Origin of the sequence: Rufibacter latericius, assembly GCF_003721515.1 — a bacterium.
Taxonomy (GTDB): Bacteria; Bacteroidota; Bacteroidia; order Cytophagales; family Hymenobacteraceae; genus Nibribacter; species Nibribacter latericius.
The window spans coordinates 172,350-403,035 of record NZ_RJJD01000021.1; the positions used below are offsets into that span (position 1 = coordinate 172,350).

General features: G+C 48.7%; 192 protein-coding genes, 2 tRNA genes and 1 pseudogene (1 of these 195 running past the window's edge). 106 read left to right on the top strand and 89 right to left on the bottom strand.

All coding sequences use genetic code 11. The features are described 5' to 3' along the window. Window positions 1–62: 62 nt before the first annotated feature. The 12 genes from guaA to EFB08_RS20565 all read left to right on the top strand — a co-directional run bounded on the left by guaA (window position 63) and on the right by EFB08_RS20565 (window position 13,467). Window positions 63–1,592, top strand: a complete 1,530-nt coding sequence (gene guaA, locus EFB08_RS20510) for a glutamine-hydrolyzing GMP synthase (RefSeq protein ID WP_123128847.1) — start codon at window positions 63–65, stop codon at window positions 1,590–1,592. A gap of 26 nt (window positions 1,593–1,618) precedes the next feature. Beyond that, window positions 1,619–3,304, top strand: coding sequence for an ABC transporter substrate-binding protein (locus tag EFB08_RS20515; protein WP_123128848.1), 1,686 nt, complete (start codon window positions 1,619–1,621; stop codon window positions 3,302–3,304). Between the two features lie 104 nt (window positions 3,305–3,408). Beyond that, window positions 3,409–4,707 carry a glutamate-1-semialdehyde 2,1-aminomutase gene (hemL, locus tag EFB08_RS20520; protein ID WP_123128849.1) on the top strand — a complete coding sequence of 433 codons (1,299 nt, stop codon included), beginning with the start codon at window positions 3,409–3,411 and terminating at the stop codon, window positions 4,705–4,707. 113 nt (window positions 4,708–4,820) lie between these two features. Further along, window positions 4,821–6,125 (top strand): NCS2 family permease, encoded by a 1,305-nt coding sequence (locus EFB08_RS20525; RefSeq protein WP_123129076.1) that lies wholly within the window; start codon window positions 4,821–4,823, stop codon window positions 6,123–6,125. Window positions 6,126–6,350: 225 nt separating this feature from the next. Next, window positions 6,351–7,049, top strand: a complete 699-nt coding sequence (locus tag EFB08_RS20530; protein ID WP_123128850.1) for an SDR family NAD(P)-dependent oxidoreductase — start codon at window positions 6,351–6,353, stop codon at window positions 7,047–7,049. A 122-nt stretch (window positions 7,050–7,171) separates the two neighbouring features. Then, window positions 7,172–7,573 carry an acyl-CoA thioesterase gene (locus tag EFB08_RS20535; protein WP_123129077.1) on the top strand — a complete coding sequence of 134 codons (402 nt, stop codon included), beginning with the start codon at window positions 7,172–7,174 and terminating at the stop codon, window positions 7,571–7,573. Between the two features lie 58 nt (window positions 7,574–7,631). Next, on the top strand, window positions 7,632–8,501 hold the full coding sequence (locus tag EFB08_RS20540; protein WP_123128851.1) for an alpha/beta hydrolase: 870 nt from the start codon (window positions 7,632–7,634) through the stop codon (window positions 8,499–8,501). Window positions 8,502–8,526: 25 nt separating this feature from the next. After that, window positions 8,527–10,509 carry a sialate O-acetylesterase gene (locus EFB08_RS20545; RefSeq protein WP_123128852.1) on the top strand — a complete coding sequence of 661 codons (1,983 nt, stop codon included), beginning with the start codon at window positions 8,527–8,529 and terminating at the stop codon, window positions 10,507–10,509. Between the two features lie 38 nt (window positions 10,510–10,547). Continuing rightward, window positions 10,548–10,832 (top strand): GIY-YIG nuclease family protein, encoded by a 285-nt coding sequence (locus EFB08_RS20550; protein WP_123128853.1) that lies wholly within the window; start codon window positions 10,548–10,550, stop codon window positions 10,830–10,832. A gap of 195 nt (window positions 10,833–11,027) precedes the next feature. After that, window positions 11,028–12,023, top strand: a complete 996-nt coding sequence (locus tag EFB08_RS20555; RefSeq protein ID WP_123128854.1) for a glycoside hydrolase family 5 protein — start codon at window positions 11,028–11,030, stop codon at window positions 12,021–12,023. Window positions 12,024–12,226: 203 nt separating this feature from the next. Beyond that, window positions 12,227–12,763, top strand: a complete 537-nt coding sequence (gene dcd, locus EFB08_RS20560) for a dCTP deaminase (RefSeq protein ID WP_123128855.1) — start codon at window positions 12,227–12,229, stop codon at window positions 12,761–12,763. 224 nt (window positions 12,764–12,987) lie between these two features. Continuing rightward, window positions 12,988–13,467 (top strand): hypothetical protein, encoded by a 480-nt coding sequence (locus EFB08_RS20565; RefSeq protein WP_123128856.1) that lies wholly within the window; start codon window positions 12,988–12,990, stop codon window positions 13,465–13,467. Window positions 13,468–13,533: 66 nt separating this feature from the next. Here the strand turns inward: EFB08_RS20565 and gldC are convergent, their stop codons facing one another. The 4 genes from gldC to EFB08_RS20585 all read right to left on the bottom strand — a co-directional run bounded on the left by gldC (window position 13,534) and on the right by EFB08_RS20585 (window position 18,440). After that, a complete protein-coding gene (gldC, locus tag EFB08_RS20570; protein ID WP_394342986.1) occupies window positions 13,534–13,896 on the bottom strand; it encodes a gliding motility protein GldC in 363 nt (120 codons plus the stop codon). Window positions 13,897–14,484: 588 nt separating this feature from the next. Beyond that, window positions 14,485–15,609, bottom strand: coding sequence for a DNA polymerase III subunit beta (dnaN, locus tag EFB08_RS20575; protein ID WP_123128858.1), 1,125 nt, complete (start codon window positions 15,607–15,609; stop codon window positions 14,485–14,487). 288 nt (window positions 15,610–15,897) lie between these two features. Beyond that, complete coding sequence (locus EFB08_RS20580) at window positions 15,898–16,650, bottom strand: hypothetical protein (RefSeq protein ID WP_125077821.1); 753 nt, start codon at window positions 16,648–16,650, stop codon at window positions 15,898–15,900. A 239-nt stretch (window positions 16,651–16,889) separates the two neighbouring features. Beyond that, complete coding sequence (locus EFB08_RS20585) at window positions 16,890–18,440, bottom strand: N-acyl-D-amino-acid deacylase family protein (RefSeq protein WP_123128860.1); 1,551 nt, start codon at window positions 18,438–18,440, stop codon at window positions 16,890–16,892. A 465-nt stretch (window positions 18,441–18,905) separates the two neighbouring features. Here EFB08_RS20585 and EFB08_RS20590 point away from each other — a divergent pair, with 465 nt between their 5' ends. Continuing rightward, the gene (locus EFB08_RS20590; RefSeq protein WP_123128861.1) at window positions 18,906–20,120 is read left to right on the top strand and encodes a PKD domain-containing protein; all 1,215 of its coding nucleotides are present in this window, start codon (window positions 18,906–18,908) and stop codon (window positions 20,118–20,120) included. A gap of 135 nt (window positions 20,121–20,255) precedes the next feature. Here EFB08_RS20590 and EFB08_RS20595 read toward each other — a convergent pair whose 3' ends face one another. The 7 genes from EFB08_RS20595 to EFB08_RS20625 form a co-directional block, all read right to left on the bottom strand. Beyond that, complete coding sequence (locus EFB08_RS20595; RefSeq protein ID WP_123128862.1) at window positions 20,256–21,350, bottom strand: AMP-binding protein; 1,095 nt, start codon at window positions 21,348–21,350, stop codon at window positions 20,256–20,258. 207 nt (window positions 21,351–21,557) lie between these two features. Then, window positions 21,558–22,382, bottom strand: coding sequence for a 1,4-dihydroxy-2-naphthoyl-CoA synthase (menB, locus tag EFB08_RS20600; protein WP_123129078.1), 825 nt, complete (start codon window positions 22,380–22,382; stop codon window positions 21,558–21,560). A 110-nt stretch (window positions 22,383–22,492) separates the two neighbouring features. After that, on the bottom strand, window positions 22,493–22,963 hold the full coding sequence (locus EFB08_RS20605) for a DoxX family protein (protein ID WP_123128863.1): 471 nt from the start codon (window positions 22,961–22,963) through the stop codon (window positions 22,493–22,495). Window positions 22,964–23,214: 251 nt separating this feature from the next. Then, window positions 23,215–23,679, bottom strand: a complete 465-nt coding sequence (locus EFB08_RS20610; protein WP_123128864.1) for a DoxX family protein — start codon at window positions 23,677–23,679, stop codon at window positions 23,215–23,217. Between the two features lie 93 nt (window positions 23,680–23,772). Further along, window positions 23,773–25,488: a 2-succinyl-5-enolpyruvyl-6-hydroxy-3-cyclohexene-1-carboxylic-acid synthase gene (menD, locus tag EFB08_RS20615; RefSeq protein ID WP_123128865.1), complete on the bottom strand. Its 1,716-nt coding sequence runs from the start codon at window positions 25,486–25,488 to the stop codon at window positions 23,773–23,775. Further along, window positions 25,485–26,702: a chorismate-binding protein gene (locus EFB08_RS20620; RefSeq protein ID WP_123128866.1), complete on the bottom strand. Its 1,218-nt coding sequence runs from the start codon at window positions 26,700–26,702 to the stop codon at window positions 25,485–25,487. The genes menD and EFB08_RS20620 overlap by 4 nt, the downstream gene beginning before the upstream one ends. Window positions 26,703–26,708: 6 nt before the next feature. Beyond that, window positions 26,709–27,128, bottom strand: a complete 420-nt coding sequence (locus tag EFB08_RS20625) for a hotdog fold thioesterase (RefSeq protein ID WP_123128867.1) — start codon at window positions 27,126–27,128, stop codon at window positions 26,709–26,711. Window positions 27,129–27,181: 53 nt separating this feature from the next. Here EFB08_RS20625 and EFB08_RS20630 point away from each other — a divergent pair, with 53 nt between their 5' ends. After that, window positions 27,182–27,796, top strand: coding sequence for a histidine phosphatase family protein (locus tag EFB08_RS20630; RefSeq protein ID WP_123128868.1), 615 nt, complete (start codon window positions 27,182–27,184; stop codon window positions 27,794–27,796). Window positions 27,797–27,933: 137 nt separating this feature from the next. Next, window positions 27,934–29,670 carry a pyruvate dehydrogenase complex dihydrolipoamide acetyltransferase gene (locus EFB08_RS20635; RefSeq protein WP_123128869.1) on the top strand — a complete coding sequence of 579 codons (1,737 nt, stop codon included), beginning with the start codon at window positions 27,934–27,936 and terminating at the stop codon, window positions 29,668–29,670. Window positions 29,671–29,959: 289 nt separating this feature from the next. Here EFB08_RS20635 and EFB08_RS20640 read toward each other — a convergent pair whose 3' ends face one another. Next, entirely contained in the window at window positions 29,960–31,915 is a 1,956-nt protein-coding gene (locus tag EFB08_RS20640; protein ID WP_227006433.1) for a glucosamine-6-phosphate deaminase, read from the bottom strand. 311 nt (window positions 31,916–32,226) lie between these two features. Here EFB08_RS20640 and hslV point away from each other — a divergent pair, with 311 nt between their 5' ends. From hslV to EFB08_RS20665, 5 genes are all read left to right on the top strand, one after another. After that, window positions 32,227–32,766: an ATP-dependent protease subunit HslV gene (gene hslV / locus EFB08_RS20645; protein WP_123128871.1), complete on the top strand. Its 540-nt coding sequence runs from the start codon at window positions 32,227–32,229 to the stop codon at window positions 32,764–32,766. A 101-nt stretch (window positions 32,767–32,867) separates the two neighbouring features. Next, on the top strand, window positions 32,868–33,839 hold the full coding sequence (locus tag EFB08_RS20650; protein WP_123128872.1) for a deoxyhypusine synthase family protein: 972 nt from the start codon (window positions 32,868–32,870) through the stop codon (window positions 33,837–33,839). A 141-nt stretch (window positions 33,840–33,980) separates the two neighbouring features. Continuing rightward, complete coding sequence (locus EFB08_RS20655) at window positions 33,981–34,685, top strand: VOC family protein (RefSeq protein WP_123128873.1); 705 nt, start codon at window positions 33,981–33,983, stop codon at window positions 34,683–34,685. A 104-nt stretch (window positions 34,686–34,789) separates the two neighbouring features. Beyond that, entirely contained in the window at window positions 34,790–35,389 is a 600-nt protein-coding gene (locus EFB08_RS20660) for a DUF4136 domain-containing protein (RefSeq protein ID WP_123128874.1), read from the top strand. A gap of 169 nt (window positions 35,390–35,558) precedes the next feature. Next, on the top strand, window positions 35,559–36,992 hold the full coding sequence (locus EFB08_RS20665) for a pyridoxal phosphate-dependent decarboxylase family protein (protein WP_123128875.1): 1,434 nt from the start codon (window positions 35,559–35,561) through the stop codon (window positions 36,990–36,992). Between the two features lie 52 nt (window positions 36,993–37,044). Here the strand turns inward: EFB08_RS20665 and EFB08_RS20670 are convergent, their stop codons facing one another. Then, a complete protein-coding gene (locus tag EFB08_RS20670) occupies window positions 37,045–37,620 on the bottom strand; it encodes a 2'-5' RNA ligase family protein (protein WP_123128876.1) in 576 nt (191 codons plus the stop codon). Between the two features lie 221 nt (window positions 37,621–37,841). Continuing rightward, window positions 37,842–38,987, bottom strand: coding sequence for an SGNH/GDSL hydrolase family protein (locus EFB08_RS20675; RefSeq protein ID WP_123128877.1), 1,146 nt, complete (start codon window positions 38,985–38,987; stop codon window positions 37,842–37,844). Window positions 38,988–39,037: 50 nt separating this feature from the next. Here EFB08_RS20675 and EFB08_RS20680 point away from each other — a divergent pair, with 50 nt between their 5' ends. The 4 genes from EFB08_RS20680 (at window position 39,038) to EFB08_RS20695 (ending at window position 45,061) form a co-directional block, all read left to right on the top strand. Beyond that, window positions 39,038–40,840, top strand: a complete 1,803-nt coding sequence (locus EFB08_RS20680) for a carbamoyltransferase family protein (RefSeq protein ID WP_123128878.1) — start codon at window positions 39,038–39,040, stop codon at window positions 40,838–40,840. Between the two features lie 5 nt (window positions 40,841–40,845). After that, window positions 40,846–40,989: a DUF5989 family protein gene (locus tag EFB08_RS23625; protein ID WP_165864982.1), complete on the top strand. Its 144-nt coding sequence runs from the start codon at window positions 40,846–40,848 to the stop codon at window positions 40,987–40,989. A 594-nt stretch (window positions 40,990–41,583) separates the two neighbouring features. Next, complete coding sequence (gene abc-f / locus EFB08_RS20690) at window positions 41,584–43,509, top strand: ribosomal protection-like ABC-F family protein (protein WP_123128880.1); 1,926 nt, start codon at window positions 41,584–41,586, stop codon at window positions 43,507–43,509. 226 nt (window positions 43,510–43,735) lie between these two features. After that, complete coding sequence (locus tag EFB08_RS20695) at window positions 43,736–45,061, top strand: type IX secretion system plug protein (protein ID WP_123128881.1); 1,326 nt, start codon at window positions 43,736–43,738, stop codon at window positions 45,059–45,061. 154 nt (window positions 45,062–45,215) lie between these two features. On the opposite strand, the gene EFB08_RS20700 is transcribed toward EFB08_RS20695, so the two are convergent. The 3 genes from EFB08_RS20700 to rsmA form a co-directional block, all read right to left on the bottom strand. Next, window positions 45,216–46,133, bottom strand: coding sequence for an NAD(P)-dependent oxidoreductase (locus EFB08_RS20700; RefSeq protein WP_262707493.1), 918 nt, complete (start codon window positions 46,131–46,133; stop codon window positions 45,216–45,218). A gap of 76 nt (window positions 46,134–46,209) precedes the next feature. Further along, on the bottom strand, window positions 46,210–47,562 hold the full coding sequence (mgtE, locus tag EFB08_RS20705; protein ID WP_123128883.1) for a magnesium transporter: 1,353 nt from the start codon (window positions 47,560–47,562) through the stop codon (window positions 46,210–46,212). Then, window positions 47,552–48,334, bottom strand: coding sequence for a 16S rRNA (adenine(1518)-N(6)/adenine(1519)-N(6))-dimethyltransferase RsmA (rsmA, locus tag EFB08_RS20710; RefSeq protein WP_123128884.1), 783 nt, complete (start codon window positions 48,332–48,334; stop codon window positions 47,552–47,554). Before rsmA ends, mgtE begins: the two co-directional genes overlap by 11 nt. A 54-nt stretch (window positions 48,335–48,388) precedes the next feature. Between rsmA and EFB08_RS20715 the strand changes: the two genes are divergently transcribed. From EFB08_RS20715 to EFB08_RS20760, 10 genes are all read left to right on the top strand, one after another. Then, window positions 48,389–49,825 carry a leucyl aminopeptidase family protein gene (locus EFB08_RS20715; RefSeq protein ID WP_123128885.1) on the top strand — a complete coding sequence of 479 codons (1,437 nt, stop codon included), beginning with the start codon at window positions 48,389–48,391 and terminating at the stop codon, window positions 49,823–49,825. A 3-nt stretch (window positions 49,826–49,828) separates the two neighbouring features. Next, window positions 49,829–50,836: a 4-hydroxythreonine-4-phosphate dehydrogenase PdxA gene (pdxA, locus tag EFB08_RS20720; protein WP_123128886.1), complete on the top strand. Its 1,008-nt coding sequence runs from the start codon at window positions 49,829–49,831 to the stop codon at window positions 50,834–50,836. 317 nt (window positions 50,837–51,153) lie between these two features. Beyond that, entirely contained in the window at window positions 51,154–51,714 is a 561-nt protein-coding gene (locus EFB08_RS20725) for a YceD family protein (protein WP_123128887.1), read from the top strand. Window positions 51,715–51,746: 32 nt separating this feature from the next. After that, entirely contained in the window at window positions 51,747–51,941 is a 195-nt protein-coding gene (rpmF, locus tag EFB08_RS20730; RefSeq protein ID WP_062544815.1) for a 50S ribosomal protein L32, read from the top strand. 64 nt (window positions 51,942–52,005) lie between these two features. Next, a complete protein-coding gene (gene plsX / locus EFB08_RS20735) occupies window positions 52,006–52,947 on the top strand; it encodes a phosphate acyltransferase PlsX (RefSeq protein WP_123128888.1) in 942 nt (313 codons plus the stop codon). Between the two features lie 36 nt (window positions 52,948–52,983). Then, window positions 52,984–53,982: a beta-ketoacyl-ACP synthase III gene (locus EFB08_RS20740; RefSeq protein WP_123128889.1), complete on the top strand. Its 999-nt coding sequence runs from the start codon at window positions 52,984–52,986 to the stop codon at window positions 53,980–53,982. 123 nt (window positions 53,983–54,105) lie between these two features. Next, window positions 54,106–54,669, top strand: coding sequence for an elongation factor P (gene efp / locus EFB08_RS20745; RefSeq protein ID WP_123129079.1), 564 nt, complete (start codon window positions 54,106–54,108; stop codon window positions 54,667–54,669). A 4-nt stretch (window positions 54,670–54,673) separates the two neighbouring features. Continuing rightward, complete coding sequence (accB, locus tag EFB08_RS20750) at window positions 54,674–55,165, top strand: acetyl-CoA carboxylase biotin carboxyl carrier protein (protein WP_123128890.1); 492 nt, start codon at window positions 54,674–54,676, stop codon at window positions 55,163–55,165. Between the two features lie 147 nt (window positions 55,166–55,312). Further along, complete coding sequence (gene accC, locus EFB08_RS20755) at window positions 55,313–56,656, top strand: acetyl-CoA carboxylase biotin carboxylase subunit (RefSeq protein WP_123128891.1); 1,344 nt, start codon at window positions 55,313–55,315, stop codon at window positions 56,654–56,656. Window positions 56,657–56,872: 216 nt separating this feature from the next. Beyond that, on the top strand, window positions 56,873–57,721 hold the full coding sequence (locus EFB08_RS20760) for a DUF6340 family protein (RefSeq protein WP_125077822.1): 849 nt from the start codon (window positions 56,873–56,875) through the stop codon (window positions 57,719–57,721). Window positions 57,722–57,796: 75 nt separating this feature from the next. Here the strand turns inward: EFB08_RS20760 and EFB08_RS20765 are convergent, their stop codons facing one another. After that, window positions 57,797–58,372 (bottom strand): DUF3109 family protein, encoded by a 576-nt coding sequence (locus EFB08_RS20765; RefSeq protein ID WP_123128893.1) that lies wholly within the window; start codon window positions 58,370–58,372, stop codon window positions 57,797–57,799. Window positions 58,373–58,778: 406 nt separating this feature from the next. Between EFB08_RS20765 and EFB08_RS20770 the strand changes: the two genes are divergently transcribed. The 8 genes from EFB08_RS20770 (at window position 58,779) to EFB08_RS20805 (ending at window position 71,568) form a co-directional block, all read left to right on the top strand. Then, on the top strand, window positions 58,779–59,528 hold the full coding sequence (locus EFB08_RS20770; RefSeq protein WP_123128894.1) for a hypothetical protein: 750 nt from the start codon (window positions 58,779–58,781) through the stop codon (window positions 59,526–59,528). Window positions 59,529–59,585: 57 nt separating this feature from the next. After that, window positions 59,586–62,378 (top strand): TonB-dependent receptor, encoded by a 2,793-nt coding sequence (locus EFB08_RS20775; RefSeq protein ID WP_123128895.1) that lies wholly within the window; start codon window positions 59,586–59,588, stop codon window positions 62,376–62,378. Next, complete coding sequence (locus EFB08_RS20780; protein WP_123128896.1) at window positions 62,378–63,529, top strand: DUF4249 domain-containing protein; 1,152 nt, start codon at window positions 62,378–62,380, stop codon at window positions 63,527–63,529. The genes EFB08_RS20775 and EFB08_RS20780 overlap by 1 nt, the downstream gene beginning before the upstream one ends. Window positions 63,530–63,542: 13 nt before the next feature. Next, a complete protein-coding gene (locus EFB08_RS20785) occupies window positions 63,543–65,960 on the top strand; it encodes a TonB-dependent receptor plug domain-containing protein (protein ID WP_123128897.1) in 2,418 nt (805 codons plus the stop codon). 116 nt (window positions 65,961–66,076) lie between these two features. Further along, window positions 66,077–68,314 carry an ATP-dependent helicase gene (locus EFB08_RS20790; protein WP_123128898.1) on the top strand — a complete coding sequence of 746 codons (2,238 nt, stop codon included), beginning with the start codon at window positions 66,077–66,079 and terminating at the stop codon, window positions 68,312–68,314. A gap of 192 nt (window positions 68,315–68,506) precedes the next feature. Beyond that, window positions 68,507–69,175, top strand: coding sequence for a DUF4290 domain-containing protein (locus tag EFB08_RS20795; RefSeq protein ID WP_123128899.1), 669 nt, complete (start codon window positions 68,507–68,509; stop codon window positions 69,173–69,175). A 6-nt stretch (window positions 69,176–69,181) separates the two neighbouring features. Further along, complete coding sequence (gene murA, locus EFB08_RS20800; RefSeq protein WP_123128900.1) at window positions 69,182–70,486, top strand: UDP-N-acetylglucosamine 1-carboxyvinyltransferase; 1,305 nt, start codon at window positions 69,182–69,184, stop codon at window positions 70,484–70,486. 275 nt (window positions 70,487–70,761) lie between these two features. Then, the gene (locus EFB08_RS20805) at window positions 70,762–71,568 is read left to right on the top strand and encodes a DUF4349 domain-containing protein (RefSeq protein ID WP_165864983.1); all 807 of its coding nucleotides are present in this window, start codon (window positions 70,762–70,764) and stop codon (window positions 71,566–71,568) included. A gap of 179 nt (window positions 71,569–71,747) precedes the next feature. Here the strand turns inward: EFB08_RS20805 and EFB08_RS20810 are convergent, their stop codons facing one another. Beyond that, window positions 71,748–72,929 (bottom strand): THUMP domain-containing class I SAM-dependent RNA methyltransferase, encoded by a 1,182-nt coding sequence (locus EFB08_RS20810; RefSeq protein WP_123129080.1) that lies wholly within the window; start codon window positions 72,927–72,929, stop codon window positions 71,748–71,750. A 223-nt stretch (window positions 72,930–73,152) separates the two neighbouring features. Here EFB08_RS20810 and EFB08_RS20815 point away from each other — a divergent pair, with 223 nt between their 5' ends. The 3 genes from EFB08_RS20815 to EFB08_RS20825 all read left to right on the top strand — a co-directional run bounded on the left by EFB08_RS20815 (window position 73,153) and on the right by EFB08_RS20825 (window position 76,172). Further along, window positions 73,153–74,448: a sugar MFS transporter gene (locus EFB08_RS20815; protein ID WP_123128902.1), complete on the top strand. Its 1,296-nt coding sequence runs from the start codon at window positions 73,153–73,155 to the stop codon at window positions 74,446–74,448. A gap of 150 nt (window positions 74,449–74,598) precedes the next feature. Next, window positions 74,599–75,618 (top strand): UDP-N-acetylmuramate dehydrogenase, encoded by a 1,020-nt coding sequence (gene murB, locus EFB08_RS20820; RefSeq protein WP_123128903.1) that lies wholly within the window; start codon window positions 74,599–74,601, stop codon window positions 75,616–75,618. Between the two features lie 20 nt (window positions 75,619–75,638). Next, window positions 75,639–76,172 carry a hypothetical protein gene (locus tag EFB08_RS20825; RefSeq protein ID WP_123128904.1) on the top strand — a complete coding sequence of 178 codons (534 nt, stop codon included), beginning with the start codon at window positions 75,639–75,641 and terminating at the stop codon, window positions 76,170–76,172. Between the two features lie 99 nt (window positions 76,173–76,271). Here the strand turns inward: EFB08_RS20825 and EFB08_RS20830 are convergent, their stop codons facing one another. From EFB08_RS20830 to EFB08_RS20845, 4 genes are all read right to left on the bottom strand, one after another. Beyond that, on the bottom strand, window positions 76,272–78,680 hold the full coding sequence (locus EFB08_RS20830) for an endonuclease MutS2 (protein WP_123128905.1): 2,409 nt from the start codon (window positions 78,678–78,680) through the stop codon (window positions 76,272–76,274). A gap of 173 nt (window positions 78,681–78,853) precedes the next feature. Beyond that, on the bottom strand, window positions 78,854–79,633 hold the full coding sequence (locus tag EFB08_RS20835; protein WP_123128906.1) for a TIGR02757 family protein: 780 nt from the start codon (window positions 79,631–79,633) through the stop codon (window positions 78,854–78,856). A 133-nt stretch (window positions 79,634–79,766) separates the two neighbouring features. Then, the gene (locus tag EFB08_RS20840) at window positions 79,767–80,774 is read right to left on the bottom strand and encodes a LysM peptidoglycan-binding domain-containing protein (RefSeq protein WP_227006428.1); all 1,008 of its coding nucleotides are present in this window, start codon (window positions 80,772–80,774) and stop codon (window positions 79,767–79,769) included. Between the two features lie 233 nt (window positions 80,775–81,007). After that, on the bottom strand, window positions 81,008–83,470 hold the full coding sequence (locus tag EFB08_RS20845) for a type IA DNA topoisomerase (RefSeq protein ID WP_123128908.1): 2,463 nt from the start codon (window positions 83,468–83,470) through the stop codon (window positions 81,008–81,010). A 311-nt stretch (window positions 83,471–83,781) separates the two neighbouring features. On the opposite strand from EFB08_RS20845, the gene EFB08_RS20850 reads away from it, so the two are divergent. Continuing rightward, window positions 83,782–85,179 (top strand): hypothetical protein, encoded by a 1,398-nt coding sequence (locus tag EFB08_RS20850; protein ID WP_125077823.1) that lies wholly within the window; start codon window positions 83,782–83,784, stop codon window positions 85,177–85,179. 90 nt (window positions 85,180–85,269) lie between these two features. Here the strand turns inward: EFB08_RS20850 and EFB08_RS20855 are convergent, their stop codons facing one another. The 12 genes from EFB08_RS20855 to EFB08_RS20910 all read right to left on the bottom strand — a co-directional run bounded on the left by EFB08_RS20855 (window position 85,270) and on the right by EFB08_RS20910 (window position 96,731). Next, window positions 85,270–85,926, bottom strand: a complete 657-nt coding sequence (locus tag EFB08_RS20855; protein ID WP_227006429.1) for a carbonic anhydrase — start codon at window positions 85,924–85,926, stop codon at window positions 85,270–85,272. 10 nt (window positions 85,927–85,936) lie between these two features. Continuing rightward, entirely contained in the window at window positions 85,937–87,499 is a 1,563-nt protein-coding gene (locus tag EFB08_RS20860) for a SulP family inorganic anion transporter (protein ID WP_123128910.1), read from the bottom strand. A gap of 435 nt (window positions 87,500–87,934) precedes the next feature. Further along, on the bottom strand, window positions 87,935–89,320 hold the full coding sequence (locus tag EFB08_RS20865; protein ID WP_123128911.1) for a HAMP domain-containing sensor histidine kinase: 1,386 nt from the start codon (window positions 89,318–89,320) through the stop codon (window positions 87,935–87,937). Continuing rightward, window positions 89,317–90,000 (bottom strand): response regulator, encoded by a 684-nt coding sequence (locus EFB08_RS20870; protein ID WP_123128912.1) that lies wholly within the window; start codon window positions 89,998–90,000, stop codon window positions 89,317–89,319. The genes EFB08_RS20865 and EFB08_RS20870 overlap by 4 nt, the downstream gene beginning before the upstream one ends. A gap of 193 nt (window positions 90,001–90,193) precedes the next feature. Beyond that, the gene (locus EFB08_RS20875) at window positions 90,194–91,288 is read right to left on the bottom strand and encodes a hypothetical protein (RefSeq protein WP_123128913.1); all 1,095 of its coding nucleotides are present in this window, start codon (window positions 91,286–91,288) and stop codon (window positions 90,194–90,196) included. 6 nt (window positions 91,289–91,294) lie between these two features. Further along, window positions 91,295–92,917: an FAD-dependent oxidoreductase gene (locus EFB08_RS20880; protein WP_123128914.1), complete on the bottom strand. Its 1,623-nt coding sequence runs from the start codon at window positions 92,915–92,917 to the stop codon at window positions 91,295–91,297. Further along, a complete protein-coding gene (locus EFB08_RS20885) occupies window positions 92,918–94,429 on the bottom strand; it encodes a polyamine aminopropyltransferase (protein WP_123128915.1) in 1,512 nt (503 codons plus the stop codon). 12 nt (window positions 94,430–94,441) lie between these two features. Then, window positions 94,442–94,660: a DUF350 domain-containing protein gene (locus EFB08_RS20890; protein WP_123128916.1), complete on the bottom strand. Its 219-nt coding sequence runs from the start codon at window positions 94,658–94,660 to the stop codon at window positions 94,442–94,444. 4 nt (window positions 94,661–94,664) lie between these two features. Then, a complete protein-coding gene (locus EFB08_RS20895; RefSeq protein ID WP_123128917.1) occupies window positions 94,665–94,844 on the bottom strand; it encodes a hypothetical protein in 180 nt (59 codons plus the stop codon). Window positions 94,845–94,850: 6 nt separating this feature from the next. Beyond that, entirely contained in the window at window positions 94,851–95,618 is a 768-nt protein-coding gene (locus tag EFB08_RS20900; protein WP_123128918.1) for a hypothetical protein, read from the bottom strand. Then, the gene (locus EFB08_RS20905; RefSeq protein ID WP_165864984.1) at window positions 95,600–96,172 is read right to left on the bottom strand and encodes a DUF4178 domain-containing protein; all 573 of its coding nucleotides are present in this window, start codon (window positions 96,170–96,172) and stop codon (window positions 95,600–95,602) included. Before EFB08_RS20905 ends, EFB08_RS20900 begins: the two co-directional genes overlap by 19 nt. Then, window positions 96,159–96,731 carry a hypothetical protein gene (locus tag EFB08_RS20910; RefSeq protein WP_123128920.1) on the bottom strand — a complete coding sequence of 191 codons (573 nt, stop codon included), beginning with the start codon at window positions 96,729–96,731 and terminating at the stop codon, window positions 96,159–96,161. Before EFB08_RS20910 ends, EFB08_RS20905 begins: the two co-directional genes overlap by 14 nt. 508 nt (window positions 96,732–97,239) lie before the next feature. Here EFB08_RS20910 and EFB08_RS20920 point away from each other — a divergent pair. Genes EFB08_RS20920 through xrtN form a run of 4 tightly spaced genes read left to right on the top strand, consistent with a single transcriptional unit; the run spans window position 97,240 to window position 102,113 of the window. After that, window positions 97,240–97,869: a hypothetical protein gene (locus EFB08_RS20920; protein ID WP_123128922.1), complete on the top strand. Its 630-nt coding sequence runs from the start codon at window positions 97,240–97,242 to the stop codon at window positions 97,867–97,869. 8 nt (window positions 97,870–97,877) lie between these two features. Next, window positions 97,878–98,186 carry a winged helix-turn-helix domain-containing protein gene (locus tag EFB08_RS20925; protein WP_123128923.1) on the top strand — a complete coding sequence of 103 codons (309 nt, stop codon included), beginning with the start codon at window positions 97,878–97,880 and terminating at the stop codon, window positions 98,184–98,186. A gap of 58 nt (window positions 98,187–98,244) precedes the next feature. Next, window positions 98,245–100,749: an XrtN system VIT domain-containing protein gene (locus EFB08_RS20930; RefSeq protein ID WP_165864985.1), complete on the top strand. Its 2,505-nt coding sequence runs from the start codon at window positions 98,245–98,247 to the stop codon at window positions 100,747–100,749. Then, window positions 100,746–102,113 carry an exosortase N gene (gene xrtN, locus EFB08_RS20935; RefSeq protein WP_165864986.1) on the top strand — a complete coding sequence of 456 codons (1,368 nt, stop codon included), beginning with the start codon at window positions 100,746–100,748 and terminating at the stop codon, window positions 102,111–102,113. The genes EFB08_RS20930 and xrtN overlap by 4 nt, the downstream gene beginning before the upstream one ends. 116 nt (window positions 102,114–102,229) lie before the next feature. Here xrtN and EFB08_RS20940 read toward each other — a convergent pair whose 3' ends face one another. Together EFB08_RS20940 and glgP are read right to left on the bottom strand one after the other, a co-directional pair. Continuing rightward, window positions 102,230–103,456 carry a multidrug effflux MFS transporter gene (locus EFB08_RS20940; protein WP_123128926.1) on the bottom strand — a complete coding sequence of 409 codons (1,227 nt, stop codon included), beginning with the start codon at window positions 103,454–103,456 and terminating at the stop codon, window positions 102,230–102,232. A gap of 305 nt (window positions 103,457–103,761) precedes the next feature. Further along, window positions 103,762–105,420, bottom strand: a complete 1,659-nt coding sequence (gene glgP / locus EFB08_RS20945; protein WP_123128927.1) for an alpha-glucan family phosphorylase — start codon at window positions 105,418–105,420, stop codon at window positions 103,762–103,764. Window positions 105,421–106,017: 597 nt separating this feature from the next. Between glgP and EFB08_RS20950 the strand changes: the two genes are divergently transcribed. Further along, window positions 106,018–107,025 carry a 2-hydroxyacid dehydrogenase gene (locus EFB08_RS20950; protein WP_123128928.1) on the top strand — a complete coding sequence of 336 codons (1,008 nt, stop codon included), beginning with the start codon at window positions 106,018–106,020 and terminating at the stop codon, window positions 107,023–107,025. A gap of 160 nt (window positions 107,026–107,185) precedes the next feature. On the opposite strand, the gene EFB08_RS20955 is transcribed toward EFB08_RS20950, so the two are convergent. Then, window positions 107,186–107,692, bottom strand: a complete 507-nt coding sequence (locus EFB08_RS20955; RefSeq protein WP_123128929.1) for a cupin domain-containing protein — start codon at window positions 107,690–107,692, stop codon at window positions 107,186–107,188. A 566-nt stretch (window positions 107,693–108,258) separates the two neighbouring features. Between EFB08_RS20955 and EFB08_RS20960 the strand changes: the two genes are divergently transcribed. Further along, on the top strand, window positions 108,259–108,609 hold the full coding sequence (locus tag EFB08_RS20960; RefSeq protein ID WP_123128930.1) for a hypothetical protein: 351 nt from the start codon (window positions 108,259–108,261) through the stop codon (window positions 108,607–108,609). Between the two features lie 192 nt (window positions 108,610–108,801). Here the strand turns inward: EFB08_RS20960 and EFB08_RS20965 are convergent, their stop codons facing one another. From EFB08_RS20965 to EFB08_RS20975, 3 genes are all read right to left on the bottom strand, one after another. Next, entirely contained in the window at window positions 108,802–109,938 is a 1,137-nt protein-coding gene (locus EFB08_RS20965; RefSeq protein ID WP_123128931.1) for an AI-2E family transporter, read from the bottom strand. Window positions 109,939–110,360: 422 nt separating this feature from the next. Further along, a complete protein-coding gene (locus EFB08_RS20970) occupies window positions 110,361–111,539 on the bottom strand; it encodes a parallel beta-helix domain-containing protein (RefSeq protein ID WP_123128932.1) in 1,179 nt (392 codons plus the stop codon). A gap of 349 nt (window positions 111,540–111,888) precedes the next feature. Further along, window positions 111,889–113,370, bottom strand: a complete 1,482-nt coding sequence (locus EFB08_RS20975) for a tetratricopeptide repeat protein (RefSeq protein ID WP_123128933.1) — start codon at window positions 113,368–113,370, stop codon at window positions 111,889–111,891. Window positions 113,371–113,857: 487 nt separating this feature from the next. On the opposite strand from EFB08_RS20975, the gene cysM reads away from it, so the two are divergent. Further along, on the top strand, window positions 113,858–114,736 hold the full coding sequence (gene cysM, locus EFB08_RS20980; RefSeq protein WP_123128934.1) for a cysteine synthase CysM: 879 nt from the start codon (window positions 113,858–113,860) through the stop codon (window positions 114,734–114,736). A gap of 244 nt (window positions 114,737–114,980) precedes the next feature. Beyond that, on the top strand, window positions 114,981–115,604 hold the full coding sequence (locus tag EFB08_RS20985) for a TlpA family protein disulfide reductase (protein WP_123128935.1): 624 nt from the start codon (window positions 114,981–114,983) through the stop codon (window positions 115,602–115,604). A 150-nt stretch (window positions 115,605–115,754) separates the two neighbouring features. Here EFB08_RS20985 and EFB08_RS20990 read toward each other — a convergent pair whose 3' ends face one another. Both EFB08_RS20990 and EFB08_RS21000 read right to left on the bottom strand, forming a co-directional pair. Beyond that, window positions 115,755–119,294: an SMP-30/gluconolactonase/LRE family protein gene (locus tag EFB08_RS20990; RefSeq protein ID WP_123128936.1), complete on the bottom strand. Its 3,540-nt coding sequence runs from the start codon at window positions 119,292–119,294 to the stop codon at window positions 115,755–115,757. Between the two features lie 2,243 nt (window positions 119,295–121,537). Next, window positions 121,538–121,915, bottom strand: coding sequence for a winged helix-turn-helix transcriptional regulator (locus EFB08_RS21000; protein WP_123128938.1), 378 nt, complete (start codon window positions 121,913–121,915; stop codon window positions 121,538–121,540). Window positions 121,916–122,024: 109 nt separating this feature from the next. On the opposite strand from EFB08_RS21000, the gene EFB08_RS21005 reads away from it, so the two are divergent. Further along, complete coding sequence (locus EFB08_RS21005) at window positions 122,025–122,426, top strand: DoxX family protein (RefSeq protein WP_123128939.1); 402 nt, start codon at window positions 122,025–122,027, stop codon at window positions 122,424–122,426. 100 nt (window positions 122,427–122,526) lie between these two features. Then, window positions 122,527–123,108, top strand: a complete 582-nt coding sequence (locus tag EFB08_RS21010) for an NADPH-dependent FMN reductase (protein ID WP_123128940.1) — start codon at window positions 122,527–122,529, stop codon at window positions 123,106–123,108. Between the two features lie 216 nt (window positions 123,109–123,324). On the opposite strand, the gene EFB08_RS21015 is transcribed toward EFB08_RS21010, so the two are convergent. Both EFB08_RS21015 and EFB08_RS21020 read right to left on the bottom strand, forming a co-directional pair. Further along, entirely contained in the window at window positions 123,325–123,648 is a 324-nt protein-coding gene (locus EFB08_RS21015; RefSeq protein ID WP_123128941.1) for a nuclear transport factor 2 family protein, read from the bottom strand. A 19-nt stretch (window positions 123,649–123,667) separates the two neighbouring features. Next, window positions 123,668–124,462, bottom strand: coding sequence for an SDR family oxidoreductase (locus tag EFB08_RS21020; RefSeq protein WP_123128942.1), 795 nt, complete (start codon window positions 124,460–124,462; stop codon window positions 123,668–123,670). A gap of 123 nt (window positions 124,463–124,585) precedes the next feature. Between EFB08_RS21020 and EFB08_RS21025 the strand changes: the two genes are divergently transcribed. Next, entirely contained in the window at window positions 124,586–124,957 is a 372-nt protein-coding gene (locus EFB08_RS21025; RefSeq protein WP_123128943.1) for a winged helix-turn-helix transcriptional regulator, read from the top strand. A gap of 360 nt (window positions 124,958–125,317) precedes the next feature. After that, window positions 125,318–126,082, top strand: coding sequence for a hypothetical protein (locus tag EFB08_RS21030; RefSeq protein ID WP_123129082.1), 765 nt, complete (start codon window positions 125,318–125,320; stop codon window positions 126,080–126,082). A 513-nt stretch (window positions 126,083–126,595) separates the two neighbouring features. Here the strand turns inward: EFB08_RS21030 and EFB08_RS23630 are convergent. From EFB08_RS23630 to EFB08_RS21040, 3 genes are all read right to left on the bottom strand, one after another. After that, a complete protein-coding gene (locus EFB08_RS23630; RefSeq protein WP_165864987.1) occupies window positions 126,596–126,763 on the bottom strand; it encodes a hypothetical protein in 168 nt (55 codons plus the stop codon). Then, window positions 126,764–126,907, bottom strand: a complete 144-nt coding sequence (locus EFB08_RS21035; protein ID WP_165864988.1) for a DUF2116 family Zn-ribbon domain-containing protein — start codon at window positions 126,905–126,907, stop codon at window positions 126,764–126,766. Window positions 126,908–127,065: 158 nt separating this feature from the next. Further along, window positions 127,066–127,341: a recombinase family protein gene (locus EFB08_RS21040; protein WP_394342987.1), complete on the bottom strand. Its 276-nt coding sequence runs from the start codon at window positions 127,339–127,341 to the stop codon at window positions 127,066–127,068. 299 nt (window positions 127,342–127,640) lie between these two features. On the opposite strand from EFB08_RS21040, the gene EFB08_RS21045 reads away from it, so the two are divergent. Next, window positions 127,641–128,933, top strand: coding sequence for a nucleoside hydrolase-like domain-containing protein (locus tag EFB08_RS21045; protein WP_123128946.1), 1,293 nt, complete (start codon window positions 127,641–127,643; stop codon window positions 128,931–128,933). 340 nt (window positions 128,934–129,273) lie between these two features. Here EFB08_RS21045 and EFB08_RS21050 read toward each other — a convergent pair whose 3' ends face one another. Further along, the gene (locus EFB08_RS21050) at window positions 129,274–129,624 is read right to left on the bottom strand and encodes a winged helix-turn-helix transcriptional regulator (RefSeq protein WP_123128947.1); all 351 of its coding nucleotides are present in this window, start codon (window positions 129,622–129,624) and stop codon (window positions 129,274–129,276) included. A 204-nt stretch (window positions 129,625–129,828) separates the two neighbouring features. Between EFB08_RS21050 and EFB08_RS21055 the strand changes: the two genes are divergently transcribed. From EFB08_RS21055 to EFB08_RS21065, 3 genes are all read left to right on the top strand, one after another. Continuing rightward, window positions 129,829–130,986 carry an LLM class flavin-dependent oxidoreductase gene (locus EFB08_RS21055; protein ID WP_123129083.1) on the top strand — a complete coding sequence of 386 codons (1,158 nt, stop codon included), beginning with the start codon at window positions 129,829–129,831 and terminating at the stop codon, window positions 130,984–130,986. Between the two features lie 17 nt (window positions 130,987–131,003). Next, window positions 131,004–132,017, top strand: coding sequence for an LLM class flavin-dependent oxidoreductase (locus EFB08_RS21060; protein WP_123128948.1), 1,014 nt, complete (start codon window positions 131,004–131,006; stop codon window positions 132,015–132,017). A gap of 299 nt (window positions 132,018–132,316) precedes the next feature. After that, on the top strand, window positions 132,317–133,333 hold the full coding sequence (locus EFB08_RS21065; RefSeq protein ID WP_123128949.1) for a ketopantoate reductase family protein: 1,017 nt from the start codon (window positions 132,317–132,319) through the stop codon (window positions 133,331–133,333). A gap of 249 nt (window positions 133,334–133,582) precedes the next feature. Here the strand turns inward: EFB08_RS21065 and EFB08_RS21070 are convergent, their stop codons facing one another. The 5 genes from EFB08_RS21070 to EFB08_RS21090 form a co-directional block, all read right to left on the bottom strand. Continuing rightward, window positions 133,583–134,605 (bottom strand): zinc-binding dehydrogenase, encoded by a 1,023-nt coding sequence (locus EFB08_RS21070; protein WP_123128950.1) that lies wholly within the window; start codon window positions 134,603–134,605, stop codon window positions 133,583–133,585. Between the two features lie 148 nt (window positions 134,606–134,753). After that, window positions 134,754–136,097: an NtaA/DmoA family FMN-dependent monooxygenase gene (locus EFB08_RS21075; RefSeq protein ID WP_123128951.1), complete on the bottom strand. Its 1,344-nt coding sequence runs from the start codon at window positions 136,095–136,097 to the stop codon at window positions 134,754–134,756. A gap of 24 nt (window positions 136,098–136,121) precedes the next feature. Next, complete coding sequence (locus EFB08_RS21080; RefSeq protein WP_123128952.1) at window positions 136,122–136,544, bottom strand: organic hydroperoxide resistance protein; 423 nt, start codon at window positions 136,542–136,544, stop codon at window positions 136,122–136,124. A 164-nt stretch (window positions 136,545–136,708) separates the two neighbouring features. Next, window positions 136,709–137,743, bottom strand: coding sequence for an NAD(P)H-dependent flavin oxidoreductase (locus EFB08_RS21085; RefSeq protein ID WP_123128953.1), 1,035 nt, complete (start codon window positions 137,741–137,743; stop codon window positions 136,709–136,711). A 5-nt stretch (window positions 137,744–137,748) separates the two neighbouring features. Continuing rightward, entirely contained in the window at window positions 137,749–139,062 is a 1,314-nt protein-coding gene (locus tag EFB08_RS21090; protein ID WP_227006430.1) for an NtaA/DmoA family FMN-dependent monooxygenase, read from the bottom strand. A 227-nt stretch (window positions 139,063–139,289) separates the two neighbouring features. Between EFB08_RS21090 and EFB08_RS21095 the strand changes: the two are divergent. The 3 genes and pseudogenes from EFB08_RS21095 (at window position 139,290) to EFB08_RS21105 (ending at window position 142,299) form a co-directional block, all read left to right on the top strand. Beyond that, window positions 139,290–139,530: pseudogene (locus tag EFB08_RS21095) on the top strand (winged helix-turn-helix transcriptional regulator). A 748-nt stretch (window positions 139,531–140,278) separates the two neighbouring features. Next, window positions 140,279–141,715: a phage integrase SAM-like domain-containing protein gene (locus EFB08_RS21100; protein WP_123128955.1), complete on the top strand. Its 1,437-nt coding sequence runs from the start codon at window positions 140,279–140,281 to the stop codon at window positions 141,713–141,715. A gap of 116 nt (window positions 141,716–141,831) precedes the next feature. Further along, window positions 141,832–142,299 (top strand): hypothetical protein, encoded by a 468-nt coding sequence (locus EFB08_RS21105; RefSeq protein WP_123128956.1) that lies wholly within the window; start codon window positions 141,832–141,834, stop codon window positions 142,297–142,299. 410 nt (window positions 142,300–142,709) lie between these two features. Here EFB08_RS21105 and EFB08_RS21110 read toward each other — a convergent pair whose 3' ends face one another. Further along, window positions 142,710–143,081 carry a hypothetical protein gene (locus EFB08_RS21110; protein WP_123128957.1) on the bottom strand — a complete coding sequence of 124 codons (372 nt, stop codon included), beginning with the start codon at window positions 143,079–143,081 and terminating at the stop codon, window positions 142,710–142,712. 170 nt (window positions 143,082–143,251) lie between these two features. Next, window positions 143,252–143,680 (bottom strand): hypothetical protein, encoded by a 429-nt coding sequence (locus EFB08_RS21115; RefSeq protein ID WP_123128958.1) that lies wholly within the window; start codon window positions 143,678–143,680, stop codon window positions 143,252–143,254. Window positions 143,681–144,105: 425 nt separating this feature from the next. Between EFB08_RS21115 and EFB08_RS21120 the strand changes: the two genes are divergently transcribed. From EFB08_RS21120 to EFB08_RS21130, 3 genes are all read left to right on the top strand, one after another. After that, window positions 144,106–145,455 (top strand): hypothetical protein, encoded by a 1,350-nt coding sequence (locus tag EFB08_RS21120; RefSeq protein ID WP_123128959.1) that lies wholly within the window; start codon window positions 144,106–144,108, stop codon window positions 145,453–145,455. A gap of 122 nt (window positions 145,456–145,577) precedes the next feature. Continuing rightward, on the top strand, window positions 145,578–146,699 hold the full coding sequence (locus tag EFB08_RS21125) for a hypothetical protein (protein WP_123128960.1): 1,122 nt from the start codon (window positions 145,578–145,580) through the stop codon (window positions 146,697–146,699). An 8-nt stretch (window positions 146,700–146,707) separates the two neighbouring features. After that, window positions 146,708–147,505, top strand: a complete 798-nt coding sequence (locus tag EFB08_RS21130; RefSeq protein ID WP_123128961.1) for a hypothetical protein — start codon at window positions 146,708–146,710, stop codon at window positions 147,503–147,505. A gap of 643 nt (window positions 147,506–148,148) precedes the next feature. On the opposite strand, the gene EFB08_RS21135 is transcribed toward EFB08_RS21130, so the two are convergent. After that, window positions 148,149–149,810, bottom strand: coding sequence for a hypothetical protein (locus EFB08_RS21135; protein WP_123128962.1), 1,662 nt, complete (start codon window positions 149,808–149,810; stop codon window positions 148,149–148,151). Between the two features lie 673 nt (window positions 149,811–150,483). Here EFB08_RS21135 and EFB08_RS21145 point away from each other — a divergent pair. Continuing rightward, window positions 150,484–150,945: a hypothetical protein gene (locus EFB08_RS21145; RefSeq protein WP_123128964.1), complete on the top strand. Its 462-nt coding sequence runs from the start codon at window positions 150,484–150,486 to the stop codon at window positions 150,943–150,945. Between the two features lie 73 nt (window positions 150,946–151,018). After that, entirely contained in the window at window positions 151,019–152,173 is a 1,155-nt protein-coding gene (locus EFB08_RS21150) for a competence protein CoiA family protein (RefSeq protein WP_123128965.1), read from the top strand. A gap of 410 nt (window positions 152,174–152,583) precedes the next feature. Here the strand turns inward: EFB08_RS21150 and EFB08_RS21155 are convergent, their stop codons facing one another. Next, window positions 152,584–153,633 (bottom strand): hypothetical protein, encoded by a 1,050-nt coding sequence (locus EFB08_RS21155; RefSeq protein ID WP_123128966.1) that lies wholly within the window; start codon window positions 153,631–153,633, stop codon window positions 152,584–152,586. Continuing rightward, window positions 153,626–154,297, bottom strand: a complete 672-nt coding sequence (locus tag EFB08_RS21160; protein ID WP_123128967.1) for a hypothetical protein — start codon at window positions 154,295–154,297, stop codon at window positions 153,626–153,628. The genes EFB08_RS21155 and EFB08_RS21160 overlap by 8 nt, the downstream gene beginning before the upstream one ends. Before the next feature lie 156 nt (window positions 154,298–154,453). Here EFB08_RS21160 and EFB08_RS21165 point away from each other — a divergent pair, with 156 nt between their 5' ends. The 6 genes from EFB08_RS21165 (at window position 154,454) to EFB08_RS21190 (ending at window position 158,166) form a co-directional block, all read left to right on the top strand. After that, window positions 154,454–154,843 (top strand): hypothetical protein, encoded by a 390-nt coding sequence (locus tag EFB08_RS21165; RefSeq protein ID WP_123128968.1) that lies wholly within the window; start codon window positions 154,454–154,456, stop codon window positions 154,841–154,843. A gap of 27 nt (window positions 154,844–154,870) precedes the next feature. Next, complete coding sequence (locus EFB08_RS21170) at window positions 154,871–155,521, top strand: hypothetical protein (protein WP_123128969.1); 651 nt, start codon at window positions 154,871–154,873, stop codon at window positions 155,519–155,521. Between the two features lie 738 nt (window positions 155,522–156,259). Then, a complete protein-coding gene (locus EFB08_RS21175; RefSeq protein WP_123128970.1) occupies window positions 156,260–156,751 on the top strand; it encodes a hypothetical protein in 492 nt (163 codons plus the stop codon). A gap of 67 nt (window positions 156,752–156,818) precedes the next feature. Next, entirely contained in the window at window positions 156,819–157,181 is a 363-nt protein-coding gene (locus tag EFB08_RS24055; RefSeq protein WP_123128971.1) for a nucleotidyltransferase family protein, read from the top strand. Continuing rightward, on the top strand, window positions 157,126–157,530 hold the full coding sequence (locus EFB08_RS21185; RefSeq protein WP_123128972.1) for an HI0074 family nucleotidyltransferase substrate-binding subunit: 405 nt from the start codon (window positions 157,126–157,128) through the stop codon (window positions 157,528–157,530). The genes EFB08_RS24055 and EFB08_RS21185 overlap by 56 nt, the downstream gene beginning before the upstream one ends. A gap of 213 nt (window positions 157,531–157,743) precedes the next feature. Continuing rightward, window positions 157,744–158,166: a hypothetical protein gene (locus tag EFB08_RS21190; RefSeq protein WP_123128973.1), complete on the top strand. Its 423-nt coding sequence runs from the start codon at window positions 157,744–157,746 to the stop codon at window positions 158,164–158,166. 172 nt (window positions 158,167–158,338) lie between these two features. Here the strand turns inward: EFB08_RS21190 and EFB08_RS21195 are convergent, their stop codons facing one another. From EFB08_RS21195 to EFB08_RS21205, 3 genes are all read right to left on the bottom strand, one after another. Then, on the bottom strand, window positions 158,339–158,692 hold the full coding sequence (locus tag EFB08_RS21195; RefSeq protein ID WP_125077826.1) for a hypothetical protein: 354 nt from the start codon (window positions 158,690–158,692) through the stop codon (window positions 158,339–158,341). A 73-nt stretch (window positions 158,693–158,765) separates the two neighbouring features. Next, window positions 158,766–159,302 carry a hypothetical protein gene (locus EFB08_RS21200; RefSeq protein ID WP_123128975.1) on the bottom strand — a complete coding sequence of 179 codons (537 nt, stop codon included), beginning with the start codon at window positions 159,300–159,302 and terminating at the stop codon, window positions 158,766–158,768. A 5-nt stretch (window positions 159,303–159,307) separates the two neighbouring features. Next, window positions 159,308–159,652 (bottom strand): hypothetical protein, encoded by a 345-nt coding sequence (locus EFB08_RS21205; protein ID WP_123128976.1) that lies wholly within the window; start codon window positions 159,650–159,652, stop codon window positions 159,308–159,310. A gap of 55 nt (window positions 159,653–159,707) precedes the next feature. Between EFB08_RS21205 and EFB08_RS21210 the strand changes: the two genes are divergently transcribed. From EFB08_RS21210 to EFB08_RS21235, 5 genes are all read left to right on the top strand, one after another. Continuing rightward, window positions 159,708–159,986 (top strand): helix-turn-helix domain-containing protein, encoded by a 279-nt coding sequence (locus EFB08_RS21210; RefSeq protein ID WP_123128977.1) that lies wholly within the window; start codon window positions 159,708–159,710, stop codon window positions 159,984–159,986. 320 nt (window positions 159,987–160,306) lie between these two features. Next, on the top strand, window positions 160,307–161,485 hold the full coding sequence (locus EFB08_RS21215) for an RES family NAD+ phosphorylase (RefSeq protein ID WP_123128978.1): 1,179 nt from the start codon (window positions 160,307–160,309) through the stop codon (window positions 161,483–161,485). Between the two features lie 208 nt (window positions 161,486–161,693). After that, window positions 161,694–162,788, top strand: a complete 1,095-nt coding sequence (locus EFB08_RS21220) for an SIR2 family protein (RefSeq protein WP_123128979.1) — start codon at window positions 161,694–161,696, stop codon at window positions 162,786–162,788. 80 nt (window positions 162,789–162,868) lie between these two features. Next, window positions 162,869–163,852 (top strand): hypothetical protein, encoded by a 984-nt coding sequence (locus tag EFB08_RS21225; protein ID WP_123128980.1) that lies wholly within the window; start codon window positions 162,869–162,871, stop codon window positions 163,850–163,852. A gap of 899 nt (window positions 163,853–164,751) precedes the next feature. Beyond that, window positions 164,752–166,095 carry a hypothetical protein gene (locus tag EFB08_RS21235; protein WP_123128982.1) on the top strand — a complete coding sequence of 448 codons (1,344 nt, stop codon included), beginning with the start codon at window positions 164,752–164,754 and terminating at the stop codon, window positions 166,093–166,095. 172 nt (window positions 166,096–166,267) lie between these two features. Here the strand turns inward: EFB08_RS21235 and EFB08_RS21240 are convergent. Further along, a tRNA-Ile gene (locus EFB08_RS21240) sits at window positions 166,268–166,341 on the bottom strand. Window positions 166,342–166,414: 73 nt separating this feature from the next. Between EFB08_RS21240 and EFB08_RS21245 the strand changes: the two genes are divergently transcribed. Together EFB08_RS21245 and EFB08_RS21250 are read left to right on the top strand one after the other, a co-directional pair. Further along, on the top strand, window positions 166,415–167,059 hold the full coding sequence (locus EFB08_RS21245; protein WP_123128983.1) for an HAD family hydrolase: 645 nt from the start codon (window positions 166,415–166,417) through the stop codon (window positions 167,057–167,059). After that, on the top strand, window positions 167,049–168,173 hold the full coding sequence (locus EFB08_RS21250; protein ID WP_123128984.1) for a site-2 protease family protein: 1,125 nt from the start codon (window positions 167,049–167,051) through the stop codon (window positions 168,171–168,173). The genes EFB08_RS21245 and EFB08_RS21250 overlap by 11 nt, the downstream gene beginning before the upstream one ends. A 163-nt stretch (window positions 168,174–168,336) precedes the next feature. On the opposite strand, the gene EFB08_RS21255 is transcribed toward EFB08_RS21250, so the two are convergent. The 4 genes from EFB08_RS21255 to EFB08_RS21270 are packed head-to-tail and all read right to left on the bottom strand — an operon-like array spanning window position 168,337 to window position 173,981. Further along, window positions 168,337–168,642, bottom strand: coding sequence for a rhodanese-like domain-containing protein (locus tag EFB08_RS21255; RefSeq protein ID WP_123128985.1), 306 nt, complete (start codon window positions 168,640–168,642; stop codon window positions 168,337–168,339). Further along, window positions 168,639–170,474, bottom strand: a complete 1,836-nt coding sequence (locus EFB08_RS21260; protein WP_123128986.1) for a T9SS type A sorting domain-containing protein — start codon at window positions 170,472–170,474, stop codon at window positions 168,639–168,641. The genes EFB08_RS21255 and EFB08_RS21260 overlap by 4 nt, the downstream gene beginning before the upstream one ends. A gap of 9 nt (window positions 170,475–170,483) precedes the next feature. Continuing rightward, complete coding sequence (locus EFB08_RS21265) at window positions 170,484–171,278, bottom strand: PASTA domain-containing protein (protein WP_123128987.1); 795 nt, start codon at window positions 171,276–171,278, stop codon at window positions 170,484–170,486. A 3-nt stretch (window positions 171,279–171,281) separates the two neighbouring features. Continuing rightward, window positions 171,282–173,981 (bottom strand): D-alanine--D-alanine ligase family protein, encoded by a 2,700-nt coding sequence (locus tag EFB08_RS21270; protein WP_123128988.1) that lies wholly within the window; start codon window positions 173,979–173,981, stop codon window positions 171,282–171,284. Between the two features lie 393 nt (window positions 173,982–174,374). On the opposite strand from EFB08_RS21270, the gene EFB08_RS21275 reads away from it, so the two are divergent. Continuing rightward, the gene (locus EFB08_RS21275; RefSeq protein WP_123129084.1) at window positions 174,375–174,944 is read left to right on the top strand and encodes a DUF4256 domain-containing protein; all 570 of its coding nucleotides are present in this window, start codon (window positions 174,375–174,377) and stop codon (window positions 174,942–174,944) included. Between the two features lie 284 nt (window positions 174,945–175,228). Beyond that, complete coding sequence (locus tag EFB08_RS21285; protein ID WP_123128990.1) at window positions 175,229–176,437, top strand: phosphoglycerate kinase; 1,209 nt, start codon at window positions 175,229–175,231, stop codon at window positions 176,435–176,437. Window positions 176,438–176,568: 131 nt separating this feature from the next. Here EFB08_RS21285 and EFB08_RS21290 read toward each other — a convergent pair whose 3' ends face one another. Then, window positions 176,569–178,482 (bottom strand): RecQ family ATP-dependent DNA helicase, encoded by a 1,914-nt coding sequence (locus tag EFB08_RS21290; RefSeq protein ID WP_123128991.1) that lies wholly within the window; start codon window positions 178,480–178,482, stop codon window positions 176,569–176,571. Between the two features lie 332 nt (window positions 178,483–178,814). Then, window positions 178,815–179,666 (bottom strand): hypothetical protein, encoded by an 852-nt coding sequence (locus EFB08_RS21295; protein ID WP_123128992.1) that lies wholly within the window; start codon window positions 179,664–179,666, stop codon window positions 178,815–178,817. A gap of 694 nt (window positions 179,667–180,360) precedes the next feature. On the opposite strand from EFB08_RS21295, the gene EFB08_RS21300 reads away from it, so the two are divergent. Together EFB08_RS21300 and EFB08_RS21305 are read left to right on the top strand one after the other, a co-directional pair. Further along, window positions 180,361–180,681: a hypothetical protein gene (locus EFB08_RS21300; RefSeq protein WP_123128993.1), complete on the top strand. Its 321-nt coding sequence runs from the start codon at window positions 180,361–180,363 to the stop codon at window positions 180,679–180,681. Between the two features lie 100 nt (window positions 180,682–180,781). Beyond that, complete coding sequence (locus tag EFB08_RS21305; RefSeq protein ID WP_123128994.1) at window positions 180,782–182,119, top strand: sigma-54-dependent transcriptional regulator; 1,338 nt, start codon at window positions 180,782–180,784, stop codon at window positions 182,117–182,119. A 206-nt stretch (window positions 182,120–182,325) separates the two neighbouring features. On the opposite strand, the gene EFB08_RS21310 is transcribed toward EFB08_RS21305, so the two are convergent. The 3 genes from EFB08_RS21310 to EFB08_RS21320 all read right to left on the bottom strand — a co-directional run bounded on the left by EFB08_RS21310 (window position 182,326) and on the right by EFB08_RS21320 (window position 188,473). After that, a complete protein-coding gene (locus EFB08_RS21310) occupies window positions 182,326–184,878 on the bottom strand; it encodes an ATP-binding protein (protein ID WP_123128995.1) in 2,553 nt (850 codons plus the stop codon). Window positions 184,879–184,971: 93 nt separating this feature from the next. Then, window positions 184,972–187,080, bottom strand: coding sequence for a ComEC/Rec2 family competence protein (locus EFB08_RS21315; RefSeq protein WP_123128996.1), 2,109 nt, complete (start codon window positions 187,078–187,080; stop codon window positions 184,972–184,974). A 340-nt stretch (window positions 187,081–187,420) separates the two neighbouring features. Continuing rightward, entirely contained in the window at window positions 187,421–188,473 is a 1,053-nt protein-coding gene (locus tag EFB08_RS21320; RefSeq protein ID WP_123128997.1) for a PhoH family protein, read from the bottom strand. Window positions 188,474–188,582: 109 nt separating this feature from the next. On the opposite strand from EFB08_RS21320, the gene EFB08_RS21325 reads away from it, so the two are divergent. From EFB08_RS21325 to EFB08_RS21340, 4 genes are all read left to right on the top strand, one after another. Further along, window positions 188,583–189,359, top strand: a complete 777-nt coding sequence (locus EFB08_RS21325) for an SAM hydrolase/SAM-dependent halogenase family protein (RefSeq protein WP_123128998.1) — start codon at window positions 188,583–188,585, stop codon at window positions 189,357–189,359. Window positions 189,360–189,489: 130 nt separating this feature from the next. Further along, complete coding sequence (locus tag EFB08_RS21330) at window positions 189,490–189,780, top strand: putative quinol monooxygenase (protein WP_123128999.1); 291 nt, start codon at window positions 189,490–189,492, stop codon at window positions 189,778–189,780. A gap of 77 nt (window positions 189,781–189,857) precedes the next feature. Beyond that, a complete protein-coding gene (locus tag EFB08_RS21335; RefSeq protein ID WP_123129000.1) occupies window positions 189,858–190,397 on the top strand; it encodes an iron-sulfur cluster co-chaperone HscB C-terminal domain-containing protein in 540 nt (179 codons plus the stop codon). A 46-nt stretch (window positions 190,398–190,443) separates the two neighbouring features. After that, window positions 190,444–190,530, top strand: a tRNA-Leu gene (locus EFB08_RS21340). Here the strand turns inward: EFB08_RS21340 and EFB08_RS21345 are convergent. Further along, entirely contained in the window at window positions 190,493–192,082 is a 1,590-nt protein-coding gene (locus EFB08_RS21345; RefSeq protein WP_125077828.1) for a recombinase family protein, read from the bottom strand. The genes EFB08_RS21340 and EFB08_RS21345 overlap by 38 nt on opposite strands. 423 nt (window positions 192,083–192,505) lie before the next feature. On the opposite strand from EFB08_RS21345, the gene EFB08_RS21355 reads away from it, so the two are divergent. Then, window positions 192,506–192,829: a hypothetical protein gene (locus tag EFB08_RS21355; RefSeq protein WP_123129003.1), complete on the top strand. Its 324-nt coding sequence runs from the start codon at window positions 192,506–192,508 to the stop codon at window positions 192,827–192,829. Between the two features lie 88 nt (window positions 192,830–192,917). Continuing rightward, window positions 192,918–193,199, top strand: coding sequence for a hypothetical protein (locus EFB08_RS21360; RefSeq protein WP_123129004.1), 282 nt, complete (start codon window positions 192,918–192,920; stop codon window positions 193,197–193,199). A 66-nt stretch (window positions 193,200–193,265) separates the two neighbouring features. On the opposite strand, the gene EFB08_RS21365 is transcribed toward EFB08_RS21360, so the two are convergent. From EFB08_RS21365 to EFB08_RS21380, 4 genes are all read right to left on the bottom strand, one after another. Then, window positions 193,266–193,931, bottom strand: coding sequence for a recombinase family protein (locus tag EFB08_RS21365; RefSeq protein WP_123129005.1), 666 nt, complete (start codon window positions 193,929–193,931; stop codon window positions 193,266–193,268). 81 nt (window positions 193,932–194,012) lie between these two features. Beyond that, entirely contained in the window at window positions 194,013–195,320 is a 1,308-nt protein-coding gene (locus EFB08_RS21370; RefSeq protein ID WP_123129006.1) for a DUF6602 domain-containing protein, read from the bottom strand. A gap of 46 nt (window positions 195,321–195,366) precedes the next feature. Then, window positions 195,367–197,187 (bottom strand): ATP-binding protein, encoded by a 1,821-nt coding sequence (locus EFB08_RS21375; RefSeq protein WP_123129007.1) that lies wholly within the window; start codon window positions 197,185–197,187, stop codon window positions 195,367–195,369. Between the two features lie 171 nt (window positions 197,188–197,358). Next, window positions 197,359–198,816: a hypothetical protein gene (locus EFB08_RS21380; protein ID WP_123129008.1), complete on the bottom strand. Its 1,458-nt coding sequence runs from the start codon at window positions 198,814–198,816 to the stop codon at window positions 197,359–197,361. A gap of 577 nt (window positions 198,817–199,393) precedes the next feature. Here EFB08_RS21380 and EFB08_RS21385 point away from each other — a divergent pair. Genes EFB08_RS21385 through EFB08_RS21405 form a run of 5 tightly spaced genes read left to right on the top strand, consistent with a single transcriptional unit; the run spans window position 199,394 to window position 208,697 of the window. Beyond that, entirely contained in the window at window positions 199,394–201,112 is a 1,719-nt protein-coding gene (locus EFB08_RS21385; protein ID WP_123129009.1) for a type I restriction-modification system subunit M, read from the top strand. Between the two features lie 3 nt (window positions 201,113–201,115). After that, entirely contained in the window at window positions 201,116–202,042 is a 927-nt protein-coding gene (locus EFB08_RS21390; protein WP_123129010.1) for a DUF4268 domain-containing protein, read from the top strand. Then, window positions 202,039–203,388 carry a restriction endonuclease subunit S gene (locus EFB08_RS23635; protein WP_165864989.1) on the top strand — a complete coding sequence of 450 codons (1,350 nt, stop codon included), beginning with the start codon at window positions 202,039–202,041 and terminating at the stop codon, window positions 203,386–203,388. Before EFB08_RS21390 ends, EFB08_RS23635 begins: the two co-directional genes overlap by 4 nt. A 6-nt stretch (window positions 203,389–203,394) precedes the next feature. Then, window positions 203,395–206,373: a type I restriction endonuclease subunit R gene (locus tag EFB08_RS21400; protein ID WP_123129011.1), complete on the top strand. Its 2,979-nt coding sequence runs from the start codon at window positions 203,395–203,397 to the stop codon at window positions 206,371–206,373. Window positions 206,374–206,432: 59 nt separating this feature from the next. Next, window positions 206,433–208,697 (top strand): restriction endonuclease subunit S domain-containing protein, encoded by a 2,265-nt coding sequence (locus EFB08_RS21405; RefSeq protein ID WP_123129012.1) that lies wholly within the window; start codon window positions 206,433–206,435, stop codon window positions 208,695–208,697. Between the two features lie 49 nt (window positions 208,698–208,746). Here EFB08_RS21405 and EFB08_RS21410 read toward each other — a convergent pair whose 3' ends face one another. From EFB08_RS21410 to EFB08_RS23640, 3 genes are all read right to left on the bottom strand, one after another. After that, on the bottom strand, window positions 208,747–209,823 hold the full coding sequence (locus EFB08_RS21410; RefSeq protein ID WP_165864990.1) for an agmatine deiminase family protein: 1,077 nt from the start codon (window positions 209,821–209,823) through the stop codon (window positions 208,747–208,749). Window positions 209,824–210,029: 206 nt separating this feature from the next. Continuing rightward, entirely contained in the window at window positions 210,030–210,752 is a 723-nt protein-coding gene (locus EFB08_RS21415) for a hypothetical protein (RefSeq protein WP_123129014.1), read from the bottom strand. Between the two features lie 52 nt (window positions 210,753–210,804). Beyond that, window positions 210,805–210,972 carry a hypothetical protein gene (locus EFB08_RS23640; RefSeq protein ID WP_165864991.1) on the bottom strand — a complete coding sequence of 56 codons (168 nt, stop codon included), beginning with the start codon at window positions 210,970–210,972 and terminating at the stop codon, window positions 210,805–210,807. Between the two features lie 665 nt (window positions 210,973–211,637). Between EFB08_RS23640 and EFB08_RS21430 the strand changes: the two genes are divergently transcribed. Beyond that, the gene (locus EFB08_RS21430; RefSeq protein ID WP_125077829.1) at window positions 211,638–212,219 is read left to right on the top strand and encodes a hypothetical protein; all 582 of its coding nucleotides are present in this window, start codon (window positions 211,638–211,640) and stop codon (window positions 212,217–212,219) included. 117 nt (window positions 212,220–212,336) lie between these two features. Next, a complete protein-coding gene (locus tag EFB08_RS21435) occupies window positions 212,337–213,008 on the top strand; it encodes a recombinase family protein (RefSeq protein WP_123129018.1) in 672 nt (223 codons plus the stop codon). A gap of 185 nt (window positions 213,009–213,193) precedes the next feature. On the opposite strand, the gene EFB08_RS21440 is transcribed toward EFB08_RS21435, so the two are convergent. Both EFB08_RS21440 and EFB08_RS21445 read right to left on the bottom strand, forming a co-directional pair. Then, on the bottom strand, window positions 213,194–213,466 hold the full coding sequence (locus EFB08_RS21440) for a hypothetical protein (protein ID WP_123129019.1): 273 nt from the start codon (window positions 213,464–213,466) through the stop codon (window positions 213,194–213,196). A gap of 79 nt (window positions 213,467–213,545) precedes the next feature. Next, entirely contained in the window at window positions 213,546–213,869 is a 324-nt protein-coding gene (locus tag EFB08_RS21445; RefSeq protein WP_123129020.1) for a hypothetical protein, read from the bottom strand. Window positions 213,870–214,323: 454 nt separating this feature from the next. On the opposite strand from EFB08_RS21445, the gene EFB08_RS21450 reads away from it, so the two are divergent. The 4 genes from EFB08_RS21450 to EFB08_RS21465 all read left to right on the top strand — a co-directional run bounded on the left by EFB08_RS21450 (window position 214,324) and on the right by EFB08_RS21465 (window position 217,772). Continuing rightward, window positions 214,324–215,202, top strand: coding sequence for a helix-turn-helix domain-containing protein (locus EFB08_RS21450; RefSeq protein ID WP_123129021.1), 879 nt, complete (start codon window positions 214,324–214,326; stop codon window positions 215,200–215,202). 98 nt (window positions 215,203–215,300) lie between these two features. Further along, window positions 215,301–216,146, top strand: a complete 846-nt coding sequence (locus EFB08_RS21455) for an SDR family NAD(P)-dependent oxidoreductase (protein WP_123129022.1) — start codon at window positions 215,301–215,303, stop codon at window positions 216,144–216,146. Window positions 216,147–216,528: 382 nt separating this feature from the next. Continuing rightward, window positions 216,529–216,951 (top strand): DUF1810 domain-containing protein, encoded by a 423-nt coding sequence (locus EFB08_RS21460; RefSeq protein ID WP_123129023.1) that lies wholly within the window; start codon window positions 216,529–216,531, stop codon window positions 216,949–216,951. A gap of 230 nt (window positions 216,952–217,181) precedes the next feature. Beyond that, entirely contained in the window at window positions 217,182–217,772 is a 591-nt protein-coding gene (locus EFB08_RS21465; RefSeq protein WP_227006434.1) for a RibD family protein, read from the top strand. A 126-nt stretch (window positions 217,773–217,898) separates the two neighbouring features. On the opposite strand, the gene EFB08_RS21470 is transcribed toward EFB08_RS21465, so the two are convergent. Together EFB08_RS21470 and EFB08_RS21475 are read right to left on the bottom strand one after the other, a co-directional pair. Next, window positions 217,899–221,522 carry an ABC transporter permease/M1 family aminopeptidase gene (locus tag EFB08_RS21470; RefSeq protein ID WP_123129025.1) on the bottom strand — a complete coding sequence of 1,208 codons (3,624 nt, stop codon included), beginning with the start codon at window positions 221,520–221,522 and terminating at the stop codon, window positions 217,899–217,901. Further along, on the bottom strand, window positions 221,519–222,448 hold the full coding sequence (locus EFB08_RS21475; RefSeq protein WP_123129026.1) for an ABC transporter ATP-binding protein: 930 nt from the start codon (window positions 222,446–222,448) through the stop codon (window positions 221,519–221,521). Before EFB08_RS21475 ends, EFB08_RS21470 begins: the two co-directional genes overlap by 4 nt. Before the next feature lie 544 nt (window positions 222,449–222,992). Here EFB08_RS21475 and EFB08_RS21480 point away from each other — a divergent pair. Together EFB08_RS21480 and EFB08_RS21485 are read left to right on the top strand one after the other, a co-directional pair. Then, window positions 222,993–224,036, top strand: a complete 1,044-nt coding sequence (locus EFB08_RS21480) for a sensor histidine kinase (protein WP_123129027.1) — start codon at window positions 222,993–222,995, stop codon at window positions 224,034–224,036. Next, a complete protein-coding gene (locus EFB08_RS21485) occupies window positions 224,005–224,733 on the top strand; it encodes a LytR/AlgR family response regulator transcription factor (protein WP_123129028.1) in 729 nt (242 codons plus the stop codon). The genes EFB08_RS21480 and EFB08_RS21485 overlap by 32 nt, the downstream gene beginning before the upstream one ends. A gap of 113 nt (window positions 224,734–224,846) precedes the next feature. On the opposite strand, the gene EFB08_RS21490 is transcribed toward EFB08_RS21485, so the two are convergent. The 5 genes from EFB08_RS21490 to EFB08_RS21510 all read right to left on the bottom strand — a co-directional run. Next, window positions 224,847–226,097 (bottom strand): DUF4185 domain-containing protein, encoded by a 1,251-nt coding sequence (locus EFB08_RS21490; RefSeq protein ID WP_123129029.1) that lies wholly within the window; start codon window positions 226,095–226,097, stop codon window positions 224,847–224,849. An 83-nt stretch (window positions 226,098–226,180) separates the two neighbouring features. Further along, window positions 226,181–227,749 carry a sialate O-acetylesterase gene (locus EFB08_RS21495; protein WP_123129030.1) on the bottom strand — a complete coding sequence of 523 codons (1,569 nt, stop codon included), beginning with the start codon at window positions 227,747–227,749 and terminating at the stop codon, window positions 226,181–226,183. 333 nt (window positions 227,750–228,082) lie between these two features. Further along, a complete protein-coding gene (locus EFB08_RS21500; protein WP_123129031.1) occupies window positions 228,083–229,315 on the bottom strand; it encodes a DUF4185 domain-containing protein in 1,233 nt (410 codons plus the stop codon). A gap of 122 nt (window positions 229,316–229,437) precedes the next feature. Then, window positions 229,438–230,253, bottom strand: a complete 816-nt coding sequence (locus tag EFB08_RS21505; RefSeq protein ID WP_123129032.1) for a lipocalin family protein — start codon at window positions 230,251–230,253, stop codon at window positions 229,438–229,440. 137 nt (window positions 230,254–230,390) lie between these two features. After that, a protein-coding gene (locus tag EFB08_RS21510) for a sugar porter family MFS transporter (RefSeq protein ID WP_123129033.1) crosses the window boundary here: on the bottom strand, window positions 230,391–230,686 show its 3' end. Its footprint extends 1,099 nt past the window's final position; the window shows 296 of its 1,395 coding nt (coding positions 1,100–1,395); its start codon lies off the right edge, out of view; the stop codon is at window positions 230,391–230,393.

Consider the following 230,686-nt stretch of genomic DNA (forward strand, 5'->3'; position numbering starts at 1 on the left):
CTTCTCCCCTACTCGGTTGCAAATTCATTTTCATGTTTTAAAACCGGCGCGTACCTTTGCACATGCCAGAAAAAATTCTCATCCTCGATTTCGGGTCTCAGTACACCCAACTGATTGCCCGTCGCGTCCGCGAGCTTAACGTTTACTGCGAAATCCATCCCTTCAATAAAATTCCGGAAATCACCCCTGATCTGAAGGGCGTGATCTTGTCGGGAAGCCCATCTTCGGTGCGGGAAGAAAACTATCCCAACCCAGATATCACCCCGTTCCTGGGCAACCTGCCGGTGCTTGGGGTTTGCTACGGTGCCCAATTAATGGCGCAGGAAAACGGAGGCGAGGTGATTGCCTCTACCATCAGGGAATACGGCCGGGCCAAGCTCAGCCACGTTGACCACCATAATCTTCTGCTGAAGGAAATCACCATTGACTCCCAGGTGTGGATGTCACATGGGGATACCATCAAGAAAATACCTGACAACTTTGAGGTCATTGCCAGCACCGAGTCAGTGGAAGTGGCGGCGTACAAAGTGAAAGATCAGGAAACCTACGGGATCCAGTTTCACCCCGAGGTGACGCACTCCAGCGAAGGCAAGACCTTGCTCCGGAATTTTGTGGTACACATCAGCGGTTGCTCCCAGGACTGGACGCCCGACCAATTCATTGAAAGCACCGTGGCCGAGTTGCGCGAGCAGATTGGCAATGACAAGGTGATACTAGGTTTATCCGGCGGGGTTGATTCCTCGGTAGCGGCCATGCTCATTCACCAGGCCATCGGCAAGAACCTGTATTGCATTTTCGTAGACAACGGCTTGTTGCGCAAAAACGAGTTCGAAGACGTACTCCACTCTTACAAAGACATGGGGTTGAACGTGAAAGGCGTTGACGCAAAAGACCAGTTCTATTCCGCGCTGGCTGGCTTAACCGATCCAGAAGCCAAGCGGAAGGCCATTGGCCGCGTGTTCATAGAGGTGTTTGACCAGGAGTCGCATCAAGTGGAGGACGCCAAGTGGCTGGGGCAGGGCACAATTTATCCAGATGTGATTGAATCAGTTTCGGTAAAAGGTCCATCGGCTACCATTAAATCGCACCACAACGTGGGCGGTCTGCCAGATTTCATGAAATTGAAAGTGGTGGAGCCGCTCAAGACCTTATTTAAAGACGAAGTCCGTTTGGTAGGCAAAACGTTGGGCATCGCTGATACCATCATCGGGCGTCACCCGTTTCCGGGGCCAGGCTTGGCCATCCGGATTCTGGGCGACATTACCCCTGAGAAAGTAGCCATCTTACAGGAAGTAGACCATATCTTCATTTCATCGCTGAAACGTACTGGTTTATATGACCAAGTGTGGCAGGCGGGCGCCATGTTATTACCCATCCAAAGCGTTGGCGTGATGGGCGATGAGCGTACGTACGAGCGGGTGGTAGCTCTCAGAGCCGTCACCAGCGTTGACGGAATGACCGCCGACTGGTGCCATTTGCCGTATGAGTTCCTGGCCGATGTCTCCAACGAGATTATCAATAAGGTGCGCGGGGTAAACCGCGTGGTCTACGATATCAGCTCTAAGCCACCGGCTACCATTGAGTGGGAATAGGTTTTAGGGGTAGTTTTCAGAAAACGATGAAAAAACAAATAGTACTTGCCGTTGCCGGAGTAACCCTGTGCTGGAATGTGCAGGCCCAAACCAATGCTGACCTGAACACCAAGCTTCAGAACGGAAGGTTGTTGCTGGACCAGGAGAAATATGCCCTGGCCATGGCCGAGCTGCAGCCTATCTCCAGTTCTGCCTCGGGCAAAAACTACGCCCCAGATGCGGCTTACCTGTACAGCGTGGCGGCTTCGCGGCAGAAGAAATGGGCCGAGGCTGATAAGATGCTCTCCCAACTCACTTCTGAGCACACCAACTGGGGCGGCCTCGCCGATGCTCAGTACCTGCACGGGCAAGTTCTGTTTGAAAAGAAAGAGTACCTGCGGGCGTTAAAAGCGCTGGCGGCCATTGAGGAAAAATCGATGGAGGACGAAGTAGCGGCCATAAAACGGCATTACATGATGCAGCTCACCGAGAAGGCCACCTTCCAGTACCTTTTCCGCCAGTTTCCCGAGGATGCCACCCTGGCCCGCGCCTACGCCGATAAACTGGTAACCGGCTGGTTCACCGAGGCAGATCGTCCGCAGTTGGAGAGCCTAGTGAAGCAGTTCAACCTGGACCGCAGCTATCTCCAACGCTCCGCCGCTGTCAAAAAAAATGCTTACAATGTGGCCGTGTTGCTGCCCTTCAATGTCTCAGACAAAAGCATTAAGGTAGACAAGAATAACCTGTACGTCACCGATTTCTACGCCGGACTTCTCTCCGCCAGGGATTCTCTGCAAAAGCAGGGCGTGCAGGTGAACGTGTTTCCGTATGACACCAGCAACGATACCGCGCAGGTAAGACAAGTCATGGAACTCCCCGAGATGGGCACCATGGATTTGGTCATCGGACCGATTTACAAAGGGAACAGTGCATTTGCCGCCAAAATCGCACAGCAGCGGAACATCAACATGGTGAACCCTTTCTCTGATGACGCTGACATTACCAAGGGTAACCCCTTCCTGTATCTGATGGAAACTTCCGTGGCGACGCAAGGACAGCAAGCTGCCGCGTATGCCTACCAAACCTTCCAGAAGAAAACGGCGGTGCTAGTGTTTGACAGCGAGAAAAACGACACGGTCTTTGCGGGTAACTTCAGACGCGCCTACACGGCTTTAGGAGGTAAGATTGTAAGTGCCCAAAAGATCAACTCCAAGACCAGCGGAAACGTGAGCAGCGCTTTAGGAGCGGTAAACCTGAAAGACTTGGGTGTGTTGGTGGTTCAGTCCTCTGCTCCTGCGGTAGCTTTCAGTACGGTGAGCTACCTGGAACAAAAAGCCTCCAAAGTTCCCGTACTAGCGCCCCAGGCATGGCTGGAGAATCCGCAACTCAGTTTTTCTCAGCTAGACTTCCTGGAGATGTACTTCACGGCACCCAAATTCATTGATCCAGAAAACCCGGCGGTGCAGAATTTCAAACGGGCGTATAGCAGCCGCTACCACCTACCACCCTCCGCTTTCACCTTCACCGGCTTTGAACTGCTTAACTACTACGGCAAGCAGTTACAGGAAAATGGGTACTCGGCTCCTCCTAAATTAAGCGGACCACAACCAGGCGTGTTTTACCAGGGAATTGGCTACGAATCTGCTCCCGGGAAGCAAGCTCAGGACAACCAGTACCTGCCCATTGTCAAAGTGGAAAACGGACGGTTGCTGGTGGTAAACCCGGTGTTTTAATTATTGAGAGAATGAATGATTGAAAGATGGAGTGAATAGCTACTACCCATTTAATCAATTTTCATTCTCTCAATCATTCACTCTCAATCTCTCAATCAAAAAACATGTCACTTACCCATACAACCAGCCAAGAACTGTTCCAACGTGCCCAGCAATCAATTCCAGGAGGCGTGAACTCGCCGGTGCGGGCGTTCAGAGCGGTAGGCGGACAGCCCTTGTTCATCCAATCGGCGAAAGGTCCTTACCTCTTTGATGAAGACGGAAACCAATACCTGGATCTTATCAATTCCTGGGGACCCATGATTTTGGGGCACGCCCATGAGGTGGTGGAGAAAGCCGTACGCGATGCGTTACCCGGTTCTCTTTCCTTTGGGGCCCCAACCCGCCGCGAAATTGAAATGGCTGAGCTCATAATCAGCATGGTGCCCAGCGTAGAGAAAGTGCGGATGGTAAACTCCGGTACCGAGGCCACCATGTCGGCCATACGGGTGGCGCGGGGTTACACCGGACGTGACAAGATCATCAAGTTTGAAGGCTGCTACCACGGCCACGGCGATTCTTTCCTGATTGCCGCCGGAAGTGGCGCTATTACCCTGGGAGTTCCGGATAGCCCTGGGGTGACCAAAGGCGTAGCCAACGACACGCTTACCGCTCCTTACAACGATCTGGAATCGGTACAGACTTTGATTGACGCCAACCCCGCCCAAATAGCAGCCATTATCTTGGAGCCGGTGGTGGGCAACATGGGTCTGGTGCCACCAGCCGAAGGATTTCTGCAAGGTTTGCGGGATCTTTGCACCAAAGAAGGCATCGTGCTGATTTTTGACGAGGTGATGACTGGTTTCCGGTTAGCCAAAGGCGGTGCCCAGGAGCTTTTCGGGGTAATGCCTGACATGACGACCCTAGGGAAAATCATTGGGGGCGGTATGCCCGTAGGCGCGTACGGCGGAAAGAAGGAAATCATGAACGCTGTGGCTCCGGCCGGACCAGTGTACCAGGCTGGTACTTTATCGGGGAACCCCATTGCCATGTCAGCGGGAATGGCGGCCTTGACTTACCTGAACGAACACCCCGAGGTGTACACCCAATTGCAGCATATCACTAACAAACTGGTGAACGGTACAAAGCAAAACATGCAGCAATTAGGGCTGAACTACACCCTCAATCAGGTAGGCTCCATGTACAGTTTATTCTTCACCGAGCAGCCCGTGACAGATTTCGCTTCGGCCAAGACTTCTGACCTGGAGCTGTTCGGACGGTACTTCCACCAGATGCTGCAGCGGGGCATTTACCTGGCTCCTTCCCAGTTTGAAACCTTGTTTGTCTCGGCAGCCATTACCGATGAATTAGCTGATTCTTACTTAGCAGCAAACCTGGAAGCATTGCAGGCTTTACGGGCATAATTCCAAAAACAAGCAAAAAGCAGAAGCGGCACCTGGAGAAGTTCAGGTGCCGCTTCTGCTTTCCTTAGAATTTCTTGCGTATATGTATGTTCTTCTATCCTTTATACAAGCCCATGAACACCTTCTTTGAGCTGAAGAAAAACGAAACCAACCTCCAAACCGAAATCATTGCGGGTCTCTCCTCTTTCCTAGCGACCTCCTACATCATTGTCGTGAACCCCAGTATCCTGAGTCAGGCAGGAATGCCTTTTTCGGCAGTGTTGACGGCTACGGTCCTGGTTTGCTTCTTCAGTAGTCTCTTAATGGGCGTGTATGCCAAAAACCCCATTCTGGTGGCCCCAGGCATGGGCCTGAATGCCTTCTTCACCTTCACTGCCGTGCTGGGGATGAAGGTCCCGTGGCCTGTCGCGTTGGGGGCGGTTTTCTGGTCAGGCATTGTGTTCCTGCTGCTTTCCGCTTTCAATATCCGGACCTACATCATCAAGGCCATTCCGCGGCCGTTGCGCTACGCCATTGCGGCAGGTATTGGGTTGTTTATTTCGCTCATCGGGTTTTCCAATGCGAAGTTCATCGTTTCTAATCCGGCTACCATCATTGGGGTTGGGGAATTGACGCCGGCGGTGCTCACTTTTATTGCGGGGCTTCTGGTGACGGCCGTTCTGGTGACCAAACAAGTAAAAGGAGGAATCTTGATTGGCATTCTGTTCACTACGCTGGCAGCTTATCCTATTGGGAGGTGGTGGGGGGTGGAAACGGGTTCCCTCATCAACTGGAACGGCATTTTTGCCGCCCCTGATTTCAGCCTGCTTTTCCAATTAGACCTCGTAAACTCTCTGCAATGGGCAGTGGTGCCGGTGATCTTTGCCTTTGTATTCACCGATATGTTTGACAGCCTTTCCACTTTGGTTGGCCTGGCCGAGGCCGCCAATTTGCTGGACGAACGCGGGGAACCTAGAAATGTGAAACGCTCGCTTATGGTAGATGCTATTGCTACCACCATGGCCGGTCTGGTGGGTTCCAGCCCCGGAACGGCCTACATTGAATCAGCGGTGGGGATTGAGGCGGGCGGCCGGACGGGCCTCACGGCTGTGGTGGGTGCCCTGCTGTTTTTGCCGTTTCTGTTTTTGGCGCCACTGCTATCGGTGATTCCGGCCATTGCCACGGCTCCGGCGGTGGTGCTGGTGGGCGTGTTTATGGTCCGGCCAGTGACCAAGATCAACTGGCAGCAACTGGATGAAGCAATTCCGGCGTTTATGGCCATGGTTCTTATTCCCTTTTCCTACTCTATCACACAAGGAATAATCTGGGGCTTTCTCTCCTGGACCGCTTTGAAACTGATCTCGGACAAACGGCAGGACGTTTCCTGGCCCCTGCTCATTGTGGATGTATTCTGCATCATCGCGCTCGTGTTAGAGTAGAGAAGCCTGATTTAGTCCTCTTTTCTAGTTTATAGCCTCAGCATGAAGGACCATTAAAGGGCTTATATTGACATAATCCTCTTAGAGGATGTTTTGTTTCCGTTTCCTGGTCCTGTAGTTTGATGATGTTGGCTTAAATGGATTTTCAGTAATCAGGCTTTTCAAAACTTGTCACCGGCAAGCCTGTTTCTTTTTGGTAAATCAACTTTCCATTGAAAGAGAAACATGAAAAACTATTTAATTATTGGCGGCTCATCGGGTATTGGAAAAGAGTTGGTGCATCTTCTTTCAAAAGAGAAACATGGAGTGTTCGCCACCTACCACCAACATCCCCTACAGGCAGAAACTTCAGAAACCGAATACCATTTTCTGGACGTACGGGAACCTGAACTTGACTTGACCTTCCTGCCCGATGTCCTGAACGGGTTCGTGTATTGCCCCGGAAGAATCAACCTGGTTCCATTCCACCGGATAAAACCCGCTGACTTCCTGGCCGACTTTGAACTGCAGGTGAATGGAGCCATCAAGGTACTTCAAGCTATACTCCCCAAGCTAAAGGCAGCCGAATCGGCCTCTATTGTTTTCTTCTCCACGGTGGCGGTTCAAACCGGATTCAATTTTCACTCGCAGGTAGCAGCCTCTAAGGGAGCCATCGAGGGACTTACCAGGGCGCTGGCAGCGGAATTCGCGCCCGTTATACGGGTAAATGCCATTGCTCCTTCTCTCACAGAAACTTCTTTGGCAGCAAAATACCTGAACACCCAGGAAAAGGTTCAGGCTAATGCCCACCGGCATCCTTTGAAAAAACTAGGTACTCCCCAGGACATCGCGGAGATGGCTGGTTTTCTGTTGTCTGAAAAATCTTCCTGGATCACGGGTCAGATTTTACACGTAGACGGCGGTATGTCCAGCATTAGGGGTTGATGGTTTTCATTTCCTATCTTCCTTCGTATGAAACCTAAATGGCGGTTTTCAAGCCGTTTTCCTTAAAAGTAATCCAAAGGAAGGGTATATTTAGTTCATCGAATTTCTTAAACCTCATGGCCATGCCACAAGAACATCTGCATAAATTCAACATTGAAATCAAGGTTTCAGAAGAGCACATCGACGCGTTGGGACACGTGAACAATGTGGTGTATGTACGATGGGTGCAAGAAGTGTCTGCGGCGCATTGGGCATCAGTAGCTCCAACCCAGATGCAGGAGAAATACCTGTGGGTAGTGCTTCGGCACGAGATTGACTTCCACAAACCCGCTTTACCCCAAGACACGGTGACGGGCTACACCTGGGTAGGCGAACATGAAGGAGCCAAGTTTGAGCGTTTCGTGAGTTTATACCGGGCCGGCACCGATGAACTGTTAGCTTCCGCCAAAACCACGTGGTGCCTGCTGGATGCCCAAACCATGCGGCCCAAACGCATTGACCGAGAGATGTTGGATTTGTTGTGAGGAAATTCAGAAGAAACGGCAATCTTTAGAAGCCCACTTCTCACTTAAAATTTATCAAATGCGGATTCTGTTCCTGGTGTACTTGCTTTCTCTTTTTACCTCCACGTCCTTTGCCCAGACCAGGAAAACGAAGCCAACACAGCAATCTAAGCCTTTCATTCTGGGGACTATTGAGGAGATCGCCTCCAAAGAACTGGGTGAGAAAAGGATCCTGAACATCTACCTCCCCAATGGTTATGACCAGAATGACACCACCCGGTACCCGGTAGTTTACCTGCTGGACGGCTCCGCCGATGAAGATTTTATCCATGTGGTAGGGCTCTACCAGTTCAACAATTTCTCCTGGATAAATCGGGTTCCAAAATCCATCATAGTGGGTATTGCCAACGTGGACCGGAGAAGAGACTTCACCTATCCTACTTCCCTGGAGAAGGACCAGAAAAGGTATCCTACCAGCGGCCAATCAGGAAAGTTCCTCAACTTCCTTGAGAAGGAACTGCAGCCCTACATAGAGAAGAAGTATAAAACAAATGCCTCCAAAACCATCATCGGGCAATCTCTGGCCGGGCTTTTCGTCACCGAAGTTCTATTGAAGAAACCCACGCTTTTCCAGAAATACATCATCATCAGCCCCAGCATCTGGTGGGACAATGGCTCCATCCTGAACCAATCTTCTTCCCTGCTTACCGAGGGTTTTTCCCAGAAAACCGACATTTACATAGGAGTAGGGAAAGAGGGCCTTTCTCCCGGTGACATCCCGCACGTCATGGAAGTAGACGCCAACCTTCTGGTAGAGAAACTCAAAAACAAGAACAAGCAGGTAAACGTCTACTTTGACTATTTGCCCCTGGAAGATCATGCCACTATCACGCACCAGGCCATCTTCAATGCCCTCCGCATGCTACACCCGGATAACAGAGAAAAATAGTAGCGTACCTTTCCAAAAGAGAAAAATGAAAAATAGTAAGGCAAAAACCTCCTGGTTTTACAGTTCCTTGTTCCTAAGAGTAGCTTTCACCCTTACCCTGTTGGGGACCAAAACCCTGGGGTATGGGCAAGTACGTCTACCCAAGATATTCAGTGACAACATGGTTCTGCAGCGGGAAATGGATATTCCGGTTTGGGGAACTTCAAAGCCTGCAGAGCAGATTACGGTACAATTTGGCGAAAACCGGGTGAAAACAGTAGCCGGGCCAGATGGCAAGTGGATGTTGCGTTTGCCCCAAATGCCCGCCGGAGGCCCGCACTTGATGAAGGTGTATGAAGGAAGCCAGGCGCAACCGGTTGTGACGTTCCAAAACGTACTGATAGGAGATGTGTGGCTGGCATCGGGTCAGTCTAACATGGAGTGGCAGGTACAGCAATCCATGAACGCTGCGGCCGAAATAAAGAACGCCAATTATCCCGCCATCCGCTTGTTCAATGTTCCGCATGACAAAAAGATACAGACCCAGCAGGATGTGATAGGCGGTTCCTGGAAAGCCATGGACTCGGCTGGGGTTAAAACGGCTTCGGCGGTGGCCTACTTCTTTGCCCGAGACCTGCACCTTGATTTAAAAGTACCCATTGGCATCGTCCAGGCCACCTGGGGAGGCACTCCTGTAGAGGCCTGGACCAGTAGGGAACAGTTGCTTTCCACCCCCATCACCCACAACAGAATCCTTCAGAACGATTCCATCACCGAAAAGCACTTCATCAAAGACAGCCTGGATCTGGTTCGGTTCTGGGACATCGTGTACAACCCGAAAAACAAAAGGGACAAAACCATCCCAAGCAGGAGGTTCAATGATTCCGAGTGGCCCGGAGTGATGATGCCTGCTACCCTTAAAGACATGAACATGCCGGGATATGAAGGCATGGTCTGGTTGCGCAAAACCATTCGCGTTCCTCAAACGATGGGCGGGAAAGAGCTGAGTATTAACCTGGGTCACCCCGAGATGAACTACACCTTGTACTTCAACGGTCAGGAGATTGCCAAGAATATCTGGAATGCCAACCCCAGGCACCAGTTCCGTATTCCAGACAAATTGGTAAAACAAGGCGAAAACGTGATCTCCGTCCGGATGGCTTTCCTGTGGGGAGGCGGCGGCTTCAACCCTCCCGCCGAGGAGATGTATCTGACCGATGGCACTACCAAGATACCCTTGACCGGTCCCTGGAAATACAGGCAAGACCTGGAACCCAGCATCCCTAAAATCCAGAACTATCACCGCTATCCCACCTACCTGTACAATGCCATGATAAATCCCATTGTGCCCTACGGGATAAAGGGATTCCTCTGGTACCAGGGCGAGGACAATGTAGCCGCTCCGCAGGATTACCGTACCCTGTTTCCGATGTTGATCAGTGACTGGCGCATCCGGTGGCAACAGGGTTATTTGCCTTTCCTGTATGTACAACTGGCTAACTTCATGAAACAGCAACCTGAACCGTCAGAAAGTGATTGGGCGGCCTTGCGGGAAGCCCAGGCCATGACCTTGTCTCAGCCCAACACCGGAATGGCCAGCATCATTGACATCGGCGAAGCAGACAATATCCACCCGCAGAACAAACAAGAGGTGGGTAGAAGACTTGCCCTGGTTGCAAAGAAAATGGTGTACCTCCAACCCGTTCAGGCCTCTGGCCCCAGGTTCCAAACCTCTGAAATAGCAGGCGATAAAATAGTAAATCAGTTCTCAGAAGCCGGCGCAGGTTTGGCCACCCGAGGAAATCATCCTCTAAAAGGTTTTACAATAGCTGGCTCCGACCGGAAGTTCTACTGGGCAAACGCGACCATTGAGGGGAATAAAGTTATTGTCAGCTCGGAGAAGGTAAAGAACCCGGTGGCGGTACGCTACGCCTGGGCCGATAACCCCGAAGCCAACCTTATCAACAAGGAAAGGCTACCCGCCATCCCCTTCCGCACCGACCAGTGGGAAGCCGCTTCAAAGAAATAATCTTGCTGACCTTCTTTTGCTTCCTGTAACCACCGCCTGTGCAAGTCATCTACAAAATCACGTACCCAAACGGTAAAATCTACATCGGGCAAGACCGTACAGATGACATCAACTATTTCGGGAGTGCCAACAGCCAGTTGATTTCCCAGGATTTCACCCGTGACCAAAGAATGGACTTTACCATCAGAAAAGAGATTTTGTGGCAATCTGAAGAAGCCACCCTTCAGGAAATCACCAGTAAGGAAGTAGAGTTCATCAGGGCGTACAAGTCGAATGATCCGGAAATTGGGTATAACCGTTGGCCTAAAATCTCCAGAGGTTAATCTAAGGTCACTCGTTTTCTGCCTTCTTTTAAGAAATGGGGCTTAAATAAAGATGAAAAATTTACCGGAAAGTAGAGGCTTTTAGGGAAGCCTTTCAGCCATAGGTTTTCCATATCTGGTCAAAGAAATGCTAAAGGAGTGTTATGCTGTGTCTGCCATAATTCCTTTCCTTTGAGATTCACCTCATATACCTTTATGTCGCTTAAGAAGATAATTCCTGCCCTGCTTTTAGTGGGAAGCAGTTATGTAGCCTCGGGCCAGGCGGTCAAAGAACTTGGCGCCCTTCGGGTGGAAGGAACGCAATTGGTAGGCAAATCTGGTCAGCCGGCCATGCTGAGGGGCATGAGCTTCGGGTGGCATAATTTCTGGCCCCGGTTCTACACCCCTGAGACGGTGAGCTGGCTGAAAAAAGATTGGAAAATCAACGTGATCCGGGCGGCTATGGGCATAGAACCGAATAACGGCTTCAAGCAAAAACCCGAGTGGTCAAAAGAGAAGATCAAGGCCGTGGTAGACGGTGCCATCAAGGAAAACATCTACGTGATTATTGACTGGCACAGCCACAACATTAACCTACCTGAAGCCAAAGCGTTCTTCACCGAAATGGCCCAGACCTACGGCAAGAACCCGCACGTGATCTATGAGATCTTCAACGAGCCCGATCAGGAATCATGGGCCGAAGTGAAGGCCTATTCCGAGGAACTCATCAAAACCATCCGGGCCATTGACCCTGATAACCTTATCCTGGTGGGGACGCCCCATTGGGACCAGGACGTTCACCTGGCCGCCGATGATCCTATCAAAGGGGTAACCAACGTGATGTACACGCTCCATTTCTACGCTGCCACCCACAAGCAGGAACTTCGCAACCGAGGAGATTATGCCTTGAGCAAAGGCCTTCCGCTTTTCATTTCAGAATCGGCGGGCATGGAAGCCACCGGCGACGGTCCTTTGAACGAAGAAGAATGGCAGAAATGGATTGATTGGGCCGAGAAAAACAAAGTAAGCTGGGTAACCTGGTCGGTATCAGATAAAAACGAGACCTGTTCGGTGCTTCTTCCTTCGGCATCGGCCACCGGGCAGTGGAAAGACGCTGACCTGAAACCTTCGGGACTGAAAACCCGGGAACTCCTCAGGAAGTTCGCTGCTCAGCCCGTGAAGAATAGCCCGGCGAAAGCAAAGGCAAAATAGAACCAACATCAGAGCCGCTTTTGGCTCAATTTTCTAAAACCAGACTTAAAACGCCCGGTACTTTCTATTCAACAAAGAAAGCACCGGGCGTTTTGGGCTTATTTCCTGGGGAACAAACCAAAAGTGTCGTAGCCTTCCCCTACCCATGGCAAGAACCGGATTTTACGTGTACCTTGCGTCCTTAAATTTAGCCACGTACCCGCATGATCCTCACCGACCGTCAGATCCTGGAAGAGATAGAAAAAGGCACCATTCTGATTCAACCCTATGACCGCTCCTGCCTGGGCACCAATTCCTATGATGTGCACCTGGGCAAGTATCTGGCTTTCTACAAAGACGAGGTGCTGGATGCCCGCAAACACAACCAGATTGAGGTATTCGAGATTCCGGAGGAAGGCTACATCCTGGAACCCGGCCGCCTGTACCTGGGCGTGACCGAAGAATACACCGAGACCCATGCCCACGTTCCTTTCCTGGAAGGGAAATCCAGTGTTGGCCGTTTAGGTATTGACATTCATGCCACTGCCGGGAAAGGCGATGTAGGGTTCTGCAACCACTGGACCCTGGAGATTTCGGTGAGCCAGAAAGTACGCGTTTACCACAACATGCCCATCGGGCAGCTGATCTATTTTGTAGTGAACGGCGGCATTGAGAACTACTACAACCAGAAAAGCAACGCCAAGTACAACCAGCGCTCGGTGTACCCCGTGGAGTCTATGATGTGGAAGAACAAATTTTAGATTTTTCTGGGTCTCCTGCTTTCTTGGCGCCTTTTTGCATAAATTTTACATAGGTCTTGCAATACGGCAAGAAGTTTATTTTCAGGCATTTATATATGGCTTTTAAGGAAACAAACTGCTCTCTTGTACGTTCTTTTTTACAAGAGTCCAACTTTTTTGCCATAGGGAATGTTCAAAAATAGATGGCACAGGAATTGTGTAGTAACTCTCTAAACTGAACGACCATGAAAAGACTAGTGTATACCTTAGCCCTTGTTCTTTCCGTTTCTTTCGCAAGCTTTGCGCAAAATGGAGGAACCGCGGAACAACGAGCCAAGAACCTATCCGATAAAATGATCCGGGAACTGCAACTGAACAATTATCAGTCGCGGAAACTGAGGGAGATGAACCTGGCCAATGCCCAGAAAATGGTGGATTTTGAAACCAAATACGCCAATAACCCTGCTGAGCTGGAAAGATGTATCAATGGCGTCTGTAAAGAGCGTGACGTAGCTCTGGAGCGTCTTTTGAGCACTGCCCAATATTCCAGGTATTATGGGGCCCGTAAATCCTTTAACAGCTATGACCGCGCCTATGCCCTGCAATTGCAGAAAGAAAACGGCAAGGCAGCCAAGTCACTGATCGCACAGGACAAAGCCAGCGCCAAACGGACCTTCCCACAGCCTGAGACCGCGGTCATCAAGGAAGCCGCCCCAGGAAACTAAGATATCTTTTATACAATAAAAAAAGCCGCTCTCACCAGCGGCTTTTTTTATTGTATCTCTTGTAGATTACTGCGGATTCTGGGCAGCGTTGCGCTTTTGTTGCTCCTCTACGTGCTGCATCAACTCCTGGCAAAGGCTGCGCATTTTCTCAGCCATCAGCTTGTCATTGGTGGCGGTTTCAATGCTTTGGGCCATGGCCCCGATGGTGTCAATGTAGAAGTATTTCATCTCATCAACGGGCATATCTTTGGTCCAGAGGTCGATCTTCATGGTACCGGAGTCATTGCGGTCCCAAAGCGAGATGTTGATGGCTTTGGCGAAATGGATGTCGGTTCCGGCATCGGTAGCGGTCCAACTGATGGCTTCCGGGACGCGCTGATCATCTAGGGCAATGCTGAAGTGTATCTCTGATTTTTTCATTTGTTTCATGGGCTTTCACGCCACCGGCGTTTCTGTACAAAGCACAAAGGTAAAATGTTTTTCGCAGTTCTGCGGATAGATGAACCGCTTTTCTACCACGCCCCTAGTTTGGGCCTCTTTTAAGCAAAACAGCCCCTAAATAGGAGCATGGTTTCTAATCAGGACGTTCTATTCAATTATTGTAATTGTAATTACCTATCCACTAGGCTTTGTACGCATTTCGTCCCCTTTAAAAAGGGGTAGGGTGATGACAAAGGCGCTTGAAGAACCTATAAGCTTCCACCATGGGCAAGGGCAACCACAAGGGAATGCCCCTACCTATTCTTTTGGCAACTATTATGACGCGGTAGTAACTTTCGCGCCATAGAAAAGGAAATTTATTCTCGGGAATGCGTGATATCTGCAGGTGTAATCATCCCCCTACCCCTTTCAAAAGGGGACGAAATGCGTTGAGATGAATTCACGGTAGTTAGCTTTCAGAGTCTTCTCCCTTTCCGAATTTTAGAGCCATTTTTCCAAAACCGGCTTAAAAAAGGAAAATCCTGCCCAGGTTTTATGCTGGGCAGGATTTCTGTATTCTTTAGATATTCTAAACGCTTATACGTAGTTGTTGAGCATTACTGGCATTACCAGCATCAGGATGCTTTCTTCATCATCGTTGGTGGAAGGCATCAATAAGCCAGCGCGGTTTGGCGTGGAAAGCTCCAGGGTGATCTCGTCTGAGTCAATGTTGCTCAGCATCTCCGTCAGGAACTTGGCATTGAACCCGATTTCCATGTCCTCGCCATCGTACTGGCAGGTAAGGCGCTCGTTGGCCTCGTTGGAGAAATCAAGATCCTCGGCGGAAATCTGAAGCTCGCTGCCGGTGATACGCAGACGCACCTGGTGCGTAGTTTTGTTAGAGTAGATCGAGATACGTTTCACTGAGCTCAGGAAATCGTAGCGGTCTATCACCAGTTTGTTCGGGTTCTGGGCTGGAATAACGTTCTCATAATCTGGATAGCGCTCATCAATGAGGCGGCAGATCATTCTGATGTTATCGAAGCTGAAGAAGGCGTTAGAGGTATTGAACTCCACGCGAACTGCCGTTGCCTCGTTGGGTAACGTAGACTTTAGCAGGTTAAAGGCTTTTTTAGGGATGATGATGGAAGCGGCATTGTCGCTGGTCACATCCTGACGGCGGTAACGCAGCAAACGGTGTCCGTCTGTGGCCACAAACGTGATATTGCCGCTGTTCAGCTGCACATAAATACCTGTCATGGCCGGACGAAGCTCATCGTTGCTTACCGCAAAGATGGTTTTGTTGATGGCGCGGCCCAACACGTTAGAAGGAATCTCAATGGCATTGCCCCCACGTACCACGGGTACTTTAGGAAAATCGGTGGCGTTCTCACCGGAGAGTTTGTAACGTCCGTTGGAAGAGCTGATCTCAATGGTGTAGGTTTCCTCATCAATGGTGAAGGTAACCGGCTGATCAGGCAGGTTTTTCAGGGTATCTATCAGAATACGGGCCGGAGCGGCGATGCGGCCGTTCTCGCGGGCCTCCACGTGTATCTCCGTGATCATGGAGGTTTCCAGATCACTTGCCGTGATGGTCAGAACCCCATCGTTGATCTCAAACAAGAAGTTCTCCAAAATCGGCACCACCGGGTTGTTGGCCACTACCCCGTTGATGCTAGTAAGCTGCTTGAGCAGCGCCGTAGAAGATACAATGAATTTCATCCGATATAGTAGGTTTGGATAAGGTCGTATATCGGGCAAAGTTAACCAAAAATGCATCTTTTCCTATCTTCCAGATGCCTTTTGTTTGGGGTCAGGCGCTATTTAAAGGCTGTTTTCATGAAAAAGCCCTCAAAGCAGGTGCACCAACTTTATGAGGCTCAGGTAGCCCGGTTTTTTACAGGCAATGGCTGAAAATCAATATGCACTATCAAGTAAAAAGCCGTCCCCAACTTCCTTTGGAAAGTTGGAGACGGCTTAAAATCGCTTTACGGTAGAAACCTGCTTATTTTATCTTTTCTCGAAAGCCTTGAAGCCCCCCTTCTTTAAGAATTTAGAGGAAACGGCATTCCCTGAACCAGAGTCTTGATCCGGGAAAGTGAAGGTGAGGTTGGGCTCAGCCACGGTGACAAAATCCTGTTGGTTAAACAAGGTTAGGATCTCCAGAAGGCTTCCAGAAGAATTTTTATCAGCTTTCATTACGTGCACCTCATCGCTGAAGGAGAACACAAAAGATGTTTTGGTCTGCGCCGCAAATTTCTGCAGTTGGGATAACGTGCCGCTGCCTTCAATAGAAACCATAAATTCATTGGTCAAGCCAATCCGTTGCGAAGCAGGATCATTCTGGTCCTGGGTGAACATGGGATGCGCAAAATGCACCGAAGATTCCTTCAACAACTTACTGATGAGCCTTTCCGCGTCATAGCCGTTAGATCCTTTGATTAGTCTCACTTGGGTGAGGACTCCGGAATCCATGGCGATTTCCCCAGCAATGCTTTGGTATTGGGGGTATCTGTTCAGAAGCCTTTGTTTTGCCTGTAAAGTCATTCCATCGGCAAACCCCACCAACACCATCTCGCCATTGGGTTTTCCAAAGTCCACCACTCCGGAGACCTTATTCAGGTAAGAGTAATTGGAGCAACCAATCACCTTGGCATCTGACATGGAATTGACTTGCCTGCTGGGCCTGGCTTCCTGCGTGTCACAGGAAAAGAGGAAAGCAGTGCATACGGTAAGCAATGAGAGCGAGAATAGTTGTTTCATAGTAATATTGACCCCTATACCAATAGATTCTAATCCCTAGTACGGGAAACCCGGAAAAAAGAAACACGGAAATTAGAAATCAACTACTAAAAGTTCTAATAATTTAGGGCTTACCAGATTATAGACCCATAATCCAATATTTAGAATACTAAATATAAATCTTGAAAGACCTTCATCTTCTTGATCCTGCTTGCCTTGAATCCAAGTTCTTCCTAAAATGGGTACGGGCTCGCGTTACACTACTTTCTCCGCAACAGTTCGCCGTTCTTTTGTGGGGTTATTTTCCCCTTTTCAAGGCTTATTTTTCCGTTAATCAGGATGGTGTCAAACCCTGTGGCCAGTTGAAATGGGTTCTGGTAGGTGGTGGTTTCATGGATCTTGGCTGGATCAAACACCAAAACATCGGCTTTGCGGCCTACCGCCAGTACGCCTCTGTCGGGGAGCCCCATGGTCTTGGCTGAGAGAGAAGTCATTTTGCGGATGGCCTCCTCTAGGGGGATCTGCTTGGTTTTGATGACATACTCCTCAATGATTCGAGCGAAGGTGCCGTACCCCCGAGGGTGGCGCATGTCGGGGCCGCCGTCTGAGCAGATCATGGTGGAAGAATCGGTGATGAACCGGGCTTGCAGGGCCTCGTCCATGACAAAGTACGCCGCCGATGCCGTTCCGGGCGGCAGGTTCTCCACCAGCACCTGTTCAAACGGTTTGTTCTTTTCCTGGGCAATCTGGGCCAAGGTTTTGCCGGAATACGGCGCTGTTCCTATCAAAGTAGCCTGAGGTCCGTTGCGCTTGGTTACCTTATCGCGGAGGTACGTTTCCAGTTCCTGGCGGCGGGAAGACACCACCTGGGCGAAATTATTGGGTGGCAAGGCCCACTCGGGGTACAGGATGCTGATGCCGGTGAAACTGGCGGTGTAAGGATAAACATCGGCGGTGACTTTGATGCCGCTTTGCCGAGCTGCCTCCAATTTGGCAAGTATCTGCTCAGCCCGCTCTTTGCCCTTCCCAAACACAGCCTTGATATGAGACACGTGCACCGGGCAGTATTTTCCTTGCAACAGCAATTCTTCAATGGAAACCTCTACCCCGTCATTGTCTTCGTTGCGCATGTGGCTGGTAATGAGTTTACCCTTCTTCCCAACCACTTTTGCCAGGTACTCCAGTTCATAGGTTGGGGCGTACAATCCTGGGATATACTCCAACCCGGTAGACAGGCCCAGACAACCCATATCCAACTGATTCCTTAAGAGCTGGCCCATTTTCTTTAACTGCTCTGGAGAAGGAAGGGAATCGAACTTCACCCCTGACTCCATCCGCAGGGTTCCGTGCCCTACAAAGGTGGCTACGTTTACATCGGCTGGGGTTTGTTCCAGGTTTTGCATCCAGGCTTTCAGATCCTCAGGATGAGAACCGTCCTGGCCCAGGATAACGGTGGTAACTCCCATGGCCAGAAAATTCTGGAAGCCTTTCTTGCCCATCGGGTCACCGTGTCCGTGCGTGTCAATAAAGCCCGGCGTCACTACTTTTCCGGTGGCATTAATCACCTTCTTCACTTTCACCAAGGTCGTATCCACTTTCCCGATATAAGCAACGGTGTCTTTCCGAAGCAAGACGTCGGCAGAGTAGCCCTTTTTGCCAGTGCCGTCTACCACTTGTCCCCCGGTGATGAGCACGTCAAATTGCTTGTTTTTCTGCCCTTGAAGGAAAGCCTTGAATGAAGGTTCTTTTTGGGCACAGGCTACAAGGGTACACAACAGAAAGACAAGGACCAGCAAAGGGAAAGATCTCATGGAGATAAGATTTGGGTTGATTCGGCTTCAAAATACGAGTCCCTTTCTGACGGACAAACCCTGTGGTTGGTTTCTGGGCTCTTTAGATTCCAATTTCTGTTTAGAAGGCGTTTTCCGTTAATTAGCCTAAAACGGACTTGCCACCGGGCTACAATATAAAACCAGAGAGAACTTAAGGGGAGGTACCAAAGCCTTGTATTTACTTATACTTTATTGTAAATCAATCAGAATTAGTTAAATTCAGTAGAAGTTTATTTTCTCTTAAAGCTCCTCCATAGCTTAATGAAATTTATTGATTAAGCCTTTTCCACCTCCCTCTGAAAACGCTTTTCTCTACGCGTTTTAATCTCAACAAATCAGTGTGTACCGTGAATATCCGGTGGTATCATATACCCGGTATAGCCAATTCTGAATAGGTTCTACGGTAAGCCCTGCTTACCCTTCCAATGTTTCAAAGAATCTGTTATGAAACCCCAGTTTAGTTATACCCTTTTTTTGTTCCTGGTTCCGCTACTGCTTTTCTCCTGCCAAGACAATGATGATTTCCAAAACCCCAACAATCCCGAGGTTATACCCACCGTAGTTGCCTATGCTGGACTTGATCAGTCCATTACCCTGCCCCAAAGCACTGTTGCTTTAGACGGGAGCCAATCAACGGTTACAAACGGGGAGATAGCAAGGTACAATTGGGCCAAAGTCTCTGGTCCTTCCTCCTTCTCCCTGAATGATCCTACGGCTGCCCGTACGGTGGTTAGCAATTTGGAAAATGGAGAATACCAGTTTGAGTTGAAGGTGACGGCGTTAGGCGGTATTTCCTCCAGAGACACGGTAAAAGTGATTGTCAAAGCGGAGCCAACCTATGAACATTGGACCCGCCTAAATTACTTACCGGCAAACGATTTCTTTTTTGGTTCAGGTGACTGGTTCGGAGGCGCTAATATTTTGATGGGCATCGGGGATCAGGTGTTTGCCGTCAGCAACAAGGGAATCGTATTTCAACTTTCCGGGACAAACAATTGGCAGACTAAAGGGAATTTTCCCGAGCAGATGGAAAGGCCTCCCCTTGTTTTCAGCTTCGGGAACCGGGGATACTGCCTCAGGGGTGCACACCTTTGGCAATATGATGTGGGGCAGAACTTATGGCAATTGAAAAGAGAGGTGCCGGAACAAATCAGAGACGCACAAGTTGCTTTAGTATTGAAAAGCCGGGTTTACCTGGTTAGTACCAGCATGGGGAAAGTCATGAGCTATGATTTTGCAACAGACACCTACTCTCCTGAAAAGGATTATCAGGGTTCCGGGACGTCCACGGGGTTTGTAGTCAAAGGAAAGGGGTACTGTGTTGAGGAAAAAGGCAGGTGCTGGGAGTTTGATCCGGAAACCGGCACTTGGCGGCAAAGAGCAAGTTTGCCGCAACCTATCACCAGGATGACTGGATTTTACCTGAACAACCATGGTTATGTGTTAAGTGATGTTGGAAACGCCGCTTACAACCATAGTCTACCTATGAAAGTCTGGCGCTATGACCCCGCAGCAGACCTGTGGACCGAGTTTGAGGAGGGTTACCCTGGATTTGGGGTAAATGATGTTCAAGCCACTTCGCTGGGAAACCGAGTGTATGTTGGCCTAGGGTATCACAATGGAGACTTCACCACAACAGATTTATGGCTTTTTGACTAGTTTAAAGCGACACTTGGGTTGCTCTCCTCAAATTTAGATTAGGAGATATTCTAAAGAATTCCGGTTGAAAGCTTTTCTACCGCAAATCTATTTAGGGTTTAGGGGCTGATTTCTGGAAAACAGCCCCTAAACGAATTATAGCAAGGTCATGCCTCCGCGACGGTCTATCTTGCCGGTGGCGGTCTCAGGCAGGCGGGGCAGGTACCCGAACTGTTTGGGGATCTCGAATTTTGAAAGAGACTCGCTGAGTTTGCCTTTCAGGTTGGCTTCTTCCACATCGGTCAAAGGGCTTCCTTCCAGCACGGCAATGAGGCGTTCTCCCAGGGTTTCATCCGGTAAGGCTGCCGCAAAATAACGGCGGGAAATCCCAAGATCGGCTAGGGCCTCTCCTACCGCTGCCTCTACTTTCTCCAATTGGACCTTCACGCCGCCCGAGTTAATTGTATTATCGGCCCGGCCCAGCCACCGGAAAGAGTTTCCTTCCAGCAAATCTACCAGGTCATTGGTGATAATGGTTTCTTCGCCGGTCACATCTGCCGAGATGGTCAGGCAGCCGCGTTCATCCTGGCCTAAGGTTACTTCAGGGGGAGCGGTGTAGTAGTCGGTTTTTTCTTGCCCGTTTAACCTACGGACGGCAATGTGGGAAATGGTTTCAGTCATGCCGTAGCTTTGGTACACCGGCACTTGCAGGTCTTGTACGGCTTCTTCCAGAGACTTGCTGATGGCGGCTCCGCCCAACAAAAGGGCTTTCATCTGGTTTAGCTTGGCTTTTTTCTCAGGGGTTTGCTCCAGAATGGTCTGCAGCTGCAGAGGCACCATGGCCACAAAGTCAAACTCGGCCTCCGGGTCAACGCTGGCTAAGGGATTACCGATGGGTTCTATGATGGTCAGGTGCAGATGGCCCACCAACCCACGCACCAACATCATCATGCCGGCAATGTACTCGGTGTTCATACAAACCAATACCCGGTCTTCTGGCTGAAGGTCAAAGAGGCGCAGGGTTCGTTTGGCACTCGCCTCCATTCGGTTTCGGGTCAACTCCAGAAGTTTGGGTTTTCCGGTACTCCCCGATGTCTGCACTGGGTATTCCTGTACCCCCAACATCCATTGCTTACAGAACTCCAGCGTTTTTGCTTCATACCCATCAATGGGAATACTCTCCCGGAAGGAGTAATGCTGGATTTCATCATAGAAGAATTTCTTGCCATTCAGGAGCAGGTGGTCGGGCATCTTTCCAAATGTTGGTTGTTGTTGCTTTTATTCGGGTGGAAGGGATTTTGGTTGTGGTATTCCCACCCTTCTGCTAAAACGCCGCTGAAAAGGATGGTTAATGTAAGTTAAGAAGTGGCATTGAAACACATGTGGCATAAAAAAGGCGTTTCGGAGCTGATTCATGAAAATCAGCCCCGAAACGCCTTCATGCGTCAGCGAAAAGGTTCAAGGGAATTTAGGATACTTAGAGAAATCTGGTTTGCGCTTCTCCAGAAACGCGTTTTTGCCCTCCTTGGCCTCGTCTGACAGGTAGTAGAGCAAAGTGGCGTCTCCGGCCAATTGCTGAATACCAGACTGTCCGTCTAACTCGGCGTTGAACGAGGCTTTGAGCATACGCAAGGCTAGTGGGCTTTTCTCCAGGATTTTATGGCACCACTCCACGGTAGCTTCCTCCAGTTTTTCCAAAGGCACTACTTTGTTCACCAGGCCCATGTCCAAAGCTTCCTGAGCATTATATTGGTCGCACAGGTACCAGATCTCACGGGCCTTTTTCTGACCAACGATGCGGGCCAGGTAAGACGCCCCGAACCCTCCGTCAAAGGAACCTACTTTGGGGCCGGTTTGGCCAAAACGGGCATTTTCTGCGGCAATGGAAAGATCACACACCACGTGCAATACGTGACCGCCACCAATGGCCCATCCGGCAACCATGGCAATCACGGGTTTAGGAATACGGCGTATTTGCATCTGCAGGTCCAGCACGTTCAGGCGCGGAACAGTGTCTTCGCCTATGTAACCGCCGTGGCCCCGCACGCTCTGGTCACCGCCGGAACAAAATGCTTTGCCCCCTTCGCCGGTTAAGATAATCACCCCGATGTCTGCGTTGTCGCGGCAGATGTTCATGGCATCTATCATCTCGGCGACGGTGCGGGGCGTAAACGCATTGTGCACGTGCGGACGGTTGATGCTGATTTTGGCGATGCCGTTATAGAATTGAAATAGTATCTCTTGGTATTCTTTAAGCGTTGTCCAGTTGAATGTACTTTGCATGAACCTCTGGTTTGGGTAGAACAATGTGGGCGCAAAGGTACTGCGCCCCTGCAGGATTTTGCAAAGGTATACGCAGATTTGAGTTCTACCCTAGAAAATACGCCAAACTATTAATGGTTAGCCTGATAGTTTTTCTTCTCCGTCCGCCGTTTCTCGTTCATCTCAAATCTATGGTCTACAGAGTAGTACCCAGAGCCCCCCACAAAGTAGAAGATTAGGGCAATGAGGGTCACCAGCGAGATACCGAACTCCGGATTGACGGAGAAGAATCCCTGGCCAGGATTAAAGAAAAACACCGCCCCTATCAGAATAGGAATCTGAAACCCGATGGCTACTCTTGTAATCAACCCAATCGCGATTAGAAGCCCCCCCACCAAGTGCGCAAATGCCACGTAATGCGCAAGGCCCAAGGCAATCCATTGAAACTGACTGTTCTGGATGATTTCGGCCAGAGCGTCGGTATCTGCAATAAACGTCAGGCCTTTATAGAAAATAAACAGGCCTAACAGAATTCTTCCGTAGTCATAAGCCACGGGACGGTGTTCATTTTGCCACCGATCAACTTGATTTACCCAATTCATTTCTTTAACGCCTTTAAACCAGATAGCGTCTCCAGTGTATTTATACGCTGATTATCAATTTTTTATAAACAAAATACTACATTTTTCCAGGACCAGGTCTTAGAAAAAAGGTCTACCAAGAGTAAATTCGGCCAAAAGACTTCAAACGAGGCACGCAGGAATCCTTTCAGGTTAAGGTGAGCCAATAAGTGGTAGGTACTGCTATAAATAAACAAGGCCCCAATCCTTGGGGCCTTGATCAAAAAGTTTTTTTAAATGTTCTGGGGGTCTGATTTTTTTGTTTTTCTGTACCTATATGCCCTGTTGTGATCAAAAGAGTAATATCCGGCACCGCCTACAAAGTAAAAAATAAGAAAAAGCAAGGTGTACAAGGCTACCGCAAAGGGTGAGTAAAGCGAAAATAAGTCATGTGTGGGTGTGAAAAACAGGACGGCGCAGAGCAGAATTGGAATCTGTACTAAAATTGCAGATCTGGTGTGCCATCCCACCGTAATCATGGCACCTCCCACAATATGCAGAAACACCACTGCATACGCCATGAAAGTGGCCATGGAATAAAACTTGCTGTCCAGCAGGATTTGTTCCAGGGCCGTCATGTTGAAAAGGAAGGAAATCCCTTTGAATACCAAAAAACAGCCCAAGGCTATTCTTCCGTAGTCATACAGCACCACGTGGTGTTTGTGGTGCCATTTTTCAACGTTCTTTGTAAACTCCATAATTATACCGCCTTATTACAGCGTCTCCTATGGTTAGTTACGACTATTTTTTTGCGAAGTCAACAAAGAAACCGTTAAATTTCAACGGATTAGCTATAAAATCTGTATTGTAGTGGCCACTTGCCGCCGGTACGCCTCAAAAACCTCAAAATTCTCAGGGCTATTGGTCTCTATTTCCAGCAGCTGTGCCCCTCCCGAGGAGCTGAAAAACGCCGGCAAAACCGAAGCAAGGGTGGAAGCATTTGAGGCAGTCAGGTAGGTAAGGCCCATGTCCTCGGCGGTTTTTTGGGCGGTTTGCCTTTGCTCTGTCTCAAAAAAAGGGCGCAATTCTGGCTGGCTACGAGGTCCTTCGATCATCCTGAAAATGCCGCCTCCGTGGTTGTTCAGCACCACGATGCGAAGGTTCTGGGGCAGGTAATTATGCCAGAGGGCGTTCCGGTCATAGAGAAAGGCCATGTCACCGGTGAGCAGGGTCACCAGTTTATCGGTGCTCAGGGCCGAGCCTACGGCAGTGCTGGTGCTGCCGTCAATGCCGCTGGTCCCGCGGTTGGCACACACCTCTATTCCCTCGATTCCGGCTACGCCGATGAGGTTGGCATAGCGCACGCTCATGCTGTTGGCCAGGTGCAGGATGCTGTTGGACGGCAAACTCCGGATCACTTGGTGGCAGGCCTTGAATTCTGAAAAAGGGCTGTTTTCCTGAAAACCCTCCAAAACCGCCTTTCCCTGTGCATCCAGTTCATACCAGGCTTGGGTAAAAGCAGGCGATACCTGCAACGATTCCTCTCCAACGGCCAACTCCTGGAAGAAATTCTGGGGCGTTGTTCTGATGATTCTGGTCAGGGCCTGAAAAGTATCAGCGACCATTCCGGCGGGCTGCACATGCCAATGGCGCAGGTGCTTCTGCTTGCGCAGGAACAGCTTCAGGTTCTTAGAAATCACTGATTTATGAAAAGTGATCAGCAAATCGGGTTGAAGTGATTCGGCTTCATGCAGGTGCTTGGCACCCAGGAACACATCATGGAAATGGATGGTCTCTCCGTCCACCTGCTGGTTGCTAATGGTGTCTGCCACGAACACCGCGCCGGTGGCACGGCAGAATTGCAATACATGGGTATGCAATTCCTCCTCCCGCTTGCCTTGTCCGGCTACTACAAGCACCCTTTTGTACTGCCTAAGTTCCTTCTTCAAAGTTTCCCTAACCTCTGGTGACAACCCGAAGGCGGATGGCAACTCTTCAATGACCTTTACGTTGGAGGAATACGCAAATTCCTCGCCCGGCTCTGGGTAAAAAGGCTCCCGCAAGGGGATATTCACCTGCACCGGCCCCTCCGGAAATGACCTCACCTCATTCAAGGCTTCATTTAACAGACGCGCAGCATACCACTGGGCATCAGGGTGGTTTGTCTCCACCGGAAAGTCATAGCTTCGCTTCACATGTCCGCCGTAGATATGCGACTGCCGGATGGTTTGCCCGTCAAGTTGATCGATCCATTCTGGGGGCCGATCGGCGGTGAGAACCAGTAGCGGAATATTCTGGTAGAAGGCCTCGGCCACCGCCGGAGCGTAGTTATAGGCGGCTGTGCCAGAGGTACAAACCAACACCACAGGCTTGCCGGTCTGCTGCGCGATGCCCAATCCAATGAAGCCGGCGCTCCGCTCATCGGGCACGGTACGCACCCGCAGTTGGGGGTGACGGGCAAAGGCCAGGGTCAAGGGTGCACACCGCGAACCAGGCGAAAGCACAATGTTCTGCACTCCCTTCCGGGCGCAGATTTCGGCAATATCAATGACGGCTTGTAGGATCATGATTCAGACGCTTGAAAAAGACGGAGCACGGTTTGCATTTTGAACTCGGTTTCCTGCCATTCTTTGGCCGGAACAGAGTCGGCGGTCATGCCGGCGCCGGCATAGGCGGTTACCGTGTCCAGCCCCAGTTCTACGCACCGCAAGTTCACGAACAAATTGGTTTCCTGCCCCAGTTGCACGGGTCCTAGAAAGCCGCTGTAAAACCGACGATCATGCAACTCCAGTTCGTCTATCATCTGCAGGGCGGCCACTTTGGGCATGCCGCCTACCGCGGAGGTAGGGTGCAGCAAGTCCAGCATCTGGGTGCCCAGTTGCGGAAATCCTACTTCGTCCATGGCCGCGCTGAAATCGGTGCGGAGGTGAAGCAGGTTGCCGGCCATCACGGTGCGGGGGCCCATCTCCACATACTCGCGCAGCCGCAGATGCCGGAAACAACTCACAATGTAACGCTGCACCAATGCCTGTTCCTCAATCTCCTTCTGGCGCCAGATGGCATCGGCGGGAGTCAACCCCTCGGTGAGCAGTTGTGTACCGGCTAAGGCAACGGTGCGGAACACCCGATGCCGATCTACCTGCACCAACAGTTCGGGCGAGGCGCCCAGCCAGGTTCCTATTCCGGGAATGGCTACCAGTGAAACGAAAGCCGTGGGGTACAACTGGGTTAACTGGGTGAACGCGTGCAGCAGGTCAAAGCCTTGGTACAGGGGCAGCGTTTTGGTGCGGGACAACACCACTTTTTCCAGGCAGCCGGCCTGCATGGCTTTCACCGCTTTAGTAACTGACTGCTCAAAGACATCGCGCGGAATGGCTTTTACGGTACCGTCCGGGTGGCTTGGCCAGCCGCAGGTCACTTCGTGCTTTTGGCCTTTCTTTTGGAAATCTGCCCAAAAACCAGTGGGCAGCACCGTGTCTCCTAACTCCGGAGAAACATCGGCTTTGCCGGCATAATAGAGATCTGAGGGCAAAAACATTCCCGGCGCGGAGGCCGAGGGGTGAAAGGGGCAAAAGGCAAAACCCTTCTGCGGGCCTTCCATGTAGGGCAAGGTACTTTTTACCTCTGACGCCACCACCGCCTGCATTTCTTTGGAATTGGGCAACCGCCACAGGGCTACCGGCAGCTTTGCTCGCAGAGCGGCCTGAAAGATTCTGAAAGCTGTTTCCTCAGGCGAGGGCTCAGTGGAAATTGGGGGTATAACAGGGATGTTGAGGGACATGTAACTTTATCTATCCAAAACGGCCATGGTGATACGGCTGATGCAAACCAGGTCACCGGCTTCGGAGGTAATACGGATTTCCCAGACTTGGGTCTTGCGCCCAATGTGAATGGCCGTGGCCTTGCCGTAGACAAACCCGCTACGCACACTTTTAATGTGGTTGGCGTTGATCTCCAGCCCTACGCAGTACTGTTTCTCCAGGTCCAGGAACATGGTAGCGCCAACGCTGCCCAGGGTTTCAGCCAAAGCCACAGAGGCACCGCCGTGCAAAAGGCCCAGCGGTTGGTGGGTGCGGTGGTCCACGGGCATGCGCCCGATGAGGAAATCATCGCCAATCTGCGTGTACTCCATGCCCAGGTGCTCGCCTAAGGTGTTTTTATTCCAGGCATTTAGCTGTTCCAGGGTCACATCGGGGCGTCTTTTCATCCGTAGTTCTCGTAATTAAGGCCTATCTTTAGGGTCTGCAAATTAGCGTAAAATTGAGCCTCAAAAAAATCTACCTCGTTCGTCACGGCCAAACCGATCTTAACCTGCAAGGCATCGTGCAGGGAAGCGGCATTGACAGTTCCCTCAATGAAACCGGTTTCTGGCAAGCCGACAAGTTTTTCCAGGCTTACAGGCACGTTTCCTTTGACAAAGTCTACACATCGGGGCTGCAGCGCACCGTGCAGAGCGTACAGGCGTTTATTGATCTGGGCATTCCGCACGAGCGGCATGTTGGCCTGAACGAGATCAGTTGGGGCAACCGCGAGGGTACCCGCATCACCCCTGAGGAAGACGTCTATTATTTTGACATGCTCCGGCGGTGGCAGCACGGCGAGACCCACCTGCCTATTGAAGGCGGCGAAAGTCCCCAACAGGTAGCAGAGCGGCAGAAACCCGTCATTGAACTGATTCTCTCCCGCCCCGAGGAAAAGACAATTCTGATTTGCATGCACGGCCGCGCCATGCGGGTGCTGCTGTCCCAACTGCTGTGTTACCCGCTGCACCAGATGGATAGGTTTGTGCACCAGAACCTTTGCCTTTACCAGCTCAACTTTACCGGCTCCATGTTCTGGGTAGAGCGTTTTGCCGATGTGTCACATTTGACCTAGAAAAAAGAACAACCTTGCTGATTTTTGCCTCATTTTTTGAAAACTAGCCAAAAACCAGCCTAGAATCTCTTAAACGCATATTTGTATTACAGCATTTTTGCCTCTATTTTTGAGGCCTTAAACCCGAGCAAAAAACTATGGCCGAAATCATCCGAATGCCCAAGATGAGTGACACTATGACCGATGGGGTCATTGCCTCATGGTTAAAGAAAGTTGGTGACTCTGTGAAATCTGGGGACGTTCTTGCCGAAGTGGAAACCGATAAGGCAACCATGGAATTGGAGTCTTATGAAGATGGGACGTTACTGTACATCGGCCCTAAAAATGGTGAATCTGTTCCTGTGGATGGCGTGTTGGCCATCATAGGTAAACAAGGTGAAGATATCTCTGGCCTCATGGCCGAAGTAAATGGTGGAGGCGCCGCCCCTGCTTCCCAGGAAGCTCCTAAAGCCGAAGCCCCCAAAGCAGAGCCTGCCCCAGCGGCGGCACCTGCTCAAGCTCCTGCTGCCCAACCAGCCCCTGCCGCTAACGTAAACGCCGAGGTGGTACGCATGCCCAAAATGAGCGACACCATGCAGGAAGGCACCATTGTGGCCTGGCACAAGAAAGTAGGCGACAAAGTAAAATCTGGTGACCTGCTGGCCGAGGTAGAAACCGACAAAGCCACTATGGAGCTGGAGTCTTACGAAGACGGAACGCTCCTTTATATAGGTGTAGAAGCTGGTGCCTCCGTACAAGTAGACGGCGTACTGGCCATCATTGGCGAAGCCGGTGCCGATTACCAGGCCTTGCTGAACGGCGGTGGAAACAAATCTGGCGGTAACGCCAACCCCGCTGAAGGCGCCAACAACGAAGAAGTAACCCGTAGGGAAGAACATAAAACCGGGGAACAGTCTCAGTCCGGTGACGGCGTAAACCAAACCGTGGGTGCTCCGGTACCAGGTCCGGGAACTGCTGCCCAGCCTGCCTCTGGAAGTGAAAACCAAGGCCGCGTGCTGGCTTCTCCGCTGGCAAAGAAAGTAGCCCAGGAAAAAGGCATCAGCCTGGCCCAAGTAAAAGGCTCTGGCGAGAACGGCCGCATCGTTCTGCGTGACGTGGAGAACTTCACTCCTTCCGCCGCACCAGCTGCCCAACCACAGGCGGCCCCTGCCGCCACACCTGCTCCTCAGGTGTCCGCTCCGGTTCAATCCGGCGAAGCCTTCACCGAAGTTCCGGTATCGCAGATGCGGAAGGTGATTGCCCGCCGTTTGTCAGAGAGTTTGTTCACTGCGCCGCACTTCTACCTGACCATGGAGATTGACATGGACAAAGCCATGGAAGCCCGCGTGAGCATGAACGAGGTAGCCCCGGTAAAAGTGTCCTTCAACGACATGGTGATCAAAGCCGCTGCTGCTGCCCTGCGCAAGCACCCGGCCGTGAACTCATCTTGGTTAGGCGACAAGATCCGCTACAACAACGTGGTCAACATAGGCGTGGCCGTAGCTGTGGAAGAAGGCCTTTTGGTACCAGTGGTGCGCAACGCCGATCAGAAGTCACTCTCCACCATCTCTGCCGAAGTGAAGGACCTGGGCGGGAAAGCCAAAACCAAGAAATTACAGCCGTCTGACTGGGAAGGAAGCACCTTCACCATCTCAAACCTGGGTATGTTCGGGATTGAGGAATTCACCGCCATCATCAACCCACCAGATGCCTGTATCCTGGCCGTGGGCGGGATCAAGCAAACCCCGGTTGTGAAGAACGGGCAAATCCAGATCGGGAACGTGATGAAAGTAACCTTGTCTTGCGATCACCGCGTGGTAGACGGCGCCGTTGGTTCCGCCTTCCTCCAGACCCTGAAAGGCTTCCTGGAAGATCCGGTGAGAATGCTGGTTTGATTTAGCTAAAGTGTTTAGTTGTTCGTGATAAGTAAACGAACCTGATGTAAGAAAGGGCCGGTGGAGAAATCCATCGGCCCTTTCTGTTTAGCGCCTGATTTTCTAAAAGTAGCCCCTAAACAGGAAGAGGTAAATCATCATTACAACTGCCCCTACCAATTCTTCCGTTTAGAACCTGTTTTCAGAAATAGAGCTTTAAAGCCCTGCTCCACCTTACACCAACCATAAAAATAAAAGCCGCTTCAGGAGTTAACCCAAAGCGGCTTTATGATGAAGTAAAAGAAGAAGTTTAGTAATGAAACCGTACAAAGGCTTCCATGGCTTCGTAATCAGCTAGGCCTAGGTGGTCGTAGCGGCGGGCTGTTTCGCGGTTGCGTTCCTGGGCACGTACCCAGAACTCGCGTTCGTCATCACCGGGGAACACAGGACGGTCTTTCTGGCTTTGGTGTTTGAAAATAGCAATCCGCTTGCGCTCAACTTCCTGTGGTGAAAGCGGAACGGCCATCTCTATCTCGTGGGTTTCAAATTCGTGCCAGGCACCGCGGTACATCCACAGCCAGCATTCCTCAACCCAGGTCTCCCCGGCGGCCCGAAGCTTTCTAAGAGCAGCCACAATAATGTTGAAGCACACAATATGCGTTCCGTGCGGGTCCTCGAAATCGCCGGCGGCAAACACCTGGTGCGGTTTTACCTTGCTTAGCAGGTCCATGGTTAGCTCAATGTCACGATCGGTGACTGGGTTCTTCTGGGTTTTGCCGCTTTCGTAGAAGGGAAGCGCCTGGAAGTGGATGTGGTCATCTTGGAGGCCGGCGTACCGCGCTCCGGCAATGGCCTCACTTTTCCGGATGAAGGCCTTCACGTCCTGGATTTCCTGGGTGTCGACCTGGTTTGGTTGCTTCTGCCCGATGAACGTCCGCATCTGCTCGTATACCGAAGCAAGGGTCTCCCCGTCATGACCAATGCTCCGGCTGAAGTCAATGGCGAACTCCATGTAGCGCAATACGTCATCGTCCCACACGGCGGTGTTCCCCGAGGTCTGATAGGCCACATGAACATCATGACCTTGGTCCACCAGCCTGATGAACGTTCCGCCCATCGAGATCACATCGTCATCTGGATGCGGGGAGAAAATGAGTACGCGTTTATGAGCAGGTTCGGCGCGTTCCGGACGGCCGGAGTCGTCGGCATTGGGTTTGCCGCCGGGCCAACCGGTGATGGTATGCTGCAGTTGGTTAAATACGTCTATGTTGATGTTGTACACCGGTCCGCGGTTCACCCCCAGTTGAGCCATGCCGTGGGCATTGTAATCTTCCTCGGTCAGTTTAAGGATAGGCTTGTTCACGGTATCAGAAAGCCAAATAACCGCCTTCCGGGTAAGTTGGGCATCCCAAACGCAATCTTTCACGAGCCAGGGGGTACCAAACCGAGTAAGGCCTGAGGCAGCATCCTGGTCCAGCACAAACTCCACGTTATCGGAAAGTTGCAGGTAGGTAGCGGGCACCTCGCCGGAGATCTCTCCTTCTACCGCTTTTCTTACAATAGAAGCCTTTTTCCCATTCCAGGCCATTAACACAATTTCGCGGGCTTTGAAAATAGTCCCGATGCCCATGGTGATGGCTTTGGTGGGCACGTTTTCCTTCCCTCCGAAATCACGGGAAGCATCGCGCCTGGTCAGGTCATCTAAGGTTACCAGGCGGGTACCGGAGTTAGGCGCAGAGCCTGGCTCGTTGAACCCGATGTGGCCGGTTCGGCCGATGCCCAGCACCTGAAGGTCTAAGCCACCCAGTTCCTCTATCTTACGCTCATACTCCAGACAGAAAGCCGGAATCTCTTCAAGTGACAAGGTCCCGTCGGGGATGTTCACGTTCGCTTTGTCAATGTCTATGTGGTTGAACAGGTTCTCGTCCATGAACCGCACGTAACTCTGTGACGCGGTGGGCTGCATGGGGTAGTATTCATCCAGGTTGAAGGTGATCACGTCCCGGAAACTCAGTCCCTCCTCCCGGTGCAGGCGGGCCAGTTCGGTATACACGCCTACCGGGGTAGCTCCCGTCGCCAGGCCCAGAACCGTCTTCTCTCCCTTAGCCTGCTTCGCCCGAATCAATTCCGAAATCCGGAGGGCAACTGCTTTGGAAGCCTCCCGCTGATCTTGAAACACCGTGACGGGCACCTTTTCATAGCGTGTCTCCTCCAATAGGTTCAGCCTGCTCATAGTTGTAGTTTGTTTAGTAGATGGTAGGAATATGGTGTTAGCAAAGGTAGAAAGACTAACTATTTCACAAAATTTAACAACCCCTAATTTGTTATTAAAATTTATTTAAAAAGCCCTCAAAACCGCCTATCTTGCTTTCAATTCCCCTAATTTTAAGACTAAACTTCCATTTTCTACCTGTTTTTCAGAAAACACTTTGTTTTTAGGGTCGTTTCACCAAGGCCAGAATGAAAGCAGGCAGCAGCTTAGTCTCCTAGGAAGCCACGTTCGGGTATTCGGAAAGTTTGTCGTACTTTCGCGGCTGTAAACGTGAGGCAAAGGCTTCTCATTAAGAAAGGTACATCATGACGAAAATACGTTCTACCACCGTACTGGGAATTTACCATAACGGGGAAGTGGCGCTAGGTGCCGATGGCCAGGCCACCATGGATAAATACATTGCCAAGAGCAACGTGCGGAAGGTACGGAAGTTACAGGACGGCAAGATAGTGACCGGTTTTGCCGGTTCCACCGCCGATGCCTTCACCCTGCTGGAGCGCTTCGAGGAGAAACTCAATGCTTATGGCAACAACATGAAGCGGGCGGCCATTGAACTGGCCAAAGACTGGCGCAAAGACCAGTACTTGCGCAAACTGGAAGCCATGATGGTAGTAGCTAACAAAGAGGAACTGCTCATCATCTCAGGCACCGGCGACGTGCTGGAGCCAGATCACCAGATCGCGGCCATCGGGTCAGGGAGCACCTACGCGCAATCTGCGGCGCTGGCTTTGAAGAAACACGCCCCGCACCTCACCGCCGAGGAAATGGTACGCGAATCGCTCAACATTGCCGCCGATATCTGCATCTACACGAATCACAATTTGATTATCGAAAAACCGAACTAACCCGGTTTATTTCCTGTTTGCTCCATGGTTTCTCTGTCTATACATTGAAACGGTGCAGAAACACTTAACCCATTACATAAAAAACAACCAATTAATAGAAAATGAAGGTAACGCAGTTCCTGAAAGATCATTACAAGCATTTCAACGCAGCCGCCCTTATTGACGCCGCTGAAGGGTATAAAACCCATTTGAACGAAGGTGGCAAGATGATGATCACCCTGGCCGGTGCCATGAGTACCGCCGAGTTAGGAATTATCCTGGCTGAGATGATCCGGCAGGACAAAGTACAGGCCATTACCTGTACCGGCGCTAACCTGGAAGAAGACATCTTCAACCTGGTGGCCCATGATTTCTACGAGCGTATTCCTAATTACCGTGACTTAACGCCACAAGACGAGCAAGACCTGCTGGACCGTCACCTGAACCGCGTCACCGATACCTGTATCCCAGAAGAAGAGGCCATGCGCCGTCTGGAGCACGTGGTTTTGAAATACTGGCAAAAAGCAGATCAGGCGGGTGAGGCGTATTTCCCGCACCAATTCTTTTACCAGATCCTTTTGTCTGGTGAATTGGAGCAGTATTACCAAATTGACCCTAAAAACAGTTGGATGCTGGAAGCGGCCAAGAAGAACCTGCCTATTTTCGTACCGGGCTGGGAAGATTCTACCTTGGGTAACATCTACACCGGTCACGTGATCTCTGGTGACATCAAGAATGTACATACCATGAGAACCGGTATCCAGTACATGATGGAGCTGGCCGAGTGGTACACCAACACCGCCAAAGAAGACTCTACCATTGGGTTCTTCCAGATTGGTGGGGGTATCGCGGGAGACTTCCCTATCTGCGTGGTTCCTATGCTGCACCAGGATTTACAGCGCACCGGGGTTCCGTTGTGGGGATATTTCGCCCAGATCTCTGACTCCACTACCAGCTATGGTTCTTACTCCGGCGCAGTGCCGAATGAGAAAATCACCTGGGGTAAACTGGGCATCGACACGCCAAAATTCGTGATCGAATCTGATGCGACCATTGTGGCACCTCTAGTGTTTGCCATCGTTCTGGATATGTAATTCAGCAGATTGCAAATAAAGTTAAAAGGCGGAAGTTCATTCCGCCTTTTTTTATGTCCTTTTTGTATGACTTTTCCGATATTTTTAATAACTTGATAAACTAGGTCCGTTTACCAAGCTTTTTAAAAATCATTGGTACTCATGTTCATACGCCATCTGACCCTTTTTGCTAGAGATATCAAAGCCCAACGGCTTTTTTATGGTCAGTCGTTAGGGCTGCACCTGGTAGCTTCTTCCCCCCGCGCCTTTACCGTACAGGCGGGATCTTCCCGGCTCACCTTTGAACAATCAACTGGACAGGAAGCGCCGCACTATCACTTTGCCTTCAACATCCCTGAAAACCAATTACCCGAAGCCAAAGCTTGGCTGCAATCCCGTACTTCTTTGTTGAGCAAAGACGGCACTGACGTATTTGTTTTCGCTCCCGCCTGGAACGCAGAAGGCCTGTATTTCCTGGACCAAGATGGGAATGTGGTGGAATTCATCGCTCGCCATAACCTTTCTACCTCTTCCCAAGATCCTTTTGGCCCGCAGAGCCTCCTTTGCCTGAGCGAAATGGGCTTGGTAGTTCCAGAGGTTGCTCCTGTAGTAGACACCTTAAGACAGCAGGTAGGGCTATCGGTTTGGCAGGACGCCGGACCTGATTTCAAAGCCCTTGGTTCAGAAACCGGTTTGTTGATTTTGGTAAAAGAGACCAGGCCCTGGTTTCCTACCCAACTGCCCGCCACTGTTTCCAGCTTTCAGGCTGTTTTGCTGAAAGAAGGTCAAAAATACCAGATCATGTACACTCCCGAGGGGTTAAAAATATCCGAATTTATTCCGGAAAATGTAGAAATACCCGCTTAAACGGGGCTTAGACTATTTTTTCATTTTCTTATAAATTTTTAAAACCTTCCTGGATTAGGAAATCGTAAGTAACGGAGATACAGAATTTTAAAGACCAAGAAAAAATGAGAAAGCACTACCATCTGTCAACCATCCTACTAGTGATTTTAATGGCGGGCCTAAGTGGCTGCCTGGGCTTCGGAAACCGCAAATTTGGATCAGACTACAGCTATGCGGGCGCTTTCCATAAATACCGGACCTTTAACTTTATCACCCACGCCTCTGAAGAAGACAGCACCACCCTTAAAAATTACGAGGTGCTCAAGAAATACATCCGGGAACGTCTGGAGATCCAGGGCTACGAGTTCAGTGACAAAAAGCCCGATCTGCTGGTGAGTTACTACATCTATTACAATGACCTGAACATGAAAGGATATGAGCAGGAGGAGTTTGACATCTGGCTGGTGAACAATGAGGAACCCGAGAAAGAAAAAGAGCACGAGGCCTACAAACCTATCAAAATGTACATGAGCCAGGGCACCCTGCTAGTGACGCTGCTGGACCATAAAAAACAAAATGCCGTGTGGCAGGGCTACACCTCCGGGGTACTTTCTGACCCCACCACCGAGAACACGGCTTACCTTAACCGGGCGGTGAGAACCATCTTTGACCAATACCGGGTTTTCAGAAAAGGCTACCTGCGGGAGAACTCGGCTAACAACTGATTTTCAGGCAAGCGTTATAAAAGGGTTTTGCAGTTGATTTGAAAAAATTGACCGCAAAACCCTTTTTATTTTATAGCTTGTTTCCCAAAAACTGCCCGAAAACGAAGCAATACCTTTCCAGGTTATTTCTTCCTTTGGGCACCTATTTTCCGTACATAGAACCCCGTACATGAATTTTCCTTCTTACCTCCTGGAGCCAACTCAACAGGAACGTCTGGCGGTGCAACAGGCCGTTGAAACATACATCCAGAGCTTCCTTACCCAATTGCCTACCCTTCCGGCGTTCGTGGATTCACCCGAGAAAGGAGCCGGCCTTCTGGAAAGTCCGATTGAAGATACACCCATCTCTATAGAACAGGCCCTTGGTTTATTGCAAACCCAAGTAGACGAGCCAGGAATCACTTCCGCCTCTGGTGGGCACCTGGGGTATATACCGGGAGGTGGCCTCTATTACTCCGCTTTAGGTGATTATCTTGCGGCGGTCACCAACAAGTATGCGGGCATTTTCTTCTCGGCCCCGGGAGCGGTACGCATGGAGAACATGCTCCTCCGCTGGATGGCTAGCCTAATTGGCTTCCCACAGGATGCCGCTGGAAATCTCACCTCTGGGGGCAGCATTGCCAGCCTAATCGCGTTGGCCACGGCCCGAGATGCTAAGAAAATCACAAGCCGTATCATTCCAGATGCCGTGGTGTACACCACGGCGCATGCCCACCACTGTTTAGACAAAGCCCTGCGCATTGCCGGGTTAGGTGAGTGCCCCGTGCGCCACATCTCCATGGATGATCGCTACCGCATGGTCCCAGAAGCGTTGGAACAAGCCATCCTGGAAGACAAAGCTGCCGGTCTTATACCCTGGCTCCTCATCGCCTCGGCCGGAACCACAGATGTGGGGGCTATTGATCCTTTGACTCATTTAGGGAAAATTGCCCAAAAGCACCAACTATGGTACCATGTAGACGCCGCCTACGGCGGATTCTTCACCCTGGCTCCCTCTGGAAAACCGCGCCTGCAGGGTATCGGCGAGGCAGATTCGGTGGTAATGGATCCGCACAAAGGCTTGTTTATTCCTTATGGTTTGGGCGCGGTCCTGATCAAGAACCGGAAGCAAACCGCCGAGACGCACCACTACCTGGCAAACTACATGCAGGATGCCCTCTCCGCCACTGAAGAAGCCTCTCCCGCAGACCTGTCTCCCGAACTCAGCAAGCATTTCCGGGGCCTACGGCTATGGCTTCCCTTGAAACTGCACGGTGTTGGTGCTTTCAGAAATGCGCTGGAAGAAAAATTAAACCTGGCGCAGTACGCCTATGAACAATTGACCAACCTGCCAGGGTTTGAGGTACCGGTGGTTCCAGAATTATCAGTGGTGATTTTCCGCTACGTTCCCAAAGCTGGCATTGAAGCAAACGAATTCAATCAGAAACTGATAAAAGCGGTACAGCAAGACGGACGAGTGTTCTTGTCCTCTACCCTGCTGGACGGGAATTTCATGCTGCGCCTAGCCATCCTTTCGTTCAGAACCCATCAGGATACCATTGACTTGGCCTTGAGGATCCTTCAAGAAAAAGCCACCGAGATAGAACAGGAAAGCAGAAGCTAAATGAACAGGAGTTTTAGGAGGATTTCAACCAAAACAGGCTTAAAGCGAGATCTTACCGGGAGGTAGTGAGTTTGATGGTATCTTTTGCCTCTACTCCAACCAACGGAAACTCGCCGGCTTTTAGGTACAGGTCACCGTTTTTGGTAAGCAGGGTAAGGTTATCCAACTCTATTTTCCATTGGAAGTTGTGCCGGTTGAGGTACTGAATGGCCTGCGAAACCACCTCCGGAGAGGTATCCCCTAAGGCCAGGGAAAGGTGCGGCATCCAGACATCGGGATGGTAGTAGGAACAGATTTCCTGGCTGATAAGGCAAACTGCCTTGTACAATTGCCCATGGAACTGGTTTACTTTTGCCGTCCGGATGACGGGGATATATAAAACGGGCTTCTCCCCGGGAAAAATGCCCAGTCCGGTAGTGTTGATCCGGAACCGACAACAAATTCCGGCGGCATGGCCTAGGGTTTTCTGCAGATTATGGAGACTTCCGTCATTAACGGTAAGCCAAGTAATGTGTGGATACGGGGTTTTCTGTACTTCTCTCAGCCCAAATTCGCGCTCCAAGCCAAATATCAGTTGGTTCAATCGGTCTGAATGTTCGGCATCGAGCAAAGAAACAATAGCTACCATAGCTTATACAATTTGCGTTTTAGGGCTGGCCCTCCAAGATAACGAATGAATCAGGCAAACGTTGATTTTTAAGGCTGTATATTATCAAGGTGTTTATCTTGATCGAAGCATTTCTTTAAGGAAAACAGCGTTCATGAAGTGTTGTTCCTATTTAACTCCTTAAAAATCAGTGAAGGCTTAGGTAGTTTAGTAAAACCGTTCACCTCTTCCTCCTTCTTACCTTATTGATAGTTTAGTATTCCCCTTTTAGATAAAAATACAACTATGCTATCAGCAATTTCTGCGTGAAATCCAGAAGTATAGTGTACTTTATCTACGTACCTGTTAGCTGGCCTCATTTGTTGGATTCCTGCCAGCCAGAGGGAATTATCCTTTTCGGCATATTTATCCCACTCTTGATACATCTTGGCATAACCGCAGCCAGGGTAACATTCTTTTGCCTCTTTCAAGGTTAGAAAGAAAGGCTCCTTAGGCTGATACTCATAACAGGAAATAGGTTGCCAGACAAAAAGGCTTGGGATTTTAGCTTTGTTTGCTACTGCCTCAATCAACTTCCTGTTCTGCCAGTACCGTTGATGAACAATTTGTATTGAATCAGCAGCACAGCTGTACTTGGGTTCTGGCGGTTCAGGGGAAATCCCTAACAACCGATAACGCAAAGAACGAGCTAGGCGGCTTAGAGATAAACCTTGGAACCAAAACCGAAACAAGGTACCCGGTTTCTGAGCGAAGAGGGCTTGGGTCTGTTCTACAAACTCGGGTTCAGGTTGGGCATATTCATTCAATCCATCAACAAAAACCACAAGATCAGGTCTAACCCCCTCTAACAGTAGTTTTTCAAAAAGCGCCCGTTCCTGAACTGAATAATAAAATCCTCGCCCAAAATTATAGCACCTTACTTTTGAATGTATCTTCTTTAAAGAACGCTGTAAATGCGAAGGAAGGGTCTCAGAATCTGCAACGCCATACCCAAAAGTGGTGGACCCTCCAAACACAAATACATTCGTATACTGTGAATCCAAAGGCCAAGGCCCTTGCTCCCACCCCATCCTGAAACCAGCTGGGTGCACATTCAAGTACTTCCCTTTAAAAGGCGCTTCTTTAAATCCGGTGAAACTTTCGTATTCCTGTTTCCTGGTCCAGGTTTCAGTTAGCAGAATATCCTGTTCCTGGTCTGAGTAGGATGGATAAACTGACCGCAAGGCTTTCCTTCCATACTTTAGCACAATAGGGTTAGAACGTTTGAGTTCCTGATCTTTGTAAGCGTAAAATAAGGAGAGTATCCCATTTAGCACTACCACCAACAGTAGAAGGGTAAATACCTGAACCGCTACGAATTGGTACCCTGACACCCATTTCTTATTCATAAGCCTTATATTTCGGGCTGCAATTTGATAAAATTCAGAGTTCTTTTATAATGGGTGATTTTGTTCTTGGGATTTCCGCTTATTACCATGACGCGGCGGCCTGTTTGGTTGGTAGAGGAAAAATCTGGGCAGCAGCTCAGGAAGAACGCTTTACCCGTAAAAAATTTGATGACGCATTCCCCGAGCAAGCCATCCGCTACTGTTTGTCTGAAGCCGGAATCACTCTTTCTGAGGTAGAAGCTGTTGTTTTCTACGACAAACCCCTCCTTAAATTTGAACGGCTGTTGGAAACGTATTACCAGAATGCACCCAATGGATTTACCTCTTTCCAGGCCTCTATGCCTATCTGGTTAAAGGATAAACTTTTCCTGAAAACCACCCTGCAAAAAGCATTCAAAGAAATAGACCTTGAAACAGAACCTCCTCTATTCTTCTCTGAACACCACCTTTCCCACGCCGCCAGTGCCTTTTATTCCTCGGCATTTGAAGAGGCAGCAGTACTAACCATTGATGGAGTGGGCGAATGGGCTACTGCGGGTATCTATCACGGGCAAGGCACCCAATTGAAATCATTGGTAGAAATGAAGTTTCCGGATTCTGTGGGCCTGCTTTACACCTCTTTTACCTATTTTTTAGGGTTTAGGGTTAACAGTGGGGAATACAAATTGATGGGTTTGGCCCCTTATGGAAGACCGGAACAGTCTCAGCAACTAAGGCAGAAAATAGAACGCGAGCTGGTTACTCTGTACGAAGATGGCTCGATCACTTTGAATCAAAAGTTTTTCCAGTATGCCACCAGTTTAAAGATGATCCATGAGAAAAATTGGGAGCAACTTTGGGGATTTCCTGTTCGTGCCTCTTCTGAGACTTTAAACCAAAACCATGCTGATTTAGCTTTGGCTATTCAACAGTTCACAGAAGAGGTAGTTTTAAGAATGGCCAAAACGGCTAAACGGTTAACGGGAAGTAAAAATCTTTGCCTGGCCGGGGGAGTGGCCCTAAATTGTGTCGCCACCGGAAAACTGGAAAATTGCGGAATATTCGAAAACATTTACACTCAACCCGCGAGTGGTGATGCCGGAGGGGCTTTAGGCGCAGCTCTTGCCTTCTCCCATCTTTATTTGAAAACTCCCCGCCAAAAAACCGACGGGTATGACGCCCTGCAAGGCTCCTACCTAGGGCCCGAATTTACTGAGAAAGAGATTGAAAACGCCCTCATCAGAAGCAAACTGCCTTTTGAACAATATGCCCAAGTAAATCAACTGGTAGAAATTACAGCAGAATATTTAAAGGAAGGGAAGATTGTAGGGTGGTTCCAGGGCAGAATGGAATGGGGTCCAAGAGCTTTGGGCAATCGAAGCATTTTAGCCGATCCCAGAAACCCTAAGATGCAGTCCATTCTCAATTTAAAAACCAAGCATCGGGAAGATTTCAGGCCCTTCGCTCCGGCTGTTCCTTTGGAGCACAAAGCCACTTATTTTGAGAATGGGGCACCTTCGCCTTATATGACCACCACCACCCTTTTAAAACCAGAACACCGCTTACAGGTAGAAGAGAAGTTCGCACAAAGTGATATAACGTCAAAACTTCACACGCCCAAAAGCAATTTACCAGCCATTACCCACTCAGATTTCTCGGCTCGGGTACAGACCGTAACCCCAGGCACCAATGAGCGTTTCTGGAAACTCCTGAATGCCTTCGGGAAAAAAACCGGAACACCTGTGTTGGTCAACACCAGTTTCAACGTAAATGAAGAGCCCATTGTAGCTTCTCCTTCAGATGCCCTTAGATGTTTTGTAGGTACTGAAATAGATTTGCTTGTAATAGGTAACTTTGTTGTCAGAAAACCTTGAACAACATGGATTCTCTAAAAGAAATCTGGCATTACCTGCTCACCAGGAAAAAGTGGTGGCTCACCCCTATTTTGTTTCTATTGCTTCTCCTGGGCTTAATGGTAGTGGTAGGAGGCCCCGCTGCATCCTTTATCTACGCCCTTTTCTAAGTTATGCCAAACAAACGCGTCCAAACTCTGGAGGCTGCTGCCTCCTTTGCAGTTTTGTTGCTCCTTTTCTATTTCCTCTGGTTTTCTAACGTCATCTTGGTGGGGGTTGCCGGAGGTGTATTGGTTTTGGCTTTACTGTCAGTGCCTCCTGTTTCCTGGATTCTAAATAAATGGATGACCCTGCTCCATTTCATAGGAATAATAAACACAAAACTCCTATTGGCCATCCTCTTTTTTGGGGTGCTCACACCTGTTGCTTTGGTTTATCGTTTATTCCATAAATCAGCAAAAAAGGAATCCTCCAACTTCGTTCAGAGAAACCACACCTTTGGTCCTTCTGATTTTGAACGCCCGTTTTAAACTGGAACTTAGATATAATCATAAGTGGTTTATGGCCTATTTTCCAGAAACCCCCTTCTAAAGCACCTCTTTCCATCTAATTACCTGGAAATGTCTTAAACATATAAAGGGCACGTTTTTGACAGCTAATTTGTTTTAACTCAGCCGTATTTTTGCTAAAAGACCTAATGCCTAAAAGGCAAACGCCTGATAATTTTCAAAGTGTTACCTTTGCGCTTCGATATAGTTTGATCCATGATTTCCATTAACAACCTCAACTTCCATTTCGGGAGCCGCACCCTGTACGAAGACGCCAACCTGCACATCAAACCGAAGGACAAGATCGGGTTGGTGGGGCTGAACGGAACCGGTAAATCCACGCTGTTGCGCCTGCTGGTGGGCGAGTACAAACCTGATGGTGGCAGCATCCAGATGGGACGCGAGACCACGCTGGGTTTCCTGAACCAGGATTTGCTTTCCTATGACACGCACGAGAGCATCCTGAACGTGGCCATGCAGGCCTTTGAGGAAGCCATTCAGCTGCAGCTCAAGATTGACGAGGTGCTACACCAGATGGAAACCAATTACCAGGACGAGCATATCGACAAGCTGGCCAAATTACAGGAGCAGTTTGAGGCTCTGGACGGCTACAACATGCAGATCAAGGCCGAAGAGATTCTGGAAGGCCTGGGCTTTACCACGCAGGAACTGCAACAACCCCTGAAGACTTTCTCCGGCGGATGGCGCATGCGGGTGATGCTGGCAAAGATACTGTTGCAGAAACCTTCCCTCCTGCTTCTGGATGAGCCTACCAACCACTTGGACTTACCTTCCATCAAGTGGCTTGAAACCTACCTGAGCGCCTATGAAGGTGCTATTGTGATTGTCTCCCACGACCGCGAGTTCCTGGACAAGACCATCACTACCACCGTGGAGGTATCGGGGCAGAAACTGAACGTGTACGCGGGTAACTACAGCTTCTACCTGGAGGAAAAAGAGCTTCGCAACGAGATTCAGAAGGGTGCTTATGAAAACCAGCAGCAGCAGATAAAGCAGGCCGAGCAGTTTATTGCCCGTTTTAAGGCAAAGGCCACCAAAGCTAAGCAGGCCCAAAGCCGCATGAAGGCCTTGGAAAAAATGGAACGTATTGAAGACGTGGCGGGCGATGCCCCGGTGGTAAACTTTAAGTTCCAGTTCACCGTGCAACCCGGCCGAAACATCCTTCGCCTGGAGAACGTGGCCAAAAGCTACGGCGAGAAATTGATCTTCAAGAACACCCACGTGAACATTGAGCGGGGCGATAAGATCGCGCTGATTGGTGCGAACGGAAAAGGAAAGTCTACGCTCATGCGCATCATCGCCGGTGACGAGCCTATCCAGGGCGCCCGGCAGTTGGGCCACAACGTAATCATGGCCTTTTACGCCCAGCACCAATTGGAAAGCCTCAACGTAGAGAATGAGATTTTGCAGGAGATGGTACAGGCCGGCAGCCGCCGTACCGAAATGGAATTGCGCGGCGTTCTAGGCTCTTTCCTGTTCACCGGCGATACCGTTTTCAAGAAAATAAAGGTATTGTCTGGGGGCGAGAAAAGCCGGGTAGCGTTAGCTAAAACACTTATCTCGGAAGCCAACTTCCTGCTACTGGATGAGCCTACCAACCACTTAGACATGCAGTCGGTGAACATCCTCATCCAGGCGCTGGAGCAGTACGAGGGTACGTTTGTGGTTATTTCCCACGACCGCTACTTCGTGGAGAACGTGGCCAACAAAATCTGGTACATTGAAGACTATGTACTGAAGGAATACCCGGGTACCTACCACGAGTACGAGTACTGGATGGAACAGCGCGAGAAGGGCATCAAAAAAGTCAGCCCGCAAGCCGCTGCGGCTAAGGCTCAGGCTAAACCAAAACCTACCGCCAGCCAGCAGCAGGAACTGGAGCAGGAACTCAAGCGCGTCAACCAGAAAATGAAACAGATTGAAGGCCTGGTGAACGAACTGGAAGGCAAGCTGAAGAACTGCGAAAACAAACTGGCTCTGCCCAGCACCTACGCCGATCCGGCTGCGCTTCACGAAGCCACCCAGCAATTCAATAAAGTAAAAGCCCAACTGGACAAAGAGCAAAGCACCTGGGAGCAACTCATGGAGCAGGTAGACGAGCTGGAAAACCAATTGAAATAAATCACCTAAACCCCACACTCCTCAGATTTGTGGGGTTTCTTTTTGGCTAATTTCGGGAAAACAGACCCAAAGCGGAGGTAAGATACAAGGGTTCTTTCTCCTTATCGTTTAGATGAGAAGTTCTATTATCTTTAAGCAGGCCTCCCTTTGCTTCTTAGGGACAAGGCATTCCCGTATATAAAAATATCGGCAGCTAAGCCTGCTGCCAATAAGTTGAACCTTACCCATGATACAAACCATTAACTGGAAACACGCTTTCTTCACCTTGGCTTTGGCGGCCGCTTCTCTCACGGGCTGTGTGCCGGTAGAGACAACGGGCACCGGAACAGGAACCTCAACGTCAGGCCCCATCCGGTATGAAGACGCTGTCTATGGCTCTGATGTCCGCTCAGTGCAGTTTTATGCCAAGAACTTCAACGTGGGCGATGTGCTGGCCCCACCAGTTGTTTCCATAAACCAGTCCAGCCCGTTGGTGCTGGAATTTGACCGGATGTCTGCCCCGGGGAGAAGAGCCGTGGTGAAGCTGCACCATTGCAACGCCGATTGGAAACCTTCACAGCTTCAGCCTCTGCAGTTTGTGCAGGATTATAATGAGTTCTTCATCCTGGAAGTGGAACCCTCGGCGGGTACTAAGGTGCCGTATTGGCATTATCGGTTTCAGTTGCCCCGCGTGAAACTTAGCGGGAATTATCTCATGGAAGTCTTAGAGGAAGGCGGAAACGCACTACTCACCCGGCGGTTTGTGGTGTATGAAGAGCAGGTGAATGTGGGCTTGAGACCAGTAGCCACGCCTGGAGCCGGTGACCGCTACGAGCGGCAGCAGTTAGACTTTAACATCTTCTATGCCCAGTATCCATTGGTGAACCCGGCCCAGGAAATTAAGGTAGTCATGCGCCAAAACCACCGCTGGGACAACGCCAAGTACTTCACCCGCCCCACCTTCATCCAGGAAGCACAACGTCGCCTGGAGTACCAACTGTTTGATGTGGAGCAAGCGTTTCTTGGTTTAAGCGAGTTCCGGGCCATAGATACCCGCAGCGAACGGTTCAGCGGCATCGGGATTGAGCGCCGCGATATGTCCGCCAACCCAGACCGCGTATTTGCCACCCCGGGCCGGAGTCGCGCCCGTGAGGTCTACAGTTCTCAACCCGATGCAAACGGAAAATTCATCTTCGGGAGCCGCGAGTACGGCAACGCCCCGCTGAACGCCGATTACCAGCAAGTGACATTCCGGCTTCAGGCCCCTGAACCAGCCCCCGGCCCCGTCTATGTTTATGGCGGCCTGTCCGACTGGCAACTCCAAGAGCCCTTCCGGATGACCTACGATGCCGAGAACCGACTTTACACCGCCGATGTCCTCCTGAAACAAGGGTACTACAACTATTATTTCGCGGTGAAAGGCGCCAACGGCCAACCAGATGCCCGTTACTTTGAGGGAAGCCACTTCGCCACGGAGAACGTCTACGATGTGCTGGTCTACTATCGCCCGCCGGGCTCCCGCGCTGACTTGCTTATCGGGTACTCCACCACAACTTTCAATCCGCAAAAATAAAAAACAGGAACGCCTCTCTTTCACGAAGAGAGGCGTTCCTGTTTTAGCCCTGTTTTCAAGAATATGGACCGAAAATGGGTTCCACCCTGTAGCGAGGTTACAGGGTAACGCCGCTACGCTTTTAGGCTATTTTCAGTAAAACAGGCTAAAAACACTATTCCAAATAGGCTTTAAGCTTCTGAACCAAAACCTCGTTAATGCGCACGTAAGATTCCTGGGTCCAACCGGCAATGTGGGGAGTAAGAATCACGCGCGGATGTTCCATTAAATAATCCAGGCGATTTTGTTGTTCTTGGGTAAGGGTTTTCAGTTTCTCGTTTTCCAGCACGTCTAAGGCGGCACCCAGCACTTTCCCAGTTTTCATAGAATCTATCAGGGCAGCGTGGTCCAACACCTCTCCGCGGGCGGTATTCAACACCCACAAGGGATGCTGGAACCCGGTAAGAACCTGGGCATTCACGAAATGATGGTTCTCTTTGGTGTAGGGGATGTGCAAACTCAGCACTTGGGCTTTCTCCTGGATTTCCTCTAAAGAAGTCAGCCGAACGTGTGGGAACGGGTTGTCTACGGTTTGTTTGTCATAGGCCAGTACCTCACAGTCAAACCCCATCAGCCGCTTGGCGAAGGCTTTGCCCATGTGTCCGTACCCGATCAACCCGATGGTCTTCCCGCCTATTTCCTCGCCGCGGTTGTCCTCCCGTAGCCACTGCCCCTGCCTGATCTGTCGGTCGCCTTGGGTAATTTTCCGGAACAAGGCTAATAATAGCCCAAGGGTATGATCGCCTACGGCATCGCGGTTGCCCTCGGGAGCGTTGATCAGGGTAATGTTGCGGGCTTCCAGCACGCCGTCATCTATGTTGTCTACCCCGGCTCCGGCTCGGGCTACTATCTCCAGTTTTGGGGCAAATTTCAGCAAATCGGCCGTGATTCGCATTTTACTGCGCACTACCAGCATCTGGTACCCGGGCAGCAAAGCAGGAACTTCTTCTTTTTTCACCTCCGGCAGATACGTCACCTCCACACCCAGGTTTTCCAGCATGGGCATGAGGCTCTCGTGCATCAGGTCAATCACGAGACAACGAAAAGGGGATTGGTTTAAAGTCATATTCAAAAGCATGGACTGGAAAAGAACGACTCCAGAACTCAGATCAAAGATTTAATAATAAGTGGGCTACCATAAAGTACACGGCGAGCCCAAGTAAGTCATTGGCAGTGGTGATAAACGGACCCGCGGCTACGGCGGGGTTAACCCCATATTTATCTAAAATCATAGGAGTTACGGTACCCATAAAGGAAGCCAATAACACCACGCTGAATAAGGCAACGGCCACCACAATGGACAAGGTGAGTTGCACGCCCAACAGCACGTTGAATCCAAATACTAGCCCAGACATGACCAGGCCATTGATGATCGCCACCAACAGCACCTTCACAATCCGGGAGGTAAAGTTATCGAACATGATAGTTTTATTCGCCAGCGTCTGGATGATGATAGACGAAGACTGGATTCCTACATTTCCGCCGGTAGCGGTAATCAAGGGAGTGAACATGGCCAAGGCAGGAATGATGGAAATATCACCCTCAAAAAGACCGATGAAGCGGGCGCCCAACAAACCGCCTACCATGCCCACCATGAGCCAAGGTAAGCGCGCACGGGAAAGGCGGAACACGCTGTCGTCTTCCTCAATGTTCTCGGTGATACCGGTCATCAACTGACGGCTCAGCTCGGCCTGCTCCTGAATCACGTCAATCACATCGTCAATGGTGATACGGCCCAACAGACGGCCTTGGATGTTCACGACGGGAATGGCATCCAGGTCATATTTTTGCATGACGGTGGCTACTTCCTGCTCGTCTTTATAGGACTCGATGGAAATGACATCGGCATCGTAGATCTGGGAAATGGGCGTGTGGTCGTTGGAGAGCAGCAGGGTTTTCATGCCCAGGCGACCCACCAGTTTGTCGCGGTCGTCTACCACGTAAATGGCGTAGACTTTCTCCACTTCCTCGGCCTGACGGCGGATCTCCTCTATGCACTGCCCTACCCGCCAGTTCAGGTTCACCTTGATGAGCTCCTTCGCCATGAGACCGCCGGCGCAGTCCTCATCATAATGAAGGAGTTCAATAATATCTGCGACGTGCTCCTGATCTTCCAGCAGGGCGATGATCTCCTCTTTGCGCTGCACCGGCTGCTCGTTGAGCAAATCCACAGCGTCATCAGAATCCATCTCGCCAATGTAGCGGGCAATCTCCTCAATGGTGAAGTTCTTCAGGAAATTGGTGCGCACGTCAGAGTCCAGGTCGCTGAGGATCTCGGCGCCCACATCGGCGGGCAGCACATCCATCACGTACTTGCTCTGCTCGGTGTTTAGTTCATAGAGCACCGTGGTGATGTCCACGGCGTACATCTCCTCCATGTTGGAGAGAATGAACTCGGCATCGCGGCGCTCGATGGCGTCCTCTATCTGGTCAATAAACTCACGGGTGATTTCAGACTGCATGCTGCTGGATCAGAAGGGTCAGGTTTATAAAATCAGACACGGAAAGCTGTTCGGCGCGCTTATCAAACAAGGCATCCTGGGCAACCTCCAGGGGTAAGTTAAACGGTTTAAGGCAGTTCCTGAGGGTTTTACGGCGAGTAGCGAAACTTGCTTTCACTACCTTGAAGAACAGTTTCTCGTCACAGGGCAGTTGGGCCACCTCGTTGCGCGTGAGCCTGATGACCGCGCTTTTCACTTTGGGCGGCGGGTTGAACACGTGCTCGTGCACCGTGAACAGGTATTCAATGGTATAAAAGGCCTGCAGCAGCACACTCATGATGCCATAGGTCTTGGAGCCGTGCGCCGCCGCGATGCGCTCGGCCACCTCTTTCTGAATCATGCCCACCACCTCAGGCACCTGGTCGCGGTGGTCCAGCACCTTGAAGAAAATCTGGCTGGAGATGTTGTAGGGGAAATTCCCGATGACGGCAAACGGCCCGGTGAACAGCGTTTTAAGGTCGGTTTTCAGGAAATCGGCAAAAAGCACGCGGCCTTCCAGTTGCGGATAATGCTCGTTGAGCCAGGCAATGGACTCGCGGTCAATGTCCACAATAGTGGTTCTGTATTCGGGGTGATTTACCAAAAACTGGGTCAAAACGCCCATGCCAGGACCCACTTCCAGCACTTCCTGTACCCCGTTGGGCAGGCGCAGCGCCTCCACTATGTTCTGGGCGATGTTGAGGTCAGTAAGGAAATGCTGACCCAGGTGTTTCTTGGGCTGGACGGGCTTCACTGGTTTTGGTTTCCGTTTGTTAAGGCTATATTGCAGCTCAAAGATACACATCTTATGCGCACAGAACTGACCTACGCTGCAACATTACCCGCTAATACCAGCACCGCCGTGTTGGTGCCGGGCCGCGAGCATCTCCCCGAGGAACTTTTCTCCGCCGATGAGCTGACTTACATCCACCGCCAGCTGGAGCTGAAAAGCACCCTGGTAGGCATCAATAAATTCACGCACCAACTTTACCTGGTGCTCACCGAGCCCAAACGCAAAGGCACCGAAACCCAGGAAGCCCTCCGCAAAGCAGGCAACGCACTGCACCAACGCCTCTCCGCCGACAAAGTGGACCACGTAGTGCTGTTGGATGGAGCCGATGGTGAGGCCTCCCTGTTTGTAGCCGAGGGCCTGGTGCTGAGCAACTATTCGTTCCAGCGCTATAAGACCCAGAAAGCCACCGCTCCTACGTTGCAAACGGTGACTATTACCGGTGTGGGCGTGTCGCAGACGCAGGTAGCGGAACTGTCCCACCTGCTGGATGCCGTCTACAAAACCCGTGACCTCATCAATACCCCACCCAACATGCAGACGCCAACGCTTTTGAGCGAGCAGATCCAGGAGATGCTGGACGGCTCCGGCGTGGTGTCTGAAGTGCTGGACCTGGTGCAGATCCAATCCCTGAAAATGGGTGGTCTGCTGAGTGTGAGCCAGGCTTCTGACGAGTCGCCTACCTTCAACATCTTGGAGTGGAAACCCGAGAACGCTACTAACGCCCAACCTATCATTCTGGTGGGAAAAGGCGTGGTCTATGACACCGGCGGCCTGAGCTTGAAGCCCACGCCCAACTCCATGGACTACATGAAATCCGATATGTCCGGCGCGGCTGCTGTGGCCGGACCCCTGTATGCCCTGGCGCAAAACAAAGTACCCCTGCACGTGATCGGGTTGATCCCGGCCACGGATAACCTTATCAGCGGCAAAGGATTCGCCCCCGGCGATGTGATCACCATGCATAGCGGCCACACCGTGGAAGTCCTGAACACCGATGCTGAAGGAAGATTAATCTTAGCCGATGCCCTGCACTTTGCCAAGCGCTACAATCCGGCATTGGTGATTGACATTGCCACCCTCACCGGAGCCGCCGCCCGCGCCGTAGGCCGCGAAGGCATTGTGATGATGGGTACCGCCGATGATTTACTTAAAACAGACCTGAAACTGGCCGGGGAAGCAGCCCACGAGCGCTTGGTGGAGTTACCGCTGTGGGACGAGTACCAGGAGCACCTCAAATCAGACATCGCAGATCTCAAGAACATCGGCGGAGCCGAGGCTGGGGCTATCTCTGCGGGCAAGTTCCTAGAGTTCTTCACCAGTTATCCCTGGATTCACCTGGACATCGCCGGTACGGCTTATCTATTGAGTCCAGATTCTTACCGTGGCAAGCACGCCACCGGCAGCAGCGTTCGGTTGCTGTACCATTTCCTCACTTCACAAGCTACTGCTTAATCAATGGAGCAAAAGACCAAGCCCCGCATAGGGATTACCATAGGAGATATCAGCGGCATCGGGCCGGAAGTTGTACTGAAAACCCTTTCTGATAACCGGGTGCTGCATTACTGCACACCTATTATATATGGCACCGCCTCGGCGGTAAACAAGTACCGCAAGCTGCTGGGGTTGGATAACTTCAACTTCCAGATTATCCAGGATTTTGAACAGCTACACCCCAAAAAAACACACGTACTCAACTGCGTGGAGGAAGAGATTGACTTCACGCCAGGCACGCCAACGGCGGCCACCGGAGCCTTGGCCCGCGCGGCCTTGTTGCGAGCCGCACAGGACCTGAAAGACGGCAACATCCAGGCGGTGGTCACAGCTCCCATTGACAAAGACAATACCCAGGGCGAAGGCTTCCAGTTCCCGGGCCACACCGAGTTCTTCACCACCTATTTTGACGCTCCCGATAGCCTCATGTTCCTTGTTGCTGACGGGTTCAGGGTAGCCACCGTTACCGGGCATTTGCCCTTGAAAGAAGTAGCAAACCAGATCACCCCAGAACTGCTCATCCGCAAACTCAACATCCTGGACAACTCACTGCGTAAGGATTTCGGGATACAGAAACCACGTATTGCCGTGCTTGGGCTTAATCCGCATGCTGGCGAGAATGGGTTGTTGGGCACCGAGGAAACCGAGATCGTGATTCCGGTAATTGAGCAACTTAAAAACAAAGGAAATCTGGTGTTCGGCCCCTTCCCTGCCGATGGATTCTTCGGGACGCGCAGTTACCAGAAGTTTGACGCCACCTTAGCCCTCTACCACGACCAAGGCCTGATTCCGTTCAAGACCATCGCCTTTGAACGTGGGGTGAATTTCACCGCCGGCTTGCCTATTGTGCGTACTTCGCCAGACCACGGCACCGCCTATGACATCGCGGGCCAGAACAGAGCAGACGAGACCTCGTTCAGAGAAGCCTTGTTTGCGGCCATTGACATTCTGCGGGCTCGGGCCGAAGCTTAGATTTTTGAGAAGATCGAAACTTAAAAGCGTTTCGGTGCTGATTTCCAGAAAACAGCACCGAAACGCTTTCTCATGTATTTCTATTAGTATGGTGCTTGCTCAGTTCTTTGGTAAAACCATCCGTACAAGGAATCCGGAAGAACAGGTTTAAGGCAGGTAAAAAGGTATCTTTCTCATAATGAACTACTCCCGTTTAGAAGCTGTTTTCCCCAAGACAAGCCGAAAACGGCTATTTATTAACCAGCGCAAAAAAGGCATTTGTATTTTATAATTCAGATATTCTTGCTAATTTTGCGACTTGCAAAAAAAGAGGCAACGTGAAGGAGATTAAGAAATACGATATCAACCTTGTGAAGCTTGGCAACAAAAGCCACAGCTACGAGTTTGAGTTGGATGAGCGCTTCTTTGAGTTGTTTGAGCAGGAGTTGATCCTGGGCGGCAACTTGAAGGCAGAGGTAGTGCTGCACAAGTCGGAGCTTCTTTTGCAGTTCGATTTCCAGATCAAAGGGACAGTTCGCCTGATCTGCGATAGGAGCTTAGAGGAATTTGAGCAACCTTTGGAAGTGGAACAAACGCTGCTCGTGCGCTACGGCCCAGAAGATTTAGAACTGGACGTGAACGTGCTGCAGGTTACCCCTGATACGCAGTACATCAATATCGCCCAGCATTTGTATGATTACATTGGGCTGGCGGTGCCCATGAAAAAACTGCACCCCAGGTTTGTAGAAGAAGACAGTGAACTGGAAGATGATCCTGAGGCAGAAGGCCTGCTGATCTACTCCACCGGCTCTGACGGAGACGACGAGGACGGCAATGACGATGATGACGAGGACGGTCCTGTAGACCCGCGCTTCGCCGCCCTTAAAAAGTTAAAATAAGTTTATAACCAATTTTGTAATAATTACCTGAGATGGCACATCCTAAGCGAAAAATCTCCAAAACCAGAAGAGATAAGAGAAGAACGCACGACAAAATCACTCCAAAAGCGATTTCTATCTGCCCTAACACCGGTGAGGTGCACCAATACCACAGAGCGTACGTAGTAGACGGCGATCTGTACCACAACGGCAAAGTGGCCATCAAGAATTATACCTCTGTTGCGTAATAAAGCTTGCCTAGACAGGCTTTATTTTAGTTACTTGTAGGATAATTTACGAAATACGCTTTACATGAAAATAGCTCTGGATGCAATGGGAGGCGACTTCGCCCCCGACGCAGTTGTAGAAGGCGCACTTTTGGCGGCTGAGACCTTGACGAATGAGATTGAGATTTTCCTGATCGGAGATGAAAAAAGAATCCATTCCCTTCTGCAAAAGCACGGCTACACCGGTTCCAGAGTAAAGGTTGTTCACGCATCTCAAGTTATTGGGATGGGTGAACACCCTACTAAAGCCCTCACCCAGAAACAAGACTCCAGCATAGCGGTTGGGTACGGCATGCTGGCCTCCAAAAAGGTAGATGCCTTCTGCAGTGCCGGCAACACCGGAGCCATGCTGGTAGGCGCTGTCTTCAGCGTGAAACAGGTAGAGGGCATCTTACGGCCAGCCCTGGCCAGCTTCATTCCCAAACTGAAAGGCGGATTAGGCGTGCTACTGGACGTGGGCGCAATTGCCGACTGCAAACCCGAGATTCTGGAGCAGTTTGGCGAGATTGGTTCTCTCTGTGCAGAACACATCTTAGACATCAAAAAGCCCCGCGTGGGCCTCATGAACCTTGGCGAGGAAGAAGGGAAAGGCACCATGGTGACCCAACCCGCCCACAAGCTTCTCAAAGAAAACAAATCCATCAACTTTATCGGGAACATTGAAGGACGCGACCTGTTTAACGACAAGGCCGATGTCATTGTGTGTGATGGGTTCACCGGTAACGTTCTCCTGAAGATGGCAGAGTCAATCTATGACATCCTGGTGGAGAAAAACATGAAGGATCCATTTTTTGACCGCTTCAATTACGAGGCGGTTGGCGGCAGCCCCATTCTGGGGGTAAATGGCAATGCAGTCATTGGGCACGGCGTTTCCAGCCCTACCGCAATCTGCAACATGCTGCACCTCGCCAACAAAATGGCGGAGTCGCACATTGCCGAGAAATTCAAGAAACACTTTAGCGCCTAACGTGCGCTCCTTCACTAGACATTCCATCCAAACAATATGAGCAAAATTACCGCCGCGATCACCGGTGTGAGCGGATATGCCCCAGAGTATGTGTTGACCAACCAGGAGTTGGAAACCATGGTAGAAACCAACGATGAGTGGATTGTTTCCCGCACCGGCATCAAGGAAAGACGCATTCTGAAGGGTGAAGACCAAGGTACTTCTGCCATCGCTATCCCGGCGGTTCTGGACCTGCTCAAGAAAACCAACACCAAGCCAGAGGAAGTAGAAATGCTAATCTGCGCCACCACCACGCCTGACCTGGTATTCCCGGCTACGGCCAATATCATCACGGCGGAAACCGGCTGCGTGAATGCGTTTGGGTATGACTTGCAGGCTGCCTGCTCTGGTTTCCTGTTTGCCTTGGCTACGGGTGCCCAGTTCATAGAAACCGGCAAGTACAAGAAAATCATCATCGTGGGTGCTGATAAGATGTCCGCGATTGTGGATTATACAGACCGCGCCACGTGCATTATCTTCGGAGACGGAGGCGGAGCGGTGATGCTGGAGCCGAACACAGAGGGCTTGGGCGTTCAGGATAGCATTTTGAAATCTGATGGTTCAGGGGTTCCCTTCCTGCACCAAAAAGCAGGAGGAAGCCGCCGACCGGCTACTCAGGAAACGCTGGACAGAAGAGAGCACTTTGCTTTCCAGGAAGGTCAGCAGGTATTCAAGTTCGCGGTGAAAGGCATGGCCGATGTTTCTGCCGAGATCATGGAACGGAACAACCTTACCGCCGAAGACATTGCCTGGCTGGTTCCTCACCAGGCCAACAAGCGCATCATTGACGCCACGGCTAACCGCATGGGCGTTGGACCCGAAAAGGTCATGATCAACATCCAAAAATATGGCAATACTACCAGCGGCACAATTCCTTTGTGTCTGTGGGAGTTTGAAGACCAGCTTAAAAAAGGTGATAACGTGGTTCTAGCTGCTTTTGGCGGTGGTTTCACCTGGGGATCCATTTATTTGAAGTGGGCGTATGACCCCAAGTAAGGACCTCGTTTTTAAGGCACTTTTCTAAAATAGATCAAAAAATTCGGCTATCTTTGGCCGAATTTTTTTATGTCCAATCGGGAAAAACCCGTAGGCATTTTAAACCGAAACACAAGACAAACTATGGCAACCACCGCTGATTTCCGCAACGGGCTTTGCATCGAATTTAACGGCGACCTTTGGCTTATTTCTGAGTTTCAGCACGTGAAACCAGGCAAGGGTCCGGCTTTCGTCCGTACAAAACTCAAGAACATCAAAACCGGCAAAGTGGTGGACAACACCTTCACAGCCGGCGTGAAAGTAACCACGGCCCGGGTAGAGCAGCGTCCGCATCAGTTCATCTTCAAAGATGATTACGGCTACAATTTCATGGACCTGAGTACTTTTGAGCAAGTGACGCTGAACGAGAAACTGGTACCTTTTGCTGACTTGATGAAAGAAGGCCAGGAAGTAACTATCTTGTTCCACGCCGAGACAGAAACGCCCTTAACCGCTGAACTTCCTACGTATGTAGAACTAGTTATTACGTATACTGAGCCGGGTATCAAAGGAGACACGGCCACCAACGCCTCTAAACCAGCCACTGTAGAAACAGGCGCGACTATCTCTGTTCCGTTATTTATCGGGCAGGATGAGAAAATCAAGGTAGACACGCGTACCTATACCTACGCCGAACGAGTAAAATAGAACTATGAAAGCAAAGGAAATCCAAGAACTGATTGATTTCATCGCGAAATCAGGCCTGAACAAAGTGGACATTGAGACCGAAGAATTTAAAATCTCAGTGGAACGCGAGGCGAGCCAGAAAGTGAAATTTGTGCAAGGGGCTTCTCCTGCGCCGGCCCCAGCAGCATTGCCTGCTGCTCCAGCCGCCCCTGCCCTGCCTCAAGCTCCTGCTGCACCGGCTGCTCCGGCCCAGCCTGCCGCCGATGACACCAGCAAATACCTCACCATTAAAGCACCGATGATTGGTACCCTGTACCGCTCTGCCAACCCAGAATCTCCGGCGTTTGTGAATGTTGGTGACGAGGTTCAAAAAGGCCAGGTGATCTGTATCATTGAGGCTATGAAGCTGTTCAACGAGATTGAGTCTGAGATCTCGGGCCGTATTGTGAAAGTGCTGGTAGACAACGCCAGCCCGGTAGAGTATGACCAGCCTCTGTTCTTGGTAGATCCTAGTTAATGTGCTAATTCTTTAATGTGCTGATGTGCTAATTAATGGATTCGGGCGGATTCTTACGCTTCCCTCCTCCCATTGAGTAGCTTGTCAGCACATTCTTTTTTAAGTCATCAGCACATTAGCACATCCAACAATTAGCACTTTAACTACATGTTCAAAAAAATACTAATTGCCAACCGTGGCGAGATTGCGCTCAGAGTTATCCGGACGTGCAAAGAGATGGGAATTAAAACGGTAGCCGTGTATTCTACCGCCGACAAGGAAAGCCTGCACGTGCGCTTCGCTGACGAGGCCGTATGCATTGGGCCTGCTCCCTCTTCTCAGTCTTACCTGAACATCCCTAACCTGATTGCCGCCGCGGAGATCACCAACGCCGATGCCATTCACCCGGGCTACGGTTTCCTTTCTGAAAACGCCGAGTTTTCCAGAATCTGTGCCGAAAACGGGATCAAGTTCATCGGGGCCACCCCGGAGATGATCAACTCCATGGGCGACAAGTCCTCGGCGAAGGAGTACATGAAGAAAGCGGGCGTGCCTACTATCCCCGGTTCAGAGGGGCTTCTTTCTTCTGCCGAGCAAGGAAAGAAATTGGCGGCCAAAATTAAATACCCGGTGATTATCAAAGCCACGGCGGGTGGCGGTGGACGCGGCATGCGCATCATCAAATCGGCCGATGAGTTTGACAAGGCTTGGAACGATGCCCGTCAGGAAGCCAAAGCGGCCTTCGGGAACGACGGCATGTACCTGGAAAAGTTCGTGGAGGAGCCCCGCCACATTGAGATCCAGATTGTGGGTGACCAGTACGGAGCCGTTTGCCACTTGTCTGAGCGTGATTGCAGCATCCAGCGCCGTCACCAGAAACTGATTGAGGAAACCCCTTCGCCGTTCATCTCTGACGAGCTGCGTGAGCGGATGGGCCAGGCCGCCATTGCCGGAGCCAAAGCCATCAACTACGAAGGCGTGGGTACCATTGAGTTCCTGGTTGACAAGCACAAAGATTTTTACTTCATGGAGATGAACACCCGTATTCAGGTGGAGCACCCCATCACCGAGGAAGTAGTAAACTATGACTTGATCAAGGAACAGATAAAGGTAGCTGCCGGGATTCCTATCTCGGGCAAGAACTACTATCCGCAGATGCACGCCATTGAGTGCCGCATCAACGCCGAGGACCCGAAGGCAGGTTTCCGTCCGAGCCCAGGCAAGATCAACGTGTTGCACATCCCGGGTGGTCACGGCGTACGTGTAGACACCCACGTGTATGCGGGCTACACCATCCCGGCCAACTATGATTCCATGATCGCGAAGCTGATTGTGAGTGCGCAAACCCGCGAGGAAGCCATCGTGAAAATGAAGCGAGCCTTGAGCGAGTTCGTGATTGAGGGCGTGAAAACCACCATTCCGTTCCACATGGCCATGATGGATGACAAGAACTTCAACGAAGGCGATTTCACCACCAGCTACCTGGATTCTTACGACTTTACCCAAGTCTAAAAAGCATTTCATACTACTGAAAAAAGTAGCCCAAAAGGCTGCTTTTTTCTATTTTGCAGATAGGGGAAAAGCGTGCTTACGCTGTTTACAAGATACCCTCTCATGAAATTGCACTACATGAAAACACATTACCGCTCCCTGGTTTTAGTTTGCTTCTGTCTTCTTCTTTCAAGCTGCACCTCTTTGCTTTATTTAAACAAGGAGGAACCCGCGGTCGTGCAGATACCAGAAGAGATAGCCACCATTTTATTAGTACAGCGCTACGATGCTTCTCTTCTGCCCTATAAAAAAGAGCGAAAAGTGGAGGTGTTCAGAGACGGTGCCCGGTACGCCATGGAAGCCGTCCAGCAAGAATTAGCCTCAGACACTTCCTTTCAGATTGTGCTCGCCGATACAAGTTTGTTCTTACATAAACCGGCGGAAAACAGACAGATCACTAAAGAAAAGGCACGACAGCTCTGCCGCGAATTCAAAACCTCCCTCCTGCTGGTACTGGACACTCTGGATGCCTACATGGACCAGACTTCCGTCACCAGCGAAAAAGATGAGGAAGGCAATGTCTCCAAAACCGCTGACTATTCTTTAGTAGTCTCAACCAAATGGAAATTGTACACAAAGGAAGGAGAACTACTGGATGAGGCTACCCTCACGCAAAGCGAGCCCTACAGCAGCAGGGGTGTCATAAGTGGGTTGCTGGCCTTTGGCCCGGCCATGGCCAACGCGGGAAAAGCGGTAAATAGAAATGCAGCCATTACCGCCAAAATGTATGCCGATAGGTTTTACCCTACTAAGCTTACCGGTACTAAAGAATACTTCCATCAGAAAGAACTTGCCCAAGCTGCCGAGTTCATTAGGTTATATGAGTGGGAAAAGGCTTCAGAACTCTTGGTTCCATTGGCTAGTGCGAAGTCCAACTCCGTGGCCGGGAAAGCTGCATACAACCTGGCAGTAATCAATGAGATTCAAGGTAACCTAAACGAAGCCAGAAAATGGGCCCAGATGGCCAGAAAAGCAGGCTTGAAGAAAGCCCAATTCCTGCTGGCTGACCTGAGCCAAACCCAATAAAACAAACCGCCCGTTTAAGCCCCGCTTTCTTAAAACAGGCCTAAAACTGGCGGTTGTATTGACAGCAAGTTGACCTTACTTAGCCAAGGCTTCTTTCGCCACCATCTCATCCAACTCATTGAACCAATCTTCGCCATACTTCCGGATCAAAGGCTCCCTTAGGAACTTGTACACGGGTACTCCTAACTCCAGTCCGAAGGAACAGGCCGGGTTGCAGATTTCCCAACGGTCATAGTTCAGGGCTTCGAAACCATCATATTTGGTAATTCTGATGGGGTATAAGTGACAGGAAATGGGCTTTTTCCAGGAGATCTTCCCGTCCAGGTACGCCTGTTCAATAGCGCATTTCAGGGTGAGGTTATCGTCGTAGATGGCATAGGCGCATTCACGGTCGCCAATGGTGGGCGTGCTGTAGTCACCTTCAAAATCTTCTACGTACAATCCCTGTTCGGCTATCGCTTTGATGCCCTCCTGAGACATATAGGGCTTTACATGTTCGTAGGCTTGGGCAAGGATGGTTAATTCGTCTTTGTCTAAAGGGGCGCCCAGATCGCCTTCCACGCAGCAGGCACCTTTGCATTTCTCCAGATTACAGACAAAGAACTTGTCTTTGAGGTCGTCTGAGAGAACGGTATTTTGTAGTACAATCATGAGCTAATTCTTACAGCAGAAAGACAAAAGTACCGCTATTTAAGTTCGGGGCAAAGGTATGCTACCGGCGCTTAAACATTAGTGGTCGTTTTAGGCCTGTTTTTCAGAAAAGGGTTGAAAATGGGGCTTTATATTTCCTTCCTGAAAAAGTGATTTTTTAGTTTCCGAAGAAACAGAGCCAAGTCCTTCCCTGTAAGATCGTTTTTCATTTCCGGAGCCTACTAAGATGACTCTTTTTAAGATCAACCCATTTCAGGAATCAAAAAGCTTAGGTAAGGAGCACTAATCAGGTTATCATTCTTCTTTTAATTGTTATGAAAGCCTTATTGATTCCAATTTTTCACTTATATAAATTGAATAAATGTAATAACTTGAGGGCAAATTAAATTATTCCCATCCTTTCTACATGCGTCTTAGAACAGAAGTCAAACTTCTCCTATCAGCTGCCTTTGTCTTCTTCATCCAAGGGAAGGTATCTGCCCAAAAAGCTGAAAACACCGCAGAAACACCTTCTTCTTCAGCCAGTTTCCCGGTGAGCCTTTACCAGAAAGCAACCAAAGAAGAATCGCACCTGCTCAATGGACCTGAGTATGTAGATATTAGGAGGGCAAACCATGAGGGTCATCCCTTTTTTTTTAGGGACGAGAAAACGTTGGGCAATGTGCACTATGATGGGGCTACCTATGAAGAAGTGCCTTTATTGTATAACCTAGTCACCGACGAAGTGATTCTGTACCGAAACGGGTTGCTCCTGCAAAAGCTGGTAAAGGAAAAGTTAGCCTCATTTCAACTGAATGGGCACCAGTTCATCCGGCTGGAGATAGCAGACACCACAACCAATACTCCCCTGCGCACCGGCTTTTACGATGTCATGCATGACGGGAACACCAAACTGCTGGTAAAAAGACAAAAAGAGAAACAAGACTTAATTGTAGACCAGAAACTGCTGGAAAGATTCACTTCCATTGATAAATTCTACATTCAGCAAGGGCCTGCCTACCACCAGGTAAAAAGCGGGCGCTCCGTGTACAACGTGTTCAGTGACCAGAAGAAAGAACTGAAAAAGTACGCCCGATCTAAAAAACTAAAATTCAGAAAGCAGCGGGAAGAGTCTATTCTGGCCTTGGTGCTTTATTACGATTCCTTAAAAAAGTAATCCAAGATCAAATACCTTCTTTCCCGATATCTATCCCTCAGCTACCCCTCCCAAATAATGGCCCAACTTTACCAATTTGCTTTTCTCTTCACGGTATTCCTGCTGTTTGGGGCTACGAACAGCTTTGCCCAAACTGCTGAAGAACCGCTCCTAAGCCTGCACCTGAAAGAGGCCTCTTTTGAGGAATTTGTGCGGGAAATAGAATCTAAATCTGACTACCGGTTCTATTACGAGCCTGCAACGGTAGACAGCCTCAAAATCAACCTTGAGGTTAACCAGAAATCCCTCTCCTTTATCCTGGCCCAAGTTCTGCCCGAGGCAAACCTTTCTTTTGCTATCACGCCGCAGGGGTATGTAATGATCACCAAGGGCAAAGAATTCATGGCTAACCTTCCCGAGGGCTTTTTCAACCGGGAGGAGGTTTCTACCCAAAACAGGGCTTTGGTTACCAAGGGCTCTGGAACGCAGCCCTACGTGGCCGGGGGAAAAGGCAAAAAGAACGCTACCTCTGAGGCCAAGCTGTACGTGATTGGGGTAGAACGCGAAAACGCCTCCGGCAAAGCCAATCTGGCCGGCCACCTCCGTGATGCTAAATCTGGGGAGCCGATTATTGGGGCTTCGGTCTACATCCAGTCTCCGCTTTTGGCGACCACCTCAGATCAGTACGGGTATTTCTCCCTGACCTTACCTATTGGTCAGCATGAGTTGCTCATCCGGGGCATCGGGATCAAGAACTCTAAACGCCGCATTGCCTTGAACTCAGACGGAAAACTGGACATTGAGGTGGAGGAAGATGTTCGCTCCCTGAAGGAGGTTCTGGTGGAAGCCGAAAAAGACCGCAACGTGGCGGGCATGCAGATGGGCATGGAACGGCTGGACATGCGAGCCATCAAACAGGTTCCTACCGCTTTCGGGGAGACCGATATCTTGCGGGTGGTGCTCACCTTACCTGGGGTAAAATCAGTAGGCGAAGGCAGCACCGGCATGAACGTGCGCGGCGGCTCCACCGACCAAAACCTGATTTTGTTCAACGATGCCACGATCTACAATCCTTCCCACCTGTTTGGCTTTTTCTCGGCGTTTAATCCAGATATCATCAAAACCGTGGAGTTGCACAAAAGCAACATTCCGGCCCGGTACGGCGGAAGGCTTTCCTCGGTGCTGGAAGTAACTACCCGCGATGGGAACAAGAAAAAGCTGGCCGGCTCCGGCGGAATTGGTTTATTGACCAGCCGATTGACGTTGGAAGGACCTATCACCAAAGACAAAACCTCTTTCATGGTGGCCGGCCGAAGTACCTATTCAGATTGGCTCCTCAAGAAACTTCCTCAGGAGAGTTTCAAGAAAAGCTCTGCTTCGTTTTATGACCTGAACGCCCAGATCAACCATGAGTTCGACAGCAAAAACACGCTTTACGTCTCAGGTTATTTCAGCAAAGATAAGTTTCGGCTGGGCAGTGACACCTTGTACAGTTTTGCCAACCAGAACGCCAGCGTGAAATGGAAACACATCTTCCAGAACCAACTGTACAGCGTGGTGACGGCCGCCTATAGCCAGTATGGGTATGAGGTGAATTCGGAAAACAACCCCGTAAACGCCTCGCACATGTCCTTTGGCATGAACCAAACTAACCTGCAGGCAGATTTCAACTACTTCCTGAACACCAAGCACACCATTGATTTCGGAGCCAGCTCCATCTTGTACAACGTGAAGCCGGGTAGCCTGCAACCCGTGGGTTCAGAGTCCCTGATCACACCCGATGTGCTTCAGCGCGAACGGGCACTGGAAAGTGCGCTCTACGTCTCAGACCAGATAGAGATATCGCCTCGGTTCTCGGTGTATGTGGGGTTGCGTTATTCTATGTTCAATGCTTTGGGCCCAAGGGAAGTATATGCCTACGCACGGAATGCGCCTAAAACCGAAACCACCATCCTGGACACGCTCTCTTATGGTTCCGGGAAAAACTTCGCTACGTATCATGGACCGGAGTACCGGCTATCGGCTAGGTTTGGCTTAACGGATCATTCGTCTGTGAAGATGAGCTTTAACCGCATGCGCCAGTACATCCACATGCTCTCTAACACGGCCACCATGTCCCCCACCGATACCTGGAAACTGAGCGATGGCAACATTAGACCGCAGGTAGGTGACCAGATTGCCTTGGGGTATTACCAGAACTTCCGGAGTAACACGGTTGAGTTCTCGGTGGAAGGCTATTACAAGAAGATGAAGGATTTTCTGGATTACCGCAACGGAGCCACCATTATCCTGAACCACCATATTGAGACCGATGTAGCCAACGCGGAAGGGAAAGCTTACGGCGTGGAGGTTATGCTGAAGAAACTCACCGGCAAACTGAACGGCTGGGTGAGCTATACCTATTCCCGCACCATGGTGCGCCTGAACAATCCGACGGTGTCTGAGCTGATCAACGAGGGCAAATGGTACCCCAGCAATTTCGATAAGCCCCATGATGTCACGCTCATCAGCAACTACCGGTTCAGCCAGCGGTTCAGCACTTCGTTGAACTTCACCTACAGCACCGGTCGGCCCATCACATTGCCCATCGCCAAATACCATGACGGCAACGTGCAGCGCATCTACTACTCAGACCGTAACCAGTACCGCGTTCCAGACTACTACCGGGTAGATTTCGCCATGAACATAGAGGGAAACCACAAAGTGAAAAAGCTGGCTCACAGTTCCTGGACCCTGGCGGTGTACAACCTCACCGGCCGCAAAAACCCTTACTCGGTGTACTTCCGGTCTGAGGAAGGCAAAATCAAAGGCTACAAACTCTCTATTTTCGGGCAGCCTATTCCTACCATCACCTATAATTTCCGGTTTTAATGAAGATTTTAGAAAACGGCCTCAAAAACGCATTTCTGCTGCTCTGCGTGGTTTTTCTTGCCGCCTGCGAAGAGCCTTTCACTCCTGAGGTATTAGAAGGGAATAACAACTTTCTGGTGGTAAGCGGCTTTATCAACAGCAACGGCCCTACCACCATCAGTCTGTCCCGCACCCAGAACCTTTCGGAGAATGGCGGCCCGGTGATGGAGGAAGACGCCACCGTGATGGTGGAGGAAGAAAATGGAGCCAAATTCCCCTTATTAGAAACTACCCCTGGTACCTATACCAGTCCCTACCTTCTGATCAACAGTACTAAAAAATACCGCTTAGTAATAAAGGCGGACGGTAAAGATTATGAATCAGACTTTGTGGAGGTAAAGCAAACACCTGCCATAGACAGCATAAACTGGAAGGCTGAAAGCGATGGCTTACAATTTTACGTGAACAGCCACGACCCAAACAATAATACAGTCTATTACCGGTGGGAATATGAAGAAACCTGGGAATACCGGGCGTATTATCATTCTTGGTTAGAGTACATCGATGGTAAAATAGTAGATCGCTCCCCAGAGAACGATATCTATCTCTGCTGGCCAACCTCTTCCTCTACCCAAATAAACATGAGTAATACCGTTAAGCTAGGGCAAGACGTCATCAGCAATTTTCCTTTACTGAAACTTCCTACCAACTCAAACAAGCTAATCAGCAAATACAGTATTCTTGTAAAACAATACGCCCAGACAAAAGAAGCCAGTGAATATTGGGAAGCATTGAAGAAAAACACTGAAAGCATTGGTTCCCTTTTTGATCCGCTTCCCACCCAGCTAGTTGGGAATATTCGTTGCCTCACTTCCCCGGTTGAACCCGTGATTGGATTTGTAGAAGTCTGTTCAGTGGAGGAAAAAAGGATTTTTGTGACACGGCCCGAATTACCTACTACCTGGAGCCCACAAGATATCATTTATTGTGAACAGGATACCATACCAGTAAATGAGGTGGCTGATTATTTTTCAAGCGGTACCCTTATACCCATAGATAGAGTGTACTCAACTGAAGGTATGAGTAAATTAATAGGCTATAGGGGGGCGGGTAGCTACTGCACAGATTGCAGAAACATGGGAACCAACATCAAACCAGATTTCTGGCAATAATTCTAAAAGCAGCATGAAAACAATACTATCAAGATTTACTGTTTTTAGAAGAGCCGGTTTAAGCGCCATGGTAGGTTTATGCCTATTTCACGGAGCCATAAGCAATGTCCAAGGCCAGTCCACGTCAACTGCGTCTACTCGCCTGAAAGACCACCAGAGCAAAGCGGTTCAAGAGAAGATGTTCCTTCACTTGGACCGAACCTCCTACGCTACCGGAGACATCATGTGGTTCAAAGTGTACAACGTAGACGGAACGCGGCACAAACCGCTGGACATGTCAAAAGTTGCCTACATTGAGGTGGTAAATGCCAGCCGCAAACCGGTTTTGCAGGGGAAGATTGAATTGAAGGAAGGCGTGGGCAATGGATCATTTGTTTTACCAGTCTCCCTGAAAGCAGGCCACTACATGGTTCGGGGGTATACGAACTGGATGAAAAACTTCGGTCCTGAATTTTATTTTGAACAGCCGGTAACCATCATCAACACCTTTCAGGCTTTAGGTTTAACGCCTGCCCCCGATACTGCCGCTTACTCCATCCGGTTTTTCCCTGAGGGAGGAAATTTGGTTTCTGGTTTACCTAGCAAAGTAGCTTTTAAGGCCATAAACAGCAAGACGGGCAAAGGAACAAGTTGCCAAGGGAAGATTCTGGACAGCGCCGGAAAGGTGGTAACCACTTTCCAACCTACAAAATATGGGATAGGCACTTTTAACCTCCCTCCTGCCGAGGAAGAATACACCGCCCTTGTGACCTTTCCCAGTGGGAAGGAAGTCCGCCAGAAATTGCCTATTATTCAGAAAACAGGCTATAATCTGTACCTGACCGAAAACAAACCCGGTGAACTTCAGATTACTTCCAACTCAACAAACCAACAGGCAGAACAAGTGCTCCTCCTTGGGCACACGCGCCAAACGGTGGTAGTTGCGTCCACCGCCATCATGGCCAATGGGAAAGCTACCTTTACCGTACTGAAGGATTCTCTGTTAGACGGAATTACCCATTTTACCCTATTCAACAGCCAGCAGAGACCCGTTTCGGAGCGACTTTTCTTTAAACGGCCAATAAAACAACTGGAGATTGCAGCCACTTTGAACAAAGCCCAATTTGGCCTCCGCGAAAAAGTATCCGTTGATTTACTAACCCAAGCTGACAAAGCTGGTGCGGCGAATCTATCCATGGCGGTATTCAAAGCAGACCACCTGCAGAACGCTGAACAGGTAGACATCAGCACGTATCTGTACCTTACCTCAGATTTGAAAGGAACCGTTGAGAATCCTTCTTCCTACCTGACGGAGACCGGTAGCCAAGCCGATGAAGCCCTTGACAACCTGATGCTGACCCAAGGCTGGAACCGCTTCACCTGGGACGAGGTACTGAATCCTGAGGCATTGACTTTCCCGTTTGTTCCTGAATACCAGGGGCACCTCATCACCGGGCTTATTACCCATAATTCTACCGGAGCTCCTGCCAAGGATATAAGAGCCTTCCTGGCATCCCCGGGCAAAAACACCCGCTTCTACACCGGCTTCAGTTCAAAAAACGGGACCGTGTTATTTGACGTGAAAGATTTCTTCGGGCCGAAGGAAGTGGTCATGCAAACGAATTTCCTGAAGGACAGCACCTACCACTTCAAGATCTCCGATCCGTTTTCCAAGAGATTTTCGACCACGGAACTGCCCACCTTTGATCTGCCGGAAAGCCTGAGGGAAGCCATTCACCTGCGCCACCTGGATGTACAGGCCCAGAACATCTACTTTGAACAATTCCTGAACCGGTACACGGCACCGGCCATCGATAGCCTTCCCTTCTTTGGCAAATCCAGCAAGAAGTATCTTTTAGACGATTACACCCGCTTCAAAGTGATGGAAGAGGTTATGCGGGAGTATGTGCCCGGGGTTCTGGTCAGAAAGCGTCGTGACGGTTTCCACTTCATGGTACTGGATGGTGCCCGCAAGCTGGTTTTCCAGGAAAATCCATTGGTTTTACTGGATGGCGTGCCCGTTTTTGACATTGACCAGATCATGGCGTTTGATCCCCTGAAAATCCAGAAACTAGAGGTCATCGAATCTCAATACTTTAACGGCTCCCTTGCCTCGAACGGAGTAGTCAGTTACACCACCTACAAAGGCGATTTAGCTGGTTTTCCGCTGGATACCCGCGCCCTGCTGCAGGAGTACGAGGGACTGCAACTGCAGCGCGAGTTCTACGCCCCTGCTTATGAAACGGAGGAGCAGAAACTAAGCCGCCTGCCTGACTGGCGCAATCTTCTGTACTGGGCTCCCAACATCTCAACAGATAAAGATGGGAAAGCAACTACCAGTTTCTACACCTCAGACCAGCCTGGCATTTATACCATCGTGGTGCAGGGCCTCACCAAAGACGGGTTGCCCGGCAGCAAGATGGTAACCTTTGAGGTGAAGAAACCTTTGTAGAGAATCGGCGCAGCTGTTTTGGCAAGATATTCAGAAACCAGCCACAAAACGAGGTCAGGAAATGCGACTTTATTCCGTAATTTTGTGTTCTCCCTGAAGAAAGAATAATTGTGAGCATGGATTACCTGAAACTCCTGAATGAGTCACAGCGAGCCGCTGTTTTAAATACCGAGGGCCCTTGTATGATCATCGCGGGCGCGGGCTCGGGCAAAACCCGGGTGCTTACCTACCGCATCGCGCATTTGCTGGAGAAGGGCGTGGACCCGTTCAACATTCTCTCCCTCACCTTTACCAACAAGGCCGCCAAAGAGATGCGCGGCCGTATTGAGAAAGTGGTGGGCCCCGAGGCCAAGAACCTCTGGATGGGAACCTTCCACTCCGTTTTCTCGCGCATCCTGCGGGCCGAGGCCCAGAAAATAGGCTATCCCAGCCACTTCACCATCTATGACTCCGATGACTCCAAAACGCTCATCCGGAACATAGTAAAGGAGATGAACCTGGACGATAAGCTCTACAAGCCCAACATGGTGCTGGGGCGTATCTCCGCGGCCAAAAACAAACTGATCTCCGTAGCCCAGTACCTTCGCGACCCTGCCATCCAAGCCGATGACGAAGCGGCGCTGCGCCCGAAAATAGGCCAGATATTCAAAATCTACTCCGAACGCTGCTTCAAGGCCGGTGCCATGGACTTTGACGACCTGCTCTTCAACACCAACGTGCTCTTCCGCGACCACGTGGACGTACTCAACAAATACCAGCACATTTTTAAGTACGTGATGGTGGATGAGTACCAGGATACGAACTACAGCCAGTACCTGATCACCCGTAAACTCTCGGCCAAAGACCGCAACATCTGCGTGGTGGGTGACGATGCCCAGAGTATCTACGCCTTCCGGGGTGCCGATATCCAGAACATCCTCAACTTTGAGCGTGATTACCCCGAGCTGGAGGTGTTTAAACTGGAGCAGAATTACCGCTCTACCCAGCACATTGTGAAGGCGGCCAACTCCGTCATCAAGAACAACAAGGCGCAATTGCGCAAAGACGTGTTCTCGGAGAACGAGGAAGGTCATTTGATTGATGTGATCAAAGCCAGCTCAGACAACGAGGAAGGCAAACTGGTGGCACACGCCATCTTTGAGGAGAAGATGAACCATCACCTCTCCTACGAGGATTTCGCTATCCTGTACCGTACCAACGCCCAGTCACGGGCCATGGAAGAGGCCCTGCGCAAGATGAACATCAAGTACCGTATTGTGGGCGGTTTATCTTTCTACCAGCGTAAGGAAATAAAGGATTTGATCTCATACCTGCGCCTGGCCATCAACCATAATGATGAGCAAGCCTTGCGCCGCGTGATCAACTATCCAAAACGCGGCATTGGCGATACCACCATTGAGAAGCTGATTGTCACCGCAAACGAAACCAACCACAGCATCTGGGAAGTGGTAAGCCACGCGAATCAACTGGTGGGCGGAAGAGCCGGAGCAGCCATTGACGACTTCGCGACCAAAATCAAGAGCTTCGCGGTCATCGCCCAGGAAAAAGACGCCTTTGAGGCCGCTACCTACATCGCCAAGCACTCGGGGTTGGTGGATGACCTGTATTCTGATAAATCGGTGGAAGGATTGGCCCGCTACGAGAACATCCAGGAGTTGCTGAACGCGATCAAGGAGTTCGTGGACGATCCGGAGAAAGAAGACAACTCGCTGGCTTTGTTCCTGCAGGACATCGCCCTGCTCACCGATTCTGACACAAAGAAAGAAGAGGAAGGCGAGTACGTGACCATGATGACCATCCACTCGGCCAAAGGTCTGGAGTTTAGGAACGTGTTTATCGTGGGCATGGAGGAAAACCTGTTCCCGAGCCAGATGATGCTGCAATCGCGCGCAGATCTGGAAGAGGAGCGCCGTCTGTTCTACGTGGCCATTACCCGTGCCGAGAAAAAGCTGACCCTCTCCTACGCCACCAGCCGCTACCAGTGGGGAAACCTGCGGGCCGCCGAGAAAAGCCGGTTCATTGACGAGATTGACCCCACGTACCTCAACTTCAAATTTGGGGATGAGCGCGGGCCGTTTGAAAAAGTGCTGCAGCGCAAAACCCCGGTGGCGCAGTTGATTTCACCCGCCAAAAAACCATCGACAGCCCCGGCCTACAACCCTCCTGCTGACTTTACGCCCAGTGATACATCCAACCTATCGGCTGGAATGCGCGTAGAGCACCCTAAATTCGGGTTCGGGACCGTCACCAAAATGGATACCCAGGGCAACTCCACCAAAGCTATCATTGAATTTGAGGGAGTAGGCGAGAAAACCCTGCTCCTGAGTTTTGCCAAGCTGCGCATACACGCATAAAGCGTCGCACGTAGCGGGTATCACGTGGCCAGTACATCGCTAAGAAAAATGAAGAGAGAACATCCAATCCGTTTTAAGCCTTCAATCCAAAAAAAGGCCTAAAACGGATGTTCTTTTGTCATGATACTTGGTACACGATACGTGATACGAACAAAAAATTCCTAATTTTGACTTTGCAACACATTCCATCACATGGTAGCCAGTTCCACTTTTAAACAAGAGCTTTTGCTGCGGGAGTACGGCCGCAACGTGCAGAACATTGTTCAGTACCTCCTTACGGTAGAAGACCGGACCAAACGGACGCAGTTGGCGCAATTGCTCGTGAACCTCATGGGCAGGTTGAACCCGAACGTGAAAGACATTCAGGATGCCCAGCAGACGCTTTGGAACCACTTGTACGTGATGTCTGACGGCAAGCTGGACGTGGATGCACCGTTTGCCCTGAGCGCCATGGAATACCTCAATGACAAGCCGCAGCGGGTAGATTATCCTGTTCAGAACCCTCGGTTTAAGCATTACGGCACCAACCTGGAGCGCCTTATTGAGAAAGCCAAGCAGATCAATGATCCGCAGGAGCGTGAGGCCGCAGTAATTTCCATCGGGAAACTCATGAAAGTGCTCTACCGGACCTACAACAAAGACAGCGTGACCGATGAGGTGATTTTAGAGAACCTGCGTGACCTGTCTAAAGGAGAACTGGACGTGAACCCTGCCCTGATGGAAAAAGGCAATTTGTTTGAAAGTACTATTAAAGCGCAGCAAGGCCCTGGGAACAACAACAATTACCAGAATAATAACCAGAAGTACAAGAACAACAACCAGAACAAGAATCAGAACCAGAACCGAAGTAAGAATAAATAAGAACGCATGGCTTCTTTTGAAGTAATAGGCGGCCGTACTTTACACGGCGAAATTATCCCGCAGGGAGCCAAGAACGAGGCCTTACAGATCTTGTGTGCTGTCCTTTTAACCGCCGAGCCGGTGGTGATCTCCAACATTCCAAACATCCGGGACGTCAACAAGCTCATTGAGCTGTTGCGTGACATGGGCGTAGACGTGGAGCAGACCGCACCAGACACCTACGTGTTCAAAGCCGAGGACGTAAACCTGGATTACCTCACCACCGACAAGTTCATTGAGCAGGCCCGCGCCATCCGTGGATCGGTGATGATTTTAGGTCCCATGCTGGCCCGTTACGGCGTAGCCAAGCTGCCCAAACCCGGAGGCGATAAAATCGGTCGTCGAAGACTGGATACGCACTTCCTGGCGTTTGAGAAACTGGGCGCTAAGTTCACCTATGATGCCAACGACAGCTTCTACCACCTGGAAGGCAAAAACCTGAAAGGCACGTACATGCTGCTGGACGAGGCCTCGGTGACGGGAACTGCCAACATTGTGATGGCTGCCGTTCTTGCCGAGGGAATCACCACCATTTACAACGCCGCCTGCGAGCCGTATCTGCAACAGCTTTGCAAGATGCTGAACCGCATGGGTGCCAAAATCAGCGGCATCGGGTCTAACCTGCTCATCATTGAGGGCGTGGAGAAACTGGGCGGTACTGAGCACCGCATGCTGCCAGACATGATCGAGATTGGATCTTTCATCGGCTTGGCCGGAATGACCGGTTCCGAGATCACCATCAAGGACGCCCAAATCCGTGAATTGGGGCTGATTCCAGATACGTTCCGGAGATTGGGAATCCAGATGGAGTTCCACGGCGATGATATCTTCATCCCGGCGCAGGACCACTACGAGATCGATACCTACATTGACGGGAGTATCCTAACCGTTTCTGACCACACCTGGCCAGGCTTCACCCCAGATTTGCTCAGCATCGCGCTGGTGGTGGCTACGCAAGCCAAAGGCACCGTGCTCATTCACCAGAAAATGTTTGAGAGCCGTCTGTTCTTCGTGGACAAACTCATTGACATGGGCGCCCAGATCATCCTCTGCGATCCGCACCGCGCTACCGTGATTGGTCATAACAGACAGGTATCGCTGCGCGGAATCTCCATGACTTCTCCTGATATCAGAGCAGGGGTTGCCTTGCTCATCGCCGCGCTTTCCGCCGAAGGCCGCAGCGTGATCCACAACATTGAGCAGATTGACCGCGGTTACCAGAACATTGATGGCCGCCTGAACGCCCTGGGTGCTCAGATCAATCGTCTTTAAAAAACCTTCAAAGCATTTTATGCAAAAGGGAGCCCAAAACGGCTCCCTTTTTGTTTACCGCTGCTTGTCCTCTTTCCAAGCCATTTTCTGAAAATCAGCTCCAAAACACCCTTCTGTTTTCAGGCATTCAAATTCGACCTGATTTCTTAATCATTCACCAGTTTTACCTGCTTCTTAAAAAAGGAGCCTAGAAACGAAAGCGCCCCCCTTTATATTGTCCTATTTGAATGGGTTACCTTTTTGAGGATGAAGGCATTAAGGTTAAACTTCGGCCTATGAAAACCCTCTCCGCTCCTCTTTCTCTTTTATTCATTTTATCGGTGACATTCCTCTTCAGCGGCTGTGAGGCTAAGCAGGAATCCATGTTGAATGAAGTGGCTGCAACCCAGGATGCTGCCGTCAGCACGGGTGAAACGAATGAGGCTAAGCCTAAAACACAGGAACACGTGATTCGGCAAGCCGAGGTGAAATTTGAGGTGCAGGACCTGTTTCAGAGCACGCAACGGGTAGAAAGCCTGGTTTCTGACATGGGTGCCACGCTTTCCAACACCACCCAGCACCAAACCGAAGATACCAAAACCACTGATTTCGTCATCAGGGTACAGCCCGAGAAGTTCAAGCCTTTGCTGCAGCAGCTTCAGAAAGAAAGCATCCGTTTAGACGTGCGCACCATTTCTTCCGAGGATGTGGGCCTGGAGTATGTAGACTTAGAAGCCCGTAAGAAAGCCAAAGAGGCCGTGGAGCAACGGTTCCTGGGTTTGTTGAAAGAAGCCAAAACCATTAAACAGGTCCTGGAAGTGGAGCGCGAGATACAGGCCGTACGGGAGCAAATTGAGAGCACCGAGGCCCGGTTGCGGTACCTGCAAAACCAAACGGCCTACAGCACCATTCGGTTATCTATGTACCAGGTCATTCCGGTTTCAACACCGCAGGAACCCGGCTTCGGAGCCCGTTTATTCGCTGCCCTTGATACTGGTTGGCAACTGTGGCTTTCGCTGGTGATCGGGTTCTTTTATCTCTGGCCGGTTTGGCTTGTGGGTTTAGGTATTATGATTTACCTGCGCAAAAGCAGGGTAGCATAATTGATTTTAAATACTCTGTTACAATATATTCTGTCATTCTGAAAGGACCTTGTTGGCGAACGGATATAGCTTTAAATAAGCGCTAGCCCAAAAGGTCCTTTCAGAATGACAGAAAAGAAAATCGATTTTTAAAACTCACTCACTCACTCACTCACTCACTCACTCACTCACTCACTCACTCACTCACTCACTTCTTTCTCTCTCCGACTTCCGCGGTAGAGTTCGTACTTGAAGAGACGGCATTCAATGGGGCCGTTGTAGAGCGGAATCCGGCGGGAAGGTTTTAACCCGATGTATTTGGCGGCTTCCAGGTTGCCGGTGAAGATGCAGGCATCCCAGTCCTGGAAATTAGATTTGAGGGTATCACCTATCATTTTGTAGAGGTCGTTGATCTCGCTTTCCTCGCCAATCCGCTCGCCGTAGGGTGGGTTCATGACAATCAGCCCTTGGTCAACGGGTTTTACGGCTTCCTTGAAGTTCAACTCCTTGACGCGCACGTATTGGTCCAGCTCGGCGTATTCCAAGTTCTGGAAAGCGGCTTCCACAAAGTCGGGGTCAACGTCTGAGCCGAAAATATCTACCTCCACGTCTGTTTCTTCTTTGGCGAGGGCTTCCTGGTACACACGTTTGTAGAGCTCGGCATCATAGTCGGGCCAGCGCATGAAACCATAGTCGCGGCGGTACACCCCCGGAGCGATGTTGTGGGCCAGCATGGCAGCCTCGGCCAGGAACGTACCGGAACCGCACATGGGGTCATACAAGGGAGTGCGCTTGTCCCAGCCGCTCAGCAGCAGGATTCCGGCCGCCAGTACCTCGTTCAGCGGCGCCACGTTCGTTTGCTGGCGGTAGCCGCGCCGGTGCAACGAATCACCGGAGGAGTCCAGAGCCAGGGTCACGATGTTCTCGTGCATGTGCAGGTTCAGGCGGATGTCAGGCGTAGTCACATCAATGTTGGGCCGCCTGCCGGTCTTCTCCCGGAACTGGTCTACGATGGCATCCTTGGTCAACTGCGACACATACAGCGAATGCTCAAACGTGGAACGGGAAACCACCGCGTTTATAGCAAAAGTATCGTTCAAACCCATGTACAAGTCCCAATTGATCTCGCGCACTTTCAGGTATAATTCTTTTTCATCACGGGCCTTGAACTGGGCAAACGGCTTCAGGATACGGATGGCGGTGCGGCAGCAGATATTGGCTTGGTACAGTAAAAACTGGTTTCCGCTGAAGGTGACCGCCCGTACCCCGGGTTTCACATATTGCGCGCCTAAATCGCGGAGTTCCTGGGCCAACACTTCTTCCAGACCCGCCAGAGTGGTTGCCGTCATGTTGAAATTACCCGATGATTTTGATTTGGCCATAGTGCGCAGCGTTGAAGGGATGAATCTTGTTTTACGGCGCAATTTCGCAAAAAAAGCAGGCACCGCCGCAACTTTCGTCATTGGTGGATTTTTCCCATCAAGGAGTAAGGCTTTTCAGGAGGCTATACTGGTAAAAAACTGAAACTTTCAGGGGGCTAGGGTTTTTAGAAATGAGATATATTCCTAATATTGGTATTTAGCTAAATCCCACCAAAAATTTAAGATGTCCAAAACCGTTACTTCTCATTCTTCGCCGGGGAATGTTCAGGCAACCCAAACAAACTACGCCCGCTCCATGGCCATCATCGGGGCGCTGTTCTTTGTGTTCGGGTTTGTGACCTGGCTGAATTCCGTGCTCATCCCCTATCTTAAAATCGCCTGTGAGCTGAACAACTTCGAGTCTTACCTGGTGGCCTTCGCTTTTTACATTGCCTACCTGGTCATGGGCATTCCGGCCAGCTGGCTGCTGAAAAAGACGGGTTACAAGAAAGGAATGGCGGCGGGATTACTGATCATTGCCATTGGTGCCCTGATCTTTGTTCCGGCAGCCATGACGCGTACTTACGCCTTGTTTCTTTTAGGCCTATTTGTGCAGGGCACGGGTTTAACCGTACTACAGGCGGCAGTGAACCCATATGTCTCCATCATTGGGCCTCCCGAAAGTGCTGCCCAGCGCATCAGCATTATGGGTATCTGCAACAAGATTGCCGGTTCAGCTGCTCCATTTATTTTGGGAAGTATCTTATTGGCGGGAGCCGATGACCTGGTCGCCTCTTTGGAGACCATGGATGTCGCCCAGAAAGCGCAAGGTCTGGATGCCCTGGCTTCGCGGGTAATCACGCCCTACCTGATCATCATGGGGGCTTTGATTGTTCTAGCGGTTTTCACGTTCTTCTCTGGCTTACCCGAGGTGGATACGGAGCAGGAGGACGAAACCGTGGCGGCGGCCAATACCGGCAAAACCAGTGTGTTCCAGTTCCCGCACCTGGTGATAGGCGTCTTAAGTTTGTTCCTGTATGTGGGTGTGGAGGTAATGGCCGGAGACACCGTGATCAGCTATGCTTCCAGCCAAGGCATTCCGCTGGAGGAGGCCTCGCGCTTTACCACCTTTACCCTGTGGGCCATGATCGCCGGGTACATCATCGGGATTATCGCTATTCCTAAGTACCTGAGCCAGCACAAGGCACTGCAGATCTGCGCCGTTTTAGGGGTGGTTTTCACTTTGATGGCCATTTTCACCGAGGGCTACGTTTCGGTTCTGAGCATTTCTTTGCTGGGCCTGGCGAATTCCCTGATGTGGCCTGCCATCTTCCCGCTGGCCATCGCTGACCTGGGCCGGTTTACCAAAATGGGGTCTTCCCTGCTCATCATGGGCATTGCTGGGGGCGCTTTGTTGCCCCTCCTCTACGGGTTCCTGGCCGATCTGGTGAATCCACAGCAGGCGTACTGGATGATGGTTCCGTGCTACGTGTTCATCTGGTATTTCGCCGCCATCGGGTACAAAATCAGAACAAGATAAGATATTATTCCATTTCGAGGCCGTTTTCCTGAAAGCAGCCCTGAAACCAAAAGCCACCTCTCACCGGGGTGGCTTTTTCTATGCGTTCCTTCCGCCACTGATTTATCTGTGCATTTCCGTACTTTTGCCTTCACACTCTAATTCCTTTGCATGACTATTCAGAGAGAAGCATCGTTGCAACCATACAATACCTTCGGGATTGACGCCCAGGCCAGCCTTTTGGCAGAGTTCAGATCCGTGGAAGAACTGCGGGAATTGCTTCGGAACCCCGAGGTCAAGGACCTTCCCAAACTGATTCTGGGCGGGGGCAGCAACATCCTCTTTACCCAGAATGTGGAGGCAGCCGTGCTCCTGAACCGCATCAAAGGCATTTCGCAAACCGAAGAACCAGACGGCAAGCACGTGCTGGTGACCTCCGGCAGCGGTGAGACCTGGCATGATCTGGTGCTGTACACCCTGGAGCACGACTTAGGCGGCATTGAGAACCTTTCCCTGATACCTGGTACGGTGGGCGCGGCTCCCCTGCAGAACATCGGGGCATACGGCGTGGAGTTGAAAGACACCTTTGTTTCCCTGGAAGCGCTGGAGATTGCCACCGGAGAGGTGGTTTCCTTCAACCATGACCAATGTGGTTTTGGGTACCGCGAGAGTGTTTTCAAGAAAGAAGCGAAAGGCAAATACATTGTGACCTCGGTTACCCTGCGGCTTACCAAAGAGCACACCTTCAACACTTCTTACGGAGCCATCCAGGACACCCTGGCCAAGCAGCAGGTGAAAGAATTAAGTTTGAAAGCCATTAGTGAGGCCGTTTGCCACATCCGGAGAAGCAAACTCCCCGACCCGGCCAAGATTGGGAATGCGGGCTCCTTTTTCAAAAACCCCGAGATTCCGCAGGCGTTATTTGAAATACTTAGAGCCCAATACCCCGGCATCCCCGGCTACCCGGTAAGTCCCGAAACGGTGAAAGTACCTGCTGGCTGGCTTATTGAACAATGCGGCTGGAAAGGCAAGATCCTGGGCAAGCATGGCGTACACAAAGACCAAGCCCTTGTGCTGGTTAACTACGGTGGCGCGGCCGGCAATGATGTGAAAGCCCTGGCCTACGAGATTATCCATTCGGTGGAGGAAAAATTCGGCATTACGCTCACGCCCGAGGTAAATATCATCTAAAGTCTGTCCCCAGAAAACGGATGACCACGGCTGAATTTCAAGCGCTTTTAACCGAAGGCAAACCCAAAAGCAAAGGCCACGCCGATGAAGCTGCCCTTTTCATTCTTGAAAACGGGGAAGACTTGTTGGCTGCCTTATGGCCCTGTCTGTTTGATTTGAACCCAGGCGTGCGGTCAAGAGCTGCCCACGTGGTAGAAGCCGTCGCTAAAAAGCAACCTTCCTGGTTTAAGCCTTACCAAAATGAGATTCTAGAAAATTTGGCTCTTCCAGAGCTTGACCCCGCTTTCTACTTCTTCATTCCTTCTTTATTGGGTTTGCTGCATTGGTCAGATGAAGAGGTGCCCACCGTTGTAGATCGGCTTCAATATTGGCTTCAGTACCTGGACCATCAGTTTGTGAAAGTATTCTGCCTCCAATCACTCACCGACCTTGCCCGGCAGCAGCCCTGGTTAAAGCAGGAGGTAGAGGAATTGATGCACCACCACATGGCCAAAGGCGGAAAAGCCATCAACGCCCGGGGCCGAATGTTACTGAAAATCCTTGCCAAACTGTAAGACTCGCTGTTTCAATAAAACAGGGCCTGCTAAGAAGCAGGCCCTGTTTTATGATTATGCTTTAGAGCCCTTTTCTGAAAAAGAGACCTAAAGCGCTTATTACTTTAGCACGATGATAGAAACCCCGTCACCGCCGCGCTCCACGTGTTCATCGGCGACGCTGGCTACTTCCCGAAGGGTGCGCACGTAATCCCGGATGATCTGCTTCAGGATACCGTTGCCGCGGCCGTGGATGATCTTCACCTCGGGCATGCCCAGCATGATGGCATCGTCCATGAAGTTCATGACGGTGGTCAGGGCTTCCTCGGCGCGTTGGCCGCGCACATCCAGGTTGTACTGGAAGTCGGCCATGCGTTGGGTAACGTCCAGGCCTTTAGATGGCGCTACTGCCGCCGCCAGTTCCTTCTCCTTTTTCGCCTTTTCACGCACTACATTCGGATCAGGGCGTTCCAGTTTCTCCAGCTTCACAATGGTCTTCAGCCCGCCGAAGCTAACTTCCGCGGTCTTCCCTTTGATGGCCAACAACTCACCTACTGAATCCTGCCCGATCAAGGCTACGCGCTCGCCCGGCTGCAATGGTCCCGTAGGCACCGATCCGTTGCGCTTGAAAACCGGCTTCGGCTCAGGCGTTAGCTTCTCTTTGAACGCATCCAGTTGCTGACGGGCCGCTTTGGTCTGTTCTTTGTCGGCTTGGCTGCGTTTGATCTGCTCAATGGTACTCTCAATCTGTTGGTTCGCATCTTTCAAGAGCAACTTGGCCTGGCCTTTGGCGGTCCGGATGATATCCTGCTTGCTTTCCTCCAGGTGCTGTTTGAGAGCGGTATATTCCTCCACCTGTTTCTGCAGTTTCCGCTCGTGTTTAGCCACTGCGGCGTTTTTGCGCTCCAGATCGGTTTTCTCCTGCTCCAATTGCTCCAGCAGTTTGTCGTAGCGGATTTTCTCCTTCCCTACCAGCGTTCCGGCTTTCTCAATGATGTTCTTCGGCAAGCCGATTTTACGGGCGATTTCCAAAGCGAAGGACGAACCCGGTTTCCCGATTTCCAACTGGTACAGCGGCTGCAACTCGGCGGGGTTATAGCGCATGGCACCGTTTATAATGCCTTCGTTCTTCTCAGCGAAGTTCTTCAGGTTGGTGTAGTGCGTGGTGATCACCCCGAAGACTTTCTGCTGATGCAACTGCCCCAAAACCGCCTCGGCAATAGCTCCGCCCAACGCAGGCTCCGTTCCCGTACCAAACTCGTCAATGAGCACCAGTGACTTTTTATCGGCGAGCAACACAAACTGCTTCATGTTTTGCAGGTGCGAACTGTACGTACTCAGGTCATTCTCAATGGATTGTTCGTCGCCCATGTCCAGAAAAACATCCCCGAACAGACCAGCCTCAGAACCTTCATCCACCGGAATCAACAGACCACATTGCAACATGTACTGCAGCAAACCCGCTGTCTTCATGGCCACCGATTTACCCCCGGCGTTGGGTCCTGAGATCAATAAGATGCGTTGTTCCTGGTCTAAATCCAAGGACAAAGGCACTGCTTTCTTCCCTTGCGCCTGCAGCGTAAGGTGCAGAATTGGGTGACGCGCGTTCTTCCATTTCATCACCGGCCGCTTGTGCAGCTCCGGCATGATGGCACCTAATTTATTGGCCACCACAGATTTAGCCCGGATAAAGTCCAGCAACGCCAGGAACTGGTACGCCTTGCGCAAACCCGGCAGATGATGCCGCACTTGGTTTGTAACAGCTGTCAACAACCTGATCAGCTCGCGGTGGTAGGCGTTCTCCAGGTCCTTGATGTCGTTGTTCAGTTCAAACACGCTCTCGGGCTCCAGGAACACGGTTTGTCCCGTAGCCGATTCATCGTGGATGAGGCCTTTGATGCGGCGTTTGTACTCGGCAATCACCGGGATCACTAGACGGCCACCACGGATGGTGGGCTCGGCATCACCGGGCGTCCAGCCTTCGTTTTTGGCGTGGCGCAGGATGCTGCTGATGGTTTTACGGAGTTGCGTCTGCTGGCCAATGAGATCGCGCTTTACACGTTGTAGTTCCGGGGAGGCATCGTCTTTCACGTTGCCGTTGTCATCTACCAGTTTCTCCAGCGCAGCCACCAGTTGCCGGTCTACCTCCACCCCAATGGTGAGGGCTTTTAAGGCAGGGTACTCTCCTTCTTCTGACTCCACGAAAAATCCCAGCGCCTGCCGGATGGCCCGCAAGGACATTTTCACCTCAAAAACGCCTCGCACTTCCAGGAATGCGCCTTCCAAGGCAGCCCGGTTCAGGTGCTCGGTCACGTCAAAGTAATAGCTGGAGGGGAAATCTTCGCCGGAACGCAGGATGTTGGCAAACTCATGCGATTGCTGCAACAGCCGTTGTACCAAATCAAAGCGGTCCAGAAAGGACACCCGCTCCACGAATTTACGTCCCAAGGGACTTAAACAGGCTTCAGACAGCATCTCTCTGATCTGGGTGAACCCTATTTTCTGCTCAAAATTTGATGGATATATCAAGTCTTCGTTTTTTCTAGTTTTATCTTAAGCTTCCAGCCCGTTTTCACAAAAGTAAGCTAAAAACAGGATTGGTCAGGATTATAGAACATAGCCCAAGGGCGGGATGTTCCCTGCGTAATCACTATAATTATACCCTAACATTACTTAACATATTAAACAAGCTAAGTACATTGTTAGAATTTCTCCTCTATTCCCAGCCCGAACAAGGCGTAGTCATATTTCACCGGATCAGCGGGATCAAACTGCCGGAGGTTCTGGGTGAGTTCCTCGGCCATAGCCCAATCAGATTGGGTGCGTTGGATCAAACCTAGTTGCCGGGCCACGCGCTGCACGTGTACATCACAAGGGCAAACCAAATCAGCGGGTGACATTTGCCCCCAGATCCCGAAATCCACGCCTTGATCATCTTGCCGTACCATCCAGCGCAGGTACATGTTGATGCGCTTGCACGCCGATTTCTTGGCTGGCGTGGAAATGTGCTTACGGGTGCGGTGGGGAGCCTCAGGCAGGGAGAAAACCAAGCTGTAGAAAAATTCCAACCGGGCTTTCTGGGAGGTAAGCGGTGCGTCTGGATACCCTACAAAGGCTTCCTCTAAACTCTCGTGCCGCTCGTAAAACCATCGGAAGAAATGCACCAGGTACAGCAGATCGGTGTCATTGAAGGTGCGGTGTTTGAAGCCGAGAAGCTGTTTCAAATCATCGTCCTGGTGTTGGGTGATGAACTGGTAAGGGGCGTTGTCCATGCGCTGCAGGAGTTCGCGGCACTTGTTGATGATGGTTTTGCGCTGCCCCCATGCCAGGATGGCGGCAAAAAATCCGGCGATCTCAATGTCCTGTTTCTGTGTGAACAGGTGCGGAATGGAAACCGGATCATGCGGGATAAAGTCTGGCGTGTTATACCGTTTGTAGCGGTCTTCCAGTAGGGCTTCCAGCTGGGAAGAGGTGTAGGACATAGGCTTGGGGCAAGCAGAGAATCTAGGTTATGGTTCTATACGGATTTAACCGGTTGAAATACAAAGAGGCAAAAAACGGGACCAGAGCGGCTTCCGTTTTTTGCCTCTTTTCACAAAATAGGCTTTAAAAAGCTTAGGGCATGTAAGACACTTCTACCCGGAAGCGTTTGTCAACGGCACCAATCTGCTGGCAGGCTTTTCTGGAAAGCTTTACCACCACTTTGTCGTTGTCGCCGGTATCGGGCAGTTTACCAATCACCCGCACGTACACGGTTTGATCGTTCATGGGGTTTTTCACGGCCATGATGGTTCCCACGGGAGCGGATTTGTGCAAAGCCAGGAACTTGTTGGCATCGGTGCGGGTATCAATCTGCTCGGCCATGCCGCTCTCGTTAACACGGGAAACATATTCAGATGTCTTTGGCGCAGGTTTGTCTTCCTCTACGTCTCCTTTGGCAGAAACCGGGGCAGCCGTTTTAGAGGTGGTCGCAACGGCCGTTGAAGGAGTGACGGTTTTAGAAGTAGTGGCTACCGGTGTTACAGGTGCGCTGGTGGCCTGCTTGGGAGTGGTCACAACGTCATCCGACTCCGGCACATACACCTTGGCATTGGCTGCGGCTTGGGACGGCGCCTTCTCCCCTACGCCTACAATCATTTTCTGCCCTACCTTCACGGTAGAAGCCGTCAGCTTGTTCCACTTCTTCAGGTCGTCAATGCTTACGCCGTGCTGGTTAGCGATGGAGAACATGGTTTGGCGGGCCTGCACCGTGTGGATCTTGTTTCCTTTGGCGTCTACCTCAAACGTACGGTTTGCCGCGGGGCTAGCCACCGGGGTCTCTGCCGATGCGGTAACCGTAGAAGCGGAACTGGTGCTGCCTCCCTTCATGGGAATGAGCACGGTTTGGCCCACAATCAAGGCCTTGTTCACGTTCTTGTTAGACGCTACAATCTGGTCAACGGCTACTCCGTACTTGCGGGCTAATGCATACAGGGTTTCACCGGGGGTTACTTTGTGGGTGATGTAGGTTTTTCCGTTTTGGGTTTTCACCCCGGTTGAATCTCTGGGGAATAATGTCTCGGCGGAGGCGGCGCCATAAGAAACCATGAGACATCCCAATACAAACACAAACTTCTTTAACATGGACTCTACTTCATTTATTCTTTAACAAACACAGGGAAAGAGGGGATTTATTCCTTTCAGGATATTCACCTTTGAAGAAATCAAATCACAAGACAAAACGCCTTCTTTCCAGGTCACCAACATTTCTAAAAGCCCTATAAATCAGGGCTAAAGCACAAGTGAGGGTGTAAGTTACCAAAAATTTCAATAACCTTCTTCCTCCCTTTTCCGTTTAGCGCAAGCCAATAAGGGTTTTAGAACAGGTACACCACTTTAAATTCTTCGTTCAAGGTAAGGGCCGCTTCAAATTTGTTGCCAGTTTTGGGCGAGGTGAACCCTTTTATCTTGCCGGTCTTTCCTTTCAGCACCAAAGCCTGGATCTGGCTCTCAGAAAGTGTTTTGCCGTGCAACTCAAAAGGCACCATAAACTGGCACCCTTCCCTGAACCGGCTGCAGCCGTAGGCGGTCTTTCCCTTGAGCATCTGGCCCTGGCTGCATTTGGGGCAGATCATCACCACCGGCTTCTGTTCCTTGGTCTCTGCCCTTTCCAGTTGCAGTTCATGGGAAGAAGACAACACAAAGGCAGCGTCAAACTTGTCCCCTGATGCTTCGTCCACAAAGCCTTTTACCACCGGGCTTTTTCCTTTTTTCAAAAGTGCCTGCACCTGCTTTTCTCCCAATGGCTTTCCATGGAACGTCATAGGCAGCCGGAAAGTACAACCCTCTCTGAATCGGGCGCAGCCGTAAGCCTGACTTCCCTTTAGGATATGTCCAGTTTTACAGGCCGGGCAACTTCCTAAACCGTTGGTGGGAGCAGCTGCGTTTTTAGGCTCTTTTTTGGATTTCTCACCCTTTTTGGCGGGTTCCTTTTCCTGGGGTTTAGCCGCTGCCTCGGTAGGCTGAAGGGTTACCTTATGCGTATCCTGCTTTACCTCCTGCACCATTTCCCACACCAAGCCTTTCAATTCGCGCAGGAAATCATCGGCGGAAAACTCACCGCCTTCAATCTGCCGAAGCTTTTTCTCCCACTGACCCGTCATCTCCGCAGATTTGAGAGTGGGGTTTCTAATGACCTGGATCAGGTCGATGCCCATTTGGGTGGGTAGTATTTTCTTTTTCTCCTTCCGGATGTAGTTGCGTTTAAACAACGTTTCAATGATGGCCGCACGGGTAGAAGGCCTCCCGATGCCGTTTTCTTTTAGGGCTTCTTTCAATTCATCGTCCTCCACCTGTTTTCCGGCCGTTTCCATGGAACGCAGCAAAGTAGCCTCGGTGAAGTCCTTGGGCGGGCTCGTGGATTTCCGTTCCAGCAAAGGCTCATGAAGTCCCCGCTCACCGGCATCAAAGTGCGGCAACACCGCCAGTTCCTCCTCTTTCTCCTCTCCTTCAGCGGATGGTTTGCCAGCTGGTTTAGGAGCGGAGGTGTTTTCTTCCGGGCCGTACACCACGCGCCAGCCGGGCTCCAAGATTTGCTTTCCTTTCGCCCGGAACGCGTGTTGGGCCGCCTCGCCGTTTACCACGGTATTGCTCACAATACAATCTGAGTAAAAGGCGGCAATGAACCGTTTGGCTATCACATCAAACACCTTAGCCTCGGTACCGAACAAACCTCGGGCTTCAGACCCGGTAGGAATGATGGCATGGTGATCGGTCACCTTATTATTATTGAACACCTTTCCAGATTTCCTGATTTTCTTACCCACCAATTCCTGGGTGAGGTGCTGGTAGCCGGTGAGCCCGCTCAGGATACTGGGAATTTTGGGGTAAATATCATCGGGCAGGAAGGTGGTGTCAACGCGGGGATAACTGACTACTTTCTTCTCGTAGAGACTCTGTACCGTTTTGAGGGTTTCATCGGCGGACATCCCGAACTTGTTGTTGCATTCTACCTGTAGTGAGGTCAAGTCAAACAGCCGGGGTGAACTTTCGGTGCCCCGTTTGGTTTCCACATCCTTGATCTCAAACTCAGAAGGCCTGATCTGCTCCAGAATTTCCAGCGCCTTCGCCTCGTCTTTGAAACGGCCCGAGGTGCTGCTGAAGGTCACCTCACGGTACACGGTTTTCAGTTCCCAGAACGGCTCAGACTTGAAGTTCTGGATCTCCAGGTGACGGTGCACAATCATGGCCAGTGTGGGCGTCTGCACCCGGCCCAGGGAAAGCAACTGCCGGCCCTGTGCGTATTTTACAGTGAACAGTCGGGTGGCGTTAATGCCCAGAAGCCAGTCCCCAATAGCGCGGCTTTTGCCGGCCTGGTACAACTGGTCAAACTCTTTGCCGTCGCGGAGTTGGGCAAAACCTTGCCGAATAGCCTCCTCGGTGAGCGATGAAATCCAGAGGCGTTTGAAGGGTTTCCGGTACTTGGCCTGGTGCAGCACCCACCGCTGAATCACCTCCCCTTCCTGGCCGGCATCGCCGCAGTTGATGACTTCTTCGGCCTTCTCAAGCAAACCCTGAATGATCTTGAACTGCTGCTCTACCCCTTTGTTGCTGATGAGTTTAATGTCAAAACGGTCTGGTACCAGAGGCAGGTCTGGCAGATACCAGCGCTTCCAGTTGGGGTTGTAATCGTCTGGTTCGCAGAGTTGGCAGAAGTGCCCGAAGGTCCAGGTGACCTGGTACCCATTGCCTTCAAAATACCCGTTCATCTTGGTCTTGGCACCAAGCACTTGGGCAATCTCACGGGCTACACTAGGCTTTTCGGCGATGCAGAGTTTCAAGGCTATTTTTCTAAAATCAGGTCAAAATCGAACCCCAAAGGTACGCAAAATTGAGGGCGTTTGCCAATTCAGAGTGGATTACACCCATATAGTACTTTACCTATGTTTTGCAACTTTCACACTCCTCCATCGATTTTCTTTATCATTTCTATATCAAACCATTACCCTACTTTAAACAGCTTACAGACGTCAGTAACTGCTTCTACATTTTGGTATTTATACTTAACTAAGCCTTTAGGCTCTCGTATATATTAACCGATTCCCTATGGGTATCAAAAGAATACATCTTTCACCTTAAACTATAAACAACTATGAGAAATCACGGAATGGGGTACGATGCATTTAACTCGTACCGCTCTGGACATGAAAACACGAGTCGTAGTGAATGGGGTAGCTTAGGCAACCGCATGGAAGGACAAGGTAATAAAGACTATCAATCTTACGGTGGCAGCATGAACCGCGGCAACACCGGTGACCGTGGCGAAAGCAATTTTACCAGCCAGGGAGGATCTGTTTATAGTGGAAATCTCGGTGACAGACAGGAAAACCACTACAGCAGCCAAGGTTCAAACTACGGCGGAAACCAATACCGCTCCGGCAACCAAAGTGACCAGAACAGAGGAAGCATGGGCGGCCAATACGGAAACAGCAGCGGCTGGAGCGGACACTCCATGCAAGGCGGCAGCGGCAATATGCAGAACAGAGGCGGTTCTTCTAACCAGGGAGGCTACGGCTCTTCCATGGGTAGTCAGAACAGCATGAACCAAGGCGGCTACGGAGCTTATGGCTCCGGCTCTAACCAGGGTTCCTCTAATTACGGTTCTTCTAATTATGGTTCCTCTAACTACGGCTCATCGGGCCAGGGTTCACGGGGCGGCTCTAATTACGGTCAAAGCGGCTCTTCTAATACCGGAGGCTCCTCTTCTAACATAGGCACTTACGGCGGCGCCCGTTCAGGCTACGCTGGATCATCTTCCGGAAACACTTCTGGCGGCGCTCTGGACAGAGGCAATGCGTACAGCAACTACGGTAGCTCCAATGATTTCCGCGGATCAGGTTCTGGCTATGGTTCTTCGGGTTCTTCCAACTACGGGAGCCAACGCGGCGGTCAATCATCCGGATCAAGCAACTACGGCGGGTCTTTTGGCCATAGCGGGTCTTCGTATGGGGGAAATACCGAGTCTTCTTACGGGCAGTCTTCCAGAGGCGGTTCTGGATATGGAATGAGCGGCAACTCTGGAATGGGTGGCAATATGGGCTCTTCCTCCGGAATGAACCGTGGCTCCAACTCCCGGGACAATGACCGTCACTCTTCCGGCGGATCGTCTAACATGTACGGTACCAACAACCAAAGCAACTACCGCGGCGGAAGCGGCTGGATGAGCAGCAATGACAACGATGACCAGGATCATGCACGCTTCAGCCACGGAAACGCAAACGAAAACCGTTTCTCAGATGACTACAGCCATCCGTCTAACATGAACCGCGGCAGAGACTATGACCAGGACCGTTATAGCCACAACCGCAGCCATGACAACGACAATGATGATAACCAGGGAGAAGGCTTCTTCGAAAGAATAGGTCATGGCATCAAAGACGCCTGGAACAGCATTGCCGGCGATGATGACAACAATGACAACAACCGCAGAAACTCTGCCGGTGGCCCTCCTTACAACTACGGCGCTGGCTCTAACAACGCCGGTTGGTAATCTTCCTTCAAAGGAATAAAACAGAAAGCTCCTCCGTTTTGGAGGGGCTTTCTTCATTTAACAACTAAACCAATCAATCTAAAATCAAGCTTATTGCATGCCGTAGATGTGCTCAAAACCTTTGACCATGTACTCTTTCACATCCAGGTTTTTCAGGATACCTTCCCGGATGTCGTACACCAGGCCATGCAGTTGCGGCGGCTCATCGGTTTTCAAAGCGTTCTGGATAATGGAAGTTTTTGAGAGGTTGATCACCTGCTCAATCACGTTCAACTCCACTAACCGGCGGAAACGCTGCTCATCATCTGTGATGGACGTGAACTCGTCTTCATGGATGCGAATCACGTCTTTAATGTTGGTGAGCCAGTTGTCAATCAAGCCAAACTGCTTGTCGCTCATAGCAGCAGCCACACCACCACAACCGTAATGGCCTACTACCATCACGTGTTTCACTTTCAATACCTCCACCGCGTATTGCAGCACAGACAAAAGGTTGATGTCTGTATGCACCACCATGTTGGCGATGTTGCGGTGCACGAACATTTCTCCCGGACCGGTACCAGAAATCTGGCTGGCCGGCACCCGGCTATCAGAACATCCAATGAACAGGTATTTGGGGGCCTGGCCTTTGGCTGAACGTGCAAAGAACTCTGGATCTTCCTGGTTCTTTTTCTCTACCCATTCGCGGTTTCCGGTTAAAATCCGCTCCATGTCTGGGTGCAAGGGATCATTATTTATAGCATTCATATAAATTAAATTAGTGCATTCCAATTGTTTTAACAGATGGTATGTCCCGAAGGGTTAACCGAATATCTTTTTCGTGCGCCACGGTTCTGAAATTCTGGATGGCTTCCAGCACATCATAGTCAATGTACGTTGACTGAGAACCATCAATGATTACCTCGCTATTCTCAGGCAGATGGTCTAAGGTAAGGGCTACACTGGCTTTGTTCAGGAAAGAAACGTTCTCGCTCAGTTTGATATGGATTTTCTCCTGTCCTTCGTGGTTTTCGCGCTTGAAGAAGTAAGGCGATTTATAGTTGGCTTTCAGGATGTAGAATACTCCAACCACCAAACCAATAGAAATACCTTTCAGAAGGTCGGTGAACAGGATAGCCACAATGGTGATGATGAACGGCAGGAACTGGTCCATACCCAATCTCCACTGCGTTTTGTAAAGCACCGGCTTGGTGAGCTTGAACCCTACCATCAAAAGAACGGCGGCCAGAGCAGCAAGAGGAACCAGCCCTAACACGTTGGTCAGGAACAGGATACTGAGCAACAGGAACACCCCGTGGAAGAAGCTGGATAGTTTAGATTCACCACCGGCGTTCACGTTGGCCGAGCTGCGGACTATCACCGCGGTAAGCGGAATACCACCAATTAAACCACTCATTACGTTACCAATACCCTGGGCTTTTAACTCACGGTTTGTAGGCGTACGGCGCTTGTGCGGGTCTAGTTTATCTACGGCTTCCACGCTTAGCAAACTCTCCAAGCTAGCCACAATGGCAAGGGTGATACCAATAACCCAAACCTGCGAATTGGTGATGGCTGCCCAATCTGGGAAACGCAACTCGTTCAGCAGAGAGGCTGGGCCGGAGATTTCGGGTAAGTTCACCAGGTGCGAATCGGCGATGGCCAAGGCCGGGGAAGAACTCTGGAACAACAGGTTCAAGCCAATGGCCACGATTACCGCGATAAGGGCTCCAGGAACCAGCTTCAGAATGGAATTACGCTGGATAAACGAACGCTCCCACAGAATCAGGATAGCCAGTGAGACAACCCCCACAATCAAAGAACCAACCTGTAATTTATTACTGAACGCGTATCCAATCTCCGTAAAAGTATTTCGTCCATCTGACTGAAGGAAGTTCAGGTCACCCAGGAAATCCTCATCGGCCCCCAGGAAGTGCGGGATCTGCTTCAGAATCAAGATAAGACCGATGGCGGCCAACATCCCTTTGATTACCGACGAGGGGAAGTACAAGCCAATAATACCGGCTTTCAGGAAACCCAGGATGATCTGGAAAACCCCGCAGAGCACCACGGCCAGCAAAAAGACTTCAAAACTGCCCAAGGTCTGAATCCCGTTGATGACAATCACCGTTAAACCGGCGGCCGGGCCGCTCACGCTCAACTGCGAACCACTCGCCCACGACACCACCAAACCACCAATTACCCCGGCGATCAAACCTGCGAATAGAGGTGCGCCGGAGGCAAGGGAAATCCCGAGGCAAAGCGGCAATGCCACCAGAAAAACCACCAACCCTGCAGACAAATCCTTGCCCACAGTACTAAACAAACCCCTTTCTTTCATACGCTGTTACTTTTGCAGTTCATTGCCAATCTGGCAACGGTTTTACTTTGTTATTGATTTCTATTCTACAAAAGTCACAAGAGGGTATTAAGGTGGAATTAAAACCAGATTAAAATTCGATTAAAATCAAAATTCGTTTTTAAAGAAACTGCTTTAGAATCGAGGACGCCTTAAAGGTGTTTTCTCAAAATCGAGTGCAAAACAAAGAATCAAAGGCAGATCACTTTTGGGTAATGATGAAACAAAAACGGATAATGGATTGGAAATGGGGCGTTCCGTTTTGGAAGGAACACCTTATATAAACCCTTCAACTAATTCCCACACCCATTTATCTTTCAACGTATTCGCAAGCTTTTAAACCGTTTTTCTAAAATCGGCTTTAAAACAAAGGTAGCGTGGCGATGCCTGTTCAAGAAAGTAAAAAGGATCAGAAGATCAGATCTTATACACTTCGTAGAGTTTGGGAAGCGTAATGGTGACCTCGGTGCCTTGGTTTAGTTGCGAGTGAACCGCAATGGAACCCCGGTGTAGTTTGATGATCTTCTCGGCAAGGGGCAACCCAATGCCGTGGCCAGAGATATCGCGCACGCTCTCGGCCCTGAAAAACGGAACGAACACCTTGCGCACGTCTTCTTCGGCCATGCCGATGCCCTGGTCACTTACCCGTAAGTTTAAGGCTCTGGGCTGCACTTCAATGGAAGCGGTGATGGAAGGATTGCTGCCCGAGAACTTGGCGGCGTTTTCCAGTACGTTAACCGTGGCAATGAGCAAAAGGGCCTCGTTTCCTTTGATCATCAATTCGTTTTCATCTTCGGGCATGTTCGCGAAGGCCACTTCCACTTTCATATGCGGCTGCCGTTTGCGGGCCTCGGCACAGGCCTGCCACACCAGTTCATCCATCCGGAGGTCTGCCATCTGCACTTTGGAGGAATCTGTACTAGCCTGCACCATCTGTAGCAGTCCGTTGGAGAGCTGGGCCAATAAGTGCGCGTCTTCTAAAATAGATTTGAGCACCCGCTCGTATTCCTCGGGCTGGCGTTTGTTCATGAGGGCCACCTGCAACTCACCTATCATGGCGGTGAGCGGGGTACGCAGCTCATGCGAGGCGTTTGACACAAACGTTCGCTGGACCTCAAAGGCCCGTTCCAGGCGGTCTAAAAGGTTGTTGAAGGTCTTGGCAAGTTGGGCAACTTCATCCTCGCCTTCGGCTTGGCTTAAGCGGTGGTGCAGATCTGATGCCTTGATTTTCTCTACCTCTGACACCACCTTCAGAAAAGGCCGAAGTGCGGCCCGTGAGAAGGCCATTCCGCACAGCACCACCGTAGCCAGGGCCATCACAAATCCTGTCAATAGCAGCGTGCGCAGGTGCTGCAGCTTGTTCAGGTTGTATAAGTCTATGGACGAGGCCAAAACGTAATTGTACTGCCCTCGGTGCAGATACCGAATACCCACTACCTGTCGGTCACCCTGATCCAGGCGTACTTCCCCTTGCTGGTTCAACTGCTGCAAAACGTGGAGCGGCACGTTCATGGTATCTTCCCCCTCGCTGAAAATTAGCTGGTGGTCCTGATTATACACTTTCACTACCTCGCGGGGAAGCATCTGGAAATAAAGCCGCTGGTCCAGGGCGTGCTGTTGCTGACTGACGGTGTCAGCGTCTAAGACGTAGTGGGCAGTGGCGTAGGCGCGGTTGAGAATACGGCCGTAGAAATCGTTTTTGCGGTACAGCGCGCTGAAGTAGTACACAGACACCGAGAACAACAGCAAGATGCCGGTGAAAATGGCGGTGAACTGAAGCGTGAGTTTGGTTTTTATTTTCATTTCTCTTCCATCTCCTTCATCACGTACCCCATGCCTACCAGCGTATGAATCAGTTTGGGGGTAAAGTCTTTGTCTATCTTTTTGCGCAGGAAGTTGATGTACACGTCAATCACGTTACTGCCGGTATCAAAGGAAGTTTCCCAGACCTGCTCAATGATGTCTACCCGCGAGACCACCCGTTCTTTGTTGCGCAGCAGGTACTGAAGCAAGGCGAACTCCCGGGCCGTTAACGAGATGGGTGTGCCCTTACGGAAGACGGTTTTCTTCTGCACATCCATTTCAAGGTCGGCAATTTTCAGCACCTCGGTGCCCACGCTTTCCTGGGCTCTCCGGGTCAAAGCCCTGATACGCGCCAGCAGTTCCTGAAACTCGAAGGGCTTCACCAGGTAATCATCGGCGCCGGAGTCCAGGCCCAGGATTTTGTCATCAGTGCTGCCCAGGGCCGTCAGCATGAGAATGGGCACCGTCAAACTTTGCTGCCGAATGAGCTTGCATACCTCCACCCCATTCATTCTAGGTAGGATGACGTCCAGAATCACCAGCGCGTACTCGTTTTCGGTAGCGAGCTTGGCACCATAGAAACCGTCATACGCCTGCTCCACCTCATACATCTGCTCCTCTAATCCTTTCTTGATGAAAGCACTTACTTTGGGTTCGTCTTCAATGAGCAGGATTTTCATAGGTCAGGTAACGGATGGTTGGGCTTGACAAAGGTAAACAATCAAGGCATATGGAAGGGAAGTCAGATCTTCCACCTAACAGAAGATCGGAATTATCTCAGGTTCAGAGTTTGTTGTAAATGCCTTATTTCCCGTTGGTGGGTTTTCTGCTTTAAGGGTATTTTGACAAAACCGGGTTAAAAACGGAGTCAATTCAGACGGAATGCGTGATCAAATGGGCTTTCCTTGGGGAAGAGGTTTTCCAGATGAAGCCGTCCAGAATATAATGCGTCATCTGCGGAAGCGCCAGCAAAGGAACCACCAAGGAAAGCAGCAGTTGATCGTTTACCGCCGATAATCCCTGAAAGGAGGCGAATACCTGCGGATGCTCCCGCCAAACCAAGGCATCCCAAAGTCCTTCCTCCACATAGGCCAGCACTATTAACAGACCAACAAAGAAAACCACTCCTGCCAGGCCCAGGGAGAGTCTTTGCCGCCAGGTAAGTGGCGCGTGGTTTCCGGGCGTGTTTTGAGGCTTCTTTCTGGAAATCCAGACCAAAGCCAGATAAGGAATACCATGGGAAACCACGTTGAAAGTAGTAAAGATCAGGTCGCCGTTATAATGAACGATGCCAATGTACCAGACCAGGAAGGTTCCGGTAATGACCAGGTTCCTGGGCAGGTTCCAACGTTTGGTTTGCCAGAAAACCCAGGCTTCCTTCAGCAGGTAGCCTGCAAAAAGGCTGACGTTCAGAAAAGCAATCCAGGGGGTTACCTGAGGTAAATTTAGGGTTAGGAAATCATCTTCTATAAACCAGTTGAAATTACGGTTTCCTTCCAGGTGCCAGTACAGTAGCGGCAGCAAAGTGGCGGCATACACGCAGAATGTATCCAGTTGATGCTCCCAAGTAGGTCGCTGCTCCTTGCGGGAATACAATCGCATGAAGCCGTATTGCTGCCGCACGAAATGATATACCGCCAGGTAGGCCAACACGCGCCAGAAAATTCCATCGCCCAGGGAATACAGGAATATTCCGGCTAGCCATGCCCCAACCGGAGTCCAAAGCAGCAGTCTGCCTTTTTGTTTTAGGGCTTCTTTTTCAAAATAGGTTCTAAAAAGGGTGCTGTACACGTGGCCCACGTCAATCAGGAGAATCAACAGGACCCAGGCGGGTACTGGCAGGCTTTTCACGTGTTGCAGAAAGAAATCTGGGAAAAGCAGGATGGCCAGCAGACACAAAAAAGGCGGCGACAGGATAAACAGAATGTCTACCCAAGCTGAGTGGAGCCATGGCTGTTTTTGGCGCATTTTCACTTAAGTAGTTAGAATCTGTTGGGCCGCTTTGATGCCCTGGTAGAACGCCTCCTCAAAAATGGAAATCCCGCTTAGGTCTGAATGGGCGAAGTAAATTTTATCCTCAATGGATCGGGCGGCATTTTGGCGATCGGGTCCCCAGATAAACCCCGGAGTGGGTTTGATCATGCCGTGGCCCCAAACCCAGACATCCAACTGCTCCACTTCCTTCCGGATAGAAGGGTGCGCTTTCTCCAGTTCCTGCAACACTATTTCGGCCCATTCTTCCTGTTTTCTGGTGAATACCCATTGCCGGGAGGCTGGCGTAGTATCTGGAATGGGATAATAAAAGGTAATCACCTGTTTTTCTAGGAAGCCTGTCAAACTCTGCTGCTGGGCATTCACATACCCCAGAGATCGGCTGCCATAGATAACATTGTCCCAGCTTACAGGGGATCCTTTACCTGCCGGAATTTGCTTTAACGTAAGGTTTGCCACCGCCCAAGGGGCATAGGTGAAATTTCTACTGTTTACCTGTTTGGGTGCGGGTATTTTGGCCAGAAGCCTTTCCGCTACAAACTGAGGAGTTGCGACTACGCATTTCCGCGCCATTAGCCGGGTAGCCGAATTGGTGGCTAATTCAAGGTAATCAATAATGACTTTATCATCTGCCAATTTAAGGTTATACACCAAAGAACCTGTCCTTAGATCGGGGCCTGCTTGTTCGCGCAGGCGCTCGGCCAGCCAATGGTTTCCTTGGGGCCAGGTGAGTACCCGATGGGAATCTGAATTGGCAGCTTGGGACCGGCGGGCGGCAAAATAATGGATGGCTGCCCAGGCGGAAGTCTGTTCCAGGGTTCCGCCAAAATCATCCAGGCAGCAATATTCCACGTACCAGCGCAGATAAGGAGAAGTCAATTGTTGCTTTTGCAGCCACTCTTGCATGGTAATCTGGTCAAGGTCCCGAAACCGGGCCTCTACCGAGGAATTCTCCAGCGGGATGTCAAAGGCAAAGCGCCCATCTTCTCCCTTAGCCTGCTTCATTTCCTCCATCAGCAACAGGAACCGGTCAATCTGCTGAAGGTCTTGTAGAGGAACGCTCCAGTTAGGGACCAATCCTTCCTGCCAGTAACCGTTGATGAAAAGGCGTTCTTCCGGATCGAAACAAAGGTGATATTCATTGTACAGGGGAAGTCCCGCGGCATCGTAGCCGGTAATCACCTTCGCCTCCTCTAGAAAATCCAGCAGGTGGGTGTTGGTATTATTGGGCAGAGGAAGGTAATGCGCTCCCCATGGAAAAGCCGAATGCGCGTTCTTCCCCGACTGGCTATTGCCGCCGGTTCGGTCTTCCAGTTCCAGAAGGCAAACTCTGGCAGGGGAGTTCTTTTGCAACCATCGAGCTGCCGACAACCCTGAAACTCCACCCCCTATGACCACTATGTCTACCTCCTCCGTTTTGGTGGGCACCGTCTTTATACCGGTTCTCAGTAAATGACCTGCTTTAAAGGATGGGCCAAACAACCGGCCTGCTGCCGGCTTCTTTTCATCTGGACCACAACCCGGCAAGCCTGTTCCCGCCAAGGCCAAACCGCCCAAAGCGAGGGCACTCTGCTTCAGGAACCGTCTTCTCTCCTCACGCTCCATTTAATTGATATAGTGTGCCCATTCGTCTTCGAAATAGCGAACGAGGGCCTGGTTGTTTAACTTGTTGACCTCGGTTTGGCGGGCCGGCATATCCTTGGGAAAGATGCGCATTTGCTCAAACGTGGCTTTGTCCAGATACCGTAACTGGGGAAGGAATTGGCCGTTGACCTGCACTTGCTTATCGGGGGAGGCGAGCACAAAGCCCCAGTCCCCGAAGGAAGGCACGTGGGCGTGGTACGGGAGCGTGGCAAATCCACAACTGGTCAGGGTGTTTACCACGCACCAATACGCGTTGGGCGCCACAAAGGGAGAGGTAGCCTGAATAACCGCTGCGCCCCCGGGCGCAATAGCCTGCCGAAGGACTTTATAGAAGGTGTTGGAGTACAGCTTCCCGATGGCGTAGTTAGCTGGGTCTGGAAAATCAATCACCACGAAGTCAAACTGCTCTTTGCTGGTTTTCAGCCATTGGAAGGCATCGGTGTTGATGATTTGCACCTTTCTGGAAAGCAAAGCCTGCTGGTTCAGCTTTTTGAGGACTTCATGGCTGGCAAAAAGCTTCGTCACAGCCTTGTCCAGATCAACCAGCACTACCTTCTGGATGTTTGGATATCGGAGAATTTCCCGCACGGCCAACCCGTCACCCCCGCCCAGCACCAGCACTTTTTTAGGGTTCGGCACCGAGTTAAGGCCCGGATGGACCAGCGCCTCGTGGTACCGGTATTCATCAGCGCTGCTGAACTGGAGGTTGCCGTTCAGAAAGAGCCGAAACTCCCGGTCGTTTTTGGTCAGGACGATTTTCTGATAAGGTGACTGCACCGAATAGATGATTTTATCGGCGTAGGAAAGGCTTTCGGTAAAGGCCAGAATGCGGTCACTCAAGACAAACCCCGCTACCAGCGATATAATAGCCGCGGCACAGGAAATCCGTAGAAAATGAATCCATTTAACTTCTTTGCTGAAGTAGAAGCACAACCATAGGGCCACTCCGGCATTCAGCAAGCCAAAGAAAAAGGAGGTACGCAGTAAGCCCAAGTGCGGCACCAGAAGCAGGGGGAAAATCACCGAGGCCAGCAGTGCCCCAATGTAGTCAAAGGTGAACACTTTGGAGACCAGTTCCTTGAACTCAAAACGGTCCTCCAGAATGCGCATGATAAGCGGGATTTCCAGCCCCACCAAAATACCGGTGAGCGAAACCAGCATATAAAGCACGATCTGGAAGGAGGCCACCCTATCAAACAGCAGAGACAGGATGGTAGAACTGAACCCGCCTACCACCGCCACAAGCACTTCTACCTGAATAAACCAGGCAATGAGGTTCCGGTTGAAGTATCGGGAGAGATAACTCCCAATGCCCATGGAAAAGAGGTACACCCCTATGATAGTGGAGAACTGCGTGACAGAATCTCCTAGGAGATAACTGGCCAACGTACCCGCTACCAACTCATAAACCAACCCGCATGTTGCCACCACAAATACTGAGAAGAGCAGCAACACCTGTACGTTTATTCGCATGCAGCCTCCTTCTTACCCGTGAACCGATGCCCCAATGATGATGGCAATGGCGATGATGAAGGCCGCAAATACGGTTGCCAACGCCATGTTCTGCTTTTCCAGAATCTCCTTCCAGAGGTTTTCAGGGGTTACTTTCTCCAGCAGCCAGAAAGTAAAAAACAAAACGGCGATTCCAATAAAGGAGTACAGCAGAGACGCGGTAACCAGTTTGTAGTTGATGAGTGATTCCATAGGTTTATTTGTGGTAAAAGGTATGTCTTCTGTATCCGCCGGAGGAACTGCGTGAACCAGAGCCTGCCTCTGATTCCTCTTTGTCATCGCCCAGGAACCGGGTGCCGGTGAGTCCGGCGTAGGCAAAGTATCCCACCACGACAACCAGGTAGCCGATGAATATCTGTTTTATGTATTTCTGCATGCGAACTTACTCCTGTTCATAAGGTGAATAATCGCTGTTCATCCAGCGGCTCTTTTCAAAGTTGTAGTGCCTGATGCCCTGCACCAGCGGCACCGCCGCCAGGAGCAACAAAGCAATCCAGAAGTTAGACCAGATAGGCACATCCTGCACCAACATCAGGTCAAAGGTTTCTGGCAGACTGGCCCCTAAGGCTAGAGCCTCGCGGGAAGGTTGCAGGTACACCTGGTAAGTTCCGCTGGGAATGGAGGAAAGGATTTGATCAGTGCCGGGGCTCCCCTCGGTCCAGCGTTCGCCGCCTTCATATCCGCTGTAAAACTCCACCCCTACCTCTACAAAGTATTCGCGGCCCGTTTTCACGTTCAACAGCGAAATTCCTGTCGCAAACCAGGTGTTGGTGACGGGTGCCCGAAGGAATACCTGCAGGTTGGTGGAGCCCAGGAAAGAAGAACCTATGTCTATGGTTGGGCCGGGTAAAGGCATTAAGGTCCCTTTTCCTGCCTCTTCGGTAAGGGTAAAGGTTTTGTCTAGCAGCACCTTGTTCTGGTGGAAAGTAGACAGCAATACCTGAATCAACAGCAGAATACCCGCGGCCCAACCCGCCATGGTGGCAATATATTTAAAAGAGAAGTTCTGCGAGAAGGTTTCTACCGCCCCTACATCTATCCGGTCGGGCATATGCCCCTGGAGCGCGAAAGCTTGTTTCACCTCCTCAGGCTCTATGTGTTCTCCCAGCATCCAACTCTGCTCGGTTTTGTTCACGGCAAGGGTGACCATGTAGGGGGGGCTATATATTCCAGATGCTGGCTGTTGTCTTTGGTGATGTGCCAGAAGAACTCTCCTCGCGCAGACAGGACCTGGGACCGGTATTTATTATAAAGTTTGAACTCCCGATCCATGTAGTACAAAGCCGGAAGCGTTCTTTTGGCCCCGATGGAGAAATCAGAAATAAACCGGAAGAAGGTCCAGTGCCCGTCATACTCAGAAAGAAAAGAATACCCGTGCACCGGATTAAAGAGCACGTACTCCCGCCAGCGGTATTTTAGATTCTGCTCTTTATACACCAAGAACCCAACGACCATATACAACACGCCTTGGATCCTTCCCTCGCTCCCGATAGGCAACAACGGGTCTCTTTTTTCCTTATCTACCTCCTGAATGGGTACCAACTTACCGTCCTGCACCTCAGACAGATACGAACACCGCTTGCAGACCACGCTTTTGGCTTGGGCAAATGTAAAAAGGGCAATGGAATTTTTGCACTGGGGGCAAATCACCTCCAACGGCTGCGCGGGAAGGATGCTTTTCTCTTTCACCTCAAAGCCATTCATGGTGTACCCGGGTTCCTTGAAGAGACAAATCATTTAAATCAACATACCAGCCTAGGTAGGCATGAGGCGTTTGGGAGTTAATGGCATGCACAATGCCCATCTGACCATCGGTCCGGAACAATTCCAGGGAAGTAAAACCCTGTTCCTGGAGGCCCTGCTCGGGCACCTCACCTTCCCAATAGATATTTATCACCTTGTCAATGGTTTCTAATTCCAGGGGAATATCCATCAATCTGAGGTTCTCGCCAATGGCCAACCCAAACACCGGGGCTAAACCAGTGTAGCTTGATTCCTGAAAAAGGCTGTAGTTACCCGCCCAATCTCCCAGCCACCTTGTCTTCCCATCTTTAAACAAGAGGAACCAATGGTTTCGGTAACCTTCGGTAAAGAAATACTGAATGCGGCCAATCACCTCAAAGGCTTGTTCTTTAAACACGCCCGTACTCCCCACTTGTAGGATGCTTAACACCTCTTTCATGGGAAGGGCTTTCTGGAGGGCGGCTCCCTCTACTGCGGCTTTGCGCACAATAGCCCGGCAGGCAGGACAAACCTGAGACAAAGATAACTCGGTTCTGAAGACAAGGGGGATATTACAGGAAGGACAAGGGAAAGGGGTACCCACAGGTGCCATCATAACTTTCTAGAGAATCAAATGCTGATTGTTGACAGACGACTGTCCTGTTTTTAGTTTGTTTTCCTAAAAATAAGACTAAAATGTTACATTCTAAATAGTGGCAGAACCTGCTGAAGCAATGTGCTACTTACTAACCAATTACCTTTTTTTGCCTACTTCCTCCCTGGATGGAGAACCTCTTGAAGGATTACCTTTTGGGAATAAAACTATTCTTATTCTATTCATTTCTAAGCATTTCATTTCTAGCCTCTTTCCAGGAAAACCAACTTAAAACGGCTTGGGAAGCCAACCCTTTCGGAACAGCTCCCCTTTTCCATCCTCAGGTTAGGCTGATGGTGTACAGGGTCTTCTTTCCTATGCTGAAATAAATTTTTAAAACTTCTTGCGGATCTCCTGAGTACCACTAACTTTGAAACTCAAAGTACTTTAAACAATGAGCACACATCTACAACACCGGGAAAACCTCAAGGAAATCAGGAACATCATGGACCGGTCCTCCCGCTTTATTTCGTTAAGTGGTTTGTCGGGCGTATCTGCTGGGGTGTTTGCCTTGCTGGGTGCCGGGGTGGTGAAGTGGTACCTGGGGGACCATTACCTGATTTCGCGCTCGTTCTATAAAACAGCCCCTAATTGGGATACCATCAGGTTTCTGGGTACGGTTGCGGCCGTGGTGTTGGTGTTGGCCCTTGGCTCCGGCATTTACTTTACCAGGCGCAAAGCCCGGCAAAACCGCCAAACCATCTGGGACAACCAGGCAAGAAGATTGGTGATCAACCTATCCATCCCGCTGGCGGCCGGAGGAATTTTCTGCGGCGCCCTGCTTTTCCACGGACTCATTTACCTCATTGCCCCCGCCATGCTTATCTTCTACGGATTGGCTTTGCTCAATGCCAGCAAATACACCCTGCGGGACCTCCGGTTCCTAGGGCTTTCCGAGATCGGGTTGGGGTTACTGGCCTGTTTCTTTATAGGGTACGGCCTGCTTTCCTGGACCATTGGGTTCGGGCTGTTGCACATCTTGTACGGCACCATCATGTATGTCAAATATGAACGGAAGGAATAAATGGACACGTGAAGAACTATCTGGATTATATCAACAAAGCCTTTGAAAGCAAGGCGCGGCTGGGGATTATGTCTGTGCTGATGGTCCAGGAGAAAGTAGAGTTCTCCAAACTAAAGGAAACCCTGCACCTCACCGACGGAAACCTGGCCAGTCACCTACGGGCACTGGAAGAAGCAACTTACCTGCGGGTAGACAAACAATTTTTAGATCGAAAACCCAATACCACCTATGCCCTCACTCAAAACGGAAAACACGCCTTCCAACTGCACCTCGATGCACTGGAAAACCTTATTGTAAATCATAAACCAAACCCCTAACCAAATTTTTTTATCCATGAACTTTGAACTACAAAGTACTTTAAAACAACAAACTCATGTGGCACTTCCTCAACGGGTAGCCCCTAAACCGCTCCTTAAGGCCGGTCTCATCTGTATTCTCCTTTCTTATGGGCTTTTCCTTTTCCAGGAATGGCGGCTTTTAGACACCGGTACCAAGGCAGAATCCCTTTTCCTGTTCAACTATCTGCTGGCTGCGGGGTACTTTATCGCCTTGCTCATTCAAAAGCTTTTCAGGTTTAAGAGCCCGCTCCATTTTCTGGACCATCTCATGTTATTCCTGGTGCTGGGCCTGATCAGTTGTTTTTCCCTGAATAAGGAAATGCAGATTTTCCAGCCTTCGGTAGATTGGTTCACGGGTTGGCTAATCCTGGTTTCTATGGCCATGATCGCGTACGCTTTCCGGTTCTTCCTGCCCAGGGTGCTGCAGTTGGTGATGGTGTTTCTGCTGGGCACCGGCGTGGTGCTGCTGGGGTATTTCGCCGTTTACCTGGCTCCTTTCTACTGGATGGGCCTGATAGGTGCTCTGGCCATTGGCCTAGGGCTTCACCTCTTTGTTCCCCTAAGCGCGGTGGGCTGCCTGTTGGTAGTAGCCAAGCGGATGAAACAGGAAGACCCTGCGGTGGAACGCACTTTTGTGGTGGGTATTCTGGTGCCGATGCTGTTTACGCTGGTGTACCTGAGCCTTTGGCAAGCGGGACACGACAAAATCAACCGGATTCTGAATTCCTATCAGGTGCAGGACCATCAGGATCTTCCACGTTGGGTGGCGCTGAGCCAGCAGGTTCCCCATACGCCCATCTTTGAACGCATCGTGCAGACCGATCTGGTGTACCAGGCAGCCTCTGAGTCTTTTGAAGCATTTGGCACGCCCGAGCGCAGGTTTGAAGAGTTGCAGCGCCATGACCCGCTGGTGGTGCTGGCCACCCGTATTTTCGGGAAAACCCAGTTGAGCCAAGAGGAAAGAGTGAAAATCATGGAGAGTAGGTTTGACGCTCGCCATGCCGCCCAGGAACGCCTTTGGTCCGGCGATCACCTCACTACCAGCAATGTCATCACGCACGCCCAGGTGTACCCCCAGTTCCGCTTCAGCTACACAGAAAAAATCCTGACGATCAGCAATCACCGGCCCAATGGATGGGAACAAGAAGAGGCCATTTACACCTTCCATTTACCGGAAGGCAGCGTAGTCACCTCCCTTTCCCTATGGATTAACGAAAAAGAAGAAAAAGGCTATCTCACCACCCAAAGCAAAGCCGAGAAAGCCTACAAAACCATTGTGGGCGTGGAGGCAAGGGATCCATCGGTGGTTCATTGGCAGGAAGGAAATACCGTGAGTGTTCGGGTATTCCCTTGCACGCCCCAGAAAAGCCGCCAGTTCAAGATTGGCATCACTTCTCCCCTGCGCCAGGATAACGGCCAACTAGTGTACGAAAGCATTTCCTTTGACGGACCATCGGTGAAAAACGCCGCAGAAACCGCCGTCATCAGGGTAGAGGACGAAGCCTCCAAGATCCAATTACCCGATGAATTCCAGAAAACCTCCCGAAACCGGTACGAGCGCTTCGGGGACTACGAACCAGACTGGGCATTCAGGATATCGGCCCCAGCCATTAGCTCCCGAAGTTTCTCCTTTGCCGGAAGGTCTTACCAGATGCAGGCGTACACTCCTACGTTTACCTCCTTCTCCCCCACCCGCATTTACCTGGACCTGAACAAAGCCTGGACCGAAGAAGAGTTCACCACCGTTTGGGCTGAAGCAAAGAAAGCAAGCGTGTATGCTTTCTCGGGCGGAGCCATGACAAAATTGACCGAGGAGAACCGGGCAGAGATTTTCCAGGAAGGAAGCCAGTTGAACTACTCCCTGTTTCCCCTGCACCTCGTCAAAGACCCTGCTCAAGCCCTGATCATCAGTAAAGGCACGCCAAATTCCCCAAATTTAAGTGATCTGAAAGGCAGCCGTTTCTCAGATGATTTCGCGAAAACAGCCGTAAACCACCAGCCTATCCGCTTCTTTCACTTGGGCAACACGGTTTCGCCTTATGTCAAAACTATAAAAGAGCTGAGCCTTGTGCACTATGATCAAGGATCCCTTGAGAAACTAAGCCACCTGCTCAAGAAGAACCAGTTCCTTCAAACACCTTCTGATCCAAACTCTATCCTTCTGAGCGAAGCCGGGGTGAAGATTACGCGGTCAGGTTCCCCTGATTCTACTACCAAAGGCCCTGACCATTTAATGCGGCTGTTCGCCTACAACCACCTGTTACAGCAGATCGGGCCGAAGTATTTTGAGAAGACTTACCTGGAAGAGAACCTGATTGAAGAAGCCACGCAGGCTAACGTGGTAAGCCCGCTGTCCAGTTTGGTCGTGTTGGAGACCCAAGAAGATTATAAGCGTTTCGGGATTGGGGAAAGCAAAGATAGCCTGGGGAATGCCATTGTGAAATCATCTGGGGCCGTTCCTGAACCACATGAATGGGCACTCATCTTCCTGGTGATTCTGGTTGTGTCCTTTTCGGTTTTGAAACCTCGTTTGTTATCATGAGCGCCGCTGCTAGCTTCCCTTTTGGGGGTTCTTTCCGGAAAACAGCCTTAAAGCCGGCTTTGGCCCTGGGAATTGGGTATGTACTGGTAGCAGGATTTTTCCTGCGCCAGTACCTGCTCTGGGACCCACAGTGGATTCTGGGGTTGGCCTTATTGCCCTTTATCACCCTGCCATCAGCCAAACGAAAGCCCTCCTTTTTAGTAATGATCGGGATGATTTGTCTGCTGACTTTGGCGGCCTATTTCAAGATCACGACTATTTACTTTTTCGGCCTGCTGCTGGCCTTCTGGTTTTTCCTGCAATCTGCGTTGGGGAGATCTGGGGGATATGCGCTCCTGATGCTGGCCGTAGCCTCGCCTATTTTCAGGTATGTCTCCGAAATCCTTAGTTTCCCTTTGCGCCTACAACTCACCAAAGCTGCGGCAGGTCTCCTAGGTTTGGGGTACACCTCAGCCGAGGCAGTCGGGAACCTCATCCTCCTGGACGGCGAGGAGTTTTCCGTTGACCCGGCCTGCGCCGGCCTCCACATGCTGTCGTTCTCGTTTATGATCGGCATATTCCTGCTGGCGCACCTGCACAGAACGCAGCAGAAGCCCTGGAAACTCTGGATGCTCGCCGCCCTTTTAACAGGTATGCTTTTCCTGAACCTGGTATCAAACCTCCTCCGGATTCTAGTGCTGGTTTTACTTAGGATCGGTCCGGAGGATTTTATGCACGATGCCGTTGGGCTGGTCTGCCTCGTGCTGTATGCCCTGGTTCCGTTTTTCTTCCTGGCCAGGTACATCCATTCCCGAATACGTTTAAAGGCTGATTTCACCAAAGAAGCCTTAAATCAGAAAAGCCTTTCTAAAGGAACATTAACTCTCCACCTGATGGTCCTTGTCTGCCTTACCGGCGTGGGATATCTGGTCCAAACCGACCGGAAAGCCCCTCAACTAGCCACCGAGTTGACCCTACCGGGGTTTGAGAAAACGGTTCTTCTGGATGGGGTTACCAAACTTACTAATGTGCAGGCCTTGGTTTACATGAAACCCGTAAGGGCTTTCTACTCTACGGAGCACCATCCCATGATTTGCTGGGAAGGAAGCGGGTATCGGTTCAAGAATGTGGCTGAGACGGAGATTGAGGGAAAAGTAATTTTCACCGGAATTCTGGAGAAAGGCAAAGACCAACTGCACACCGCCTGGTGGATGGACAATGGGCAACATCAAACCATTTCGCAAACAGATTGGCGGTGGCGCATGGCCCAAGGAGAACCGGCTTTCCATTTGGTAAATGTCACTTCTTCCACAGAGGCCATTCTTCTATCTCAGGTCAAGACTTTACTCAACACTTCGACAAAACAGGTTAGCCTAGGCAGGTAAGTAAACCTACGCCTCACCTGGTTCTTTCTCACAGCCTAGCCTGAAAACGAGTCGCCCGTTTAGGGGTCATTTTCCAATAAATGACCCTAAACGGGCGACTCTGTTTCTTAGAAAAACTAAAGTTCTGGAACCGCGCCTTTTAATTCAGCGGTGCGGTAGTTGGCGGCGCTGCCCTGCCCAAAAAAGTAGATCAGGATTCCCAGGACCGTACAGGAAGTCATAACGGCCACCATGGGTAAGGCTGTTCCGTTGTGCAGCAAACTCACGGCCCCGGACACCAACGCCCCGATCCCCATCCGGAAACTTCCTCCTAAGGCGGAGGCACTTCCCGCAAACTTGGAGAAAGGAGCCAATGACAGCGCGGAAGCATTTGGTGCTGTTAATCCCTGCCCGAGTAGGAACAAAAACAACACCACAATGAGGCCGGTCTTGTCGTACCAGCCGGCATACACCCCCAGCACCATCAACGTCCCCACTAGGGTTTGATAGAGCAACCCCATCTTGATGATCTGATCGCTTCTGAGTTTACGCAACAGGATATGGTTGAACTGCGGAGACCCAATCATGGCCACCGACAGAATGGCGAAGATCCAGCCGTACTCCTGTTCGCTTACTTTGTAGATGTTCATGAACACATCTGGGGAGCCCGAAATGTACCCAAACGGGGCAGCCGAAGCAATGCCTCCCACCAGCGTATACACCAAAAACTGGGGGTTCCGCAATACGGCTAAGAAGTTACTCAAAACCGCCTTTGGTTTCAGGGACATGGAAGGATCAGGCTGCTTGCCTTCGGGTAAGGCGAAAAATATCGCCACCAGAATCAGGAAGGTGATGGCTGCCAACGCCACGAACACAGAATGCCATCCGAAGGCGGCGGTCATGTACCCGCCCACCGTTGGGGCAATCATAGGAGACACGGCAATCACCAGAATAAGCCAGGAAAACACTTTGGCAGTCTCGGTTACCGGAAAAAGGTCCCGCACCAGGGCCTGGGCAGCCACCATGCCCGCACATCCGCCCAGGGCCTGCAGGAAACGCATGGTGATGAGCATATCTGGGGACGTGGAGATGGCGCAGCCGAAGGAAGCCGCTATGTAGACACCCAAACCCACGTACAGCGGATACTTCCGCCCGAAACGGTCCAGCAGCGGGCCGTACAGCAACTGACCGGCAGAAATCCCGATCAGGTAAGCGGTTAACGAAAGCTGGACTTTGGAAATGGTGGTATTCAGGTCTTCGGCAATGGCCGGAAAGCCCGGCAGGTACATGTCAATGGAGAAGGGACTGATAGTGGAGAGGGAACCCAGAATCAAGATAATCAGGAAATATTTTTTACGCGTCATAAGAAAAAGCCAAAGAGGGCAAAGGTACGCTTCTGGAAGGGGCAATCCCGGAGAAAGCCCGCTTTTTCCAGTTCCCTCTGTGAAACCAGCTTCTTTTTACGCGTTTGAATTAGACCAGGACGGGTGTTTTCACCTTGTTTCCAGAAAACGAGGCAAAAACAGCAAGCAGCCCCTCCCCCATCTTTTGGCCCTAGAACCTGGACCGCGAGGAAGCAACTTTCTTATTCTTCTAGAAAATGAAAAAGCGCCGGGGAAGAGAACCTTCCCCAGCGCCTTTAATTTAATGAAACCCTTTAGATCAGGTCTTATTTGCCATCCTGGTACATGAGGCGGTAATATTCATCGGCCATGCGCTCAGAACCAAAATAGGCCGTGACATCACGCATGCTTTGCTTCATGATGGAGACCCACTTCTTGCGGTCAAGGTAATAGGCCGGAATGACTTCGGTTTCCAGGATGTGCATCATGTTGGCGTAGTCTATCTGATCCTGCTCATAATCTGGGAGGGTGGTGTCCACGATGGGGAACAGGAAGCTGTTCTCGCCGTGCTTCCCGAACTCGGGAATCCAGCCGTCTTGTACCGAGAAATTGATGGCCCCGTTCATGGCAGCGGTCATGCCACTGGTCCCGGAAGCTTCCCGTGGCCTACGCGGCGTATTCAACCAGATATCGGCGCCTTGTTTCAGTTTCGCCGAAAGGTCCAGCTCGTAGCCGGTGAGCACGGCCACGTTTTTCTTCTGGTGCGAGACCTCAATCAGTTTATTGAAGATACTGATGGCCCCATAATCAAACGGATAGGGTTTTCCGGCCCAGATTACCTGCACGGGCTGCCCTTCGCGGTTCACCAGCTCAAAAAAGCGGTGCAGGTCATACAGCAGCAGATCGGCACGTTTGTAGGCGGCAAAACGGCGGGCCCACACAATAGTCAGGACATCGCTCTTGAAAAGTTTTCCGGTTTGGTCGGCCACCAGGTCAAAGAGCGGCTTTTTCATCTCGGCCTTGAGCTGCACCAGGCGTTCATCGTCGTTTGTGTCCAGGGCCTGGCGCAACTGGGTGTTTTGCCAATACGTGACGTTTTGGGCGTTGGTAATAGACTTTATCTCGCAGACCCCTTCGTTGCCGTACCACATTTCGCGAGAAACCTCGCCGTGCAGTTTGGAGACCCCGTTGGCCATTTTGGACATCCGCAGGGCGGTAAGGGTATAGTTGAGGCTAGCCCCGTAAGTGCCCGAAATTCGTCTTGCCTCCTCTACCGGTAACGGCCCGAAGAAGGACATCTTGGCAAGCAGTTCCACGTCGTGTTCCTCGTTCCCGGCTTTCTCAGGGGTGTGGGTGGTGAACGCCATGCGCTTTTTCACCTCGTGCAGGTCGCGGTATTTGTCAAAGAGATGAAAGACCAGGGGCAACGCGTGGGCTTCGTTCATGTGGTAAGTAGCCGCTCCGCCTAATGCCTCCACCACCTTGGCTCCGCCGATTCCCAGCACAATGCTCTGGGCGATGCGGGTGGGCAGTTCCTGGTCATACAAACGGTGGGTGATGGTGCGGCTCAGGTAATCGTTCTGAGGGATATCGGTGGTAAGGAAGTACATGGGCACCGTTCCGAAGGTCTCGGCGGGCAATACCAGCGCTTTTACCCAAACCGGGTTGTTGTGGATGGTCACCTGCACCATGATGCCGGTGTCTTCCAGGAACGTGTAGTATTTCTTCTGGAACTGCACCCCCATGAACTGGTCATCGTTGCGCATCTGGTCATAGTACCCGTAGCGCCACAAGATGCCAATGCCAATCATGTTCTGCCGAAGTTCATAGGCACTGCGCATGTGGGAGCCGGCCAAGTACCCCAGTCCGCCGGAGTAGATTTTCAGGGCCTGATGAATGCCGAATTCCATACTGAAGTAAGCCACCCGCTCACTGTACTTCTCATTGATGGTATACGGATGATACCACTTGCTGTAATTTCCCATAAAGTAAAAGACGTGCTAACTGTAGAGTCATGAAGTAGGTCCTGGTGGCTTGGGTTGAGCTACCGCCCCCGGTTGGAGGGTAACAAAAACAGAAAACACCAAGTATTAATACTAACCATTTTATGATCTATAAACAAATACTGAGTACAACCTAGTATAAAAACCACTAAAACACCTACCTTCGTAATAGGAATAAAGTTTTAAATATTTTCACTACAGGTAGCCTGCCGCTAAAAGTAGCGATAAAAAAGGCTTGCAGGAATGAAATCATCATAGGTTTACCAACATTCAGAAGCAAGATTAACGATACTTCTCACAATTAACTGGGCCAACCCTGCCTCTAGGCCGATGACAAAGGTCATCTCTGGTTTAGGTTTTCCTCATTTCCTTCTTTTCACAGGATTTTACTTTTGCATAGCTTTTAGCAGCCAGGGGAAGTTTTTACCCTGAGGGTACCTAAAGTCAGAAATAAACCATTAGACAGATCTCGTTTAGGGCATGATTTCGTCAAAAGCCCACTAAAACGGAGTTGTTAACAACCCCTACCGCCCCGCTAGAAAAGACTTCTTCCAACTTCTATAACTTAACCAGAATCGTATGCAAGTCACCATCTTCAGTGCCCGCCCTTACGAAAAGGAATTCTTAGAGAAAGAGGCCCCACGGCATCACTCCCTGAAATGGGTTCAGGAGCCGCTTTCATTACAAACCACCTCTCAGGCCCTGGGAAGTGAAGCGGTCTGCCTTTTCACCCAAGACGATGCCTCTGCAAATGTGCTGGAGAAACTTCAGGCAATGGGCATCAAATACATTGCCCTGCGGTGTGCCGGCCATGACAATGTGGACCTTGCCAAAGCCGAAACCCTGGGAATTCGGGTGGCCAACGTGCCTTCCTACTCGCCCTATGCCATTGCCGAACATGCCGCTACCCTTCTAATGGCTCTGAACCGGAAGGTTGTTTTGGCGCAGACTCAGATACAGGCCAACAACTTTTCCCTGGACAACCTGGTAGGGGAAGAATTACACGGCAAAACGGTAGGCATCATTGGCATGGGGAAAACCGGTAAGGCTTTTGCCTACATTATGCTGGGATTTGGCTGCCGCGTGCTAGCCTATGACATCGTGCCGCCCGATTTGCAGAAAAGAAACCTGTTTTTTGTTTCCCAGGAGGAAGTATTTACCCAATCTGATGTCATTTCGCTGCACCTCCCCTTGAATGCCTCTACCCAGCACCTGATTAATGCCGCTACTCTTTTTAAACTGAAAAAAGGCGCTATACTCCTCAATACCAGTCGGGGTGGCCTCATCAATACCGTTGACCTGATTGCTGCCCTGAAGAGTGGTGCCGTTGGTGCGGCCGGACTGGATGTGTATGAACATGAAAGGGGTATTTTCTTTCAGGACCACTCGGGGGAAACGCTCCAGGATTCTCTGTTTGAGGAACTGCGCAACTTGCCCAACGTGCTCCTCACCGGTCACCAGGCTTTCCTGACCAGAACCGCTTTGCGCAACATTGCAGATGCTACCCACCTTTCCCTGGACCAGTGGGAAAAAGGCGAAGCTTCCGCCAACGAACTAATCCCTAAACTGGAAGCCGTTTCTTATTAATAATATAGACCTTCAGCGGCAAGCATTACGTCTTTAACCAAGAATCCCGTTCTGGGGCTGTTTTCGTGAAAACAGCCCCAGAACGGGATTCTTAATATCAAACCAAGCTCAAGGTTTCTTTAAGTTTCAACCCGTTAGTAAGCTTAGCTCAGGTAGAAAATCAACGGCCAAAATCATCCTGTACCCGCACAATGTCATCTTCGTTAGAAGGGTTGGAGGCATCGGTGTGCTGCCAGATCTCGGCCAGTACGCCCCACTCCTGCAAGCCCACCAGGCGGTGACGCTCAGATTGTTTCAAGGTAATCAAGGCGCCGGGCTCCAGACGCTGCAACTCGCCTTCTTCATCAGTGGGGCTGGTCACTACGCCAACTTTCCCTTTCACTACTTTCCAGATCTCGGCCCGGCGGTGATGATACTGCCAGGACAAGCGTTTCTCCGGGGCCACTACCAGAATCTTCGGGCTGAGTTTACCGGATATCCGGAGGTCTTCTACCGAGGTTCCGTCAAAGTAGGTATCGGCGAATTGCTGGGCCTGGTCTTCGTCAATGACAAAGAAGCCTCCCCAAGGTCTGGTTTGGTCCTGGTTGGCGATGGTGAATCCTTTGGAAGTCAGTTCCTGCTCTATCTCCTGGAAAAGCGCTTGTTTCTGATGGTCTGTAGTAGACATGGTGCGTTCAATTTATAGAAGTACAGGGGCTAATTTAGCAGCCCCCAGGAAAATAACCACACAAATTTTAAAGAAGCCCTAACCCACTGTAAAGGAATTTATCCGAAGTGATTCTTCTATTTCTCTTTGTAAGGTGAGCCAATGCTGACCTGAGTTCATTTTTAGAGGCAATTCCTACACGAATGGCTTTTTCCAGAAATTAGTTTCCTCCTACATACAACTACTCCAGAATACAATTCCATCGATTACAATGGAATTCTAATAATACAATCTAACACCCACTTAAGACCTTTTCCTTTTCTTGTAATTTGCAAGAGTTGACACAAGCCCGCCTTTTTCATACCCGATCACTTAAAACCCCATTTCAGGGCATTCAATAAAAAAAACCTTATTTTTCTTTCATCTTGACTTAAATTTCCGGAAGAAAATGAGAGAGTTACAAAGTAACCAACAGGTTTATAAACTATAATTCAGGTGCTATCAAGTTGTTTGAATAATGAAATTTATTTCATCTGGAAAGCCGCTACATTTGTGCAGAAATTTAAATTCAGGGAGGGACTACATCCATGGAAAGTTTAAACACTACAAATCTGCGGGAGAACCCCTCTTCCAAAGATGATAAAAACACGGGAAGGGTATCTGCCTTGCTTCAAGAGGAGGTGTATGACCGGGGTGAATCTATTGGCGAGGTTTTATCCATTGCCATCACCTACAAACAAGCCCTTTTGGCCTACTCCCAGCAAAGCGATTCTGAAAACCTGGATTGTATATTCTGGAATTTGGACACGCTCATCCTCGAGGCGGGTAACATGCTGGAAAACCCCGAGCAAGACCTTTTCCTGTACCTGAAGGCCTTGCATGCGTTCAAAGAAAGCGTTAGAAATAGTTTCCCTTTCCAGAATATCTCTGCCGCCTAGGCTTTAGGGCTGTTTTCTTAAAAACACCTCCTTTTCAGAAGCGATGGAACAAGCACCAACGCCCTAAAACCAACTCGCCCTCTTGTTATCCATTTATAAAAAGAGAAAGACAAACCTTGGAACCTCTCAGCGGAGGTAAAACGGAGGAAGCTTGCTTGACCTATCCGCCGCGAATGCTTTTCAAAACACAGGTCACCCTTTCTTGTTCCTGTCCTCGGCATCTACGTATTTCTCCATCCGGTCATGCACCGCAGGCGTTTCGGTAGCGGGTGAAATCTGGCCGGGATAACTGTCCGGAATTTGATCTCCGAGTATTTTGCCCCATGGTTTCAGGCCCTCAATGCGGTCAAAGACGATTTTAAGCACCGCCACTAAGGGTATAGACAGAAACATTCCGGATACGCCCCACAAAGCGCCTCCCAATAAAACAGCCACCACCGAAATCAAGGCATTGATCTTCACTTTGGAGGAGACAATGCGGGGAACCAGCACGTTGTTGTCTATAAACTGAATCAGGAGGTAGGCCCCAATAATAAATAGTTGGGTGGTATAGCCTTCCATGGTGACAGTGGCCATCAAGACCGGCAGGGTAATCGCGATGAGCCCGCCCACATAGGGAATCATGTTCAGGATGGCCCCTATCACCCCCAGCAAAATAGCGTACGGTACCCCCAGAATAGTGAGCGCCACCGAATTCATTACCGCCACAATGGAGGCCTCAATGAGCAAACCCACAATGTAACTCTGAATAGCCGCTTTGGTCTCATGCAGGATCTCGGCCACGGAATGGGTATTCTTGGTGGAAAACACCTCAAAAAGGAAGTTCAGAATAAGAGGCTTGTACAGGAGAAACAAGAAGATGTAAACCGGTATCAGGAAAAGTAAACTGAAAACACCCAGCACACTGCTTACCGTTCGGCCCACCAGGGCTTTCCCGCCGCTGGCGGTTTCTTTCAGGAACTGTGTCTGTTTCTGTATGCTTATCCCAAACCGGGACTCAGTGAAGTTCTGGAGATCGGTCAGAATCTGGGTGAACTTGAGTTTTAGGGCCGGCATCATCTCCCCGAACTGGATTATCTGGGAAGAAAGAAAGTACAGGATGATCCCCAGAACCAAAATGGCAATAAGCAGGGTAAGCAGGATGGAAAGCACCGTGGGTACCTTCATGCGCATAATGCGGCTGTTGAGGGGGTTGAGAAGAATTGCCAGCAGCAACGAAAAGGCAATGGGCACCAGGATATCAGACAAAGTGTACATCACATACACCAGCAAAATGATTCCCAGTAAGGTAAGGGTACTTTTCTTATAAAATGGTTCTGGTGCAGTCATAGCATCATGTACTCCGTTGAACCCAGAATGTTACTGATCAGGAATGAGTTAAAGCCCTTTCGGAGGCTTGGAAGGCCTATTCACCCTCTTTACACCCCATCGCCTCTGGGCAAGGACAGGTTAGTAGCTGGGAGAACAATGCCAGCATGATAAGCTAATACCGCCCTCGATTTTGCCTCATTTTTTGATTATTGACTTCAAACCGCATCAACAGTTTGCCTTCTGGCTTAATCTGCGCAGTTCATCAGGCTTAGCAAAGCGTTTCTGGTCATCCAAACCAAAAGTGTTTTTAACCTGATTTTAGAAAAATGGCTAAAAAGCGCCCTACTCTTCTCCAGCCCCTTCAAACCAAAAACAGGTAGAATCGAGTAGCCCAGGAAGGAAGTACTTGGGGTAAGGAATTCCCTCCCAGGCTGATTTATTCAAAGGTAAGACCCAGTCCCCGAACAGCTTGGCAGTACCGCCGGAAAGCTGGTGTGATAATAATTCCGGGCCCAGCAGTTATCAGTTCCGGAGCCATCCCAGAAAAAGTCACCGGCAGGAACCGGCAACTCAGGCTGGACGGATCCATTGTTTTTAACCACATTCCTCAGAACGCGGGTTCCGTCTGGGTTAGGCTCAATCAAGGCTAGGTCCTCGGGGGGAATATTGGCCAAGGGTCCTAATAGGGCGGTGCTAATCACGGCTATCCCCAGGAAATTGTTGTTCACTACCACGTTTTGGGCCAGGGTGGTCTTATCTGCCCCTACTACCAGAATACCGGTACCCTTGGGCACAAAGGTCTCAAATCCGCCTCCGGGCAAGGCAAAATTTTCAAGGTTGTTGTTCACCACCAGATTTTGGCGCAGCAGAATATCTGAGGAGACGGTAACCTGAAGCCCTGGCAACAGCACCACCAGCAAACCAGCGGTGTTCCTGTAACTTTGGTTGTACTCTGCCACCACCTGGGAGCAATTCTCAATCTCCAGCCCAATCACGTTCCCGAAGGTTCTGTTGTAGCGCATTTTAGTATCCACGCACTGCCCGATGTAGATGCCGCTATCGGTGTGGCCGCTGGCTACGCAGTATTCAATACGGCCTCGGTTTGAGGCAATGGGAAAGAGGCCGTAATCGCCGCAATCAATGGTATTGACCCGGTTCAGGACATAATCATCGGCCCGAATCATGAGCACCCCGTTGGAGCCGAAGTCCCGCAGGGTGACGTTGTAGAGAGTAAACCCATCGCCGTCTTCCCCTACCCTGATTCCGTTTCTCTGTCCGCCCGGGTTCTTGATGAGGACCCTTCCGGCACCCAGGATAGTCAGGTTCGGCTTGTTGACCTCAATGGCTTCTTTATAGACCCCTGGATATACCTTGATCACGTCGCCGGGACGGGCTTTGTTGACAGCCTCCTGGATGGAAGAACCCGCATACACCACAATGTCTGGCTTCCTTTTCAGCAGGTCCGTCAGGCTTTGCACTTTGATAAAGGATTCTGCCAAAGGAGAAACCTCTACCTCGCAACCGCCCAGCAAAAGGACTAGAAGAAACAAGGCAATTTTCACAAAAATGGCCTTAAAACCGGGGCGTTTCTGATTCTGAGATAAAATCTGAGTATCCATTTTTCATAAAGTATTGGGTGTATTGATTTGAAGGGGGATCAGGTTAACCTCTGGCATACATCATAGCCAGTTCTGGAAGGATCTGAAGAGAAGATTGTACTTGAATTTATTGCCTGGCGAATTCCATTCACCCGGAAGGATGGTCAGAAAGAAGGAGTTGCTTTGCGTTTTGAGGGTTTTCTACCCTGAAAGGAAGGCACGTGCCTCTGCGCGTTTTGGTCTTGTTTTCTGAAAAACGGCCTAAAAATGTGATGAAGTTGCCCACACCGTCCTCCCCTTAAAAGCTGGCCAAAAAGCAGGTGCCTGGAATTGGTTTTCTGCAGGCAACTGTATTCTCAGGGTAAGTTTCTTACTTCACCGCCATTTTGGAGGTGACCATGGAGGCTTTAACCAAGGCGTACTCGGGGCTGGGTTCGTTGAGGGTGTTTAGTTTCTTTTCAATTTGCGCGGCCTTCTCAGCGTTTCCGGCCTTGGCTTCGGCCAGTGACTGATAATACAAAACCCGGGGATTGTTCTGGTCTGCCTGGGCCAGGTGGGAAAGCGACTTTTGCACATCTCCTTGCAGGAAGGCGATTATGCCCATCAATTTGTGGTAATTCATCATCTGGGCAACGGTGGCATTAGCTCCCAATTTGGTTTTCAGTTCCTCCGCCTTGGCGTTCGCCTGTGCGAAATCCTTGGCTTTGGTGGCGATGAGGGCTTCCAGGAATAACTGCTGGTTCTTGAAGTTGGCTTTCTGGTGAGGGGTTAAACCCGGACTGGCTTTGAGGGCTTTTAACTGGGCCAGGCTGCCTTTGGCTTTCTCCAGGTCATTCATTTGGGTGTAGACTTCGCCTTGCTGCAGATAGGCCCAAGCCAGATATGGGATGTTTTTATTTTGCTGCAGGAGCTTGATTCCCCGGCTAGCAGTTTGCATGGCCTCTTTGTACCGGCCTTCATACAGGTAAGACTCGGCCAGGGCCATGATGTTGTCTACTTTGTCTGCATAGTGAGTGGCTTTGCTTTCGGCTAGCTGGTAGGCTTTGCGGCTTTCCTCTGGTTGGCCCATGAGCAGGTAGTTATGTCCCACTTTGGTAAGGGAAACGTTGAATTGGGGATCCAAAGCGGCCGCTTTCTGGTAGTTCTGAATAGCTTCCTGGTGTTTGCCTCGCTTGGTGAGCAAATCGGCCATGGAGTCATAAGGGTTGGCCTCGTCTGGCTCGGCTTTTATGTAATTCCTGAACGCCTCCTCGGCTTTGGCATAGTCTCCTTTTCTGGTGTAAGCGTAGCCTAACAGATTATACCCTGCGCCAAAAGAAGGATCAAGGGCTACCGCTTTGCGGAAATGGGTGATGGCTTTGTCAACATCATGGTGGTTGAAAGCATACTGCCCGTTGATTAGGTGGGCGTACTTGTCACTGGGGTAAAGATCTACCAGTTTATCCAGGGCATGAAAGGCTTCCTGCGGTTTGTTCTCCACGTTGGCCTGCGTAATAGATATCAAAAGTTGCTCGCCTTCAGAGACGTTTCCTTTCAAAGCCACGGCTTTGGCGTAGTGTTTCATAAAGGCTTGCTGATCGGGACCGGAGACCTGGGCCCGCAGGAGGTGGGCGGCCGCGAAATCAGGGTCAAGTTGCAGGGCTTTGTCCAGAGCTTCCTGGGTTTCGGCGGTTTTGATGTTGCCCAGGTAATCCAGGGCATCTTTGTACAATTGCCGGGCTTTCTCAGATTTGGTGGTGATGGGGATCTCGGCATTCATTTCTTGCCGGGCCAGAGCAGGGAAACTGCTGAGCAGCAGAAAACCCATGGCCAGGCACAGAAAGAAAAAAAGGGAAAACAATGATTTTCTCATGATTCAAAGGGAATGAAAAAGAAAAGCTTGGGAAGGGAAAGGACACAGATAACACGGCAGAAGGGTGTCACCTACCAGGGCATTCTTTTATGGCCTGAGCAGCCATAACTTTGGGGCGGTTAGGCAGTAAAAGTATGCCTTACCAGAAATAATCAGTTCTTACCTAAATTTAACCTTTTCAGGCTTTTCCACCTAAGGAAGTTTTGGTTTTTTCATCCATCAAGGCGGTCGAAACCATTTGATAAGCCACTGATCATTCCTTTCTAAGACTTTCTGAGGCCGATCATCGGCTGAAGCCCGAAACTTCAGCAAGAGCTTTCCCAAAATGGCTTCTTGGATTTACCCTTGTTTCGCAAAACTGGCCTTTAAATAGAAGGTATTTGCCGTATCCCTCCTAAATTTGGCGCCAACTCAGCTATTTTATTTGCCTTGGAAAAGAGAAACCTTTAAGGCTAATCTGATCAACACCTGAGACAAACCGAGAACCATGAACCTATTCGACCTGATTGGGAATACACCTCTGGTGGAACTTCAGCATATCTCCCCTTCTAAAAACGTGCGGATCTTCGCCAAAATGGAAGGTCAGAACCCGGCGGGCAGCGTGAAGGACCGTCCGGCCTACAACATGATCAAAAGCGCTTTGGACCGTGGAGACATTCAAACCGGTGATAAATTGGTAGAAGCCACGAGCGGAAATACAGGCATCGCCCTGGCCATGATTGCGCAGGCACTGGGCCTCAACATCACGTTGATCATGCCCGACAACTCCACCTCTGAGCGGGTCAAAGCCATGGAAGCCTACGGCGCGCAACTCATTCTGACTCCCTCTGCCAAAACCATTGAATATTCCCGGGAGTTAGCCGAGGAAATGGCCGCCAAGGAAGGATACTATCTCCTGAACCAGTTCTCTAACCCAGACAATTACCTGGCGCATTACAAAACCACGGGTCCCGAGATCTGGAGAGACACCCAAGGACAGGTCACCCATTTTGTGTCTGCCATGGGAACCACGGGCACCATAATGGGCGTCTCGCAGTACCTGAAGGAGCAGAACCCCGCCATCCAGATTGTGGGAACGCAGCCGGGGCCTAATTCAAATATTCCGGGCATCAGGAGGTGGTCGCCGGAGTTTCTGCCCCAGATCTACGAACCAGAACGGGTAGACCGCATCCTGGACATCAGTGAAGAGGAAGCCACCCTCATGACCAGAAGGTTGGCCAAAGAAGAGGGAATTCTGGCGGGCATGAGTAGCGGAGGTGCGCTGCAAGCCAGTGTCCGGTTGGCCCAGGAACTGGAGGAAGGAATTATTGTCTTCATTGTCTGCGACCGCGGCGACCGTTACCTCAGCACAGATCTTTTTGAGTAAAGCCGTTGCTTGGTTCTATTATAGAGCAAACAAAGGCTGTTTCAGGCCTGGTTTTCTAAAAAGGGGCTTAAAACGGACTTACCATGATGTGAACGGAAACAGGGATTAGTTAGCCTTTAGAAGCTCTTTTCCTTAAGCCTTTGTCAGCGGGAAACTTTAAGTTTTCCAATTTTTCAGTTAAAAGCAGATTCCACGGGCTATCAACCATAAGGGGAATTTAGAAATAAGAGGTTATCCAAACTACATGAACAAACATAAATTCTCCTTTAGCCGCATTCCGGGTTGGGCTATTCTTCTGGTGATCTTCGGGGTTTTATATTTAACGGGCCTGCACACCGAAACCATTGGTCAACTTCAACGGCTTATGTTAGCTACCGGTCTCAAAAAGGCCGATGTTCCGGAGGCAGTACCTTCTCCTGAAAAGACAGTTACTTCCCCTGCTTCTACTTCAGAGATGGCAGGCGCTGGATTCCGGATGACAACTCTAGACGGACAGAGCGTTTCTTTTGAGAGCCTACGCGGCAAAGTGGTGTTTCTGAATATCTGGGCTACTTGGTGCCCTCCGTGCGTGGCAGAAATGCCCAACATCCAGCGTTTGTACGAGAAAGTAAACTCCCCTAAAATTGCCTTTGTCATGCTCTCGGTAGATGCAGCAGGCTTACCAAAAGTGCAGAAACATATTCAGAAAAAGGGCTACACTTTTCCGGTATACCTTCCAGACACCCCGCTGCCCCAAGAGTTTGAAAGCCCTTCCATTCCCAGCACCTTCATCATCTCCCCCGAAGGCAAAATTGTCTCCAAACAGATAGGCCTTGCAGATTATGACACTCAGGAAATGCGGGACTTTCTCTTGAGTCTGGCCAAATAGAAATTATGGTTCTTCAGCCATTGCGCGCAAACAGTATTTCAGGATACAAGGGCTCGCTGCATCCTAGCCTTTCTGGTAACAAGCTAGGATGCAGCGGGAATTAGCATCGGTAAACAATCTATTACTTGCCCTCTTAATTTTAATTAGCACTTACTCTTTCACCACCTTAAAGGAAGCCTGTGTGCCTTTCCCTGTCAGGTGAAGGAAATAGATACCGGGCCGCGGCATCTGCCGCCCCAAGTCCAGTCGCAGTTCCCCGCCGGATTGGCTTGTCGAAACTTCGCTGTGGAACAACCGCCTGCCAGAACCTGACACCAGGGTATAGGCGATAGGGTCCTGCCAACCCGAGGGTAGCAACACTTGCACCTGCCCGTCTGCGGTCGGGTTAGGGTAAAGAACTGGTTCCACCTGGTCAGGTTCAAGCCCCTGTAGCACCTGCCGCCGGGTGACCACACTGGCAAGTGCCACGGGCTTATTCACCACCTTGAAGTTGCGTTCCAGCCGGTCACTGGAGTTGCCCCTGCGATCAGGTTGGCTGTAGGCTCTGGCGCGCAGCCGGTAGGTGCCTACCGCCGGGGCCCAGTTGTGGTAATCGCCGCCGGTGTCTCCGTAAAGCGCGAAGGGGACGTTGGAGTCGGTCCACTCCCTCTTCTGAGGCCCCTCCAACTTGAACTCCACACTTTTGGCGCCGAAGCTGGTATTAGCCCGAATGTTGAGCTGAGCCGGCAGTGCCGCCAGGTTGAGCACTTGGTTTTCGGCGATATCCCCAAGGGGCTGGTTCGTCTGGGCGTCAATGAGCGTAAACCCCAGCACCTGTAATCCCGTGGTCTGGGCCTCGAAGATGGCGGTGACGGTCTTATTGCCGTCCATGGTAACAGTGAGGGGCGTAAGGGTGCTGGTAACGCTACCGCTCCAACCGGCAAATTTGTACCCAGCCACGGGGGTGGCGGTCAATGTCACGGTGCTGCCGCTCGCGTAACTGGGCTGGTCAGGGCTTTTAGTCACACTGCCGTTTACCGGCGTGGTAACGGTGAGCGTGTACTGGAGCTGGGCAGCAATCACAGTGACAATTACAGGCTTTTCCGCAAAGAGGGCCGGGAAACCATTGTCTGTGACGCGTACCTGGAAGGTATGACTTCCTGCCTGGTTTGAACCTGGAGCCCAAGTAAAAATGCCGCTACCAGGTTCAATGATAGCCCCACTCGGTGCATTTACCAGGCTGAAGGAAAGCTGCTGGTCGGTATTGGAATCAGTAGCTTTCGCCGTAAAAGTCAGCACCTGGCCTACGGTTGCCGTCTGGGGGGGGATGGGTTCTAAGTCCGGGGTGGCATTTGAGGTCGTCACCTTAATAGTTATCTCTTCTTGCACAGTCTCCACCCCGTCTGTGGCAAGGAAGGTCATCCGGTGGTCGCCCATCTGAGCAGATGTTGGGATCCAGGAAAATTCACCTGTCTCCTCGTTCAGGCTGGCTCCAGTTGGCAGCGAGGACACACTCCATCTTACAGCCTGGAGTGGAAGATCCGCATCAATTTCATTGGCAGTAAAGGCCAGCAACTGACCTGCTATCACCTCTTTATTGCCGATAGGCATTATCACCGGCGGCTGGTTAACTTCATTCACCGTCACTGTGATATCCTCTTCATCCGACTGGGTGCCATCGCTCACCTTAATCGTGAAGGAAAAAGTGCCCGGCCCCTGAGCCTCGCTAGGCGCCCAACTGAAGACACCCGTCTGGGTTTCAATCCGTGCTCCCTCCTGCACGATACCAGCTAGCGAAAAGGTCAGCGAGGCGCCGCCTTGGGCGGTGGCGGTGAAGCTCAGCGGGGCTCCTTCATTCACTTCCTTGTTGCCGATAAAATCCAGTACAGGAGCCTGCGTTACTTGACGGGGTGAAAATTTCTGCACCCGTTGACTCCCCTGATCGGTCACAAACAGATTGCCTTGGGCATCTACAGCTGCCCCTTGGGGAAACTGGAACTGCCCCATAGCCATGCCCTGGGAGCCGATACGGGAGATGAAATTACCTTGGGCGTCAAACTTTTGAACGTTATGGCCGCTGCCATCCACCACAAAGATATTACCCGCGTCATCTACCGCTACAGCCCGGGGACCAACAAACTTGCCGTCGCCGGTTCCCTGAGATCCGATCTTTAGGAGGAAAGTACCCTGTGGGCTGAATTTCTGTACCCGGAAGTTGTTCTGCTCCGCCACATAGATGTTGCCTGCAGCGTCAACGGCAATACCCACGGGAAAGTTGAACTGGCCACTTCCAGAGCCTGCGGTACCGAATTTAGAGAGGAAGTTTCCCTGGGGGCCAAATTTCTGGATTCGGTTATTGCTGGCATCAGAAACATAAATATTGCCTTGTTGATCCAGAGCAATTCCATTGGGGTTAGCGAACTGTCCGTCCGCCGATCCTCGGGTGGAGCCAACCTTGAAAACGAAGTTTCCCTGGGCATCAAATTTCTGGAACCGCTGGTTTGACTGGTCTGTGACGTACATGTTGCCCGCGGCATCCACCGCAATGGAGTTGGGAAAGCTGAACTGGCCATTGCCAGAGCCGGGAGAGCCAAACTTAAGCACAAAGCTACCTTGGGAGTTAAACTTCTGCACCCGTAGGTTCCCGAATTCAGTCACGTAAAGGTTGCCGTTTCCATCCACTGCTATCCCGATGGGTCCCCCGGCAAACTGCCCTTCCCCTGCCCCATTGGTGCCCATCAAGCTGACAAAAGTACCCTCGGGGTTAAACTTTTGCACCCGGTTGTTGTCCCGGTCAGCCACATACACATTACCTTGCCCATCCAGGGTGAGTGCGCTCGCAAAGCGGAACTGGCCTTCTGCGGTACCAAAGGAACCAAATTTTGACAGGAAGTTACCCTCGGCACTGAATTTCTGTATCCTGTGATTATTTTGATCAGAAACGAACACATTTCCTGCCCCATCTACGGCCAATCCACTGGGAATATTAAACTGACCATCCTCGCTGCCCGACGCACCAAACTTTAGCAGGAAAGTACCTTCGGGGCTAAACTTTTTCACTTGAGAATTGCCGCTGAAATCGGCGTAGTCAGCTATGTAGATATTTCCATGCTGGTCTAAGGCCACGGCAATAGTGACCTGAAATTGCTCGTCGCCGGTGCCATTTGACCCAATCTTCATTTGATATACTCCTTGATTGTTAAACTTTTGTACCCTGGAGTTAAACTGGTCGGTTACATACACATTGCCTGCCGCATCCAAGGCTAAACCGTTGGGTTGAATAAACTGGCCGCTCTCCCCGCCCCTGTTGCCGAAAGCCAACAGAAAGGTGCCTTGGGCGTTGAACTTCTGCACCCGAGAGTTATCCAGGTCCGTCACAAAGATGTTACCTTGTCCATCAACTGCCACGGCGCTTGGGTGGGCAAACTGCCCATTGCCTGAACCCGGAGAACCGATATTCATCAGGAAGCCTCCTTGGGAATTAAGCTTTTGCACCCGGTTATTGGTGTAATCTGTTATGTAAATATTGCCCTGGGCATCTCTTGCAACTCCGCGGGGACTCAGGAACTGAGCCAAGCCCTGGGCCTGGGAGCCGATCTGGCTTTTATATTCATAATTCTGGGCCGAGGAAACATGCACGGCAGTGAACAGGAGGGCCACCAGAGCCCATAACTTGGTAGCCAGAATGGAATTTCGGGTAGTACTTTGCATGATCTAAGGATTTAGAGATTGAATGGTACTGAGGCTTGTGTACAGCAGGATAGTGCGGGAAGGAACTTCTCTCTCCCGGCAAAAGGTCGGAGAAAAAATGGGGTGAAGGCGGCAGGTAGGCCAGGCCCATCCAGAAATGGAAAAAGATCAGGTATTTTGCCCAAGCCAGGCTGCCCATCAAATTCGTTACCAAAGCACATGGGTGCTTTGATCCATCCAAAAGGTTGAATGGGTTTACTTGCAGGGAAAAGCCATAGCAGCTAATTGGGAATTTGGAACCTAGCTTCCAAGTGCTAGTACCATGGACGGGATCCGTTTACTCATAGCAAACGTTTGGAGAGCCAATTTTTTCAAACTGTTTAACTAAAAGTGCCCATAAAAGGGAAGTAAAAGGCATAAGAATCCTATGCCTAGTTCTCCAGTGCCTATCTTATAAGTGAATTTGTGAAGGTTGGTGCACAAGGGGGATTGGTGCACAGAGGAGAATATCTATAATTACTATATTTATAATAAATTCAATATTGATAATGTACGAGCTAACTAAATTATGCCGCAAGTTTCCCTGGCTTGTATGTTAAAATTCCAGTCTTTGTACGTCAGAAAGTAGGTACTAAAATGGAAGATAAGAATTGAATGTATATCAATCAGACCCCTCAGACTCCTATCGGATTAACACCTCCCGCAAAAATGAAGGCGTTTTCTATTTAGATTATTTTCAAACAATTTTAATCAATAGAATTGAAATAAAAAAATAATTATATAATTTATTTAAAGATTTTAATATGTTGATTAACTAAACACTTCACAGGATAAGTTTTGCATTAAATCAATATTTGTTAATTGATTAAAATTATTTCACCTTAAATATAACCAATAAAGATTTATTCCAATTCCCCAAGTTTAATACCAACTTTCCTATAGATGGATAGCTATTAAATTAATCTTTGTCAGTACTTAATAAGTACTTGGCCTAAATAAAATGCTGGAATAATCCCGACGCAAAGCTTTCCCCTTGGTTACTTCAACCCCGAACGACTTTCTAATTATTGGTAAACTCCTTACATAGCTTTGAACTCAAAATATAATAATTAATTAAAAAGAGAGCAGCAACGGAAAAGATAGCCATGCATAAGGCGCTTGGCTTTGCACCTGAGGGTGTGTCCCTTGGTATGGCTCGATCATACTGTAACCATTCACTGTTTTAAGGAAAGCCAACGCAATAAAGGTGACTTAAATGAGAAAAGGAGACAATTAAGAGAATCTGAACCTTTTACAAAGTAAATAGTTGCTATAAAACCCAAACTAACAGGTGCCTGCTGAATTATAGGTAAGAAAATGAGCAATCGATAAGTTAGCTTTATTAAATCCAATATTCTTGTTTATAGCCTGGTTAAGATTCGCCTTAATTCTTCTTACCGCACTTGGAATAAGCTTCCTTTAAATAAAATCCACACCTCCTCACAGTTTTAAACCTATGCTTAAGCAAAATTGCTGGCGCCGTTGAACGCCTCTCCAAAGTGGGTCAGTTAGGAACTGCCAAGACGTACGAGAATGCCAACTTCTCCCTCCTATCCTTTCTCCACGAAGAGCTATGACTAGGAACAAAGGACTCACCTTAGATCAAGCTGGGGCCAAAAGGGAATCCTTTTAAAGAAGATAAAGCGATTACCCTTCGTCACTTCGCAATTTTTAAATGAATAAGAGTAAATGGCTGGAGAAATGCGGCAAGTCAACCACGACAATAGGAATTTACCCTCGCAATCTGTGGGCTTTGTTCAACGAGGCAATCGCCGCTGAAGATATTCTTCCCGACCTGTATCCCTTTGGAAAAGGGTGATACCAGATACTAATTTATACGGTCAAAGACAAAGCGAACCACTCGCCACAATCAGAAATCAATTAATGTTCTGTTAATAAATGCCGCTAAGATCAAAAAGCGCTGGAGGGAACAAGCTCCCCATCCTGATGCTTACGTTTTCCCGATCCTCAAAGAAGGGCTTTCCCCTGAGAAGAAAATGGCTGCCATCAAACAGACCATCAAGAACATAAACACCTACATGAAGAGGATAGCTTCGGAATTGGGTATCGAGATAAATGTGCCAACTTATCTCATTAGGTTTGCCGCATTTTTCTTAATAAACCATTGGTTAAAGGCTTTTCAAAGGCGTTTGACCTTCCAAGATAGTACTCTTTAGAGGGACTGGGTAATGCCATTGCTTCCTGCCTATTTGGAGCACAAGTAATTACGCCGGCAGTGAAATTTCTTTTACTTTTTGTCGGTGCATGCTTCCCCATTCCACAAGCGCTCCCAACACTTTTTTAAGGGTCAGGCTGTATTCGGTCGCCTCGTATTCCACCACCACGGGAGTTGCCTCTGAATAGACGTTCCTTTTCACGAACCCATTAAGCTCAAGTTCCTTCAGCTCGTGCGAAAGCACCCTGGGGGAAATGTTCTTCAGCGCCCGTTGAAGCTCATTGAAGCGTTTGCTTCCTCCCTCAATCAGCACCAAGGTGATTCTAAGTTTCCACTTCCCTCCTATCACATACAAAGCATCCTCAATGGCGGGGAGACTTTCACAACACTCGCCGCTTTTTAATTGATCTCCTTCTTCGGTTTTCATTTTGGTTCCTGCTTATAAACTAACCCAAAGGTTACTACTATCCTTTTACATAGTCCTAACTTTTGTATAGTGAAGGTAGGTACATTTGACCTGTTAAAACAAATGAAATATGAAAAACAAGATCCTGGTAGCACTCACCCTTCTGTTCGGCCTGATAATGGTCAACTTTGGGTTAAACAAATTCTTCCACTACATCCCCATGCCGGAAGCCTCCCCGGAAATGATGCCGGTTATAATGGCCCTTGTCACCACCGGGTGGATTCTTCCCCTCGTGGCGGTTGCAGAGATAGTAGGCGGTATCCTCATTGCCATCCCCAGGTACAGGTCTTTGGGTGCCCTTGTTATATTACCGGTTATGGTGGGCATTGTCGTGCATCACTTTGCGCATGATAGAGCGAGTGTTGGCCTGAGCCTGGTTCTTTTCGCCATAAACGTATGGGTGATTTATGAGAACAGAGAGAAGTACCTGCCCATGGTAAGCACCACGTCCATTCAAAACCAAGGAGCCTAGTTTAGGCCTGATTTGGCCATTTAAAGGCTAAAACGCTGGCCGCAGGCGCCGAGGAATGCAAAGAAAATCAGCACACTTTCTAACTAAACAAAAAAAGAATATGGTTAAGATTGCAATTATAACCGGTAGTACCCGCCCCGGTCGGGTGAATGAACAAGTTGCCAAATGGGTGGTGGAAAAGGCAAAAGAGCGGCAGGATGCAGCCTATGAACTGGTAGACATAGCGGACTATAATCTCCCGCTTTTTGATGAACCTCTCTCCCCCTTTTGGAAGAAGTATGCCCATGAGCATACCAAAAGATGGTCAGAAAAAATAGATTCTTTTGACGGATATGTATTCGTCACGCCGGAGTATAACCACAGCACGTCTGGCGCCCTCAAAAATGCCATTGACTATCTGTACTACGAGTGGGGGAACAAGGCCGCCGGCTTTGTGAGCTACGGCGGCTCGGCCAGCGGAACAAGGGCTGTGGAACACCTGAGGTTGATTATGGGGGAGCTGTTGGTGGCCGATGTTCGGGCTCAGGTGGCCCTGTCTCTGTTTACTGATTTTGAGGAATTTACTGTTTTCAAACCCACCGCTGAACACCAAAAGCAGCTTAACCTTATGCTTGACCAGGTTACCGCTTGGTCTGCTGCCTTACAGCCAGTGCGAGCAGCCTTGGTTTTTGAAGCTGTTTAGCGTTTTCGGCTTCGCCTGACACATATGCTGAAATTTCCTGTTTAGCGGCTGTTTTCCTGAAAACAGCCGCTAAACAGGAAATCAGTTTGCCCGAAGCGAGTAGCATAGAATAACGCTAAACAGCTTCCATAAAACAGATTATAATCTATGATAAGGGCTGACGCTGAATCAACCGCGTCAGCCTTTTTTACTTAGAATGCCGTTGAAGTACCTTCCTCAGCCTGTTATTTTCAATGACTGGATCAGCCCCTCTTCTAATTCAAGATGATAACCCAACACAGCCGGGCTGCCGGGAAAGGAACCTGAGATCTCCGCTTTCAAAACACTTATGGATCCGTTTTCCTTGAAATCGATCGGCTCCATAACCGTCTTGTAACTCTTGTTTGCTGTTTCTATCCATTGCCGGATTTCAGCTTTTCCATAGTAGGTTTTCCCCTCATCTACCACTATGGCTTTTTCAGAGAAACAACTGGCGTAAGCAGCACTGTCGTGCGTATTCTGCGCCTTTACTAAATCTGACACTACGTTTGGTAAGTTCATCTTTATAGTTTATTGGTTATTAAATGGTGGGTATTGTTCCTCCGTCAATGACGTATTCCGTGCCGGTGAGGTAGTTAGCCCTTGGGGAAACCAGAAAGGCAACCAGTTCGGCCACCTCCTCGGGTTTTGCCGGTCTTCCAATTGGGATTCCACCCAATGCCTCCATGACACTCTGGGTGGCCTGCGCTACTGTGCTGTTGGAGCTTTCAGCGATCCGTTCCATCATCCTAGTGGAAGCGGTTGTCATGATCCAACCGGGTGCAACAGACAGAACCCGCACTCCCTTGGGCGCTACCTCTTTTGATAATCCTTTGCTGTAATTGGTTAGCCCGGCTTTGGCAGCGGCATAGGGTAAGGTGGAGTCATACAGAGGTAGCCTGCCCTGGATGGAGGTGATGTGAATAATGACGCCGCTTTTTCTGGCAATCATCTGGGGTAAGAACCCTCTGTCTAACCGAACAGGAGCCAGCAAATTAGTCTGGATGGATTTCACCCACGCTTCATCTGTCAGCACGGCAAACCCGCCCCCTGCGGTTTCTGAACCGCCCAAGTTGTTTACCAGAATATTTAATCCGCCAAATTCGGAGAGGACTTTCTGTACTACCTTTTGGGTTCCTTCGGGGGTACCTAGATCCGCAGAAATAAAATGAAGATCTTTGTTAGGTGCCTCGGGTTGGTTTCTTGCGGTGATGATGACGGTTGCCCCGGCCTGAAGCAAACGTTCGGCAATGGCTTTCCCCGCTCCTTTGGTACCACCGGTTACCAAGGCGATCTTGCCCGATAACTCGTTATTAAAGTTAACTTGCTCTTCCATACTTCAAATTTTTAGGCAATAATGAGAAGTATGTATAGCTACAACAAGTACGGAAAAACGAATTGCATAGGGATAAATTTATCCCCTATTGCCCCTTTTCAAACATTGGAATAATTTTACAAGATGTACCAAAGGAAAATACCGCCAAGCCTGAATTGCGGCCTTGACCTGATCGGTGAGGTGCTCTACGGTAAATGGAAAATCCGTTTGCTGTGGTTTATTCACGAGGGAAACAAACGCCCCAGCGAATTGCAACGAAAAATCCCGGATGCTTCCCGCCGGGTCTTAAACATGCAGTTGAAAGAGCTGGAAGAGCACGAATTTATCTCAAAGGTCATTTACCCGGTTGTACCGCCCAAAGTGGAGTACAGCCTTACCGAACTTGGAGAATCCTTGATCCCCGTTTTGTCAGTTTTGGGAAATTGGGGCGATAAACACCAGGAGCTGTTACGTTCGGTTATTTTGAAGCGGTCAGAAAACACCTATATTGTGTAATCGCCTTCCTTCCAAGTTCCCCAAAGAATTACTTTTTTAACTCAACCTAGGAAGAACTTGGCGGATGACCACAAACCGGTTTACTGAATCAGTTGATAGCTGCTACCATAATAGTAACAGATGCCTCTATGGGATTGCCTTAGAGGAACTCACCGGTAACTTCCTGTGATAAAAAGAATTAAATACCAGTCCACATTTAGATTGAACGCTATGCTCAGGATATGTTTCGTTGGCGCCCTGCATCTCCTCTTGTCTTTCAGCCTTTGCGCACAGCCCCCCACGCAACAATCTCCTCTCAATCCACGAGACCGGATCTATGCGGCACCGGAGAGTGTTTTCAAGATGTTCAGGGAAGCCGGCATGAATCCAGCGGATCATGGATTAACGGCAATTGAAAAGACCAAGGTGGAGAAAGCCTTTGCTGCCTTGCCTCCCCTGCACCAGAAGATTCTTAAAGGGCATTTACATAGCATCAGTTTCATGGACAACATGCCCAATACAGCGCTCACCTCGCCTGTAAAAACACCTGATTCCACTAAAATGTACAACATTACTTTTCGGGCAGGAATACTCCATGAGACTATTTCGGAGTGGGCCACCCAGAAAGAGAATACCTGTTTTGACCCATCAGAAAACCAGGGGTACGACATCAAAGTGGAGGCAGGTGACTTAGATGCCTTTCTGTTTGTCCTACTGCACGAGGCTACGCACGTGGTAGACGCCGTTTTGGACATCACCCCTCACCCTAACGAGAAGGAAACTTTGGTGAAACCAACCCCCTTCACGAAAGATGTTTGGCACAAAATGAACGTGCCAACCCCTCCTTACACTGATTCACTGCTGGAGAAGACCCGTTTCCGGAGCGGCAAAAAGGTAGCATCAAGCTTGGCGCCTGACGTTTATAGAAAGCTCAGTGAAACACCCTTCGCCTCCTTGTACGGAATGGCCAGCTGGTTTGAAGACATCGCGGAGCTGGAAACCATCTATCACCTTACCAAAAAGATGAATCAGCCTTTCTACATTACCGTTGCAAAGAACAAAAAGGAGGTTTTCAGGTTTGAGCCGATGAAGAATAAACTGATGAAAAAACGGTTTCGCTACCTGAAGATCTTCTATTCGGCTTGACCTTACCACGATTGATATACTCCTGGAAAACAACTGCCATCCTTTGGCCTGAGACAGCAGGAAAGAAATGCTGGGTTGATTTGGGTGAACCCGAATGACATAGGGGCAGCGGGAAGGCAGACATGAAGAGCGCTAGAGCTATGTTATCTTGGAGCGTCAGAAGGGGCTTCAGACCAGAAGGCTGTTGTTAGACTAGCTTGCTTAGATTGCCGCCAAACAGCGGATATTTATCTACTTACCAAGATTTAGGTTGTTCAATATCCTTTCACTCCTAAGGGTAATAGGTAGAAATAATACTAATTGCCAAGAAGCAGCATCTCTACATGGTGCCTTTGGACTGCGCGTATCAGCATTAATGGCACAATACAAGCTATCTGCCTTTTGGACTTATAATCCATTATGGATAGTGGCTTTCCACAGCTTTACATAAGCTTTGTTATCGGCTTCTTACCTGTCCATGTAGGCCTGGTGGTTTACAATGAGCACCTTCACCTCGGGGAGCAATAGGTAGCTTTATTCGTAGCAGAAGTGGTAGGTGCTGCCCCGCTGGGTGAGATAGAGGTGGGTGAGGTAGCGGAAGTCGAAGCCGGCCTGCACGAGCGCCTCTCGCCTCAGCGTGGTCTTCCCCTCGGGGCTGAACCGCTCCAGGATCTGCCGGTTCCGCCCCATGGCGTAGGTCACCTACCGCATGAGTTGCTCGCCCCGGTACTCCATTTTCTTCCGGTTCCCGGACCGGGAGCGGCACTGGTCGGAGCAGAACCGCTTGTCTGCCCTGCCTGTGATGGGTTCCCCGCAGTGGCCGCAAAGTTTCCCTGTTTTCTCCATACCGCAGGTTATCCGAATACATTCGCTTATTTCCGGGTTATCCGGACACATACGGACACATACGGGAGTTTACGGCTAAGGCCAGGCAAGTTGTTATATTGGCGCTTTAATACAAAACACTATGCATCAGCATGTTGGTCTAAACCCTACCCTGTACCTCAACCCTTGGAGCACGGGGGAAAGCCCTTCATCCGCCTCTGGCACAAGCCTGACCCGCGCATCAGCAAAAGGCTGAAAGAGTGCGGAGCAGCCTCGGTGGTGTTGCTGCCCAGGCGGGAGACCTTGTGGATGAGCAGGCACTTGATCTCTTCCTTGTCCAGGTAGGCAAGGGCTTTCTGAAGTTCCTGCCTCTCCCCTATGGACTTGCTGAACCCGGACACTTTCTCGGAGAACACTTTTGACACTTCGTAGCCTGTTTCCTTTAGGTCCATTATCTGGCGGGTAGTGGTCTACCCGCTTCTGGAGACCCTGGTGTAGATGATGGCTTTGGAAGGCGCTTCTTTTCCCTATATATTACTTCAATTCTGACATTTGCTAGAACTGAAGCGAAAGTAGAGGTTAGAATCTGCGCAGACAAGGTGTTTAAGCAATAGTTGAAGCAAGGATTATTTTGAAGTAAAATACTTAACCCGAACGCACATTTACTTAGTCATATATAGTAGTATATTCGGTAGCCCAGGTCCGTTTATCCAAAGTTGTGTGCAATTCCCACTCCTCTTGCTATTTTTAGACAATGAATAAGCTGATTTTCTTCTTTTGCTTTTTGTTTTGCTACCAGGCAGTCCATGCGCAGCAGCCTGTTCCCGTAAAGCCACGCATTCTAATCAGCACGGACATCGGCGGCACCGACCCCGATGATAACCAGTCCATGGCCCATCTGCTCATGTACAGTGACCGGTTTACCATCGAGGGGCTGGTTTCCTCCCCTTCCTATGGCGACGGCTCGAAAGAGGAGATCCTGCGCATGATCGATCTCTACGAAAAAGATTACCCGAAACTGAAACGGCGCAACAAAGGTTTAAACACGCCTGCTTATCTGCGTTCTGTCAGCAAGCAAGGTCACAGGGGCATATCTCCTTATGTTGGTTATTCCAGGCCCAGCGAAGGTTTGGACTGGATCATCAAATGCGCCCAGAAAAAAAGCGCACAGCCGCTTTGCATCCTGGTATGGGGCGGAATGGAAGACCTCGCCCAGGCGTTGCATGATGCCCCGGAAATCCGGTCCAATATCAGGGTGTACTGGATCGGCGGACCGAACAAGAAATGGGGCGCCAACTCGTACGCCTATATCGCCCGGAACTTCCCGGATCTCTGGTTTATAGAAAACAACGCCTCGTACCGGGGGTTCTTCTCCAACTCCGGCAGCTCGGAAAAACTGAACAGCAATAACTACTTTGCCAACTTTATCCAGTCTGCCGGTTCCCTGGGCGATGACTTCGACAATAACCGCTATAAGGGAAACGTGAAGATGGGCGATACGCCTTCTTTGCTGTACGTGATGGACGGCGACCCGAACGACCCTACCAAGGAGTCCTGGGGCGGGAGTTTTGAGAAGATGCCCTATAGCCCAAGGTCCATCTTTCACGGACCGACCACCGACCGGGACACCGCCCATGTGTATGCGATACTGGAGTTCCGCTTCACAGGACCAAAGGTTGACTTGCCCCGGGACTCCGCCTGCTTTACCATGGCGATAAATGCCAGCTTCGGTGAGCAGAAATGGCAAGGGTACTATTTGGGCGACGGAGAGTACGCTATTCAATACGCCCATAAACAAGCCGATAAGATCACATACACCATCAGCTCGGAGATCCCCGGATTCCAAACGCGCACTGGATCTCTGGTGATCGATAACCTTTGGCCGGGCAAACCCACGTCAGACTACTTCAAACTAGGGCCAAACTGGTTTACGGACAAATCCGCCCCGGAACTCTTCGACGGCAACTGGCAAGGGGCGCAAACCATCCGCAAGTGGCGGGAAGAGGTGTTGCTGGATTGGGCGAAGCGATGGGAGTGGCTACGGTAGAGCATGCAATTGCACACAACATCGGGTTCCCGGCATGCGGACTGAGGAACAGCGGCTCAACTTTCCAGCTTTGGGCATCTTAGTACCTTGGTGAGACCGGTGCAACACAAAGTCCCTCCCCGCGTGAAGCCGTTAACCATTAGATACACAACCTTGCCCAAAGGCAGCCCTTCCCCTGGGCTACAAGCCCATGACCCAACCCGAAGGAAATCTCCAGGCTATGCGGACCTAGCGAAATGACTGTTCGACGTTGAATATTATGTTGACCACAGTTTAAGGCCTGGGTTTAGAACGTAACATAAGGTTTCCCCATCAGTAGTCGGTCTGCCCTACCTGCTGCTTACCCCTTGCTGAAAATCCTCCTACGGTGGTTCAATCCCCAATCCTTCAGGGCATAGATGATAGGAGTCAATGTGTCCGCATAATCCTGCAGTTTGTAGGTGATCTTTATTGGGTAATCCTCAATGATAACCCTCTTGATCAACTCGTGCTGCTCAAGCTCTTTCAGCTCCTTGGCCAGGACCTTGGGGGTGATCCCGGGGATACTCTCTTGGATGTCGGTGAACCGCTCATTACCTGCCCCTATGGAGATGATGATGGATAGTTTCCATTTCCCGTTGATTACTTCTAGCGCATCCCGCACCGGCATCACTGTGCTGAGGCAATCACTGCATGCTTTCTTTACTGCCATCTGACTATTTGCAAAGTATTTCGCTTTCCTTTAGGAAAGCGCTTTACAAAGGAAAGTAATTTCCCGTAAATTTGCAACCGGTTATCAAGTTGATGCCCAACTTTTAAACAGGGGTAAACTCGGAAAGTCAGAAAGGATCTGATATCCTGCTTCCCCATAGAGAAGTTCTTATAGGGGTGGGAATAGCCAATGAGAATGATTGAAATGGAAAATAGAAAAAAGTTAAAGCTGGCCGCCATCATTGAGGGCCCGGGATGGAATTTTGTAGGCTGGCAGCACCCCGACATCCCGGCCGACTCCAGTGAGAACATTGATTTTTACATACAGCAGGCTAAGCTGGCCGAAGCGGCAAAGTTTGACACGCTCTTTTTGATCGACGTGAGCCATGTAGGCCCTGGCAACATCCCGCATTACCTGAGCATGTTCGAGGGGGTTTCTGTTATGTCGGCCCTGAGCATGCATACAAAGAAAATAGGGCTTTCAGCCACGGTCTCCACTTCCTACGCTGACCCTTATAGTGTTGCCCGGCAGATCCTGTCGTTGGATAAAATAAGTAAAGGTCGCGCGTCTTTGAATGCCATTACCTCGAACCCAGGCGGGATGGTCAATTTCAGCCGTGGCCATTTGGGCAAGAAAGACCAGCACCCCATGCAGAAAGAGTTCCTGGAGATATTGCTAGGGTTGTGGGATACATACGAGGACGACGCTTTTATTAGAGATAAGAAGAGTGGCGTGTACCTGAACCCCCGTAAAATGCATACCATTGATTACAGGGGTAAGTATTTCTCGGTGGATGGGCCCTTGAATATCAGCCGTTCGGTGCAGGGTCGGCCGGTGCTGTACACGGCAGGCATGTCGGCTACCTTGTTTGACCACGCCACCAGCTATACGGACGGGGTATTCACCCATGGCAACACACTGCAAGAGATGGTGGGGATGGCAGACGAGGTAAGGCGCAGGTTAGTCGAAAAGGACAGAAAGCCGGAGGATTTCGTTGTGGCCGTCTCACAAAATCCAATTGTAGGCAGGACAGAACAGGAAGCTTTTGAAAAATACCTGGAACTGCTGCGGTTCACTCCCCAAAACAGTCTTCCCCGTCCCCAATTTATAGGCTCAGCTGAAAAAGTGGCAGATCTGGTGCAACAGTGGCATGCACAGGGAGCCATGGATATGTTGATACTCCGCCAGGATCATCCCCATGGCCTAAAGGATTTCATAGAGCTGGTAGTGCCTATTCTGCAGGAACGCGGCATATTCCGGACGGAGTATGAATCCGATACATTAAGGGGGAATCTGGAGTTGCCCAAGCCAGGTTTCAGAGAAATTTACCCAGCAGGCCACACCAAAGTGGCTGCAACATAAGCCAAGCATTAATCACCATGGATACTAATAAAACAGCCTACTCCATTTTAGAGCTGGCCATCGTCTCCCAGGGAAACACCATCAAGCAGACCCTGAACGATTCACTGGCGCTGGCGAAAGAAGCGGAGGCGAATGACTACAAGCGCATCTGGTTCGCCGAGCACCATAACTCAGACAGCATCGCCAGCAGCGCCACCTCCCTGCTGATCGGGTACGTGGCCGAGAACACCACATCCATCAGGGTCGGCTCAGGGGGTATCATGCTGCCCAACCACTCCCCTTTGATTGTGGCCGAGCAATTCGGCACCCTAGCCCATCTGTACCCCAGCCGCATTGACCTGGGCCTTGGCAGGGCTCCCGGCACGGACCAGGCCACAGCCCAGGCGATCCGGTCGGACTTTATGCAGTTGGCGCAACGGTTCCCGCAGGAGGTGGCCAGAATCCAGCAGTACTTCTCCCCGGAAAACAAGAAGGCAACAGTAAGGGCCAGTGTGGCGGAAGGCACTGACGTGCCGCTCTACATGTTGGGTTCCAGCACCGACAGCGCCCACTTGGCGGCAAAGAAGGGACTGCCTTACGCGTTCGCCAGCCACTTCGCCTCCACGCACCTGCTACCGGCTTTGGAGATCTACCGCCGGGAGTTCCAGCCCTCTGAATCTTTGGAACGGCCCTATACCATGGCGGGGGTAAATGTCTATATCGCAGACACCGACGAGGAGGCGGAAAGGCTGTTCACTAGCCTGATCAGGATGTTTGTGGGCGTGTTCACCGGAGCCAGAGATCCACTGCATCCGCCTACAGAATATACCGAGGACCTGAAGGAGATGTTCCAGCATCCTTCCCTGCACCAGATGCTGAAGTATTCCTTTGTAGGAAGTAAGGAAACCGTGAAAAAACAGTTGAAAGCTTTTCTCAGCCAAACCCAAGTAAAAGAGCTTATAGCTGTATCCACCATGTACAGCCATGAATCCCGCATCAAATCCGCCAGGCTGTTTGCAGAAATCATGAAGGAGATAAACGAAGAAAGGTAAAAAAGAAGAGTGCCTTGTGATTTCAGAGTCTTGGAAATCACAAGGCACTCTCAGCCATCCTATGATTTTTGTTATGCTGAGTTAAATTTTATCTTTTAACCTATTGATAATTCCTGTTAGACAGGGTAACTCCTAAGCAGTTTGCCAATTAACCCGAATCACTATCTTTTGCATAGTATTATCCTTTAGGAAAATACTATGCCTTTATTTAAAGACGTCTGTCGAATATGTATGGGTAGCTGCGATAGCGGATGCGTTCCGGCTTTTCGGCCTCCTTTTCTCTAAACTCCTTCCTTATCATGGATACTTCAAATCCCGCCTCCATATTAATCGTAGGCGCTGGCTCAACGGGCATTAGCGCCGGTTCCTACTTTAGCTCAAACGGCACTGCCGTTACCTTCCTGGTTAGGCCGCACCGCCAGGAGCAATTGGACAGGCCGCAGGTGCTTTACTCCTACGACGACCACCAGCTCCACACCTTTGCCGACTACCAGGTGCTGACTGACCCCACCCAACTGGCCGGTACTTCGTTCGACCTCGTGCTCGTCACGCTCGACGGGGCGGCTTTGCAGGCGGAAGCCGGCCAGCGCCTGGTAGATGCGCTTGGCCAGGCCTATCGCAACACGCCGACGGGAATAGTGCTGCTGAGCGTCGGCCTAGATTTGAACACCTGGTTCTTGGAACGGTCCGGGCTGGCGGATAGCCAGGTCATTTTCGGCCACCCGGGGGTGCTCACCCACGAGGTGCCCGCTGCTCTGCCGCTGCCGCTTCACCCTGGCGTGCGGCCAGACCTGCTGGCGCAAGCCGACTACGGCTACCGCCACACGACGCCGTTTGAGTTTGCGGTGGCTGACAACGCCCCGCAGGTAACCCAGGCGTTTGTGGCCCTGTGCACCCAGGACGGTGTTTCTCGGTGCATCGTTCAGCCGGCCATCGACATCAAACTAGCTCCGGCAATGCTCACCGTCATGTTGACCACCGGGCTGATGGGCTGGCCCACCATGGCCGACGTTGACCCGGCCGATGCGATGTGGCAGCTGGGCGTAAACGCCATGCGGGAGTACCAACGGCTGCCCGTCTTCGGGGCGGCGGGCCTCGCCGCCAGCGAGCAGACCTCTGCCGAAGGGGTCCTGGAGGGCTTTCAGCAAATGGAACAAGCGGCCCTTCCGCTCGATTTTTCTGCTTTCAACAAATATCACCACGGCGGCAAGGTGAACGCCCAGGACATTGCGATTTTTCATGAAGCGCTGGGCCACGGCGAAGCAACAGGAGCCGACATGCCCGCTCTGCGCGAGCTAATCGCCCGCCTGACCTAGGGAATATACTCAAAACAGTGTCAGAGGCCTCCCGGTAATAATATCGGGCTGCCTCTCGGACTGGCAGGAAAAGCATACGAACAGCCCCTTACGATTTGCACATACCACCTGGACAGGTTATGCACTACTAAAAATTATTCAGCCCCTATGAGCAAGCAAAATTCCTTTTGTTTGCTCATAGAGGCTGAATAATTAGAGGCAATGCCCTAGGGACCGTGTTTTTTGCTCGGACTAAAACAGCTTCACTTGCTATTGCGGAATCTCCACCGCTATCCGGCCGCTTATTTCCCCTGCTTCGAGCGCCCGCTGTGCCTCACCGGCCTCGGCAAGAGGGTAGGTTCGGTCAAGCACCACTTTCAGGTGCCCGTCATCGACCAGCTTGGCCACCGTTTCCAGGATGGTGGTCTGCTTGACTCTGGCCTCATGGCTGCTAAGGGCGTGCGCCATGGCTTCAAAGGAAACCCGGATGTTTTTAAGCGCTGTCGTAAATATATTTTCTGTTGGCCAGGATGTTGGGTAGGCGGCCGTTACGAGCCGGCCGTGCATCGTGAGCAGGCCTACGCTCTGGCTGAATACGGCATCGCCGACGGTGTCGTAGACCACGTCCACTCCGTCCTTTCCGGTCCACTTCTGCAAGGACGGGGCCACCTCCTCGCTGCGGTACATGACAATATGGTCTGCGCCTAGGCTTGCCGCAAGCGCTGCTTTCGCTTTGGTGCTAACGGTCGTGGCCACCCGGGCACCTAGCAACTTCCCGAGTTGAATGCCAATGTGCCCCAACCCGCCTGCCCCGCCTTGCACCAGCAGGTATTCTCCCGACTTGAGCCCGGCGTGCGTATGAAGGGCTTCCCAGCCCGTGATGGCTACCACCGGAAGCGCGGCGGCCTCCGTAAAGCTCAAGGTGCTGGGCTTGCGGGCCATATAATGCTCGTTGAGAACCTTGAACTGCGCGTAATTACCCGGAGAGCCGATGAATCCGCCATCCCAGTAATACACTTCGTCCCCCACTTTAAAGCGGGTGACTGCTGAGCCGATGGCTTCGACGATGCCCGCCCCTTCCAGACCCAGAATAAGGCCTTCGGCTGGTAAGGTCCACTTATCCATGGGCGGCATCCGTTTCCGCACCCGGTAATCTGCCGGGTTGACACCTGCGGCCATCACCCGAACCATGATTTCGTGCGGCTCCCGGATAACCGGGCAGGGCACGGATTGTAGCTGTAGAACTTCTGGTCCTCCAATGGCCGTCATGACCAGAGCTTTCATTTGTGACATATGACTAAGAATCGTTTAAAGTAATTGATAAGTTGGGTGATGGACTATCTACTAACATACGCGCAATGGGCGCCAATTGGCCTGCCGCCGGCTCGGCCCTCACAAGAGCAGGGGCCGTGGCCACGACAACCTAGCAGGTTGCCCCTGTCTAGCTGGTGGCGATGCGGGGGTCGAGTCCGTACTGCGGGGGCACTCCCAAATGATCGCGCAGGGTCTTTTCCTCGTAGTCGTCGTGGAAGATGCCGCGTTCGCGCAGGACCGGGACGACACCATCTACAAAATCTCCAATCCCGGTGTGGAAGTCGTCAAAGTTTAACATAAAGCCGTCCGCTGCCTCGGCTTCGAACCACTCCTCGAGGTGGTCGGCGACCTGCTCTGCGGTGCCTACCACAGTAGGAGATGGATCGAACACGGCATGGGCGAGGATATCGCGGGGCGACCATCCTGCTTTTGCAAGTTTGACTGCGCGGATGGATCGGGCGTCATGGGGGTGCGCCCGGGCGGAAGCGAGCTGCGCCGTGGTGAGGGGCTCGTCGGGCTGGGTGAGTTCCTGGTGCAGGCCGAGGTAGGCAGGCAGGCGTGACAGCTGACCGCGGATGTCTATCCGGCCATCGAGCGCGCGACGCTTGTCCAGGGCTTGGCGCTCCGTGTCTCCCACGGTAAAGCCGGCGAATGCGATGAACTTAATTTCATCGGGATCCCGTCCTGCCTGTGCGGCGGCCTGTCGCACCATTTGGCGTTGTGCACGGCCTTCCTCAATGCTTAATGGCATTCCGATCACAACGTTAGCGTACATGGCGGCCGCTTGCAAACCGAGGCCAGTTGTGGCTGGCATGACAATGACCGGCTGGCCCTGCTCAGACGGTGGCACGGGAAGCGGGCCCTGTGCCCCAACGTGTCTGCCTTGCAAGTTGACCGGTTGTATATAGGCCATATCAGCAAATTTACCAGCTTGGTCGGGCTGGCCGGCCCCATACCCCCAGCTTCCCCAAAGTGCCTGGACGACCTGGATCACTTCGTGGAGACGCTCATATTTCTTCTCCCTGGGTGGTGGCACCTTGCCGAAATTGGCGAAAGCAACGGGTTCGTAGCTCGGCACTGCGTTCCATCCGGCCCGACCGCGGCTGATGACATCAAGGGCCTTGAGCTGACGGGCCAGCAGGTATGGCTCTGTGAAGGAAGTGGATGACGTGCCCACCAGCCCAATCCTCTTGGTCGCCTGCGCCAACGCCGAAAGTGTGACGATCGGGTCCATGCTGAACATAGGCGGTGACGCGGCCAGATCTCCATACATAAAGAGACGATCGGGCAGGAAGACGAAATGCAGTCCCCCTCCTTCCGCTGTCCGTGCCTGCTCCACTGTAACATCAATGCTCGTGTAGGAGCCGGGGTCCACATGAGGCATCTTCCAGGTGGCGGCGTGCACACCAAAATTGTTCCCCAGGATCACACCCAGGATCATGCGCTTGTTCTTCTTTTCTGTATCATCCATTGATAAGCGCTATTTCTGAATTCTTCAATTGTTCGTCGTAATAAGGCTTACCTCGATGTTGTTTCTGGTAGCGTTCGAGTATGGACATACCTGGTGTGCACGTTCGGTTAGCCGCTGTGCTTCTTCGAGTGATACATTCGGAATATTTACTGCCAGTTCTACTGACAATCCAAATGCACCATTTTCAATTGAACCTATGGATACTTTTGCCGTCACCGAAGTCTCGCCTGTCTTTACCTTCTCTTGCCTGATTACATGGTTCAAGGCACTATCAAAGCAAGCGGAATAACCTGCTGCAAACAATTGTTCCGGGTTGGTGTAATCATCATTAGCACCACCCATTGCTTTAGGTGTTCTAACCTGTATGTCCAAAACTCCGTTATCTGATTTTACATGACCATTTCTGCCGCCTGTTGCCGTTGCTGCGGCTGTATAAATTGCTTTCATTATTATTTCAGTTAGTGTTTAAAAATTGTAATTTGTTTACCTGGTACAGCTACCACTAACCCTTCTTCTTGTCCCCATGGGGTCTCTTAAGGGGCCCCGCCATGTAAATAACGCAGGGTCTCATGCTAACAGGCACAAGCCCAACCCATGAAGATCACGCTTCGTCAAAACGTCAGACTTCTGTTGTTTCTTTCCTGCACTACCTGTTTTGATTCAGTCGATAACCGTTTAAAGTCCTGCATTAAATCGTCTATTATTTCTTTTACCGACCGGATACTTTTTATATAGGAAACCCCATTTCCTACAGTGATATATCCTTTTTCTAAATTACCGTCTAACATTCCTACTTTCAGCCCTTGCTCGCTGTACATTTTATCGGCAATTTCATTGCGGGTCTGTCCACGCTCATCCATTGCCAAAAGTTCTTGGCTATAAGGTGTCGGAATAGAGCGGTAATAGGCTGGATTCGTTCTAAAAAGTAATAAGTCACTTGCCGTGTGATCTACTAAAAGGTGTTTAACATTTTCAGCAGCAGGATTTTCTGTTGTGGCAATGAAAACTGTCCCTGCGAACACGCCTTCAGCACCCAATGCAAACGCAGCACGCACACCACGAACGTCTGCAATCCCACCTGCGGCCATAACAGGAATACTTACAGCATCTGAAATCATTGGTACTATTGAAAACGTGCCAATTACTTTATCAGGAACGGTACCTCCTTCATCAAATCCGGTGGCTACAAGAATATCTACTCCTAATTGTTCTGCATATGTAGCATTCTCTATGCTCGGGTTCAGTGAACGGTAGATTATTTTGATATCATGGACCTTAAACTTTTTAACTAAAGGCTCAAAGTCAAAATTATCTATACCATTTATAAGTACTGCTTTTACACCTTCCTCAATCAACAAATCTGCTATTTTATCAATAGTGCTTAAATCGTTAGTAAGTACTACAGGTACAGCAAAAGGCTTATCAGTCAAGAGTTTGACTTTATGAATTTCTTTCCTTAATCGATCAACAATTTCCTCAAACGATTTTGGATTTGTGTTATGCCCTGCGTGAGGACCTAACATTCCTAATCCCCCTGCATTGCTAACTGCCGCCACTAGTTCAGCATTCGTTATCCATGACATAGCCCCTTGAATGATTGGGTACTCAATTCCTAGGATTTCCGTTATGCGGTTCTTTTTATTCATTTATTTTAGTTTTTATCATTGCGAGGATCAATGCCATACTGATCGGGTACCCCCAAATTCTCCCGCAAAGTCTTTCCTTCGTAATCTTGATGGAACAAACCGCGCTCCTGTAGAATCGGGACTACTTCATCCACAAAGGCGTCAATCCCATCAGCGTAGACATCGGTTGAAATCCAGAACCCGTCGGCGGCCCCTGCCTCAAACCAAGCCTGCATGTGGTCGGCTGCCTCCGCACCCGGACCAACAATGACCGGATGGTAATCAATAACACCGTGCGCCAGGATGTCCCGCAGACTCCAGCCTTCCTTTGCAATTTTCAGCGCATTGGCCGACCGGGGATCGTAAGGGGATGGGCGGGCAGCACTAAGCTGTTCTTTGGTGAGCGGTTTGTCTAGTTGATTGACGTTTAGTCGTATACCCAGCATGCTTTGCAGGTACGCAACCCTTTGCGGAAACTCTCTCTCCGTCAACTGGATTCTACGGTCCAGGGCGGTACGTCTGTCTTTGGCAATCGTGGTCATTACACCCGCAAAAAATTTGATCTCGTCGGGGTCACGGCCGTAACGTTTGGCGGCTTCTCTGAATGCATTGCGCTGTGCGCGGGCATCCTCGATGGTAAATGTTGATCCAATGACTACACTGGCAAAACGACCTGCCAATTCGTGGGCATTGGGGCTTCCCCCGGCGTGAACGATAATCGGCTGGCCCTGCTCCGATGGCGGGGTGTACAGCGGTCCGCGGGCGCCGACATACTTGCCTTGCAGGTTAATGGGGAGAATCTGGCCCTTTTTCGTGAACTCACCGCTTTCTTGGTTGTGCACCCAGGCATCCCTTCCCCAGCTGCCCCAAAGCGCCTGAACCAACTGTACAGCCTCGTGGGCACGGCCATAGCGTACCTCGCTTGAAGGGATTGTCACTCCATAATTTGCGGCTGCATCATTAGTGCTTGATGTAATGGCGTTCCAACCCGCCCTGCCGTGGCTCATCACATCCAGGGCTTTGAATTGCCTTGCCAAGTTGTAGGGCTCATTGAAAGTGGTGGAACCTGTGGCGAGTAGCCCAATATGTTTAGTCTCCCGTGCGATGGCCCCCAGCGTAAGCATCACGTCAAGGGTCATTATAGGTGGTGCGTTTTCGATGTCTTCTAATTTACCGAATCCATCAGGCAAAAACAGAAAGTGCAATTTACCGCGTTCGGCTGCCTGCGCATGCTTTACCACTATGTCAAAATCCGCATAACTTTTAGGGTCTACTCCCGGCATACGCCAGGCTCCCGGCAATGACCCGTAGCCACCTCCATAAGAAAGACCGATAAGCATATTTTTATCCATGTGTAAAATGATCTGTTTAATAGGATCTGTTGCAAAATTACTGTTATTTACTTTCCTTTTGATAGTGTTTTCCTAAAGGAAAGCGAAATAACTACCAGCACAGACTTATGGCTAATAAAATGGGATACCTGTCCTGCCTTGACACGGTAAAGCCGGTGCGGGACGCAAAAGAGGTGATAAACGGCAAATTGAAATTACCCATCATCGTATCCGTGATGACGGGTTACGAGCGGGTCACTTATATACAGGAGGGTATCCCCGGGATTACTACCAAGGTGCTGGCCAAGGAACTCAAAGACTTAGAGCAGCAAGCTGATCAAAAGGGTGGTGCTGGATGATTACCCGGTTAAGATCCTGTACAAACCGGAAACCTATGCCGATACTTTGACTCCCATCATCCAGGACTTGAAGCATTGGGGCCTGAATCACCGAGAGAGAATTTTCAGCGCAGGGTAACTGGAAGGGAGCCGCCTCTTCAAAAAAAACATTTGGCCATGCCCTCCCCTTTGGGATATCCCGGAAAGTAAGCAAGCCTGTTACCTATGCCACAGGAACAAAGCTTCTATACCGGTTTAAGAATTTTTTTTAGAACGGAGGTCCTGTAAAACGAAGAACGAATTCATCAAACCTACAACTGCCTTTATGTAAAGCTGAGAAAAACCACTATCCCATCATGGAATTTTTGTTAACATACAAAGCCAAAGCAGAGATTCCTTTTATAAGTTATGGTATTCAGCAACTTGCCTGTGGGCCTGAAGATTGTTCGATAGTGGTTAGCAAATACTACCCTTTGACGGTTAAACTAGAAGGATAAGTAACGGCCCTCCGTATGCTTCTTCTGGAAGCCCTCCTGTAGCACCTCAGCACCCTTTTGGAAAAGAAGGAAGGAAAACATAATCAAGGAGAATGGAAGGGCATTAAAATAGCTTTGCTTACTGTAACGTCCCAACCTTCAGAGTCCTTAGATGAACTAAACACAACAAATTGTGTGCAAACCGTTTGGAAACAAAAAAGCACTTACCCCGATTTATGGATGTAAGTGCTTGATCTTCAATGTGGGCCCACTTGGAATCGAACCAAGCACCTACTGATAAAATAAATGCAAAATGCCGGTTGGAAAGGCCCTTTTCAAACCTGTTGTTAGGCACTTACTGATTATGAATACTGATTAGAACGCACGAAATATGCAACCTAATCAGTAACAATGACAGTACAAGCATATCTACAAGCAAAGAACAAATCTGGTGTCTGCCCTATCAATGTAAGATACTTTCATAACGGCGTCTTCTTCCCCGTTGGTGTCTCCCATTCCGTACAACCAGAGCAATTCGACAAGAAAAGGCAAGTGGTACTTCCTACTCATCCATTGTACCAGACTATTAACTTCAAAATCACACTCATTAAAAACAGGGTTATAGAAGTAGCAAGAGAATTGGAGTTGAAGGGTGTTACCCCTGAAAGGGAAGTAGTAAAACAAGCATTCCTTCAAAGCCTAGTTGAAAAGCCTCTCCCTTGTCTTGTGAATGAAGTTGAAGCAAGCTCTCAAACATCCTACCCTACCCATTTTACACCTTTGACTGTTAAAAGGAGCATGGCAAAGGCAGAAGCAAAAGTTTTTCCAGATGGGCTAATTGAAAACAGCCATATAAAGGAGCCACTCCTAAAAAATTTTAAATTTAAAAATCTGGTGGAGGAGTGGATTGAAACAAGCACCAACCTAACACAGAGAACTAAGACACAGAGAAAAAGTTGGCTCAAATTAATCTTGGAGTTCTCTGAAAAGACCGGCACCACATTATCATTTGACAATTTTGACCTAAAATTCTACGATAGGTATGCCAAGTGGCTGATGCATGAATCAGACCACAACTTATTCAACAATAGTTTTGGCAACAATGTGAAGCGATTGAAAACCTTTTTAAACTGGTGTAGCCTTTACAAAGGAATAGAGGCAAACCGGCAATATAAGACGTTCAGGGTTTTGACAGAGGAAAAGCAAATAGAAGATGCTTACTTGACAAGAGCAGAACTAGAATTGCTTTGGGAGTACAAGACCTACCGAGAGTCTAGGGAAAAAGCTTTTGAAAGGGTGATTGACGTTTGCGTTTTCCAGAATCTCACAGGTCTACGCTTCTCAGATGTCATTTTTAAAGGAGGGCTTAAAGTCATTTCGGTGAACGGGCAGAAAGTCCTTACCGGCAAGACAAAAAAATCAAGGTACAGGCAGACCTACCAAATACCATTAGCCCTTGACCCAAGAATTGAAGAACTTCTTATCAAGTACAATTACACCTTCCACAACGTAATGAGTGACGTAGAATACAACAGGCGGATAAAGGAAGTTTTGCAAGAATTCTACAGGAAACATGGACTCCACCAGAAAAAGTATACCATTTACCGTTACAAACTTGAGGAACAGTACATCTTTCATTTCCACAAACACGAAATGATAAGCTCCCATTCTAATAGACGTGGATGGGTAAGTTGGGTATACAAGGAGTTGAGGTTACCGGAAGTGATGATATTGAAAATGATGGGTTCAAAAAGTAATGCAGAGCTGAAAAAGTACATAGCCCTTGATACAGAAGACATTCTTCTAGCAGTGAACAACCTTAATATAAAAACCTTTCAAAAGGTGTAACCACATAATAAATGACAATCCCCTCCTCCCCCTTTATGTAGTTACACTATTATCACATTTTATCAGCATTAGGTAGCCTTTAATAAATTCAACTAAGAAAGATAGACCACCACTAAATGAGAAAGCCCTATAACAATCCACTTCGGATAAAAGCCTATAACAGGCAGTTTAAGAACAGTGAGGCTGAAATCTTCCTTATAGAGCATGCAACAGACCCTGGCGAGGGCACCAATTACACCAGTTTACTGTATGAAAGATACCTAAGGGAAGGGGCGATACTGGAAGTAAAGGGCGGAATGTACTTTTTCTACAGGAAGTTAATCCATCCGGGGGGTATGTACTTCAGAGCCCTGAATTTCCTACAGGTGTTGGCCTATCTGGAGTACTACGACACCCTAAGGCAGAACAAGATTAATGGGGCAAAGGCCATCATCATGAAGATGAATGAAGAGGCCAAAGCCAAACAGATTGAGAAAGAACAAGAGAAAGCCACAAAAGAGGAAAGCAAAGGTTTTTCACTTGAAGAGCGCGAAGGTGTGACATTCATTAAAGGCACAAACTTCGTCCTGAGTAAAATTATGTAGCCGTTAAACTATTTAACGGATATCAATGAACCTAAAGATCTAGCCATTTTATATCTTTTTCAAGTCGTTCAAGCCAATTACTTGATAAAGAGCTGTCAAGCATGGCCAAAAAGACATAGTCGCTTTAAACGTCTAAAACAGGTATTTTTAATTTAAATATTTCCTTCCCTCTGCCTTGTTAAAATGGGGTGAAATACTATTCAAATAAAGGCTTTCCATACGCAGTTGAGTTGGAACGCCCTTTGCATACCAGTTTATCCAAACCTTCTTACTTGTGCTTCCCAGAATAGCTATTTTGCCCCTGTATTGGGCGGTAATGGCGCACTTCGTCCTTTTGCCCTATCACGGGAAGGAAAGGAGAAATGAAGGGCTAAAACAGCTTGATCTCACTTGCTTTTACAACAGAGATTTTAGGCCGCTTTGCTTGTCCAAGGCTCCACCGCCACCACAGGTGCAATGCCAATGCACTTTTTCATCTCCTCTTTGATTATGGTTTCCGCAAAGGCCTCATACCCTTCCAGAACCACCAAATTGTCATGTATGAAGAACATGGGGCAGTTAGGGTTCCATGCGGCAATGCGCTTGCCTATCCTGTCCAGCATCAGATGCGATTCCAGACGCTGTAGCAGGACCACCGGCAAGGTGTGGCTGTCTTCCCCGAGGAAGTTCTTCCCTTTCAGCAAATCAAGGAAAGCGGCCACGGTTGGGAAATGCCTGGCGAAAATTTTCTTCCTTTCCTTTATGTAGGGACCGCCGTTCACCTTTGAGTAGAACACCGCCATAAGGTCTTACTTAAAGGTTTTCATGTCAAAGTACCTTATGCCAAGTTCCTCTTCAAACCTCTCCTTGAGGAAGGGGTAAAAGGTACCTTCCGTTACCCCCTGCCGATACCTAGAAATCTCCTCTGAAACGCTGGAATCAATGTTTTCTAAGCAATAACTGAACATTTCTACTACATTATGGAAGAAGATATGTCGTAGGACCTAGATGTAGAACTTCTAAGGAAGATATGTTCTATGACCTTCAAGTAGTCATTGTGTAGGCATTTGAGGGAGAAAGGGGCGTTGAAAGACATAGATACAGCCTTAGAGGAAGACTTCTTAGTAGAGGTAATGTCGTTTATCATAGTTAACCTACCCAAAAAGCTGTTCACTGAACCGTTAAATAATTTTAAATCTGATTTTAGGTCGGCAAGCGAGGGCATTTCCTTCCCGCTTTTCCTTAAATCATTTAACGCCTCCACAAATCCGCTGTCCAGACCGTACAATTTGCCATGCAAAAGCCCGAGAAGAAGGTAGGGCTGCGAGTTTTTGATATCTAGGCTCACCAGTTTCCTTCTTTCCTTCCCCCACGTGATGAACTGCTTGGCCTCGCGCTTCATGTAGGTGAAGGGGGTATGAAGCCTCCTGCCGGTCTCTTTGAATATAAATCATTTAAATGATCTGAATTGTCAATTTTACCACTACATGAATGATTATAACCAGTTATATCACTTATAAGAAGGAGAAGTATTATTCTTGATTTTATGTTGTGACCTTAGTTGAGAGTGGACTTGAAAAATGGAACCTCAACCCTATTTTAGGCACTTGTTGTAATTTTTTTAAGTTTTATTTGACATATAAAAGTAAAATAGTACCTTAAGGTAACCTAACCTAAGGTAAAAGCAGAAACTTTATATAAGAATTTTAGGACTATTTATAGGAAATTTAACTAGATTATTATATTCAATTCCCTTTTGGTTACAGAATATTCTGTAGAATTACTGTAGGTATAATGCTAATTTCATGAATTTTAAACTTAATTTTTATGAAAAAATTCTTATTTTCAATAGCCATTTTAATTATTTTCTTAAATGCTAAGGCACAGGAATGCAACTGTGATATTGCACTTAATAAGGATAGAATACAAATAACTCAAACGGAAAACCAAATCAAAACATTTCTTAGTATTCTTAGCAAGGAAAACTATGAGCAATATAAAAGCTCTGGAGGGTTTAAATTGGGCATCCCTATAGTGGATGATATGATAAGCCTCTCCGCAGATTGGTCAGATTTCCAACTTAAGCGTCAGGCTTATTTTAGTCAAGTGGATGAGAAATGGAGTATGAATAAGTCCCATGAGGAGCTTAGAATAATTACATCTCCCATTTCATATGATGCGTGGATAAACTGCATTAAAACATGCAATTCAGATAAAATTGGAATTTATGGGTGGGTAGAAGATGAAGCTAAAAACGACTTAAGGATTTACTTAAAATACAACCCCCCCCCAGGCGCAACTAAGTCCCTTCAATTAGTTGGGGAACTTCATAACGGAACAACAATTCTGTCAAACGGAAAAAAAACAGCGAAGATTGTGGGTGTAATAGCTCCTAATGGAACAAAAACTTTTACAATTATAAGAAACCCAAAAACTGGTTTAGCTAATTTTCATATTACCGCTGGCGGATATAAAGGTTTTAGCTATAATTCAACTTTTATAAACCTCCCACCAAGTCGTAATGCAAAGGCAACATTAGTCTTGGATAAGCCTGAAATTAAACTGATTGAGGTAGGGCCTAAATGCGTCTATTTATCTACTCCCGAACTACATGAAAAAGGATGTAATGGTTGTGCTGTGCCCTTTGGAGATGGACAGAATGAAGGAGCTAATAACACAATGTACTTAAAAGTTGATGGCGATGATAGGATACTAAAAAATGTAGTTGCTCCCGTTTGTGAAGGAGCAGCTCCACAAGTGAGGGGGATGGTAGAAAAAAGTAGAGGGAGAATAAAAAACCTTATTCAAGACCTAATTAAAGAATTAGACAAGTCATGTGCATTTGTTGAAAACATGAATTACGTGGTGGGTCAAGATGGCAAAACAGCAGTAGCAACATTTAAATCTTCAAGTCGCTCTACTTATTGGCGGTTTTGTGGAACTGAATACATTGTACAAAAATTACCAAAACCAGAAGAGATAAATTTAGGTGAAATCAAAGCGCAAAGCTTTACTTTCAAAGTACCTAGTGACTGTACTGGTGCAATTCTAAATTTAAAAATTGGAAATAATGATTATGCAATAAATGTAGGAGAATCAAGGCCTGATGTGAATATTAATTTAAAAGCTAAAATTCCATCTCAAAATAGCACAACTTACGAATATAGGCTTGACTAAAGATTTTACCTCCCCAGAGATATAAAAGTGAGGGTGTAAAATAAAATTAGTCTAGCCTGTAATTAATAACATTAAGTTAGAATGTGAAAGTCAAGCTAAATATGTAAAAAAATGCATCTTAGATGGTATTCTCAAAAAAAGAAAGCACAATGTACTTGAGACCTCTTCTTTTATTATTATTTATTTTATTTTTTAGAAATGCTGCTAATGCTCAGTATTGGAAATTAGCAGAGGAGGCCCTTGATGCTATTGAACAAGCACAAGAATCTAATGATGATTTGCAAAAGCTTATCGGTGCAGCAAAAGATATTGAAGAAGGCAGGACTCCAAATAATTTTTCAGAAGATTGGCTAAAAGTAACTCAAAATTTTGATAAAGCAGCTAAACTGATTAAGTCCGCTCCATTACCTACGGACTTTGATAAATCCAAATACTTTATAAATATAACAGGTGTTAATTGTAATACACAGAATCAGCTTCTTGTCCAAGGGAATAAATATTTGGCTGATTTGAAGGAGGCGCGAAAATCTTCGATTTTTCTGCAAAAAAAATTAGATAAGACCCTTAAATTATTGGATGCATCTTCAAAGGCAATAAAGGTTTTACAAGACTTTAATTCAAGACTTTTTGGCCTGCCTGAATTTGGCAGGTATTTTCAATGGAATTGGTTAGAGCTTGAAACTACTGTTATACCTGCTCTTTCAAATCTTAAAATTGAAACTAATCGGCATAAAAATAAATTAAAAGCTGAATACGAAAAAGTAACTATTCAGGCTGAAAATTTAGAATCTAACTTATTGCAAATTAGAAATTTGAATTGCACTGTAAAGTTGTCTTCTCAAGCAGCAAATAGTAGTGAGGTGCAATACGGACATGCTTCAATTTGTCGATACAAAGCACAATTTTCTAATATTATACTTACTGTTGATTACAATAAAGGAATTAGGCAGATAGTAAATGCTGTTCTAATTGCGGACTTTAAAGAATCGCTTTTAACTTCTTGTTCAACTCCTTCAATCCCTATAAACCGCCACTCATATCGTGGCGAAACAGCTTCTGGTGAAGGTGGCAGAATAAATATCGTATTTCGTTCAAGTGCTAATAACCAGCCAAAATGTCGTGTAAGTTTTTCTGGAACCTTTCAAGGCAATGTTATTAATGGAAATTTGACCTTTGTGAGAAATGATGCCGGTGATATATATGCTTTTACAATTATTCAACCAATTTCAATCAATATTAATTAGTTATTATTATGGCTAAATTACTAATAATTAAAATTGTTGTATTTTTGTTTTCCTTTAATATCCTACTAAGCAATGTATTTGCTCAAAAAAAATCCCCTAGACAAAACTCTAAATTAGTCATTACGAAATTGAGCACAAATGCAACATTAAAAAAAAATGAGGAATTTGATGATTTTCAAGCCACTTTTTTCACTGGAAAAAACTTCACTGGTGAAGCATTTACACTAAATAATATAGGAGATTTTCCAGTAGAAGAAAATATTAAAATTTTGTCAGTAAAGATTTCAAAAGATGTTCAAGTTACTTTTGAATTTGATACAGGATGCAACTCATTTGAAAATGGAACAATTAAATTTTTATCTAAAGACTGTGCAGATATTTTCACGGAGTTAGGATGTAGTGAGGATTTTTCTAAAATAAATAAAGTCATCATACGACCTAATATGAATGAATTTGAAGAGGGAGAAATTATTGTTTATGAAAAGCCTTATTTGCAAGGAAATTTTAAAATTATTAAATATGGAAAGTTCACTGCCAAGGAACTTGGATTGCTTGAGATTTCTTCCCTACAACTTCCACCTTTGAGTGAAGTTAGATTATATTCTGATGAAGATTTCAAAGATGAGATTGGATTTGTCATGACAAAAATTGGAGAGAGTTCTGAAAAGTTGATGATACCGATGCCGGGAAAAATTGAATCTGCAAAGGCTAAATCTATATCATTCTATAGGACGCTTGTAATGGCTGACCCTATTAATATACCTTTACCTACTCCCAGAAGAAGACTCCCAAGAAGGGGGAATTAAATATAGGGTTAAATTGCAGAAAATAAGAAGACGCTAAAACTATTTTACAGGAAATTTCACCGGAATAATCATTTGTAAATAATTTAAATCCATAAAACGCCCCTCCCTACGCTCCTTTAAATAGAAAACGCTCAAACCTCCTTAAGAGCTTGTCATATCCATATACCCATATTTAAGCTTTTCAAAGGTGTGACCACAAAATATCATAATTCCTAATGAATGAGCAACAGAAAGCCCACGCTACATTCTAAATTTGTTATTAAGTGTAATACAAGTAAGAATTGAAACAGTGGATAGTGAATTGCTTACCTATATTGAAGTTTCGTGCAACTTAAATTGAAAGCCTAGTGGCTGTAGAGGAATAGGAGCAGAGGTTACCACATAAAATAATTTAATAAGCAGTAGGGGGACCCAATGCCCCCTACTGCTAAACTTTAAATTTAAAACTCCTTCATCACCTTATCAGCCATATAGAAACAAAAAGAACATAAATGAATAAACTTATTTATATGCATCTACTCTCTAGCTGTTTTCTGTGTGTTTTATTCCAACTAATGAACGTTCTCCGTTAATTTATGGGTCAACACACCTATAAAGTAAAGCCTCTTGGTGGGTCTAAAACCCTACTTTTACATATTAACCCCTATGCGGCCATTGCATAACTATCTTTAGGTTTTGCAGGTCCCCAGGGGATTACCTTGATTGAACAAGGTAATTCAAACGAAGTCTGCACCTCTTCTCTTATCATGAGAGCTACATAATCCTCATTTCCCCCCGTTGTAACAACCCCATGTCGTAGAGGTGAGAGGGGAAGATTGGAGGCTTTGTTGTTGATACGGTGGCAAATAGAATCTAAAATAAACTTTCCTTCCATCTGCTCAAGTAAGCCCACACAATTCCCATTAGTCATTTTGTTAAGTAATTTAACAAAAGTGTGAATCGTTGGGAAAACACCTTTGAAGGCCTTAATCATCGCCAACTGTTGTGTGCTTTTATAGCCTTTCCCGTAAATCACATGACCAAGTGATTCCCTCACTTGCACATTGGATGATTCGGGTGAAAGCACTCTTAAGGCATCAAAAAGACAATTAAACAGGCCACCCTTTGAAACAACGTTTCGGAACTTAGTCACTTCCATATACTCCTCTCCATTGATCTTTTTATTAAATAATTTAATTAGTGATCTTGCTATATTAGGCGTAAGGGAAGTGTCATACAGTAGAGCCAACAGGCTTTCATTCCCATCTAACTGCAAGGAGCCTACGTTCATCAAATTATTCTTCGGCTTTTTAAGCTTGGATGACTTTGCTTTCGCAATACTGTGGGAGTACAACAAACGGTATTCATTAAAAGAAAGCTTTGAGTGCATACCACTTAAAAGGGGAATGCCTTGAACAGTCCTAGTTTTTCCACCTCTTTTCTTGTTCGCTAAAGCCTTAAGATAAACGTAGAACTCATCATCAAAGCCCCATTTACCGGCATCAAGTAAAGCAGTGAACACCACATTGGTCAATTCGCAGACCTTGACTTCGCTGAGATAATTTCCAGCATACCTGACAAATTGCCTCGCATCCTTAGGCAAATCCATTAATGTAGTAGAAACCAACCTAGTTTTGGGATCCAAGGAGAAAAGGTACCTATGAGTATTCAAATCAAAAGCCTTAAATAGTTTTGTGTTTAAAGCAAGAATATTCAAGTTCGCTCCCCTATCCATAAAACTAACTTCGGAAGCCCTAGGATCCCAGCCATTTGCCAAGTATTCATGATACGCATCAAAGTCTATGGTCAGTTTCCCATTGATGTAGAAGTTGCTGAGCTGTGGGTAAAGGTTCATCCCATTCAGCCTCTTAAATTCATTTAACATTATCTGATCTATGAATTCTGTAACTCTAAGATATTCTACCTTAAAGCCAGGGGCCTCGTACTCCTCAGTAAATGCGAAACCATGTTTTGGACATCTTCCGAAGTGCCATTGCTCTGAAGAGAATAACACATTGTGTCGCACCAACATGTCTAGATAGCCGACACAGTCAGGAACCAATCTGATGATATAGGGATAGACATTGATGAAGTTTTCCCATTTAATCGCCCCTTTATCTCTTGCAGGAACAGTATAAAAGGCGGAGACAATAAATACAATCTTATCTCTCTCTAGGTCACCATATCCTTCTGGGAATTCCAATGAAAGAATCTCATCAGGGTCAAAAGCCAATGGAACTGGCCTTATACTGAAACTATCATACAAAAAATTATTATCAAAACGTAGGCACTTTAATGTTGCGTATAAATTATTACTCTTTTTCATTTTATCAATATTCTATAAAGATTTTATTTACATAATTTAATTTTTAATACTTCAATATCTGCGAATACATTTAACAATATTGGAGACCTAATTTTAACCTTAATTGACTTTAAATTTAAACTCATCTTTTACTTTACATTTTAAACACATAAACCTTAACTTTTTTTTATAGTACAAAGGTAAAACGAGTGATTACAAGTGAAAGAAGGTTTTTTCAAGTATTTTAACAGAATATGTATTTTGTTTAAATTGTGCAACAAAAAAATACATAAAATACCAATAAAAACTAATTACTAGCTCATATTTATAGTTAATCCTAATAAAAATACACAACCCCACTCTGTCTTTAACCTGTATCTTATTTTTCAAAAACAAAACACTTATAGAGTCTACACCTACATCCATCACAACATATTACTTAATCCTACAAATTACCAGCACATAAAACGAACTACATTTTAGACAGCACTATTACACTACCTTTTCCACTCCGTTACTTCATCCTACACCTATTAAAATAAGCGATAAAACCCTAAACCAAAATTCCCAAGAAGATGTAGCTACATAATCCAATTACCCTCCTACTTCCTTTATGTAGTTACACTATTACCACATTTTATCAGCTTCAGATGGACTTCAATAAATTTAACTAAGAAAGATAGATAACCACTAAATGAGAAAGCCCTATAACATTCCACTTCGTGTTAGAGCCTACAATAAACATTTTAAGACTAAGGAGTCTGAAATATTCCTGAAAGTAGAGGCCAAAGACCCTTACGAAGCCACTAACTACACTAGTTTGCTCTATGAAAGGTACTTACAGGAAGGCGCCAAGCTTGAAATCAAAGGCGGTATGCACTACTTATACTGGAAATTAATTCATCCTGGGGGACTTTACTTAAAGGCTCTTAACTTCCTACAGGTGTTAGCTTATCTGGATTACTACGAAACCCTGCGCCAAAACAAGAGGAACGCTGCTATTGCCGTTCTTAACGCTTACAATGAAAGGGAAAGGTCCAAGCAACAGACTGCAGAAAAAGCCAAGGAAGAGGAAAGCAAGGGCTTTTCATATGAGGAAAAGAATGGGGTGACCTTTATTAAAGGCACGAACTTCGTTATCAGTAAAATTCTTTAGTCATTAAATAATTTAATAAATTAACTCACCATTTTAAATAGTTTACAACCACTCTGCCTGCAACCCTCTTACTATGGGAGAAAATTTATTCTATGGCCTAGGTGGGGACGGCAAACTTAGGCATATTTCAGAGGTAGCAAACGGTTTAGACTGTGGCTGTTATTGCCCAAATTGCTCTTTTGCACTAATAGCCAAAAACAAGGCAACCAACATCAGAATCCCTCATTTTGCCCACGCCTCCGACAGGGAGTGCAAGGGTGCAGTTGAAACAGCGATTCATTTGCTGGCGAAGGAGGTGCTGTTAGAATTGAAGGGAATCCACCTTCCTGACTTCCACTATGACTACGCCCCAGAAAATGACCGCTCCCTATGCCTTTCAGGGCAATTCTTTTCATTTGATGCGGTTTTACTTGAGAAGCGTGTAGCCCACCAAAACCGCTTTATTATCCCAGACGCTATAGGGGTAGTCAAAAACAAACCCATTTACATTGAGTTCGCCAAAACACATTTTGTAGAGGAGGGCAAGAAGGATATTTTGATTAGCTCGGGTGTTTCCTGCATTGAGATAGACTTAGGGGGCTTTGAGCAGAGTCGGGATTCAATAAAAGAAGCCCTGCTTGGTACTACCAAGGCAAAATATTGGCTTACAAATCCTACTTTAGATTTTAGATTCAGGCATTACAAGGAGGAGGCACAAGGACGGTTAGAGAAAATAAAGCATTTGGAGAATTCAGTATTAAAAAAGAAGCCAACTACTACCAATTCCGCGATCCAATTATTTGATTATCAGCTAAGCAGGAAGTATGAAATATTCGAACTAAGTAATCCAGAGGGATTATTCCTTAAATGTCCTCTTTTAAAACATAAAAAGGAAAGCTTAAGAGATAATGTAAACTCCCATAATATGGGTAAGATAGCCATTAAGGAGGGAGAAGCATGGGATGGGGAAATTCATGGAAATCCTCTCCAAGGGGAATGGATAGAATTAAATGGCAAAAGGAAACAAGTAACCCCAAGCCATAATGATTTCAAAAACCTCCCTCACGAAGAACGGGTAAGGTGTAAACAACTAATAGATGAACTGATAATGCTAAAGGTGTTGCACTTCAATCCTGTCTATGGACATTGTACAAGATGCAGATACAACGAAGACTTATTTAAAATAAATTACGAGAGCCACTATCACTCAATATGCAGGTTCAGAAATGATACAGGAGTAGTCACTTAAGCCTATTTTTTAAATTTAAAAATTTATTGCACACGCAATAAGAAAACAGGAAGGCCTCTGCACTTCCAATTCTTGCTTTTCAATTTATACCTCCTTAACTATTCCTCCAAGCCCGTCTTACCCTCATTTTAGTCTGTTACAGCCCACTTCTTCTTAAAGACGGCACAACATAGCAAGTCTAAAAGATTTTAAAGGCTATAACAGGCTAATATTTCATTTTTAAGAATGGCTATTCCCCTTATAATCAATGAAGCAACCTGCGGTGAACAACAGACTTGGGGAACCCACCTTTGGCACCTTGTTTTGCACCTGTATTAGCCCCGTCAAAGACCTTTCTGCTTTCAGTGTCCTAATGATTCCCTAATAAGAACAAGCCTGTGAACGGGCTAAAACAGGGCTATTAAATTATTTTATGCGGCTAACCTCTGCGGCATAATAAGATTATCTGGGTGAAGCAGATTCACATCCAACGAGGGCTTTACCCCAATGTGCTTTAGGCACTCTTCCTTTATAATTTGTTTCAAATAGGTCTCATTCCCCACTGTGGTCATAATGGAATCATGGAGGGTGAAAATTGGTGTCCCTGGGCGTTCCCTCTTTATCCTTCCGCAGATTTTATCCAATACCACGTGGGCTTCTATGGATTGGAGAAGGCAAGCCAGAAGCCGGTAGTTGTCTTCCTTGAAGAACTCAAACACCTCCATCACCTTTGGGAAACAGCTTCTGAATGTGTCTTTGGCCATCTCCCTTTGCTGCCGGATTTTCATATCCTTGAAAGATTCATCTGTTTTTCCTCCCTCCTCATTCATGGAGAACAGGATGGTGAACATTACTTTCTTCATGTCATTCCTGTCCATGTCCACTCTGCCTGTATTCTCAATGTACTTTACTAAAAGGTGCTCATAGATTCCTTCCAACACAATTTCTCTGTAATGGCTAATGTCTTTACTAACAATCTCTTCTATCATACTGTAAACCATAACGAGAGAAGACGTTTGGTGCAGACCTTCATAGAGGGTATGTTGGAAAACATGCTGTAAAGACATTCCCTTGAAAGATATTGTGTCCACCCTTTGTAGATATTCCATAATGTTATTAGAGTATGATATAGAATTTGTGTCAAGATTTTTCCGCCGCATCTTCCCTTCTGAGGAGAAAAAGGCCTTGTTGAACAGGGCTAGGCTGAAAAACGGCTGCGAGTTCTTTATGTCAACCTCAACTAATCTTTTACCGTCGTAGGTGAGGAAGTTCCTTAGTTCCTTTTTCAGGTTACTCAATGAGGTGTGCACCCTTCCGGCCTTGTCGTCCATCTTGAAGAAATAATCCTTGTCGGCCACCCGCTCTGCCGCCATTAGGGTGCTGTAGTATTTGTTTACAAGCTTATCCCTTGTGGAGAGCCTTTCTTTGTCCCCTTTGCCAGTCTTGTTCTTTTGGCTTATCCTCGCCGTCTTTTTACGCACTTGGAAAAGGTCGTTTTCCCTTAGCCTTCCCTTTCAGAAGGGTGTTGTTTAGGTATTCCCTTACCGCCTCTATGTCCAGTTCCAATTTGCCCTTTCCAAACCAGTCGTACAGGTGTTGTAGCTTGCTGTACTCAGGCTTTGTGAACAACTCCGCCATTTCCTTCCGTTTTGCCTTGGCGAGCTTCGCCTTGAACTTCCTTCCTAATTCAACCAGTCTGTAATCGCCTCTGTAAGGTTCCGTGTGCCGGTACAGGGTGGACTGCGCCCCGACTATGTACTGATTGTTGGCTGTTTCAAGCACCCCCGTTCTTACAAAGTAATCAAGGGAGCCTTTGTAGCCGTTTCCAATCACCGCCATGAGGGTCTTTGCGTTCACTGGCACCCACCCGCTCCACGTGCGTAGGTCTTTGTTGTTTGCCCTTATGGTGATGGGCAGGCCTACGGCGTATAGGAGCCTGTCCTTGTCCAGGTTCTTTATCTCCCCCTTCTCCGGTGGGTACTTTAACAGATGCTCGTCTAGGTTGAATTTTAATGGAATCCGAATTTTCAATTGATGTTTTATTAAATTATTTATTGGTAAAGTTTGGCCAATACAATACCAGCAGAAGGGTTTTCCTTCTTTTAAAATGCCTTTAGGGATGTCGGTTGTGATTGCCTTTTGCAAAGGTAAGTCGCATGTTTACAAGTGGGCGGAGGTTTTAAACGGTTTGTTCAAAGGACTGCCCAAAAATTCAATGTATAGACTTCTTTGTACTATTTGATATTGTATATACCTTTTACAAGAAATAATAAAATTTTATAGAAAATTAAATCATATACAATGGACTTATTAGATATGTTAAAAACTCATTACCTACGTGATGGGATGAAAATTTACAATCCAAGTAATCCTAAAAAAGGGTTATGTGCTTACTGTGATAAGCCCATAACCCAATATGGACGAAGTGTAACGACATGTGAATACCACTGGTTGAAGAAGAAGTACCGGGGAATCAAAGAAAGAATCAAAAACAATGAAAAATACCCTTATTTGATTGATATTCAATTGAAAATGACTTGGGAAGAACTTGTGCTTTGGGCGAATGAAAATCAAGAGTACAAGAGCATGAAAGACCCAGCTCTTTCAAGAAAGAATATGGGAGCCGATTACTACCCTGATAATTTGCAATGGTTAGAGTACAAAGATGCTGTAAGGTATAAGCCATATTAAGATTTTTTTAATTAATAAACCTATAGTATGGAAATAGCCGAAGTGTTAGAAAGCCTATATAGTGTTGATGCAGAAAATGTTCTGAAGATAATCCGTCAAACAAAGTATTCTAAAGAGGCACCACAGAATTGCTTAGCCATGCATACCGGCTTTACATTCAAAAACCATAAGGGAACAACTTTTGAGGTATTCCTAAGTTTTGACAACCAAATCCTTTATAGGCAGGTGGTTAAGCATTTTGATAATTTGCCTAAAACTTGCGGAACGATATATGAGAAGCAGGGTGACTATTTTGACTCCTACATTCTTACATACGTCTATGGAGCAGAACAATCAGGAGACAGGATAGACGGTACTGCCTTTGATACTGCCGAAGATTATCACAAAATAATTGACAAGATTAAATCATTTAAAATTTTTGTTTTAACAGATGGCGGAAATCAGACGGTTATCAGAGAACTCCCACTTAGAAGAAGCTTAGACACAATACTTTTCATGGGCAATAATGAGATAACCGAATATATTCCCATACAAGAGCGCCAAACCTATTCACAGGAAAGTGAGGAACCCTTTGGGCAATACTCCGGAAGTTATGCCCAAGAGATAGAAGGGCTTAGTGATGACTTTATCAATGACGTATTAGATGGAGACCCAGACGCTTATTGGAACATTGACTGAAATACATTGTACACTTTTAAAAAATCAATTCAAATAATGAATGATTTCCAGTTTTATTGAAGTAAAATCCCAAAAGGTCTATTTGATAACACTCTTAGTGAAGTCAGGTAATCAGTATGTCAATGCCATATGTATGACGTTTAAATAGTGAAAAGGCTGTTTCGGAAAAACTTCCTCTACAGATTTAAGCCTTGCCACCTTACGTTTGCATTTGGATGTAAATGTGTACCAGTATGCTTGAATGGGCTTCTTCCCACCCTTTTATGTGCCGTTCTTAATAAAGAATGGGTTTAGGCACATTGAAAAGATTTAGATTGGTCGTTTTCACAGTATATAGGGGCACGAGCACTATGTCCTGAAAATTCAGCAGTTTAGCCGATGTTTTTAAATTTAAATTATTTAATGGATTTGGCTAAGTGCAAATAACCGTTTATACACGAATACAAACGACTGTATCCTAATAGCTTACGGATAGGGCTTGATAGCCATTGGTACTAGCCTCTGCCTTTGGGTAAGGATTAATTTAAATTGTAAGGGTACTGAAAGCCAAAACAGCCATTCCATAGTATTTAAGGCATTATTTTGAGGTTTAGAGGGAAAACGGCTACCTTATGATGGGTTTTACATGAACCACTATAAAAGAAACATCAAAATTAATAATAAGCCTACCTTTAACTATAGTGCCAATAACCGGAACGACTCCGTTTATACCATAGTTATGCCTCATTTTAATTAATAATGAAACTATTCCCTGCACACAATTTCACTGTTGAGCTAAACGACCACAGTTCTTTAGCATTGGAGAAACTTAAGCAAAACACTAAACTCAACGATGCACTTGTTTCGGAGTTGACCCAAAAGGCATTCATTGGCCAAGTTCATGAAAGTAGGTTCGAAGTGATTTCCTCTGCTCCTGGATATGGCGCACTTTGTGTCCTGACAGGTGATTTTCAAGGCAAAGAAGGCATAATCAATATTAAAATACATACTGCATTCAAAGTGCTTTCCCTGATTTTCATGATTCTCCCGATTATTCTAGTAGGAGTTACGCTTGCAACAAGAGAAGTGAAATATCCATTTGATTTAATCGTGCCTATTTTGATGGCGATTGCATTTGTTAGATTTGGTCTTTTAGGACTAGGTTTTCGGACAGTATCAAATAAAAGTCTGAATCGGCTAAGAGAAGTAATTAATATGCGTGAAAAAAAAACGTGGCATAACAAGGTATAAACGCCACCTCGGCCGATGGCCTTCATCGTCGTTTATACTAGTCCGTTGGACGTAATTATTTTTTGGCATGCTTCAAAATTTAGAAAAAATAAGTCCCCTATCGACCGAAGTATTACAATTCTTGACGACACTTGCTGGGAATGAAAAGGTCGATAAGATTATTGTTTTTGGTTCCCGTGCATTAGGTGACTTTGAGAAGTATTCGGATTTAGACTTAGCCGTAGACGCGGCGGGAATTGAAAAGTTTGAATGGCTCAAATTGAAAGAATATGTTACCTATGATTTGAGAGACGTAATCAAGGTTTCATTAGTCCACTATTCTACGAATCCAATAAAACTAAAAGAGCGAATAAACCAAACTGGAACAATCATATATGTCAAACAATCGCAAACTAGAAGACAGCTTAGGAAACTTAAGAAAGGCAGTTGATAAATTATTATCAGCATTAAGAATTCCAAATGACAGAGAGTTAGTAGTTGAAGGAACAATACAACGTTTTGAGGTTGTAGTTGAATTATTGTGGAAAACATTGGGCAGAGCCTTGAAATATGAAGGGATACAAATTCAACCAGACACTCCGAGGCAAACAATGAAGGAAGGTTTTGCTGCCGGGTTCCTACACAATGAACCAATTTGGCAAGGTCTGCTTGATAAGCGAAATACAAGTTCACATGAATACTTGGATGAAGAATTTATTGAGGATTACTACGAAGAAATAAAGGAAGTTACCCCTGAAATTGTTATTGTTCTTGAGTTTATGGAAAGCCGCTATTTCTAACTACGCTTAATTGTGTGTTTAATAAATTGTGGCGGACCGAATGAGCACTCGGCTCTAAATCCCTATTTTGATTTTATGGTTAATTGGAGCTGATGTTTTTCATATGCCACAACTTCATAAACACTTAACGTTGTAGGAAATTTAAATAATAAAAGATTCTACTTGTAGATAAATACTTTAAAGCAAAACCTAAAACATTCTCAACAATTAAAAATGGATTTACAGAACTTTGACCTTAACGCATTAACAATTCTTTTGAATGCATCAACAAGAAATCCTGAACTTAAATCTGCGATCGAATCAGAAATACAGAGGCGTATGGCTGAAAATAATAAGTATTCAAGAGAGTATATATTTCAAGTTTCGATGATGCAGAAACACGCGATTCAAGTTTACTTCATACCAACTACGGATGCTTATAAAAAATATGGAGAATATGTTACTGTAGAAATGATTTTAAGTGATGAAGAAATAGGTGAAATGGTTAAAAATATTTCCTCAAAACCTCCAATTAATACAAGCGGACAAGTTAAGGCAAAAGTATTGTCTAGTTTTGATTTAAGTGAAGAACAAATAAAACTACTAGAGACTGAAGGGTTTCACACAAGTGAAATACTTAAAACACAACATTTGTAAAGAAAAACGCCCGATAACACTGTGCAAACGTCAGCTTCGGCCAACGACCACACGTTAAATAATTTAACAAACAAGTACGCCCTTCCTAGCGCTCAATCAAAGGGCAACATGGAAGGGCGTACTAATAATAAAGGCTCTTTGTAGTTGTTTTCACCCACTTACATTAATAGGTTTAACGATTTTCTATTTTTTTAAAGGTGCTGTTCTTGTCTTCTCTTTTACCAAAAAGTAACCTTGATGAGAAGCTAGGGTCATCCACCTGTAGGGTATGGTCATCTACGATTTTCATCCTTAGGTCTGCGCCATTCTCATAAAATCTTTCAAGATATAGGTAATCCCCTTCCACTCTGTAGTCACGGGTTCCAGCCAAGTCCATTGTGGCCTTTGTGTCGCTGAACTCCACTTTCATTCCGCTGGGGTTTTCATAGAAGCCCTTTAGATTATTGGAGGTGATTTTACCATTTATGAAATCACACGATGTTAGGAGTAGGGCAATTGGAAATATAAGTGTAAAGATTCTTCTCATTTTAATGCTCAAATTTCGTGGGGCTAGGCCGTTAGCAGAAGTTTAATTTTAAAATATGGTAAAAGTGAATTGCCTAGTCTCGGCAGAAGCCGTTTGTGTAGAACCGGTAGGCGTTCACCGCCTCTTGTAAAGCATTCAAGTAGCGCGGCTCCCTTATATCTCTAATCTGTTCTTGCTTACCCCCTTTCTCAACCTCCAAGGAAAGGGCGTATTGAATTCCTTCTAAAATTTCGCTAAAATCAATATTATAAAGACGGGAGTAAGCTAGGGCTGCCCAATGGTCTGGTAGATTACTTAACTCCCGCCCCAATTCCTTCCTCATTAGGGTAAACAAACACTCTTCCAGAAAACTCGTGCCTTGACTATGCCATTCCAAATACAGAGAACCTACAAGTGGCTTAATCGGTTCTATGCCCATCATTTTGAGTTCCCTTTCCTGAGCGAAACAGCGTCTTGCCCTAAATGCTATGGTTTTGGGGTCATATCCCTTTGTGCCAACATTGCTACAGAAGTAGGCTGACCATACCAGACTAAGTTCATTTTGGGTGCCTGTTTCTTGCACAACTAACCGGTTGATAAGGTCAATGGTTTTAAAATGTATCTTTTCCATACCCCTTATTCCCCTGGCCTTACAAAAGTAACTTGCTTCAAGTCTTTACCTTCGAACTCAGTGCCATTGTCAAGCCGTATGGTGTCTGGGTGAAGAACCTTAAATCTTACTCCCCCGTGGTATAACTCCCCGAACGACAAGTTTTCTATGATGAGATACCCGTCTTGGGCCTTGTAGTTTCGTGTACCAAACTGGGGCATCGTTACCGTGCTTTCAGTGAACTCCAGTTTTTCCCCTTTGGAGTTTAAGTAAGCCCCCTTGATATCGTTTTTAAAAAGCTTGCTTTCGATGGACTCACAAGAAGACAACAAGGATAGGAAGCACAAAGCTGGCATGTAGATTTTACGCATCTATAGTATTTTTATAATTAGGTTACCCAAGGTAACAAATAGCAAAGTTAGCAAAATGACGCGTTTACGCGTCGTTGTAGTCTTGTTTTCTACGGCATTTTTGGCTGTGAAAAACCCCAAAGTACTACAGGCTTTCGGAAAGCGCCTGAGGCAACTCAGGTTGGAAAAGAACCTGACCCAAACCGAGCTGGCAGATGCTATTGATGTGGCGCGTTCTTCTATTCAGAGGATTGAAGGAGCTGAATTTGCTGTTACATTGGATGTTTTAGTATCTCTTGCGAATGCATTGAAAATATCTTTACCAGAATTATTGAACTTCGAGGCTCCAGATTGAGAGCTAATGATTTATTATCCTACAAGATAAATCTTATTTGGTAAGGGTAACTAGTTCGCCTCACCTTAGGTATTTACACCAATCGCGTTTCATCCTTGAGTAAGAAGGTAGCGTTATAAGCCGTAAAAAAATATCCCATGCATGATAAGGCACGTTTTTCTGAATCCCTTCAATATCGTAACTCTTTTGGCAACCTATAATTAAGTGGAAAGCACTGGAGCTGAAAGATTACGCGCAAAAGGTAGATGACTTAGGCGTTCGGTTCCCCAGTAGCAAACCCTATCTTTTCACCTTAGATATACTAGAATAACAAAATCAAAATGGCAGATTTTAATAAGGCCTTTGAGCAGGTAAATGGGCACCAAGAAAGTAGCCAACATAATAATGAGCATGATGAGAGTGGTAAAACATTACTTTGCTCAAACTGCTTTCAAGATGAGGGACTAAAAATTGACGCTAATAAAATTGGGTTTGTGAACAATGAGGAGTGCCCAAACTGCAAATCTAGAAGTGGACACAAGCTTACAAAAGATTTAGTTCATACTCTTTGCTATCGTTTTTTTGTTAGAGGAACAATCCATAAGTGTGATTATGGGGGCTCTCCGTTGATTCAGTACAATGAACAGCATTATAACCTAACTAACATTGACGTTTCCCCTTGGCTTGAAAACGATGTTAAGTTAATTGAACAAGCCGGAAAAATAGGGCTTTTTTATTATGGTCCTAGATTATGGATGCTCGGTGAAATAGAGCCCTTGAAGTCCCTTCAAATTGATTTTGAAAGAAAACAAATTGTTGATAGAATCCTGAATACTTATCCTGTCAGAGAATTAAATAGCGATGTCTATTTTTATAGGTTAAGACTAAACCCCAATGTTCCTCACGAGGTTCTGGAATACGACACTCCTCCCGACCAATTTTTGGGTGGAGGTAGATTGGATGATTCTAACTTCCCTGTTCTGTATGGTTCGCCGGATTTGGAACTCTGTTTACATGAATGCCGCACATCTGTGGAGGATGATATATTCGCTGCAAAGTTAGTTCCGACACAAAACTTGAAAGTTTTAGATTTATCATCAATTATTGATGAAGACACGACAGAGTTTGAAAGTCTTGATTTGGCTATTCACTTCCTATTCCTAGCAGGCAAGCACTCCTATGCCATCTGTCGGCAAATTGCATTTGCAGCAAAGGAGAATGGCTTTGACGGCCTAATATATCCTTCGTATTTTAGCTATATAAGAACAGGGCATATTCCATTCGATACAATTTATGGAATTACAATAAGGAAGTTTCCTGATTTAAAAGAATATGCCCAATCGCAAAGTGTGCCTAATATTGCACTATTTGGGCGGCCTATAAATGAAAACAAAATAAGAGTTGAATGCATAAATAAAGTCCTGATTAATAGGATTGGTTATGACCTAAGCTTTGGGCCTGCTTTCCATAAGGCCATTATTGAAGATTCAGAAGAATGGGATGATACTAGTGATGTCTAAAAAGTTTATGTCGGTGGTTGATTCATTTTAATTGAGATTCAAGAAACATGAAAGAGATAAGTACAAAAGTTTTACTTAACCTTACCTTATTTTACTCACAACCCTGAGTCTAGGGTGCCTCATAAAAGGTACGAAGAACTCATGAAACCAACCCTTTACTGGATAAACGCAAGTGTTCCGTTTGTTAAGTAGTTAGGTGTCAATATGTATGAAAGAAAAATACATAAGTTATAAAAATAAAAGAGACGTTCTTTTTGTCTTTGGAGCAGGCGCATCCATAGCGGACGGCGGCCTTATGCAAAGAGATTTATTACCTCAAATATTGAAGGCAGAGTATGAAGGTTCTGAACCAGTAAACTTGGTTAAGCATTTTATTTACAACAACTTTGACATCGAAAACGGTAGCTATCCTTCACTAGAATCTGTTTTTGGATACTTAGATTATTTTATTTCAAAAAAGGAAAGTTTAAAAGATGGCTATTCTACGCTCCAATTAGTTAGTGTTAAGGAATCTCTTATTCGCCTAATACATTATATAATTAGTGAGTCTAAAATTCGAAAAGGAGTTTACACGAAGTTTTTAACAAGTTTAAATTGTCTAAACAAGAATGTATCTATAATTACAATGAATTATGACACTCTCCTGGATGAGTCGTTCGACTTCTTATACCCTAAGCATGCGCTAATTGACTATTGTATAAACTTCATGAACTTTGAGCAATACGATAAAATTGATGCATTTTATTGGTGGGTTAATCCAAGAGAGCCTGTTATAATTTGGGACAACAAAGTGCCAACGCCGATTAAAGTTTTAAAAATACATGGATCCTTAAATTGGAAATATTGCAATTGTTGTAATCAAGTATTGTTAACTCCATGGGATACTACAATAGATCTAGAATCTCAAGGTTTTAAAGGAAGGATTGGTGCTAGTTGTGAAAATCCAGAGGAGATAATTTTTGATTTAAAGTGTCCTAATGATCAAAATTCTTTTGATACTTTCATAGTTCCGCCTTCCCACATAAAAAACCTTGATCATCCTGTGATTTCAAAGCTTTTTGACGAAGCTGCATTTGAAATTAGGAAAACAAAGAAAATTATATTTATTGGCTACTCCTTCCCTGAAGCTGATATTCATATAAAGGCTTTATTCAAAAAAAACCTTTCAGATGATGTTGAAATAGAAGTTGTAGATCCATTTTTAAATGAAAAAATAAAAAGTAATTATAGAGTTTTAAGTAAGAACACGGTCTTTGTTGAAGACAGCTTTGAGAATTATATCAAAAAAAAAACTTGGAGATAAATTAAAAATAAATATTTAGTACGCAATGTTATTACTCGGCACATTGCAATATTTGTATATTAAAAATTTATGCTATTAATATGAGCTTAATAACCTTGATGCACGCGTTTCTTGCAGTAGTTCTTTTTTTTGGAGTCAATCTATTGGGTCAATATACACCTTCTAATCTGGGTTATTATCAATTAACTACTTTTTTGGAGACAGACGAAGCTCCTGCATTTAACTTTATTATTCGAGTATTAACTCCTACTGTATTTATAATCTTAATTAGCGCACTTTTCTATTCGATTGGGCTTGATAAGTATATATCAAATATCTATATGATTGGTGTTTATTATGTTTTATTCCGAACAGCATTTAATATTGGCATAAATCGCAGCAGATTAATTAACTGGAATAGGTTTATCCTGTACTCATTATCGATTATAAGTTTAAACTATTTTGTATATAAAAAATTTATTATAACAAAGTCGAACATACTGCCAGATTTTAATAATATGGCTAATGAGCTTTGGATAATTATAATAATTTTCTTGTATAATTTCATAAACAATATCCAAACTTCTGACAGGAATGCTCAAAAAAGAAAAGACAAATATGTTGAGGTTCAGTTTGCAGTTATAAACAGAGAATATAGCCCCATAATAAGACAAGTAACTGACAATTTAAGACTTAGACAGATTGCGCTCGCTATTATAATTTTTGAAAATTTTAATAGACCTAAGCTATTTAGAATAGTTGAGTATATTAATCATTTCTTCAATAGGAAACCTCACTCATTAGGGATAATGCAATTCACTACAACTAAATTTATCAGCGATAAGGAAAGTGTGAAATTAGGAACTGAAAAACTGTTAAAAGATTATTTAGATTTAAAGATTAAGTACTTGGCTGAAGAAAATAGGTTAGAGAATGAAGAATATTATGACGAGACTTATCAGAGTAGATTGATTGAAGAATTTAATCCGGATATAACCTATTCCTACGAGGTTGTACAACTAGCAAATGAAATAAACTTTAAATACTTTAACAATGGACCTATACGCCTATTTAACGGCATTTAATATTATGTAAATAGCTTCCTTGAACTATCGCTTCATCTTAAATGATTTAATAAATCTAACGCTCCTTTGAATGGCAACATGGAAGGGCGTTTTCTATTTATGTGCATTGATAAAATAATTTAACAAATTAAATGATTAGATAAGGCTCAAACTTCAAGCAAATCTAATCCAATCCTACCCCATCTTCTCAGACTTCAAAGGTGTAATCACATAACTACAAACATCCACCTCGCCCTTTATATTGCTACACTTTACTTTGAATCCTCAACATCTAAGCTACATCTCATAGACAACACAATACAACATCAATTTAGAGCAATCACTCATTAATGCGCTATAGATAGCCAAGAAATAAATCAATCATTAGTTTATATTAACTTTTCTCTATTTAATTAATAAAAGCTTAAATATAAATAAATCAACATTGCTGATTTTATTAATTCATTGATTATTAGCACATTAACTATAAAATATAAATAAAAGCTAATTTCTTTCTTTGACTTGTAATAACAAGTTTAATTTTGCATTGAAATTAAAACTTTAACACAACAAAGAAAATGAATTTTAAACCTGAAACTCAACCCAGTATAACACATCATGAGTGGTATACCTACATGCCAATTGACGTTCTTTATGAAGCACCTGATGGAACAATATATTCCTTCGAAACGGAGCCTGGACTAGACTTATTCGAATTATACAAGTCCTTTTTAGGCGATACATGTTGGAGCATTTCTCCAAAACAGCAGTACTACGAAAATCTAGAATTCACATTAGATTTCCCAAGAAAAGCACTGAGCCAAATCTAAGACAATCATGGTGAAAAGGCCTTTTTACAAGGTCTTTTACATTTCTTTACAATTTAACTATAACAACTATAATAATACATCTTAGAATAAATGGAAAGCAAACAGTTCATGTTTGCCATAGAGGGTTTGGACATAGCCGCAATATTGGCAAATGAGGGGAAAAAGAAATTGTATATCAAAAAGCAAATAGACAAATATCACTACTTTATCCACCATATCTTAGAAAAGACTAAATACAACCGGTTGAAGGAAGGGGCTTACGTTACGACCTCACATAAAATAATGGCTAACCTGTGTGGTAACAGGTATATTCTGGAAATAAAAGCATTCCTGTTGAAATGGGGAATTGTTGAGGCAAATGGGAAATGGAAAAACGGGGAACAATGCCAAGGGTACCGACTAACTTCGCAATACAGAGACAAACGAATAGTTCAGGTAGAATACAGGAATGAAAACTTTCTAAATAAACTCAATAGTGAAAACAGAAAGAAGTTAAACGATTTAAACGGAATTAATAAATATCTATTGTTCCACCTGGGGGATTTAACGATAGACAGCGAGAGGGCCCTTCATTATTTGAATGAAAGGTGTGACCACATAATAAACAACTCCTCCCCCCTCCCCCTTTATGTAGTTACACCTTCTACCCAACATGAGTCAAGCCTAAAGGATGTAGGGTATTACTTACAGGCCATAAATGATTTCCAGATAGGCAATGTCCGTCTGAAGGAAGACAGGTATGGTAGAGTGCATAGTAATCTGACCAATTTACATTCCGAACTCAGGCAGTTCCTCTTTCACAGATACAGACCTATGGAAAGGCTTGTTAATATAGACATCGTGAACTCCCAACCATTCTTTCTGGCCTTCCTGTTATTGAAGCACTACAGGGCTCAGAACAGGAAAATGGAGGAGGACGTTGAGGCTTACGTCATGTTATGTGTTGAGGGAACAATCTACGAGCATTTCACCAAGTACAGCAACTTCAGCAGGGATGAGGTGAAGACACGTTTGCTAACCACCTTCTATAGCAGGAACACCGATAAACCAACTTCTTTTCAGAAGCTATTCGGGAAACTTTTCCCGAACGTTGATGATTATATCCGGTTCAAGAAGCAGGGTAATCACCGACATTTCTCTAGGCTCATGCAGAAAGAGGAAAGCTCAATGGTAATAGGGACTATCATTGGGAAGATTAGAGCCTACTATGGAACAGATGTTTTTGTGGCAACCATCCATGACAGCATCGTTTGCATGGAGTCAGACCAACCACTGATTGAGGGCATCATTGTGGAAGAGATTACCAACAAGTACAGCGTTGTTCCGGAATTTAAATCAGAGATTATATCTGAAGGTATTAAGGATAGGCACGAACATGAGAAGAAAAGATATATGCATCAGGTCAAATATGATGCATTGGGTAATGTTGCCTAAACTCATATGTGGATAAAAAATGCACCATTGTGGATAAATTTTTCACCCATTGATTCGTCCAAAATGCTCTACTGATTAGACCTCTACTGATTAGAACTTGACTTTAAAAATAAAAAAGCCCTTCTAATATACTTAGAAGGGCTTTTTTCATCCTTTTCAGTGATCTTCAATGTGGGCCCACTTGGAATCGAACCAAGCACCTACTGATTATGAGTCAGTTGCTCTAACCGAATGAGCTATAGGCCCGGCCAAATCTTTGATTTGGGAGTGCAATTCTACAAATTTGTGTTTAAAACGCAAAACAAAGAACTCATTTATCGTGGACTTTTCTTCAATTAAAAATATCATCTTCGACTTGGGCGGAGTGATCATCAACATCGATTACGCAAAAGGGACGGATGCCCTTAAAGCCTATGGCAAAACTGGTTCTGAGGTAGATTTCAGCCAAAAGGCCCAGTCTGAGCTGTTTGATTTGTACGAGCGCGGAGACATCACCTCTGAGGAATTTCGGGAAGGGCTTCGGGCCGAATACTTCATTGAGGCTTCGGATGCGCAAATAGATGAGGCCTGGAACAGTTTGTTGCTGGATATTCCCGCCGAGCGGATTGAACTGCTGCGCGAACTTGGAAAGCATTACAACTTGTACCTGCTCAGCAACACCAATGCCATCCACATGCTGGCCTTTAATAAAATAATAGAGGACAACTTCGGAATACCAAGCCTGGATAGCCTCTTTGACAAAGCCTACTACTCGCACCTGGTGAGAATGCGCAAACCGGGAGGTGAGGTCTTTGAGCACATTTTAGCGGAAAACGGCCTAAAACGCGAGGAGACCCTGTTCATTGATGACAGCATCCAGCACATTGAGGGAGCCCGACAAGTAGGTCTGCAAACCCTTCACCTGGCTCCTCCCCTCACCATTAACCAGGTGCTGAAAGAGGCTCTGCCGGCACATGGGGCGTAAGCTGGCCCTGCACATTCTGCTTTTCTTGGTTACGCTGGCTACCACCACGCTGGCTGGGGCAGAATGGCGGTACGGACGGGCTTTCTTTTATGGTCCAGAGGGATTTATATGGCCCCCGGCCTTATCCTGGGCCCAGGTGGCGGGAGGCATGGCCTTTTCCTTTGCTTTCCTCGTTTTCCTTACGGCCCATGAATTTGGCCACTACCTAACGGCCCGATTTTACCGGGTGCGGGTGACCCTTCCCTACTACATTCCTATCTGGCTGGGCGTGACCTTCGGGATTGGCACCATGGGTGCCTTCATCCGGATCAAAGAACGCATTTTCTCCCGTAAGGAATTCTTTGACATCGGGATAGCAGGTCCTTTGGCAGGGTTTGTGGTGGCGCTGGTGTTACTGGGTTACGGGTTCACGCACCTTCCTCCCCAAGAGTACATCTACTCCATTCATCCGGAGTACCGCGTCTGGGGGGCGAACTATGAAGCGCACGTGTATTTCCGCCCAGATGACCTGGCTATTGGGAAGAATCTGCTTTTCTGGCTTTTTGAGAATCTGGTAGCCGATCCTGCTTTGCTGCCCAGCCGGTACGAAATCACCCACTACCCTTTCCTGTTTGCGGGGTTCCTTTCCCTGTTCTTTACCGCGCTGAACCTGCTGCCCATTGGGCAGTTAGACGGCGGCCATATTCTGTACGGCATGATGGGCTATGAACGGTTCAACCGCTTGTCTCCGGTCCTTTACACCCTCTTTATCTTCTACGCAGGCCTAGGGTTGCTTTCGCTTGAAATCGACCCGGAGGAAGACTGGTGGAAATGGGCGGCCTACGCTTTTTACCTGGTCCTGGTGTTTCGGCCTTTGTTCCCCGAGGTGAAAAGAGGCCTTTTTCTAGCGGCAGGGGTTCTAAGTGCGCAGGTATTGGTACAGGTGGTGTGGCCCCAGGTGGAGGGTTATAACGGATGGCTGGTTTTCGGGTTGATTTTGTCCAGGGTGTTAGGCGTTTTCCATCCGCCCAGCCCCAATGAGGAGCCCTTAAGCAAAGGACGGATAGTGTTGGGGTGGCTGGCTTTGTTGGTGTTTGTCTTATGCTTTAGCCCTGCTCCTTTCATTGTGGATTGAGACCTTTCTGTTTTCTGCGTGATTTCTATAAAAGGGGCAGAAAACACAAAAGCCCTCAATCATCCTAAAAATACATACGTACAAACGAAAAGCACCATCCGGTTTTAAGGCTTCTTTTTCAAGAAAGCCCTAAAACCGGATGGTGCTTTTTAAGATAATGAACCTAAGCTTCGTTGTAGGCCAGCATGCCGCCAACCACATTCCGGACGTTGGTAAAACCTTGTTGTTGCATGATGGCCTGGGCGGTGGCAGAGCGTTTGCCAGACCGGCAATGCACCAGAATCTCCTGGTCTTTATAATCTTCCAGCTCGTGCAGGCGCTCTGGCAAAGAACCAAGCGGAATCAATTTAGCACTGGCTATATTCTGCTCCTCGTGCTCCCAAGGCTCGCGTACATCCAGAATGATGGGGGTTTCATTGTTAGCGAGGCGTTGTTTCAGTTCTGCGGCGGTGATATCAGCAATGATCATTTTTGATAAATTAGTTTAGCGGTTCTAAGTTGGCTCCCTTTTTGGGCTTTTACAAAATAAATTCCGGCAGGCAGCCCGGGCGGCAAGACCATTCGTTGCCCCTTGGGTACGTTCTTCCAGGATTTAAGTAGTTGTCCCGTGAGGGAATAAAGTTGCAATTGGTCTGAGGCCTGGTTCAGGTAAAAATCACCGGTTTCCGAAGGATTAGGATACAGCAAGGCCTCTGAACTTACAAGGTCCCCCGGAGAAGCGGTGAGCGTACCCGTCATTACCGGCCGAATCAAAAGGGCACCCCCTAAATTAGGTACTGTTGCCCAGGCAGTAGCCCCATTCATCGCGAACAACTTTCCATCTGCGTTTTCATTCAAGTCGAATCCTACGTTCACGAAGGTTCCACTGGTTGGTTGCCGATACCCTACGTAAAAGCGGCCCTGCACTTCTAGCTGCCGTTCTAAAGTAATTTCAAGCCAATTGTTCAGACTGGTGAGGGCTGGTAGCACGAAACGTTGCTCATATACCGGCTGATCAGAAGGCTTCCCGTTGTTATCCGTCCAGAGGCGCAGGAACAACTCGGTGCCGGGGGTATTGGTGCCGGTGAAGAAAATCCGGACGGCTTTGATCCGGTCGGGCTTGTTCAGGTCATATTGGTAGGCCAGTTGCACGGCTGTACCAGATGGGTAACTGAAACCCGTTTCGGCAGAGCCATCATCATAGGCGTAAAAATCCAGGAGATCGGTTTGGCGCCGCAGAGTATCGTTGTAGCGGGTGTAGAAATTGGGCTCTTTGGTGTTCAGGAACAGCATCGTTTCCAGGGAGTAGCCTTGGTTCTGGCTAGCCAGGAAAGAACTAGAGGGCGCCGCCGCGATGGGAGTTTTGGTACCTGCGTTCATGGGAGCACTTCCCCGCAGGAAGGTATCTACAACCCCAGTGGTCAGGTTCCGGACGAGGGCCCGCCAGCTAAGGGCCGCCGGCACATTGCTCAGGTTCACCATTTCAGAACCAACCTCGGGCCGGGTCTCCCCTACCGGATTCTCCAGGAATTGCCAGATGGGCATGGCGGTGTAGCGTTGCAGCAAAGAGGGAATCCGCTGGGTTAAGGTCACATCAAAGGTCTGCAGTTGACCCATCAGGCGGTTACTATCCAGGTACACGTAGTCTACGTGCCAGACATCCCGCAAACCACTCAGGCGGCCGCTGCTCACCCACCTGAATTGAAACCCGTTGTAGAGGTACCGGCTCTCCCGAAAGGCCACCATCACTGGTGCAAAATCGGTGGAGCGGCCATTGCCTTTTTGGGTCCAGACGGAGGTCCAGGTGCCGTTGGCTTCTTTGAACTCCAGTTGCAGGGAAAAAAGGCTAGAACTGGAAAAATCTGGGGCATCCAGCAAGCCGCCTGACTGCCAGTAAAAGCTCAGGTACACCGAATCCTGAATCTGAAGGCTGCCCAGGTCCAATGGTTTAGAAGTGAGCGTATCGGTGGGGCCCACGCCGGTAGAGGTGCCGTAGGGCTGTCCATCAGCTTTCAGGCCGTCAAAGGTGGCGGCGAAAATAGAGGGCGAGTTGGCGGAGTACCTGTTGGTGACCGATACCCCGCCGCGGGATACCCAACGCGCCGGATCTGGATTGCCCTCACTCTTGGCAAAATCGTCCAAAAACGGCAGGGAAAGGGTATCTCCGGAGGCCAGAGGTTGCGGCGTTGAACCGGGTTTGCTGGGATAGGCAGGAACAGAAATAGCCTGCGGAGGCAGGCTATTCAGTGGAGTTAACACCTGTGCGCGGGCGGTGCCGCCACCTAAGATTAAAATCAGAAAGATGGTCAGTACCTGGCGCATAAAGTTGTGTTATTGAATGGGCGTAATCGGTTGAGGTCCGGCCACCCAGAGGTCTATTAATTCTCCGGTCCTGATCTTGGTTTTGACACTGTCTCCTGAGATCGGACGCTGTTTCAGTACAATTCCGTCTACTTCTCCGTTAGGGGCCGCCATGTAAATAACGGTTCCAATCTGTAAACCTTGTCCGGTCACCACCATGGTAGCTTCGTCAATGGGCATGCCCACCAGTTCAGGCACTTCCAATTCAGTGTTTCCGAGGCCATTTCCTACTTCCAGGTCAATACGGGAGCCTTTGGCCACAGGTTCACCGGGTTTGATCTCACGTCCGTTCACAAACTGGCGCAGGATGGAGTTCTCGGCCAAATCTGGCACGTACTTGATATCGCCCAGGTTCAGGTCATAGCTCTTCAGGATCATCTCCGCGTTTTTCACCGATCCGTCAATCAGCTTGGGCATCTTGATGAGCGGCGGGTTCTTCATGTTGATGCTCACGTAAATCTTGCGGCCTTCCTTCACTTTCTCGCCCGCCTTCGGCTCCTGGGTGATCACGGTAAACGGTTGTTTGCCCTGCTCATAGGTAGAGTCGCTCACGTAAAAGCGCAGATCTTTGTCTGCCAGGAAATCTTCCAGTTCATCCACAGACATACCGGCCAGGTTAGGCACCGAGATGGTTTCGCCGTGGTTGGTGGTGCTGGGCAGGTACACAAAGAAAAACAAAAACAACAGCAAGAACACAATAGCCGCCATAATGGCCAGGTGCTTGAACACATCGCCCAACGTCTGGGCTTTCAGAAAACCACTCATGAATTAAGAGATAACTTTTTTGGTGCGCTCCATACCGAATTGCAGGATGCGGTCAATGAAATCGTAAGGCTTGTAGCCGTTGATGGCCGTCTGGTGGAAGATACACGTGGCCGGGGTCATACCAGGCAGGGAGTTCACCTCAATGATGATGGTCTCCACGCTGTCGTCTTCGTGCACCCGTACAAAAGCATCAATGCGGGCGTAACCCTCAATGCGCAGGATCTCGGCTACCCGCTTCAGATCCTGTTTTACCTGGTCTGAGATGCGTTGACGCTCTTCAGGGTTTCGGGCGTAACGGGCCGGGGTGATGTTCTGCCCCTCCCCTGCCAAAAACTTCTCCTCCAGGCTCAGCACTTCTCCTTCGGCCAACGCTTCAGAAGCCTCGAATATTTCATACTGAGTGCGGCCATCGGGGCCATAGCTCGTGAGCAAACCGCCGGTAATCTCCAGGAAATGCTTGGCGCCCTCGCGGGAGATCAGGTTTTCAATTAAGAAATAGCCTTTCAAAGGCACCTCCTCCTTGAAGCTCAATTTCAGAACCCGAGCGGGTGTTTCGGGGATTTCGATGGAGTTTCGGAAAATCAACTCAGCAAAGGCTTCCAGTTCCTCACGGGACTTGATCTTTTTCACCGCCGACGAACAGCCATCATCGGCTGGTTTGGCGATGAACGGATAGCGGAAACTTTGCTCAATTTGGGCGAAAAACGCCTCAGGGTTTTCCTGCCAGTCTTTCTTGAAGGCCAGCATGTGATCGGCCACCGGCACGCCGTTCTGCCGCAGAATTTTGTTTGTCTCAAATTTATTGATGGTCACCTGCGACGACTGAATGCCCGAGCCGTTGTAAGGGATCTGGAATTTCTCCAACTCAGTCTGCAGTTCCCCGTCTTCGCCCGGTCTGCCGTGCAAAGCAATGAACACTGCGTCTACCAAACTCTGCAACTGCTCAAATGTGAGACGTTGGGGTTTCTGCAAGGAGTTACCCGCGTACAGGCGCGTAATACCAGAGGCAGCCTCTTTGATCTCAGCTAGAACCGGGTGTGTAGGTACGCCCGCTTCTGAAGCTTCAATTTTCTCTTTGATGTCATCGGCATTGTCCTTCAACATAATGTTGATCGGGATCTGGTACAGCTGGTGCGAATCCTGGTCGCCAGTCAAAAAGATGGGAATGGGTTCGTACTTGGTAGACGAGGCCAGTTTCTCATAGATGTTTCGGCCACTTTCCACGGAGATGTGGCGCTCAGATGAGTAACCGCCCATGATCACGCCCACGCGCAGTTTGTCGAGACGATGCGCCCGCTCATCGGCCATGGCCGAATCCAAACGCTTCAGCAAACTGGTGAGATACGCGGTGTTCTTGCCACTTTTCACCCGCTCGGCCAAAGACGTCCTGATGATGTAGGTCAGGAATTGCGACGGGTTCAACCCGATCTCAGCGGCCTGGTGGAAGAAGAACGAAGAAGGCAACATACCCGACGTGGTGTTCGGGTCATTCAGGAAAATCTCACCGGCTTCGGTGATGAAGCCGTCCAAACGTGCATATACGTTAAAACCAAGGCTGGTGTACAGACGCTCGCATTGCTGCCGTATTTCCTGGATCTGTTCCGTTGGCAAATCTATTGGGGTGATCTTGCGGCTGAGGCCCGGCAAATATTTAGAGCGGTAGTCAAAAACTTCACCGCCTTTCTTTATCTCTGTAGGGGGCAAGGCAACTGGTAGCCCGGCCTGATCCTGCACCACGATGCACGAGAACTCGCGGCCGTTGATGAAGGCTTCAATGAGCACCTGCGTCTCGCTCTCCACGTTGGTAAGCGTGATCGTTTCGGGGCCGTTTTGAGTAAAGGTGCCGGAAAGCAGTCTCAACAACTCCTCGGGGGCGTACACCAGTTCTCCTGTTTGGGTCTGTACCGGCAAGCCGATGCCTTCGCGGATATCCGTCAGTGTTTTGATGAAGTTCAGTTGTTCTGCGTCGCTCTTGCGGTTCCACTCGCTTTTCTGGATAGTAAGCGAGAAAAGGCTACGCGCAATGGCTTCCTCAAACAGCTGCAGGTTTTTCTCTTTGATGATGGATACGCCAATGGAAGATCCCTGGTGCGGCGCCTTCATTACGAGCGGCAATCCTAGATCAGCCACCAGGCTGTCCAGCAGCGCGGCGCGGTCTTGTGTGGCGTGCCACTCCTGCAAACTCAGGATGCGGTACTCTGGCGTGGCAAACCCGTGCTGCTGCAACAACGCTTTCTGGGCGATTTTGTCAATCCCGATGGCCGAGGGCAGAATGCCCGAGCCGGAATACGGAATGCCGTACCACTCCAGCAAACCCTGAATACTGCCATCCTCGCCGTATGGGCCGTGCAAGGTTAGGAACGCGAAGTCAAACAGCTCCTTGAACTGGTGCGGGTGAATGCGTTGCCCCACTCTGGAGGCAATGTCATTCAGCTCTTCCTCGCTCAGTTTACCCAGAGACTCCAGGTACATCTGCAGCCCGTGCTCCGTGGAAGGAAGCACGTCTACCGGCGGGTAGAAGTCGCGGATGGTACCTTTATAGATGTAGTGCCAGTCCAGCAGAATGAAGTTCCCCAGGCTGTCGGCAAACACCGGAACGGCCTCAAACAGGGATTTATCTAAGTTATCGAAGACGGTGCGGCCACCGGCGAAAGAGATTTCGCGCTCCCGGGACGGTCCACCAAAGATGATTCCAATTTTCATTAGTGCAAAGATACTGGTTTTTGCTCTTTCGTTCCTAGTGCCAGTGTTTTCCATCTCACGCAAGCCAGCAGAAACGAAGCACAGCATCTGCTTACAACAATATAAGCCCCACCCGCTGTTCCGTTTTCAAGCTCATTTCAGGAAAACGGGCTGAAAACCCATACGTTTTGCTTTTCGAAAAGCAGACAGGTGTATTATTTAGCTTGGGATATTCTGGAGAGAAAAATAATAATAATTTTAATCTATACTAATTCCAGATAAATTCTTTGCCCTAAACTATCAGCCTACATATTACATGATTGATCATGAATAGTAAAACCCTATAGGATGTAAACCGAACGTTCAATTCTAACGCCCGAACAATTGCAAGGAATTGCACCAAAGCTATTCTCTATGATAACATTAGACAAAAAGGAGCTTTCAGCAGAGCAAGCAAAAGAAGTAATCAACGTTTTAAGAGGCCGGTTTGAGAAGCACATGAACCGCCACACAGACTTGGATTGGAGGCAAATACAGGCAAAGCTGGAAGCGAATCCTGAAAAGCTGAGGTCTCTTTATGAAATGGAAAGAACCGGCGGGGAACCAGATGTGGTGGGTATTGACACTAAAACGGGCGAGTTCCTTTTTTTTGATTGTTCCCCGGAAAGCCCTAAAGGCCGCCGAAGTGTTTGCTATGACCGTAAAGGGTTAGAATCAAGAAAAGAGCATAAGCCAGAGAATAACGCCTTAGACATGGCAGCCGACATGGGCATAGAAATCTTGACCGAAGAACAATACCGGGAGTTGCAGAAACTTGGGAAGTTCGATGAAAAAACATCCAGTTGGCTAAAAACACCCTCAGAAATCAGGAAACTGGGAGGAGCCATTTTTGGAGATTTTCGGTACGGTCAGGTCTTTGTGTACCACAACGGTGCACAGTCCTATTATGCGGCACGGGGGTTCCGGGGATCGTTAAGAGTCTAAAATAGCGATGAGTTAAGTAGACGAGACCTTCGCTCCTGCACAACTTAGGGCCTCTGCAGCATTTTCTAACAGTTTAACCAACGGTTGACTTCAATTAGAATTCTTGCATTCTCTTCAAAGCGTTTTAGGCCTTGTTTTACAGGAACTGCCTGAAAACGCTTTTCTTTTTCCTGAAACCCTCCCCTATCTCGGGCCGTGGTTCGTATCAAAATAGAATTACTATATTTGCTCTGCACCTGTTTCAGGTCCTTTTCCGTACCAAGAACCAAACACATTACCAGACTATGATAACCATTGACCAATACAGTTTCCGGGGCAAGAGGGCCTTGGTGCGCGTAGACTTTAACGTGCCTCTGAACAGCAACTTTAAAATCACCGATGACACCCGCATCCGGGCGGCGGTGCCTACCATCCGTAAGATCTTGAACGATGGCGGATCGGTGGTGCTGATGTCGCACCTGGGTAGACCCAAAGGCGGACCAGAGGAAAAGTACTCGTTAAAGCACCTGCTCAAACCATTGGAAGAAATCTTCCAGATGCCTATTCAATTCGCCCCAGATTGTATTGGTAGTGAAGCCGTGGAAGTGGCCAGCAACCTGCAACCCGGTCAAATCCTGCTGGTGGAGAACCTACGGTTCCACAAAGAGGAAGAGCAAGGCAACCAGATCTTCGCCGAGAAACTTAGCCTTTTGGGCGATGTGTACGTGAACGACGCTTTCGGGACAGCCCACCGCGCCCACGCCTCTACCGCCATCGTAGCCGATTATTTCCCGCACGATAAAGTATGTGGCTCTGTGATGCAGGCCGAGCTGGAAAACGCCCAGCGCGTGCTGAGCTACGCCGATCGTCCGTACACCGCCATCATGGGAGGCGCCAAAATCTCCGACAAAATCCAGGTAATTGAGCAGTTGCTGGACCGCGTAGACAACCTCATCATTGGCGGCGGCATGAGCTATACTTTCGCCAAAGCCCAGGGCGGCACTATCGGGAATTCGTTGCTGGAGGAAGACAAACAGGACTTCACCCTGGAGCTGCTGAAGAAAGCCGAAGAAAGAGGCGTAAAGATCTACCTTCCTTCAGACACCGTCATCGCCGATGCCTTTGACAACAACGCCAACACCCAGGTAGTAAAGAGCGGCACCATTCCAGACGGCTGGATGGGCTTAGACATAGGACCAGAAACCATCTCTACTTTCTCTGAGGTAGTGCGTAATTCCAAAACCATCCTGTGGAACGGACCTATGGGCGTGTTCGAGTTCCAGAACTTCGCCACCGGAACCAAAGCCATTGCCGAGGCCGTGGTAGAAGCTACCAAGAATGGGGCCTACTCACTCATCGGGGGCGGTGACTCTGCCGCAGCGGTAACCCAGATGGGCCACAGCCATGATGTTTCCTATGTGTCTACCGGCGGCGGCGCTTTGCTGGAGTACATGGAAGGCAAGCAGTTGCCCGGCGTGATTGCTTTGCAACTGGAAGAAACTCCCCTGACCTAGATTGTCAATCATAATCAAACAGAATCGGCGGCAAGAACACTCTTGCCGCCGATTCTGTTTTAAGGCCTGTTTTCCGAAAACGAACCTAAAACAACTCAGTCGTACTTAACATATTTAATAAGCCAAGTACACTATCTTTCCTTTCGCTGCAGATTCCCTTCGGGGGTATACCCCACTATCCCACTTTCCAGCATCTCCTGCAGCAACCCACCTAGCAACGTTTGTTCCGATGAACTGAAATGCATGGCAATGGATTTGGGGTGTAGCGGAGTTTCTTTCAGATGGCTGAGTACGCGGGCCTCCATGTGCAGCTTGTTTTCATCCAGTTTCTTTTTCTTTTTCTGCGCCAGGCAGTAGTCACAGATGCGGCAATCTTGGGAGGCTTCTTCTCCAAAATAGGCCAAAATCTGCCGGGTGCGGCATTGCTTGGTGTTCTGCATGAAAGAAACGACCGCATTGGCTTTTTCCAGGGCCCTCTCCCGGAAGAGCGCTAATTGCTTCTGGTCAATGGGCAGCGAAGCGGCATCAAAGCGGGGAGCCATGAACTGTACCTGGGGGCCGTCGTGCTGCGGCTCGTACACCAGTACCTTCCGTTGGTGCAGGTGTTGCAGCTGCTGCTTCACCGTAGCTTCGGGCAGGTTTAAATGTTTGGCCAGTCCTTTTTCGGAGATCTTCACGAAATCCTGGAACATCTCGCCGCCATACAGGCGCAACAAGCCTTTGATCACCGGCTCCAGGTTTTCGTTCAAGATCTGAAATTCATATAACTGGGTATTGTTGAGCAGAAAACTCACCTTGGAGGGACTATAAAACCCTTCGTTCAACTGGAGCAACCCTTCGGCCTCCAACTGCTTTAAGGCAAAATGTACTTCTACCGGCGAGAGTTGGTAGGTGCGGCTGAACTCGGCAATATCAAAGTCGAAGGACTGGAATGCTCCGCTGCCGGTGGCCAGCTGGTAGAAATTAGCCAGAGCCTGGTACACCCGCTTCAGGGTCTCGACTGGCGGATACGCTTCTTCGGTCTTTTTCAGAAGCAATGATGCGTCTTCAGGACCCAGCAAAACGGTGGCGTAGCTGTACTTGCCATCACGTCCGGCGCGGCCCGCCTCCTGGTAATAGGCTTCCAGGGAATCAGGCAGATCAAGGTGCACCACCAGGCGGACATCGGGCTTGTCAATCCCCATCCCGAAGGCATTGGTGGCCACGATCACCCGCACTCGGTCTAGGAGCCAATCGTTTTGGGCACTGGTCCGGGTTTGGTGCGGCAGCCCCGCATGGTAAGCCGCCGATTTGATGCCCTGTTTGTGCAGCCATTGGGCCAGTTCCTCGGTGCGGCGGCGGTTGCGCACGTACACAATGGCTGTGCCGTTCATTTTCTGAAGGATTTCCCGTAAACGACCTTCCTTGTCCTCGGTGGGCAACACCGAATAAGACAGGTTCCGGCGGGCGAAACTCTGCTGAAACACCTGGGGGTCCTTGAACTTCAGCTTTTCCTGGATATCGCTTTTGACCACTTCGGTAGCCGATGCCGTCAACGCTATCACCGGTACATGGGGCAATACCTCTCGCAACTTGGCGATCTCCAGGTACGATGGCCGGAAATCATATCCCCATTGCGAGATACAATGAGCTTCATCCACGGCCAGCAAACACACCTTCATGCGCTTCACTCGCTCCAGAAACAGATCGGTCTGCAAACGCTCCGGCGACACGTACAGGAACTTCACCCCCCCAAACACACAGTTGTCCAGAATGATGTCGCGTTCCCGGTCGGGTTGACCCGCGTGCAGGGCGGCCGCCGAGATGTCTCGTTTGCGGAGGTTCTCCACCTGATCTTTCATGAGCGCGATCAACGGCGACACGACCAGACACACCCCCTCCATTACCAACGCCGGCACCTGAAAACACACCGATTTACCGCCTCCGGTAGGCAGAATAGCCAAAGTATCCTGCTCCTTCAGAACAGAAGTAATGATCTCCTCTTGCCCCGGCCGAAAGGATTCGTGCCCCCAATATTGCTTTAGAATGTCCTGAATGATTGCCATAGGTCGGCCAAAAATACGAAATAGTTAGAGGATGCGGTTGCGGTGGAGGTAGACAGATTAACTTAGGAAGAATGCTTTATCCTTTTATAAAAACTAATTGATACAGTTTTACGGCCGTTTTCCAGAAAGATGGGGCAAACCCTTGTGGTTGCCCATCGTGCGTAGCTAACCGCCGTTTAAGTTGTTGGTGAAAACACCAAAAACCCAATCTCCGACTGAACCGCACACGGGGAAACCTCAGTAGCTTTTCCTCTTCTTTCTGGAAAACACCCCGAAAACAAAAAACCCGGCCATGGGCCGGGCTTCTGTACATTCAAGCTCTATTCTAAAAGTTACGCGGCAGCAGATTGCTCGTGCTCGCGATCTTCAATTACTTTCTTCAACTTCACAATGGACTGTTTGGCACGCTCCTCATCCAGTTTGTTGATGTTCAGGAGCATTTTGGTTTTCTCCTGACGGGTAATCACTGGATTGTTCAGCAGCCGGATGATTTCTTCCTTCTGCTTGGCGGTGGCGTATTTAACAGGTGCCTCTTCCACTACAGGGGCGGCTGGAGCAGCTGGTGCAGGCGTAGCAGGAGCGGTAGCGGCAACAGCAGGTACTTCGGCTACGGCCGGTTCAGCCGGAACGGCTTTCATGGTCTTGGAAGCCGCAGGTTTCGCTGGTTGCTCTACTTTCTGATCCTGTACGTTGCCCTGATAATCCATCTCCTCGGCAGGAGTTGGCTCATACCCGGCAGCTCTGATGATCCAGGCTAAGATGTTCCGGTAAGCTTTCCCAATGGCTCTTGTCTGGGCCATAGAAGCAATAGCGTATTCCTGATAGTACTTGCGGCCTTGCTCTTTGTTGGAGCAGATGGCGAACCCCGCTCCTACCACTTGTTCAGTGCGCAGGTTCAGCAGGTTCACTTTTGCCAGGTACTTGATCTCGGTGCTATCGCTCATGTTGGTGAGCTCGTCTACCACGGGCAGAATACCCAAACGGGAACCAGCGTACTGCCAGCCTTCTACGTTCACATACTCTTTACCCTGGATGTTTTGATACAGCCGGTTTTCCTTAATGAACTTCGCCAAATCAACGGCCAAGTGCATGGTTTCGTCCGAGCGGGAGATATCAAAACTCTCGATTTTGTTCTTCTTAACCACTTTCTCTTCGTTGGTTTCTTGGTTCACTTTGGTTTGCATTTTCTCTCTAGTTTCAGTTCAGATAAATAACAGAACCGATGTCTTAAAAGTGCCACAGCGTTACATTTTTACCTTAAATAATCCACCTGATAATCAGACACTTACGTAAAATTGCTAAAAAATTTTTAGCAATGGCAAAACTCTGATTATTAAGGGTTTAGCAAAGAAGACAAACCTCCCGGAAGCGACGGGATGGTAACGGAAGAGCAGAATTTCAGATAAATAGTTCAGGATCTATTGTTTACGGAAACGAAACAGAAACGGATAGCACCAACATTTAAATTTTCTGCTGGCAACTTTCTTCTTTCAGGTGCGGGATTTAAGCCTGTCCAAGGTAAACTTCCACCCGAGCGAACTCAAGGCAAGTACCGTTTTGGGCTTATTTATCAGGAAACAGCCAGAAAAGCCTGAGCATTCCTTGGGATCTCTGAGCAATAGGAAAGCTCCCCTCCTCATCTTTCAGGTTGCGAAGACGAACAACTTCCGCCCCGGCCCAATATCGCTTTTTGCCCCACTTTCGCCCCACTTCAACTCTACAATGTGTGGAGAAATGCAACAGTTGTCAAAACGCCTCACCTTCAACCAATTCATTCAAATAGTTGACTCATAAGAATTTACTAAACAACACACCCTTTTGGCACGGCTATGGCAACCAAAGAAGCAAATGATTTATTCATCAACTTAATTTCTAACCATGAAAAAAGTTATCCTATCAGCCTTCGGACTTTTCGTTTTTGCTACTATTTCAGCTAACGCACAAACTACCACCACCCAAACCACGCAGACTACTACCGCAACTTCTGCGCAGGACACCAAAACACCGGTGAAAGTGGAAGAGCTTCCTGAAGCTGTGAAAACTTCCATCACGTCAGATGCTACCCTGAAGGAATGGACCCCCACTACTGCATTTCTGGTGAAAGATGCCACTGGCAAAGAATACTACTCCATTGAGATGAAAAAAGGCGAAGAAAAAGGCCTTCTTAAACTCGACAAAGAAGGCAAACAGGTAAAATAACCTTTTGCTGCGCACGTTAGTCAGATAAAACTATGAAATACAGAAAGCCGGGAATTCCCGGCTTTCTGTATTTTTACCAATTCTGAACCAACCCCACAGCATGGCCCGTATCCTCCTGATCGAAGACGACATTACCTTTTCCATGATTCTGGAGGGTTTCCTCAAGAAACAAGGCTATGAGGTACAGGCGGTACATCGGTTAAAAGATGCCCAACGAGCCTTAAAGGACAACACCTACCAATTGCTGCTGGCTGATTACCGACTGCCGGACGGTACAGGCCTGGAGCTGTTACAAGAAGTAACCCAACGCCTTCGAGGCACAACCCTGCCCCAGGTGATCATGATGACCAGCTTAAGGGAAGTAGGAACCGCTGTCCGGGCCATGCGTTTAGGGGCCTTTGACTACATCACCAAACCCGTGAACCCAGACGAGCTGCTCATGGTGGTGAAAGAAGCCCTCCAGGAAAAGCCTGCCCCAGAAGCATCTCCCCAAACTACGGCATTTATCTCGGGCCAGAGCGAAGTGGCCCAACGCCTGCACGAGATGATGGAACTGGTAGGTCCTACCGAGATGTCGGTGCTCATTCAGGGGGAAAGCGGAACCGGCAAGGAATACGTAGCCCGCACCATCCATGCGCAAAGCAGAAGAGCCCAGGCCCCGTTTGTGGCCATCGACTGCGGAGCCATCTCGGGTGAGATTGCCAACAGCGAACTTTTCGGGCATGTGAAGGGCGCGTTTACCGGAGCCTTGCAAGACAAACAAGGTTTGTTCGAGGCAGCCCAGGGAGGCACCCTTTTCCTGGATGAAGTAGGCAACCTGAGCTATGAGATTCAGATGAAACTGCTTAGGGTATTGCAGGAGCGCGTGGTGCAACCCTTGGGTTCTACAGCCTCTATTCCGGTGGACGTGCGGGTGATTGCCGCCACCAACGATGACCTGGTGAACAGCGTTAAAAACGGCCAGTTCAGAGAGGACCTTTACCACCGGCTTAACGAGTTCCGGCTGCGGGTTCCCGCTTTGCGCGAGCGCGGCGATGACTTGTTCCTGTTTGTGGAGCACTTCATTAAGCAAGCCAATCTGGAGTTGTCGCGCCAGGTGCAGCACCTCTCCCCCGGTGTGGAAAACATCTTCCGGGAGTACAGTTGGCCCGGAAACCTGCGCGAACTCAAGAATGTAGTCAAACGCGCCGTGCTCCTTTCGCCGCAGGAGGAAATCCAGAAACAGGCCCTCCCCGAAGAGATGGTTATCCTTTCCCCTACTTCTCCCTCCAAACCCGAGGGACCAGATCTGAAAGCCCTTCAGGAAGCCAATGAACGCGAACTCATCCTGAAGACCTTACAGGAGGTGCGCTACAACAAATCCAAAGCCGCCCGCCTCCTCAACATCGACCGCAAAACACTCTACACCAAACTGGAGAAATACAACCTCCTGGAGTAATGGCTTCTCATAATGTGTAGACTTAGCGTTTAGGGGCTATTTTCGGAAAAACACCCTCAAAATAATTCGGACAGGAAAGAATCTTGGAAGGCAGAAATCAGATGATTTAGTTTTAGGCTTATTTTCATAAAGAACCTTCAAAACTGTATTGTGAAGGAAATGTGTGAAGATAAAAGCAAGAGACTGAGGCAGGCCAAAACTTTAGATTAACCTTCTACCAGTTCTCCCATTTCTGCTACTTCTTCCTGGATAGCTTTTTTCAGCCGAGTCACCTCATCTATCAGATGCTGGATTGGGATTTGTTGACCAGCATCGGGCTCTGACTTCACCAGGAATATCTCCATGTTTCTAAGTTGGGAAGAAAGGTGGTTGGCACCTAATTGACCTGTACGCCCGGCTAAACGGTGCACCACCTCCCGCGCCGAAGCACTGTTTTTAAGAGAGATAGCTTGAGAAAGCTCCCTTAAGTCCTGGCCGGTCTCTGAGATGAATTGCTCCAACACTGCTTTTAAGGCATCTTCGTCGTGGCCCAACATGGCGCGAAGTGGTCCTAAATCCAGTTCTACTTCTTGTGGCTCCTCAACAGATTCAGATTGTGTGCTTCTATCGCCGTGCACCAGTGCCATCAGTTCCTGTTCCCGGAAGGGTTTCATCAGGAGTCCGTCAAATCCCTGGGCAAGGATTGCTTCATGCTCCTCAGGCAGGGCCTCAGCGGTAAGGGCGTAAATCTTCAGGCCTGGCTTTGTCTTTTTCCGCAAGGCCCGGCACAATTCCAACCCGTTGATGACTGGCATCCTGATGTCCAACAGCACCAAGGTAATCTCATCGTCAAGGTCGGTTTGCAGTACTGAAGTGGCGTCAAGGGTACAGGTATGGTCAATGCTGTTTTTCCGGAAGATGGCTCCGCACAGGTGCAGGATAAAGGCATCGTCATCTACTACCAATACTTTCCCCGGGTCAAAGTGGGTCTCGGGTTTTCCTGCTGGGAGGTTGGCAAGCAAGGATATTTCTTGGGAGGCTCTGTCCATGGGCAGACAAACCTGGAAAACGGAACCCTTGTCTACCTCGCTGTGCACGGCTACGGAGCCACCCTGGCCCTCCGCCAAGGCTTTGACGATGCTCAGGCCCAGACCAGTGCCACCATGGGTTCGTCCAACGGAGACATCGGCTTGCTCAAAGGATTCGAAGATGCAGCTTAGTTTATCGGGAGGAATCCCCGACCCGGTGTCTTTTACCTCAAACAAGAAATCGGCGCCGTTTTGGGTGTCTTTTGCTGAAACCGTGACGAAAACACCTCCCGCCTGGGTAAATTTTAAGGCATTACCTATTAGGTTATACAGGATCTGCCGCAGCCGGAAAGCGTCACCTATGTACATTTTGGGTCCGGGAACCTGGTACTCCAATTCTAGGTTCAGCATGTTCTGCTGCGCCGTGATCTGCATAGAGTCCACCACCTCAGTAACCAGTTGCCGCACGTCAAAGGGGCGCTGCTCAAAGGTGAATTTTCCCGAGACGATGCGGCTGTAATCCAACACTTCGTTCACGATGTGCAGCAGATGCTCAGAGGATTGATAGATGGCTTCCAGCACCTTACTCGATGGATATTCCTGCGTTCTCACCTGCTCTGAAAAGCCCAGGATGGTCTGCAGCGGCGTCCGGATCTCGTGGCTCATGTTGGCCAGGAACTGCTGCTTCACTTGGCTTAACTGTTCGGCTTCCTCTTTGGCCAGAATCAAGGCTTTGCGGTATTTGTTGCTGCGAGCTAAATCCAGAAAGATCAGGAATACCAGCACCAAAGATCCTAGGGAAAACAGCACCATAATGCGGTTAATGCGGGAAATGCTGCCATTCACCACGCCTTTGGCGGCTTGGTTGTTCTGGAGCATGGCGGCTACTTCTTCTTTTTCAATGGCGCGCAGAATGCTCAGCAACTGGGAATGCAACTGGCTGTTGGCGGTTATCCAGCTCATCTCGCGGCTTAAGAGAAGGTTGGTACGTTGGTGATGCTCTTTCTCAACACGGCGCATCATCTTCTCCACTTTCCAGATCACACTGTCTTGACGAGCCACCGACAAAGTGTCTACGTGCACCTCCAGCTCCTCTTCTACCTGCTTCAGGGCCGCAGGCAGTTCCTCCCCTTTCCGCCCCCGGAACAGCCGGGTAAAAAACGATCCTTTCGGTTTAGGGGCTGCTCCGGCTACCTGCGAGTCTGAGGGTAAAATGGTAGTGGTGGTGATTTTCTTACTGGCCGTGACCACCGTGCTGTCTATCTGGGGCTTGCTTTTGGTGATAACCCTAGAGATAGCCGAGATCCTCCGGGAAAGCGCTTCATTCCGGGTGAGATCGGCCCGAAGGGTCACGTAGCCGGTATAGAGTTTTTCCCGCTTTTTCAGTTTGGTCTCCAGGGAATCCAGGAACCGTAACTGCTGGGCGTTTCCGGCACAGTACGTCCGAAGTGAATCCAGGGTGAGTTGAAGCTGCTTTCTCTTTTCCCTGAACAGGTGTTTCCCTTTTATGGGGGCACGGTTGGCATGCGCCCGCTGCAGCTGGTCTAACTGTGAAATGCTCTGGAAAAGGGAATTGACAGTGCGCAGTTTTTCGTTTGGCGCGGAGACGGTTTCCACGGTACCCAGAATCTCCTGAAATCCCCGGTGGGTGATGGACCAGGACAGGGCTACTGCCAGTACGCCCAGCAAAACGGCTGCAATGATCTTATTCCGGATGGAAAGGAGCGAGAAGGTTGTTTGGCCTTGGGACATGCCTGAACTACTTTATTCCTACAAACCCAAACGGGCTGATCAGGTTAAAAGTACTTTAGACGGCTTAGAAAACCAGGAGAAGAGGGAAAAAGGCTATTGTTTCACCAACCGCAGGGCTCCCTGCTCTTCCAAAACATGCACCCGGTAACCGGCAGCCCGCAACTCAGCGGCCTTCCTTGTGGTGTACCTTCTAGCATTGGTTTGGTCCAGGAGCACGAACCGAGCAGTGCAAAACGTTTGCAGCCGCTCCACGGGAGACCACACGTTGTGCTGCAGCACCACGGCATCAAGAGCTAAGGGACTTTCCAACGCTTTAGGCATTTTCCTGAGCCACAACAAACGCTTCCCATGCCAGACTACTAGACGATTTCCCTCTGGGGTTTCATAGGAATGAAGCTGCTTTGAGCCTGTTTTAAGGAAATCGGGCCGAAAAGGAGTTTCCTGCCGAACGCCCTTGGCCCACCAATAAGGCTGTACCTGGTAAGAGAATAACTGAGGCTGCGCGAAGAACGAAGAATCCGCTAGAAAAGCCACTTGCCTGCCCTGAAGGACACTCACCACACTACTTCTCCGGGCACTGTGGATGACTAACTCACGCGAGCGGCGCTGCCGATGCGCCTCGGCCAACTCGGTGCCTGAAATGAAGGCCAGGCACAACACTCCTACCCGCAACCATTGTAGTTTTTTCTGTACCAGGAACAGGACAACCGCAAAAATCAGGAGGTACAAGGCTATTATCTGACCCGGCGTGATCACAAATCCTTCCAAAACTGCTTTGGGCCAATGCTCCAGCCAAAGCAGCACTTCATTCAGAACCCAAAGCGCCTTTTCCAACAACCAACTCAGGACGGTGTTTACCATCGGCACCCAGAAGAGCATCATGAACGCCACGCCAATGTACAACCCCAGAGAGGTAAGCGGCACCGCCACCAGATTGGCCACCCAGAAGTACACCGGAAACTGATGAAAGTAATACAAACTCAATGGGAAAGTGGCCAACTGCGCGGCAATGGAGATAGCCAGCAACTCCCATACCAGGCGGACAGGTTTCCGCTCTGGGTACCAAAGTTTCAGGGAAAGCGGCTGCAACAACACAATGCCCGCCACCGCCAGGAACGACAACTGGAACCCAACATCGAACAGGAAATTAGGCTCGTAGAGCAGCAGGCCCAGCGCTACCACTGCCAGGGTATTCAGGATAGATGATTTTCTGCGGAGCAACAGCCCCAGTTCCACCAGCGAGAACATGCACACCGAGCGCAGCACTGAGGCCGAGAGCCCCGTCACAAAGGCGTAAAACCAGACCACTCCTATTACCAGCAGGAAGATGAACACTTTACTGGTTTTGCCCCGGCGCAGCGGTTTCAGAAAAAACAGCAGCACGCCGTACAGCAAGCCCACGTGCAATCCGCTTACCGCCAGAACGTGCATGGTTCCGGTTCGGGCGTAGGCATTGCGCAGCGAAGCATCCAGATCGTCCTGCACACCCAGCACCAGGGCATGAGCGATGGTAAGTTCGCGTTTGGACCGGATGTGCTGCCCGAAGGCGTTTTCAAGCTGTTTTCTGATTTTCAGGCTCAAAGCCACCACTGAACTGGGTGGGTCAATGCCAAGGACCAGCCAGGTTCCTTCGGGAAGATAAGCCTGCCACTGGATATGTTTTAAAGCCAGGTACCGCCTATAATCAAATTGAAAAGGATTGGCTGGCTTGGAAGGCGGGGTAAGTGAACCCTGTACCAGCAATTGCTGCCCGTAGTGAAAAGAATCCGCGGATTGGGATCGGGGCAAAAAGACGGCAACCTGCCCGTTGGCCGGGTACCATTTACCTCCGGACAGCACTGCCTCTACCCTGCCCACCGAACTAACCGTTTTTGGTTTCAAGGCTACTGCTTTCACCAGGGTGATCCGGTAATGAGTGATTTCTTGGGAGGGAACAAGCAGCGTTTGGGGCCTGTTTTTCACAGATGTGCCCCAAAACGCAAATGCTGCCACGGCCAGCATTCCGGCCAAACCGGCTAACCGCCTGTACCGAACCAGCGGGCGTTTCAGGGCAAACCAACCGAGGCCCAGGAAAAGGACCACGAAAAAAGCCGTGGCTTCTCCGGCAAAGGAAAAATCACGGCCTATGAAATGATACAGGATGATTCCTGCGATAAAGCTGCCCAACAGCCTGAACGATCCGGCGAGCGATGTCTTAGCCATTCTGCTCAATCAGGAAAGGCAGGAAACAGGAGACTGCACGTATAACCGATGTCTTAAAGGAAACTTGTTGAGGGTAGCATGGAAACAGCCTCCACCATGTGGCCCGATCTTGTAAACCGGTGGTAACTTCTGCGCGGATGTCCCTCATAGACTTCTTTGAAAAAGTAAGCGTCCCTAATAAGTCCTGAAAACTTGTTCGGCAAAAAGCCTGATCTGACCTTCATCTTTTACCTTGCCAAGGTGCCTTGCGGCGGAACTTCTCAAGGTACAGGTTCCAAAAAAGAAAGACGGCAAAGGCACTTTCCCCTGAAGGAGAAGGCACCTTTGCCGTCTTTAATGATTAGTCGTCGTAGCGGCGGAAATTCTGCCGACGGCGGGGGGCATCCTGGCGGACCTCCTGACCATCGGAATCAACTTTCTCGCGTTCTTCCCGCTCTTTCTGGCGCTTGTCGTCAAACTTGGTGTAGGCTTCCACAATGCTTTTCACCAGGCGGTGACGTACTACGTCCTCGGCTTGCATCTCTACAAACCCAATGCCTTTGATGTCTTTGAGCACGGTCATGGCCTCAATCAAGCCCGAGCGCTGGTTGCGCGGTAAGTCAATCTGGGTACGGTCACCGTTAATCATCACCTTAGAGGTGGGTCCCATCCGGGTCATGAACATCTTGATCTGCATGGGCGTGGTATTCTGCGCCTCGTCTAACAACACAAAGGCGTTGTTGAGGGTACGACCCCGCATGTAGGCCAAAGGAGCTATTTCTATGATTTTGTTTTCATAGTAATATTTCAATTTCTCCACCGGGATCATCTCTTCCAGAGCATCGTAGATAGGCCGCAGATACGGATCCACTTTGTCCTTCATGTCACCGGGCAAAAACCCGAGGCTCTCCCCTGCTTCCACCACCGGACGCGAGATGATGATTTTCTTCACCTCCTTGTTTTTAAGGGCACGCACCGCCATAGCCACCGAGATAAAAGTTTTACCCGTACCAGCTGGCCCAAGGGCAAACACCAGGTCGTTTTTGGCTACAGCCTCTACCAACTTGTGCTGGCTTGGAGTTTTGGCTTTGATGACGCCACCCTTGCTGCCGTACACAATCACGTCGGGCGAGGTGATGACTACGTCATCCTCAAAGTCATTATCGGCGGCCAGAAACTTATGTACGCTCTTATCAGTGATTTTCCCGTACTGGTGGTAATGCTCAATCAGGGAAGAAAGGATTTCGTGTATTTTGGTGATTTCGGGGGTTTGCCCCTGTATCTTGATCTCGTTGCCGCGAGAGATAATCTTACTGCTAGGGAAAGCGGCGGCCAACTGTTTTATATTCTGGTTCTCCAGACCTAGGAAATCTATTAACGAGATATTCTCCAGGGTTATTGTTTTTTCTACCAAAGGATGATTCCGTTTATTATGTGGTTTTTAAACCAATCTACTGAAAATATAGTAGATTTGTTATAAGACAATTCTAGAAATATTAAAGTTCTTTTGACCAACCATTCCCATGGGAATTCTCACGTTACTGTCAGATTTTGGCACCACCGATCACTATGTGGCGGCCGTAAAAGCTAAAATACTGACTATCAACCCTGCGCAAGTCATTGTAGACATTTCACACCAGGTAGAACCTTTCAATATTGCCCACGGCTACCACGTGATTCACTCTGTTTTCCAGGATTTTCCTACCGGAACGGTGCACCTCATTGCCGTGGATTCGCACGGAACCCGTAGTGGCCGCTACCAGGTGGCCCGCCACAAAGGACATTATTTTGTTTGCGCCGATAACGGCCTACTGTCCCTGCTCACCGACGCCGATCCCGAGCAATTGATTGACCTGCCGCTGCAGCAAGATTCGCCTTCGCCTGCCCGTGACATCATGGTTCCGGCCGCGGTGGCTTTAGCCCAAGGTTCTTCCATGGCCGAAGTTGGGGATTTAGCCGAGGACATGGTGCAGCTCATTAACCGGCAGCTTCGCCTAAACGACCATTCCATTACCGGCCACGTGGTGCACGTAGACCACTATGGCAACCTCATCACTGACATCACGCGTGAAAGCGTGGATGCCATTGGCCACGGCCGCCCATTCACTATCCATTTTAACCGCGAAGTCATTGACCGCCTGAGCACCCGTTTCAACCAGCCCAGCGAGGGAGACAGCGTAGCCTTGTTCAACCGGCAAGGATACCTCACCATTGGCATCAACAAAGGCCACGCCTCAGAGCTCCTGGGCATGTACTTTGATTCTCCGGTGGATATTCGGTTTGCGCCAGATCCGGTTTAATTATGAATTAGGATTTGAGAATGGGGGAACCTACTAAGGCGCTCTCTGCCTTATCTCTTCTTCATAAAATCCTGATAAGTAATTAATAAACGTCTCTAAAAAAATAAATTCCTAATTCGTAGTTAAATAAATGTTGATTCGCGTTGTCAGGATGACGTTTCAGGAAGAAAAGGTCCCGATGTTTCTGGAGATCTTCAAAGCGTCTAGAGACAAAATCAGTGCTTTTCCGGGTTGCCGAAGCGTGGAACTGCTGCAGGACTACCATTTGCCTTATATCTACAGCACCTACAGCCACTGGGACTCTGACGAGGCACTGAATAACTATCGCAAATCTGAGTTGTTCGGGAGTGTTTGGAAACCAACCAAGGCATTGTTTGCTGAACCAGCCCAAGCCTTTTCCTTCAAGCCTACTTCTCTGTAAGCACGCCTAAAACGTATCTTCTCCCCTGCTTTCTGCGTCTTGTAGTAAAATGTATCATCTTTAGACTTTTCCCTCCCGTGAACTACTTCCACTTCTACCAGATACCCGAAAGCTTCCTGCCTGATGAGAAAGCCATTCAAACCAAATACTATGCCTTGAGCCGCGAGTTCCACCCTGATTTCTACACGTTGGAGTCGCAGGCAAAGCAGCACGAGATTCTGGAGAAGTCTACCCTTAACACCAACGCGTACCGCACCCTCTCCAACTTTGACCGCCGCATGCAGTACATCCTGGAGCAGCACGGCTTATTGGAAGAAGGTGGCCAGAACGACTTGCCGCAAGATTTTCTGATGGAGATGATGGAGTTGAACGAGCAGTTGATGGACCTGGAGATGTACTATGATTCGGTGCAGTTCAAAATCGTCTCTGACCAAACCAACGAGATTGAGGGCTTCCTGAAGGCTGCTATCTGGCCGATACTTGAAAACTATGAAAATTTACCCCCTGATGCTCAGGCAGAAGCCTTAAAGCAGGTAAAAAATTACTACCTAAAGCAGCGCTACCTCTTGCGTATAAAGGAATCATTGAATAAGTTTGCATCCTCTTCTGACAGATAAAGCGTTTCACGCCTCGTTTTTCAGAATCTACCGAAAAGGAGCAAATGCCCAGGTGGCGGAATCGGTAGACGCGTTGGTCTCAAACACCAATATCTTCACGGATGTGCCGGTTCGACTCCGGCCCTGGGTACCAGAGAGGACAGTTCAGAAATTCTGACGCTGTCCTCTTTTTTTATACCCCTATATAAGTCTGAAATAGTGCGACTTAGGCAAAAGACGCTATTCATATGATCGGTTCGATTTTCACCAGTTTGCTTGTGGTAGACTATTCCGCGCGGAAACAGTAATTTCAGCAGCCCTTTTTTAGTATTTGTGTCACCTATTTGCCATAAATTCTTTGTTTTTGAGGCAATTTCGAGGAATTCGTCTATGTACATACACTGGTTCGATGTATTCGCACCTAGGCGATTGATGTCCTTTAAAATTTTGCCCATTTCTATACTCAACTTTTCTTTATGCTTTCGGTAGGTTTCGATATCAACCTCGTCGTCAAGGAACTTGTTCTCTATTCTTTCAATCTTTTCTTCTAAATAAAGTTTTTGGGCGAGCATCTTCTGCCTATCCCTTTCACGTGACACTTCTATATCATTGATGATCTTTCTGAATTGCTCGTTAACATATGATCTTTCTGAAGCACTTAAGGTATATGTATAAAGCATTTTCTCCATTACCTCATGTATTGTTTTAGCTGAAATGTTAGTTCGGCACTTAGGATTAATACATATATAATAGTGAAGCCCTTTGCTTTTGACCTCATATGCTGTAAATGATGATCCACATATACAGATTAATACACCTTTAGCATAGTATTCATCCTCAACCTTTTCTCGCTGGTAATCCAGAAAGGTCTTTCCTTTCATTTTAAGGTTTACCCTTTGGAATATTTCTTTTGTAGTTATACTCACATATTTCCAGTTTACAGGTTCATAACCAAGCAATTTGCTTACCATTATACCAGCATACAATGGATTCTTGAATATTTCAATCCAACGCCTGAGGTCTAAGGGGTAACCCATTCTATCCAACTGCTTCTTTACCCCCATGGCTGTATTTCCCCTGTCAAATAGATTGAAAGCAAACCGTATCTTATCCCCTACCTGATTAATATGAATCTCACCTGTGTTTTTGTCTTTGTAATAGCCCCGTGGTAATGGAAACGACCACTCCCCACGTAGAAGCTTCTCACGCATACCATGGATAGTTTTTTCTGATCTCAAGTCGTTGTCATATTGTGAGAATATAAACTGAATATTTTGATGCAAAACCCCTGAAGCTGTGGTCGTATCAGTTGGTTGGGAGACTGCCAAAATGCTTATCCCTAGTTCCTTTAATTGCTTTGATATATAAATGGCATTTGCACCACTTCGGCTAAACCTATCAATGGTGTAAACCAAAATAAAACTGATCTTCATCTTACTCTTTTTCACATAAGATATCATCCTATTAAATTCCTTCCGCTCATCGTTTTTGGCACTTTCAAATGTTCCTCCAAAGAACTCTAAAACATTATACCCCCTCTGCTCAGCATATTTGAGACAATATTTCATCTGTGTTTCCAAACTGGCATTTTCTAACTGCTGAGATTTGCTAGAAACCCTTGTATATACTACAGCATTATTTTGGGTGTTCGTGCTAGCAGATCCTGATAGTTTCTCAGCTAAACGCTTCTTCTGCTTATGATTCATTAAAATATTTATAGCAGGTGACACAAATACTAAAAAAGGGCTGCTGAAATTACTGTTTCCGCGCGGAATAGTCTACCACAAGCAAACTGGTGAAAATCGAACCGATCATATGAATAGCGTCTTTTGCCTAAGTCGCACTATTTCAGACTTATATAGGGGTATAAAAAAAGAGGACAGCGTCAGAATTTCTGAACTGTCCTCTCTGGTACCCCTGACACCGTGTCAATCGAACCAGTTTCTGGAGGATCTGGGGCATATCCACCAGTTCCGTGAATATCTCCACATTACTGGTATCATGCCTTTCCCCGATCTGAAGGGCAAGCGGTAGATGACACCGTGCGCATCCGTGACCATTCCGCCTGAGGGCGTCTGCCACACGGGCGGCGCGGCGGCTGGATATATACTGGAAAAGACAAACATAACATGTATATCAGTCTGAACACACAGCTCTGGAACTCTTGTTTCTTGGAGTTTTTCCGCCGCCATATGATCATATCGGACTTCGCCGTGGAGGACTTCCACCTATACCTCAATGCTCTGCTGCCAAGCCTTCCATCAGACTTCAATCTCAGGAATGGCTTCCTCGGCCACGTCTACAGTGACCCAGACCTTTCCGAGCTGGAGGCCACCACGATCGACAACGGCTTCGACTGCGCGGTAGACCAGTACCACCGATGGCTCGGCACGCCCGAGGGTGTGGCCACCGTACGTAAGGCTCGGATCGGGCGGTGGCTGGAAACGCCCTGAAAAAATAGTTGCTTGTATTTTAAAACAAATGCCCATCCACTTTCTATAAGACCCGAACCAAGTTTTTAACCATTATAGAAAGAGCAGAATGAAAGACAAATACGAACAATTGATGATGCGGCAAGAGGCTGCTCAGGTCGACCAGACACCCAAGGACTGGCGCGCCGAACTGATGAGCATTTCAGAGTACATGCAGGAGATGCTTAAGTTAGAGGGCATCCCCTTCGTCATGGCGGGTAGCGGGATCCGCCTATTCGACGCCACCCGCGGCGATGATGCCTTCTGGTGCCTTGTGACGGCATTGGAGGACACGGTGGGGTGGGTCGGGGCGTATGACGCGCGCAAAGCCTACGACGCGATCGTGGAATAGACAGGAAAAGGGAGCCACTGGCGCAGGACGCTGGTGGCTCCCTTTCTTATGATACAGGTAGTGATGTCATTCGGACGCCACAGTGGCTGCCTGATCGGCCAAGGCTCGCTTTACCTTGATGACGGTGTTCTTGCTCACGCCGTGCAGCTTCATGCACTTGTTCAACGACAGTCCGCCGCGCAGATCCTTGGCCAGCTTGGCGTACTCGCGCAGCAGCTTCTCCTCGGATTTTTTCCAACCGATGGGTCTCCCGATCTGAACGCCGCGCTTCTCACGGGCATTAGCAATACCAGAGCGTATCTTTTGGGATCTGATCCTGTTGTCCTCCTGCGCCAGTTCGGCATAGACCGAAATCATGATGTTGGTGACGAAGCTTTCCTCGCCGTCGACGTTAAGCGACTCGAAGCCTTGGTTCTTGAACACCACGCTTATACCGTGCGCGTGCAGCGTGTCTATGGTGGCGCGAATCATCTTGGCGTTGCGCCCGAGGCGTTCGAGGCTGGTCACGATCACCTTCCTGAAGCCGCCTTTCTTGGCCAGCGCGAACAGCTCTTCTAGGTCTGGCCGCTTGGCACCAGACTTGCCCGAGATGTTGTTGGCGATGGTGTGGGCGATGCGGTAGTGGCTTGCCAGGCAGTACTGCTCTAGCTCGGTGAGCTGGTATTCGAAGTCCTGCTGGCTTGATGACACGCGGCAGAACAGGAGGACTGGTACGGTCGCTGGTTCAATCATTACTAGAACCTAAGGTAAACACTTCAAGGATTAAAATCAACCCCCGTCACACGCTGGAATCGCACCTTCTGGAGAATAGGTTTATAATGAACCTGTTGAGTGATTCTTCGCTAGTTCCAATTCCAACCATCGATCGACTCTTCCTGTTTTATTATCCGCGGCAAAATATCTTCCATCAGGACTTAACCCACAAACACAACGTTCAGTTATTAATTTAAAATACCCGTCTTTTATATGAACTAAGCCAGTATCTTTTAATGATTGAACAAATGTATTGAGGGTATAACCACAACTTAATATCAATTGATTAAGATCTTTGTCATCAACATAAGATATTGCTTCCACTTCACATAAGGCATTGATTACAACGTACTGACATTCGTCCAAAAAAACGGGCTGCCAATCCTTATGCACAAGTTTCTGTTCGAGCTCTTCCTTTGTATAAGGAAGAGCTAGATATTCCCATCCAGCTAACAAATCTGTTTTCTTTGCACGGGCAAGTAGAAAGCCATGTAGCTCCTCTGCGTTTAAGTCATCGCCAAATATTTCGGCAGATATCTTAAACATAAAATGTAACCGAGTCCATATTATTTCTAAGAAGAAAAAAACAGGATTTTCATTTGAAGTAGCGAGAAGTGGCCACCAATTATGTTCCATAACTGGATATGCAAAAGGTATACCATTCGTTTTAACGATAGAACTAGTACCGCATATAATTAGATTTGGAAAGCCTATTGGATCAAACCCTCTTATCTTTTTTTCTGGAGTCGAAATATTTTTTCCTATAAAATCCAGTAGAGATTCGCGCAAAGAATATTCAGATTTAAAACCATTATAACCCCAAACTATTCTAGCAGGATAGAATGCCTCTTTGAGTAAAATGTGATAAATCATTTGTTCTTCAAATGGCAGTCTCTTCAGTTCTGAGCGCGTCGGCAGCTCTGTTTGGCATATCAGCCTGAATGCTGAATGAAGTAGTCTACCATGATATTCTTCACCATCCCTTTCTTCTGTTACTTTAACAACAGACCTCAAGTTGGAGAATGAACTTTCAATATCACTTGAATATAAATTTTTCTTTACTTGTATGACCGCTACTACCCTTGAAGAATCATAAATATATTTATCAGTATAAGGGATTTGTTCCCCCGCACCGATCACAAGCATACAATCTATTTCGTCACTATATTCGTTTTTCGAATTTTTGATCTTCCCAGCGCAAACTTTTAAGCCCAAGTCTTTGAAAATACTTTTATCAAGTATTTCCTTTGTAAGTCCTTCATACATATCGCCAATAATGCCAGGGTGCTTTACCACCTCGTATTTCGTCAAAGCTTCAAGTTCTTTTTCTTTGAAGGCATTCAACAAATCGGCTACCGAATTGATCATATAAAGCAGATTTAATCAGAATATGATTATATAATTTGTTAATTTTTTAATTCTCATACATCCGCTTCATGGTTTGAAACCAGCTAGCTATCTCTTCAAACGCTCCCAGTTCCACAAACATCTCACGCGTCATTTTCGATGAAAGTTTACCGTTGACGATTTGTTTTACCTTGCCCTCCATCTCACTCGTTTTCTCCCTAAACCTAGTTGATTTGTGTAAAGAGAACTGACTCAAATCCATATTATTCCAATCCGTGATCGATGAGCAATCGATCCCAAATTCCTCCTCATATAAACTTCGGGATATGTAGTTTTCCATCTCCCGTTTTTGTGTCAACATTGCCGAGGAACCGTTACCCCGCTGGTTCACTTTTTCGACATGCTCTTTGTATTTTTCATCGCTGTCTCGGTCATATAGGTGGAATTCCACCACATTGGAGCTGCTCAGGTAGTCACGGTCTATCCAGTTCTTTAAAACACCACCACCCATAGGTATAATACTGACCGCCTCTTTGCTCAAATCGATGATCTCCTTGAATTCTGGAATGGCGTGGTTCACATTTAATAAGAAGTTTCGGTCATTCTCGCCTTCAACGCAAACAACCAACCTGCTCAAGTAGGGGTTAATGCCTAACGTTTGCGCGATTCCTTTCAACTTATGGTCACCTAAAATCAACTGGGTGACACCCTCGACCTTATCAATAAATATCAGGTTCTCCTCCTTGCAGAGCTTTGCTACTTCTGGTGAGTGCGTGGTAATTAAAACTTGGTGCTGGCTTTTGCTGGCTATTTCGGTCAGAGCTTCGATGAGGAGTTGCTGATGGTTTGGATGCTGTGCCGTCTCTGGCTCTTCAATAGCGTATATAATTGTTTTGTTCCTTGTATTCTGTCTTTCGGCCTCAGCTCTGAAGTAATTCAACAGGATCATCCGTCTCACGCCGCTACCGCGTTTGTTCATCGGTATATTGTCATCCCCGACAAATGAGAACGAGAACAGGCTATCCCATGGTTTATGGGAGATGTTTGGATGGAGTACCTTCGCCAACTCAGGGTTCATTTCAGCCAGCTTTTGTATGGTTGCCTCCCCGATTTTCTTGGCGTTATCCTCTATCAGTTTTTTAACCTCCTCCAGTTTTTCAACTACCTCGTCAATAGCGGTTTTGGTGATAGCCCTGAGGGGATCCTGCACCTCTTTGTCCGTGTCTTTGTTCGCCCTGTCTGATTGGAAAAGGAAGAACAAGGGAAAATCTAGGCTTATGCTGCTCCATACATCCTTACCGTCTATTTTATCAATGGGGATGCTGATGTCCGTAAATTCTGTGCAACCACAGACCGAATAAATTGCCTGCCGCATTTCTGAGTTGGTTGACTCGCGTACCTCTAAACCTGCTTCCGTGGCACGTTCCTTATATTCTTGGTACTTCTTTTTCAGGTTTGTGTTGGTAAGGCAGATCAAGGGATCTGCGGAAAAGGTTATTGGGTAATGGGAGTGGATGCTCTGTTTTAGGCTTGTTGCGGTAAGTTTTCCTTTTGCGCAATCCCATTTCTTATGGATCTCCAAATACCCTTCGCTGTTAAGCAAGTGCTCATCCTTCAAGGAGGTAGGTATGGTATCGATAGTGTATTTCTTGTCGGGATCGGTCTCGAACACCGCGCCGATCACTATTTCCTTTCCATCTGCCTTTGTACAAAGGTCTTCGATCTCGGGCTTTATCTTCTCGCTGTTGAAAAATATCTCCAAGGCTTCCAGGATAGTGGACTTGCCTATATCGTTTCGTCCAACGATTACATTAAGGCTGTCGTCGAAGTCAACTTTGAAATTTTGGTATCCTCTGAAATTTTGGAGTAGAAGGCTACGTAGGAGCATGAGATTCTCTGTTACAGCAATGGAAGAAAAACTTCTGGGTTTAACCGATCATAAATAAAGGAATCCCACCAGCACCATAAATATAGAGAAATTATATATTTATGGTGCTGGTGGGATATCATATACATCCTTTGAAAATTGGTTTATCACAGAACTTCTGCCATAACAACCTTATTTTATAGTTGGAACTGGCAATTCCCATCGTTCGAAGGCCATCTTCAACTCCATCTCCACCTCACTCATAAGCGACTCTGGTGCCATCAGAGAGTCGTGCCGCGATATGAGCTGGGTAATATTTTTGTCTAATAGAGAACGTACTGCCGTGTCAATCACCACCAATGACTCCAGACGCTGCATGATCCATACTACGTTTGTATAAGAAGGCTTCCCCTTCTTATTCTTCTTGGATGGATTATGCGGGCAATGCTTGCATTTGATTATCCTGAACGCTTCATATACATCAGGGAAGCGGCCTCTAAAGCATTCCCCGATCTCGCATCCTTCTGGCTGGGTACCGAAAATCACAATATAGAAAAGTGACTTTGCCACTTGTCTTGGAGAAGCGGTAGAGTAGTTGCATTTAGGTTTTTTCGGTTTCTTACCAGCAGCCTTTCGCTTGGCATTTTTCGCGGCATATTCTAATTCCTGTTGTTGGGCGAAATAGTCTTGCCATTCCTCACCGAAAAAACCGCGCAACACATCTATCCAGTGCTCATAGAATTTACCCCCGATGCAGAGGTTACGGTATTCCTGCCAAACAGGCGTATGGAAATCAATTCCCGCCACTAGATCTGCTGCCTCTGGGAGCATCCGCCTGATCACCTCTTGGTTGATGATGGATGAGAAGTATGGCTGCGCGTTAGCTATATCAAGTTCTCCGCACCGCTCGGTATCATAGCCTTTGAACCTGATAAGCGGATGGCCTTTCTTGTTCAGGGAGACCCATGGGTTATGCAACCGCCCATATTTGTCTCTCTTGAACCAAAAGATGTCGCGCTGGTTCACCAGTTCCATGTGCATAAGATTGGAGAAGCCATTCACCTCATTCGCCAAACCTCTCTCCTCAATAATGTTCTTTGCCTCGGTGGATGTCAGATCCAAATACACGTCGTCCAAGGCATCGGCGAGCCTTGCCATCACATCATCCTCTGGATATTTCTCCAGTGATCCCTTGATCCGCTCTTTCCTATAGCACTTCTCAGCGGTAGCAGCTTTTTTGTCGAAGATCGGGATCTTTGTATAATATCGGCTTTCCCCAAACAAGTCAATATGCAGTAGGTGGGCTGGGATACTGAAAGACCGCGAATAGTTGTTAGTTGGGTCTGCTAAGTCAAATTTATAGTTTGTACTATTCAAAAGACCAGCATTTACCAGCAGGTCGATGCCATCGCTTGCTTTACGTTCACCCAATATCTTCTCCACATAGCGTGAATGCAATGGTACGGGTTCGGTATAATCAGGCGTAGAGGTACTGTATCGGCTACGGTATTGGTTTAAAATTACTTTGAACAATATCAGTGCGCGGTAGCGAAGTCCGCTTCCATGGGTCACGTTGATCAATTCATTAGCGTCTAGGTTTACTGGTAAGTAGCCATAGGTAAGGGGTTTGGTAGTTTTCTTCTGTCTCACTCTCTTGAACTTTCTTTTGTTTATGTATCTGATTTGAAGTCTCTCTTCGAAGGTTATATCAGATAATCAGCGAAAGTTTTAAATGGTGGGTAAATAAATTTGCTGGTGTTTTACAAAAGGCAGATATATGACATATACTTGTATAACAGATATATAAGCCGCTGTGCCTGCTGTTGGCTCACCTGCCCAGGACACCCGTTTCAATACATGTAATAAGATGGATTCACATGGAGGATCTCTTCGTTATTTAAGTTGGTCGATAAGGGTAAAAGGCCAAAACGTCGGTAATATAACACCACTACCTGCCCTCCCTTTCCCTTTGTAAATCCTCTTTCTCTGTTCTATACACCCAGAAGTTCTAGTCTCTTGAAGTCTTCTGTTGTTATGCGTTCCGTGTGCTGTCCTGAAAGGATAGCGCATAGATTAATACTCATAACATGTTGTAAATGAATTGGCTGGGTAGAGAGAAGTTGTATGTCGTATAGATGAGGTAGCCCAGAAGTGCTGTTTTATTCGAATTTCTGATCCTATTGATTTATCTTGTCAGGAATAAGCCTATACTGCACTATACCCTTACATGATAAATTTCAGAGAATACGCCAACTTCATCTGGTCAGTGGCCGACCTACTACGCGGTGACTACAAACAGGCCGAGTACGGCAAGGTGATCCTTCCGTTGACGGTGTTACGCCGCTTGGACTGCGTGCTGGAGAAGACTAAGCCGAATGTTCTGGCCAAATACGAGCTGGTAAAGAACACCAACATCCAGAACATAGACCCTATCCTCAATGCCGAAGCGAAGCTCAGCTTCCATAACCGCAGCAAGTTCGATTTCGACAAGCTGGTGGCTGACCCGAACAACTTAGCTGCCAACCTGCGCAACTACATCAACGGTTTCTCCGACAGCGCGCGTGAGATCATGGAGTACTTCAAGCTGGAGGAACAGATAAACCGACTGGAGGAAGCCGACCTGCTGTTTCTGGTGGTGAAGCGGTTTCAGGAAATAGACCTGCACCCCACCAAGATCAGCAGCATGGAGATGGGCTACATCTTCGAAGAATTGATCCGTAAGTTCAGCGAGATATCGAATGAGACTGCTGGGGAGCATTTTACTCCGCGGGAAGTGATCCGTCTGATGGTGAACCTCCTGTTCCTGAATGACAGAGGTATACTTACGCAGGAGGGTATTGTGAAAACGCTCTATGACGTCTGCGCGGGTACGGGAGGTATGCTTTCTGTGGCTGAGGAGTACTTGAAGGAGCTGAACCCGAAGGCGCGGCTGGAGGTGTTCGGTCAGGAGCTGAACCCAGAGTCCTACGCCATCTGCCGCGCGGACATGCTCATAAAAGGTCAGAACCCTACTAATATCAAATTGGGCAATTCCCTGTCCAATGATGGTCTGGAGGGGTACACATTTGATTATTGCCTTACCAACCCGCCGTTTGGCGTGGAGTGGAAGAAGGCGGAGAAACAGATCAAGGCCGAGCACGAGAAAAAAGGATATGACGGTAGATTCGGTGCTGGTCTCCCGCGCATTAGTGATGGTTCCCTTCTCTTTCTCCAGCACTTAGTCGCCAAGATGAAGCAGAACGGTGAAGGGTCACGTATAGGTATCGTTTTCAACGGTTCTCCGCTGTTCTCTGGTGGTGCTGGCTCTGGTGAGAGTGAGATCCGCAAGTGGATCATAGAGCGTGATATGCTGGAAGCCATAGTGGCACTGCCTGATCAGTTGTTTTATAATACTGGTATCTCCACCTACGTGTGGATGTTGACCAATCGTAAGACCAGAGAGCGCAAGGGCAAGGTGCAGCTCATCAATGCGGTATCCTTCTACGAGAAGATGCCGAAGAGCTTGGGCAACAAACGGAACGAGATCCGACCCACCCAGATAAAGGACATCACCAAGATCTACGGTGATTTCACCGCTGGCCAATACTGCAAGATTTTCCGTAATGAGGACTTCGGCTATAGCCGTATCACCATAGAACGACCGCTCCGCGACGGGAATGGCAACGTGGTGACCGATAATAAAGGCAACCCCAAGGCGGATTCCTCCCTGCGTGACAGTGAAAACGTACCGCTAACGCAGGACATTGATCAGTACTTCAAAGACGAGGTTCTGCCACACGTGCCAGACGCATGGATTGACCACAGCAAGACTAAGGTCGGGTATGAGATCAACTTCACCAAGTACTTCTACCAGTACAAGCCGTTGCGGTCACTGAAGGAGATCCGTGCCGATATCATGAAGCTGGAGGAAGAGGTTTTCAATGAAGTGGCATCTGTAATTTCGTAGGGTATGGCATTGGGAGCATTGAAAAAGGTGGATGTGCGCACCGTCTGGACGCACGAAGCCTATGATTTTACCAACTGGCTGGCCAAGGAAGAAAACCTACAGTTGCTCAGTGACGAGGTAGGGATCAACATAAGTCTGATCGACACGGAGGTGTTCGCGGGTAAGTACAAGGTGGATATTTTGGCCGAGGAGGAGGGCACTGACCGCAAAATCATCATCGAGAACCAGTTGGAGTTTACAGACCACAGGCACCTAGGCCAGATCATCACCTACGCCTCTGGTTATGACGCCGATATCATCATCTGGATTGTGAAAGGTGTGAACGATGAGCACCTTCAGGCCATTGAGTGGCTGAACTCCGTGACTAACGCCAAGATCAACTTCTTCTTGATCCAGATAGAAATCTGGCAGATTGATGACAGTAAATACGCGCCCAAGTTCAACGTGTTTGCTAAACCCAACGAGTGGTCAAAGGTACTGAAAGAGGTGAAAGGCAAGGGTGAATTGAAAGGCACCAAACTCCTCCAGTTGGACTTCTGGAACAAACTCAAGGAGTACAACAGCACCTCAGGATCGCGCGTACGCTTCACCCGCACACCGCTGGCTCAGCACTGGTATGATCTCAGCATAGGCTCCTCCCAGTGTCATATTGGGTTGACGGTAAACACGCAGAACAAGACGGTTGGATGCGAGTTGAACATCCATCACTCCAAGGAGCTGTTCAAGAAACTGGAAGCCCAGAAAGAGGATATTGAGCGTGAGATCGGTCAAGAGCTGGAGTGGATGGAGCTGCCCGAGGGCAAACAGAGCCGTATTAAGCTATCTGAGGACGTGGATATCAGTAACCAGAATAATTGGGGAACCGCCTTTAAGTGGCTCAACGATCAGGCTGAGAAATTTCAAAAGGCATTCAGCGGTAGATTATCATGAAGAGATACGACAGCTATAAAGATTCACATGTTGAATACCTAGGTGAAATACCTGAGCACTGGGAATTGAAGAAATTGAAATACGTTGCGCAGGTAAACCCATCCAAATCCAGACTTTTATCTGAGGTTGATCAGGAACAATTTGTGACTTTCCTTCCTATGGAAAAGGTTTCAGAGAACGGTGAGATTGATACTACAATAAAAAAGCCAATCAAGGAGCTTGCAAGCGGGTTTACCATCTTTCAGGAAAACGACGTCATTCTAGCCAAGATTACTCCATGTTTTGAAAACGGCAAAGGCGCGTATTTGAAGAACTTAGGCAGTCCACTAGGGTTTGGATCTACTGAGTTTCATGTACTCAGGGCGCACGATCAGATGGTCTTGAATGAGTACCTATTCTATGTTACGAAATCCAACCTTTTTATGGAGCTTGGCGAAGCTTCCATGACAGGTTCTGCTGGTCAGAAACGCGTACCAACCTCCTACTTACAAGAATACCTTCTGCCATATCCATCAGATTTAGCTGAGCAGGAAAGTATAGTGCAATTCATCAAAGCGAAAGACTCCCAAATAAGCACACTGATCCAGAAGAAACAGCAGATGATCGCTTTGCTGGAGGAGGAGAAAACCGCGGTGATCAACGAAGCAGTCACCAAAGGCTTGAACCAAGATGTGCCGATGAAGGAAAGTAAGGTGGAGTGGTTAGGTGTTGTGCCAGCGCATTGGGAGGTGAAGAGTATTAAAAATATCTGCTCGGTTCGTCAAGGCTTACAAATTCCTATTGAAAATAGAATTTCTGAGCATGTAGAGGGTTCTTATGAATACATAACTATCAAATCGATAAACAACCCTGAGTCTTATAAGGAATACATTAAGGATCCTTCAGAAAGAGTGATATGCGATCATGATGACATATTGGTGGCAAGAACGGGAGCGACTGGTGAGATTATAAAAGGTGTACGCGGGGTATTCCACAATAACTTTTTCTTAGTGGATTATGATAGATCCCAAGTAACTAAAGACTACCTCTATTATTATTTAAAAAATAGACCGATCAAGGATTACTTGCTATTGGTTGCTGGAACTACAACTATTCCAGATTTGAACCATGGAGCTTTTTATTCAACTGTTTTCTTACAACCCCCTTTAGAAGAGCAGCAAGAAATTACTACGTACATTATCTCCAAAATAGAGGAATCAGAACAATTATTAGATAAAATGAGGAAAGAGATTTCTCTGCTCCAAGAGTATCGCACCGCGTTGATATCCGAGGCGGTAACAGGTAAGATCGATGTGCGCTATTACCAACCTGCACAGATTGCGTCATCAGAACTAGAACTAGCATAACCTACCATGGCAGCAGGAATCCACACCGAGCTTACGTTCGAAGAGGCCATCGAAAGTCACCTCATACAGTATGGCGGCTACGAGAAAGGAGACAAACATAACTATAATAAAGAGCTGGCGTTGGACGAGACGGTACTCTTTTCCTTCCTCCAGTCCACTCAACCCAAGGAATGGGAGAAGCTCAGCAAGATTCATGGATCTGAGATAGAGAAGAAACTGCTCTACAGGCTTTGTAAGGAGCTGGAGCTGCGCGGCACTTTGGATGTTTTACGCAACGGTATCACCGACCTCGGTGTAAAATTCAGGCTGGCCTACTTCCAGCCCGAAAGCGGTTTAAACCCTGACGCTGAGAAAATGTACGCCATGAACCAGCTCACTGTCACGCGGCAGGTGAAGTACAGCAAACAAAATGAGAACTCCTTGGATTTGGTGCTTAGTGTGAATGGCCTTCCCGTAGCAACGGCGGAGCTAAAGAACCAGTTCACTCAGCAGAACGTGGAGCACGCCAAGAAACAGTACATGTATGACCGCGACCCGAAGGAGCTGCTATTCCAGGGAAAGAAGCGCGCGCTGGTACATTTTGCCGTAGATACTGACGAGGTGTACATGACCACTAAGCTGGACGGTAAGGAGACCCGTTTCCTGCCGTTCAACAAAGGCAACAAGCACGCCGCTGGCAATCCCACCAATAAACAGAACGGTTACAAGACAGCTTACCTCTGGGAACAGATATGGAGCAAGGACAGTTGGATGGACATCCTCGGTAAGTTCGTGCACCTTCAGGTAGAAGATTATGAGAGTGCTGGTAAGAAGTACAAGAAGGAGACCATCATCTTCCCGCGGTACCATCAACTGGAGGTTGTGCGAAAGGTAGCCCAGAATGCCCGTGACAATGGGGCGGGGAGAAACTACCTGATCCAACACTCGGCGGGTTCAGGCAAGAGCAATTCCATCGCATGGCTGGCTTACAGGCTCTCCAGTCTGCACAACGTTATGGATGAGCGGGTCTTCGACAGCGTGATCGTGATTACAGACCGTAAGGTGTTGGATCAACAGCTCCAGAATACCATCTTCCAGTTTGACCACAAGCAGGGTGTAGTGCAAAAGATAGACAAGGACTCGGCTCAGTTGGCCGACGCGCTCAACGCTGGCTCCAACATCATCATCACCACTCTCCAGAAGTTCCCCTTCATATTGGAGCAAGTGAGCGAGTTGCCAGCCAGAAAGTATGCCGTTATACAGGACGAGGCGCACAGCTCCGCGCACGGTGAGTCCAGCAAGAAAATCAAGGAAATTCTGGCGGCAAAGTCCTTGGAGGAGGCCGAGAGATTCGAAGCTGACCAAGACGGTGAAAACGATGTGGAAGACGAGATCCGCAAATCCATGACGGCGCGCGGCCAGCAGTCGAACCTGAGCTTCTTCGCCTTTACCGCCACTCCAAAAGAAAAAACCCTGAAAGTCTTTGGTGAGGTTGGTGCAGATGGTAAGCCCCGTCCGTTTCACCTTTACTCCATGCGACAGGCGATACAGGAGGGTTTCATACACGACGTGCTGAAGAACTACACTACGTACAAGACCTTCTTCCAACTCACCAAGGCCATTGAGGAGGATCCTGCCCTGAACAAGAAGAAAGCCAATAAAGCCATCGGGAAGTTCGTGTCGCTGCACCCGCACAACCTCGCGCAGAAAACCGAGATCATGGTGGAGCACTTCCGTCAGGTGACATCGAAGAAGATCGGCGGCAAGGCCAAGGCCATGGTGGTGACGGGTTCGCGCCTCCATGCGGTGCGCTACTACATGGAGTTCCAGCGGTACATCAAGGAGAAGGGCTACTCTGAGATACGCGCACTGGTGGCATTCTCTGGCAAGGTGCTGGACGGTGGTAACGAATACACCGAGGTCGGCCTGAACAGCATCAAAGAGAAGGAGTTGCCCGAAAAGTTCGGTACTGATGATTATCAGGTTCTGCTTGTGGCAGACAAGTACCAGACAGGCTTCGATCAGCCGCTGCTGCACACCATGTACGTGGATAAGAAGCTCTCTGGCGTAAAGGCGGTGCAGACACTATCCAGACTCAACCGAACCGCCAAGGGCAAGGAAGACACCTTCGTGCTGGACTTTGCCAACGAGCAGGAGGATATCCTGAACTCTTTCCAGCCCTACTACGAGCTAACGACGGTAGAACAGCCCACTGATCCCAACCTGCTTTCCGATCTTATGTACAAGATCCACTCAGCGCAGATCATTTGGAAGTCAGAGATCGACATGTTTTGCGAGGCGTACTTCAAGTCAAAAGACCGCGTGAACTCTTTGTTACAAAAGAAACTGAACGCTGCCATTGACCCAGCGGTGGATCGGTTCAAGGGTCTTCCCACCGAAGAAGAGAAAGAAGACTTTAAGCACACGCTAATCTCGTTTATACGCCTGTATTCTTTCCTCTCCCAGATCATGCCGTTTCAGGACATGGACATGGAGAAGCTCTTTGCGTATGGTCGGCTGTTATACAATAAGTTACCGAAGGCTGGCGCAGGATCAGGTATCCGTTTGGATGATGAGGTGGCATTGGAGTACTACCGTATCCAGAAGATCGGCGAGGGCAGCATCGCATTGGAGGATCAAGGGGAGTACGGTCTGAAAGGCACCACTGAGGCAGGTATGCGCGGCACCAAGGAAGAGGAGGCTCAACTCTCGGAGATCATAAAGTTACTGAACGACCGCTTCGGTACCGATTTCTCGGAGGCAGACAAATTATTTTTCGACCAGATCGAGGCTGAGTTGATGCTGGATGAGGAACTGACGGTGCAGGCGCGCAGCAACAGCATGGAAAACTTCAAGTACGGCTTTAATGACAGGTTTTTGAATACCGTTATCCAGCGCATGGAGCTAAACCAAGACATCTTCTCCAAGATTATGGACAATGAAGATTTCGCGTCATTGGTGAAGGCTTGGATGCTAAAGAAGGTTTATAAGAAACTGAACGAGTAATATAAGCCTACTCTTGCAAATAGTTGTACGAATTAATCAAAGTGACATTGTAGTGTTTTATGGAAGACCAAGTTAGAGAAATGGTATTGAAAAAGCTGGATGGCCTACGCGGTGAATTCCCTATGCCAGATTTAAGGCTTTTTGAATTCATTGCCAAAGTAGAAGGACTGGAGAAACTTGAATATGTCCTGAATAATCCAGAACTGTTGGCTTCGATATCGAATTTCTCTTCAGTCATTGCCCCGACTTACCTACTGGATTTCTTTAATGACCTTGCAGAGTTTATCAAACCGAATTCCCATCTGGATCCGTGGGTGACGTTTTCCTCTCCCATAGTATATCAAAAGTCTGACGCTTCCACCGCATTGTGTATTTCAACTGGTGAAGCCGCATTGATCAGGGCTATATCACCAGAGGCTGGTCTTAATCTGATTGAAGGCGATCCTGTTGTTCTACTGGGTAAAATCACTTCAAAGTTTGACTTGATATCATGCTTTTCCCCATTCTTAGGCGGTCAAATTGATGCGCAAGAAATCCTCAAGGCAAGTGGCTTAAAGAAAGTATCGGGTGTCGGGGAGATTCTCCTGCTGATGTCCGCTAACTTGCTAACCGATAAAGGGAAAGGTATGTTTCTCTTGCCCCCATCTTTCCTGTTTGACAAGACAGTAAAAGAGAATCTTGAACGGCAAGGTGTTTTTATCGAGGCAGTGTTTACCATGGTATCGGGATCCTACATGCCACATACCAACATAGCTCCGAGCCTTATAGTATTTTCTAAAGTGCCTACGCCGAAAACGTTTGTGGCGGAGATATCTAAAGACGCTGAAACCAATAAGGTCATCCTGAACCATTTCAAAACCAAAAAAGATGCAAATGCGGTGCAGCTAGGTTGTTGGACTGATTTCAAGACTTTTACCTCCCTACAGTCATTGGTATCGGAAAAGGATTTGCAGTCAATGATAAAGCGGATAGGCTTTCCGCCATTTAAGCTTTCCGACATAACGTTGGCCATCAATATCCTAAAAGGAGATGCGCCAGAGGAAGTTGTCGCATTGGAGAACTGCATCTATTTACCAAGGGTCGGGAACAGTCTTGTGGTCACCAGTCCACTTTCATTGAAGATTAAGCCTAAGAATTGCTATCAGATTCAGTTGGATGGTAGTGTGGCTAACTCGGCCTATGTAGCCAAATATTTCAACAGCCTGATAGGGAAAAGACTGCGTGAATCCATGGAGGTGGGAACAAGTATCCGCCAGATACCCAAATCAGCATTAACTGGTTGCACTATCTACCTTCCTGATGTGCCCACACAGCTCAACCTGATTGAGTTAGACAATAAGATTGATCAGTTCTCTCTTCGATTAGATGAGCTGAAAAGGGATCTATGGCGGCAGCCTAACTCATATAAAAACATACAGAAGGAGCTGAAGGGCATTAATAATGAAGAGAAACTGGAGCATTGGATTGACAACCTGCCATTCCCTATATCCTCCATACTCTGGCGGTATTACGCCACCCAAGACAATGGCCGAAAGGTAGAGCACCTCTTCCACTTCTTTGAGGCATTGTCAGAGTTCCTGGCGATGATCATGCTTAGCGCGCTGGTACGGGATAAAGAATTCTATAAGAAGGAGAGTCATAAGTGGATTGATACCAACGGTAAGTTTAAGGATTGGTATCTAAGGGCAACGTTTGGTAATTGGAACAACCTGACTGCGAATTTATCCAAGGCTACGAGGCAATATTTAACAGACAAAGAGGGCAGCAAGATAATCAAAAAGGCATTTGGAAACCCATCGGATGGATTTCTAAATATGTTGACCACTAAGCAAGTTGTGGTAATATTGACCGAAGTAGCAGGGTTGAGAAACCAGTGGAAGGGGCATGGTGGTATTACAAGCGATGAGGAAAATAAACAAAGAGTGCTGCGGTTGGAGCAGTATCTAAATGAGCTGCGTAAACTCATTGCTGATGGTTTTGATGACGTAAGAATGGTGTCACCACGGGCAGGAGAGCTAGAGAACGGGTTATGGTCATTCCAAGCGAGGGAATTGATCGGAGCAAAGTCTCCGTTCCGAGAAGTGGAGGTAAAGTCTTTTTTTGGGCTTGACCGTAAAAAGCTTTACCTAGTCCATGGTGAACAACCTACTCCAGTCGAACTGCTTCCGTTTATAAGGTACAACGAAGCGTCGAATGCCTGTTATTTCTACACCAGTATTCAAGGAAGTAATGTGCGCTGGGTCTCCTACCATTTTGATGTTAACCCAGAACTGAATGAGCCGTTAGGGAATGACCTTGCTGATGCCCTAAATTTATTTAAATAGCAGAAAAAATTTCTTTAAAGATATGTGGCTATGGAGCATTATTTGAAACTTACCCTTCTTTTATCTTGATGTTCCAAGAGATACAGTTCAGGATACCGCCATGTTCAGCGATCTCATTGCTGTCAATTGTTTTAACGGCATAACTGGGGAACAGCTCCTCGAAAAGATTAACGGTCTTTTGATCCTCCGCCAACCCGAAGGTAGGAAGGATGATGACGTCCTTTATCTGAATATAGTTGATATAGATGCCGTTGGCCTGGGAGAACTTTATGTTGCCATATGGATTATAAGGTATTTCCCTCCAGTCCAGACCAGCGTTGTGCAACGCCATACGGAAAGTGCGCTGGAACTCTGGCTTCTCCTTGGATAGATCATTGATCAGAACCGTGTCTTTATTCAGAAAACGCACCATGCCGTCCGCATGGCCTGTGAAGTCCTGCGGGTGCGTGGGGATGATCACCACCTGCTCCACCTGAAGCAATTCCCTCAATTCGGAAATGAGCTGACGCTCTGGTACGTCTGGGTTCTCTGAAAAGACCCTGTCGCACATGATGGCCTTATTGGCGTTGCGCACAACGTTTCCGCCGTCTATCTTCAGATTTGATTTTACTAGCTTGATCCCGATCTCGGCGCAAATCCCGTCGGTGTCAGAAATGGTTTTGAGCCACTTTGCCGACTGAAGATACGATGGGTTATACAAGAACTGTACGAAGAGGTCGGCAGTGATTTGGATCGGCATATAGTCACGCGCCCAGATGTCCTTGGTATGCGGCAACAGCCCGTGGCGGATTTCGCTCTCATCCAGCAGCCTTGCCATGGATGCGTAAAACATGGGGTGCTTCTTCGGGAGACTGTCGGCTAGATATAGGAAATCGGTCGAGGCATCTGTCACTTTACCCTGTTTGCGGTGCAGGTCTTCCACATACCTACGTATGGGCTTTGCGAAGTACGCTTTGTGCTCATCCTTGGTAATGACGTCGCTCTTGTGGTTGTTGCAGAGGTAGCAGGCCAAGGCGCAGTTCTCTTCCGTGTAGAGGTTGGTTTTCGAGTCTATCCGCTCCAGCTCCAGTGACCTACCGCGCTTCCGTTTTGAGGAAAGCCTGCCAGAAGTGAATAGATCTCGCAACTTGTGCTCCTCTGCACCGCAGTAACAGCATGTCTTCTCCAAGGCCTGGAACCATGTAATGAAATGATCGACTCCCTTCTCGTTGAAGTAGGTGAAGTTTGGATCCTTTTTCTTGTTATGAAAGAGCTGCCGTGCTCTGGCAATCTGCTGTTTCTCGTTCATGTATATTTGTATGGCAGTGGGTATAGTGTAGTATAAAATGTGAGTTACCCTGCGATGGAAACGCCAGCCAAGAAGGCGAGGTCGGCCAGTTGCCTAAGGGAAATGGCTTTGGGGTTTCTGGTGTTGGGCACCTTGCCGCCGAATATCTCCAGTAGGGTTTCCTTGTGTAGTGGTACTGGGTCGTTAACCTCTATGTATAGCGGCTTGGTCTTAATGAGCATTGACCAATTGTCAGCCTTATATTTGTAATTGTTATCCCAATGTACCACCCTCCGCGCGCCTACCTTCTGTTGCCGTTCCGTGTCTCTTTTCATGAATGCCCTCAAGTCCAGAGCCTTTTCGAAATTACCAGCGGTGTGGTCGAAAGGATATGGCTCGTTACCTTTTACCATACAGTTGCTGGGCAGGGCCATACCCTCTGCCTCGAACCACTCCTTCCCATGCTGGTGAGTCGGGAACACCCAGTCCACCTGTAGGATGGCGATAAGTCTGTTACTAGGCGATTTGTCTGATCCGTACCTTCTCTTCACGGTCATATAGACCACCAAGTCATTCTCCCGCAGCCTAGGGGCGAACATGCCCTGCCTACAGATGGCGGAGATGGTGGGGGTAGCGTGCTCGAAATCAGGCTCTCTCCGACAGGAGGCGTCAATGAACGGCGGGTGCCCGTGCTTGGTGGTCGCCAACTTTCCGAGCGGTGTCATGCAAAGCGGTCGGAATGAGTTCAGGTAGATCTTGTTCAGGTTCTGGATTTTGACGGTGCTCATCTGCTCGTGGTATATGGCAAGACCTAAATATACTGCTTCTAAATATGTTGTTCTACCAGCCCAAAATCTGTTTGTTCTGCTGATACGCATAGTCATTCTGTATCTGGGTGTTATCATTGCAGATCCAACAGTTTCCACTAAGCGCAACATTCTCAATGCAGGCGCAAAGGCTGTCCTTCAGGATGTAGTCACGTTGCTTCGCTTCGTAGAATGAAGTCATGTCCACCCAGTCCAAATCCGCACTTGGCAACGCCATACGGTACGTGCGCTGGAAGCCAGGCTTCTCCTTAGTCAGATCAATAATCAGTGCTTTGTCATCATTCAGGAGCGCACCATACCGTACGCGTGGCCAGTTAAGTCCTGCGGTTGCGTGGAGATAATCTCCAACTTCTCCACTTGAAGCAATTCCCTCGGTTCGGCTATTAATTTTCGCACTGGTAATTCTGGGATTTCTGAAAAGACCCTGTCACACATGATTGTCTTGTTGGCAGTGCGCACCACGTTGCCGCCATCCACCTTCAGGTTGTATTTCACTTGGTTGATCCCGATCTCGGCGCGAATATGGTCACAATTGAGATTTATGGTAACTCATTGCAAAAGATGCTGAATCGGTGGAAAAATAGCGTATTCCACTTTTTAATATTGATATATAGATAAAAATAAGATATTATATGTTGAACGGAAGCAAGAGCGTGAAACTGGCATATGCTAGTTACTTACAGATGGAGCAGATCCGAGTCGCTTTGCTAAAGCGGAAGCTGAGCATGAAAAAACAGGAAGTATTGGCTTATGCTCTAAGAATGATGTATAAAAAGATGTCGGAGCTTGGGAGGGATGAAAATGATTAGACAGTACGTACCTTGTATTAAAAGGAACCAGTACCACGTGGATATCCAAAGGCTAGAAAAAGAAAGGAATAGGATCTATGCCTTCGCCTGTAATGAGCTTGATCTGGATGAGAGGATTAATCAACACATCGATCAGTTTGAAGAACCCGCTAATCATACTTTTTTCGTCAGAGTATTGAGCGGTCAAGAAGATGGGGGGAAATCAGAAAGCGATGCAGAGGTTTCCGTTATCTTTAAAAGTGTTACACTCACTCCTGAACGGGAGACGTTGCCAGTCATCAACTTCAAGGTGGATGGAAAGTACTCTGTTAGGATCGGCCCTGTTAGAGAGTATCACACTAAGTACACACTATATGCCACGGTAGAGGATTTTGAGAGGAAACTTCAGGATTACATTCCCTTGCTAGATAGGCAAGACTCACTAATCAATGTTCTACTAATTACATATGACCCTAATGCTGCCATGTACCAACCGCTGGATTTGTGGATTAATATTTACTTCAACGAGAAAGAGGAAATGCCATTTATGAAAGTGAATGGTAATACATCCCAGAGAGTACTCGACTTTAGAGCTTTTATCGATGATCTGTCCGCCAGTGGTATTTTTTCAAAGTTATAAGAACTAGCGAAGAATCACTCAACAGGTTCATTATAAACCTATTCTCCAGAAGGTGCGATTCCAGCGTGTGACGGGGGTTGATTTTAATCCTTGAAGTGTTTACCTTAGGTTCTAGCTATGATTGAACCAGCACCCGCTCCTTCACCCGTACCCGTCCTTCTTTTCTGCCGCGTGTCATCAGCTCATCAGGACAACGCATACCAGCTCACCGAGCTTGAGCAGTACTGCGCGGCAAGCAACTACCGTATCGTCGACGTGATCGCCAACAACATCTCGGGCCGCACGGGCACCAGACGGCCAGACCTCGACCAACTCTTCGCGCTGGCCAAGAAAGGCGGCTTCAGGAAGGTGATCGTCACCAGCCTCGAACGGCTGGGCCGCAGCGCGAAGATGATCCGCGCCACCATCGACACGCTGCACGCCCTGGGCATCAGCGTGGTGTTCAAGAACCAAGGGTTCGAATCACTGGACGCCAGCGGCGAGGAGACGTTCGTCACCAACATCATGGTCTCGCTCTACGCTGAGCTGGCGCAGGAGGACAACCGAATGCGCTCCCAGAAGATCCGTAGCGGCATCGCCAACGCCCGTGAGAAGCACGGGGTGCAGATCGGTCGGCCCGTGGGCTGGAGGAAGAGTGATGAGAAGCTGCTGAAGGAGTACGCCAAGCTGGCCAAGGATCTGCGCGGCGGCCTCTCGCTGAGCCAGTGCATGAAGCTGCACCATGTCTCCAAAAACACTGTCATCAAGGTCAAGCGGGCCATGGCCGATCAGGCTGTCGCCGTGACATAGATCTTGCCACCGCCGCGGTACTGCCCGTATCAGCGGCGTGAGACCCGCCCACGTGGGCACTCCATGCCACCGAGGTGTTGGCGGTATCGTCGACGACAGATGGGATCGGGGTGACCTTGCGTCGGCCAGCCCAGTAAAAAGAAAGGGAGACACCAGCGTCCTGCGCCAGTGCCTCCCTTTTCCCTTTAGGCGAAGACCGCTCGGTAAACACCCAGCACCTTCCAGAAGCCTACATCTCCCGCCACTTCCTCCACTGCCGAGGTCAGGCAAGCCATGGCGTCCAGTTCATATAGCTTGTCTTGGAGGCGGATTCCCCCGCTGTGCATGGTGTGGGCCACCCCGCCATCGGTCAGCAGCCTCCGCGTACGCTCGGTGATCGCTGGCAGCATCCATTCCGACACCTGTGTGCCCATGGCCGCCTCTTCCTGCATCATCAATTGTTCGTATCTGTCTTTCATTTGTCTTGGTTTTAAAATTAGATTCGAACCTTATAGGAGGAGATCAGGCGATTGTTTTAAAAAGGGATCAACTATTTTTTCACAGGGTCTTCAGCAGCCTCTGGATCTTACCCTTCCGCATCGCGGCCAAGCCCAGGGGCGTGCTGAACCAGCGGTGGTACTGGTCTACCGCGTTGTCGAATCCGAACTCGATCGTGGTCGCCTGTAGCTCCGTGACCGCGGGGTCGCTGTACACGTGGCCGAGGAAGCCGTGCCTGAAGTTGAAGCCGCGGGGCAGGTTGGGGATCTGGGCGTTCAGGTAGTCGTGGAAGTCCTGCACCGCGAAGTCGCTGATGGCCAGATGGCGGCGGCAGAAGCGCACGAAGTTCTGGTTCCAGTCCGAGGTGTCTATGCTGATATTCATGGTATACTTGTCTTTTCCAGTATATATCCAGCCGCCGTGCCGCCCGTGTGCCAGACGCCCTCAGGCAGAATGGACACATGCGCGGGCGGTGTGGGGATACCGCTTGGCCTTCGCCTCTAGGAAAGGCAGGGTGCCTGTGATATGGAGGAACTCTCGGAACTGGTGGATGTGCCCCAGATCCTCAATAAATGTGTTCGATTTGATCTGGGTCTGGGGTACAGAAACAAAAAAGCCACTGATAGTCAGTGGCTTTTTTGTTTTATAGGTTTCAAACCAATTCTACTCCAAACTCTATTCCCTTTCTACCAGCTTTAGAGCCAAACTCGGTAGAAGGTGAAGATTGATTACTTAAAGAGATTGCTGGCTTAGTGGTACGACTTTTAATTAAGTGCTTGGTCTAATCAATATCAAAGTGAACTAAGGGTATAAAATTTGAATTCCTTAACTTTGAGGCATGGATAAGACTTTTGACTCCCAAACTTCAAATTTCAATGCTGTATTAAAGCTTAAAGGCTTTATGGTGTATGAAATCAACAGCGGGTCTGACTCTGGCCATACCTACAGCCGTAAGGATTTCTACAAGATAAACCTGACCACCGGGAAGTTCATCTTCCACTACGCCGACAAAAGCGTGGAGACGGATGAGACATTCCTACTCTGTGCCAACCCCCACATCCCCTACTCCTGTGAGGCCGTTTCGCCACACTTCAGCGGCTACACCTGCCTATTTACGGAGGAGTTCCTAAGCTTGGGAGAACGGTCCGACAGCTTCCGGCAGTCTCCCCTGTTCAAGATAGGCGGCACCCCCGTTTTGAGGCTTGACAAAGAGCAAAAGGAGTTTATCACGGGAGTGTTCAAAAGAATGCTGGCCGAGCAGAGCACTGATTATGTCTTTAAAGATGAGTTGATACGCAACTACATACACCTAATCATCCATGAGGCGGTGAAGATGCAGCCCTCTGAGAACTACTCCACCCAGAAAAGCGCGGCGGAGCGCATTACGTCTGTTTTCCTTGAACTATTAGAAAGGCAGTTCCCGATTGAGAGTACCGAGCGCCCCCTTGAGCTGAAGACGGCACAGGATTATGCCAATGGCCTGAGCGTCCACGTCAACTATCTGAACAGCGCTGTGAAGAAGGTCACCGGCAAACCGACAACAGCCCATATAGCCGACAGGATCATCAACGAGGCAAAGGCGCTTTTGCTGTATACGGACTGGAGTATTTCCCAGATTGCCTATGCCCTCGGCTTTGAGTACCCCACCTACTTCAATAACTTCTTCAAGAAGAAGACCGGTGAAATACCTAAATCAATCCGGACTACTCATCTTTGATTTTCATACTTATTGCTTTGTTTTCCATTATTTATCCAGTGGAACCGTGTGGACCTTTGCAGTCACAGTTCACCTTAAATAAACAAATAGCAATAAAAATGGAAAATCAAGATAAAGTCTGGCTCATTACCGGTGCCGGTCGTGGTTTGGGTGTAGACATTGCAAAGGCAGCACTTGCGGCGGGATTCAAGGTGGTGGCCACAGGCCGCGATATTAATAAGGTGGCTAAAGCTATAGGCGAGAGTGAAAACCTTTTCGTGGTAAAGCTGGACGTTACAAGCCTGTCAGACGCGGAGGTGGCAGTTAAGGCGGCCGTTGATAAGTTTGGTACTGTTGATGTATTGGTAAACAACGCCGCTAATTTCTACGCGGGTTTCTTTGAAGAGCTGAGCCCTCGCCAGATTGAGCTTCAGATAACCACAAATGTATTCGGACCGATGAACGTGACTCGTGCCGTCCTCCCTGTCATGCGAAAGAACCGTTCAGGCCACATCATTTCCCTTTCATCTATTGCAGGTTTGGTAGGCACTGAGTATACTTCCGCTTACAATGCCTCTAAATTTGCCTTGGAGGGATGGATGGAAAGTCTGCAGTTAGAGGTTGCCCCGTTCGGCATCAAAACTACCATTGTGGAACCAGGTTATTTCAGGACGGAATTATTGGAGCCTGCCTCTACTACCTGGCCAGAAAAATCAGTAGAAGATTATGCAGAGCGTAGTGTTATGCTTCGTTCAGCATTTGAAGGTGTAAACGGCAAACAACCCGGTGACCCGGCAAAATTAGCGGATGCATTAATCAAGATTTCAAGCCAAAATGAACCACCTAAAAGATGGCTGGCTGGAACAGACGCCATCAGGGACGCCGAAAAGAAAATCAGTGAGTTGCAGCAGCAAATCAATGCCTACCGTGACCTATCTTCATCCCTAGCCTACGTGGAAGAATAAACCGTAAGCTATTCCTTTGGATGGAAGATATTGCCACAGTTTTTTCGCCTTGATAATCTTAATGGCAAAACCTAAGGCATAATATATTTACACAAAGTAAGGTATACAAACAACACAAGTAAGTTGCTTGAATCTCTTATTTGCGGCCCTTCATCCTTTTTAAACTTAATGAAGGACAGCTCTGGGAAAATTAAACAAGAAAGCCTTGCAAACAATGTTTTGCAAGGCTTTCTTGTTTTTAAGGTACAGCACAGGGCCCATTTTGAAATACTTTTATTTGATTGCCAAGCTTATAAGTATTACTTAGATATTATATCAGTGGAATACTTTAGAGGCTTGCGGCATATTTTTAATGAAGTCAAAAACGATATACCCCCTCCCCATGAAAGAGAACGGCTTGCAAAGATTCTTAAGCGCTCAGGAAAGAGATTATGAGGTGGCGCTTTCTGAGATAAGGAAAGGAAGAAAACAAAGCCATTGGATGTGGTATATCTTTCCTCAAATGCGGGGACTAGGTTTTAGCGAGACTTCTGTCTTTTACGGTATCAAAGACGTACAGGAAGCCGAGGCCTATTTAAAGCACCCTGTTTTAGGCAGCAGGCTTGTAGAGATTTGTGAGGCACTTCTGAAACTTGAAGGAAATAACGCCTGCCGCATCTTTGGAAGCCCGGATGACCTGAAGCTCAAATCTTCCATGACCTTGTTCGCCTCCTTACCAAATGCAAACCCTGTGTTCAGAGATGTTTTGCAGAAATTCTTCCACGGCAAACAAGACGAGAAAACGTTACAGATACTTCACCGCTAACTTTGCATAGCAGAAAGCAAAGTGAAGCTTGCCCTTTCTTGATCAAGTTATAAATCACTTTGAATGGATTTATAGCTTAGTTTTAAATTTCTAAAGCAAAAACGTAAATGTTAGACACCAATAAGCCCTATGTCATTTGCCACATGCTTGGTTCTGTTGATGGCCGGATCTAACAAAACATCTGGGGATTTAAAGACCATCATAAGTACTTTGAAGAAACCGCTGAAAAAATTGAAGCAGATGCCTGGTTAGTGGGCCGGGTGACCATGCAGGAGTTTTCTAGCAAAGAAACCTATTCCCTAGAGGGGGATCATGACTCCATACCGAAAGAAGACTTTGTGGCCGAGCAGGAGGCCAAAACCTATGCAGTGGTGATTGACCCATCGGGGAAATGCTTCTGGGATACCAACATGGTCTCTACGGAACACGTGATTGAGGTCCTGACCGAACAAGTGTCATCTGGCTACTTGGCGCATCTCAGAAGCAAGAATGTGTCTTACATCTTCGGCGGAAAAGAGGATTTAGACCTTGACCTGGTGCTCAGAAAACTTTACAGCCTGTTTGGCATGAGGACAGTACGTATTGACGGCGGAGGCCACGTGAACGGCTCTTTTCTGAAAGCCGGACTGATAGATGAGTTCAGCCTAGTGCTGGCCCCGGTAGCCGACGGTACCATTGGTTCCCCCACGGTGTTTGAGGCAGCCGAAGGGTATGAAAACCGTAAAGCCATGCAGTTCAAAATCAAATCCGTAGACCGCATCTATGATGATTTCCTATGGATAAGGTACCTGGTGGTCAAAGACCAGGAAACTGGGAGATAATGTTTTATACACTTGGTATTGCTATTGCTTTCACCATGCCTGCTGTTATTGGTCTTTGGCCGCTATCATAAAAATGATGAGGGGGGTAAAGGCACATTTTCAGATGTGCCTTTACCCCCCTCTCCCTTACTCCTTCACCTCTGCAACATTATCCATCAGGTTCCAGTCAATCATCAGATGATTAGGGTCTATGCCTACTTGCGAGGGCTTGCCTGGTACTATCACCGTAATGGTTTGCTGGTTAGAATGAATCAAATGTTTCTGTAGGTAAAGCGGTTTGCCTAATTCCTCCCCCCTTTTAGCGGGAGCGTAAATCCCTATCTCCATCCAATCCTTCAGCGGAACTTCCTTCTCCAAACCGGCTTCGCTTACCACCGTTTTGCGAGCCTGCACGTTGAGGGTCACCTGCCAGGTACCTGCTTTGGTCTGCTTCACGGTAGCTTGATTGGCCTTAAGTTCCCAGAACGTATTGGTCTTGAAAATGTCGTGGAGCAGGTATTGGAGTGAGTCCGGGGTAGCCGCTTGCAGTTCTTGATAGAGGTCTAGGGAAGTGGCGAACGGTACTTTGCCTGGAGGGTAATTTTGGAGCAAGCGACGGAGAACTCCATTTACCTTGTCTTTACCGATATACAGGCTCAACGCATACAGCGCCATGGGCCCTTTGCGGTAACTTTGGTACCAATCATCGGCCTGCAGCAATGGTAAGGCGGCTTTGGTCTGCGGGTTCTCGTACTCCTCCCTCAGAAAGTTTAACAGCTTTTTCTTGTGCGCTGGCCCGTAGGCTGCTTCCAGCACGCCCAGGGCAGAGTACCAGGCAAGGCTTTCGGAAATCAAGCCGGCTCCCTCTACATAGGCTTGTTTGAGTTGGTTTCCCCACCACTGGTGCGCTACCTCGTGCGCCACCACGGCCGTTACCAGGTCAAAGCCCCGCTCATCCGCCTCTGGGTTCAGAAGGAAAAAACCTTCTTCCGCGGTGATATTGATGGGCGCGGCGTGATTTCCGAAGCTGTACCCGGGATGCGCCACAAAGCGGAGCTGCCGGTGCGGGTAGGGGCCAAACTGCTTCGTGTAATAGTCCAGCGAAGCGATTGCGCTCTTAACCATCCGCTCAGAGTTCTTCGTAAGCCCCGGCGGATAGAAAATCTGGATGGTGACCTCCTGCCCCGGACCAGCCGACGGGTTTTGCCATTTCCCTTCCTGCACCGCGTAGTTTGCCGAGTAAAAGGCGTATTCATTCCGGATGGGCGCCTCTGTGGCGTAATGGAAGTAGCGGCGGCCGTCTTTGGTCCAGGTGCGGCGTAAGGTGCCCGGTGCCACCACCTGTTGATTGGCTTCGGTACCCACAGTGGCCTTAAAGCTGATGCGTTCAGGAAACGTGGCATACCGTCGGGCGGCCACATCGTAGAGCGAGGCAGTGGCGGGTCGGGGTGCCAGGCCAAACGTTTTTCGCGCCGCGCCTTCATCCAGTTCCCGGTACGGCTGGTACCCGATGACCGGAAGCAACTCCATATTCCGGAAGTGGGTGCCATTTTCCCGCACCTGCGCATCGGCTCCGTTGTTGGAAAAGCCTTGGGGGTTATAGGTTACCTGAAAGCGGAGGCGCAGCGAATCGCCGGGAAGAAGGGGCTTTGCCAGGGCGTACATGCGGAAGCCAAGTTCCTCGTCCAGGAGCACCTCCCTAGCTGGTCTGTCAAAGTGAACCGATGCCGTTTTAACGCCCGCCCCCGGTGCCAGATGCACCGAATCAATAGACTCTTGGCTCTTATTCACCAGCAGGTAAGTGCCCGCAATCTCCACCTTCCGCTGGGAAGGATACATTTCTACCTGCAGATTTACACCGGTCAGCAAAGGCTGAGGCACATTCTGGTATTGTTTATAGCGATGCTCGTAGGCCGCCCGCTGCGCCGCTAAGGAGGAAGAGTTGAGGTAGTCATGCCGCACGTTGGTGTTATAGAAGATATAGCCGCCCAACAGGAGAATCCCACCTACCGCCACGGCCGTGGTCAACGCCGTAGTGCGGGTAAAACGTTGACGCGCCAACTGAAACCGCGCCATCATACTTTGTTCCTGGCCGCGGACCCAAAGGAGCCTTGCTACCACCGCCAGCAGCAGCGCCCACGCCATCCAATAGGCTTTAAACCACAGCCAGGGCACCAACGATGGGCCAAAGCCACCCATGTTGGTATACGACCACTTAGGACTAGCCCCGAATACCAGCAGCTTGTGCTCCAGCCCCAGGGTTGGGGCATACATCAGGAGACCAAAAACCAGAAGCATCCCCAAATGCCCGACGTACTTTTGATTAACCACTACGTGCACCACCAGCGCAAGCAGAGCAAAGAGCAGGCATTCTACCAACTGAAACCCGAAGAGCACTTTCAGGTACAGGCCTACCTCCACCTCGGCTCCGCCGATGCCAATTTGGGCCAGTATTCCGGAAAACAGCAGGAAAACGAGACAGACCACCAGTAGGAGAGTCAGCGATAAATACTTGCTCAGGAAAAGCACCCAATCGGGCACTGGTGCGGCGTTAGAAAGCTGGTGGAGGCCGCTTTCCCGTTCACGCCAGACCAGTTCCCCGGCGTAGAAAATAACGAGCAGGAAAATGACTATCCAGAACTTTCCTGGCTCGGTGAAGGGGGCCGCCAGAATCGTTAACACCTGGTCGGTTCTGGGCAGCATAGGAACGCCCTTGTTCTTTAGATTTCCGGGCATCGCCAGACCCACCACTAGCGCAATAAAACCCAACAGCAGCAGCCCACTCTTGCCTTTTGCCAGTGCCCAGAAGGAGTTGAATGTGATAAGCTTTAACTGGTGCAGGTGGGTTACGAAATTAAAGGTACCCCGCCCTTGCGGTAACGATTCGGCTCTCTCCCAGGTCAGCCACGTCAGCACAGCTTCTGTTGTAGCTGGTCCAAGTGCCTGCTTACGTTTTTGGCCAGTTTCCGGTAAAATGAACTGAAAACGGAAATAGGCAAGCGCCAGCATGCCCATCGCCAAAACTATCCAAAGGACACGGTTTACCAAGAATGCCCCCTCCAGTGTAAGAAGGCGTGTATTCGTTTCCATGGGGCTCCATTCAAGGCTTAAATGGCTTAGCACTGGTGTAAAACCCATGGGATCCACCAATGTCCCCCAATCTACAGGGCTCTTTATGACACCCAACCCCTGCCCCACCCCATAGGCCGCCACGAAGAGGATTATACCGCCCAGATAACTGGCCATGGCTTTGCGGGTAAGCGCCGCCATAGAGAATTGAATAGCCGTGGCGATAAAAGCGTTGGGCAACACCAAGAAGAAATAGGAACTGAGGTAGGCAGATAGCCGGAACGGCCCCAAAATCTCGGCCTCTATCCCCGTAAAATAGATGGTCAGGAAGATTCCTGCCGGAATGCCCAGCAGCACGAGCACGTTGAGCAGAAAGGCTGCCAGGAATCGTCCGCCCAGGTAGTCCCTTTTGTTGGCCGGCGAGGTGTAGGTGAGGGAGAACATGCGCGTCTGTACATCCCTGGCAGCCGCATCGCCCGCTACCGCCCCGCTCATCAACAGCCAGAAAACACAGCATAACACGGTGACAGCTGCAATAACAATGGGCGCATTGAGCAACACATACCCTTCCCGCGCATCAGAAGCGTAGTTGGCCGTAAGGAAGAGGTACGCCAGCACGAACACGACCGCAAAATACCCCCACGTAGACACATGCCTGAGTTGGTAGGTGAACTCCAGGTGAAAAATCTTCCGGAACTTCATGGCTGTACCTCCTCCACTTCTTTCAGTGCTGCGTGTTGCCCCTGCACCCCGGTCATGGCGCTGAAGTACACATCTTCCAGGTCTGGCGCTACGAGCTCAAAACGGGTGCCGGGGTCAACCGGACTATACACGTGCACCTGGGTGCGCCCACCCAGGGATTTGGCAGAAATGACCTGATGCTCCTGCGTTTCAGCCGACAGCTTGTTTTTCTCAATGAGTGTGCGCCATACCTTTCCTCCCAGGGAAGCTACCGCCTCGTGCGTCTGCGCCTCCAGCAGAATTCTTCCTTTGTTAATGATAGCCAGGTTGGTGCACAGTTCAGACACATCTTCCACGATGTGCGTGGAGAGAATCACTACACTGTTTTCGCCCAACTCACTCAGCAGGTTCAAAAACCGGATGCGCTCGGCGGGGTCCAGTCCGGCCGTGGGTTCGTCCACAATCAGGAGCTTGGGGTTGCCCAGCAACGCCACCGCCACCCCGAAACGCTGCCGCATGCCGCCCGAGTAGCCGCCTAGTTTCTGCTTGCGCTTGTCCCAGAGGTTGGTTTGTTTCAGCAGGCTCTCGGTCACTTCCTTGCGGGAGGCCCGGTTGGTGAAGCCTTTTAGGACCGCAAAGTAATCCAGCAACTCCTCGGCGGTGGCTTTGGGGTACACCCCGAAGTCCTGTGGTAAATAGCCGAGACTCTGGCGCACTTCCTCCTTCTGGTTCACTACATCCAAATTCCCCAAGAATATCTGCCCCTGATCCGGCTCCTGCAGGGTAGCCAACGTGCGCATGAGCGTAGATTTTCCTGCCCCGTTATGCCCCAGCAAGCCGTACATGCCCGGTGGAATGGTAAGCGAAATGTTTGTTAATGCCTGAACGCCGTTGGCATAGGTTTTAGAGACGTTCCTAATCAGCAGACTCTCGGAGGGGTTTTCCATATTTTTCATGCTTGTGCAGTTGAATGTCTTCAGAGGTAGGTCTATTCGTTTTAGGCTTCATTTCTGAGAATAAGCCGAAAACGGAGACTTTTAAGTCATTGAAGATGGCTTTGATTCTCTCAGTGTATAGGCAGTAAATTTTGCTTATACTTCCATTTTGTCATCCTGAAAGGACCTAATGTGCAAGCTGTAATAGCGTCTACTCCAGCGCTTTTTTAGTTCGCCCACAAGTTCCTTTCAGGATGACAAGGTGTATAGATGGCAGGGTGTATAAGGTGTATAAGTTAAGGCATCCATGTACTTTCATTCATTTGGAGGACGAAACAGAGGTTAAAAACTCTCTTTCCCGCTCCTTCCTTGAGTAAAAGAACCCTCTTCCTTACAGAGCGCAAAAACCGATATGCCGCAGCTAGAAAGCAATCGACGAAAGGCGGCTTTTCATCCGTGAGTACACTGGCGGGTTGAGGGTTGCCTTTCGTAGAGGGAGAAAAGGAACTGGTCGAGTAGAGGTGCAGAGGCTGCGGGGAAAAGGTATCTTTGTTCTATGCAGAGAGTCAAAAAAATCTTCCGGCTGGTTCACCTCTTCGTCTGGCTTCTTTTCACCTCTTTGGTGAGCCTGCAATTGCGGACGGACGACCAATCTAACTGGCTTCCCTTGACTACAGGGTTCATCCTGACTTGTTTGTATGTTTTTTACAGCCACTTCTATCTCCTTACCCTGTACTTAGGGAAGAACAAAAAGAGGGAATATTTTTCCCGCCTAGCAATAATTGTCTTTACAGGCCCAATACCCTTCGTTTACTTTCACCCTAAAAAGCCCGATGGTTGGGACCCATTCCTAGGGTATTATACCATCGCTGTCCTCACGATGGTACCCGCTTTTCTCTTTCTCAGTTGGCTGGCCAGGGTAACGGAAAATCTGGTACTGAATACCATCAGAAAAGAGCAGTTGGAGAAACAGGCGGCCGAAACAGAATTGCATTACCTGAAATCGCAGATAAACCCCCACTTTTTGTTCAACACCCTCAACAACATTCACACGCTGGTCTACAAACAAGCGCCCACCGCCCCCGAAGCTGTTTTACGCTTAGCATCATTGATGCGCTATATGATTTATGAATCGAACGCGCCCACGGTGCCGCTTACCCGTGAGATAAACTACCTGCAAGACTACATAGGATTGCAGCAGCTCCGGTACAAAAATTCTCCGGTAGTAGACCTGATCCTACAGGGTGCGCCAGAAACCTGTGAGATTGCTCCCCTGCTGTTCATTCACCTCCTGGAGAACGCGTACAAACACAGTCCCGCCCGGCTGGAGCCTAGCGCGATTAAGGTGAGGGTGGAAATAAAACCTGATTCGCTTACCTTTCAGATTCAGAACCCAATTGGTACTAATCAGCAACAGATGGAGATTGAGGAACCCGGAGGTATTGGATTGGTTAATGTCCAGAAAAGACTGCAATTACAATACCCAGACCAGCACCGCCTGAATATCCAAAACACCGGAGACACCTTTAGGTTAAGTCTGGAAATAAACGGCACGCAAGCACACGTCCATGAAAGAGAAACTAAGCTGCTACATCATTGACGACGAGCCTCTGGCCCAGGAGATTCTTGAAGAATATGTCGCTAAAGTCCCTTTCCTGGAACTGAAGGGCACCTTCATGAGTCCTTTGGAAGCAGCCGAAAACCTGAAAACAGATAAGCCAGATTTGCTCTTCCTTGACATCAACATGCCTGACCTGAACGGGCTCAGCTTCATCCCCCTGCTGAACCCCAAACCCATGATCATCCTGACCACTGCTTACGACCAGTATGCGCTCAAGGCCTTTGAGTTGGAGGTAAAGGACTACCTGGTGAAGCCTTTCTCTTTTGAACGCTTCTACAAAGGGGTGTTACGGCTCTACCAGGAACATAGCGCCACCAGTCATGTACCTGCTAAGAAAGAAGGAACCGCCGAGCCTAGAAACGAGCCCGAGTACCTTTTCCTGAAGGTAGGCCACCGTATCCAGAAAATTGCCACAAAGGACATCCTTTTCATAGAAGGTATGAAGGACTACCTCAGGGTGCATACCGCCCAGGAAAAGATCATGACCTTAATCAGCTTCGCAAAGCTGGAAGAGCTGCTACCAACTCAGAATTTCGCACGCGTGCACCGGTCTTTTATGGTAGCGATTGACAAAATAGATCACATTGAGAAAAACAGGATCAGCATTGGAGATCAAATCATTCCCATTAGTGATACCTACGCCGATGCTTTTTATAAAATGCTTAAGGGGATTTAGGGAGAGATTTTTTTGAGCACCTCCCTCCTTCTATCGTTATTGGAGATATTTTTAATTTTCAATTAAAAAGACTTTCATCTGTCCGAGTGTATCCTTAGGAAGAAAAATTTCACCTAATACTTCACAGAGATAAACCTTGGCCGGAGGTGATGGGGGTGTTTGTGGATATCGGCGATGAAATCAAAGGAGTTGACGTTGTAGCTGATCAACAGCTCCCCCGGTTTGGAAAGGTGCGGATGGGCTTTGGCGTTGTAGGTGTAGAAATCCAGGTCTTCATAGATCTCCGGGGTTTCGTAAATCTTTTTGGCGGGCTGGAAAGGTCCGGCTGGGGTTTGCCCCGTCTGGATAGCGACGGTAGGCGAATTGGTGTCTAACTGGTACGAGGCTAGTACCCGACCGTCTTCCATGAAACTTACCCCCATTTCATTGGATACCCGGCTGGTCAGCGCAGCGGCTTTATGCACGTCGGGGCCCCAGGTGCTGCCGTCCCAATAACGCCATTGGCTGAAATCCTCAAATGCTTTGTCCTGTACCCGGGCCACCAGAAGTTCCTTTTTATCGCCTCGTACCCCATAGACATAGATGTAGCCATCGGGTTTGGGCGCTTTGGCACCTACGGTATTCGCCAGCACCGCAACTCCAAATACGACTTTCCCTTTGCCGTTGCTGTCTTTGATAAATAAAGGCGTATCCAATTGCCGGTGGTTGGCGAACGGCGGCCGACTTCCTTTGGGCAGCGCGATCAGGGAAACGCCTACATCCTCAAATGGGTACACGCCTCCGGGTAAACTCTTGATCCGGTAAGCGAAAATGTAAATGGTGCTGTCTTTTTGATGATTGAAGAACCCGTCCCCCAGCCAATAATAATCCCCCGGCTGGGCCTTGGGCGTGTGGGGCTCAAACATGGAGGCGGCTTTTCCCTTCTCGTCTTTCCGCCAATGGAATTTGATCTTGTTGGGGTCCGGGGTACTTCCCTGCAGATACCCCACCGAGTTATGCACCATCTCCCAATCGGCCTGCAAGGAATCTCCTTTAATATTCCCGATGATGGTATCACTGAACCACAGGAATGTTTCGGTGGCATTGGCCTGGCCTGATTTCTCTACCCCGTTCATGGCCACGCAGTAGATTCCGTCTGCCCCTAACCATCCCGAGTTGTGCATCAGCATCTGCTCCCACTGCGGAACGGAGGTGGCTTTCACTTGCCGGACACTGCCTACGGCAGATGGAGCATCCGTCTCCGAAGTCTCGGCCGCCATACTCTTGTTCTTCTGACAACCGCTAACCAGCATAGACAAGGCGGTGAACGGCACAAAGGCGAAAGCGATCCATTTTCTACTGCTGAGGTGGGCACTACTTTTCATATGGTTTTAAGATTTTAAGCCGAAAACATAAACGGAGGCCCTAATAAAGGAAGGCTTGAACACAGAAAAACCACGCTCAGAATTTACTCCTCCCAAGTATCGGTGCGAAAAGGCATGGCGGGTAAACCTTCTTTGTTGCCGAAGTTGGTAATGGGATAATTGGTAAAAGCATACCTAATGGCCACCGGCTTCTTCACCTTCTCTGAGGATAGCAGGACCTGATCCTTATAAATGGATGCCTCTGCCGGGTAGAAAATTTTGTCCTCGCCCGCTACATAGAAATACTTAGGTGTTTGCCCATCCGAGGTGGTGAGTCCGGTTCCCAGGCTTTGGGGCAGAAAGGAAACGATCACCTTCTTACCCTTTACTTTGACCTTCTCCAGCCTGGGCCCTACATACACCACATCGGGCTGGTCATAGGTTTTCGCCAACGCGATTCTGGCCAGGCGCAAACCCACGTCTTTCTTGTTGCGCGGGTGGATGTCATTTACCTCGCCAATGTCCATGGTGACGGCCATTCCGGTGTTCTTCACCTGGAGCATGGCGTCCTGGGCTTCGCGTAGTTTGGCGTGATACGTGGCCATAGAGTCTTTTTCTTCCCAGTTGTAAGGTGTGACCTGCACGTAATAAAAGGGCAAATCGCCTTGGTTGAAATCCTTGCGCCAACCCTTAACCATGGCGGTGCACAGGCGCGTGTAGGCGCTCCCGTCTTTCTTGTTAGATTCGCCCTGGTACCATAAAAAACCTCTGATGGAAAAATCTTTTAAGGGATGAATCATGGCGTTGTACAGCAAGGTGGGCCGGGCCAACACCTCGAACAGTTTTTCAAGCGTTTTGATGGAATCTAAGCTTTCCTGCGCTTGCGGATTGAGGTCATAAGGCGTCAGGTACTTCGCTTTCACCTCAGGGTCACTTTCCAGCGCCTCCCGGCTGGTCCAGCCTTGGCAAGCAGATCCGCCTACCGAGGACACCACCAACCCAATGGGCACCTGTAGTTTTTGAAGCAACTCGCGCCCGTAGAAATAAGCGACCCCGCTAAAGTCTCCGGCCGTTTGTGGCGAGCAGACCAACCAGGTTCCTTTCGCATTTTGCTGGGGTGTTTTCTTGAAATTGTTTTCAATGTTTATCAGCCGAATGGCGGGAAAATCAGCCGAGGCAATTTCCTTTTCATAGTCCAACACTCCCCTGAGCCAAGGCAATGCGGGTTTCATTTCCATGTCCATGTTAGACTGCCCGCTGCAGAGCCACACCTCGCCAATCAGGATATTAGATAAGGTGAGGCTATCCTTTTCACAAGAAACCGTAATAGTGTGGGCCGAAAAGTCACCGGGTTTCACCGCTGGAACGGGCACCTGCCCCTCCCATCTGCCGGAGGCGTCTGCCACAACTTGCACCGGTGAATTGTTCCAATCTACCGAAAGGGTGATGGTATCGCCTGCCGGAGCAGTTCCCCACATGGAAAAAGGCTTGCCTTGCTGAACCACCATATTGCTTTGGAGTACCGTAGCCACCGTGAATTTTATCTCCGTTTCGGGAATCGATTGCCCAAATGAACAAACCCGCAAAGCTTGTTGCTCAAACCCGTCTGCCCATGAAACGATTGTTCCACCAAGGCAAAGCATGACCAGAAGTAGAACTTTGACGCTTTTCATGGATTGAGTTCAAAAATGCTTGACAAGGACTGTGAACGTTTTGAAGCTATTTAAGCGTGAAATAGGAATAACCACGCATTCCGTCCCCCTTTGAAGGGGGTAGGGGGATGATTACTCGTGCAGGAATCAGCATTCCCAATGTGTAAGGGCAGTCACTTTTGGTTGCTCTTGCTTCGTAGTGCAAGCTTTTGGTTCTTCAATGGCCTTTGTCATCCCCCTACCCCCTTCAAAGGGGGACGAAATGCGTGTACAACTTAGAATAAAGACAATCAAGGAAGACAGCATTGTCTATCTCCTTACTTCCCGCCTTTAGTTTTTGCCTTATTCCTCAATTTACAAAAGCTTCACTTTGATGAACCTTGGGCGGTATAGATTAGGATGCACCAGAATGTCTTTGAAAAAGTCAAAGGAGTTCACGTTGTAGCTGATCAGCATCTCTCCGGGCTCTGACAGGTTGGAATGCACCTTGGCATTGTACACAATGAAGTCCTTGTCCATTTTGATATCCTCTGAACAGTCCCAAATTTTGATGATCGGGCCGAAGGGGCCTTGGGGTTTCAGCCCCAGACGTAGGCCTACGGTGTTCCCGATGCCATCGGTTTGGAACACCATGGCATAGCGGCCATCGGGCAGTGGGGTCACGCTTAACTCGTTGGAGGCCCTGTCGGTGATGTTGGCCAGTTTAGCGAGGTCAGCGTTCCAGGTTGCGCCGTCCCAGTAGCGCCACTTGGTGAAGTCTTCGATCTCGCCGGGTAATACCCGCGCTACTATCACGTTTTTGGCTTTTCCGCGAACGCCGTACACATACACGTAGCCATCGGGCTGGGGAGCGCCGGCTTCTTTGGTGTTCACGAAAATAGCCCCGCCCAGCGACCCATAATCGTCTGGGGCGCTGCCCGGCAGAAAGAAAGGCGTGTCCAGTTGGCGCTGGTTTTTGAAAGGAGGTTTGCTTCCGGCCGGGATCACAATTAAGGCATTGCCTACTTCTTGGAAGCCAAACACCTGTGCTCCTGTGTCGCGCACGCGGTACCCAAAAATATAGGTGTCGTTGTTTTTGGCCGTGTTCACGAAGCCATCACCTAGCCAGTAATATTCGCCCGGTTTTGCCGCTGGCGTTTTGGGGATGAAGTTGGCCCGGTGCTTCCCGGCTTCGTCCTTGTCCCAGTAGAAGGTGATGTTTTCTGGTGAGGGCTTATTTCCCTTGATGATGGCCACCGAGTTGTTGATCATCTTATACCCCGGACTCAGCTTCCCGTCTTTGATATCCCCGATCATAGTATCACTAAACAGAAGCATGGTCTCGGTGTTTCTTCCGGCCCCGGCCGAGTCTACCCCGTTTTTAGGAATCGCGAAGATGCCATCGGCGCCAAACCAACCGGAGTTCCGCTTGAAAAGCGCCGTCCACTCGGGGGCTTCCGCCACCGTAAACTTCAGGGTGGTGATATCAGTGTTCACCGGTTTCTTTTGGGGCTCCCCGTCGGTGTCGCCTTTGTCTGAGGAGCAGGTAAGCAGCGATAGGCAGACAAAAAAAGCAGTGTTCTTAAAGAAGCTATTTCTAAGAATCATAGGTCGTTTTGGGAATAAGAAAGCAAAACTGTTTGGTAAGCCATCAGCAGAAATGATAGAAGAAGCCCTTTGCCTTTTCGGGCCTGTTTTCAGAAAACAAGCCCGAAAAGGCATTTAGGTATCTATTGTTTAGGGCTGGCATCAAAGGTGTACACAAACGTTTCTTTGTCTGTGTAAGGAGGCCCGAATACTGACAGATCCAGGGTGATTTCCATCACCAGGCGGTCTTTGGTCAGGGACTTCACGGTGTAGGTTTCGGTGGTCACTTGAGTAGGATCAAACACCGAGGCATAGGTCTGGGTGAAAGTTTTCTCGTCATCGCTCAAAGACCAGGTGGAGTAGGTATTGAACCCATCAAAGGTACAAGGCTTGGTGCCGTAGTTCACGGCCATGGTTCCGTTCTCGTTGTACACAAAAGAATCATCGGTCTCACAGTCCTCAATGTCTTCTACGTCTGGGTTGGGCGTGGTGTGCATTTTCGATTTCAGGTTCCAGCGGTAAGTGTACAGGATCTGTTCACCGGAGGCCGTCGTGTTCACGGTCAACACCTTCTCCCCTACTTTGCCATTGTTGTCCTCGGCCCGGAATGTGAAACCCACCAGCTTGTCTACTTCGCCTGGCGCATGGGTGTAGGTGAAGTTATAGGTATAATCGGTCTGGCCGGTAGAGGGAAGCTGCACGGTCTGCACCCCGTTGGTTCCGTAGGTATTGTCGTTCTGGAGGTTGACCTGTTTGGTGATTCTGAGCGCCTTCAGGCCTCCGGGCACCTTGATGGAGACAGTTACCTCCACGGGTTGCCCGGTTTTACCCGATACCTCTTCTTTTGACAAGGTCAATACGGGCGCATCGGGCGTGGATTCATCATCTGAACAGGAGGTCCAGAAGGTCATGGCCACCAAGGCCAGACAGGAAAAAAGGAAGGAAGAAATCTTTTTCATATGCATACGATTTAAGGTTTAAAGGATAGCCAAACGGTGAAGCAGGTACATTCTTGGTAGCAGCAGCAGCAGGTGGAAGGAGTTCTGTTTGAGGCCTACTTTTCTAAAAACAGGTCAAAAGCAGCGCCACCGGCAGGTCACCGGGCTACTACCGGATCAGGTTTAAGTCTTTCCGGCTGGCCCGCGGTCCAGGACTTTTCAATTTCCTCTAGGGTTCTCCCTTTGGTCTCGGGCACCAGGGTCCAGACAAACACAAAAGTCAGAACCGACATGGCCATGAAGATCCAGAAGGTATAGGCGCTCCCGATGGCTTCCAGCAGGATGGGAAAAAACTGGGAAACAAAATACACGGCCACCCACAGCGCACCCAGACAAATGGACATGGCTCTGCCGCGGGTGCGGTTTGGGAAAATCTCGGCAATGATTACGAAGG

Coding starts and splice junctions, on each gene's coding strand:
- guaA (WP_123128847.1), top strand. CDS start 63: ATGCCAGAAAAAATTCTCATCCTCGATTTCGGGTCTCAGTACACCCAA.
- EFB08_RS20515 (WP_123128848.1), top strand. CDS start 1,619: ATGAAAAAACAAATAGTACTTGCCGTTGCCGGAGTAACCCTGTGCTGG.
- hemL (WP_123128849.1), top strand. CDS start 3,409: ATGTCACTTACCCATACAACCAGCCAAGAACTGTTCCAACGTGCCCAG.
- EFB08_RS20525 (WP_123129076.1), top strand. CDS start 4,821: ATGAACACCTTCTTTGAGCTGAAGAAAAACGAAACCAACCTCCAAACC.
- EFB08_RS20530 (WP_123128850.1), top strand. CDS start 6,351: ATGAAAAACTATTTAATTATTGGCGGCTCATCGGGTATTGGAAAAGAG.
- EFB08_RS20535 (WP_123129077.1), top strand. CDS start 7,172: ATGCCACAAGAACATCTGCATAAATTCAACATTGAAATCAAGGTTTCA.
- EFB08_RS20540 (WP_123128851.1), top strand. CDS start 7,632: ATGCGGATTCTGTTCCTGGTGTACTTGCTTTCTCTTTTTACCTCCACG.
- EFB08_RS20545 (WP_123128852.1), top strand. CDS start 8,527: ATGAAAAATAGTAAGGCAAAAACCTCCTGGTTTTACAGTTCCTTGTTC.
- EFB08_RS20555 (WP_123128854.1), top strand. CDS start 11,028: ATGTCGCTTAAGAAGATAATTCCTGCCCTGCTTTTAGTGGGAAGCAGT.
- dcd (WP_123128855.1), top strand. CDS start 12,227: ATGATCCTCACCGACCGTCAGATCCTGGAAGAGATAGAAAAAGGCACC.
- EFB08_RS20565 (WP_123128856.1), top strand. CDS start 12,988: ATGAAAAGACTAGTGTATACCTTAGCCCTTGTTCTTTCCGTTTCTTTC.
- gldC (WP_394342986.1), bottom strand. CDS start 13,896: ATGAAACAAATGAAAAAATCAGAGATACACTTCAGCATTGCCCTAGAT.
- dnaN (WP_123128858.1), bottom strand. CDS start 15,609: ATGAAATTCATTGTATCTTCTACGGCGCTGCTCAAGCAGCTTACTAGC.
- EFB08_RS20580 (WP_125077821.1), bottom strand. CDS start 16,650: ATGAAACAACTATTCTCGCTCTCATTGCTTACCGTATGCACTGCTTTC.
- EFB08_RS20585 (WP_123128860.1), bottom strand. CDS start 18,440: ATGAGATCTTTCCCTTTGCTGGTCCTTGTCTTTCTGTTGTGTACCCTT.
- EFB08_RS20590 (WP_123128861.1), top strand. CDS start 18,906: ATGAAACCCCAGTTTAGTTATACCCTTTTTTTGTTCCTGGTTCCGCTA.
- EFB08_RS20595 (WP_123128862.1), bottom strand. CDS start 21,350: ATGCCCGACCACCTGCTCCTGAATGGCAAGAAATTCTTCTATGATGAA.
- menB (WP_123129078.1), bottom strand. CDS start 22,382: ATGCAAAGTACATTCAACTGGACAACGCTTAAAGAATACCAAGAGATA.
- EFB08_RS20605 (WP_123128863.1), bottom strand. CDS start 22,963: ATGAATTGGGTAAATCAAGTTGATCGGTGGCAAAATGAACACCGTCCC.
- EFB08_RS20610 (WP_123128864.1), bottom strand. CDS start 23,679: ATGGAGTTTACAAAGAACGTTGAAAAATGGCACCACAAACACCACGTG.
- menD (WP_123128865.1), bottom strand. CDS start 25,488: ATGATCCTACAAGCCGTCATTGATATTGCCGAAATCTGCGCCCGGAAG.
- EFB08_RS20620 (WP_123128866.1), bottom strand. CDS start 26,702: ATGTCCCTCAACATCCCTGTTATACCCCCAATTTCCACTGAGCCCTCG.
- EFB08_RS20625 (WP_123128867.1), bottom strand. CDS start 27,128: ATGAAAAGACGCCCCGATGTGACCCTGGAACAGCTAAATGCCTGGAAT.
- EFB08_RS20635 (WP_123128869.1), top strand. CDS start 27,934: ATGGCCGAAATCATCCGAATGCCCAAGATGAGTGACACTATGACCGAT.
- hslV (WP_123128871.1), top strand. CDS start 32,227: ATGACGAAAATACGTTCTACCACCGTACTGGGAATTTACCATAACGGG.
- EFB08_RS20650 (WP_123128872.1), top strand. CDS start 32,868: ATGAAGGTAACGCAGTTCCTGAAAGATCATTACAAGCATTTCAACGCA.
- EFB08_RS20655 (WP_123128873.1), top strand. CDS start 33,981: ATGTTCATACGCCATCTGACCCTTTTTGCTAGAGATATCAAAGCCCAA.
- EFB08_RS20660 (WP_123128874.1), top strand. CDS start 34,790: ATGAGAAAGCACTACCATCTGTCAACCATCCTACTAGTGATTTTAATG.
- EFB08_RS20665 (WP_123128875.1), top strand. CDS start 35,559: ATGAATTTTCCTTCTTACCTCCTGGAGCCAACTCAACAGGAACGTCTG.
- EFB08_RS20670 (WP_123128876.1), bottom strand. CDS start 37,620: ATGGTAGCTATTGTTTCTTTGCTCGATGCCGAACATTCAGACCGATTG.
- EFB08_RS20675 (WP_123128877.1), bottom strand. CDS start 38,987: ATGAATAAGAAATGGGTGTCAGGGTACCAATTCGTAGCGGTTCAGGTA.
- EFB08_RS20680 (WP_123128878.1), top strand. CDS start 39,038: ATGGGTGATTTTGTTCTTGGGATTTCCGCTTATTACCATGACGCGGCG.
- EFB08_RS23625 (WP_165864982.1), top strand. CDS start 40,846: ATGGATTCTCTAAAAGAAATCTGGCATTACCTGCTCACCAGGAAAAAG.
- abc-f (WP_123128880.1), top strand. CDS start 41,584: ATGATTTCCATTAACAACCTCAACTTCCATTTCGGGAGCCGCACCCTG.
- EFB08_RS20695 (WP_123128881.1), top strand. CDS start 43,736: ATGATACAAACCATTAACTGGAAACACGCTTTCTTCACCTTGGCTTTG.
- mgtE (WP_123128883.1), bottom strand. CDS start 47,562: ATGCAGTCTGAAATCACCCGTGAGTTTATTGACCAGATAGAGGACGCC.
- EFB08_RS20715 (WP_123128885.1), top strand. CDS start 48,389: ATGCGCACAGAACTGACCTACGCTGCAACATTACCCGCTAATACCAGC.
- pdxA (WP_123128886.1), top strand. CDS start 49,829: ATGGAGCAAAAGACCAAGCCCCGCATAGGGATTACCATAGGAGATATC.
- rpmF (WP_062544815.1), top strand. CDS start 51,747: ATGGCACATCCTAAGCGAAAAATCTCCAAAACCAGAAGAGATAAGAGA.
- plsX (WP_123128888.1), top strand. CDS start 52,006: ATGAAAATAGCTCTGGATGCAATGGGAGGCGACTTCGCCCCCGACGCA.
- EFB08_RS20740 (WP_123128889.1), top strand. CDS start 52,984: ATGAGCAAAATTACCGCCGCGATCACCGGTGTGAGCGGATATGCCCCA.
- efp (WP_123129079.1), top strand. CDS start 54,106: ATGGCAACCACCGCTGATTTCCGCAACGGGCTTTGCATCGAATTTAAC.
- accB (WP_123128890.1), top strand. CDS start 54,674: ATGAAAGCAAAGGAAATCCAAGAACTGATTGATTTCATCGCGAAATCA.
- accC (WP_123128891.1), top strand. CDS start 55,313: ATGTTCAAAAAAATACTAATTGCCAACCGTGGCGAGATTGCGCTCAGA.
- EFB08_RS20765 (WP_123128893.1), bottom strand. CDS start 58,372: ATGATTGTACTACAAAATACCGTTCTCTCAGACGACCTCAAAGACAAG.
- EFB08_RS20770 (WP_123128894.1), top strand. CDS start 58,779: ATGCGTCTTAGAACAGAAGTCAAACTTCTCCTATCAGCTGCCTTTGTC.
- EFB08_RS20775 (WP_123128895.1), top strand. CDS start 59,586: ATGGCCCAACTTTACCAATTTGCTTTTCTCTTCACGGTATTCCTGCTG.
- EFB08_RS20780 (WP_123128896.1), top strand. CDS start 62,378: ATGAAGATTTTAGAAAACGGCCTCAAAAACGCATTTCTGCTGCTCTGC.
- EFB08_RS20785 (WP_123128897.1), top strand. CDS start 63,543: ATGAAAACAATACTATCAAGATTTACTGTTTTTAGAAGAGCCGGTTTA.
- EFB08_RS20790 (WP_123128898.1), top strand. CDS start 66,077: ATGGATTACCTGAAACTCCTGAATGAGTCACAGCGAGCCGCTGTTTTA.
- EFB08_RS20795 (WP_123128899.1), top strand. CDS start 68,507: ATGGTAGCCAGTTCCACTTTTAAACAAGAGCTTTTGCTGCGGGAGTAC.
- murA (WP_123128900.1), top strand. CDS start 69,182: ATGGCTTCTTTTGAAGTAATAGGCGGCCGTACTTTACACGGCGAAATT.
- EFB08_RS20805 (WP_165864983.1), top strand. CDS start 70,762: ATGAAAACCCTCTCCGCTCCTCTTTCTCTTTTATTCATTTTATCGGTG.
- EFB08_RS20810 (WP_123129080.1), bottom strand. CDS start 72,929: ATGGCCAAATCAAAATCATCGGGTAATTTCAACATGACGGCAACCACT.
- EFB08_RS20815 (WP_123128902.1), top strand. CDS start 73,153: ATGTCCAAAACCGTTACTTCTCATTCTTCGCCGGGGAATGTTCAGGCA.
- murB (WP_123128903.1), top strand. CDS start 74,599: ATGACTATTCAGAGAGAAGCATCGTTGCAACCATACAATACCTTCGGG.
- EFB08_RS20825 (WP_123128904.1), top strand. CDS start 75,639: ATGACCACGGCTGAATTTCAAGCGCTTTTAACCGAAGGCAAACCCAAA.
- EFB08_RS20835 (WP_123128906.1), bottom strand. CDS start 79,633: ATGTCCTACACCTCTTCCCAGCTGGAAGCCCTACTGGAAGACCGCTAC.
- EFB08_RS20840 (WP_227006428.1), bottom strand. CDS start 80,774: ATGTTAAAGAAGTTTGTGTTTGTATTGGGATGTCTCATGGTTTCTTAT.
- EFB08_RS20850 (WP_125077823.1), top strand. CDS start 83,782: ATGAGAAATCACGGAATGGGGTACGATGCATTTAACTCGTACCGCTCT.
- EFB08_RS20855 (WP_227006429.1), bottom strand. CDS start 85,926: ATGAATGCTATAAATAATGATCCCTTGCACCCAGACATGGAGCGGATT.
- EFB08_RS20860 (WP_123128910.1), bottom strand. CDS start 87,499: ATGAAAGAAAGGGGTTTGTTTAGTACTGTGGGCAAGGATTTGTCTGCA.
- EFB08_RS20865 (WP_123128911.1), bottom strand. CDS start 89,320: ATGAAAATAAAAACCAAACTCACGCTTCAGTTCACCGCCATTTTCACC.
- EFB08_RS20870 (WP_123128912.1), bottom strand. CDS start 90,000: ATGAAAATCCTGCTCATTGAAGACGAACCCAAAGTAAGTGCTTTCATC.
- EFB08_RS20875 (WP_123128913.1), bottom strand. CDS start 91,288: ATGCGCCAAAAACAGCCATGGCTCCACTCAGCTTGGGTAGACATTCTG.
- EFB08_RS20880 (WP_123128914.1), bottom strand. CDS start 92,917: ATGGAGCGTGAGGAGAGAAGACGGTTCCTGAAGCAGAGTGCCCTCGCT.
- EFB08_RS20885 (WP_123128915.1), bottom strand. CDS start 94,429: ATGCGAATAAACGTACAGGTGTTGCTGCTCTTCTCAGTATTTGTGGTG.
- EFB08_RS20890 (WP_123128916.1), bottom strand. CDS start 94,660: ATGGAATCACTCATCAACTACAAACTGGTTACCGCGTCTCTGCTGTAC.
- EFB08_RS20895 (WP_123128917.1), bottom strand. CDS start 94,844: ATGCAGAAATACATAAAACAGATATTCATCGGCTACCTGGTTGTCGTG.
- EFB08_RS20900 (WP_123128918.1), bottom strand. CDS start 95,618: ATGGTCACCCTTGCCGTGAACAAAACCGAGCAGAGTTGGATGCTGGGA.
- EFB08_RS20905 (WP_165864984.1), bottom strand. CDS start 96,172: ATGAATGGCTTTGAGGTGAAAGAGAAAAGCATCCTTCCCGCGCAGCCG.
- EFB08_RS20920 (WP_123128922.1), top strand. CDS start 97,240: ATGAGCACACATCTACAACACCGGGAAAACCTCAAGGAAATCAGGAAC.
- xrtN (WP_165864986.1), top strand. CDS start 100,746: ATGAGCGCCGCTGCTAGCTTCCCTTTTGGGGGTTCTTTCCGGAAAACA.
- EFB08_RS20940 (WP_123128926.1), bottom strand. CDS start 103,456: ATGACGCGTAAAAAATATTTCCTGATTATCTTGATTCTGGGTTCCCTC.
- glgP (WP_123128927.1), bottom strand. CDS start 105,420: ATGGGAAATTACAGCAAGTGGTATCATCCGTATACCATCAATGAGAAG.
- EFB08_RS20950 (WP_123128928.1), top strand. CDS start 106,018: ATGCAAGTCACCATCTTCAGTGCCCGCCCTTACGAAAAGGAATTCTTA.
- EFB08_RS20955 (WP_123128929.1), bottom strand. CDS start 107,692: ATGTCTACTACAGACCATCAGAAACAAGCGCTTTTCCAGGAGATAGAG.
- EFB08_RS20960 (WP_123128930.1), top strand. CDS start 108,259: ATGGAAAGTTTAAACACTACAAATCTGCGGGAGAACCCCTCTTCCAAA.
- EFB08_RS20965 (WP_123128931.1), bottom strand. CDS start 109,938: ATGACTGCACCAGAACCATTTTATAAGAAAAGTACCCTTACCTTACTG.
- EFB08_RS20970 (WP_123128932.1), bottom strand. CDS start 111,539: ATGGATACTCAGATTTTATCTCAGAATCAGAAACGCCCCGGTTTTAAG.
- EFB08_RS20975 (WP_123128933.1), bottom strand. CDS start 113,370: ATGAGAAAATCATTGTTTTCCCTTTTTTTCTTTCTGTGCCTGGCCATG.
- cysM (WP_123128934.1), top strand. CDS start 113,858: ATGAACCTATTCGACCTGATTGGGAATACACCTCTGGTGGAACTTCAG.
- EFB08_RS20985 (WP_123128935.1), top strand. CDS start 114,981: ATGAACAAACATAAATTCTCCTTTAGCCGCATTCCGGGTTGGGCTATT.
- EFB08_RS20990 (WP_123128936.1), bottom strand. CDS start 119,294: ATGCAAAGTACTACCCGAAATTCCATTCTGGCTACCAAGTTATGGGCT.
- EFB08_RS21000 (WP_123128938.1), bottom strand. CDS start 121,915: ATGAAAACCGAAGAAGGAGATCAATTAAAAAGCGGCGAGTGTTGTGAA.
- EFB08_RS21005 (WP_123128939.1), top strand. CDS start 122,025: ATGAAAAACAAGATCCTGGTAGCACTCACCCTTCTGTTCGGCCTGATA.
- EFB08_RS21010 (WP_123128940.1), top strand. CDS start 122,527: ATGGTTAAGATTGCAATTATAACCGGTAGTACCCGCCCCGGTCGGGTG.
- EFB08_RS21015 (WP_123128941.1), bottom strand. CDS start 123,648: ATGAACTTACCAAACGTAGTGTCAGATTTAGTAAAGGCGCAGAATACG.
- EFB08_RS21020 (WP_123128942.1), bottom strand. CDS start 124,462: ATGGAAGAGCAAGTTAACTTTAATAACGAGTTATCGGGCAAGATCGCC.
- EFB08_RS21025 (WP_123128943.1), top strand. CDS start 124,586: ATGTACCAAAGGAAAATACCGCCAAGCCTGAATTGCGGCCTTGACCTG.
- EFB08_RS21030 (WP_123129082.1), top strand. CDS start 125,318: ATGAATCCAGCGGATCATGGATTAACGGCAATTGAAAAGACCAAGGTG.
- EFB08_RS21035 (WP_165864988.1), bottom strand. CDS start 126,907: ATGGAGAAAACAGGGAAACTTTGCGGCCACTGCGGGGAACCCATCACA.
- EFB08_RS21045 (WP_123128946.1), top strand. CDS start 127,641: ATGAATAAGCTGATTTTCTTCTTTTGCTTTTTGTTTTGCTACCAGGCA.
- EFB08_RS21050 (WP_123128947.1), bottom strand. CDS start 129,624: ATGGCAGTAAAGAAAGCATGCAGTGATTGCCTCAGCACAGTGATGCCG.
- EFB08_RS21055 (WP_123129083.1), top strand. CDS start 129,829: ATGGAAAATAGAAAAAAGTTAAAGCTGGCCGCCATCATTGAGGGCCCG.
- EFB08_RS21060 (WP_123128948.1), top strand. CDS start 131,004: ATGGATACTAATAAAACAGCCTACTCCATTTTAGAGCTGGCCATCGTC.
- EFB08_RS21065 (WP_123128949.1), top strand. CDS start 132,317: ATGGATACTTCAAATCCCGCCTCCATATTAATCGTAGGCGCTGGCTCA.
- EFB08_RS21070 (WP_123128950.1), bottom strand. CDS start 134,605: ATGTCACAAATGAAAGCTCTGGTCATGACGGCCATTGGAGGACCAGAA.
- EFB08_RS21075 (WP_123128951.1), bottom strand. CDS start 136,097: ATGGATGATACAGAAAAGAAGAACAAGCGCATGATCCTGGGTGTGATC.
- EFB08_RS21080 (WP_123128952.1), bottom strand. CDS start 136,544: ATGAAAGCAATTTATACAGCCGCAGCAACGGCAACAGGCGGCAGAAAT.
- EFB08_RS21085 (WP_123128953.1), bottom strand. CDS start 137,743: ATGAATAAAAAGAACCGCATAACGGAAATCCTAGGAATTGAGTACCCA.
- EFB08_RS21090 (WP_227006430.1), bottom strand. CDS start 139,062: ATGCTTATCGGTCTTTCTTATGGAGGTGGCTACGGGTCATTGCCGGGA.
- EFB08_RS21100 (WP_123128955.1), top strand. CDS start 140,279: ATGACAGTACAAGCATATCTACAAGCAAAGAACAAATCTGGTGTCTGC.
- EFB08_RS21105 (WP_123128956.1), top strand. CDS start 141,832: ATGAGAAAGCCCTATAACAATCCACTTCGGATAAAAGCCTATAACAGG.
- EFB08_RS21110 (WP_123128957.1), bottom strand. CDS start 143,081: ATGGCGGTGTTCTACTCAAAGGTGAACGGCGGTCCCTACATAAAGGAA.
- EFB08_RS21115 (WP_123128958.1), bottom strand. CDS start 143,680: ATGAAGCGCGAGGCCAAGCAGTTCATCACGTGGGGGAAGGAAAGAAGG.
- EFB08_RS21120 (WP_123128959.1), top strand. CDS start 144,106: ATGAAAAAATTCTTATTTTCAATAGCCATTTTAATTATTTTCTTAAAT.
- EFB08_RS21125 (WP_123128960.1), top strand. CDS start 145,578: ATGGTATTCTCAAAAAAAGAAAGCACAATGTACTTGAGACCTCTTCTT.
- EFB08_RS21130 (WP_123128961.1), top strand. CDS start 146,708: ATGGCTAAATTACTAATAATTAAAATTGTTGTATTTTTGTTTTCCTTT.
- EFB08_RS21135 (WP_123128962.1), bottom strand. CDS start 149,810: ATGAAAAAGAGTAATAATTTATACGCAACATTAAAGTGCCTACGTTTT.
- EFB08_RS21145 (WP_123128964.1), top strand. CDS start 150,484: ATGAGAAAGCCCTATAACATTCCACTTCGTGTTAGAGCCTACAATAAA.
- EFB08_RS21150 (WP_123128965.1), top strand. CDS start 151,019: ATGGGAGAAAATTTATTCTATGGCCTAGGTGGGGACGGCAAACTTAGG.
- EFB08_RS21165 (WP_123128968.1), top strand. CDS start 154,454: ATGGACTTATTAGATATGTTAAAAACTCATTACCTACGTGATGGGATG.
- EFB08_RS21170 (WP_123128969.1), top strand. CDS start 154,871: ATGGAAATAGCCGAAGTGTTAGAAAGCCTATATAGTGTTGATGCAGAA.
- EFB08_RS21175 (WP_123128970.1), top strand. CDS start 156,260: ATGAAACTATTCCCTGCACACAATTTCACTGTTGAGCTAAACGACCAC.
- EFB08_RS24055 (WP_123128971.1), top strand. CDS start 156,819: ATGCTTCAAAATTTAGAAAAAATAAGTCCCCTATCGACCGAAGTATTA.
- EFB08_RS21185 (WP_123128972.1), top strand. CDS start 157,126: ATGTCAAACAATCGCAAACTAGAAGACAGCTTAGGAAACTTAAGAAAG.
- EFB08_RS21190 (WP_123128973.1), top strand. CDS start 157,744: ATGGATTTACAGAACTTTGACCTTAACGCATTAACAATTCTTTTGAAT.
- EFB08_RS21195 (WP_125077826.1), bottom strand. CDS start 158,692: ATGAGAAGAATCTTTACACTTATATTTCCAATTGCCCTACTCCTAACA.
- EFB08_RS21200 (WP_123128975.1), bottom strand. CDS start 159,302: ATGGAAAAGATACATTTTAAAACCATTGACCTTATCAACCGGTTAGTT.
- EFB08_RS21205 (WP_123128976.1), bottom strand. CDS start 159,652: ATGCGTAAAATCTACATGCCAGCTTTGTGCTTCCTATCCTTGTTGTCT.
- EFB08_RS21210 (WP_123128977.1), top strand. CDS start 159,708: ATGACGCGTTTACGCGTCGTTGTAGTCTTGTTTTCTACGGCATTTTTG.
- EFB08_RS21215 (WP_123128978.1), top strand. CDS start 160,307: ATGGCAGATTTTAATAAGGCCTTTGAGCAGGTAAATGGGCACCAAGAA.
- EFB08_RS21220 (WP_123128979.1), top strand. CDS start 161,694: ATGAAAGAAAAATACATAAGTTATAAAAATAAAAGAGACGTTCTTTTT.
- EFB08_RS21225 (WP_123128980.1), top strand. CDS start 162,869: ATGAGCTTAATAACCTTGATGCACGCGTTTCTTGCAGTAGTTCTTTTT.
- EFB08_RS21235 (WP_123128982.1), top strand. CDS start 164,752: ATGGAAAGCAAACAGTTCATGTTTGCCATAGAGGGTTTGGACATAGCC.
- EFB08_RS21250 (WP_123128984.1), top strand. CDS start 167,049: ATGGGGCGTAAGCTGGCCCTGCACATTCTGCTTTTCTTGGTTACGCTG.
- EFB08_RS21255 (WP_123128985.1), bottom strand. CDS start 168,642: ATGATCATTGCTGATATCACCGCCGCAGAACTGAAACAACGCCTCGCT.
- EFB08_RS21260 (WP_123128986.1), bottom strand. CDS start 170,474: ATGCGCCAGGTACTGACCATCTTTCTGATTTTAATCTTAGGTGGCGGC.
- EFB08_RS21265 (WP_123128987.1), bottom strand. CDS start 171,278: ATGAGTGGTTTTCTGAAAGCCCAGACGTTGGGCGATGTGTTCAAGCAC.
- EFB08_RS21270 (WP_123128988.1), bottom strand. CDS start 173,981: ATGAAAATTGGAATCATCTTTGGTGGACCGTCCCGGGAGCGCGAAATC.
- EFB08_RS21275 (WP_123129084.1), top strand. CDS start 174,375: ATGATAACATTAGACAAAAAGGAGCTTTCAGCAGAGCAAGCAAAAGAA.
- EFB08_RS21285 (WP_123128990.1), top strand. CDS start 175,229: ATGATAACCATTGACCAATACAGTTTCCGGGGCAAGAGGGCCTTGGTG.
- EFB08_RS21290 (WP_123128991.1), bottom strand. CDS start 178,482: ATGGCAATCATTCAGGACATTCTAAAGCAATATTGGGGGCACGAATCC.
- EFB08_RS21295 (WP_123128992.1), bottom strand. CDS start 179,666: ATGCAAACCAAAGTGAACCAAGAAACCAACGAAGAGAAAGTGGTTAAG.
- EFB08_RS21300 (WP_123128993.1), top strand. CDS start 180,361: ATGAAAAAAGTTATCCTATCAGCCTTCGGACTTTTCGTTTTTGCTACT.
- EFB08_RS21305 (WP_123128994.1), top strand. CDS start 180,782: ATGGCCCGTATCCTCCTGATCGAAGACGACATTACCTTTTCCATGATT.
- EFB08_RS21310 (WP_123128995.1), bottom strand. CDS start 184,878: ATGTCCCAAGGCCAAACAACCTTCTCGCTCCTTTCCATCCGGAATAAG.
- EFB08_RS21315 (WP_123128996.1), bottom strand. CDS start 187,080: ATGGCTAAGACATCGCTCGCCGGATCGTTCAGGCTGTTGGGCAGCTTT.
- EFB08_RS21325 (WP_123128998.1), top strand. CDS start 188,583: ATGGGAATTCTCACGTTACTGTCAGATTTTGGCACCACCGATCACTAT.
- EFB08_RS21330 (WP_123128999.1), top strand. CDS start 189,490: ATGTTGATTCGCGTTGTCAGGATGACGTTTCAGGAAGAAAAGGTCCCG.
- EFB08_RS21345 (WP_125077828.1), bottom strand. CDS start 192,082: ATGAATCATAAGCAGAAGAAGCGTTTAGCTGAGAAACTATCAGGATCT.
- EFB08_RS21355 (WP_123129003.1), top strand. CDS start 192,506: ATGTATATCAGTCTGAACACACAGCTCTGGAACTCTTGTTTCTTGGAG.
- EFB08_RS21360 (WP_123129004.1), top strand. CDS start 192,918: ATGAAAGACAAATACGAACAATTGATGATGCGGCAAGAGGCTGCTCAG.
- EFB08_RS21365 (WP_123129005.1), bottom strand. CDS start 193,931: ATGATTGAACCAGCGACCGTACCAGTCCTCCTGTTCTGCCGCGTGTCA.
- EFB08_RS21370 (WP_123129006.1), bottom strand. CDS start 195,320: ATGATCAATTCGGTAGCCGATTTGTTGAATGCCTTCAAAGAAAAAGAA.
- EFB08_RS21375 (WP_123129007.1), bottom strand. CDS start 197,187: ATGCTCCTACGTAGCCTTCTACTCCAAAATTTCAGAGGATACCAAAAT.
- EFB08_RS21385 (WP_123129009.1), top strand. CDS start 199,394: ATGATAAATTTCAGAGAATACGCCAACTTCATCTGGTCAGTGGCCGAC.
- EFB08_RS21390 (WP_123129010.1), top strand. CDS start 201,116: ATGGCATTGGGAGCATTGAAAAAGGTGGATGTGCGCACCGTCTGGACG.
- EFB08_RS23635 (WP_165864989.1), top strand. CDS start 202,039: ATGAAGAGATACGACAGCTATAAAGATTCACATGTTGAATACCTAGGT.
- EFB08_RS21400 (WP_123129011.1), top strand. CDS start 203,395: ATGGCAGCAGGAATCCACACCGAGCTTACGTTCGAAGAGGCCATCGAA.
- EFB08_RS21405 (WP_123129012.1), top strand. CDS start 206,433: ATGGAAGACCAAGTTAGAGAAATGGTATTGAAAAAGCTGGATGGCCTA.
- EFB08_RS21415 (WP_123129014.1), bottom strand. CDS start 210,752: ATGAGCACCGTCAAAATCCAGAACCTGAACAAGATCTACCTGAACTCA.
- EFB08_RS23640 (WP_165864991.1), bottom strand. CDS start 210,972: ATGACTTCATTCTACGAAGCGAAGCAACGTGACTACATCCTGAAGGAC.
- EFB08_RS21435 (WP_123129018.1), top strand. CDS start 212,337: ATGATTGAACCAGCACCCGCTCCTTCACCCGTACCCGTCCTTCTTTTC.
- EFB08_RS21440 (WP_123129019.1), bottom strand. CDS start 213,466: ATGAAAGACAGATACGAACAATTGATGATGCAGGAAGAGGCGGCCATG.
- EFB08_RS21445 (WP_123129020.1), bottom strand. CDS start 213,869: ATGAATATCAGCATAGACACCTCGGACTGGAACCAGAACTTCGTGCGC.
- EFB08_RS21450 (WP_123129021.1), top strand. CDS start 214,324: ATGGATAAGACTTTTGACTCCCAAACTTCAAATTTCAATGCTGTATTA.
- EFB08_RS21455 (WP_123129022.1), top strand. CDS start 215,301: ATGGAAAATCAAGATAAAGTCTGGCTCATTACCGGTGCCGGTCGTGGT.
- EFB08_RS21460 (WP_123129023.1), top strand. CDS start 216,529: ATGAAAGAGAACGGCTTGCAAAGATTCTTAAGCGCTCAGGAAAGAGAT.
- EFB08_RS21470 (WP_123129025.1), bottom strand. CDS start 221,522: ATGAAGTTCCGGAAGATTTTTCACCTGGAGTTCACCTACCAACTCAGG.
- EFB08_RS21475 (WP_123129026.1), bottom strand. CDS start 222,448: ATGGAAAACCCCTCCGAGAGTCTGCTGATTAGGAACGTCTCTAAAACC.
- EFB08_RS21480 (WP_123129027.1), top strand. CDS start 222,993: ATGCAGAGAGTCAAAAAAATCTTCCGGCTGGTTCACCTCTTCGTCTGG.
- EFB08_RS21485 (WP_123129028.1), top strand. CDS start 224,005: ATGAAAGAGAAACTAAGCTGCTACATCATTGACGACGAGCCTCTGGCC.
- EFB08_RS21490 (WP_123129029.1), bottom strand. CDS start 226,097: ATGAAAAGTAGTGCCCACCTCAGCAGTAGAAAATGGATCGCTTTCGCC.
- EFB08_RS21495 (WP_123129030.1), bottom strand. CDS start 227,749: ATGAAAAGCGTCAAAGTTCTACTTCTGGTCATGCTTTGCCTTGGTGGA.
- EFB08_RS21500 (WP_123129031.1), bottom strand. CDS start 229,315: ATGATTCTTAGAAATAGCTTCTTTAAGAACACTGCTTTTTTTGTCTGC.
- EFB08_RS21505 (WP_123129032.1), bottom strand. CDS start 230,253: ATGAAAAAGATTTCTTCCTTCCTTTTTTCCTGTCTGGCCTTGGTGGCC.